This window comes from uncultured Gimesia sp. (assembly GCF_963976445.1).
Taxonomy (GTDB): domain Bacteria; phylum Planctomycetota; class Planctomycetia; order Planctomycetales; family Planctomycetaceae; genus Gimesia.
In genome coordinates, this window is the sequence record NZ_CAXBKP010000015.1 from 1 (window position 1) to 171652 (window position 171652).

At 50.1% G+C, this 171652-nt stretch carries 124 protein-coding genes and 2 tRNA genes; 83 read left to right on the forward strand and 43 right to left on the reverse strand.

Annotation, left to right across the window (positions count from 1 at the left end; genetic code table 11):
* Positions 1-105: 105 nt before the first annotated feature.
* Both AAC022_RS16490 and mntR read left to right on the forward strand, forming a co-directional pair.
* On the forward strand, positions 106-315 hold the full coding sequence (locus tag AAC022_RS16490; RefSeq protein WP_339732732.1) for a hypothetical protein: 210 nt from the start codon (positions 106-108) through the stop codon (positions 313-315).
* Between the two features lie 335 nt (positions 316-650).
* Positions 651-1070: a manganese-binding transcriptional regulator MntR gene (mntR, locus tag AAC022_RS16495; RefSeq protein WP_339732735.1), complete on the forward strand. Its 420-nt coding sequence runs from the start codon at positions 651-653 to the stop codon at positions 1068-1070.
* Between the two features lie 12 nt (positions 1071-1082).
* Here mntR and AAC022_RS16500 read toward each other — a convergent pair whose 3' ends face one another.
* A complete protein-coding gene (locus AAC022_RS16500) occupies positions 1083-3512 on the reverse strand; it encodes an MJ0042-type zinc finger domain-containing protein (RefSeq protein WP_339732737.1) in 2430 nt (809 codons plus the stop codon).
* A gap of 285 nt (positions 3513-3797) precedes the next feature.
* On the opposite strand from AAC022_RS16500, the gene AAC022_RS16505 reads away from it, so the two are divergent.
* From AAC022_RS16505 to AAC022_RS16515, 3 genes are all read left to right on the forward strand, one after another.
* Complete coding sequence (locus AAC022_RS16505; protein WP_339732740.1) at positions 3798-5273, forward strand: sulfatase; 1476 nt, start codon at positions 3798-3800, stop codon at positions 5271-5273.
* Between the two features lie 99 nt (positions 5274-5372).
* Positions 5373-6332 carry an amidohydrolase family protein gene (locus AAC022_RS16510; protein WP_339732742.1) on the forward strand — a complete coding sequence of 320 codons (960 nt, stop codon included), beginning with the start codon at positions 5373-5375 and terminating at the stop codon, positions 6330-6332.
* 232 nt (positions 6333-6564) lie between these two features.
* Positions 6565-7974 carry a DUF1501 domain-containing protein gene (locus AAC022_RS16515; RefSeq protein ID WP_339732743.1) on the forward strand — a complete coding sequence of 470 codons (1410 nt, stop codon included), beginning with the start codon at positions 6565-6567 and terminating at the stop codon, positions 7972-7974.
* Here the strand turns inward: AAC022_RS16515 and AAC022_RS16520 are convergent.
* The 3 genes from AAC022_RS16520 to AAC022_RS16530 form a co-directional block, all read right to left on the reverse strand.
* The gene (locus tag AAC022_RS16520; protein WP_339732745.1) at positions 7971-9416 is read right to left on the reverse strand and encodes a sulfatase; all 1446 of its coding nucleotides are present in this window, start codon (positions 9414-9416) and stop codon (positions 7971-7973) included. The genes AAC022_RS16515 and AAC022_RS16520 overlap by 4 nt on opposite strands.
* A 30-nt stretch (positions 9417-9446) precedes the next feature.
* Positions 9447-10634, reverse strand: coding sequence for an Ig-like domain-containing protein (locus AAC022_RS16525; RefSeq protein WP_339732748.1), 1188 nt, complete (start codon positions 10632-10634; stop codon positions 9447-9449).
* A 178-nt stretch (positions 10635-10812) separates the two neighbouring features.
* Positions 10813-11970, reverse strand: a complete 1158-nt coding sequence (locus tag AAC022_RS16530) for a hypothetical protein (RefSeq protein WP_339732749.1) — start codon at positions 11968-11970, stop codon at positions 10813-10815.
* Positions 11971-12332: 362 nt separating this feature from the next.
* Here AAC022_RS16530 and AAC022_RS16535 point away from each other — a divergent pair, with 362 nt between their 5' ends.
* The 6 genes from AAC022_RS16535 (at position 12333) to AAC022_RS16560 (ending at position 22214) form a co-directional block, all read left to right on the forward strand.
* The gene (locus tag AAC022_RS16535) at positions 12333-15110 is read left to right on the forward strand and encodes a PSD1 and planctomycete cytochrome C domain-containing protein (RefSeq protein WP_339732750.1); all 2778 of its coding nucleotides are present in this window, start codon (positions 12333-12335) and stop codon (positions 15108-15110) included.
* Between the two features lie 7 nt (positions 15111-15117).
* Positions 15118-16605 (forward strand): DUF1501 domain-containing protein, encoded by a 1488-nt coding sequence (locus AAC022_RS16540; RefSeq protein ID WP_339732753.1) that lies wholly within the window; start codon positions 15118-15120, stop codon positions 16603-16605.
* 162 nt (positions 16606-16767) lie between these two features.
* Positions 16768-17589, forward strand: coding sequence for a glycerophosphodiester phosphodiesterase family protein (locus AAC022_RS16545; RefSeq protein WP_339732754.1), 822 nt, complete (start codon positions 16768-16770; stop codon positions 17587-17589).
* A gap of 95 nt (positions 17590-17684) precedes the next feature.
* Positions 17685-19397, forward strand: a complete 1713-nt coding sequence (locus AAC022_RS16550; RefSeq protein ID WP_339732755.1) for an ankyrin repeat domain-containing protein — start codon at positions 17685-17687, stop codon at positions 19395-19397.
* Between the two features lie 63 nt (positions 19398-19460).
* Positions 19461-20804 (forward strand): hypothetical protein, encoded by a 1344-nt coding sequence (locus tag AAC022_RS16555; protein WP_339732756.1) that lies wholly within the window; start codon positions 19461-19463, stop codon positions 20802-20804.
* 96 nt (positions 20805-20900) lie between these two features.
* Positions 20901-22214 carry a hypothetical protein gene (locus AAC022_RS16560; protein ID WP_339732757.1) on the forward strand — a complete coding sequence of 438 codons (1314 nt, stop codon included), beginning with the start codon at positions 20901-20903 and terminating at the stop codon, positions 22212-22214.
* Between the two features lie 36 nt (positions 22215-22250).
* On the opposite strand, the gene AAC022_RS16565 is transcribed toward AAC022_RS16560, so the two are convergent.
* The 3 genes from AAC022_RS16565 to AAC022_RS16575 all read right to left on the reverse strand — a co-directional run bounded on the left by AAC022_RS16565 (position 22251) and on the right by AAC022_RS16575 (position 25160).
* Entirely contained in the window at positions 22251-22934 is a 684-nt protein-coding gene (locus tag AAC022_RS16565) for a hypothetical protein (RefSeq protein WP_339732759.1), read from the reverse strand.
* Between the two features lie 310 nt (positions 22935-23244).
* Complete coding sequence (locus tag AAC022_RS16570) at positions 23245-24075, reverse strand: haloacid dehalogenase type II (RefSeq protein WP_339732761.1); 831 nt, start codon at positions 24073-24075, stop codon at positions 23245-23247.
* A 146-nt stretch (positions 24076-24221) separates the two neighbouring features.
* Positions 24222-25160, reverse strand: a complete 939-nt coding sequence (locus tag AAC022_RS16575) for an alpha/beta hydrolase (RefSeq protein WP_339732762.1) — start codon at positions 25158-25160, stop codon at positions 24222-24224.
* Positions 25161-25610: 450 nt separating this feature from the next.
* Here AAC022_RS16575 and AAC022_RS16580 point away from each other — a divergent pair, with 450 nt between their 5' ends.
* The 4 genes from AAC022_RS16580 (at position 25611) to AAC022_RS16595 (ending at position 29236) form a co-directional block, all read left to right on the forward strand.
* The gene (locus AAC022_RS16580; protein WP_339732764.1) at positions 25611-26558 is read left to right on the forward strand and encodes a DUF1559 domain-containing protein; all 948 of its coding nucleotides are present in this window, start codon (positions 25611-25613) and stop codon (positions 26556-26558) included.
* 67 nt (positions 26559-26625) lie between these two features.
* Positions 26626-27069, forward strand: coding sequence for a hypothetical protein (locus AAC022_RS16585; protein WP_339732765.1), 444 nt, complete (start codon positions 26626-26628; stop codon positions 27067-27069).
* Between the two features lie 574 nt (positions 27070-27643).
* The gene (locus AAC022_RS16590) at positions 27644-28618 is read left to right on the forward strand and encodes a DUF1559 domain-containing protein (RefSeq protein ID WP_339732766.1); all 975 of its coding nucleotides are present in this window, start codon (positions 27644-27646) and stop codon (positions 28616-28618) included.
* 174 nt (positions 28619-28792) lie between these two features.
* The gene (locus AAC022_RS16595; protein WP_339732768.1) at positions 28793-29236 is read left to right on the forward strand and encodes a carboxypeptidase-like regulatory domain-containing protein; all 444 of its coding nucleotides are present in this window, start codon (positions 28793-28795) and stop codon (positions 29234-29236) included.
* A 116-nt stretch (positions 29237-29352) separates the two neighbouring features.
* On the opposite strand, the gene AAC022_RS16600 is transcribed toward AAC022_RS16595, so the two are convergent.
* Positions 29353-29922 carry a DUF456 domain-containing protein gene (locus AAC022_RS16600; protein ID WP_339732770.1) on the reverse strand — a complete coding sequence of 190 codons (570 nt, stop codon included), beginning with the start codon at positions 29920-29922 and terminating at the stop codon, positions 29353-29355.
* A 428-nt stretch (positions 29923-30350) separates the two neighbouring features.
* On the opposite strand from AAC022_RS16600, the gene AAC022_RS16605 reads away from it, so the two are divergent.
* The 6 genes from AAC022_RS16605 (at position 30351) to AAC022_RS16630 (ending at position 38391) form a co-directional block, all read left to right on the forward strand.
* The gene (locus tag AAC022_RS16605) at positions 30351-32288 is read left to right on the forward strand and encodes a vWA domain-containing protein (protein WP_339732771.1); all 1938 of its coding nucleotides are present in this window, start codon (positions 30351-30353) and stop codon (positions 32286-32288) included.
* Positions 32289-32481: 193 nt separating this feature from the next.
* A complete protein-coding gene (locus AAC022_RS16610) occupies positions 32482-34356 on the forward strand; it encodes a VWA domain-containing protein (RefSeq protein WP_339732773.1) in 1875 nt (624 codons plus the stop codon).
* Between the two features lie 163 nt (positions 34357-34519).
* Positions 34520-35176, forward strand: a complete 657-nt coding sequence (locus AAC022_RS16615) for a DUF1080 domain-containing protein (RefSeq protein WP_339732776.1) — start codon at positions 34520-34522, stop codon at positions 35174-35176.
* A gap of 100 nt (positions 35177-35276) precedes the next feature.
* Positions 35277-36113, forward strand: coding sequence for a sugar phosphate isomerase/epimerase family protein (locus AAC022_RS16620; RefSeq protein ID WP_339732779.1), 837 nt, complete (start codon positions 35277-35279; stop codon positions 36111-36113).
* A 251-nt stretch (positions 36114-36364) separates the two neighbouring features.
* Positions 36365-37978: a HEAT repeat domain-containing protein gene (locus tag AAC022_RS16625; protein ID WP_339732782.1), complete on the forward strand. Its 1614-nt coding sequence runs from the start codon at positions 36365-36367 to the stop codon at positions 37976-37978.
* 20 nt (positions 37979-37998) lie between these two features.
* Positions 37999-38391: a hypothetical protein gene (locus AAC022_RS16630; protein WP_339732784.1), complete on the forward strand. Its 393-nt coding sequence runs from the start codon at positions 37999-38001 to the stop codon at positions 38389-38391.
* Between the two features lie 12 nt (positions 38392-38403).
* On the opposite strand, the gene AAC022_RS16635 is transcribed toward AAC022_RS16630, so the two are convergent.
* Complete coding sequence (locus AAC022_RS16635) at positions 38404-38730, reverse strand: hypothetical protein (protein WP_339732787.1); 327 nt, start codon at positions 38728-38730, stop codon at positions 38404-38406.
* A gap of 544 nt (positions 38731-39274) precedes the next feature.
* Between AAC022_RS16635 and AAC022_RS16640 the strand changes: the two genes are divergently transcribed.
* Positions 39275-40843, forward strand: a complete 1569-nt coding sequence (locus tag AAC022_RS16640) for a hypothetical protein (protein WP_339732789.1) — start codon at positions 39275-39277, stop codon at positions 40841-40843.
* Between the two features lie 22 nt (positions 40844-40865).
* Here the strand turns inward: AAC022_RS16640 and AAC022_RS16645 are convergent, their stop codons facing one another.
* Entirely contained in the window at positions 40866-41174 is a 309-nt protein-coding gene (locus AAC022_RS16645) for a hypothetical protein (protein WP_339732792.1), read from the reverse strand.
* A gap of 521 nt (positions 41175-41695) precedes the next feature.
* Between AAC022_RS16645 and AAC022_RS16650 the strand changes: the two genes are divergently transcribed.
* Positions 41696-41998 (forward strand): hypothetical protein, encoded by a 303-nt coding sequence (locus AAC022_RS16650; RefSeq protein WP_339732794.1) that lies wholly within the window; start codon positions 41696-41698, stop codon positions 41996-41998.
* 213 nt (positions 41999-42211) lie between these two features.
* Entirely contained in the window at positions 42212-43183 is a 972-nt protein-coding gene (locus AAC022_RS16655) for a fatty acid desaturase (protein ID WP_339732796.1), read from the forward strand.
* Positions 43184-43463: 280 nt separating this feature from the next.
* Here the strand turns inward: AAC022_RS16655 and AAC022_RS16660 are convergent, their stop codons facing one another.
* A complete protein-coding gene (locus AAC022_RS16660) occupies positions 43464-43865 on the reverse strand; it encodes a thioesterase family protein (protein ID WP_339732799.1) in 402 nt (133 codons plus the stop codon).
* Between the two features lie 23 nt (positions 43866-43888).
* Positions 43889-45484, reverse strand: a complete 1596-nt coding sequence (locus tag AAC022_RS16665) for an amidophosphoribosyltransferase (protein ID WP_339732801.1) — start codon at positions 45482-45484, stop codon at positions 43889-43891.
* Between the two features lie 287 nt (positions 45485-45771).
* Here AAC022_RS16665 and proB point away from each other — a divergent pair, with 287 nt between their 5' ends.
* Positions 45772-46917, forward strand: coding sequence for a glutamate 5-kinase (gene proB / locus AAC022_RS16670; protein ID WP_339732802.1), 1146 nt, complete (start codon positions 45772-45774; stop codon positions 46915-46917).
* 12 nt (positions 46918-46929) lie between these two features.
* On the forward strand, positions 46930-47472 hold the full coding sequence (locus AAC022_RS16675) for a hypothetical protein (RefSeq protein ID WP_339732804.1): 543 nt from the start codon (positions 46930-46932) through the stop codon (positions 47470-47472).
* A gap of 216 nt (positions 47473-47688) precedes the next feature.
* On the opposite strand, the gene hrpA is transcribed toward AAC022_RS16675, so the two are convergent.
* From hrpA to AAC022_RS16705, 6 genes are all read right to left on the reverse strand, one after another.
* Positions 47689-51678 carry an ATP-dependent RNA helicase HrpA gene (gene hrpA, locus AAC022_RS16680; protein ID WP_339732806.1) on the reverse strand — a complete coding sequence of 1330 codons (3990 nt, stop codon included), beginning with the start codon at positions 51676-51678 and terminating at the stop codon, positions 47689-47691.
* 630 nt (positions 51679-52308) lie between these two features.
* Positions 52309-52383, reverse strand: a tRNA-Pro gene (locus AAC022_RS16685).
* Positions 52384-52516: 133 nt separating this feature from the next.
* Complete coding sequence (locus AAC022_RS16690; RefSeq protein WP_339732809.1) at positions 52517-54007, reverse strand: DUF1501 domain-containing protein; 1491 nt, start codon at positions 54005-54007, stop codon at positions 52517-52519.
* A 14-nt stretch (positions 54008-54021) separates the two neighbouring features.
* Positions 54022-56922, reverse strand: a complete 2901-nt coding sequence (locus tag AAC022_RS16695) for a DUF1553 domain-containing protein (protein WP_339732811.1) — start codon at positions 56920-56922, stop codon at positions 54022-54024.
* A 66-nt stretch (positions 56923-56988) separates the two neighbouring features.
* Positions 56989-57684 (reverse strand): GntR family transcriptional regulator, encoded by a 696-nt coding sequence (locus AAC022_RS16700; RefSeq protein WP_339732813.1) that lies wholly within the window; start codon positions 57682-57684, stop codon positions 56989-56991.
* A 94-nt stretch (positions 57685-57778) separates the two neighbouring features.
* Entirely contained in the window at positions 57779-59008 is a 1230-nt protein-coding gene (locus AAC022_RS16705) for a dual specificity protein phosphatase family protein (RefSeq protein ID WP_339732815.1), read from the reverse strand.
* A 291-nt stretch (positions 59009-59299) separates the two neighbouring features.
* Between AAC022_RS16705 and AAC022_RS16710 the strand changes: the two genes are divergently transcribed.
* Positions 59300-61447, forward strand: a complete 2148-nt coding sequence (locus AAC022_RS16710) for a DUF1080 domain-containing protein (RefSeq protein ID WP_339732817.1) — start codon at positions 59300-59302, stop codon at positions 61445-61447.
* Positions 61448-62534: 1087 nt separating this feature from the next.
* A complete protein-coding gene (locus AAC022_RS16715; protein ID WP_339732991.1) occupies positions 62535-62792 on the forward strand; it encodes a class I SAM-dependent methyltransferase family protein in 258 nt (85 codons plus the stop codon).
* A 24-nt stretch (positions 62793-62816) separates the two neighbouring features.
* On the opposite strand, the gene AAC022_RS16720 is transcribed toward AAC022_RS16715, so the two are convergent.
* The 4 genes from AAC022_RS16720 to AAC022_RS16735 form a co-directional block, all read right to left on the reverse strand.
* A complete protein-coding gene (locus tag AAC022_RS16720) occupies positions 62817-64334 on the reverse strand; it encodes a DUF1501 domain-containing protein (protein WP_339732820.1) in 1518 nt (505 codons plus the stop codon).
* A 39-nt stretch (positions 64335-64373) separates the two neighbouring features.
* Entirely contained in the window at positions 64374-67739 is a 3366-nt protein-coding gene (locus AAC022_RS16725; RefSeq protein ID WP_339732822.1) for a DUF1553 domain-containing protein, read from the reverse strand.
* A 74-nt stretch (positions 67740-67813) separates the two neighbouring features.
* A complete protein-coding gene (locus tag AAC022_RS16730) occupies positions 67814-68236 on the reverse strand; it encodes a carboxypeptidase-like regulatory domain-containing protein (RefSeq protein ID WP_339732824.1) in 423 nt (140 codons plus the stop codon).
* 102 nt (positions 68237-68338) lie between these two features.
* Positions 68339-69310, reverse strand: coding sequence for a DUF1559 domain-containing protein (locus AAC022_RS16735; RefSeq protein ID WP_339732826.1), 972 nt, complete (start codon positions 69308-69310; stop codon positions 68339-68341).
* A 339-nt stretch (positions 69311-69649) separates the two neighbouring features.
* Here AAC022_RS16735 and AAC022_RS16740 point away from each other — a divergent pair, with 339 nt between their 5' ends.
* A complete protein-coding gene (locus AAC022_RS16740) occupies positions 69650-70648 on the forward strand; it encodes an alpha/beta hydrolase (protein WP_339732828.1) in 999 nt (332 codons plus the stop codon).
* A gap of 290 nt (positions 70649-70938) precedes the next feature.
* Here the strand turns inward: AAC022_RS16740 and AAC022_RS16745 are convergent, their stop codons facing one another.
* Together AAC022_RS16745 and AAC022_RS16750 are read right to left on the reverse strand one after the other, a co-directional pair.
* Positions 70939-71670, reverse strand: coding sequence for an RraA family protein (locus AAC022_RS16745; RefSeq protein WP_339732830.1), 732 nt, complete (start codon positions 71668-71670; stop codon positions 70939-70941).
* Between the two features lie 26 nt (positions 71671-71696).
* Positions 71697-72977: a lactate racemase domain-containing protein gene (locus AAC022_RS16750; protein ID WP_339732832.1), complete on the reverse strand. Its 1281-nt coding sequence runs from the start codon at positions 72975-72977 to the stop codon at positions 71697-71699.
* A 307-nt stretch (positions 72978-73284) separates the two neighbouring features.
* Here AAC022_RS16750 and AAC022_RS16755 point away from each other — a divergent pair, with 307 nt between their 5' ends.
* Positions 73285-74922 carry a flagellar hook-basal body complex protein gene (locus AAC022_RS16755; RefSeq protein WP_339732834.1) on the forward strand — a complete coding sequence of 546 codons (1638 nt, stop codon included), beginning with the start codon at positions 73285-73287 and terminating at the stop codon, positions 74920-74922.
* Positions 74923-74945: 23 nt separating this feature from the next.
* Here the strand turns inward: AAC022_RS16755 and AAC022_RS16760 are convergent, their stop codons facing one another.
* Positions 74946-75392 (reverse strand): hypothetical protein, encoded by a 447-nt coding sequence (locus tag AAC022_RS16760; RefSeq protein ID WP_339732836.1) that lies wholly within the window; start codon positions 75390-75392, stop codon positions 74946-74948.
* 286 nt (positions 75393-75678) lie between these two features.
* On the opposite strand from AAC022_RS16760, the gene miaA reads away from it, so the two are divergent.
* From miaA to AAC022_RS16795, 7 genes are all read left to right on the forward strand, one after another.
* Positions 75679-76623: a tRNA (adenosine(37)-N6)-dimethylallyltransferase MiaA gene (miaA, locus tag AAC022_RS16765; protein ID WP_339732839.1), complete on the forward strand. Its 945-nt coding sequence runs from the start codon at positions 75679-75681 to the stop codon at positions 76621-76623.
* A 291-nt stretch (positions 76624-76914) separates the two neighbouring features.
* Complete coding sequence (locus tag AAC022_RS16770; protein ID WP_339732841.1) at positions 76915-77763, forward strand: MqnA/MqnD/SBP family protein; 849 nt, start codon at positions 76915-76917, stop codon at positions 77761-77763.
* Between the two features lie 54 nt (positions 77764-77817).
* The gene (locus tag AAC022_RS16775; protein WP_339732843.1) at positions 77818-78615 is read left to right on the forward strand and encodes an SDR family oxidoreductase; all 798 of its coding nucleotides are present in this window, start codon (positions 77818-77820) and stop codon (positions 78613-78615) included.
* A gap of 68 nt (positions 78616-78683) precedes the next feature.
* Positions 78684-80303 (forward strand): L-aspartate oxidase, encoded by a 1620-nt coding sequence (gene nadB, locus AAC022_RS16780; RefSeq protein ID WP_339732845.1) that lies wholly within the window; start codon positions 78684-78686, stop codon positions 80301-80303.
* A gap of 27 nt (positions 80304-80330) precedes the next feature.
* Positions 80331-81104: an SDR family NAD(P)-dependent oxidoreductase gene (locus tag AAC022_RS16785; RefSeq protein ID WP_339732847.1), complete on the forward strand. Its 774-nt coding sequence runs from the start codon at positions 80331-80333 to the stop codon at positions 81102-81104.
* Positions 81105-81120: 16 nt separating this feature from the next.
* Positions 81121-82029 carry a hypothetical protein gene (locus AAC022_RS16790; protein ID WP_339732848.1) on the forward strand — a complete coding sequence of 303 codons (909 nt, stop codon included), beginning with the start codon at positions 81121-81123 and terminating at the stop codon, positions 82027-82029.
* A 238-nt stretch (positions 82030-82267) separates the two neighbouring features.
* The gene (locus tag AAC022_RS16795; protein ID WP_339732849.1) at positions 82268-83896 is read left to right on the forward strand and encodes a response regulator; all 1629 of its coding nucleotides are present in this window, start codon (positions 82268-82270) and stop codon (positions 83894-83896) included.
* Between the two features lie 369 nt (positions 83897-84265).
* On the opposite strand, the gene AAC022_RS16800 is transcribed toward AAC022_RS16795, so the two are convergent.
* Positions 84266-86269, reverse strand: coding sequence for a sigma-54-dependent Fis family transcriptional regulator (locus AAC022_RS16800; RefSeq protein ID WP_339732850.1), 2004 nt, complete (start codon positions 86267-86269; stop codon positions 84266-84268).
* 454 nt (positions 86270-86723) lie between these two features.
* Between AAC022_RS16800 and AAC022_RS16805 the strand changes: the two genes are divergently transcribed.
* Positions 86724-87014, forward strand: a complete 291-nt coding sequence (locus tag AAC022_RS16805) for a putative quinol monooxygenase (protein WP_339732853.1) — start codon at positions 86724-86726, stop codon at positions 87012-87014.
* Between the two features lie 106 nt (positions 87015-87120).
* The gene (ilvD, locus tag AAC022_RS16810; protein WP_339732856.1) at positions 87121-88812 is read left to right on the forward strand and encodes a dihydroxy-acid dehydratase; all 1692 of its coding nucleotides are present in this window, start codon (positions 87121-87123) and stop codon (positions 88810-88812) included.
* 519 nt (positions 88813-89331) lie between these two features.
* On the opposite strand, the gene AAC022_RS16815 is transcribed toward ilvD, so the two are convergent.
* Positions 89332-90771: a sulfatase gene (locus AAC022_RS16815; RefSeq protein ID WP_339732858.1), complete on the reverse strand. Its 1440-nt coding sequence runs from the start codon at positions 90769-90771 to the stop codon at positions 89332-89334.
* A 218-nt stretch (positions 90772-90989) separates the two neighbouring features.
* Between AAC022_RS16815 and AAC022_RS16820 the strand changes: the two genes are divergently transcribed.
* From AAC022_RS16820 to AAC022_RS16860, 9 genes are all read left to right on the forward strand, one after another.
* Positions 90990-91388 (forward strand): GntR family transcriptional regulator, encoded by a 399-nt coding sequence (locus AAC022_RS16820; RefSeq protein ID WP_339732860.1) that lies wholly within the window; start codon positions 90990-90992, stop codon positions 91386-91388.
* The gene (locus AAC022_RS16825; RefSeq protein ID WP_339732862.1) at positions 91385-92287 is read left to right on the forward strand and encodes an ABC transporter ATP-binding protein; all 903 of its coding nucleotides are present in this window, start codon (positions 91385-91387) and stop codon (positions 92285-92287) included. The genes AAC022_RS16820 and AAC022_RS16825 overlap by 4 nt, the downstream gene beginning before the upstream one ends.
* 50 nt (positions 92288-92337) lie before the next feature.
* Positions 92338-94074 (forward strand): hypothetical protein, encoded by a 1737-nt coding sequence (locus AAC022_RS16830; protein ID WP_339732864.1) that lies wholly within the window; start codon positions 92338-92340, stop codon positions 94072-94074.
* 61 nt (positions 94075-94135) lie between these two features.
* Positions 94136-95830 carry a hypothetical protein gene (locus tag AAC022_RS16835; protein WP_339732866.1) on the forward strand — a complete coding sequence of 565 codons (1695 nt, stop codon included), beginning with the start codon at positions 94136-94138 and terminating at the stop codon, positions 95828-95830.
* A gap of 92 nt (positions 95831-95922) precedes the next feature.
* Positions 95923-97617, forward strand: coding sequence for a hypothetical protein (locus tag AAC022_RS16840; RefSeq protein WP_339732868.1), 1695 nt, complete (start codon positions 95923-95925; stop codon positions 97615-97617).
* 257 nt (positions 97618-97874) lie between these two features.
* Entirely contained in the window at positions 97875-98918 is a 1044-nt protein-coding gene (locus AAC022_RS16845; protein ID WP_339732870.1) for a cytochrome c peroxidase, read from the forward strand.
* 85 nt (positions 98919-99003) lie between these two features.
* Positions 99004-100212 (forward strand): hypothetical protein, encoded by a 1209-nt coding sequence (locus AAC022_RS16850; RefSeq protein ID WP_339732872.1) that lies wholly within the window; start codon positions 99004-99006, stop codon positions 100210-100212.
* Between the two features lie 100 nt (positions 100213-100312).
* Positions 100313-100840, forward strand: a complete 528-nt coding sequence (locus AAC022_RS16855; protein WP_339732874.1) for a peroxiredoxin — start codon at positions 100313-100315, stop codon at positions 100838-100840.
* A gap of 232 nt (positions 100841-101072) precedes the next feature.
* A complete protein-coding gene (locus AAC022_RS16860; RefSeq protein WP_339732876.1) occupies positions 101073-102083 on the forward strand; it encodes a ThuA domain-containing protein in 1011 nt (336 codons plus the stop codon).
* A 57-nt stretch (positions 102084-102140) separates the two neighbouring features.
* Here AAC022_RS16860 and AAC022_RS16865 read toward each other — a convergent pair whose 3' ends face one another.
* The gene (locus AAC022_RS16865) at positions 102141-102902 is read right to left on the reverse strand and encodes a TerC family protein (RefSeq protein ID WP_339732878.1); all 762 of its coding nucleotides are present in this window, start codon (positions 102900-102902) and stop codon (positions 102141-102143) included.
* A gap of 282 nt (positions 102903-103184) precedes the next feature.
* Here AAC022_RS16865 and AAC022_RS16870 point away from each other — a divergent pair, with 282 nt between their 5' ends.
* From AAC022_RS16870 to AAC022_RS16885, 4 genes are all read left to right on the forward strand, one after another.
* Complete coding sequence (locus AAC022_RS16870) at positions 103185-107924, forward strand: Calx-beta domain-containing protein (RefSeq protein WP_339732880.1); 4740 nt, start codon at positions 103185-103187, stop codon at positions 107922-107924.
* Positions 107925-108097: 173 nt separating this feature from the next.
* A complete protein-coding gene (locus tag AAC022_RS16875; RefSeq protein ID WP_339732882.1) occupies positions 108098-112603 on the forward strand; it encodes a choice-of-anchor Q domain-containing protein in 4506 nt (1501 codons plus the stop codon).
* 124 nt (positions 112604-112727) lie between these two features.
* Positions 112728-113720, forward strand: a complete 993-nt coding sequence (locus AAC022_RS16880; RefSeq protein WP_339732884.1) for a hypothetical protein — start codon at positions 112728-112730, stop codon at positions 113718-113720.
* 449 nt (positions 113721-114169) lie between these two features.
* Positions 114170-115090: a DUF1559 domain-containing protein gene (locus AAC022_RS16885; RefSeq protein WP_339732886.1), complete on the forward strand. Its 921-nt coding sequence runs from the start codon at positions 114170-114172 to the stop codon at positions 115088-115090.
* Between the two features lie 562 nt (positions 115091-115652).
* On the opposite strand, the gene AAC022_RS16890 is transcribed toward AAC022_RS16885, so the two are convergent.
* Positions 115653-115726, reverse strand: a tRNA-Met gene (locus tag AAC022_RS16890).
* A gap of 217 nt (positions 115727-115943) precedes the next feature.
* The gene (locus AAC022_RS16895; RefSeq protein ID WP_339732888.1) at positions 115944-117416 is read right to left on the reverse strand and encodes a sulfatase; all 1473 of its coding nucleotides are present in this window, start codon (positions 117414-117416) and stop codon (positions 115944-115946) included.
* A 277-nt stretch (positions 117417-117693) separates the two neighbouring features.
* On the opposite strand from AAC022_RS16895, the gene AAC022_RS16900 reads away from it, so the two are divergent.
* The 3 genes from AAC022_RS16900 to AAC022_RS16910 all read left to right on the forward strand — a co-directional run bounded on the left by AAC022_RS16900 (position 117694) and on the right by AAC022_RS16910 (position 119779).
* Positions 117694-118401 (forward strand): DUF1080 domain-containing protein, encoded by a 708-nt coding sequence (locus AAC022_RS16900; protein ID WP_339732891.1) that lies wholly within the window; start codon positions 117694-117696, stop codon positions 118399-118401.
* 100 nt (positions 118402-118501) lie between these two features.
* Entirely contained in the window at positions 118502-119407 is a 906-nt protein-coding gene (locus AAC022_RS16905; protein WP_339732892.1) for a DUF58 domain-containing protein, read from the forward strand.
* Between the two features lie 12 nt (positions 119408-119419).
* On the forward strand, positions 119420-119779 hold the full coding sequence (locus tag AAC022_RS16910; protein WP_339732894.1) for a hypothetical protein: 360 nt from the start codon (positions 119420-119422) through the stop codon (positions 119777-119779).
* 30 nt (positions 119780-119809) lie between these two features.
* Here the strand turns inward: AAC022_RS16910 and AAC022_RS16915 are convergent, their stop codons facing one another.
* Positions 119810-120928 carry a hypothetical protein gene (locus AAC022_RS16915; RefSeq protein WP_339732896.1) on the reverse strand — a complete coding sequence of 373 codons (1119 nt, stop codon included), beginning with the start codon at positions 120926-120928 and terminating at the stop codon, positions 119810-119812.
* Positions 120929-121000: 72 nt separating this feature from the next.
* Positions 121001-121435 carry a hypothetical protein gene (locus AAC022_RS16920; RefSeq protein WP_339732897.1) on the reverse strand — a complete coding sequence of 145 codons (435 nt, stop codon included), beginning with the start codon at positions 121433-121435 and terminating at the stop codon, positions 121001-121003.
* Positions 121436-121801: 366 nt separating this feature from the next.
* Between AAC022_RS16920 and AAC022_RS16925 the strand changes: the two genes are divergently transcribed.
* Positions 121802-123049: a VCBS repeat-containing protein gene (locus AAC022_RS16925; protein ID WP_339732900.1), complete on the forward strand. Its 1248-nt coding sequence runs from the start codon at positions 121802-121804 to the stop codon at positions 123047-123049.
* An 8-nt stretch (positions 123050-123057) separates the two neighbouring features.
* Here AAC022_RS16925 and AAC022_RS16930 read toward each other — a convergent pair whose 3' ends face one another.
* Positions 123058-125121, reverse strand: a complete 2064-nt coding sequence (locus AAC022_RS16930) for an efflux RND transporter periplasmic adaptor subunit (protein WP_339732903.1) — start codon at positions 125119-125121, stop codon at positions 123058-123060.
* 407 nt (positions 125122-125528) lie between these two features.
* Here AAC022_RS16930 and AAC022_RS16935 point away from each other — a divergent pair, with 407 nt between their 5' ends.
* Positions 125529-128057, forward strand: a complete 2529-nt coding sequence (locus AAC022_RS16935) for a TolC family protein (protein WP_339732906.1) — start codon at positions 125529-125531, stop codon at positions 128055-128057.
* Between the two features lie 287 nt (positions 128058-128344).
* Positions 128345-128893 (forward strand): translation initiation factor IF-3, encoded by a 549-nt coding sequence (gene infC / locus AAC022_RS16940; RefSeq protein ID WP_339732909.1) that lies wholly within the window; start codon positions 128345-128347, stop codon positions 128891-128893.
* Positions 128894-129027: 134 nt separating this feature from the next.
* On the opposite strand, the gene AAC022_RS16945 is transcribed toward infC, so the two are convergent.
* The 3 genes from AAC022_RS16945 to AAC022_RS16955 all read right to left on the reverse strand — a co-directional run bounded on the left by AAC022_RS16945 (position 129028) and on the right by AAC022_RS16955 (position 131810).
* A complete protein-coding gene (locus AAC022_RS16945) occupies positions 129028-130020 on the reverse strand; it encodes a Gfo/Idh/MocA family oxidoreductase (RefSeq protein WP_339732911.1) in 993 nt (330 codons plus the stop codon).
* Positions 130021-130274: 254 nt separating this feature from the next.
* A complete protein-coding gene (locus AAC022_RS16950; protein WP_339732914.1) occupies positions 130275-130715 on the reverse strand; it encodes a hypothetical protein in 441 nt (146 codons plus the stop codon).
* Positions 130716-130889: 174 nt separating this feature from the next.
* Positions 130890-131810 carry a DUF1559 domain-containing protein gene (locus AAC022_RS16955; RefSeq protein ID WP_339732916.1) on the reverse strand — a complete coding sequence of 307 codons (921 nt, stop codon included), beginning with the start codon at positions 131808-131810 and terminating at the stop codon, positions 130890-130892.
* Positions 131811-133003: 1193 nt separating this feature from the next.
* On the opposite strand from AAC022_RS16955, the gene AAC022_RS16960 reads away from it, so the two are divergent.
* The 15 genes from AAC022_RS16960 to lptB all read left to right on the forward strand — a co-directional run bounded on the left by AAC022_RS16960 (position 133004) and on the right by lptB (position 152321).
* Complete coding sequence (locus AAC022_RS16960) at positions 133004-133687, forward strand: cytochrome c3 family protein (RefSeq protein ID WP_339732919.1); 684 nt, start codon at positions 133004-133006, stop codon at positions 133685-133687.
* A gap of 11 nt (positions 133688-133698) precedes the next feature.
* The gene (locus tag AAC022_RS16965) at positions 133699-136809 is read left to right on the forward strand and encodes a TAT-variant-translocated molybdopterin oxidoreductase (RefSeq protein WP_339732921.1); all 3111 of its coding nucleotides are present in this window, start codon (positions 133699-133701) and stop codon (positions 136807-136809) included.
* A 95-nt stretch (positions 136810-136904) separates the two neighbouring features.
* Positions 136905-138299: an NrfD/PsrC family molybdoenzyme membrane anchor subunit gene (nrfD, locus tag AAC022_RS16970; RefSeq protein ID WP_339732924.1), complete on the forward strand. Its 1395-nt coding sequence runs from the start codon at positions 136905-136907 to the stop codon at positions 138297-138299.
* A gap of 61 nt (positions 138300-138360) precedes the next feature.
* On the forward strand, positions 138361-139758 hold the full coding sequence (locus AAC022_RS16975; RefSeq protein ID WP_339732926.1) for a quinol:electron acceptor oxidoreductase subunit ActD: 1398 nt from the start codon (positions 138361-138363) through the stop codon (positions 139756-139758).
* A 59-nt stretch (positions 139759-139817) separates the two neighbouring features.
* Entirely contained in the window at positions 139818-141047 is a 1230-nt protein-coding gene (locus tag AAC022_RS16980; RefSeq protein WP_339732928.1) for a quinol:cytochrome C oxidoreductase, read from the forward strand.
* Between the two features lie 51 nt (positions 141048-141098).
* Positions 141099-141428, forward strand: a complete 330-nt coding sequence (locus tag AAC022_RS16985; RefSeq protein WP_339732931.1) for a hypothetical protein — start codon at positions 141099-141101, stop codon at positions 141426-141428.
* Entirely contained in the window at positions 141425-142282 is an 858-nt protein-coding gene (locus AAC022_RS16990) for an SCO family protein (RefSeq protein WP_339732933.1), read from the forward strand. The genes AAC022_RS16985 and AAC022_RS16990 overlap by 4 nt, the downstream gene beginning before the upstream one ends.
* Positions 142283-142377: 95 nt before the next feature.
* The gene (gene coxB, locus AAC022_RS16995; protein ID WP_339732935.1) at positions 142378-143346 is read left to right on the forward strand and encodes a cytochrome c oxidase subunit II; all 969 of its coding nucleotides are present in this window, start codon (positions 142378-142380) and stop codon (positions 143344-143346) included.
* Positions 143347-143450: 104 nt separating this feature from the next.
* Entirely contained in the window at positions 143451-145169 is a 1719-nt protein-coding gene (locus AAC022_RS17000; protein WP_339732937.1) for a cbb3-type cytochrome c oxidase subunit I, read from the forward strand.
* Positions 145169-146245, forward strand: coding sequence for a cytochrome c oxidase subunit 3 (locus AAC022_RS17005; RefSeq protein ID WP_339732940.1), 1077 nt, complete (start codon positions 145169-145171; stop codon positions 146243-146245). Before AAC022_RS17000 ends, AAC022_RS17005 begins: the two co-directional genes overlap by 1 nt.
* Positions 146246-146327: 82 nt before the next feature.
* Positions 146328-146735 carry a cytochrome C oxidase subunit IV family protein gene (locus AAC022_RS17010; RefSeq protein WP_339732942.1) on the forward strand — a complete coding sequence of 136 codons (408 nt, stop codon included), beginning with the start codon at positions 146328-146330 and terminating at the stop codon, positions 146733-146735.
* Positions 146736-146883: 148 nt separating this feature from the next.
* A complete protein-coding gene (locus AAC022_RS17015) occupies positions 146884-147486 on the forward strand; it encodes a hypothetical protein (protein WP_339732943.1) in 603 nt (200 codons plus the stop codon).
* Between the two features lie 189 nt (positions 147487-147675).
* The gene (gene lepB, locus AAC022_RS17020) at positions 147676-149406 is read left to right on the forward strand and encodes a signal peptidase I (protein WP_339732944.1); all 1731 of its coding nucleotides are present in this window, start codon (positions 147676-147678) and stop codon (positions 149404-149406) included.
* A 147-nt stretch (positions 149407-149553) separates the two neighbouring features.
* Positions 149554-151422, forward strand: a complete 1869-nt coding sequence (gene lepB, locus AAC022_RS17025) for a signal peptidase I (protein ID WP_339732947.1) — start codon at positions 149554-149556, stop codon at positions 151420-151422.
* A gap of 116 nt (positions 151423-151538) precedes the next feature.
* Positions 151539-152321 (forward strand): LPS export ABC transporter ATP-binding protein, encoded by a 783-nt coding sequence (gene lptB / locus AAC022_RS17030; RefSeq protein WP_339732948.1) that lies wholly within the window; start codon positions 151539-151541, stop codon positions 152319-152321.
* Here lptB and AAC022_RS17035 read toward each other — a convergent pair.
* The 5 genes from AAC022_RS17035 to AAC022_RS17055 all read right to left on the reverse strand — a co-directional run bounded on the left by AAC022_RS17035 (position 152318) and on the right by AAC022_RS17055 (position 156548).
* Complete coding sequence (locus AAC022_RS17035; protein ID WP_339732950.1) at positions 152318-153421, reverse strand: hypothetical protein; 1104 nt, start codon at positions 153419-153421, stop codon at positions 152318-152320. The genes lptB and AAC022_RS17035 overlap by 4 nt on opposite strands.
* Before the next feature lie 189 nt (positions 153422-153610).
* Positions 153611-153817 carry a hypothetical protein gene (locus AAC022_RS17040; protein WP_339732952.1) on the reverse strand — a complete coding sequence of 69 codons (207 nt, stop codon included), beginning with the start codon at positions 153815-153817 and terminating at the stop codon, positions 153611-153613.
* Positions 153818-153883: 66 nt separating this feature from the next.
* On the reverse strand, positions 153884-154771 hold the full coding sequence (locus AAC022_RS17045) for a DUF6677 family protein (protein WP_339732955.1): 888 nt from the start codon (positions 154769-154771) through the stop codon (positions 153884-153886).
* Between the two features lie 262 nt (positions 154772-155033).
* Positions 155034-155816 (reverse strand): SDR family oxidoreductase, encoded by a 783-nt coding sequence (locus tag AAC022_RS17050; RefSeq protein ID WP_339732959.1) that lies wholly within the window; start codon positions 155814-155816, stop codon positions 155034-155036.
* A 399-nt stretch (positions 155817-156215) separates the two neighbouring features.
* Complete coding sequence (locus AAC022_RS17055) at positions 156216-156548, reverse strand: iron-sulfur cluster assembly accessory protein (protein WP_339732960.1); 333 nt, start codon at positions 156546-156548, stop codon at positions 156216-156218.
* Between the two features lie 528 nt (positions 156549-157076).
* On the opposite strand from AAC022_RS17055, the gene AAC022_RS17060 reads away from it, so the two are divergent.
* From AAC022_RS17060 to AAC022_RS17085, 6 genes are all read left to right on the forward strand, one after another.
* Positions 157077-158096: an HD domain-containing protein gene (locus AAC022_RS17060; RefSeq protein WP_339732963.1), complete on the forward strand. Its 1020-nt coding sequence runs from the start codon at positions 157077-157079 to the stop codon at positions 158094-158096.
* A 59-nt stretch (positions 158097-158155) separates the two neighbouring features.
* The gene (gene dapF, locus AAC022_RS17065) at positions 158156-158995 is read left to right on the forward strand and encodes a diaminopimelate epimerase (RefSeq protein ID WP_339732966.1); all 840 of its coding nucleotides are present in this window, start codon (positions 158156-158158) and stop codon (positions 158993-158995) included.
* Positions 158996-159088: 93 nt separating this feature from the next.
* Entirely contained in the window at positions 159089-159580 is a 492-nt protein-coding gene (locus tag AAC022_RS17070) for a DUF2752 domain-containing protein (RefSeq protein ID WP_339732968.1), read from the forward strand.
* 104 nt (positions 159581-159684) lie between these two features.
* The gene (locus AAC022_RS17075) at positions 159685-160377 is read left to right on the forward strand and encodes a hypothetical protein (RefSeq protein ID WP_339732969.1); all 693 of its coding nucleotides are present in this window, start codon (positions 159685-159687) and stop codon (positions 160375-160377) included.
* 63 nt (positions 160378-160440) lie between these two features.
* On the forward strand, positions 160441-161136 hold the full coding sequence (locus tag AAC022_RS17080) for a hypothetical protein (protein ID WP_339732971.1): 696 nt from the start codon (positions 160441-160443) through the stop codon (positions 161134-161136).
* Positions 161137-161280: 144 nt separating this feature from the next.
* Positions 161281-161628 carry an amidohydrolase gene (locus AAC022_RS17085; RefSeq protein ID WP_339732973.1) on the forward strand — a complete coding sequence of 116 codons (348 nt, stop codon included), beginning with the start codon at positions 161281-161283 and terminating at the stop codon, positions 161626-161628.
* A gap of 54 nt (positions 161629-161682) precedes the next feature.
* On the opposite strand, the gene lepA is transcribed toward AAC022_RS17085, so the two are convergent.
* Positions 161683-163491 carry a translation elongation factor 4 gene (lepA, locus tag AAC022_RS17090; RefSeq protein ID WP_339732975.1) on the reverse strand — a complete coding sequence of 603 codons (1809 nt, stop codon included), beginning with the start codon at positions 163489-163491 and terminating at the stop codon, positions 161683-161685.
* A 63-nt stretch (positions 163492-163554) separates the two neighbouring features.
* Positions 163555-164571: an ROK family protein gene (locus tag AAC022_RS17095; protein ID WP_339732978.1), complete on the reverse strand. Its 1017-nt coding sequence runs from the start codon at positions 164569-164571 to the stop codon at positions 163555-163557.
* Between the two features lie 389 nt (positions 164572-164960).
* Here AAC022_RS17095 and AAC022_RS17100 point away from each other — a divergent pair, with 389 nt between their 5' ends.
* The 4 genes from AAC022_RS17100 (at position 164961) to AAC022_RS17115 (ending at position 171618) form a co-directional block, all read left to right on the forward strand.
* Positions 164961-166448 (forward strand): sulfatase-like hydrolase/transferase, encoded by a 1488-nt coding sequence (locus AAC022_RS17100; protein ID WP_339732981.1) that lies wholly within the window; start codon positions 164961-164963, stop codon positions 166446-166448.
* 216 nt (positions 166449-166664) lie between these two features.
* A complete protein-coding gene (locus AAC022_RS17105; RefSeq protein ID WP_339732984.1) occupies positions 166665-168347 on the forward strand; it encodes a family 16 glycoside hydrolase in 1683 nt (560 codons plus the stop codon).
* Positions 168348-168805: 458 nt separating this feature from the next.
* Positions 168806-170152, forward strand: coding sequence for a Na(+)-translocating NADH-quinone reductase subunit A (locus tag AAC022_RS17110; protein WP_339732986.1), 1347 nt, complete (start codon positions 168806-168808; stop codon positions 170150-170152).
* Positions 170153-170373: 221 nt separating this feature from the next.
* Complete coding sequence (locus AAC022_RS17115) at positions 170374-171618, forward strand: NADH:ubiquinone reductase (Na(+)-transporting) subunit B (protein ID WP_339732988.1); 1245 nt, start codon at positions 170374-170376, stop codon at positions 171616-171618.
* Positions 171619-171652: the final 34 nt, after the last annotated feature.

Below are 171652 nucleotides of genomic sequence, written 5' to 3' on the forward strand. Positions count from 1 at the left end.
GTCTGCCGTGGGTTACAATGATTTTCTAAAGTAAGTGCCATTAGGCTGGCGCCGACCCGCTCATTTGCTTCTTCTGTATCCGTTAATTTACCCAGGACTGAGTGAATGAGTACAACCAGAACGAAAATCCTTCTTTTGCTGGTACTGCTCGTCAGCATCACAATACCAGGTGTATTCTACTTGAGGCGCTACCAATCGCTGGTGATCAGCGATCTGAGTAAAAAGTCGAAGCATACGATTCAAGCCAGCCGTTCAGTGAGTCCCAATTTTTATCCATTCATGTCAGCGGAAACAGCACAACCGGCGGCACACTGATGACTCACAATAATCGTGAATCAAATGTACCATCCGGTCCTATCGATTTAACAATCGCTGGAGATTATTTCCAAATTCAGAGTGAAATTCAGTATGTTCCCAATGGCAAGGATCAGGGGATATTAACGATTGGCTATCGATTCCATTAGAGATCGAGTTTACCTCAAAATAAAGATCTCTTTCAAATTGGTCTCCTCTTTGAACTTCTTAAAACTGCGCAGACGAATAGCAGTTGGTGGCTTCGGCATTTTCATTCTTTCTTGACTGTTAAATCGTATTAAATCTGGGTAACATATTAGCCCGCGAATACTTATCGAGACTGAAGGCACGACAGGATGGCAAAAAAACAGAAACCGAAGAATCAGCATGAACGTACGCGTGTGGATCATGCGACGGAAATTGCGGAAGATTATGTCGAAGCCATCGCTGAAATCATCGAAGAGCAGGACGTCTGCCGGGTCAAGGATCTGGCGGAATACTTCGCCGTCAGTCACGTCACCGTAAATCGCACGGTTGCCCGCCTGCAGCGCGACGGCTATGCCACGACTGAGCCTTATAGCCCCGTCGAATTAACCAGCAAAGGGGCAAAGCTGGCGAAACATTCCCGTCACCGGCATGAAATCGTCCTCCGTTTTCTGGTAGCGCACGGCGTCAGCGAAGAGACTGCCGCCACCGATACCGAAGGCATCGAACACCACGTCAGCCCTGAAACGCTAAATATAATGGAAGCCTTCATTTCGAAAGCGCACCGCTAGATCTTGCGGCAGCTATTCCTTCGCAGCTTCCTCAGGCAACGCCTCCTTCTTGACGACGCACTGATAAAACTTTTGTCGCTTGAGCAAACGATCGAGGGCCGCCTCATTCATGGGACCAGTGGTATTAAACGAAATTTCTTTTTTTGCTGCATCCACCTTGAACGATTTCAGATCAACCCAGGAAAACCCGTCTAAAACATCACGGGCACTCTTTGCCAATTTTCCTTTCCCGCTATATAGACCAAATTGAATGGTGACTTTCATGTTCTGACCTGGGGAAACCGTGGCTGGCGTGTTCATTGTTGTGCTTGCGCCCGTTGAATCGGCTCCGATAGTAGTTGAGACGATACCAATTCCAGTGGGATCGCTCTTCTTGGTTCCCTGGGGCGGCACTGTCTTCAAATGCGTTACCTCGAGCTGGATCCCCTTCAGGCAGCCAACTGCATATTCGATTTCCTCTTTTTCGTTTCCACCGACCCTCACTTTGATATCGAAGAGCCCCTGTTCAAAATCGATATTCAGAGAACCTGGAATATACCGATCAATGCCACATAAATTTCCATTGGTTGCCTGTTTTATAAACCGATGATCGAATTGAGGAAGTTTATCGCCATGGTCAATAAACTGAAAATACAGCGTTTTCTCAGTGGATTCCGGATCGTACTCTATTTTTTGCATCGAAACAATTTCATCTGCCAGAACCAGATGGAATAAAGGGGCACCGTTAATCTGTTTGGCCAAGTCATCCGGAGGAACTCGATCAATCTGAACAGCAACATACATCCTGTCTGGATCGATCCTGGCAGAATTTTTAATCGCACAGCCAAGGACGCCCTCAACTTCATTATTGATTATCCTATAACTCTCGGTCAAATATTTTTTGATCATCTCCGGCTGCTGATCGCGATGATACTCATTAAAGGGGTCTTTAACGGTAAGAACCTTTAAGACGACGAAATACATTGGTCTGCCAGGGGTTCGAAAGGGGGGAGCCGGAGGGCCGACACTCAGGGGTTTCGCAGATAAACTGAGCTTACGGTGATTCATCATCGCACTGATTTTTGTGCCTAAATCATCATCAGGCAGATGATCCATTTGAAACGTCACCGTTTTTTTGGGAAAACTGACATCGAGAGTACCAGGGATAAAACCCAGGACTTTTTCGTACAGAATTTCACTTAATTCACTGAGGGTCATATTTCTGTGAAAGTTATAGCTTAGATTTTCCTGTCCGTCGTCTTTTGTCACGCCGTAATCATCAAGAATCTGGTAGGTGACCTGCACATGCTTCTTCTGTTTCTCCGTTCGAACTTCTCTTTCTCGATCCGGAGACGGACTGATTAACAACGGAATGTTTGGTAAGTGATTGATCTGTAATCCCAGATTTGAGGCCGGGGGTTGGATCACCTGGAATGTCAAGATTTTGTATTCCAGATCCAACTTCAGCGAGTTAGGGATATATTCAGGTACCGACTGCTCAAGCTGTTGACTCAACGCCTGATACAATGCCTTTGAACCTTGTTCAAAGTTTTCCTCGAGCTGTTTTTTATACTCAGGAATGATGTTGCTCAGATGATACTCAAGTTCATGGACGATCAACTTATCTGCACCGTGCTTCTCAATTAGTTCTTCATGCAACGACCGATTCAGTGGCGCGACGGAAACCATCTGAAACGAAACGCTGTTAATGGCTTGAATCAGGTTATCGGGAATCGGATTCCGCATGGAAAAAGAGAGCTCCTTCTTCTTTAAGTCAACGTCCAGAAAACTAATCTGATTGAGAAACTTATCCCCGAGTGTTGAGCCCAATGACCTTTCTGCCACACCTTCTGCCTGTTTAATTTGCTTCTCTTCGTTCGTGTTAGGGTTCTTCGTGTAGCGAATGATCTTTCCCAGATTTTCATGAATGGCGACGATTTTAAAAGATAGCTTCGTTGTCGGATTCGAAGCGGGAGAGACATCGCTGGACTGAGCTTTCATAACCGGCGTCTCGCCAGGCTCATTCTCTATAGCTTCTTGCTCTGAAACATCCCTCTGTTCCAGTGCTAGATTTTCCGCTTTCTGATCGGATGAATTCGAGTTGGATGAGAGAAACAAAATTCCACCGCCGACAAGCACCCCGATCACCAGCAGACCAGCCACGATTGTCGTCGTACCTGCCGACTGCTTCTTGTTTGATCTCTTGCCAGACCGCTGAGGTTTACCAGTCGAACGCGCTTTGTGAACCGGGCCTTCTTCGCTCAGATCTTCGTCATCCCAGGCATCCGGCAGAGACGCGGGCTTCTGCTTTTTTTTCACTTTTGGGGGTGCGGATTTGGGAGCGGCAACGACAAACGGAGTCTGACATTTCGGGCAGGGCACTTTTTTACCCAAAGCGGCTTTCGATTTTGCTTTAAACGAAGCCCCGCAATGCGGGCATTGAATTACAAACGTCTCGGACATGAAATCAGCCTGTTACAGTGAATGATGATTTATTTAACAAGAGTAATTTGCAGGGTACGTGCGATCAATCCCATTTACAAACATAAGGAGTAATATTTCACTGATCTTTCATACCTCATACGTTTTGCAGGATCATTTGTATGATCAGAATCTTCATTCATCGCGGAAAACGATTGAAAAACTTCGCGGTCGTTACAGGTTTCTCTGCTGAAATCGGCTGATCGCTCTGGTAGGATTGGTACTACCTCAACCAGGAAAATCACTAAACTACCACGGAGCGAATTCATGATCCACAGCCTCGGTCGATCCATTTCATCTTTGTTCTGTCTGTTCTTGTTCGTCTTATGCACGACGCCCATAGTTTCTGCTGCCGAATCCAAAACCAACGTCCTGTTTCTAATCTGTGATGACTTGAACTGCGACCTTGGCTGTTACGGTCATCCGCAAGTGAAATCTCCGAATATTGACCAGCTGGCGAAGCAGGGGGTTCGCTTCGAACATGCCTACTGTCAGTTTCCCCTCTGTGGACCGAGCCGGGCGTCATTCATGACGGGCATGTACCCCGATCAAACACTCGTGCATCGCAATGCGATTTATATTCGCGAGCATGTGCCCAACGTGCAAACGATGTCACAGATGTTTCGCAATCAGGGTTACTTCGCCACCCGCGTCGGGAAAATCTATCACTACAATGTCCCCAAAAACATTGGAACCGGCGGACACGATGATCCGTTTTCCTGGAATCAAACTTTCAATCCCCGCGGGCGCGACGTGGATGACGAAGACAAAATTTTTAGTCTGACACCCGGCAGCTTTGGCGGCACACTCAGCTGGCTCGCCGCCGACGGGACCGACGAGGAACAGACCGACGGCATCGCTGCCGACATTGCCGTTGAACAACTCAAACAATTCGCCGCGAAGAAGCAGCCGTTCTTCCTCGCAGTGGGTCTCTATCGGCCGCACACGCCTTATGTCGCTCCCAAAAACTATTTTGACATGTATCCCACCGATCAGATCAACGTGCCCCAAATTCCGGACGGTTATCTTAAGACGATCCCCGAGCCGGCACGCAAATCGGTCAACCGCAAAAAGAATCAGATCAATCTCCCCGACAATCTCTCCCGGCAGGCGATTCAAGCCTATTACGCTTCGATTACTTTCGCCGATGCCCAGCTAGGGAAGATCCTGGCGACGCTTAAAGAGACCGGCTTGGATGAAAACACGATCATCGTTTTCACGTCCGATCATGGCTATCACATGGGCGAACATGGTCACTGGCAGAAAACGACGCTCTTTGAAAACGCAGCTCGTGTGCCGTTGATCATCGCTGGTCCCGGCGTGACTGCCAAAGGACAAACGGCACTCTCCCCCGCGGAAATGGTCGACTTTTATCCCACGCTGGCTGAACTGTGTGAGTTGAAAACACCCGCTTCGACTTCCGGTGTCAGTCAGGTTCCCACATTGAAAGATGCTTCCACCGCCTCCCGCGAATCCGCGTTAACGCAGTATGCGAACGGCTACAGTATTCGCACGCCCCGCTATCGTTACACCGAATGGGGCGACAAAGGAAAGCAGGGGGTCGAACTCTATGATCATGAGACCGACACAGTCGAAATGAAAAATATCGGCGATAATCCGGCGACCGAACAGATCCGCAAAAAGTTGGCGAAACAACTGCACGAACGCATTGAACAGGCCAACCAGAAACCCAAAGGGGTCAAGCAGGTCAAATTCGAAAACCGCCGCCGCGTTCCCCGTTAAATCAGAATCCGGCCTTGTATTTCCTGGAACAGTTGTTTTGAATGGAAGGTGCGCGAGAAGTGAACCTTCCTTCAAACGACCCACCCACAGGAATGCATCATGAATTTATCCCGACGTGAATTTTCAAAATCACTGTTCCTCTCTGGCCTCGGTTGCGCCGCCGGTCAATGGCCTGCAAGTAATCTTAAAGCCGCTGAACCGAACATCAAAGCCGGCACCGGGATCATCGACGTTCACACTCACATCGGCACTTATACCGACCCGAAAAAAAATCTGTCACCCGAAGCGTTATTGAGTTGGATGGACGAGCATCAGATCGAGAAATCCGTCGTCCTGCCACTGACCTCGCCGGAATCCACCAAATATCTGCAGACCACCGAATCGGTTCTGGCAGCCGCGAAACAGTATCCCGATCGACTGATTCCCTTCTGTTCTGTCGATCCACGCACCACACATGCCGGCTCTGTCAAAGCACTGGTCAGCATGATTCAAGCCTGGGTCGATCAAGGGGCGAAAGGCTTCGGCGAACACAAGGTCGGCCTCAACTTTGACGACCCGCTGATGATGCGCGTTTACGAAGCCTGTCAGGAAGTCGGCATTCCGCTGCTGTTTCATATCGATAACATTCGCGGGAAAGATGTACCCGGACTGAAGCGACTGGAGAATGCCCTCAAGACATTCCCTGAACTCAATTTCATCGGCCACGGTCCCGGCTGGTGGGCCTCAATCTCTGGTGGACTCACGCCAAAAGAACTGGGAGGTTATCCCAAATCCAAAGTAAAACCAGGGGGCGCGATTGACGATTTGATGAGTCGTTACCCCAACATCTACGGTGATCTTTCTGCCGGCTCCGGTGCCAATTCGATCTCCCGAGACCTCGCATTTGGTACCGAATTCCTGATTCGCCGTCAGGATCGTATTCTGTTTGGCACCGATTACCTCGCACCCGGACAGCAGGTTCCTCAGTTTGAGCTGTTCGACAAGATCGAACTTCCTGATGCGGTTCTCTCAAAGATCTACCGTGAAAACGCCATTCAGCTCCTCAAATTGACGTCATAACCGGGCTTGAATGTGGACCTATGAATAGATTTGTGAATTTTCTTAATAATTAAGGGCAGGTTCACGTTGTTCTATCCGATTATATTTGTGTATGCTGATCCTTATTAAGGTTCCTGCCTGAGCTGCTCACCCACAGGAAAATGAGAGAGAAGTGCTTTTTTATTTGAATCGCCACTTTGTATCTAATCCTAATTAACAATCGAATCATCGATTTGAGTATGGGAGAATTCGGATGTCCCAACCAAGTACATTCCCCAATAATCCACACGGAAGACATCACCAGAGTGGAAGTCCGTTCTCTGCCTTCGCCCCCGGTTCCGATCTGATCCGCAGCGGCAGCCGTCGCTGGTTTTTGCAGATGGGCATGGCGGGGCTGGCAGGATTGACGTTACCTGAATTACTCAAGCAACAGGCGACGGCCGCACCGCAGGCCCAAATCAGTCAGAAATATCAAGCCAAGTCTGTGATCATGATCTGGCTCTCAGGCGGACCAAGCCAATTGGATATGTGGGATTTAAAACCACAGGCACCCAAAGAAATTCGCGGCCCCTTTAATCCGATTTCGACCAACGTGAACGGCATCGAAATCTGTGAGCACATGCCGAAGCAGGCCGCGATGATGGACAAGTTCGCCATCATTCGTTCCATGGATGCGACGGCCAGCAACCATACACCAACAACTTTCCAGGCTGCCAATCCGAAATCACGCCGCACCAACGATAACCGAGACGGCGGCGGTTACCCCTCAATGGGTTCGGTCGCTGCCAAATTCCGCGGACCGAATGTTCCCGGCATGCCCGGCTTTGTTGCACTGGCTGACAGCATGGGGGCAGATATTTATGGTGCCGGTCATCTGGGACATCGCTATGAACCATTAGACGGCGTAAAGGCCGCAGGCAAGTTTGGCATGCCCGCTGGTGTGACTTCCTCCCGCCTGACGGACCGCGATGCACTACGCCGCCAGTTCGATCAACTTCGAAAACATGCTGCACTCTCACCCGATCTCTCCCTGCAGGATCGCTATGTGCAGGAAGCCTACGACATGGTCCTCTCCGGCAATGTCGCCAAAGCCTTCGATGTGAAACAGGAACCAGAGAAGGTTCGCCAGAAATATGGCAGCCATTCGTTCGGTCAAAAATCATTGCTGGCCCGCCGCCTTGTTGAAGCCGGCGTGACCTTCATTACGATGAGCGATGCTTGGGGCCATTGGGATCACCACGGCGATGAAGTCAAATGGGGTGGGATTGAAAAAGGTCTCAAACCGATGCTACCCGTCTTTGATGATGGTATCACCACACTGGTCAGCGACCTGGACGAACGCGGTTTGCTCGATTCGACACTGGTCCTCGTTCTCGGCGAATTTGGTCGCGGTCCGGTGATTACCAAAACTAACGGCCGTGGTCACTGGACTCCAGTAATGTCGATGCTCGCCGCGGGTGCCGGCGTGCCCGGCGGTCAGGTCATTGGTGCCACCGATCGACGCGGCGGTGAAATCGCCGAACGACGTTTGGGTCCCGGAGACCTTGGTGCCACCGTGTTCAAGAAACTGGGCATCGATCCCTACGGACACTGGATCAAACCGGGCGGACGTCCCACACCACTGGTCGAAGGCCCTTCCGCTCCGATCGCGGAACTTGGTTAATCTGTTTTGGGCTGATCCGTAAACGTATCCGTGGGATACCGCGCGTCCATATCCTGTAGCATCTGTTTCAGTTGTGTGCTCAGCTGCGCTGTTCGTTCGGGCTGACGGTCACTCAAATCATTCTGCTCGCCTGGATCGCTACCCAAATTATACAACTCACGGTTCCCCGATTCATAAAACTTCAGCAGTTTCCAGTCCCCTACACGAATCGCAGACACCGGTCGCGTCTTGCTGACCGCGAAGTCATTCACGCCGATCGTCTCCTTCGCCTTTTTATATCCTTTCTCCGGATGGTAATAAGGAAAATGCCAGGTCAGTGCGCGGGTTGGCCAGCTTGTTGATTTGCCTTCCAACAACGGCAGCAGGCTTTTACCGTCCAATGCCAGCTGTGAACAGTTCCTGTCTGCCACTTCGCAGAAGGTGGGAAACAGATCGATGCCACTCACGGGTTTCGTACAGACGCTTCCTGCCTGAACGTGCTTCGGCCAACGTACAAGAAACGGCACACGAATACCTGCTTCATACAGGTTCCATTTACTTCCGCGCAGTGGACCGTTGGTGGCATACTCGGGATGGCCGCCGTTATCTGAGGTGAACACAATCAGCGTTGAATCGCGCAGTCCGCTTTCGTCCAGCGCTGCCAGCACTTGGCCGACATAATGATCCAGCGTCTCAATGAACGCACCGTAATGTGTGCGGCGTTTCGCGTCGCCCAAACCGGCGGCCGCTTTGTCTCCGTATTTCTCAACCAGCCAGTCAGTCGGCGAACGGACCGGCGTATGCACATGGAAGTAAGACAGATACAGAAAGAATGGTTTGTCCCGTTCTTGTTTCAAAAACTGAATCGCGTTCTCCGTCACCGCGTCCGGCGGAAATTCGTCTTTCTGGAAATCACCTGACTTCCAGTCAAACTTCTTCGCATAGGGATGACTGCCGAATGCTTCGACTGCCGTCTGAAACCCCTGCTGTTTCGGCCCATGCGTCGGGCTCCAGCCAAGATAACCTTTGTAGTGTTCGCTGACGTGCCATTTGCCGAAGAAGCCAGTCGCGTAATCCGACTGCTGCAGCATTTCACCCAGCGTTACTTCATTCAAAGGCAGCTCCCGCGTATAAGGGGGCGGCAGCAGTTGGCGGAACGGCGGGTCGACACCAGCGGGTTTCGTCACAAATTCAAAATGCAGTCGCGCGGGAGTCTTTCCCGTCAGAATCGCCGCCCGTGAAGCCGAGCAGATCGGAGCCGGGGAATAGGCGTTCGTAAACTTCATGCCCTCCGATGCCAGTTGATCCAGGTGTGGCGTGTCGGCGAGCGTGCCACCATAACAGGCCAGATCTTTCCAGCCCAGATCATCGGCCAGAATGAAAACGATGTTTGTTTTTTCGGCTGCATAATTTGCAGGTAAGCACAAACACAGAAACATGAAGACGAACAGAGAACGCAGCATCAGTGAACCTTTAAAAGTAAGAGAGTGTTTCTATTCAATGGAGAACACCATGGTATAGGAACCGTCGACCGACTTCGAGGGTGTCTGTTGTTTGGTAAGATCAATGGCAAACGGACGATCAAGACTGTTGCCTGCCAGATCTTCGATCACTGTGCCGACCGCGAGTTGATACCAGCCTGCCTGCCACGGTTGATCGGGGATAAATCGCCAGACGGTTTCGTTCTCCGCCAGTTCAATTTTCCCAGGAACCGGCTTCGCGTTGATGTCTTTTAATGTCAACTGGCTCAAGAGCAGAGCATAATCGAGCGGCTCGTCCAGCTCATAAATAAGCGGCTCGCGCGTTCCCGCCGTGGGTTGATTCAAGTTCCACTTGTGGATGTCTGGCTGACGTTCGTCCATGGCAACCGCCGTGAATATTTTTTTCACCTCTTTCCCCAGCGGATGTCCCGATAGCGCAGCCCATTTGGGGCTGATCCGTAAATCATATTCCTGCCCCTCATTCAGAATCGCCCCCAGTTCCACATTCAAATTCACGCCCACCTTCTGCCTGCCGGGATGAAACCAGAGCGTCAACTGTTTGCCATCGGGAGACCAAAGCTCGGTATGCCGAAACGGGCGAGGCACCAGTTGCTGTTGGGTTTTGTTGAACAGCGAAAAGTGTTCGAAAATCTCGCCCTGTTGCATTGGTTCGGAAAACTGAATATAGAACTTCAGATGATTCGCGGGCAAACGTTTGCTCGAAGGATAGACGGCGGTCACGCGCGGGGGCTTTGAATCGGGTAGGGGAATCGCATACGTTTTACGTAAACGTTGCTCTGTTTTATTCGTCGTCAGTTTCAATGCTGCCGGATCAAAGACCGCCTGATAACGACTGCCTCGCACCAGCGGAAACGCGGGTTTAAATTCCAGACGCTGGTCTTTGATTTGATAACGTCCCAGCATCGCTGGCAGTTTATCATCAGTCTGTGACTCCCGTCTCAGCGAGAGTACCCGTTGGAACTGTTCCTCGTCTGCCGTTTTGAGTGTTGTCCAGAGTCGTTCCTCCACGGCGGTCACCACGAACAAACACAACCGGGGATCGTTTTCGTTCACTTCAATCGACAGCTGGAAGAGGGCGTCAGCTGCTTGAGATTGCTCGGCAAAAGTCAGTGCGCTGAATACGAATAACAACGATAACCCAACCGGTCTGATTGCAAAAAATGCGTGCCATTTAGCCATAAGAGTCACTACCTGTGAGCGGCACGGCGCTAGCCGCCGTTTGTGTGTTGAGAACCTGCTTCAAAAACGGTGGCTAGCGCCATTCCGCTCATTTTTCTTCGAAAGGACTATAAAACAGGCTCTTTCCCGCTCATAAACAGAACCGGAAAGAGCCTGTGTATTTGAAGACATTCACCCCTTACGGCAGTTCTGCAATTTCCAGGTCGAGGTGCCCTTCGTTATCACGCAGCACGACGATTTCTTTCTTTTGCAGTTTATCAATGTGCACAGCACCGGAAAGCTGCTCGACGATTTCAATGCCATTCGGCCCCTGGTTTTGTTTCACATCGCGGCGGGCCGCTTCTTCGTTGATCTCTTCCGCGTCAAGGTAGTCCATATTAACGCGGACACCCCACCATTTACTCGGGCCATACATGCTCTTTTTCCAGTGAAAGCGGAACGTGTTGGTCAGTAGCCATTCCTTGCCGTCACTTTCGTACGTCAGCATGTCCAGCGGACGATTGCCCGAACCGAGTTCCACCACGCTCGTCCCTTTGACTTTACTGCCTGACTGCAGTTCGTCCAGCGGGAACTTGGCGATCGGCGTGCAGGCAAACGCACCGACAATATAATTCTTGCCTTTGTTTGAATAAGGCACGAACGATTGAATCGGTGCTTTCGTTTCCCAGCGGCGATGCGCCACATGATAAGTTTCGGCACTGTAGATATCAGCCGACGTACCGTGTGTGAGGGGCAGTGGGATCGAATAAATTTTGTTAGCGAACTCTTCGTTCGATTGTGCTGCTGCCAGCAGACGATCGCTGGCCAATGCCACGCCGGTGATGTTTCGGATTTTCGAATCTTTGCCGCCGGGGAGAGCGACCTGAATGTAATCGACTTCTGACAGATCAAAGTTTTTGACCTTGCCTTTCTCATCAATCACCAGAATCGCCGGCTGACCGTCGGTCTTACGCTGTACCGAAAGATAAACTTTGCCGCTCTGTGAATTGACCGCCATGTCGACGATATTGAGCTGATCCGGTTCGACACCCATGCTGGCGGCAACCGCGACATCAATTTTCGGAACTTTCTTTTCCAGCTTCTTGAGTGGTCCTGCATCGTGAGTATCAATGACGGTGATTGTCGCTTTCGCAGGGTCCGCCACCACCAGCAATCCGCTGGGTCCAAATGTAATCTTGCCTACCGACTTAAAACCGGGATTTCCCTTTTGCACATTGTTGAGATACTTACTCGCCGCATCTTTGGTCACGCCGGCCTGTATCGTCTGGCCTCCGGTGAGCAACAGCAAAAGCGCTACGATACCGACGCCTGCTTTCATGATTTGCGATCTGATCATCAAACTGGTTCCTGAAAAATGAAATTTGAAACAGCGGGAATCCACACCCTCCAACCGAACTCAATCGTAAGTCCCTCAAATTTGAGAGTCAACAAGATTGTGAATTTAACGACCGTTTACCCCGATTCTGCATATTGTGCAAATCAGGCGAAATAGGGTCGTCAATCAAAACATTTCAATTCTGGTAAGATCGCCCAACGCGCTTGACATTACTGATGCGTATTCTGTTATAATAAACTTTCTTCCGATAAAACCGGGCGTCGCCCAACCTTCGGAGTCGATACCAGCAAGAGTTCATTGGTAATCCAACGAGATTACCAGTCCCGCCTGTTCCATCCTCAAATGACGAGAAACATTCAGCAATGGTCGTTTCCCGGCGTATCGTATTTAGTTTGCTGCTGAACTGTCTGATGGTCTTGCTTTACATGCCGCCACTGGCCTGTGCAGCCGAGGCACCAACGAAATCTGCTAAGTCTCCCCCGATTGCCTATGAAGACAAAGTTCAGCCGATTTTTCAAAAGCATTGCGTGAAGTGTCACAGCGAGAAAAATCGCAAAGCGGAGTTCGACCTGAGTTCAACCGCCAGTCTCCTGAAAGGGGGCGAATCGGGTGCAGGACTGGTTGCAGGCAAACCGGACGAAAGTTTGCTGTATGAATATCTGCACGATGGCGCAATGCCCCCCGAAGGTTCTCCCCCGTTGTCAAAACAGGAACTGGAAACCATCCGTCAGTGGATTCACTCCGGCTTACACTTCAAAGAAAAACCAGAATCAACAACAACGGTCCTTTCACAGCATGATGTGCTCCCCATTTTGTATCGTCGCTGTGCAATGTGTCACGGCCCCGAATACCAGGAGGGGGGCCTCGATGTCCGCTCGAAAGCCAACATCCTCACGGGTGGCAAAGCGGGGACATCCGTCATTGCAGGGAAACCGGCTGAAAGCCTGCTAATCAAATACATTGTAAAAAAGACCTGTCCTCCCAAAGGTGAAATCAGCCGCGCCGGCATTGAACCGATGACGGCTGAAGAGCTGACCACCCTCAAAGACTGGATCGCGCAGGGACTTAACGAAGTCAACGAATCCGCGGAAATCAACCTCGCAAAGGACCCGCTGGTTTCAAAAGAAGACCGCCAGTTCTGGTCGTTCCAATCACCGCAGCAGGTGACGCCTCCCACAGTGAAGCATGCGGAGTTAGTTAAAAATCCAATCGATGCTTTCCTGCTCCATAAACTGGAAGCACAGAATTTGTCATACGCTCCTGAAGCAGACAAACGCACGCTCATCCGCCGCGCAACGTTTACGTTAACAGGTCTGCCGCCGACTCCTGAAGAAGTCCGCGCGTTCCTTGCCGATGAAAGCGACCACGCTTATGAAACGTTGATCGACCGGCTGCTCAAGTCTCCCCGTTATGCCGAGAAGTGGGGGCGTTTCTGGCTGGATCTGGCCGGCTATGCCGATTCCGAAGGCAAACGCAGTGCCGACCTGATCCGCAAATACGCCTACCGATATCGCGATTATGTGATTCGCGCCTTCGACGAAGATAAACCCTATGATGTCTTTCTGACCGAACAACTGGCGGGCGATGAACTCGTCGATTATGCCGCTCCGAATAGTGCCACACCCGAGGTGATTGAAAAGCTGGTCGCGACCGGCTTTCTGCGGATGGCCCCTGATGGAACGTCTGCGAATCCCGTGAACCGTGTTTCCGATCGGATGGAAGTCATCTCGGATGAAATCGATGTGCTCTTCCGCAGCGTATTCGGCTTAACAATGAACTGCGCCCGCTGTCATAGTCACAAATACGATCCAATTCCTCAACGCGATTATTACCGCGCGATGGCCATCTTCAAAGGGGCCTACGACGAATACGACTGGATGACGCCGCAACCGTTCAGCAATCAGTGGAAGCGTGCCCGCAGTCGTTTACTGACGATCATTCCCGAAGAGGAACAACGGGCCATCGACGAGCATAACGCACCGATCAAAAAAAAGATCGAAATAATAGAAGCCAAACTGAACGTCAAAAAAATCGATAGAACAAAAAAGAAAAAACTCGACAAGCAACTCAAAGAGTTAAAAGCGAAGTTAAAAACCCCCAACATGATCCGCGCCTTATGGGATCGCGGCCGTCCTTCGCCGACCTACATCTATCGCCGGGGCGATGAAAACCAGCCGACGCGACTCGTTGAACCGGGACCGCCGTCTGCGATTGCCGATGGTATTTCACCCTATCATGTGGAACCGATCAAACAGACGACCGAGAAAACCGGCCGCCGACTCGCCTTTGCTCGCTGGCTGACGCAGCCCGATCATCCGCTGACGTCGCGTGTCATCGTGAATCGTATCTGGAAGAAACATTTCGGCACCGGGATCGTCAAAAGTCTGGATAACTTCGGTGCGTTGGGAACGCCGCCCAGTCATCCGGAACTGCTCGACTGGCTGGCTGTCGATTTTGTGAAGCAGGGCTGGCAGTTTAAAAAACTGCACCGTCTAATCATGACGTCGCAAGCATATCGGCAGTCGTCTGCTATCACACCCGAACATCAAAAGAGCGACCCCGAAAACAGGCTTCTCTCCCGGATGCCTTTGCGACGACTGGAAGCAGAAGAACTACGCGACTCGCTGATATTTACCGCTGGTGAACTGGATGAAACTCAATTCGGAACACCGGCCGCCGTGGAAGTCCGCCCCGATGGACTCGTCACTGCGAAGCGAACCCAACAGGGCTGGCGGCGCAGCGTGTATGTCCGTCATCGTCGCAAGGAAATGCCCACGTTTCTGGAAGTCTTCGATCTGCCTCAAATGAATCCGAACTGTACGGCTCGACAGAATTCGACCGTCGTCTCGCAGCCGCTGCTGCTGGTAAATAATAAACTGGTGCATGACCTCGCCGACCTGTTTGCCAAACAGGTTCGAACCCGTGCAGGCAACGATCCGAAACTGCAGATTGAAACCGCTTATCAACTGGCGTTTCAACGCGATCCACTGCCTGGGGAAACAGAGATTGCTCTGGCATCGCTTAAGTTATTAGGTCAGCCAGTTGAGAACCAGAAGCAGAAAGACAAAACCGCCCCCGATGGTTTAACCGAATATTGTCACGTGTTATTGAACTCCGCCGAATTTCTTTACATCGATTGAAACGACCATGCCTGTTCCACCATCACACAATTCGCTGATGTCTGAAATCTCGCGCCGTAGTTTTTTCGACCGCATGACAGACGGACTGTACGGCGTGGCATTGACGGCGCTAATTGGTCAACAGCAGCGTTTGCAGGCAGCAGAAAAGCAACAGCATCACGCGGCGTCCATCCCCGAAAACCTGGCTCCCAAACGCCCGCACTTCGCCCCGCGTGCGACTTCGGTGATTCATCTCTGTATGCAGGGCGGCCCCAGTCAGGTCGATCTGTTTGATCCCAAGCCAGCTCTGAAAAAGTTTCATGGCAAGACCGCACCACGCGAATTAACCGGCAACGCCGTCTTCGAAAAAGACCGTACCGGCAAGCTGATGCAAAGCCCTTTCGAATTCAAACAGCGTGGCAAAACGGGGGCCTGGGTTTCCGATGCGCTGCCGCATATCGCACAGGAGGTCGATGAACTCACCATTGTCCGTTCGATGTATAACGTGCACCCCAACCACGAGCCCGCCATTTACAAACTGCAGTCGGGACAAACCTTCCCCGGCCATCCGGCCCTCGGTTCCTGGATTACCTACGGGCTGGGCAATGAAAATCAGAACCTGCCCGCATATGTCGTATTGGCCGATCCCAGCAATCGCCTGCCCGTGAATAATGTGGACAACTGGATGTCCGGCTATCTCTCACCCCTGTATCAGGGAACCCGCATGAAGGCCACCGGTTCTCCGCTGTTGAATCTGGCACCCGATTATTCGAGCGTAGAACAGGTCGCCCGTACCAAACAGGATTTGCTCAAACAACTCGACCGCCTGCACCAAAAACAGCGCCCCGGCCAGATGGAACTCGAAGCCCGCATTCAGAACTACGAAATGGCGGCCAATATGCAGCTCGAAGCAACAGAGACGCTGGATATCTCGCAGGAAACATCACAAACGCTTTCCATGTATGGTATCGATGAGAAAGAGACCGACAGTTTCGGTCGACGTTGTCTGCTGGCCCGCCGCCTGGTTGAGAACGGCGTCCGCTTCGTGCAGCTCTACACCCGCGGCCAGATCTGGGACAATCATTCCAATATCAACAAATCACTCCGCAACGCCTGCGGGCAGACCGATCTCCCGATTGCCGGCCTGCTGAAAGATCTCCGGCAGCGCGGCTTATTGGATAACACACTCGTTCTCTGGGGCGGAGAATTTGGTCGCCTGCCGACCGCACAGATCACTTCCGCTGCCAAGATGAACGTCGCTGGCCGCGATCATGGCCCGTATGGGTTCTCGGCCTGGATGGCAGGCGGCGGTGTCAAACAGGGCCTCGTCTACGGTAATACCGACGAAGTCGGCTACGCCTCGGTCGAAAACCGCGTCAGCATTCAGGACTGGCACGCCACAATCCTGCATCTGCTGGGCATGGATCACGAGAAGCTGGTTTACGATCGCAATGGCCTGGGAGAACGTCTGACGCATCAGCACCCGACCCACGTCGTACACGATATCATTGCGTAATGTGTCGATGTCCCGCTGCTCTCAGTCATTCATGAAGATTTATTGAAGACGCCTCAATTCGGTCGCTGAGATCTTGCCGACCTCTTGGAATTCTCAAGTGTCTCTGTCATGATGAACGTGTCTTCTGATACCAGTCACCACTTCGATTGAGAGAGAGTTCTGATGAAATTGTTTTCCCTGTTCGCGATCATCGTCTGCTTAGTACAATCAAGCACTTTGATTGCCAGTGACCAGGCGACCCCCGAACTGTTTTTAAAGAACGGCGTCACCGCCCATCGCGGCAATTCAAGCGAGTTTCCGGAGAACACGTTACCCGCGTTTCAAAGTGGTATCAAAGTCGGCGCGGACTGGATCGAACTCGATCTATTTCTCACCAAAGATGGCAAGCTCGTTGTCACGCACGACAAAACCACCAAGAGGGTCGGCGATAAAAGTCGGACTGTCGCTCACTCGACTTACGCCGAACTAAAAACCGTCGACGTCGCGACTGACTTCCGCAAACGGCATCAGAAAACAAAACAGGAGTGCCCGTTTCAGCAGATGCCACTTCTCGAAGATGTGTTGAAGCTGGTCAAGCAGCAGCACCGCACCCGCGTCTCCATTCAGCCCAAAGCTGACTGCGTGAAACAAGCGGTCGCATTGGTCAAACAACTCAAGATGGACCCCTGGGTCGGCTTCAATGACGGCAGCCTGACCTATATGTCCCAAGTCAAACAGTTGGCTCCTAAGATTCCCGTCTTCTGGGACCGCGGCGCCAATACCGATATCGACGCCGACATCAAAATCGCCAAAGCACGCGGCTTCGAAGCCCTCGTCCTGAATCATCAGGGCATCACCCCGGAGAAGATCCAGAAAATCAAAGCCGCCGGCCTCGAACCGGGCGCCTGGACTGTCAACGACCCGAAGCTGATGAAACAACTACTCAAGCAGGGCATCGAGCGGATCTACACTGATGACCCCAGGTTGTTGCTCAAGTTGAAATAAAATCACCACCAGAGTATGTTCGTCTCCATTGATACAACCAGTGGAACTGTTTTTTGCGCGAACTTGCATGCGAGATACAACCGGGACAGATCAACATGGCCAAAAAGAAATCAGCGCCACGAAAAAAACAGACCAGTAAAAAGAAGCGTCCTCAAGCAATCAATCCTTTCACGGGAGAGCCGATGGATGCGATCGACTGGGGCGATGTGTTTGAACTGGTTGAAAAAAATAAAACGAGCACGTTGAAGAATCTGTTCGAAGACGGCATGACATTCGAGGAGTTCCAGAATACGTATTGGGGACGTCTGGAAGACAACGAATATCTGCATCGTGCAGCCGAGCAGGGGACTCTGCCGATGGTCAAGCTGCTGATTGAACAGGGAGCCGACCCGGACGAACTGGACGATGTCTATCAGACGCCACTCGAAAGAGCATTTCTGGCGAAGAAAAAACAGGTCGCGAAATATCTGTTTGAACGTACCCAATCAGAGACTGCAAAACAACTGGTAAAAGACACTCTGTATCCCAGCCGTAAAAAAGGTCGCAACCTGCCTCAAATTGATCCAGAATTGAAACAGGCGATCGAGGAAAAATCTCTGAAAACAGTACGGGCCTTGATCAAAAATGGAGTGCCGGTAAATGCCAAGTTTAAAACAGAATATAAGTGCGACAGCACTCCACTGAAACTCGCAGTGGACCTCAACGCATTGAAAATTGCCGAGGCATTATTAATTGCGGGAGCCAATCCAAACCCTGTACCAACTGAAGATCATCCCTTGGCGACAGCCCTGTTCAGGCAGTCTGCAAAGATGATGTCCCTCCTGCTTGAACATGGTGCCAACCCGAATCATCCCGGCGATCTGAAAAAAACCTGCTTAATGGACGCAGTGGATCGCGAAGAAATTCAGTTCGTCAATCTCTTACTGGACGCGGGTACCGATCTGAATCTGCGAGATGCGGAAGGCCGTCAGGCAATTCATTTTGGGAGTTTCTTAAAGTCCCATCGATATGATCCACAAAAAGAGAAGAAAAAGCTGCTTCACTCAGCGAACATTACAATCCGGCTCATCGAAGCAGGCACCGATCTGCAGGCAGAGCCTGAAAGTGGAAGTACAAAACTGATGGGACTCTACAGCGAGCCTCGCTGGGGAGACACGCATCAACGCTATCTGGACTTTAAAGCGGCGCTCATTGAGGCTGGTGTACTCGATACCAGAATTGATGATCTGCTGGGGCTGGTAAGACAGAATAAAATAACAGAGGTCAGGAAACTGATAAAAGAGGGCGTGAATGTGAATCACCGGGGTGATCTTCTCCCTTTTGCCGGTCAGGTCACTCCCCTGGCGATGGCGGTGATCTGTGGTCATCACATACTGGCAGAATTGCTGCTCAAATCTGGTGCGAATTCGGATACCCAGTCAAAGTCATTTCGTTTTGGCGTGGAGGACCCGAATGCCGAGGAACCCAGACCTTATAATGTCATGGAGGAAGACCCACACTACTTCGGTCATGGTTTATCTTGGGTGCGCCCGTTGGGTATCGCAGTCTGGAAGAATGATCCTGAAATGATCCAAATTCTGGCTGATGCAAATGCCTCATTGATGCTGAGTGCAGGCGATGGAGGATCCCCCTTGGTCTGGGCAATCGATCTCGCGCACCTGGAGTCTGTTCAGGCTTTGCTCAGTGCAGGCGCGAACCCGCACAAGTCCAGGAGTAGTAGTGCTGACGCTGTTTTTTATGCCAATCTGGATCACACTCATCCCAATATCAAAAAGCTGGTCAACCGGGCAGCGAAGAAATTCAAATAAAATTCCGTTGAGTTATAACAATGATCCTCCCCCTGAATCAAAACATTCACCACTGGAGACTTCATGACAACGCCACTCGATCAACTCAACTTCGGTCCTCATAACGACGCGGTGCAGGAAGTCATTACCTTCGTGCAGTCTGGGAAACTCCTGTCGACCCCCTTTGATCAGCAGTTGGCAGAAACATCCGGTTACAAGATCAAGCTGATTCATACTTTCGAAGAGATTGACCTGTATCGAAAGTCTATGAATGATTGCATGGATGATTACGAACCGTATATCAAGCGCATTGACTGGGATGATCTTTTACGCCGAGACGTCGGCATATTAGTAAACTGGGGAAATACGACAGAAGAATTTAAAGAGATCCACAAGTTAAGTGATTTTCTGGCTCCCCAGTTTGAGCAGCTCTGGGATCAGTTCATTATCCTGATGAATGATCTACTCAATCAGATCCTGGTGAATGATCAACTCAACCAGATCCGGATTAAGTATGAGGCGGCTTGCGTTGCCGAAGGATTGTATATGATCTGTAAGTGCCTAGCGCTCTTCGGCAGAGACAATCCGTGTATGCACGAGACCCTGTTTCCCATCTATCAGGCAGGCGGGTATCCCTGTGGTTGGTCTGGTGCATTTCCTCGCGGGCAGGTGGCAGTCTTTGTGCCTGATCCCAGTATCTCCTGTAGGTTTCCCCAAGAGAAAAAGCCTCGCGTTTTTGCGGACCTTGAGGCGTGGAAATCGGCATGGGAGGAAGAACCAGAATTGATTCGCTCTCAAAAACCGTTCAGCTCAGATCAACCTCAGCTCTGGCACGGCATTTCATCTCTAGAGGGAGAGTATGCTTATGCTTACCTGGAAGACCATATTGATCTGGTTTGTGGATTTCTGGAAGAAGTTCACAAGCGAGATTTATTTTCACTGTCAGGTGACATCGCAGGAGAACAACTTATCTTGCCTAAGCACTTTCTGGTACTGTTGACTGTTAGAGGAATTGAGGGAACTTATTTTATTTCCAGTGGTCGCCAAATTGATACAGCAAATCTTGTAAAATATATCACTGACGAATACGAGACCGGCGGTTTTTTCTTTGAGGTCAGCAGCAAAAATCAAACCGTTTGCTTTTACCACTATGACGAAGACGGTTATTGCGACGAAAAACTGGAAGCGGGTTTGGATGGCTCTGATGAGATTCATTTCCAGTCTGATCTCAGAACTCTGGACATTCCGCTGAAGCAAGAAAACCTGTTTGAGCTCGTCAACGGCTGTTTCGAGTATCACGGGCTCTGTGATCTGATGCTGAATGATGACGCGCTGATCAGTGGCCCCAACGAACAGGGCCTTTCAACCGCCACCTTCAAGCGAATGCCTGATCTCAAGTATGAAATCGATATCCTCAATCTGGACTGAGGATATCGTGAACTTCCACACCCGGCTTACATTACATTAAAATCGTTCCGATTCTCACCAGCTTAGTGTCATAACTTGTTTATCACTGGAAACTTCATGACGACACCCCTCGATCAGCTCGACTTCGGTCCTCTCAACGACGCAGTTCAGGAAGTCATCGCTTTTGTGCAGTCCGGAAAACTCCTCTCAGTTCCTTTCGATCAGCAGTTCGCAGAAACGTCCGGTTACAAGATCAAGCTGATTCATACTTTTGATGAGATCAACTTGTATCGAAAGTCAATGAATGATTGCGGGGTTGATTATAAACCCTATATCAGATGCGTTGACTGGGATGATCTTTTGCGTGACGACGTTAACAAACTGATGGAGTATGGAGATTGGCCCGGGATTTATATCAAGATCAAGGAGTTAGAGCTCGCTCTGAATACTGTGTTCGAGCAACTTAGGAAACAGCTCTTCATCCTGGTGAATGATCAGCTCAAAGGGATCCTGAGTAAGGAAGAAGCCGATCTCATAGTCGATGGGATGTATATGGTCTGCAAAAGCAGAACACTCTTCAATAAAGAGAGCGGGTTTTTCCACGAAAGCATCTTTCCCATTTACCAGGCAGGGGGCTATCCCTGTGGCTGGTCTGGTGCGTTCCCCCGGGGGCAGATGGTCGTTTTCGTACCGGATCCCAGCGTCCCCTGTATCTTCCCTGAAAGAACAGATGATCCTATTTGCGAAAAGGACAGGGATGAGCAGTTGGAATCGATTCGCTCTCAAAAACCATTCAGTTCGAATGAGCCCCGGCTCTGGCATGGTATTTCTTCACTGGATGGAGAGTATGCTTACGCTGCGATAGACGTTCACATCGGACTGGGTTTGAGAGCCTTGCTGGATACAATCTGGCCCGATTCAAAGGAGCGGGCCGAAAAAGAATCAGAGGCTGTTTTGGATAATATCACAGGAGAGACATTTGCCTTACCAGAACGATTTATTCTGGGACTGATGCTCAAGGAAATAAAAAGAACTTATTTTGTATCGCATCCAGACAGTCGGGACATTATCGAAGAGTCCCAAGAAATCGTTGAAACAGGTGAGATTAGCGGCTTTGCCTTCGAGGTCAGCAGTAAAAATCAAACCGTTCGCTTTTACCACTATGACGAAGACGGTTATTGCGACGAAAAACTCGAATCAGACTCCGATGGCATACATTTCGAATCAGAATTAAGGACACTGGAAATCCCACTCGAGAAAGATAACCTACTTGAGATTGTCAACAACAGCTTTGAGTATCACGGCCTCTGTGATCTCATGCTGAATTACGATGCGCTGATCAACGGCCCCGACGAACAGGGTTTCTCAACCGCCACGCTCAAACGTATGCCCGAACTCAAGTATGAAATTGATATTTTGGATCTGGATTGAATCGATCTGGAGCATATTCGACGTTCCTGGATTCCCTCAATCTCGGAGTATATACATAGGAAAGTCGAATTGTATGGCAATGATTTCAACTGGCCCGGAAAAGAGTGATTCTTCATGACGATCATGCCAGGATTTCAAATGCTTTCCATGCAATTTGATGGTTTCAATTGCATCGGGAACCGAGAGTGCGTCTATTTGCTGACGCACGATTCGATAGAGCGGTTCAAAGTCATAATCATGCATAATATCGAATGCGTCTTCGTAAACGATTTCTTCATGAAGGTCCAACAGATTTACAATGGAATCAGTGAGATACTGCACTTCCTGCGGTAGCGACTGCTGCAACTCGTGGATCTGCTCAGGAGTAACAAGGGTCTTTTCTCGAGGAGGCAGTTCGGGAAGTTCCGGGACTTCAAAACCCCAAGATTTGATTTTGAAACTGGAAATAATTTCATGCCAGTTTTTTTTATCTCGTTCAAATGGTTCAGAAGACCTAAGATATATCTCAGCATACCTCTGACTGGGATATTCAAGAAATAGATTCCAGATATAACCCATGAAGCTGACTTCTTCGTCGAACATTTCAATCCCAATAATTTCTTCTGTATTTGGGAGTATGTTCGAAGTACCTTTGTGTTTATGAGCCATGTCATACGGAATATTTTGACGAAAATATCCCCTTGCGTTTTCAAGCTTCTTCGAAGAAACAGCCTGAAACAAACAGATTGAAATATCAATGGACGCTTTCTTTGTCTCGAAATCGTGACGGTAAAAATGATAGACCGTCGGGCCGGGATTCGGTGAGGCATGACAGCTATCCGGGATTAAAACCGAGATATAATCATTCGAAAATTCTGTCAGCATTCAGGATTCCAATAATTCGTTTCTACAGCTTCACTCACGAGTAATTTCGTTAAGCCTGTCCGTCTTTGAGTGAGTTAATTTCTCGCAAGATCTTGCTCACAATGCTCAACACGAATACTCATTCAGCCCAAATATATTTAATTTTACTTACTGTATTTTCAATGAATCACTGACAGCAGTCGGTTCCCAACTGCACCAGCTGTGCGGCTACGCGTTGCAGATCGGGTTCGATGATTTCGGGTTGCTTTGCCAGGGGATAAAGTTGGGCGCCGGGGCGTGAGACAAACGCGCCGCGCCAGCCGGCCCAGAGGGCACCGGCGATGTCCCAGCCATGTGCGGCGATCAGCATGCAGTCTTCCGGCGGCACCTTCATTTTGCGGGCCGCCCATTTGTAAACGTGCGAGTGTGGCTTGAACATCTGCAGCTCTTCAATACTCAACCGGGTTTCGAACAAATCATACAAGCCTGCATTTTTCATCTGCGTATCGACGCCCGCCTGCGAGGAATTCGTTAACGTCACAATCCGATAGCCGGCTTGTTTCAGTTGTTCGAGGGCCGGCTTCACATCGGGGTGCGGGGGCAACGAGCGAATCGGAGAGATCGCCTGTTTCGCGTCTTCATCAGTTAGTTCGATCCCTTCATTGCGGGCCACCATCTGCAAAGTGGCGGCGCCGATGACGCCGAAATCGTCGTAATGATCACCGACCGTCGCGACCAGCGAATGCTGCAGCATCGTAGTAAACCAGAGCGGCAGCAGATCGGGACGGCCGCCGAGGGCCTGTGCGACACTCGCTTTCATCGAGTCCAGATCAAGCAGCGTTTCGTTGACGTCAAAGAACAGACACTTCGGTCGTGAGTTCATCGTGGGCTCCCTTTGTTCCTGCGCTGAAATGAGCGTTGGCAGCATCCCCGCAGCGATGCCGGCACCGGCAGTCAGAAAAAGCCGGCGACTGTTGGCAGCGGCTGACGTTGAATCCGATTCGTGAGCAGGCGACATCCCTTCGTCCTTCCTCTTTTTGATCACACAATACTGCGACTGATGCGAGAACAGTGGCTACAGTATACAGGAATGGATTTTTCATTCCAGCTCATTCAGCCTGGCAAGACGAGAAGAATTTGAGCCCCCGCACTTTAATGCAGCCGTTACTTTGGCTGCTTCAGATGCTCATCGAAGAACTTGAGGATCTGGGCGTCAATGTCAGGTGCATTGAATTCACGGCCACCATGTCCGGCTCCTTCGACGACCCGCAGTGTGACGGGCACCTTCTTTTTCTGCAGCGCCTGATGCAACAAGTAGCTCTGATGCACGGGCACCAGAGGATCTTTTGAGCCATGAATGATCAGAAACGGGGGGTCCTGTTTGTCGATGTAGGTAATCGGGTTGGCTTTGGCGACTTTGTCTTTGTTTTCCAGAATCGGGCCGCCAATCAGCAACGATTCAGGCGAACGGGGATCGTTGTGTTTGAAACGGGCACCGGGAAGAGCATGCGCGTCCATCTGCAGAAAGTCGGTCGGTCCCCACATGTCGCAGATCGCCTGCACGCTGCTGGACTGATCAAGGTGAGTGCCCACTTTCCCTTCCAGGTCTTTGTTACTTCCACTGGTTCCCAATAGCGCGACCAGATGACCGCCGGCAGAGGAACCTCCCACGCCGATGCGACGGGCATCGTAACCATACTTGTCGGCGTGCGCCCGCAGCCAGCGAATCGCAGCTTTGCAGTCATGAATCTGTGCCGGAAACGTTGCCTCGCCACTCAGACGGTAGTTGATGCTGGCGCACGCATAACCGGCATTGATTCCCACAGCCAGCAACTTGCCGCCTCGTCCTTTGTCTCCATTGCGCCAGCCTCCTCCATGAATCCAGACCAGTAGTGGTGGATTTTTGACTCCTTTAGGGAGATAGAGATCGAGCAACAGCGGTTTCCCATTTATGTTGGCATATTCCAGATCACGATGTTCGACCACGGAATCGCGTAAACGACGGGATCGTTCTCGCGGCGGCGGCTGCGCTACTATCGGCCCGTCACACAGAACGGTTCCTGTTAAGAGCATGATCAACATCGTACAGATCAGTGGTTTCATTTAGTCATTCTCCTAGTAGTTCCCCTAGTGGTTCTCGCTTCAGAAATCAGTGCCTTAACTGAACGCCAGTAACTTCTCTCATTGAACACATCTGCTTTCAATTCGTTTCTCTTCTATTTGACTCGACTGAATTCTTCCGCGGATCCTGATGAATTCTAAAGCTGACTTTGACAAGTAAGTACCTATATAAAAAGCGGTTAGAACGATACAGTGCCACTAATTTTTGTTTGTGAAATAATTTATAAATATTCATTAAAAAGTTGTGTTGTTTAAACAATATTATTAAGATATTACCTGCTCTCTTAACATTTCTGCTGAGCCGCCTCGCAATCAATTCGAACGAAAAAACAGTATTTCTTCTCATGAATGACTTACTGACATGTATACAGATAATTCATATTTTGTTGTACGTCTTTATGCTCATCCTTCTTTTTTTAGCGAGTGAATTTGATGAACGATTTAAACCAAAGGAAACGTGGTTTTACGCTGATTGAACTTCTAGTCGTGATTGCCATTATTGCGATTCTGATTGCATTGCTGCTACCCGCCGTCCAACAGGCTCGAGAAGCAGCGCGACGATCCCAGTGTAAAAATAATCTGAAGCAATTAGGGCTGGCGTTTCACAATTACCATGACAATTTTTCGATGATGCCAACAGGCTATTTTGATACCGCGGGCTATATTTCCGGCTGGGCAGCACGGATTCTGCCCTATATCGATCAGGCTCCCCGCTACAATGCCATCGGTTCGATGGGCGAGATGACTAACCTGATGCCCTACCGGTTCACCACTGCTCCACATAACGGAGACGACAGTATCTTTACTGATCCCATTACCGTCTTCATCTGTCCTTCCTCAGAAATTGGAGAGCGATCGACAGATTTTTCCACAAGCTGGGGAGGCAACCCGGGCAATGATGGTTCGCTGCATTACCGGGGCAATGGAGGTTCTGTTGATGTCGGCTTTGTGAATGGCTCTAATTCCAGCCGCCATTATGCTACGTCGGGAGTGCTCTACCCGCGACATAAAACGCGATTTCGTGACATTACTGATGGCACTACGAATACGTTTCTGCTGGGAGAATTATCCAGCTACATCGGCTGGAGCGGTGGAAAAGGGGGCTGGGATGATATCGTTCCCTGGACCTGGGCGACGTATGCTTATGGGAGTCCTCCAGGAGCCGATGGTTACCTGATGATCGACACCAAACTCGTTCAATATCCAATTGGTTCCGGCAACCATTCTCAATACGGTGTCGGCTGGCGTAGCCAGCACGTAGGAGGCACACATATGCTGCTCTGCGATGGCAGCGTCCGGTTCCTCTCTGAAAGCTTGAGTCTGGATCTACTGAAGTCACTGGCAACCCGGGGAACGGGTGAAGTTGTAGGCGAGTTTTAAACAGCGCGCCTCGCTCAGTGTGATCATAAAACAATGTAACCAGACTCTTTTTCCATATGGAATCTTTATGAACAAAACTTTGACATTCACAAATCAGTTGTTGTTTTGGGGCGTTCTCCTATCACTGCAAACCCTGGTTGGTTGTTCCAGTAATTCGGACCAACTTCCCACCGGAGAAGTACATGGAACCGTGACCTACCTGGGAAAACCATTGCCTGCCGGCTCGGTGACATTCATACCTGATGGCACTGGTAAAGCGGCGGCGGGTGAGATTCAGGCAGATGGTACTTACACGCTGACCACCTATTCCAAAGGTGACGGCGCCACGATTGGCAGCCATAAGGTGATGATCATTTCAGAAAAAGATACGTCTGAACTTCCCGCAGAATCGGCGGAAGCCAATGTGGACCTTTCACTGATTCCGGAAAAATATGGGATGAGTCCCAAGACATCCGGACTGACTGCCGAGGTCAAAGCAGGCGACAACGAAATCAATTTTAATCTGGAATAATTGAGAGAGACAATCAGCTGTGTTTCCTGTTGAAGAGGTGATTACTTTTGCGAAGGTAGTCACCTCTTTTTACACACATATCACAAAACCCTTTTGTATCGTAGCGACAAGCGCAGACCGCAATTGAAGCGTAGAGCCCCATTCAAATATCAACAAAAGGAACGACGTTCTGTCAGGCCCCTTACTCTCTCTACCTCTACTGAAAAATGGGGGAACTGCCTGGAAGTGGCTTCTGCTTTCGTCGACACCAGCTAACACAAGTACTGAAACCTCATTCACCTATACAGTGTTCCATGAGCAGGGAATTCTCAGAAACTGATACATGCCGCCTCATAAATAAGTTGTATTTAGTATAAGCCCTCACTAATATAGACCTTGGCATTTATTAGTGACGTCCTGCCTCACATTCATTCCAGCCAAACTTCTCCTGCAACACATTTTGAATGGGTTTCCATTCAACCCCCGTTCCAATTTCTTCCAGATCACGATGATCTCACCGGGAAGCTGGAATTAATGCGCGCTCTTTATTTATTGCGTTTACTAGATCTTTTTTTTGTTTTTGCGAGAGAAACTTATGAGAATTCAGGCACTACACAAGCGTGGTTTCACACTGATTGAATTACTGGTTGTCATCGCCATTATCGCGATCTTGATTGCGTTACTGTTGCCGGCAGTGCAACAGGCGCGGGAAGCAGCCCGCAGGTCACAATGCAAGAACAATTTGAAACAGATTGGTCTGGCAATGCACAATTACCTCGACGCCTTTACAACTTTTCCCATTGGCGGATTGAAAAACAGTCGGGGTCCTAACTGGCGCGTGGGCCTGCTGCCCTACTTTGATCAGGCACCGGCGTACAATCAGATTAGTTTTAACAGCAGCTTCTGGGCGCACTCCGGTTTGCAACCGGTCTTGACCACGTTACGAGTGCCCGGATATGTTTGCCCTTCCAGTCCCCATGGAATGGTCAACGCCGATATTCCACTCTCTCGTGAGAGTATGGTCCATGACTATGTCGGAATTACGGGCGCTACACCTGACCCTGCCGGTCGCACGACTGTCTGTACGGCAGCGAATATTGTCAGTGGCGGGACGTATTGTAATAACGGAATGCTGACCGTTTATTTCGCACGTCGGATGCGCGATTGCACGGATGGTTCGAGCAATACAATTATCGTCGCCGAGCAGTCCGGGAATGTCGGGGGAGTCGAAAACAGTGCCAATCCTCTGGGAGGCTGGCATGGCTGGGTCAACAACTCCGGCGAACAGATGGAGGCTGGCACAAGCCTGACTTCTCTCGGTTCAGTCAATGGATATCTCGGCGGCATGACAACCGTACGATATCCTCCCAACGCCTATTGGAAGTCCGGTGCTCCCTCCAGTGCCAGTTCGGAATACGAAGTCAACACAGTGCTGAATTCATTCCATGTCGGGGGAATTCATGCCTTGCTGACCGATGGCGCGGTTCGATTCATCTCTGATAATATCAGCATGGACACGTTACGACAGCTTTCCGTGCGAGACGATGGCCAGGTCATCGGCGAATTCTAATTTGAGGAAGTACAGCCTCACAAAGAAACTCCGACTGCAACCTGTCGGAGTTTCTTTTGTGGCACTCGAATTCCAATTCCTCTTGCAAGCAAATTTTATGTTTCGCGTCCTTGCAGATCGCATCAGTCTGCGAATACACCCTTACTGTCGCTTTTACATCCCAAAGGATCATTCATGCATTACGCACTGAAACAATATCAATTTTATCTCTTCTCTTTGATTCTGGCTCTGGGTTCTGTGGTATCACCCGGATGCAGCCACACACCTGGCGCTGAGAAACCACGCAGTGACATTCAGCTGACCATTCTTTCCGGAGGCGCGCCCGTTACGGAAGGCATGGTAAATCTGGAAAACCCGGAAACAGGAGAAGGAGGAGGCGGTGTCTTGACCGCTGACGGGAAGGTGACGATTCCGAATGTGGTCCTCGGAACTTATACCGTCACGATTGTCCCCCCTGACCCCGATCCGGTTCCGCCGGAACCTGGTCAACCCGCGACCGCGCCCAAAACGTTCAAGAACATTCCGAAGAAGTTTCGAGAAAATAATGCCAGCCCACTTAAGGTAGAAGTCAAAGCGGATTCCAATGAATTCACGTTTGACCTGAAAGACGCTGGTTAAAGAAGACCTCTGATTCTACTCTGCGATGTCTACTCTGCGATGTTGGCTTGATTCTCGTAACGACGATTGTGCGAGCAACTTTTTTTGTTGATTCCTTTATCTGATTACAAGATTAGTCAGATAAAGGAATCGACGGTGATCATCACCAGAATCACCACACCGATGGCCATCTTTCCAACGACACCTAGAATTCGGCCGATAAACGCGGCTCGTCCGATTTCGAGACGATCAACCGACGCGTTCCCTTTCCAGACTTCACCCAGATACGCGCCAATGTAAGCCCCCACACTTCCCCCTAAAACGGCGCCGATGACCGTTCCTAAAGGTGGCAGGAACGGAGTGCCGACCATGGCCCCGATCACACTTAGCAGGAACGTGCCCAACAGAGAAAGAATCATAGCCCGACGGCTGGCCCCTTTTTTGGCCGCTCCCGCGGACCCTCCCAGCATTTCAACCAGTTCGCCAAGACCGGCGAGCGCCACCGCGATCAGCAACACCGTCAGCGAGATCCCATTCTCTCCAGGCATGAAGGCATAAAACAGCGCAGACAGAAGTACCATGACCCAGTTACCGGGCACTAGAAACAGAATCGAGCCCCAGGCTGTCAGATTTGCCAGCAGCAACAACGTTGCCATCAAGTAATAAAAAGTGACCGGAAGCCAGTCATAGAGCCACTCAAAAGACATTTAGGATCGCCTGAAGAAAGGGTTTTGCATCCACCATTGGAAAGAAACCAGTTTATGGTTTCACAGTGTCGAACGTAATTGATCTTCGTAAACGGTGATGAATTATTGCGGAATGCAAAAAAAAGACGAATGTTGAACCACATTTTGAGGTTATTCAAATAGGTCGAAATAGTCCAGAACTTCGCAAAACAGTGTGCGCCTGGACATGTTTTTCGACCAATGGGACAGGCAATGATTGTATTTGTCTCAATTCAGGGGTAAAATTCCAAGTTTGATACGCCATTGATGGACGAAAATTCTTATAATCATCAATGACGTTTGATGTCAAACAGGGGTGATTTGCGCCCGATTTACTACTGATCAGAGTCAGCAGACCAAAGTGAGCTGCTGAGCAAGCGCCTATTTCAGTCTAATCCAAGGAGCAGGCCGTGAGTATTGTCAATTCCGCCAGGGACGTTCATGTTGACGAAATTGTAGACGTTGAACCCCACAACTGGATGAACATGAAGGAAGTGCCGGCCTGGTTTATCAGCTTGGGCGTGCATTTGTTAATCCTGCTTGTTCTGGCAAGTATTACACGGATTACGCTGCTCGATTCCGAGCATGCGATTATCTCATCGATCGAAGAGTTGGATCAGAACGTGTTCGCCATCGATCCGACCATCCAGGATGTGGTTGGCAGCACCGGCGATTCAGAGATCCTGTCCCCTTCGATGGCAGCCGCGCCACAGACATCGCGCGAACAGCAGGAAGCGATGCAGAATCAGCTGGAAAGTGAAATCGAAACTCCGGAGCCGATCTTTAATGACGAGTTGACTCAGCCCGCCAAAGAAGAATTGATGGCGTCTGTCGAAGTCACCGGTGAAACAGACCGTCCCGAAGGAGGTGTCGCAGGAGCCATCGACCGTTTGACTCTGGAAATTGCCGCAGCCGCCAAAGAAAAGAAATTACTCGTCGTCTGGTTGTTTGATGTTTCCCCTTCGGTGAGCAAACGCCGCAATGAAATCGCCGACCGGTTTGAAAACGTGTATAAACAGCTGGGCATTCTGGACGTAGTTGAAGATCAGAGCTCGCTAAAAACCGCGGTCGCCGCCTTTGGTGCAACGACCAAGTTCGTCACGAAAGACCCAGTAAGCGATATCAAAGAAGTCGTCTCACAGATTCGTTCGATCAAAGAAGATACAAGCGGAGACGAAAATGTTTTTGCAGCGGTGAGTATGGTTTCCAAACGCTGGCTCTCTTACAAAAAACAGGGCCGCCGCAACATGATGGTGATCATCGTGACCGATGAAGCAGGTTCCGATATGCAGAATCTGGAAGAGGCCATCATGCTCACCAAGCGAAACGGCATTAAATGTTATGTCGTCGGAAACGCATCTCCCTTCGGCCGACGTGAAGTGATTATTAAAGATTTTGAAATTGAACCAGGAATAAAAGTCGACGCGATTTCTGACACCGGACCGGAAACGGTAATGCCCGAGCGGATCAAACTGCCTTTCTGGGGACAGAACGGCTACGATGCCAGCCGGTTAACTTCAGGCTATGGTCCGTATGGCCTCACCCGTTTGTGTGCAGAAACCAACGGAATTTATTTCATTACAGAAGATGCCCTGGGTGCCAAATTTAATCCCGCCGACATGCGGAACTATCACCCCGATTATGTTGCGATTCGTGACTATCAGAGAAAACTCGAAGGCAATGCGGCAAAAGCAGCACTCGTCAAAACCGCAGCAGCAACGCAGTTTTCGAAACGCAAATTACCGACGCCTACCCTGAATTTTCCTGCGAACTCGGACAATGTGCTCCGACAGGCAATCACGGCGGCTCAAAAACCGGTTACAGAATTCGACTACGGTTTGAACGAGCTGCAGATCATGCTGGAGCTGGGGTTGAAAGACCGCAAGAAAATTACCGAACCACGGTGGCGCGCCAACTACGATCTGGCTTTGGGGCGCGTGTTGGCAACCCGTGTGCGAGCCTATGGTTACAATACCGTTTTGGCAGAAATGAAAAGTAGCCCAAAATCATTCGAGAATAAAGACAACAAGAATAAAGACAATAATGCCTGGAAACTGGTGCCCGCTAAAGATGTGCGCTCCAGCCCATCCGTACGGAAATTGAGCAAACAGGCCACCGAGCTACTGAACGGCATTATTGATGAGCATCCGGGAACTCCCTGGGCTTTTCTGGCTGCCAAAGAATTGAATCAGCCACTCGGGTGGGAATGGAAGGAAATGAAGGTGAACCTGGACCCGCAGGGGAATCGCGTCAGAACACCAAACCCACGTTTTGAAGAAGAACGTCGTAAGAGAGATGCAGCACTCAAAAAACGGGGCGCTGATACCAACAAACCACTCAAAATCTGAGTGATCATATATTGTGATGACAGACCTGATCATATTTTAAGGAACGGACACTCTGATTACCTGCAGCTGGTTCCAGTTCCGCATACATTTCAACTTATCTATCAACGGATCAATATCATTATGATGTTGAGATAAAACAGGCACTCATTTTGATTCGCTCACGCGATGAAAAATGGCAAGGGGGATTCTACTGATGGCTCGAGCGCGCGACTATTCAGCGTTTTTCACATCTTTGATTGTACATGCAGTCATTTTGTTTGCGATGGGAATGATCCATCATCATCTTACCGAAAATGAACCGGAAGTCGCGATCGAAACCATCTTCGACGATGAACGCGATCAAGCCGAGTTTGAACAGGTTCTGGAAACAGAACTGTCGGTCTCTGAAAACCTGAGCGTCACACCTGGTGGCACGGTTTCCACCAATGTCGGTGCATCGACGGCTCCCGCAATCTCCTCGCAGAAAATTGAAAAATCGGAAAGTCTGAAAGAGCCTGAAATCAAAATTACAGCGGGTGAAATTACCGCCCCCGGTGATGATATCCTTGGCGAAGATCTGGGTGTTGGTGAAGTCACCGGTGAAGTGGGTGCCGTAGTCGCGGGTTATGGCACCGCCATGAGCCGGATCTCCAAAGAACTCATCCGTATCATGCGTGAAGAAAAAATTCTAGTGGTCTGGCTGTTCGATGAATCGGGCAGTATGAAAGATGACCAGAAAGAAATCCGTGACAACTTCAATAAAATTTATGGCGAACTGGGGATTGCCGTCAAGCAGGAAGCCAAGACCCGCGCTCGTGATCAGACATTACAAACAGCCATTCTCAGTTACGGTGCCGGAGTCCACGTACATACCGCCAAACCGACCACTGACCTGAAAGACGTTCAGGAAGCCATTACGAAAATTCCCATTGATGAATCCGGCAAAGAGAATATGTGCCAGACCATCGCTGCCACCATTGATAAATATACCGTCATGGCACGCAAGACCGACCGCAGACTGTGTATTGTTCTGGTGACGGATGAATCAGGCGATGATGGTGCCGCCGTCGAAGAGGTCATCACCCGTGCCAAACGCCTCAAGACTCCGATCTACATTTTGGGACGCGAATCTGTCTTTGGTTATCCCTATGCACGCCAGATCTGGAGGGACAAAGTCTATGGTCTGGATCACTGGATTCAGATTAATCGAGGACCGGAAACCGCGTTTCCCGAATCATTACAGTATGATGGCCTCCATGGTCGTTGGGATTCCTTTTCTGCTGGCTTTGGCCCGTATGAGCAAGTTCGCATTGCCCGTGAAACCGGCGGGATCTTCTTTGTCTTACCGGGGAAGGAAGCACGCTTATCCGGTGCAGGTAAAGATGAGGCACGACAGTTCCGTTTTCAGGACATGAAAGAATACCAGCCTCTGCTCATGTCGCGACGAGAATACGACGCGACCCGCAGTGCCAGTAAGTTTCGCACGGCAATCTGGAAAGTGATTGTCACACTCAATCCTCATCTGGACAAGCAGTTGAATATCAGAGAACATCATTATCCCGTCAAGAAGAAAGAGTTTTACGATATCGGCAGCAAAGAAGTTCCCAAAGCGATCCGCGCGATGGGATTACTGCAGAAAGCTGTTGACATTCTTGAATCGATCAAACCGTTGCGGGCACAGGAAAAATCGCCTCGCTGGCGAGCCGCTTATGATTTAACTTTGGCGCAGTGCCAGGCGTATCGCGTACGGTTGTTCCAGTATTGTCTGGCCATGGATCAGCATGCCAAAAACATGCCGCCTCTCAAAGAGAAAAAGAACAATGAATGGAATGTCAGACGCGTTAAAAAGATACTGCCTCCCGATCCCGTCCAGGTTAAGCTGACCAAAGTTAATGTAGAAAAACTGAACGAACAACTGAAAAAAGCAGAGACACAGTACAAGCTTGTGATCAAAGAGCATCCAGGAACCCCTTGGGCACAACGGGCTCAGTATGAACTGAACGGCGGATTTGGAATGCAATTTGACGAAGGATTCCGAGATCCGAGGTACAGTAAAGTCGGGAAAGAAATCAAACTTCCCAAGCTATAAATCATGTTGAATTACTTAAGATCCTTAAGTCAAATGAGGGCACTTTCCTGAAAAAGTTCGGGGAAGTGCCCTGTTTACTTTTACAGGATGCGTTGACTGCGTAGCATATAGAAATAGAACACATTCCAAATCTCAACACTCACTTTCAGGAGTTTTCAACACGATGAAGATGCACCGCGCGACGAACTATTTCAATGCCTTCACTGGAATCATGGCCGCTCTATTGGTTTCTTCTCTCTTGGGAAGCACTGTCTACTCTGGTGAAAAAAACACCGAGACCGAAGAAGGTTGGATCAGCTTGTTTAACGGCAAAGATCTCACTGGCTGGCAAATTGCCGAAGAGGGTCCCTGGGAAGTCAAAGATGGCACGATCATCGTCACAGGCGAGCGATCACATCTCTTCACCGATAAAGAGTTCAAGAACTTCGAGTTCAAAGCTGACGTCAAAACCACACCAGGCAGCAACTCCGGTATTTTCTTCCACACCAAATTTCAGGAAAAAGGTTGGCCGACTCAGGGTTATGAATCACAGGTCAATGTGACTCACAAGGACCCCGTCAAAACAGGCAGCGTTTACAACCGAGTGAAGCTGTTTAAAACGCCCGCCAAAGACAATGAATGGTGGACACAGCACATCATCGTCAAAGGGCGTAATGTGGTGATTAAAATTAACGGCGAAACCGTCGTCGACTACACCGAGCCAGAAGGCGCAAAAGGTTCCCCGTCTCTGGGAGAAAAAGGAAGCTTTGCTCTGCAGGCCCACGATCCCAAGAGTGTTGTGTATTATAAAAACATTCGCGTCAAACCACTGGCCGACTAACCGCGGCGGCATTACATGCAATGTCTGTGATGAGCCCTCATCGTCTTGATCGAGGGCTTTTTTTCTTCTTGAACTTTGAATCCGTGTAAAGAGCCAACAAGTGAAACTGGGATACAATACCAATGGCCTGGCCTTTCATCGCTGGGACGACGCCATCCGATTGATCGCCGAAACCGGTTATCAGTCTGTCGCAATCACCGTGGATCACTATTGTCTCAATCCCTTCTCGTCTGATCTCCCCCAGCATTTAGAACAGATGCAGACTTTGCTCGATGAATATCAGCTATCGTCTGTGATCGAAACTGGCGCCCGTTTTTTACTGAATCCCCGCGCCAAGCATGAGCCGACTCTGCTCAGTACCACCACCGACGAACGCGCCACTCGTATCGATTTTTTGAAACGCTGCATCGATCTCGCCGCTGTCCTCAAATCGGACGCCGTTTCGTTCTGGGCAGGACAACTCAAACAGGACCTCTCCCGCGAACAAGCCCTGGCACGATTGGCTGAAGGCTGCCGGGAAGTCATCGACTACGCAGTGGAGAAACAGGTTCGCCTGGCTTTCGAACCTGAACCAGGCATGCTGATTGAAACCCTCCGTGATTTCGCAGACTTGACGGCACTTGTGGATCATCCCTGTTTTGGTCTGACCGTCGATATCGGGCATTTGCACTGTATGGGAGAGACGCCCATCAGTCAGTTCATCCAGCCCTGGGGCGACCGCATTTTCAATATTCACATTGAAGACATGGTACATGGTGTGCACGATCATTTGCGTTTCGGCGAAGGGGACATTGATTTTTCTGATGTCATGTCGGGCCTGCGATCTATCAATTTCACAGGTGGCATCCACGTGGAATTGAGTCGTCATAGCCATATCGCCCCGGATGTGGTCCGAGAGTCGTTCCAGTATCTGAAACAGTTCTCAGAAGCGGACTGAACCGCGGAGTCAGATATCGACTCGCCGCAGTCTTTACCCGTTCTCCCGGCAGTACTGATTGTACCAGTTGCACCAACTAGGTCAGTCCCGTTCCAGTCCTCCGTCTCCTGTTTACGATAAAGAGAGAAGAGGGCCGATGAACGAGTCGCTCAGGACTCTGTATTTACGTTGAAGGAAAGACTACCAACTGCGTACAGAGTACGCCCTGATTCCTATGAAGCACCCCACTCTTTTTTCGATCTTAAGCTGGCATGACCTCTTCGATCTCTAAAACATTCGAATTGTTGGCGCAAAGCAGAAATTCACACGCAGTCAATGCGTTAATTCTGGCTTTGGACGTCGAAGAACAGGAGATCCGAGAGCTGGCCGTTTCTGCTTTGCTGGGACAACAAAGCACCCGGGGACTGGTCGAAGTCATTCGACGCTATGCCACCCATACTACCGGGATCCGCAAACTGTTGGAAACAGAATCCAACGCGTTAGATTCTGCCATCAAACAATGCCTGCTGCATGGAAACCGCGAACTACAATACTGCGGCCTGGAATTTGTGCGTATCACCAGCGATTTCAGACAGATTCCTTCGCTGGTCACGTTGTATGAAAATAAACGCCTGGTCAACCATCAGCCGGATCTGGTCTCACAAACCCTGCGGTATCTGGTCAGCAAACTCTACGAGTATTTTCTGGATACTTCGGTCGATTCGGTTTACTCTCGAACGTTCCTCAGAAACGCGCAAAACATTCGACGCGATAATTTGAACGCCCTCGCGGCCGCTGCCGAGCATCTGAGCGAGTTGGATCGTCCTGAGGAAATTGTGGAAAGCCTGCTAATCCTGGGAAATGTGGGTGATCCCGCAATCCGTAAAATATTGTGGCATTCCAGTGATGAAACCAGAGAACTTGTAGAACAGGTTTTGAAGAATAGTAAACACATCGGGGTCATGCAATTGATCTGCGATTTTACGGAAGTCAATTACCCGAACCCGAAAGCCCTCGAAGCCATTTCCGAGCGGGAAGACCCCGAGTTCATCGCACATCTACTCCGCTGGCTTCCGGAGCGCGTTTCAGACCTGCAGCATACCAACTTCAAGCAGATCGGTAAGATGGTCTGGCTACTCGCCGAAAGACAGGATTTCAACAAGATTCCCCAAGTCTTGCAGACCGCAGTCATCCGGTTGATCAGTCTACTGGAATTGGATTTTGGCAGCAAAAAACAGGCGCAGAAATGGATGCTGCAGAATGGAACACCGGCTGCTAAAGAAGCAGCCATCGGAATCTTACGGAATCTGGATACCACCGAAGTCACAGAAATGGTATTGCAGAGTCTCGACTCGGAAGACCCGGTTCAGCAGGCCTGGGCCACCTGTCAGCTCCGTGCGCAGCATGTACCCGATGCGATCAACCTGCTGGTCGATAAAATCGACAGTCCGATCGAAGAAGTCAGAGCAGCCGCCCGAGCAGAACTTTCCAGTTTCGATGTTGAGTATGTACTGGAGCATTTTGAAGAGTTTAATTCCCAGGTCTGTCCCTCCGTAGGCAAGTTAGTACAGAAGCTGAATCCAAGCTGCCTTCTGGAATTCAGCCGGGCCATGGCGCATCCGTTAAGAAAACGGCGTATCCTGGCCGCCCGTTGTGCCCACGCCCTGAATTTGCATCACCAGCTCATTCCCGCACTGGGTGCACTGCTGGAAGATCCTGATGATCTGGTACGCAGAACCAGTGCCGAAATCCTGGCGCCAATGACAGCCCCCGAAGCCAAACAGGCGCTGGTGACTCTGATCACCGATGAGAATGCACGCATCCGTGACATCGCCGTCAAGGCACTCAAAGTACACCGAAATTCAGAGAGCCCCGGTAGCTCATAACGTGATGGAATGGTGAGAAAATGAACGTGGATTTCTATTGGATTCTGGCAGGGCATACCGACGCCGTTTCTCGGGCGTTCCGTAATCGCGGTATGCTGCAGGAAAACTGGATGCTGGTTACGGCGACCCTGGTGATTGGGACTATCTGGTTAACCCTTTATCTGTGGGAAAATATCCAGTTACAACGCAAAGCCAACGCAGATACTCCCCAGGGACTATTCTATGATCTATGCAAAACGCACCGTTTAAGTCGTACAGATATCACATATCTGCTCAAAGCAGCTCAGGCACATTACCGGGATCAACCGGCGATGGTGTTTGTCGATCCCGGTATTCTCAATGCCTATCTTAAGGAAGTGAGTTCTGACGCAAAGTACTACGATATACTCGTTGAGAAACTATTTCAAAAATAAGACCACCCGGAATTATCGTTCTGATGAAATCGGTTTGGACGCCACATAAAAATAGTTGAACATGTCGTAAGGCAGTGCATGGACTTCGACCTTTTCGAAACCAACCTCCTCAAGTGTCTGACAGGCTGGTTCCTGCCCCCAACTGATGTGTTCCATAGACGCTTCATTTTGCCGTGCCTTGTTTCGCATACAGAAAATTGTGTGCAACAGCGGCGCTAACGGGTTTTTCAAATTCAGTTCAGCCTGGTTCGAATTGGCGATGTCCTGCATCAGAAAGATTCCGTCCGGTCGTAATGCGGCAGAGGCTTCATCTAATACTTGAAATGGATCGGGCTGCAATCTCCTGGCTGGTGCCGCAATCCATCTCTCCCATCACGTCAAATAAGCCGGTTCGATGACCGATTGAGATCATCAAGCATATCCCTCCCTGATTGATTATCTGCTGGAGTTTTTGTTCAAACAGATCCATTCGGTCCAGGTCCAGAGTCAAATAACAGTCAGCCATCATCGTGGAAGCCCTTTCGTTTCAAAACCAGATTTCCTCTCTGCCTACAGAACTAAGCGAAGAAATTTTGGATCTGTTACCATTTTTTTGAAAAGAAAATGGAAAGGGAGGGAGATTGCTCTAAGCCAGAATTGAGCATCCAACTGTGCTGTAACAGCTTATTTGAACGTAAGATACAAATATTGCCCCCTTTGGCGGCAAGAAAGGCCTCAAAAAATTTGGGGACAAGAAGGGGACAACACCTGTTTTGTTATGTACAATAAGATAGTGGAAAGACTTCAAGCTACAATCTTATCATGGGAATCGTTATGAGACTGTATGCTGATCGCTGGGGGTTGCCTGAAATGAACATCAGGTAAATCATAGGGAGCGTGTTTGATGTTGCGTCAATTTATTTGTCCCGTTGCGGCAGTGTTAATTGCACTGGCAGGCATCGGTGGGTTGCTGGTTAGTTCTGATCATTCCCAAAAGGCCGTTGCTGAAAAACAAAATTCATCTGAACCGGCGGTCGCCCCTCAGACAGATTCCGATTTCAAACAACGCGAGCAGCGCCTCAACGAAATCAATCTGCTTCTGGCCTGCCGCGCACCCCAATTCTCCGGTAAGCCTCCCGCGGCAACTCCCAAAGCAACGCCTCCCTGGCTTGATCCCGCGTTAGACGACCTCTTTCAGCAAATCAAACGGAAGCGCGTAAGGCTCTGGTTCCCGCGTAATAAAGAGCCCTTCTCAATCTGGGTGGGAAATCCGGCACAGACGGTTGACGGCAAAAAAGTGTATCAACATACCGCAGTACTCAAGAACGTGATTCCTTTAGTCAATCAACTGCCGTTCCCTGTCCGGATCTGGTTTTATGGAACACGAGATCAAACGAATCCGGAATTAGGGGAATGCATTGAGACACTCTCCGAGGTCAAGCAACTGGCGGGGGTCAAGTTTTCTATGTGTCGCATTAATGAGCGTGGTTACACCGCTCTGCGAAATATGCCGAATCTAACGAATCTTGAAATTATTCGTTCTCACCTGAATGAAGCCGCTTTGGCGCAAATCATTCAGGCAGAACGACTCCGCCGACTGCATCTGGATTTCGGAAATCACCAGGTTTCTCTGCAGGCGGCAGAAAAAGTCTTAGCCCTTCCCTTACTGGAAGATCTGAAACTCCATGTTGAGCTGCCAGCGAAAGATGTTACACCATTCTGGAAGAAAATGGCGCGCTGCTCCCAGCTGACTGCTGTCGAAATCGACCTGGGTTCTGTGACGCAGAACGCGATGCTTAGTTTTTTGAAAAATGGAGACCGCCAGAATCTGCGAAAATGGATCATCCGGGAAATCTTTCCCCGAAAACCTCTGGCAGACGCACTTGCGTTAGCGCCCCACCTGGAAGTCCTGAAAGTGCCTTCCGGAAAAGCCGACGAGATCAGTTATCTGCTTGAACAAGTCGCAGCACATCAGCCCCGTATGAAACAGCTGGTCATCGGCTGGGACACGGGAAATCATCTAAGTGGAGATCAGTCACGCACCGCACTGAAGCTGTTAACCAATTTCCCCAATTTGGAACGATGCCATATTCCCATTGACTTGCCGGAACCCGCGGCTCTTCAACCCTTAACTCGGCTGACACATCTGGAATATTTCTACTGCAAAAACTTGAACCTGGATCAGGACACATTATTGCTACTCGCACAAATGCCCACTCTGAAGCGGCTGGAAGTCAATAAGCTCCAGTTCGATCAAGGTGTGGCTCATCTTTTGCCCTGGTTGTCCAATGTAGAAAATATCAAAATCAAAGATCCGACCACACTCACCGACGAGCGATTGGAACTGCTGGCCACGCTGCCTCGGCTTTCCAAGCTCAAATGGTGCGACATCGCCATTAAGGAACCAATTCCCTTGACCGATGCCGCCCGCGCCCGTTACCCACAGATCGAATTTGACGTCTGCGGGAAATAACCGCGTTTGTGAACTACTCAGGCTATTTCACCGGAAACTTCTGCCAGCCCAGTGCGTCGATCCGTTTGAATTCTCCTTCGATATCGCTTCCCGTGTAGAATGAGAACCAGCCTTTCACGCGAACCGTTTCGCCGGGCGGACAATCAGGAAAGATCGGATCCGAATGCAGGCAGGGACACTTTTGATTTCCCCATGCTTTGAAACAGGGAGTCCACGCCATAATAATCCAGTGATCGCCCGATGCCGATCGGCACGCCGCGTACCGTTCACGAAATAGCTTGTTCTCATTGTTCTGCTGCGTGAAAACAACACCACCGTAATTCCGAATCATTAGAGCACCTCACGTTTACGCAGGATCTGGACTCGTTCGAGATTTCCGTTTCTATTCTAATACAATCGCGTCCCCAGCACATATATTTAGAAACCCGAATACAGAAATCATGAAATCTTCGAAAAACACCCGACACTGAATCGTAGGGGCGGTGCCTGTGTGCCCGCCCGCCTTGTGAGGTTCAACTCTGTTTTGCACTGTGGATGGGACCAGGGGAAGCATTCGTACTTGAGTATGAATACGACCCTGTCCCTGCGGGCGGCCACATAGGGCCGCACCCTACAGCAACATAGGTTGACAATGTTTCGATGGAATTGAACGAGCACCATCGGATGAGCAACTCCAGAACCTGAAAGAGATTCAGAAACCCATTCCCTCCTGAGAGTCTGGAGCCTGAGCAGCGATTAAGAACGATCTGGCAGAAAGATCCGAACTCGATGATTTGCCAAGATTTTCAATTCCGGTAACAATAGTAGTTAGTTTCACAAAAGATATTCGTTTTTGAAGAGAAGGAAATCTCAATGGGAGGGGGACCTGGTGCCGGCGCGGCTTTGATCCAAGCGGTTCTCGTGATGTTGTTTGCATTTCCCACTCATTTACTGGCATACCGTTACTTGCAGATTCCGTCTGTCGTGCGCTGGATACTGACGAGTTTGGTAATCGCCAGCATTGCTTTGACCTTTCCTCTGGTCATATGCATGCTTCTCGGGGGTGCAGTTACTTACCATCAGCCATTGGACGAATGGTTTCCGAAGTATTTTGGGCTTAGTCTGATCATCGCTCTATTAGTGGGTGTAATTCACTTAGCCGACTTAAAAAAATGAAAGCAAAACCAGGTATCGCTACTATGAAATATGCTGTTCTGTTGATTGAGTTCCCTCGTAAACTTATCAAATGCTGTTTTTTGACCGTCACACAATCGGAAACAGTACATCCCTCCCAACCAACCCCATTTCTATAGACACAAACAGCCAATCTGCCTAAAATCGGTCGGTTTATTATTTGCCCCCACACATTGATAATATTGGTCCTATTGAATGAACTCTCAGCAGACCGCAGCGCCGCATGTTGAAACTGATAATTTAACCTCTGAGGAACCCACTGAGACAGCGCCTGCCAATGCAGATTCCCGCGTCGACTGGGCTGTGATTGGCTGGATCGCCGTCATTCATCTGGGACTGTTGGCTGCCCCCTTTTACTTTACCTGGACGGGCTTGATCACCTGTCTCATTCTGGGCTGGCTGACTGGTGGCATCGGGATCTGCATGGGTTATCATCGACTGCTCACACATGGCAGCTTTCAGACCTATCCTTTCATGTTTCGCTTGATCGGCCTGATTGGCTTACTGGCCGGGCAGGGGCCTCCGATTCAATGGGTGGCCAATCATCGCAAACATCACCTGCACAGCGATCAGCCCGGCGATCCGCATTCGCCCCGTGACGGTCGCTGGTGGAGCCATATTATGTGGCTGATCCCTTATCACAGCACGGAAGATATTCAGGCGACACACGAACGCTTCGCCCCCGATTTGCTTAAAGATCCCTTCATGCGTTTTCTACAACGCACGTTTCTACTCTGGCATATCGGCATGGGAGCCATCCTGTATGGCATTGGCTATTGGCTGGGGGGATCGGAAATCGCGATCAGCATGGTCGTCTATGGCATGTTCGTGCGACTATTTTATGTCCTGCATGCGACCTGGTTTGTGAACTCCGCTACGCATATCTGGGGCTACCGTAATTATGAAACGACCGACGACAGCCGCAACCTGTGGTGGGTCGCCCTCTTGACCTACGGCGAAGGCTGGCACAACAACCATCACAAATACCAACGGATGGCAAAGAACGGCCACAAATGGTGGGAGCTCGACATGACCTATGGTGTGATTCTCGTTCTCGAAAAACTGGGTCTGGCCTGGAAAGTCGTCAAAACCATCCCCCCCAACGACAAAGAGAGTTCGGTGAAGCAACCCAACTTCGCCAAACAGCAGCAGACTGCCCAACGCTAACGGAATGAAAGAGCCCAAATAGAATTCGGCTACTTAGTCGTAGGGGCGGTGCCTGTGTGCCCGCCCGCCTTGCGAGGCTCAATTTTGTATCACGTTGAGGATGGGACCAGTTGAAGCATTCGAGCGGTGGTCCTGCACACCACTCTGAAACTGCAGGCGGACACATGGGTCCGCGCCCTATAGCAACACAAGTCGGAACTGTTCTCTGAATTCGAACTGGCACGGCCGGTCAAGCCGGACCGTGACACACGAAAGTCTCATCCGGGCAAGTAAGCCGGATCTACTCACTCTCGGCGCCCAGATGCGCCATCGCAGCGGGCATGCGTTGAATATTTCCTTCGCGATCAACACAGGCTATCACACTGTGTGCCTTGGCGACCGAAGCACCATCACGAAACAATTCGTAATCGTGTTCCAGTTTGGCACCGGTGACGCGGGAGAGAGTGGTCCGCAGCGTCAACACATCATCATAGCGGGCTGGCAGGCGATATTTGCATTCGATCTTCGCCACCACGAGCAGGTAGCCTTTCTCTTCCATCTCACGGTAGTTGCCCCCTTGAGAACGAAAGAGTTCGGTGCGGCCCATTTCAAAGTACGTAAAATAATTTCCATGATGCAGAAATCCCATCGAGTCCGTTTCGTTATAACGGACACGGATCTCTATCTCATGCGAGGCAGACATAATGCTGGCATTCCTTTTTCGAATTATGTTCGGGCAGGAGTGGGAAGCGAAACGTCGTACGTGCGTTGGGAGTCGTCATCGCCGTTATCGTTTCGATAATTCTCAACCGCGATCTGATACAACTGCCGACCGGCTTCCGTAGGATAGGTCGTATCGATACAGGCCTGGCAGAGAGACGTACTCGGCAGACCGACGGCACGCGAAATCGAATCCTTAGGCAGGTATTTCAGACTGTCGGCGCCAATCGCGTCGGCCATCGCCTGTTCGACTTCCGGAGACATCTCTCCCCCTTTCAGAAATCGAGGGGCGAAGAGCTCATTGATCGTCGACATGTCGATGCCATAAAAACAAGGGCCAATGATCGGCGGGCAAGCCACGCGCACATGCACTTCTTTGGCACGACCACGCTCTTTCAACTGGCTGATCAAGGCTTTCATGGTAGTAGAACGGACAATCGTATCTTCCACCAATAACACTCGTTTGCCTTCCAGAACTTCAGGAAGCGGCGTGTATTTCGCACGCACCTTGTCGCCGCGGTTTGCACCTTCGATAAACGTTCGACCGATATAGCGATTGCGGATCAGGCCTTCCAGACAGGGGACGCTCAAGTGATAAGCCATACTGTCGGCGGCTGCTTTCGCGGTATCCGGAACGGGCACCACGATGGTATTGTCATCAATCGTAACCGTTTCCTGCGCGGCCAGTTCTTCGCCCAGTCGTTTGCGGGTGATGTAGACACTCTGATCATCCAGCGTACTGCAGACGTTGGCAAAGTAGATCCACTCGAAGAAACAATGGGCTTTTTGTTTGGGTTTCGCATATTCGCGTATCGTCAGTTCCCCGTCTTGAATCAGGACGGCAGAACCGGGAGCAAGACTCTTAATTTCATCTTCTCCAAAGCCCATGTTCGCGAGCGCCACGCTTTCACTGGCAGCAGCAAACAGCGAACCGTCAAACGCATAACACAGCGGACGAATGCCGACTGGGTCGCGCGAGACGAACATATTCCCCAATGCATCCAGAAAAACGATATTGTAGGCACCATCCAGACGTTTGCTGAGGTTCGCCAGAATGTCAATCAGTTGGGCGGGGTTTTCTTTGGAAAGCTCCTGAGAGATTAGATGCATCAGGATTTCGGTGTCAGTTTCCCGTGCGAGATGAAAGTCAGATTCGGCCAGAAATTCCTGGCAGAGTTGCTGATAGTTGGCCAACTGTCCGTTAAAGCCAAAGCTGAACCATTTGGATTTTTGAATATGATGCCGTTCGAATGGCTGAGCGTAGCTTCGGTCATCTTTTCCACAGGTCGCATAACGCACATGACCGATGGCAGCAGGGCCCTCGTACTTCTTCATCAGATCGTTAAATTTCTGCTGATGATTGAGCTGAAACACTTCCGTAACGGTGCCCACATCTTTGTGCGTATCGATCAACTGATTGCGTTTCGAGTTGAACGTTGTCATCCCGGCCGCCAGTTGACCGCGATTTTGAATATCCAGCAGTAACCGGGAGATGAGTTGAGATGTCTTATCAGGGTCACCCAGAGGCGCCAGCGGGCTGGTCGCTTTATTGGGAAGGTGATAGACGGCTGCAACTCCACATTCGTGGTATAGTTCCGACATAAAATGCCTTAGTTCGTGTTTAAGGGTTTCAAAATCAGCGTGAACTGGGTGAACTATGCGGTAATAAGTTTCAGGGCTATCGTGAAGAGACTAACAAAATCAGGGAGCAAGAACGAAAAAGTAACGATTTTTCTGGGAAATCGCCTCGATTTACTATCAAACTCAACTCTGATGAAGGTCTATGCTGCAGCCACGGACTACTATATTATATAAATATTAAGAAATAGGGACCCGGTGGGGAGTGCCTGTTTGAAATTTTTTTGTGATTCGTTAAAAAAGTGCGGACCGTGAGTCTTACAAGACGTGAAGTAATCGAAACAGCGGAAACGCTGGTCATCAAAATTGGAACAAACGTTCTCTCTTGCGCGGACGATACACTCGATCCCGCGCAGATCGAATCACTGGCCGAACAGATTCACCGTGTCAAGGAAACCGGACGAAAAGTAGTCGTTGTTTCCAGTGGCGCCATCGGCGCCGGCATGGGCTTGCTGGGATTGAAAGAACGCCCCAAAGATCTCGCCCACCTGCAGGCTTCTGCTGCAGTCGGTCAGGCTCATCTCATCCGCCGCTATGATCGTTGCCTGCAGAAATACGGATATCACGCAGCGCAACTCCTTGTAACAGCAAACGATTTTAAAAATCGAACCCGCTATCTCAATGTGCGGAATACAATCCATACCCTGTTCGAATACGGGGCGGTCCCAATCGTCAACGAAAATGACACGGTCAGTATTCAGGAAATCAAATTCGGCGATAATGACCATCTGGCGGCCATGGTCACCAGCCTGGTCAAGAAACCACTGCTGGTAATCCTGTCGATCGTCGATGGGCTGTATGATGGTGATCCCAGATCTGCGGAAAGTCGCCGGATTTCCCAGGTACAGGATTGGACACCTGAATTACTGGCGCTGGCGACCGATGACAGCAGCTCGCTGGGAACGGGGGGCATGAAGTCCAAGCTGCAGGCCGTCCGCTCTGCGACTGCGGTCGGAGAAAATGTGATTATTGCAAATGGCCAGCAGGAAGGGATTCTGGATCGAATTCTCAAAGCGGAAGACGTGGGCACTCTGTTTCTGGCGCAGGGAACTTCGGTCTCGGCCTGGAAACGCTGGATTGGTTATACGATTCGCCCTAAAGGGAAATTCCATCTGGATGCCGGGGCAACGAAAGCCATTCGTGATGGGGGAAAATCCCTACTGGCGATTGGCATTCAATCGATTGACGGAACATTTGAAAGTGGTGAGGCTGTGACTCTGGTCAGTCCGACTGGCGAAGAATTCGCACGTGGGCTGAGTAATTATAATTCCAGCGATCTGGCGAAGATTGTGATGCGACGTTCGGATCAAATTGCCACTATCCTCGGGGCTGTGCCTTATTCCGAAGTCATTCATCGGGATAATCTGGCAGTCCTCGAAAATCATCCTGCTTTGTAGGAGCAAGCGCCCATGTGGATCACCGAAACCGCCATTCCGCCGATCATCGTCTGCAGTATTCTTGCGACGATCTTCTTTGTCCAATGGTACTTACGACGTCAGATCAAATATATCGCCGGTGTCGCTATCATGGTCATGTTGATGTTCGGCTTTTATGTTCTCGAATTGAATATTATCACCACGCGCGAAACGGTAGAGGCCGACTTGTATGGCCTGGTGAATGCGTTCCAGGACAAGGAAGCCGATACGACCCTGAATTACATCAGCCCCCGGGCGGACGGCTTACGTCAAATGGTCCAGATCGCATTAAATCTGGTGACCATAGATGGGGAACTCAGAATTACCGACGTTCAAACTGAACTGAGATCGGAAGATTCCGTTGCCACCACCCACTTTCGGGCGAATGGGGCGGCTACGTTCGGCAGCTTTTCCGGCCGTCATCCCACGCGCTGGGAATTAACGTGGCAAAAAATGGGGGGTGAATGGAAAGTCACCAAAGCCAGCCGCCTGAATCCGATCACCGGCGAAGAACTCCAGCCGATGGCACTGAAATGACCCAAGATTTCAGGGGCAAGAACGAACTTATCAAACCAATACTGACGGCTTCCGGTATCCGTGCACGTTCAGGCAGGTATTGAAATCGTTTTCTACGCTGCTATCAACAGCAAGGGACAAGCCCCGCGGTACCAATTCATCTCCAGAACACGTTTTCGAGCTTTTGTGGTAGATCTCATTCCTGCCGGGGGACCTTTGTGTATTACCCAGGCCAGCTCAATCCCGCACCGCCGCCCACTGTTGATCCAGAATTTTCGGCGAGACCTTCAAAGCCGTTCCCAGTTTTTGAGCAAACAATGACACACGAAATTCTTCCAGCATCCAGCGAAATTTGATCAACTGCGGATCAATAATCTCCCGTTCGTAATGCTGCCGGGCCCGTTGGGAGTACAGTTCGAAATACCGTGAGATGCTGCGGATATTGCTGATGTCTTTCTTCAGTCCGGTGCCTCCGAGCTTGCTCAATCGCAGCTCGATCCCCTGCAGATACCGCGGAAACTGTTGCAGCCACGGGTAAGGTGTGCTCACCAGGAACCGGGCGTTGATCATGGCGTTCAACTGTGTTCGCATATCATGCAGCGGCTCACTCCAGGCCGGCACTTTCGTTTTATCCAACGTTACTTTGATCTTATGATACTGCTCGAGCAAGTCCGGCAAGAGACTCGCCAGATCCTGAGCGGCAACCGGAATCTGGTTCCGCCACTCTTTCACAAGTTGACGATACTGGGTCTCATTGCGTGGCAGTTGCTCCTTCTTACCAAACAACGTCCGCTCTGCCAGCAGTTCAATTAATTGTTCCCGGAAATTGATTCCGCCTATCGCCGTTACGTATAACGACATCCGATTCACACCGGGCAAATTGTCAATCTGCGTTTTTAAACGACGATGTTCAGACAGGATAAACAACCGCCTTAAACCGAATCGTGTCTCATACGCAGCTCGTTCGGGCGCGTCTCGCAGACAGATCGCCACCGATGTTCCCTCATCCAATAAACTCGGAAAACCAGTGAGTGAAAGCTGATCGTGCTGGATCTGAACCTCTGTCGGAAAATCGCCGAACGTCCAGTCGGTCAGTCCCGATTGACTCCAGTGATCATCAGACAGCGCCGAAAAACTGTCGGCGGCTTTCGAACCGTACTCCTGACGCAACTGCGTCAGATTCCGATTCGTCGCGATCGCATCGCCCCCTTGATCGAGCACGCGAATATTCATCTGCAGGTGTTGTGGCAGACGTTGAATCTCAAACAGATCCGCGGTGATCCGCTCGCCCGATATTTGCGACAACATCTCCGCCACCGTCGCTTCAAACGATCCCTTGCCAAACTCCAGTTTGCTGACGACTTGCTTCGCTGTCTCAGGAGCCGGTACCAGCATCCGTCGTACCGATTTGGGCAGCGACTTGATCATCGCGGCCACTTTTTCTTCCAGGAGTCCCGGTACCAGCCAGCCCAGCCGATGTGGTGAGAGTTGATTCAAGCTTTCCTGCGGAATTGAAACCGTCACACCATCTTCTTCCGCGCCCGGCTCCAGATGATATTCGAGCGGGAACTGCATCTGGTCCATATTGATCGCGTTCGGAAATTCGCTCTCATCAATGTCTTCCGCCTGCGTCTCGAAGAAATCTTCCAGCCGCATATTCAGCAACGTCGGCGTTTTGCGGTTGGCATCTTTCCACCATTTTTTCAAGCTGACTGCATCGTAGACGTCTTCGGGAATCCGCGAATCGTAAAACGCAAACTGCAATTCCTGTGAGGGAATCAAATCGTACCGTCGCGAACGGGCCTGTTGCTGTTCGAGATCGCTGAGAAACTTCTGATTGTGCGCCAGGAAATCGATCTTCAGATTGATGTCCCCTTCCACCAGTCCATACTGCAGCATCAGCGTCCGCGATTGTTCGGGATCGATCTTCCCATAATGCACGGGGCGGCGAGGCACAATCGTCAGACCAAACAGCGTGACCTTTTCCGTCGCCATCGCTGAGCCCGCATCACCACTCCAGCGGGGATCGCTCCAAGTCTTCTTCACCAGATGCGGGGCCGCTGGCTCGATCCAGTTCGGCGAAATTTTAGCGACCGTGCGCGCGTAACGTTTACTCGTTTCAATCAACTCCGCCGAGATGACCCACTTCGGCTTTTTCGCAAAGATCCCCGAACCGGGCCAGAGAAAATACTTCTGCTGCCCCGACCCCGTGTATTCGTTCGTGTCCGACCGCATCGCAATATTCGACAACAACCCCGGCAGCAGCGCCCGATGAATGGCGGCCGAATCATCTTTCCGCGGATGCGGCTTGATTCCAGTTTCTTCCACCAATTGTCTCAATTGCCGAAAGATGTCGGCCCATTCCCGTAGTCGATTGTAAGACAGAAAATTCTGCACGCACGCCTTCCGCAACCGACTGTGCGACTGCTCCTCTTTCAGCTTGTGATAAAAGTCCCACAGTTTGAGGAAGCTGAGAAAGTCAGAATCGGGATCGCGAAACTGTTCGTGGGCTTCGTCGGCCGCCTGTTGTTTGTCAATCGGTCGTTCACGCGGGTCCTGTAGTTCGAGCCCCGACGCGATAATCAGAATTTCGTGCAGACAGTTCTCGTCGTGTGCCGCCAGAATCATTCGCGCAATTCGCGGGTCGACCGGCAGCCGACTGATCTTGCGGCCAATGTCCGTCAGCCGGTTCTGCTCATCAATCGCTCCGAGTTCAAACAGCGTGCTGTATCCATCACGAATTGCCGCTGTCTTAGGCGGATCAATAAACGGGAACTCTTCGATCGCCCCCAGTTTCATGTTCAACGTCTGCAGAATGACCGACGCCAGATTCGTTCGCAGAATTTCAGGCGACGTGTATTCATCGCGGCTGTTATAGTCGGCTTCGCTGTAAAGACGAATACAGATCCCCGGTGCGACACGACCGCAGCGACCGGCCCGCTGATTAGCCGACGCCTGCGACACTGCTTCAATCGGCAGCCGCTGCACTTGTGACCGACTCGAATAACGGCTGATGCGAGCCAGCCCCGTGTCAATCACATAGCGAATACCAGGCACCGTGATCGACGACTCAGCCACGTTCGTCGCGATCACAATCCGCCGATACGAGGAAGGGCGAAAGACTTTGTTCTGCTCCGCCGTCGACAGCCGCCCGTATAGCGGCACAATTTCCGTCTGACGTCCTCCGTCATCACCAATGATGGAACGTCCCCGCAGCAGTTTGGCCGTTTCGCGAATGTCCCATTCGGTTGCCACAAAAATCAGGATATCACCTTCATCAATGGCCGCCAGCTCATTGACCGCATCCGCCAGCAGCGACTGTTCGTCGTCACTGTTATTCTGTGACTTGCCTTGATTCTTTTCCGTCGGCTCCGCATCCAGTGGCCGATAACGGGTCTCTACCGGATATGTGCGGCCCGTGACATTCAGAATCGGAGCCGGCTTGTCGCGGGTCCCAAAATGTTCGCTGAAGCGTTCCGCGTCGATCGTCGCCGACGTGATGATCACTCGCAGGTCCCGGCGCTTGGGTAGCAGCCGTTTGAGAAAGCCCAGTAGAAAATCAATGTTCAATGAACGTTCATGGGCTTCGTCGATGATGATGGTATCGTACTGATTCAGAAACCCGTCGGTCTGTGTCTCCGCCAGCAGAATGCCGTCGGTCATCAGCTTGATATATGTGTTCGGGTTCGTCGTATCGGTGAAACGAATCTTAAAGCCGCAGGCGGTTCCCTGTTCGCGGCCCAGTTCTTCCGAGATCCTCGCACAAACTGAACGGGCGGCGATCCGGCGGGGTTGTGTGTGGCCGATGATGCCACTGATGCCGCGTCCCATTGATAACAAGAGCTTGGGAAGCTGCGTTGATTTTCCCGACCCCGTTTCGCCGCAGACGATGACCACCTGATTCTCTTCAATTGTCTTCTGGATCGAATCCAGTTCCTCATGAATCGGCAGGCTCTGGTCAAAGACGATCTTCGGGCACTGTTTCAGCCGTTCTTCCCGGCGGGCCAGTGACTTGTCCAGTTCGTCCCGCAGCCGCTGTAAACTCTTATCGAAGGGCTTCTTACTTTTCTTCGCCTGTTTAATCGACCGCAGCCGTTGTGAAAGCCGAAACTGGTCTCCGGCCATCGCTTTAGAAATCAGCGCCGGCAGTTCCGACAGCGCAGCAGGCGAATTCTCACTGGCAGCACCAGCGTCAGCAGCAGCCGAATTAGAATCACCGCGGGACATCAGACAACAGATAACATGAAAAAATCAGGGAAACAAACCATTATACGCAGAGAGACCCGTATTATGAATCCAAAGTTCGGCAGCGCGAAGGCTTTCAGGGATGAATTGTGAGAATACCGGCGGGAACCGAAAATTAGAGACGGTTTTACTGGCTGATTTCGCGAAGAAATCTGATCTACATTCTGGGTGGTCCCGAATACAATTCGGGATTGCCGCAGGCAACAGGAAAGTGACGGGGAACGCGTCCAGACAGACTTAAAGGGTATCCATGTGGCCCCCTTCGGCTTTCCCGATAGCGCCGTTTCAATACCAGAGAGACATTCCTACCCGTGTTGCAGTTGGGTACGGCCACTGAATTCTTTCGTGTGTTTTCGTGCCTTTCGTGGTAGCAAGAAAATCCTGACAAGATCTGTGCTCCTATCAGTTCACGCTTCCGTGTGCCACGGCCCGGCTTGACCGGCCCTGCTGGTTCAAAACCAGGAATTTCTACCTACTTGTGTTGCGGCAGGGACGTAAAAAAATCGCGAGGGTTTCGCGATTTTGCATCAAACTGAATTGTTCGGGTTCTTCTATTGGAAACCGCCTGAACGATATCCCTGTAAACCCATACCCTATAGAGGGTTATAAAAGTCGGGGCGACACGATTCGAACGTGCGACCTCTGCGTCCCAAACGCAGCGCTCTAGCCAAGCTGAGCTACGCCCCGCAACTTAATCAGAGGCACAGTTTAGAGAGACACACGGAATGCGTCAATGGTTCAACGTGCTCTCTTCCAAAAATATGCCACGGATATCCCCAACCCAACTGCGGATCTACGGATATTGAGGACTTCAACAGCATTAAGCCAGGATTTCTTTAATCAAATTGCCATGTACGTCCGTCAAACGGCGATCCAGACCATTATTATAATAGGTCAGTTTGTCATGCTGAAAACCGAGCAGATTCAGGGCTGTCGCGTAAAAATCCCAGACGGTCGTTGGATTCAACTCGGCACGGCGTCCGAATTCGTCGGTCGCCCCGTAGCTGGTGCCCCCTTTGATACCCGCTCCCATCATCCAGCAGGTGAATCCGTCCGGATTGTGATCGCGGCCCAGTGTTCCCGCCTGATGCGTGGGCATGCGACCGAATTCGGTCGTCCACAAGATCAGTGTTTCATCCAGTAAGCCGCGTTGCTTCAAGTCGGTCAACAGAGCGGCGGTCGGCTGATCGAAGATCGGACAATGCCGCTCATAGTCGGCTTTGAGCGTTTTATGCGCGTCCCAATTCAACAGACCATCCACGCCTGAGGCCCGCGAAGAACAGTACAAATTCAGATAGCGCACGCCCCGTTCCAGAAATCGCCGCGCGAGCAGACAGTTGCGTGCATAAGCGGCTTTCAATTTGTTCGGATCGCTGGTCCCATACTGATCGTGGATCGACTTCGGTTCCGATGCCAGATTGGAAACTTCAGGAGCCGAGAGCTGCATCCGCGCGGCCAGTTCGTAGGCTTCAATGCGAGCCTGTAAATCAGAATTGCCGGGACGCTGTTCGGCGTGGCGTTGATCGAGGAACTTTAAAAAGTCGCGTGTTGCCTGCTCTTCTTTCGGCGAGATGCCTTTCGGAACTTTCAGATTGCGAATGGGAGACTGGGCGTTCATGACAATCGCCTGATGTTGCGCGGGCAGATAGCCGTTGCTCCAGTTGGCTTTGCCGTTCGGGGGTTCGCCGCGAATATCGGGAATCGCGATATACGCCGGCAGGTTTTCATTTTCGCTGCCCAATGCATAACCGAGCCAGGCACCCGCACTGGGATGGCCTTCGGTATCGTGGCCGGTATTCATGAAAACACAGCCGGGGCCGTGCGTGTTGGTTTTGGTGGTCATCCCGTGCAGAAAGGCAATATCATCGACGTGCTGCGACATGTGCGGCAGGATACTGGAACACATCTTGCCGCTCTCGCCCGCGGGTTTGAAGGCCCACGGGCTTTTCATCAGGTTTCCGTTTTTGCCTTGAAAGCTGAGGAAGTTCTCTTCGCCGGGCAGCGGCTTGCCGTGATATTTCTCCAAACTCGGTTTGTGTTCCCACAAATCCATATGCGAAGCGGCACCCGGACAGAAAATCTGCAGCACCCGTTTGGCTTTGGCGGGAAAATGCGTTTCGTCAATCCCTGGCTGCCAGTCTTTGTTCTTTTTGGAACTGCCAGGCTTGGATGCGGCTGAAAGATCGTTGAGCAGCAGATTCGTCAGTCCAAGTCCCGCCATGCCGGTGTAGACACTGGAAAAGAACGAACGCCGTGAATGCACCTGTTGCAGTAGCCGTTGGGTCGAGAAATTGTCAAATGGATTTAACATACGGGTTCACCACTTCAATCAAGATAAATCAGTTCGTTGGAATTAATCAGCGCACGGCAAAAGGCGGGCAGGCCATTCGCGGCGATCAACGTTCGAGCCGCCTGTTGTTCCTGTGCGACGGGAGGCCGGGTGTATAACAGATGAAACGCACGAGCAATCTGCTGATCGACATTATCGGTGCCCGCTTCGTGCTGCACGCGTTCTGCCAGAAACTGAGAAAGATCCAGCGTAAATTGATGGTTCATTAACGTGAGCGCCTGTAGCGGCGTGGTGGTCGCGTTCCGCTTGGATGCGGCGAATGCGTTATCGGGACAGTCGAAATCGGTCAGCAAATCGATGCGGGCTGCCCGCGCATTCTGATGGTACACGGCACGGCGATATGTCTCTGGCCCAAATGTTTCGCGGGGCACATAGGTGGCGACGTTGTCCTGCAAATATTCATACAGACGAAAACCGGGGCCGCCCATTTTGAGATCGAGCTTACCGGAAACTGAGAGCAGCGTATCTCGAATTTCTTCTCCCGACAGACGACGCGGCGGAAAACGCCAAAGGTAACGCGAACCCGAATCGATGCGGGCTGCGTCTTCGCGGAACGTACTGGCCTGCTGATACGTTTCCGACATCATAATTTGTTTCTGGATGTCTTTGAGCCGCCAGCCGTTCTCCTGAATCTGCACCGCCAGCCAGTCTAATAATTTGGGATGCGTGGGGCGCGTGCCCATATAACCGAAGTCGCTGGGCGTTGAAACAATGCCGGTACCAAAGTGGTAATGCCAGAGTCGATTCGCGAGCACACGCGGCGTGAGCGGGTTTTCTTTCGCAACCATCCAGCGGGCTAAGGCGAGTCGGCGTTCGCCCTGCGGTGCGGTTGCTTCCAGTTGATACCCTTTGGTGACGTTGCTGAGCGTGGACATGCTCGCGGGAACGACTTTGTCCCCATTTCGCTGGGGATTCCCGCCGACAAAAATGTGGAAGGGACCATTCACTTGCTTGTGATTGCCGACCCACCAGGAGGGCAGTGAGGGAATCGCGGCGAGTTCGCGACCCGTTTTGGCGATCTCTGCGTTGATTTGACTGAGTCGTTTGTTTTCGTCAGGCGTCGCTTCCAGAATAAAGAACCGTTTGCGGCGGTGTTTGGCGTTGACTGGTTTACGATCTTTAGAAGAGGCGACTTCCTTCCAGGTCTTGCCATCGGGGGAGACTTCGAGTTTGTACTCTGCCAGGAACGTGGCTTTGTAGTTACTCATCGCGGCTCCTGAACGATCGCTGGAGAAGACGATTTTATTGATCGTTTCCGGCTGCGCGAGTTCAATCGTCAGATCCGGGCTGCCGGCAATCCAGCAGGCGCCGATTTTGCCATCAATGGTTAAGCTCACATCATATGCGCCGGCAAAGTCACCGGCGGTGCGGCTGTTGGCGCCTTTGGCGGTGCTGCCGTTTGTCGCGAGTGCGATATTGCGGGGTGTCTCTCCGGTGGTCCAGACTTCGAATTCATCGACCCGGTAACCAGTCTTAGCCCAGGGGCTCGTATCGAGTCCCTGTGAAGTCAGCCGCACAAACTTGGCAGAGACTGGTTCGAATGTATCTTCGATGCCGGTGCGACTGGCGGGGTCACGCACCCACGACTTTTCGTACTCGGCTGCTTTCTTTTCCGCGCGTGCCTGTATGGCAGATTCAATGTTTGTTTTTTCTTTCTGCAGTTCGGTTTTCTGAGCAGCCAGTGGTTTGAGTTGTGCGTTGCGATTCTGCTGTGCTTCGGGTGAGGCAATCACACGGCTTCCGTGAAAGACGCCTGAAAAGGTGGCATACAGGCTGTAATAATCCTTCTGCAGCACCGGGTCAAATTTATGGTTGTGACAGCGACTGCAGCCGACGGTCAACCCGAGGAACGCTTCGCCCGTGGTGCGAATCATATCGTCAATTGTATTCGCGCGGATCTGTGCTTTTTGAACCGGATCTTGATTGCCGACGTTGTCGTAAGGGCCACACACTAAAAACGTGGTGCCGACTTCGACGTTCGGATCGCCTTTGCCAACCACATCGCCGGCCAGATGTTCGATGACCATCTGGTCGAAGGGTTTATCGTCGTTGAACGATTGAATCACATAATCGCGAAACGGCCAGGCATTGTCGATGATCACATTGCGTTCGAAGCCGTTACTCTCACCAAAGCGAACGACGTCCAGCCAGTGGCGGCCCCACTGCTCTCCGTAGCGGGGCGAAGCCAGCAGACGGTCGATCAGTTTTTCGTAGGCATCGGGTGAAGAATCGTTTTCAAAGGTGGCGACTTCTTCGGGGGTAGGAGGCAGGCCGATCAGATTATAGGTGGCCCGGCGGATCAATGTTCGCTTCGAGGCGCGGGGCGAAGGTTGTAGTTTCTTTTCCTGTAACTTCGCGGCGATAAATCGATCAATGGGCTGTTTCTGCCATGCTTCGGGCAGGCCTTTGGCTGTTGGTGGTTTGCTCTCGGCTAAAGGTTGAAGCGACCACCAGCTCAAGTCGGCCTTGGATTTCTCCTGCAGTTTTAACTCCGCCGGCCATGTTGCGCCCTGTTGAATCCAACGGGTAAAGAGGGCGACTTCGTCCTGAGAAAGCGGCTTCGCGCCTTTAGGCATTTCTGCTTTGCCGGTCTTTGGGTCAACGTGAATCACTTCCAGCAGATAACTCTCGTCGGGTTTGCCCGGCGTGAGAAAACTTTTCTCCTTCAATGCCTGTATCGAAGTGAGCGAGAGCTCTCCTTTTTCGTTGCCCGGATTATGACAGCGAATGCAGTGTTCCACGATCAGAGGGGCGATCTGTTTTTCAAAATCGACGTTGGTTTTCGATTCGGCAGTGGTTTCGGAAGCCGGCACGAGCAGACCGAGGCTGGCTAAAAGTAGGCAGGTCAGGCCGACTCGGGTAATCAAACTTCGCATTATGGGATTGTTCCTCAACTGATTCTGCTGCGCTTCGTAGAAGTCAACCGATTAAAAATATGCTGCTTACGACTTTTCCTGCTGAAACAGATCGCGTTCCAGTCCGACGGCGGCCTGCAGTAAGTGGTCGTTCATGGCCTGGGCGGCTTGCTCCGCATCACCGGTTGCCAATGCCTGGACAATGCGCAGGTGCTCTGCGTTTTCTTCCATGTGCTTGTAGTCTTTCACGTTCTGGCGTTTACTGTGCCGAACCTGTCTTAACGTACGGTACAAAGCACGATAGCGATTGATTTCATGCGAAAGCCGATCGCTGCCACACGTGCGATAAATAAGTTCGTGCAGGTAGTCATCCCATTCCTGTGTCGTTTCGGACCACTCCACGGTTCGTTTCGCGGTGGAAAGTTCGCTGAAAATCTTCTCAAGCCGGGCTAACTCGTGTGGGGTAATGTGACCACAGGCACAACGCGTCGCTTCACTTTCCAGAATCCGCCTCACCTGACAGATTTCGCGTAATTCTTTCGCGCCAAAATTCCGCAGGACGGCCCCGCGATTGGGAAAGATTTCGACAATGCCGATTCCTTCCAGTTCAACAAGCGCCTCGCGGACAGGGGTGGCACTCACATTCCACTCTTTCGCCAGCGCTTGTACCGTCATGCGTTGATTCAGCTGATATTCTCCCTGGAAGAACTTCACCAGAACCTGTTGTACGAGGGTCTGCCTGCGGGAACCGTGCATTAATTCTTTGGAAACAACTGCTGACATTTCTGATCACTCACCTAATATGGGAATAACAAAACCTCATATTGTATATAATATCAAGTAATTAAATACAATAAAGGCTTTTTTTCAGAATCTCTCATTTTTTACGGTGCAAGTCATATCCAAAGATGGCTTGCGCAGCCTCTGGGCGAATCACAATCGATGGCCGAATTGCTCTGAGATGCTGAATGGCCGCTTCGGCAGAATGAACGATGTTCTCAGCCAGTAGATAGGCACCGACTACAGAAGCACTACGAGAGTAGCCGATTTTACAGTGAACGTAGACAACGCCATTCTCTGCATGTTCTCGAATAAAATCAATTGTTTTATCGAGTTGTTGCATTGAAGGAGCCGTCAAATCGAGAACCTGTACATTATGGTAAGCCACGTTTCGAAACGCGGTTACCTCCGAGAAGGCCACACTCAAGTCGACAACGGCAGTGACACCCTGACTTATCGCGCGATCCGCTTCCCGATCTGTTAAACGACGTCCGATCCAGACAGACTCACTGACTTTATCCCAAGGCTGGCACTGCCTGCGATAATAGACCCAGGAGAGATATTGTCCCCACAACACCGGGCCAAGAATGATGCGGGTACTAAGTGGGAGTCGCCCGTCAGTCTTTCGGAACACGCCTGGTCCCCAATACAAATAGCCGGCACAGATCAAACCGGTCGCCACGGCTGGCCAACTCAGGAGCACTCCCCAAGGATAGGTAACATAGCCGATGAGACAGAGCAGTCCTGTTCCGATGGCATAATAAATGCCAATTCGCTGATTACTTCGAACCGGTAATTTCAATGGGGATTCACGAACGAAATAAAAGCAAAACGTGGCCAGAATAAATCCTCCCACGATATCAATTATATGATGCTGATAAAGTAATAAGGTGGAAAAGCCAATCAGGCTGAACCAGAAATGCGATGCAATATTGGTCACTCCACGTGTATGTCGCCCATACAGATCAGCCAGAATGGTTCGCAATGCAATGTGCAATGAGGGGCAGAGATTATAGGGAAGATCCATGCCGCTAAACCAATTGTAGATGGCCCCCGCCCAGCCGACAGCGATGGGACGTTCTAACTGGCCGAAGTGGCTGTGCCACGGAGATTGTTCGCCGCGATTTTTGATCGGATTGCACGGCTGGCAATTTCGCCGCCGCGGGTCACGTGACGTGAAACAGAAGTGGATCAAATAGTGAAAAACGGGGTCCCTCTTGGAAATGGTCTGTGCAGAACAGACGCTGGCCGCTGGAAAACGCTCCGATTGGTCCCGTTCCCAGATCGCTCGGGCTGGAAGACGGGAAACGTGTCGAAAAATCCACACGAATTAGACTCGGGGAGGTGTTGTTGTTATAATCGCGAAGGTTGCGAGTCTAGATCGGTTCCAGGTAGATCCATATTGGAAAGTCCGGATTAAGATATCCTTTGCACCCCATCCAATCTCGGCTTCCGCCAACAATCAAACTTCAGGGTTGAAAAAACAATTTCCTAATAGTCAGTAAACTAACCAAAAGCGTTCCGGTTTTACCCCGGCGCCCGCACCGGAATTAATCCGGCGTTCACAAATTAATGAAGAACCGTTCGACATGAAACGATTAGCGAGAGTAACAAAATCATGAAGAAATACTATTCGATTATTCTATTGGGGTGTTTGATCTTCGGTAGCCAATCTCATGCGAATGCTCAAGTGGCTTATCAGTCGCTGTTCAACGGTAGGGATTTGACAGGGTGGGTTGGAGATTTGGATAGCCACGAAGTCAGGGGTGGCTTGTTGGTCAGTCTTCCTGGCAAGGGGAATCTTTTCACCAAGAAAGAATACGGCGACTTTGTTCTCGATTTTGAGTTCAAGCTCTCGGAAGGCGCGAATCACGGAATAGCGATTCGATCGCCCCGCACAGGAATAACTACCAAGGACGGATTTGAGATCCAAATATTGGACGACAGCGCAAAGCGTTACGCGGGGATAAAATCGACCGCTTATCACGGATCCATCTTCAAGTGTGTGGCGGCCAAACGTGGACATCTTAAGCCCGTTGGACAATGGAACAAACAGCGGATCCGCGCCGTAGACAACGTGATAACCGTGACGCTCAATGGAGTGATCATTATCGATAAGGCAGATGTGTCGAGTTACGGACGTCAGACCAAGGGACATATCGGTCTTCTTGGTTGGGGTGATTCACAGGTCGCGTTTCGAGCGATCAAGATCCAACCAATCAAGACCCAACCAATACAGAGGTCCTCCACACCAGCGAGTTCAGATGATGATAGTGGGCTTCATGTGTATGCCCCCGTGCCTGGACTGAAGCCATCTGACAAGTATCAGATAAAAGTCCGGCTTTTGGGCTCCAGGACTTGGCAGGATCCTTTTGCGTTCATCACAAGGAGTAAGGTGGGAACACCCTTCCGTTCTGAACCAAAGAATGCCTACAGTTGGCATCTGGATCACTGGACTCATACCTACGTGAATTTCGAGATGAATAAGCCAGTCGAGATCGCGATTCGCAAGGCCGATGGAACTGCCATTCGAAAGGCGGCAGCACACTCCCAGCACAAATACAGATCCTGTAAGGTTCGCAACGGTGTTGCCTATTTGATCATGGATGAACCTGGTTTGATTGCAGTTGATATCGACGGGCAGATGGATGATCAGGATACGGGTTCTGGATATAAAGGGCCCCCGCTTCACGCCGTGACCATTTTTGGGAACCCATTTTTGAAAGACCGGCCCAGTGTGGATGACTCGAGCGTGCATACCGTCAAACCGGGAGAGAAGCCACCGACCCAAGGGAGCTGGAGCACGTTGTATTTTCTGCCCGGTGTGCACGAAATCGGTGTGGGGTTTCAGGTTCATGCCAACAAAAGCTACTACATTCCCGGCGATGCCATCATATACGGGACTTTTCACAACAACGATGAACAGGATGGTCACCATATTCGGATTCATGGTCACGGCACCATATCGGGGGCCCGACTGGCGCATCCCAAATTTGCGAAGCCGCGTCAGCCAAACCATAGCTTGCACTATTGCATCTGGATCGAAGGGGCTGATTACAATTTGCTTGATGGAGTGACCATAGCCGACCCAGCGGCTCAAGCAAAGGGATTCGCCTCGAAGTGGGTGGGCAAAGGGCCGTCTCACATTCAATGGTCGAAAGTGATTTCCTGGCGAGGAAATGGTGACGGACTGGGTGCTGGCTACAGGGGCATCATGGAAGATTGCTTCATGCGTTGCAACGACGATTGTACTTATGTAATGGGCCATGCCATACGCCGGGTGACGTTTTGGAACGATGTCAATGGTGCGGCTCTTGTTATGGAGTGGATGGAGCCACAACCTGGAGTAAAGCCCACAGTCGTGGAAGATTGTGATGTCATTTACTCCAGGGCGCTTTGGCCGAAAAACCCAGCCGGCTGTGTGTTTTCATTGAGAGCCATAGGGCGCAACGCAACCGGGGAGGGGGTGGTATTTCGCAACATCCGGGTGAGTGATCCTCGCACAACAAAACAAACGTTTAAGATCGTTATGGAGAGGGAAAGCTGGGGGAGAAAGCGGGGGCCGGGTGATCTTTCGGGCATACTCTTTCAAAATATTCATATCGCGGAAAAAAATGTTTCGGGCTTGCCCGATATATTGATCGGTATGGAAGACGGACTGATAAGAGACATCACTTTCGACAACGTCACGATCGGTGGTAAAAAAATCAGAAGCATCAATCACTTCAGGCACAACGAATATGTCAAGGACATTAAGTTTAAGTAGCGGGAATCTACTTTAGGGCGGTAGATCACCATCGAGTATGCTGGCTTAGGGCCGAAAGCGGTGGTCTGTATTTTCCTGAATCTGCGTTAATCTGCCAAATCGGCGGTTAAAATGCAGCGGTAGCTCTCTACTTTTTCTTCTTTTGGGTCTTGAGGCCGTTCTTACGGTCGGGTGTGAGATTGATCCGGTTCGATGGATAGTGATTGGGCAATCGCGTGTTTCAAACGTCCTGTCTGGACGTAGTCGTTTTTGCACCTCTCCAATCCCGGCTTCCGCCAGCAATCAAACTTCAGGGTTGAAAAAACAATTTCCTGGTAGTCAGTAAACTACGTATTTATAACCTGTTCGTTTACTGGTGATGCTGTCTTGCCAGATGAAATCAAATCGAGCGAAGTCAGCCACAAACCTTTTCGATCTGACCAAAAAAAATTTAGAGTATTGTGATACTCTGTTCGCGGAGCCTTACTCGACTATACCCATATGAAGAGTGCTGATTGTCATTCGGTAATTGAACATACAGAGCGGCTGTGGTCATCTCTAGAGTCTCTAGTAGATCGATGGCAACCATCGCAACGTGACTATGGTTCGTTTGGGGAGTTTGCCAGTGAGTTTCTGAAGGCGTGTAAAAACGAAGCCCGGACACCACTTCCAGAGATGCTTATTCCTTTAGTTCATCTCGCACTTGAAAAACAATATGCAGAGTTTGCAAGGACGGACTGCATGTCAGCAACGAAAAACACGGCAAGTCTCAAATGAGACTTGCCGATGGAATCACGACCTTTACTGCAAACGACGTAACTCATTGACGACCTTTTGTAGTTCTACGTCAATGGTACTAATCTGCTCTCTGATCTGGTCAGTATTATATCGTTTTTGCGCTTTGAGCAAATACTCACCTGAATCAACTGCCGCATACGCCCGTCTAATTCTAGAATATTCAGAATCCCTCTGGGAATCAATACGATTTTTTTCCTTCTCCAATACTTGCTTGGCCCTAACGAATTGAGCGTACCTATCATCAAGGGGTTTAACCTTGTTGATGTGATTTTGAAGTTGGTTTGAGCACTCGCGTATCAGCTGGTCGGCAATAGAGCTATCTGCGTTAAAAGGTCTCTCTGACGCGCTTGCCACGGGAGGCTACCTGCTCTACACGAATCAACCCTGGCACCCGCAACAGGAAATGATCGCACGCGTTTTGCCCAATCGGGACGGTGATCCCTGGGTCATGCGATGTCGCACTCAACAGGAGATGGATCAGCTCGTCTCTTCCGTCGGCTTCCGAAAGGTAGACATGCTGATTGATGACGAAGGGATTTTCAGTGTCTCGATGGCAGTCAAAGAATAAGGGGCTGAAAGCAGGTTGGTTTCATTACGCTAAAACATCTTTGATCACGGTCCCGTGCACGTCGGTCAAGCGGCGTTCGAGACCGTTGTGATAGAAGGTCAACCGCTCATGATTGAGGCCGAGTAGATGTAAGATGGTCGCGTGGAAATCGTGGACGGTGGCGACGTTTTCGACCGCTTTGTAGCCGAACTCATCGGTGGCACCGTAAGTAAATGGTGCTTTGACGCCGGCCCCCGCCATCCAGCAGGTGAAGCCTTCCGGGTTGTGATCGCGACCGCTGGCCCCTTTCTGGAAGGTGGGCATGCGACCAAATTCGGTACACCAGACAACCAGCGTGTCTTCTAGCAAGCCGCGTTGTTTCATGTCCTTGATTAACGCGGCCGTCGGCTGATCCAGTACCGGACCATGCACGCTATATTGTTCGGCAATTTGTTTATGTCCGTCCCAGTTACTGACGCCTTCGCCCCCCGTCTGATACGCACCATTAAAGAGCTGCACGAAGCGCACGCCCTTCTCGATAAGACGCCGCGCTAAGAGACAATTTTTCGCGTAGGATGCTTTGAGTTGATTTTTCGTATCGTCGATGCCGTACATGCTGAGTGTGGTCGCTGACTCCTGAGAGAGGTCGCTGATTTCGGGAACGCTAAGCTGCATGCGTGCGGCCAGTTCGTAACTCGAAATGCGTGCGGCCAGTTCGGTGTCGCCGGGAAAACGTTCGAGGTGCTGTTCATTCAACCGCTGCAGGTAATCGCGGGTGGCTCGATCGGTTTTGGAAGTAATCGCCGCGGGACGATCTAAATTGCGGATCGGTTGGGCTGCGTTGAAATCGGTTCCCTGAAAGGCGGCCGGCAGGAATCCGGGGCCCCAGTTATTCACGGATGCCTGAGGTGTGCCGCGTGGATCGGGAATCGCGACGTAAGCGGGGAGATCACGGTTTTCACTACCCAATGCATAACTGGTCCAGCCTCCCATGCTGGGAAAGCCGTCGAGGGTGAATCCAGTTGACATGTAATTTTCACCCGGACCATGCGTATTGGTTTTGCCTTTGATGGAATGTAAAAAACAGATGTCGTCTGCCAGTTCCCCTAAATGAGGAACGAGGTCAGAGATCATTTTCCCCGATTCGCCGCGGGGTTTGAATTTCCACGGGCTCTGCGTCAGATTTCCCTGCTGCCCCTGAAAAGTGACGATCTTGTCGCCGCCGGGCATCGGCTTGCCATTCATTTTGATCAAAGCTGGTTTGTAATCAAACGTATCGATATGGCTGCAAGCCCCCGAGCAGAAAATGACAAGCACATTCTTGGCGGCTGCCGGGAAGTGGGTGTCGCGAGGGGCAAATGGGTCGCCGGCGTCGATTTGTGGCCGGATGGGAGTTTTCCCACCAACCGTGCGGCTGGATTCCTTGTTCGCGGCTAACAGCTGGTTTTCTGCCAGCATGGCCGAGAGTGCGATGCTGCTAAGACCGGTGGCGGTCTGATTCAGAAAACTTCTGCGGTTCAGCAGATGTCGACTGGCGGGAAGTTTGGAGTTTGATGCGCTCATGGTCGTGACTCGTTTTTATGTTCTTTGATTCAGTTCGGGTTATTGAATAAACAGTAATTCATTGCTATTCAACAGGGCTCGGCAAAAGGCGGGAAGTTGATGCTGGGAAATAAACGCAATGGCGTCCGCTTGCTCGGTCTTCGTTGGCGGACGTGAGAAACAGAGCTCAAAAGCGAGCCTGACCTGTGCGGGGAGGTCACTCGGCTGGTCTGTTTCGAGTCGTTTCGCAAGCAAGTCTGCCTGCTGCAGCAGGAACGTGCTGTTAAACAGATTCAAAGCCTGGAGTGGTGTTGTCGATCGGCTGCGTTTGGCGACGGTCGTGGCGGCATCGGGGCAGTCGAACAGGCCAAACACGGAATCTTGTTCCATGCGGACTTTGGTCATGTAAATCATGCGTCGCCAGTCTTCGGGGCCGTAGGATTGTTTGGGGTGATAGTGTCGTACATTCTCGGCGTCGACTTCGAAGGCACTGAAGCCGGATCCCCCCTGCTTGAGATCGAGTACGCCCGTGATGGCGAGAATCGAATCGCGAATCGGTTCGGCTTCAAGCCGTCGCGGCGGGAAACGCCACCAGTACTGGGAAGCTGCATCGATCTGAATGGCTTTGGCATTGGGTTTGCCCGACTGCTGATAGGTGGCGGAGTTCAAAATCAGACGGTGAATGTGCTTGAGTGACCAGTTGTGCGTAATCAGTTCTTGCGCGAGCCAGTCGAGCAGTTCCGGATGCGTGGGAGTCACGCCGCCGGCACCGAAATCGCTGGGGGTTGTTACGAATCCCTGGCCGAAATGAAACTGCCAGATGCGGTTTACCATCACGCGCGCGGTGAGCGGATTCTTCGGCGAGGCGACCCATTCGGCCAGACGTTTGCGACGTTCACGTTCCGGGGTGTCCGCTTTGAGATTCAAATTTGTAAAGACATCGGGAGCATCGGGCATGACCTGTTCTCGTTTGGCCAACGGTTCTCCCCGGTAGAGACGATGCGTGGGGCCGGGCTGTGTAAACTGTCCCGTATAAACGGTGGGCGTCGACTGAATCGCAGCCAGTTTGTGTTCTGCTTTCGTTAGCTCTGCGAGCAGTTGCTTGCCGGCTTTGGCCTGCGCGGGGGGAAGATGATCAAAGCGGTAGGCGACGGATGCGGAATTTCGGATCGACTGCGGTAATGAAAGCGGCAGACGATCACTCGAACCGGCGATGGTTTCCCAGTCTGTTCCGTTGAGCGAAGCTTCAATGACATAATCCACGGCCAAGCGGTCAGCGAATTTTCCGTCGCGATCGCGGGCCCATTCGATGCGATCGATGGTAGTCGGCTGTGCCAGTTCGATCTGGACCCAGCCTTTACCATTTTCGTTTGAGATCCAACTATGTGCGTTACCGAATTTGCCATCGTTGATGTGTTTGAGTTGATGAATCGGATAACCAGGCAATGAACTGGAACACGAAGCGACGCCCCCCGCTTCTGCGAGCGCGACGTTTGTGCCTCGCGAAAAGAGTTCCAGTTCATCCAGGCAAGGCTGTCCGCCGTTGGTGGTGTGAATGGTAAACCGGACGAATTTTGCTTCGACGGGATCAACTCGTTCGAGATTGTGTGTCGCTTGAACGGATTTGCGTAACATGGGTTTGGCAGGCTGATGCGCCAGTCCCGATGGAGTGACCGCTTCGAATAGAACTGCGTCTGCCGTCAGAGCAGTCCCGGAATTGCCGCCAACCAGTAGCAGTGCTTCGTTTCCTGAAAGTGGAAAGACGCCGGCATGGTGAAAGCCGCTCCAGAGTGCTTTTCGGGCTGAGGGATCGGAGCCGTCTGCGAACTTTTTCTGATCGACAAGAGCGACTTGCTCCCAGTCGTCAGTGGTTTCCGGATTTCCATCGCGATCCAAAACGTAGCGTGCGTCTGAAGAATGTGTCTCAAAACCGCAGCCCCAGGAAAGCCAGAGATGATAGTCACCCCGAACTTGTGGCTTCCAGGCGATGACTGGTTTTTCGGGTTGGTTTTTCCACCAGCTGTAGCTGCCACCACTCAGGTTGGGTGAATGGTTGGCACTGCCCGGGTCACGCTGCTCACCGCGTGCGGTGCCTGCTGGGTTCGTGCCTCGTCCTGCCAGCGGTTGCAGCAGTTTCACTTGAGCTGGTTTGCCAGCGGTGCTGCTCTGAGTCGGTTCATCGTCGATGAATGTAAACTGACGGGATGCCGTTTTCGGAAGATACTGTTCGAGTTCAGACTTGATCTTCGCCAGTTCCTGCTGTCGGAGTTCGATCTCTTTCTGTCTCGATTCGGGAATGGGTAGTTTTTTATCGCCATGCTTCACGCCGGCAAAGATAGCCTGCATCGAGTAATAGTCGGTCTGAGTGATGGGATCAAATTTATGATTGTGACAGCGGGCACAGCCAATCGTCAAACCGAGAAACGCGGTCCCGGTCGTATTGATCATGTCGTCCAGTTCATTTTGTCTCTGCATTAAAGTCAGGTTGATGTCCGGGCTTTTCACTAAGTCGTAGGGACCTGCCACGAGGTATCCGGTGCCGATGGGATTCCCGAAACTGTCGCCGGCAATCTGTTCTTTGATAAACTGGTCGTACGGCTTATCTGAATTGAAAGACTGAATTACATAATCGCGGTAAGGCCAGGCGTTGGGCCGTTCCCGGTTTGTTTCAAAGCCATGCGTTTCCGCAAAACGAACCAGATCGAGCCAGTGCCGCGCCCAACGTTCCCCGTAATGCGGGCTGGCCAGCGTTTTCTGTACGAGTCTCTGATACGCGTCGGGAGACGCATCGTTCAGAAACTGTTGCACCTGTTTGGGTGTCGGAGGCAAGCCGAGTACATCGAGAAAGAGCCGACGGATGATGGTGCGACGATCTGCCGTCGGGTTATGTGCCAGCTGCTTCTCATGTAGTTTCTGTAACACAAACGCATCAATGCCGTTGATGATCCAGTCATCCTTGATGGCTGGAGGCGTCACTTCCGCGAGTGGCTGAAACGACCAGTGATCGGTCGTCTGGGCCTCTTGTTTGACGATGCCATTCGGGCCAGGCCACGATGCGCCCTGATCAATCCATGTTTCCAGCAGACGAATTTGCTCCTTGGAAAGCCGATCCTGTTCATCGGGGGGCATCAGGTGGCCTGCTTCTTCGCCGCGCACGAGTTTGATTAAGTGACTCTTGCCACTTTGTCCCGAAATAATCGCGGGTTCGCCTGAATCGCCTCCACGCAGTAAGTCCGACTTCCGATCAAGGCGGAATTTGCTTTCCTGCGTATTTTCATCATGACAATCAAAACAGTTCGCCTGAAGGAGGGGCAGAATCTGCTTTTCAAAATCAATCTTGTTTTTCGACGGCGTTTCTTCACCGACCGCATGAGCGGCGAAGAACGATAATATCAGTACAATGAAAGTGAGCGAGCGCGTCATCATGATTCACATTTCGTGCAGTGTTAAAATTGGCTGCCGGTTGAGTGCCGGGTTCGACACGGGCTGATTATAAAAGCTTACTTTTTCAGATCAAAGTCAAACTTGTTCTCTCCGTCCGCATTCACGGTAGCGTTGAGACCCGACTTCTTCAGATCGGCATACTTTTCCGGAATAGCTGATTTCTGCGTGGCATACATATCACCCTGTTTTTTGGTATCTGCGGCGACCTTGGAAATCATCACGGTATGCTCTCCGGGGATCGCTCCGTCCGCGGCTTCAAATGTTCTTAACACAAAATGGCCACTCGCATCTGTAAAACCGGAAGCAGGGCGTCCGCTTTTCGGGATAAATGAAACACTGGCGCCTGCCAACGGCTGGTTCTCAAATCTGACCGTGCCTTCTGCTTTTGCCGTCGATGGTCTGTCTACACCGGATCCACAGCCTGCGAGCAGAACCATCATTCCCAGTATAACAAAGTGAGGGATCATAGTCTTCGACATTTTCTCTCCCCATGAATTAAAACGTACCAGAGTTGCAGCCGACGAATGACTGCAACTCACTTGAAAAAACTTGTTACAGAAATCGGATCAATGGTGGAACTTTTAGAATTCACCCACTGGCTCGCCGTCGCGCCGATCTCCCAGTCTCTGGTACGTGACCATGTCGAGGTTTTCACTCAAAAAACGAACTGATCCATCACAGAGCAGAAAATGGGCCCCGCCCACATGGTTTGATTTGAAGCCCTGGCTGTTGCCCCATTGCCCGCTGAACCAGTTGGGCGTTCCACTGGCAGCGCCGGGACTGTCTTCACAGGTATCGAAGTTGATGGCAACACCCGTGCCGGTATACATGGAATTGACGTGCATCCAGCCATTACGAACGTGATCAGAACATTCCGGACGGACTTCGCCGATCACAATCGTATTAGTTGTTCCATCGGAAATATCATGGATCCGGGCGGCCCAGGACATGTGGCCAATCACTCCTGAAATTTCTCTTGGATTCATGGTGTCCGCGCGGGTAATTGGTCCATGTCCAAAATAATTATTGTGTGTTCCTCCTGGAGTGTTCTGCTGGCTGCCCATGCAAGCCGAATAATTTGAGACGGCACGTTTTTGACCGTTGGTTGTTCCATCGACGCTCATACCATTGGTCCAAAATCCTTCATGGGTGTCACTCGGACAAATAAACCCAGGGACCTCAACTTCGTAGGCATATTGACCACTGGTAGTTTGTGCCTGGTGTGCTGGGTCTAAATCGAAATCCAAAATATTATAAAGTGGGGATTGATCAATGAAGGGAAGCAGATGGACGAGCCAGCTTCCGCCATGATCCGAATTAATGGCGCCCCAGGTCTTGTTCGTGTGAATGGTGCAGGGAAACCGTTTATGGGTTTCATGGTAGCTGTGTAGCGCGATTCCCAATTGCTTTAAATTATTCTTACAAGTACTGCGTCGCGCAGCTTCCCGTGCCTGTTGCACAGCCGGCAGGAGCAAAGCAATTAAGATCGCGATAATCGCGATCACGACGAGCAACTCAATCAGTGTAAAACCGGCCCTCGTTCGTTTTGACATCTTTTTTCTCCGAGCGATAAGTAATGAAATGATTTTCAATAAGACTCAAATATCTAGAGTTCGAAAGAACAGTAGATGAACTCTCCATTTGAAAAAATTTCACTCATTAAGTCAACGATAATCTATTATTTGCTGTAATTATATATAATTTATGTTTATTTGATAATCTCCGCGTTAGCGACCTACTTATGTTGCAATGTGGCCCCCTGAGAGTGGCCCCCTGAGAACCCAGCTATTTTTTCAATCTCAAACAAAGAGAGATACCTGTTCGGAGTGCCGGGGTTTATTGGGTTACTCAATGACTGATTTCTGGCGTTTCTGCGACCTGGGGGCTTACTGATGCCGCAATTTGTATCTCGTGCTTTGACTGTCCTTTTTTTGCTGGCAGTTGCCATATATCTGGTTCCCGACGAACAGGATACTTCAGCTGAAGAGCCGATTGTGCGGGATACGTTGCTCTCCCGTGGAGGGGCGGCTCCCGTACCGAAAGATCTGATCATTGTCGAGGACATTTCTTACCGTAAGGGAAACCGTCATTTCTGGGCACTGGATCTGGCGATGCCGAAACTGCGCGGTGAGAAACCACGTCCGGCGCTGTTGTTCGTGCATGGTGGCGGCTGGTCAAGCGGAGATAAACGCCTCGGAATATTTAAGACGGCCCCAATCGAATACGCACAAAAAGGGTATGTCTGCATTAGTGTGAATTATCGCCTGACAGGGGAAGCCGCATTTCCCGCTTGTATGGAAGATGTAAAATGCGCGGTTCGCTGGTTACGTGCCCATGCAGAAAAGTACAATGTTGATCCCCATCGGATTGGCGGTTATGGGAATTCAGCCGGCGCTCATCTAGTGAGTTTGCTGGCATTGGTCGGAAAAGACAAGGATCTGGAAGGGGACGGGCCCTGGCAGGATCAGTCGAGCATGTTGAATGCCGTTTGCGTTTCTGCCGTTCCGACAGATTTCACAAGTTGGCCCTCTGGAATTGAAAACAAGCCACGACTTCGCAAGTTTCTGGAACAACCTGATGCCAGTCTAGAGGAACAGGCAGTGAAAGCATCGCCGATTAGCTATGTGCATGCGAATGCCCCTCCGTTTCTGATATTTCAAGGAACGAGAGATCGCCTGGTACACGTCGCTCAGGCAGATCAGTTTGTCAAAGCATTAAAAGCGACCGGTGCCAAAGATGTCACCTATCACCGATACCCGGGAGCCGGCCATGGCGTATTTACTCAGAATCGGAAAGAAACCTATCCTCTGATGGAAGAATTCTTTGAGCGGACTTTGATGAATGCGAAATCAGAGACCGTCGATAAAAAAGCGAATTCGAACGGGGAATAAGGAACCTTGCCCACGCAATCTGTCGGACAAGCCGAGCGGAGCGAGCAGGAAAGTGATGGTGCAATTGAACAATGCAGGGAGAGCGTGAGTTCTCCCTGCTATTTCAATATCGTGGGAACACCCATTCTATATCGTACGCGTGCCCTGCCAGTTTCCTGTTGTCTGCGACAACCCCGAATTGCATTCGGGGTTACCCGGTGCGTTTTTTTGAGAAAGGAAATGGAAAGCAAAAAAGCTGGCCCCTTGAGAGAGCCAGCATTGAGGTGGTTGCTTCGTTGCAGGAATTGTTTTTATTCGCCGCGGAGACGTTTGCCGAGTTTGGCGATTTCAGCTCCCAGTTCTTTGCGGGCTTCTCCTAGACCTGCGGGGGTCAGGTTACCGGTTTTGAGATAATCGAGCACGATGTCTTCGGCTTTCATCAGGTCCTTGCAGGCGTCGGCAACTTCGGAAGCGATTTCTGTGGGAATCGTGGAGACGCCATTCAGATCGCCGTGCAGCAGATCGCCGGGATAAATGGGAATGCCGCCAACAGTCACAGGCACATTCACATGCAGTGTGTGACAGTAGCCGTGGGCGCAGTTGGTGCCGCTGGTGAAAGCGGGAAAGTCGAGCGCTTCGACCTGATCCAGATCACGGCCGGCGCCTGAAGTGATGATGCCTTTCGCGCCGTAGGCTTTATAGGTCGAGCACATGACTTCGCCGAACGTGGCTGATGCCGTTGGTTCGTCGATATCCTGATACACGACGACGGGGGCGCCAGGCAGAGATTCGAAAGCAGCGACCTGAGCATCAAGGCCAGAGTAAACGTCGCCGCTACGTGGTGGCGCCATACTGCGGAAAGTGGATGTCAAAGCGTAGCCGACCATCGGAGGCATCTTGGGGAAACAGGCTTTAATGGAATCATTCATGTAGCCGGTGTTACGGGGTCGGATGTTCCAGAGTTCAATCACGTTGCAGACGGTGGGGGTGTCGTACTTGGCGAGTTCTTCAAGGGCAGCAGTGGAGAGGCCTTCGGTGGACATGAATTTCTTCCTGTTGAGGTTAAATTTTAATGATGCGATTTTTCAAAAACGGATGTCAAATTTCCCTGGGCGTCAAATGGCAGTTCGAACGGCCCGGAGATGATTTCCAGATCGTCACGTGCGTTGATCTCTTCCAGATACGGTTCGCTGACGATGACTTCACTCAATTCGAGCGTGTCATAAATCTGTACGATGCGGCTTGTTTCCGGCGGAACCAGCCCGATGGTTTGTAAGGCAGCCTCAATGGATTCACGGTCTGTTTCATAAGCCTGCGGCACCATCGCGGCGGTAGGATGACTACCAGTATTAGCGTTTATGCGGGTAATTTTCCAGTCAACGCTCTCGACCGTACGTTGGTTCGTGAATTCAGCGAGACCAATTCCACAGGCGTTGCCATGTGTTTCTTCGGTAAGGCTGCGGATCATGATACGTTTGACAGAGACGACATCGCGTTCGGTGGCGGCGTGATCATTAAACTTGCGGCCAATGACACAGGCATCCATTCCAGAGCCGCTGATGTTTTTGCCGATGCGGTCTACGATCAGCAAGTCAGACTTTGGAAAAGGAAGCCGGGGCAGCGATTCGCGGGCGATGTTAAGCAGCGCGGTTTCCCGTTCATAGAACTGCTCCGGAAGCACGGCTTCGATCAGCGCAGTTTCATCATAAGCGTTTTCCACAATTGCCAGGCCGCCGACAACTGAGCATTTTTCCAAGATCGAAGCAGCGACGGCTTTGATGATTTCCTCGAAGCTGAGATCTTCGATGGCGCGGTGATAGATTTTGGCACCTGCATGTTTGCCGAGGCCGATGAGCATCATCTTATGCAAGCCAGATTCGATATCGCCGACAAATCGGGTGTGCGGTTTAACGCGACCGCAAATCAGAACATGATCTGCTTCGTAGGCGTGTTTATCAAAATGGACGGGGATGCCGTGCGAAGTGGTATCGACGATCACGGTTTCCATCGACGAGCGAATTTCGACGCCCATGGCTTCAGCGGTAATTCCGTACGCCGCGATGACTTCTGCCTGTCCCTCTGCCGTTCCACCTCCATGGCTGCCCATCGCGGGAACGATAAAGGGGATTGCGTCCAGTGACTTCAGATAATCGATTGTGGTTTTGATGATCGTGGCGATATTGGCGATGCCACGACTGCCGACTGTGATGGCGACAGTGTCTCCCGGTTTGACCACTTTGTCTAAATTGATTTTAGGAAGTTCGGTCTGAACCGCTTCAGAAACGTTCTCAATTCGAGAAGATTGGAAGTTTTGGCGAATTCGGTAAACCTTGGGGAGAGGGATATTCATTTTGGGACTTTGATTTATCAAGGAGTCATTTCGGCTGGCATGCAGGATTTCAAATCGAGTCTATTATGAAGAGTCTGTTATTGTACGTAATTCGTGTGTGTTTACGCTACATCCGAGCCTGTTCCTGGTTAAGATTCTTAAGATAACGTGAGTTCAGGCTTCGCAGGCAGGTCTGGAATTTTGAGGCGGCGTCAGGAAACGTCTTGTTCTAAAATGGTGATTTCGATACCTTAACGATTCTGATATTAATAGACCAATCAGCAAGTCGAAACTGGATGTCGCGCCTTGTTGCTGCAAGGAAGCAGATATGAGAAAAAATTTTGAGCGGATCATTTTTGCTGTTTCCGTTTGTGTTCTGTCTGGTGTGCTGTTTATCCAGGGTATCCTGTATTTAAAGGACCTGGGTTTTGCGAATGAAGCGTCGGCTGTGACGGTTGCAATCGACCGCATTCCCCAGGATGCTCCCAATGAGCTTGCTGTGGCAGTGACCGGATCAGCAGAGACGGATAAATGCCCGGTTCCCATCCATCAGGAATTAATCCCGGTGGAACTAGCGTTGGCCGAAGAGAACGACGATGCAGCGCCAGGCGAGTTGGCTACCGATTCACCCGCCTTGAATGGTCCTGCGCTACAAGCCCCTGGAATAGATGCAGGGGTCACGATTTCTGAATTGGAAAAGACGGGGCCTTCACTGCCTTTATTATTGAAACCTGCTCAGGAATCCCCACAAACTCCCGGCGCTTTGATGCCGCCGTTGAATGCGGAGCCTCTGCAAGGTTCGAAGAAGCATTCGGATTCCAAAGCAGATCAGATGACGCGTTTGATTATTCGCGAACATCTGCCACATGCTTCGGAGGAAGAGTTACAAATCTGGTTTGAAGAGTTGCAGGGCGTGCCTCACAAGGTCGCCTCTGATCTGCTTTCGATTCGTAAATTGCTGCAGCCGAAAAGTACGATGAAAATTCCCGAAGAGAAATGGGAGCAACCGTTGCCCCGTTTTGAAGCGGCTGCACCACAGCAACCTGTCTCTTCGTCGAAAAGTGGGCACTCTGATGAGACCGGCTTTATTGGATTTTCCTCGAAAGCGGACCGTGATGAACTGATGCAGCGACTCAAGCCAACCGTTGACGCACTGCGATTATCGCGTGATGTGATTGTGAATAATATTGCGAATGCAGGAACGATTGGTTTCAAACGGTCGTATGTAGAATTTGAAGCACTGCCTTATGAATATCTTGAAACGCCGGCCAGTGAAGAATCGGAAACAGAACCTCCGATCGCTGTGGGTATGGGAAGTCAGGCACTACAAACCCGGGTTTCTCAAACGACTGGCGAACGGATTAAGACGGGACGCACATTGGATCTGGCAGTCGAAGGATCTGGTTTTCTGCAAGTCAAGCTTGGTGAATTAACGGCGTTTACCCGAACAGGGCGTCTGATCTTTGACAGTGAGCGTCGTCTTTGTATTCGTGGTTCGCAGATCAATTATCTGATTCAGCCTGAGATCACTCTGCCTGCCGACGCGCATTCGATTCAGATTTCTGAGACCGGTGTCGTGACGGCAGTAACCTCGGAAAACAAGGCAGAACAGGAGCGGACGGTGGGAAATATCTCGCTTGTCTGTTTCACGGATGCGAGTGAACTGTTTCCGCGTGAATCGTGTCTGTTTGTCGCTACGCCTCGTTCCGGTCAACCGCGGGTTCTGACGCCGGGCTCGAAAGGGGCAGGGCTTGTACGTGCGGGAGTATTAGAATCGTCGAATGTTTCGATTCCTGAAGAGCTGGAAGCACTGTCGCTCATCAAGCAGCGGCTGGACGCATTGAAAACCGTCTACTCAACGGAGCCACATGAGCCGGTTCGGGCTGACTTGGGAGTGCCCGCTGATCGCATCGCCCGTCCGGGAGATCAACGCTTGCAGCGGGGTAACCGTCCGATTCTGAAGTGAGCCGACTTTATTGAAACGGCTTCTTATGGAAAGATCGCTTTTAATGCGTTGTGGCGATGAAAGAATCCTTCATCGAACAGATCCAGCAGTTTCGATTCGGTAATCAAAAAGCCGAGCAGGCCGCCGGGCGGTTCGAACTCGAGTCGATCGATCACGGTGACCTGATTATCGCCGCTGGGCACAATGCGATGTTCGTGCGTGTACGATTTGAGTGGCCCGGAAATCTGTTTCTCGGTGAAAAACTCAGGCTTTTCGAAGGCGATGATTTCGTGGGTTCCATCCTGCACCTTGCCGAAGCCCTGAATTTGAAATTCGAGAACCGCGCCCAGAGATAATTTGTCTGGTTTTTTGGTGAACGCCAGACCTGTATCGGGGGGACTGATTTTCAGAATGTTATCGGTATCGATCAGAAATTCGAAAATCTCTTCCGAGGTCGTGGTTAACTGAACGCTGGTTTCGAAGGTCGCCATCGTCTCTCTCTTTCGACATGTGTCGCGAATTAATATACTATTGGTCCATCAATCCTGAATTGACACGTGATCGATGCCAGGCGAGCACGCCAACGAGCGTGCGGACCATTTCGGGAAACGAGTCATTCTAAGTCTGATAAGACACTACAATACAGACCGGAACTTTGAGCGGCTCAGAATTCCGAGCGTGTATCCTAGCCAAATGAACTGAAAATGACGAGTCCGGGCAGTAAGAGTCTTACTCTTTTGGACGTGTGTGGTCCGGTTCTCATGAGATGAATGAATTATGCAATTTCCAACGGAAGTCCTTCAACAGTGCTGGTTTCTGGCAGGTCCCACCGCGTGCGGCAAGACCGAGCTCAGTCTGTTGCTGGCCGAACATCTCAACGCAGAAATCCTGGCGATGGATTCGATGTCGCTGTACCGAGGCATGGATATTGGTACCGCGAAGGCGTCTGCTGCAGAGCGAGAACGTGTGCCGCACCATCTAATTGATTTGATCAATCCCCATGAGAAGTTCAGCGTGGCCGACTATTTTACGGCGGCGGAAGAGTGCTGTCGGCAGATTATTGACCGGGGACGAACGCCTCTGTTTGTGGGGGGCACGGGTCTGTATTTACGGGCGATCTTACGCGGGGTGTTTAACGGTCCCTCTGCGGATTGGGACTATCGTCGCGAAATGGAATTAATCGCGGAGACCGAAGGGAATGAAGTGCTGCACCGCCGACTGGCGGCCGTCGATCCTGTTTCAGCAGAGAAGCTGCATCCGAATGATGTCCGCCGGGTGGCTCGCGCGCTGGAAGTGTATCATGTCTCCGGCGTCCCCCTTTCTTCACAGCATGATGAAGGAGTTCTGACTCCGGAAGAATGCCCGGCGCATGTTTACTGGTTATTACCAGATCGGGAATGGCTTTACGCACGGATCAATCTCCGCGTCGACCAGATGCTTGAGGAAGGGCTGATGAATGAAGTCAAACAGTTGCTGGCAGCCAAACCGTCCATGAGCCGCACGGCCAGGCAGGCACTGGGATATAAGGAGCTAATCGACTTCATGGAAGGCGTCTGTTCCTACGAACGGGCCGTCGAACTGCTCAAACAGCAAACCCGCCGCTTTGCCAAACGACAGCATACGTTCTTCCGTAGCATCAAAGAGTGCCGCGAAATTGATGTTCATCCGGAGGATCAAGCGGTTGATTTGCTGGAGAAGATTCTGGGGTTCGAACGCGGGTGATTTTTTGGCAACACGCCTTTTCAACCGTAGGGGTGGACACATGGGTCCGCCCCTACCGCGGGACGTACCCTGATGTATATGGCCTATTGTCTTTCTTGAGTTATATGGATGTATTTGTGGATCTGGCTGGTGGCTTGGGAAGTTGTTTTTGCTGCAAGGTGGCTAAGTTGTGGGGAACTCTCTATAGTGTCTTGCAAAGAATTTTTTAACTGTATTCTGCAATTGAAGCTGGTATTTAGGCCGGTGTTCAATCGTTTGGTTTTCCCTCTTCAATTTAATAGTGTGTGATCCATGATGACCGATGAGAAAGTATTAATTCAGGTAGGCCATAGTCCTGATCCGGACGACGCCTTTATGTTCCATGCTTTGGCGAATGATAAGATCGAAACAGGTAAGTATCGATTCACTCACGAGTTACAAGATATTGAAACACTCAATCAGCGTGCCTTCAATGCGGAACTGGAACTCACGGCTGTCAGCCTGCATGGTTATGCTTATCTGACTGATACTTATGCAATCTGTTCGTGTGGCGCTTCGATGGGCGATCAATACGGACCAATGGTGGTTGCTCGCGAAGCGTGGTCGATTGATGATCTGCGGGGCAAGAAAATTGCGATTCCCGGCAAACTGACGACTGCCTTTCTGACCTTGAAATTGTTGCTGGGCGATGATTTTGAATACGAAGAACATCCCTTCGATGAGATCCTGAATCTGGTAGAACAAGGCAAGTTCGATGCCGGTCTGATCATTCACGAAGGCCAGTTGACCTATGCCAATCAAGGGCTGAAACTGGTTGTCGACATGGGACAGTGGTGGTATGAAGAAACCGGTCTGCCTTTACCACTGGGCGCGAATGCCATCCGTAAAGACATGGGCCAGGAAATGATGGAAGAGGTCACTGCGATTCTGAAACGCAGCATCGAGTATGGCTTAGAGCATCGTGACGAAGCCCTCGAACATGCGTTGAAGTATGGTCGCGATTTAAACCGGGACAGCGCTGATAAATTTGTGGGTATGTATGTGAATGACTGGACTCTGGACTTCGGTGAAAAGGGACGCGAAGCAGTCGCGCTCTTGTTGGACCGGGGTTACGAAGCCGGTATCATCCCCAATCCGGTCAAACTGGAATTTATTGGTTAAACGCCCCTGAACGGCCGTGTGATTGATTCATCGAGATAGAGAAGGTGGTATGCGATGAGTGAAAGTAACTCATCCGGATATTTGCAGGCCTTGTTTGGCCTGTCTGGTAAGACGGCTGTTGTGATTGGCGGAACCGGAGTTCTAGGCGGTGCGATTGCCGATGCGTTGGCGCAAGCGGGCGCTCATGTGGTGATCGTCGGTCGCAATGAAATCAATGGTGCAGGCCGAGTGAAAATGATTGAGACGCTTCAGGGAAGCGCTGAATTCTTCGCCGCCGACTCCACCAGTCGCTCTGATCTCGAAGCGTTGGTCGCACATCTGAAAGCCAAAGGCCAGGTCGCTGACATTCTGGTGAATGGTGCCGGCATCAACGCCGCAACGCCGTTCCTGGAAATCAGCGACGAAGAATGGGAGCGGATCTTCCGCGTTAACCTGTTAAGCGTGAAAATCGCCTGTCAGGTATTTGGCCAGGCGATGCTGGATGGAAATGTGGCCGGCTCAATCATCAACATTGCTTCGATGAGTGCGATCACGCCGTTATCCCGCGTGTTTACGTATTCTGCATCGAAAGCGGCTGTGTTGAATCTGACACAAAACCTGGCGCGGGAATGGGCGGAAAGCGGAATTCGTGTGAATGCCCTTTCCCCCGGCTTCTTTCCGGCGGAACAGAATCGAAAAGTACTGACACCGGAGCGTGTCGCCAGTATTATGAATCATACACCGACAAAGCGTTTTGGTGATCCGGAAGAACTGGCGGGAGCCGTGTTGCTGATGGCGGCCGGAAAAGCGGGTAGCTTTATTACCGGAACCAATATCGCCGTTGATGGTGGTTTTTCCTGTATGACAATCTGATTTCCGTGGGGCTGCCGGGCTTTACCATGTAGCAGCTTTAATCGAACGAGGTTAAGGAGCACGCAGACTTGGATCCGATTCTCATTGAACCCGGTCAACGCTATCTTGCTCGTATCAATCCAAAACGAATTCCGCACATCTTCACCGATGTCCTGATCATTGGTGGCGGAGTAGCCGGCTCGCGAGCCGCGTTGGAGATTGATCCCCGACTGGAAACGATTATCGTTAACAAGGGGAAAGTGTCCCAGTCGAACAGTGCGTATGCGCAAGGGGGCATCGCCGGTGTGCTGGACCCTCTGGATAATATTGACAATCATATCCAAGACACATTGGCGGCTGGCAAGGACCTGTGTAATCAGGAGTTGGTCGAATATGTGTGCCGCGAAGCACCGCGGCATATTCAGGAATTGATTGAGCTCGGGACAGACTTCGATACCGAAGACGGTAAGATCGCACTCACCAAAGAGGGCGGGCACAGCCATCGTCGCGTGGCGCATGCGCTGGGCGATGCGACGGGCAGAGAACTGATGCGGGCCCTGGTTTCCGCCGTGCATGATCGGCCTTCCATTCAAACCTGGACGAAAACGCCGACCCTGGATCTGGTGACAGAAGACGGCAAGTGCCGCGGTGCGATTATCTGGAATCGTTACCACGGCAAAACGCTGATCTGGGCCAAACAGGTTGTTCTGGCGACGGGCGGCGCGGGCTGTCTGTTTCGTGAATCAACAAATCCACCGCTGGCGACCGGCGACGGGCATGCCATTGCGTTTCGCGCGGGAGCCTTATTACAGGATATGGAATTCATGCAGTTCCATCCGACCGTGTTATATATTGCGGGTGGAGCCCGATATCTGATTTCGGAAGCAGTACGCGGCGAAGGCGCTTATTTGCGCGACTGTAACGGCGTGCGTTTCATGTCCGAATATCATCCCGATCTGGAGTTGGCACACCGTGATGTTGTCAGTCGGGCAATCACCGATCGGATGCTGAAAACGAATCATTCGTGTGTCTATCTGGATTTAACGCATCTAAATCCATCACTGATTAAAGAGCGGTTTCCCAACATCGGTAAAGTCTGTGCCGGCTTTGGTCTGGATTTATCGAAAGATCAGATTCCCGTGCGTCCCGGCGCGCATTATATGATCGGCGGGGTAAAGACGGACCTGCAGGCACGAACTTCGATTCCCCATCTCTGGGCAGCGGGCGAAGTGACGTCGACCGGCCTGCACGGCAGTAACCGACTGGCTTCCAACAGTCTGCTGGAAGGTTTAATTTTCGGTGCCGCTGCGGGGAGAGGTGCTTCGGCAGCAGCTCTTAGCCAGCCCGACCAGTTTTCTGCATCCCTGCTGCCGGACTGGGATACAGAGAAGCGTTCGGATGAAGATTTAAACAGTAAAGACCTGCGAAACTCGTTAGCCAGTTTGATGTGGCGCGATGTCGGGATTACGCGAAGCGAAGAGTCGCTGCAAAACGCGAAAGATAAAGTCGACTTCTGGAGTCGGTATGTTGTGGATCGGGAATTCAAGACGCTGAGTGGCTGGGAGCTGCAGAACATGCTGCTCGTCGCACAGCTGATGATTACGTCTGCGATTGAGCGTAAGGAGAGCCGAGGCGTTCATTATCGGAGTGATTTTGCGGATACGGATCCTGCGTATCAAAAACATATTTCAGTGCTTTCAACACGTTGAGAAACCATCTAAGAGGAAGGAATTTCCATGCTGCCTGGAATTAAACTGTTCGATTTAACGGGTCGTGCTGCCATCATTACGGGAGGCTCCAAAGGCCTGGGGTCAGCCATGGCGGAAGGTCTGGCTTCTGCGGGCGCAGATGTATTGTTGACGAGTCGGCATCAGGAAGAAGTCGAAGCGACGGCGGCACAAATTGCGCAGGACTATGGCGTAAAGGCCGTTGGGATCCAGGCGGATGTAACGAATGCGGAGCAGGTTGCCGCGATGACCGACCGGGCGATTTCGGAATTTGGGAAGATTGATATTCTGATCAACAACGCAGGGATTAATATTCGCGGCCCGATTGATGAATTGACGCTGGAAGAATTTCAGGAAGTCCAAAACGTGAATGTCTCCGGCCCCTGGTTATGTGCTAAGTCGGTCGTGCCACATATGAAGCAGGCGAAGTATGGTCGGATCATCAATTTAGCCAGCACCCTGGGACTGGTGGGGATGACCAATCGCACACCTTATACCGCCAGTAAAGGGGCGGTGGTGCAAATGACGCGGGCACTGGGGCTTGAACTATGCGAATACGGAATTACCTGCAATGCCATTTGCCCGGGACCGTTTTTGACGCCGATGAATGAACCATTTGCGGAAACCGAAGAGATCAAGAAATTCATCGTGGGTGCAGTGGCGATGAACCGCTGGGCGAAGATGGAAGAAATTCAAGGGGCGGCGATCTTCTTAGCCAGCGCTGCGTCGAGTTATATGACGGGCAGCATGGTGACCGTCGATGGTGGCTGGACGGCGCGCTAAAGGGACAGGAGAGTGCATGAGCTCTGACGGAGAATCCACTGTTGTTCGTATGAGTAAAAACAACAGACGGATTCTCGTCCGCCGCACTCTGATTGCTGCTTTCATTCTCATCTGTGTGGCCTGCGCGTATTCGTTTTTTCTGGTGTTTCAGTTTCATTCGACAGTCGCCGCGTTTCAAAAACAGAATGCGAATTTTTTGGTCGCATATCAGAATGATCAGGGGAAAACGGTGCATGGAAGCTATGGAGCTATACCCGGCCCCTTTTTTATTCCTGCCCCATTAGTACGGTATCATCGCTCAATCTACTCCATGCATTTGGGCCATCAACCCGGGAGCAATCCGGAGGAGATCGACGAACTGTTTCGATTGTTACCACAATTGTCTCAATTGGAAGGATTGCTATTAGAGGGGTTTTTGATCGATCCAGAACGGGCAGCTGCGATTACCCGTCTTCCTGAATTGAAATATCTTACTCTCATGGCATGTCAGATTGAAAAGTCATGCCTGGCTTCTTTGTTGCAAAGTCAGGGACTGGCGTATGTAAACTTGGTGGATGCTGAATTTGACGAAGCAGAGCTGGAAACTCTCTTACTGAGCCCCACGCAAGAGACATTGCTCGCATTAACCTTATCGAATTGTAAGATTACCGATACGACTGCGACTGTTCTTTCCCGGTGCCGAAATCTGGAACTTCTGGAGCTGGATGGCACTCAGATCACCGATCAGGGTTTAAAAATGCTGGCCCGGCTGCCCCAACTCAAGGTCTTGATTCTGGATCACACAAAAGTGACCGATACCGGTGTGGCGTATCTATCTTCCACACCGAATCTGGTGGAGTTAAGTCTCAGCAATACGAGTGTTTCAGATGCGCTGCTGGAGACGCTTAAGCAGGATATTCCCGCACTGCGCGTATCAGATGACTGAACAGATGAACGAATTGCTCTAAAGACCTATTTGTTTGTGTGGTCGTCACTCCGCAGTGTAATTCACGGAACAACCAACATAAGCGATTCAATCAGACCTCAGTCTTTTGCTTCATCCTAAAAAGTGTTGAATTTTTGACTCATTTCACACAGAGGATTTTCTTTGTCCTAATTTTATAACGTGAACTCCTCGTTTTACGCTTGCAGTTAATTTCTATCCCCAGCTAGAAAACAAGAATATGAATAAACCTGTATCCAAAATCCTGATTGTTGATGACTCAGAAGTTGTGAGACGCATTCTTTGTAAAGCACTGACTCAGGATGATTATGAATTGCATACAGCCGTTGATGGAGAAGACGGTCGTCAAAAAATACATGAGTTAAAACCGGACATTGTGCTATTAGACGTAGAAATGCCGGTGCTGGATGGCTTTGCTGTCTTAAAGGAAGTTCGTGAGAATTATAAACTCGAACAGGTTGCCGTAATTATGGTGACTTCCCAAAACGATGGTAAAGGGATTTCCCGTGCGTTCGACGAAGGGGCCTTCGATTATATTCCTAAGCCGGCAACCGATTCGGAAATCAAAGCCCGCGTCAGAAATGCGATTCGCGCGTTGCAGCTGGTTCGGGAACAGAAAACATTACGTAAAGAAGCGGAAACCGCTAATCAATCCAAGAGTGCATTTCTGGCGAACATGAGCCATGAAATCCGGACTCCGATGACGGCCATCCTGGGGTACACCGAACTTCTGGAGCTGGAAGCAAAAACGCATCAGATGCCAGAATTATTCATGGATTCGCTGGATACCATCAAACGCAATGGCGGGCATCTGATGGAATTGATCAACGATATTCTGGACCTGTCTAAAATTGAAGCAGGGAAACTGGATATCGAATCGATTTCGTGTTCGCCTCAGAAAATTGTGGAAGAGGTGCTGGAACTGGTTCAGGTCCGGGCAGAAGCTAAAGGCTTGAAGCTGGAAGCCAGTTATCAGTTTCCACTGCCTGCTCAAATTCAATCTGACCCCACACGCATCAGACAAATTCTGATCAACCTGATTGGGAATGCGATCAAGTTTACGGAAGTCGGTACGATTCGTCTGGAAACAGAACTGGTTGAAACTCCGGGTACAGAGCCGCATATTCAATTCTCGATCATTGATCAGGGAATCGGGATGACCGAATCTCAGTTATCGAATCTGTTCCGTCCGTTTACGCAAGCTGACTCATCCACCACACGTAAATATGGTGGAACCGGATTGGGACTCACGATTTGCAAACGCCTGGCAACGATGTTGGGCGGGGACATTTATGTAACCAGCGAGATCAATAAAGGTTCCCGATTTAGCGCGGCAGTGTGTACCGGAAATCTGGAGGGAGTCGAACGGCTCCAGGAATTACAACAGAGCGAATCCCAGGACACTCAAGCCAATCAGGCAAACCAAACCGCACAAAAGCCCGTTCAGGAATTTCCTCTGAAAGGGAGAAAGATACTGCTGGCCGAGGATGGACCTGACAATCAGAAATTGATTGCCTTTATTCTGAAGAAGGCCGGCGCGGAAGTGACGCTCGCCGAAAACGGTGAAGTCGCACGTCAGGCCGCCCTGAAATCGCTGGAGGTCGGTTTGCTGTATGATGTAATTCTAATGGATATGCAGATGCCGATTCTGGATGGATATAGTGCGACACAAAAAATTCGCGAACATGGTTACTCGGGCCCGATTATTTCACTGACGGCCAATGCGATGGAAGGGGACCGTGAAAAGTGTATCAACGCCGGGTGCAATGATCACATCACCAAACCCGTAAATCGCAAAAAAATGGTCGAGATGATCACAGCCTTCTGCGACATAGAAGCGGCCGTCTAATGGTAAACGAACCATTTTTTGATCGGCACAGCGCTCAGAGTTTGTTAACCACGCCGTGTACCACCCAACGTGGGTAACGATTCTGCGTAAATGAAAATAAATCTTGATGCGGACAGTGGTTCGGCTGTTTAATGCGTTGCGTTCAAGGGCCGATGGTACTCCGCCTGTTCCCGATTCATAACGGCAGAAAAACGATCTATCTGGTGAGCAACGAATTAGAAATGACTGATAAATGGGCCTGCAAATTATACCGTCAAAGCTGGGGGATTGAGGTTTTCTTTCGCTCAGTGAAACAGTCCTGTGAACACAGCAAACTGTAATGGTATCTCGCCAGGAATGATTTCTACCTCGAAAAATAATCGGACCGAATTATTCCTCGTCGTCGGCACCTTCGTTTGCTTCGTGCATTTCGAGCTGCCCCATTTTTCGGTACAGGTTCGAACGATGCAGCCCCAGGCATTTGGCGGTCTCGCTCATGTTGCCCCCCACACGTTTAATCGTTCGGCGAATGTATTCTTGCTGGAACCGTCGCGAGGCTTCTTTCAAACTCAGATCCGCCGACATATCGACCACCGAATCACGAGATGGACTCAGGATAAACGCCAGATCTTCGACTTCCACACGATCACCGGCACACAGAAACGCCACGCGCTCCATCAGATTGCGAAGTTCGCGCACATTGCCGGGCCAGAGATGCGCCTGCAATCGCTTCTTGGCTTCTGCAGAAATTTTCAACACACGGCGGTTGGCCTGCGCACAAAACTGGGCTAGAAAAAACTCTGCCAGCAAAAGCACATCTTCCGGCCGCTCACGCAAAGGCGGCAGATCCAGAGTGACCACACTCAAGCGATAATACAGATCCTCGCGGAACTTTTTATCACGCACAGCATCCGCCAGCTTCGCATTCGTCGCCGCCACCACACGGACGTTGATCGGAATACTCTCCGATCCCCCCACGCGGGTAATCACTTTCTGCTCCAGTACGCGTAACAGCTTGGCTTGTCCTCCCAGACTCATATCGCCGATTTCGTCGAGGAACAGCGTTCCCCCTTCGGCCAGTTCGAACTTGCCCGCCCGCGTTTCGTGGGCATCCGTGAACGCGCCTTTCTCATGCCCAAACAACTCACTTTCGAGCAACGTTTCGGTCAACGCGGCACAGTTCACGGCGATGAACGGCGTATTCGCCCGCGGTCCCTGATAATGCAGTGACTGGCTGACAACCTCTTTCCCCGTTCCACTTTCACCCAGAATCAGCACTGGCAAATCGGTACTCGCCAGCCGTTCGGTTGTTGAACGCAAAGCCGCGATCGCAGAACTCTTTCCGATGATTTGCACTTTCTCCTTGGCCTGTTCGGTCATCTGATCGCGGCTACGGGAAAGCTGTTCGAGTTCGCGCGTATTTTCCAGAGCCGTCGCCGCCTGCACACCCAACTCCGCCAGACTCTGGGCGTCGGCATCGTCATACTCGGACTTCCCTTTTTCCTTATTCATTACCTCGAACGCGCCAATGAGTTCGCCGGCATTATTTTTTAGTGGGACACACAACAGATTATGTGTCTTAAATCCGCTCGATTTATCGACACTGGGATCAAATCGTTCATCATTGTAAGCATCATCGACACGAATCGTCTCGCCGCTGCGAATCACATCGCCTACGATCCCCACATCATCGGGCAGACGCAGCGTGTTTCCTTCTACCCCCAATGCAGGACAAGCAACGACCTGCTTGTGCTCCTGATCCCAGATAAAAATACTGGAGCGATCACTATCCAGTAAGCGTGTGGCTTCTTTCGCGATCAGCTCTAACAGGGGTTGTGTTTCACGGGCTGAGGAAAAGCTGGAAGCAATATGTAACGTCGTCTGTAACCGATTAATCCGTCGCAGATTCTTTTCCCGCTGTTCAACAACCGACAGAGCGTAACCCAGTGCCCGCGCTGCAACCACGGCATCGCTCAGCGTTTCCACGGTTAAATCTCGACCGCCCACCAGTAACACGAGTCCGGGACACGACTCTCCCAAAGGGACCGCCATATAAAACCAGTCTGCGCGATTCTCATCGGCACACAAGCCCGCCGCATCACGATCGAGCGCCTCGCCACACAAGGCGCCGGGAAAACTACCCGCAGCATTCCGACCAAATTCAAACAGAGTCTCCCACTCCGGCGTCCGCTCGATCAGAGTGCACCACTGGCAAGAGAGTTCCGTCGCCAATTGCGGCAAAAACTGTCGAGTAAAGTCCCCCTCCGACTCCTGCCGCGTCGCTTCTTCCAGCAACCGATCACACATCTGCACCAAGGACGCTTCAGAATCATATCGGGAAAATAAAGGAAGCCGTTTCCAATCCAACCACTCTACTGTCTCTGCCTTACTCACCTGGTACTCCCTTATCTATGAATCAAAAGAGCCCGATTGCAAATCATCAGCACAGGCTTCTGTCATCCATTCGCCTCATTTCCTCGTCGGAATGATAACAGATAGAAAACAATGCGTCATCCAAGTGTGGACTTCAATTGGTGTTTTTTGCTCCCTTTTGATGAACGAACTGTTCAGTCTACGAAATCCGCAAACTCTTCCAGGATGAGGACTGCATTAAACTCTTTGCAGGCCCCGTACTCCGACACCTCAAACATATTCATGCGAACAGTTTCCATCCCGATAAGATCGCCTCTCCACAAGAGATTTACTGTTCCCTTCCGTTTAAGAATCCTGCTTTACTGTCACTTCAGACGGCGGAGTGTTAATGTATTGGATAAAGAGAGTTGCAAGTCGTACTTTTTGCGCTTGCCTGGATCCTGCCTCATTTAATAATGAAATCAAGAGCACGAACATGTTTTGTCTCAATGTCATTCTCACATTAAAAAACGCCTCTGACGAAGAGGAAATTCAGGGACTGCTGACCAAAGCCTGTCGGCTCTCCCGCACCGAACCAGGTTGCCTGCGATTTGACGTTTATCACTCCGAAGGCGAACCAGCGACCTTTGTGCTGGTCGAGCACTGGGAAAGTGAAGACGCCTGGAAAACCCATCGCGAAGCGGAAGCCTACACCAAAATTTACCAACCGCAAATTCTGCCTCGTGTCGAACGAGTCCCCTACAGAATGAATCTGCTGCTGGAATAGCCGGCTGGCTGCAAGAACATAAAACGCCTGAACCATCTTCAGGCGCGTTGATCAAATCCAATTCTCAAACCATAGATAGTGAAAATACTACAGAGGAAAACCGTCGATGTCATCCGATTCCAAACCCATCCTGAACCGTTACAGTTCCCGCATCACCCAGCCCCGTTCACAAGGGGCCTCACAAGCCATGCTGTATGCCACCGGCATGACCGAAGAAGATATGAACAAGGCCCAGGTCGGAATTTCCAGCGTCTGGTACGAAGGCAATTCCTGTAACATGCACCTCAACATCCTGGCTGCCAAAGTCAAAGAGGGCGTCGAAGCCGCCGGTCTGGTTGGCCTGCGATTCAACACCATTGGTGTGAGTGACGGAATCTCCATGGGCACCGATGGCATGTCGTACTCTCTGCAGTCCCGCGATTTGATTGCCGACAGCATTGAAACCGTAACCTGTGCTCAGTGGTACGATGCCAACATCTCACTCCCCGGCTGTGACAAGAACATGCCCGGCTGTTTGATCGCCATGGGTCGTTTCAATCGCCCCTCACTGATGGTCTACGGCGGAACGATCGCTCCTGGTTGTTTGAATAATGAGAAGCTGGATATCGTCTCCGCGTTTCAATCCTACGGCGAGTATCTTGCCGGCACGATTACCGATGAAACCCGCAAACAGATCGTACAAAAAAGCTGCCCCGGCGCTGGTGCCTGCGGCGGGATGTATACCGCCAACACCATGTCGTCGGCCATTGAAGCTTTGGGCATGTCACTGCCTTACAGCTCTTCGATCCCCGCAGAGGATCCCTTGAAACTCGATGAATGTATTCGCGCCGGAGCCGCGATCAAAAAACTGCTGGAACTCGATTTAAAACCCCGGGATATCATGACCCGCGAAGCATTCGAAAATGCAATGGTCCTCATCGTCGCCTTGGGTGGTTCAACCAATGCCGTCCTGCATATGCTGGCGATTGCCCGCTCCGTTGACATCGAACTGACCATCGACGACTTCCAGGCCGTCAGTGATCGTGTGCCGTTGCTGGCTGACTTTAAACCAAGTGGTAAATACGTCATGGCTGACCTGCAGGAACAAGGCGGCACCCCCGCTGTGCTCAAATACCTACTGGAAAAAGGCTTCATCAACGGTGACTGCATGACCGTGACCGGAAAAACGCTGGCAGAAAACCTGGCGGAACTGCCTGGCCTGAAAGAGGGACAGGACATTATCCACACTGTGGAAAACCCGATCAAGCCGACGGGACACCTGCAAATCCTCAAAGGAAATCTGGCACCTACAGGTTCCGTTGCCAAGATCACTGGTAAAGAAGGCCTGGTCTTCGAAGGTACTGCGAATGTATTCGATTCCGAAGAAGACATGCTCAAAGCACTGGAAGAAAACAAGATCCAAAAAGGGGATGTCATCATCATCCGCTACGAAGGACCTAAAGGGGGCCCCGGGATGCCTGAGATGCTGACTCCTACCTCTGCCATCATGGGTGCCGGGCTTGGTAAAGATGTCGCCCTGTTAACCGATGGCCGTTTCTCGGGTGGATCACACGGCTTCATCGTGGGGCACGTCACTCCTGAAGCTCAGGAAGGCGGCCCGATTGCCCTGGTCAAAAACGGAGATAAAATCACGATCGACGCCGAGAAAAATCGGCTCGATGTGGATTTGACGGATGCGGAGCTGGAAGAACGCCGCAAGGGCTGGACAGCGCCCCCGTTCAAATACACGCGAGGCACGCTCTATAAATACATCAAAAACGTGAAGTCCGCTTCCGAAGGCTGCGTGACTGACGAGTAAGCAATTGAAACGATCTAATAAAAAGCCCGGAATCAGTTCTCTGATCCCGGGCTTTTTTACGAATGGCAGACACACGGAATAGTTATACGGCAGGGGTCTCTGCTGGCTCGCCAATAGTGCTGAGGAAAGAGTGCCTGACAAGATATTTGTAGAGTAGCCCCGTGTGTTCGCACGCAGGGGCAGGGCGGTGTCCATATCAACGAGCGAATGCTTCAACGGATCCCATCGACAAAGTAATACAACATTGAGGCCGCAAGGCGGGCGGGCACATAGGCACCGTCCCTACGTTGAAATAGCCCAGTTGTGTGAACTCAGCGTATGCGATTCAGTACGATTTCTCTGCAACCTCCTGCTCGCTGCACTCGGACCGAATTGCATTCGGCCCCACCCTTGTTTCGTGTGTTTTCGGGTTTTTCGTGGTAGAAAGTTCAACCTGTCTAAAAATCTTTCTCGATCAGCAAAACAAATACTGGGCAAGACATCCGTGTGTCACCGATCGGCTTGTCCGACGGTGCTGGTTCAATCCTGCGTTTTCGTCTGCCGCGGAAATTTTGCTTCCAGCAGTTTGATGGCTGCCTGAAAGGATTTTCCGTCAGTAGGCTGCTCGACAATGTTCGTGTTCTCTTCCGGATCGATTGTGTGATCGTAGAGTTCCCGTGCTGAGACTTCGCCCGTTTTAAAGTCACGCCACTCCGTATAACGATAACGGGGCGTGCGGACGGAAACGCCCATGAATTCGGGATTGTCCTTATAGTAGGCGGGCCGCGGATGCTGGGTGTACGCGGCTGGTTTCACCGTTTGTGTGGGATCGTTCAGAAGGGGGACCAGGCTTTTGCCATCCAGCTTTGCAGCTGAGGGCAAGGCACACAGTTCCACCAGCGTCGGATACATATCGATCAGCTCGACCAGCGCCGCGGAACTTTTTCCCGCCTGTTTCATGTTCGGCGTCGAAATCAGCAAAGGGACGTGCGCGTCGTTTTCAAAATTCGATGTTTTGCACCACAGTCCATGCTCGCCCAGATGAAACCCATGATCGGACCAGAAAACGATGATCGTGTTGTCTCGTAATCCCTGTCGATCCAGTTCCGCGAGCACTTTGCCGATCTGTGCATCGAGATAACTGATACCCGCCAGATAACCGGTGCGAAGTTCGATAATTTCTTCCTTCGTCAACTCCCGCTTCACACTGCGTAGCAATTCGCGTCCGTTATGTAGTGCGACCGCGGGTACATTTTTCGGCGGTTCCGGATTCGCGGCTACAGTAATCGGGCTCTTGTCGTACAGATCCCAATACTTTTTCGGCGGGTTAAATGGCAGATGCGGTTTCCAGAATCCAACCGCTAAGAAGAATGGTTCCTGTTTCTGCTTGACTTCCTTGAGTGCTTGAACCGCCAGATCGGCAATCCGTCCGTCAAAGTAAGCGGAATCAGGAACGTCGCGACATTCGTTTCTCGACATCGTCGCAAAATCCATGGGCAGTTCACTGTTATCATTCAAAACCGGCTTGTCGCTGCCGTGTGTAGCGTAATGCATTACAGCGGGCACACTCCACGACGCCGGGTCTCCCTGAATGTTCTGACGCCAATTGTGGAATATCTTACCAATGTTCTGCGTGAAGTAGCCTTGCTGTTCAAACAATTGAGGCAGTGTGACGATCTCTGGCGCGACTTCACGAAAGTGTGTGGGCAGATCCCAGATCTTAAGACTGTCCGGGCGGCGGCCCGTCATCAGCGAAGCCCGCGACGGATTGCACAGCGCCTGCTGACAGTAGGCCTGCTTGAAAAGTACACCTTGGGACGCCAATTGATCCAGGTGCGGCGTCTTCACCAGCGGATGTCCATAACAGGCCAGATCACACCGCAGGTCGTCGGCGGCGATAAACAGCACGTTCGGTTTTTCAGCCGCGACGGCATCGAAACTGAGGGCAGGGCAGACGATCACGAGAAAAGCGAGCAACATCAAGGGGAAGCATCTGCCAGAACATTGCATGAAACAAACTTTCTATAAGGAATGACAGCAGGAAGAGTTAGCGTTTCTTTCATTTTGAAGACTAACTGACGCGGTTGCAACAGCAGAGATTACTGGTCGTCATTTCCTATCCGGATTTTCAAAATAATGATTGACAGCAAATTTCAATTGTATTACTGTGTTGATACAGTTTGTTTCGAGGATATAAAATGCAAATTCAATTATCAGAAGCGGATGGCACGCCTTATTATCTGCAGGTGACGAACCAGGTCAAGTTCCTGGTGGCGTCCGGGCGCCTGGAGCCGCACGAGCAACTTCCCTCGGTGCGCGGGCTCGCGCAGCAGTTGACGATCACCCCCAACACGGTGGCGCGGGCTTACCGCGAGCTGGAAGCGGAAGGAGTGGTGGTCTCGAAACGCGGTGCCGGCGTTTTCATTTCCAACGGCGTGTCCCCCCTGTCGAATAAAGAAAAACGCCGCATTCTGAATGAGCGGATGGATGCTCTGCTCACCGAATCGCGTCAGTTAGGCGTGGATGAAGAAACCCTGTTGAAGTTATTACGTCAGCGAAGCCAGAAATTTGATTTAGTTAAAGAGGTCGAAAAATGAGCGCGCATGTGATTGAAATCAGTGATCTGAGCCGACGCTTCGGCAAGAAACAAGCATTGGACAACGTTAGTCTCTCCGTTCCGGAGGGAGCCGTGTTTGGTCTGGTCGGTGAAAATGGAGCCGGCAAGACAACCCTACTCAAGCATGTGCTCGGTTTCCTTAAACCGCAGCAGGGAACAGTGCGGGTCTTTGGCTTAGACCCCGTCGCCGATCCCCCGGGCGTATTAGGGCGGATTGGACATCTTTCAGAAACACGCGATCTGCCGACCTGGATGACGGTTCGTGAACTATTCGAATTCACGCGCGCGTTCTATCCGAAATGGGATCCGGTTTACGCCGAAGAACTGCGGATGATGTTTGAACTCTCCCTCAGTCAAAAAGTGCCCACGTTATCGCGGGGGCAGCTGGCGCGGGCAGGGCTCTTATTGGCGCTGGCGCATCGCCCGCCGCTGCTGGTGCTGGATGAACCTTCGTCAGGTCTGGACCCGGTGGTCCGCAAAGACATTCTGGACGCCATCATTCGTACCGTCGTCGATGAAGGTCGCACGGTCTTATTTTCGTCGCATCTGTTAGACGAAGTCCAGCGCGTCTCCGATCAGGTGGCGATCCTCGATCAAGGCAAAATACTGCTGACAAGCCCGCTAGATGAAGTGCTAGTTTCACATTATCAATTGACAGTCAGTTTCCCGGAACCGCAGCCGTTCTTTCCTCAACTGACGGGGGCACTCACCTGGTCCGGCTCAGGCCGGGAATGGAAAATCGTCTGCAACGGACAGAAACAGGAACTGGAAGACCAGTTGCATGAGCTGAATGCAGAAATCCTGGAACAGACAGCACCGACGCTGGATGAGATCTTCGTCGCCCGCATGAAATCAGTAGAACGACCTTCAGCAACTTGATTTGCGTTTTCAAATAGTCGGATTTAGTGGAATGAGTTTTGGGTGAATCCATGACACAAATGCTTTATGTGGTGACGAAAACATTTACAAAGCGCGCCTGGTTGGGGGCGTTGTTCGTGATCGGCGCGTTGGTGCTGGGGCCGCTGGCTTTTCGTGCGTTGATGTCACTGAAAGAACTGGGTTTGTATGGCGTTTCGATCCAGCCCTTCGATTATCACTTCGCGTTTCTGGGGTTGTCCTGGGTCTTCTTTATTACTCTCTGCGGTTATGCATTACAAGGCTGTGAAACGGTGGTTTGCAGGCTGCCCGTTTCTTCAATCGCGATTGTCAGTGGTTTGATACTGCTCACCGTGGGCACGGTGGTACTGCTCAATCTGATTATCAATGGTCTCTATCGAATTTTGTTTTTCGATCAACGTTGGCTCGCCGATTATTGGCCTCTGCTGGGGCCATTGCTGTTTTTAATTACGTTGGTGCTGGTGGGGCATTCCATTTACTGGAGCCGGTTTAGCCTTAGCTTTACCTACTGTGCTATCTGGGGTAGCCTGTTGATTGGCATGTTCTGGTGGTTTCTCTCTCGTTATTTTCCGAACGGTTTTCAGGAGAACATTGTTCCCTGGAACCACGTCACTCTCTCGGACATTGCTACGATGTCAATGGTCAGTATTGTGGCCTGGTATCAGGGAACCCGCGCATTTAGCAAAGTCCGTTCCGGCACCGCAGTGCCCAGCCCAGAGTGGCAACGAACGGTTAACTGGTGGAACGCCTGTCTGGCCGGTGGAAATGCCGACCGTATCTCGCTTCCTTTATCACAACCGGCATCGTTGGCGCAGTTGCATTGGCGCGATTCCTGTCGCCGTCCTGTGATGGTCGGCGGACTGTATTTCGGAATCATTGCGATTCTGCTGAGCTTCCTGTTTTTTAAACTCTCTTATACGTTTGGTGGTCTGCAAACTCCATTCTGGGCATATAAACAAAGTATCTGCGGTGTCACCAATGCGTTGATTATTTTTTCTGCACTTGTCGTTGGATTTCTGGTGGGTGATGGAATTAACAACAACGGTCGAACCGAATTGAAACAGTATTTAAGTGTGACTCCCTTGTCAGATCAAAGATTCGCTGCCATTCTGATTCGGAATTTAGTCAAGACGGTCAGCCTGACCTATTTCTTGATTCTGTTGAGTTGCCTACTCAGTCATGTTGCGACGATTTTGTATTTAGCGCCCGATGATCGTCTCATGTCACTGATGGTCGGGGAACGATTCAACCGGTTTTTGACGATGCAGGTTTTGCCGTTTCTGTTCTTCTCGTCGACGATTTTTTGGGGCATTATTGCCACCATGGTTTCGATATTCTGGACAGGCCGCACCTGGTTTTATCTGGCAATCATCGCTGCCTTTGGCGTGTTGTGTATTTCTTTCATCTTGATTAGTTCTCTCATTCGTACCGAGTCGATTACTCCCTTACTTTATGGAAGCCTGCTGGCGCTTTCTGTTTTCATTCTGGGAGGAACGTGTGCCGCTTATGCAATCGCGTTCAGGAAAAAACTGATCTCAGTGTTCCCCATCCTGGCAGCGGTTTTGTTTAGTCTGTTCGCCGGCTGGTTTGCTTGTTCCTTGTCGGGTGATGATTACGATACGTTGCTTACGAGAATTATCCACTCCAATTTTTTCTTTCGGGAAGTGGGAGTCATCAGTATGCGTTATTTTGTGTTTGTTCTCCTGACGCTAATTGTAACCCCCTTCGCGACGATTCCGCTGGCGGTCTCCTGGAACCGGCATCGTTGAGAAAAGGACATTTAATGATTCAAGCTGATATTGAAGTAGAACGAAAAATGAGGTGCCGCTAATGACAACCGCCTTGTATGTGACGACAAAAGATTTTTGCAAACGCGCCTGGGTTGGTGCGCTGCTGGCTATGGGAACGCTGGTGATGGGGCCGTTGTTGTTTTTGGTGCTCACGCGGTTGCAGGGATTGAACCTCGATTATATGGAACATGACCTGTCCGGTTACCACTTCGCCTACCTGGGACTCTCCTGGGTCGCTTTTCTCGGTGTCTGTCTGCATGCACAATCTGGCTGTCAAAAGATCTGTCTGGGCCTGCCGATCAGTTCGCGGGCGATCGCCAGCTGGTTGATGTTTTCGATGGTGGGGCTAGTGGTGGTTCTGCAGTTATTGACCAACGGCGTCTATCGCATGCTGTTCTTTGACGAACACTGGCTCGCTGACTATTGGCCGCTGCTGGGGCCGCTGTTATTTCTAGTCACACTGGTTCTAGTTGGACATAGCTTATTCTGGAGTCTGCACGCCCCTAGCTTTACTCGTGTGCTCCTGGGAAGCACCTTGATTTTTGGCATATTTTACTGGTTTATCTCCCGCTATTACCCGAATGGCTTTCATGCAGAGGATGTCCCCTGGAGCCGAGTCACGTTGGGAGAATTTGTGCTGATGCAGCTGGTCAGTATTGCGGCCTGGTATCAGGGAACGCGTGAATTTGCGAAATTTCGCGCGGGCACCGCAGTTCCCAGTCCGGCCTGGGAGCGGGTACAGCTCTGGTGGAACGGATTACTCAGTGGAGCGATTCCGCGACAGCAACCCGAGCCACTCTCGCGACGATCGGCTCTGACTAAATTACACTGGCGCGAATCCTGTCGCCGCGCGGTGATTGTCGGGGGTCTCCTGATGGGCTGTTTTGTGCTCGCTGTCAATCTTAGTATCGGATCACAGCTGAATACGAATCAAACCCGTGTTCACGAAATCGCTGAGGGGTTTTGGGCGATGACAATGATCGCCAGTTTTGTCGCTTCTTTTCTTGTCGCCTTTTTAGTAGGGGATGGAATCAGCAGTAAGGGGCGAACCGAAATGAAACGGTTTTTGGCAATGGCGCCTCTGCCCGATCAGGAACTGAATGCGCGGCTGTTCCGTAACATGGTGAAAACATCTGCTTTGACTCTCGCGATCATCTATTGCGGACTATTACTCAGTCTGGGGATAACTACAGTTTGGTGGGGGCCGGAACTTGTCAATTTCATGTTGGCCCGCGCCGTTTCGAATGGTGACTTTCTATTGCGTTTCCTGTTGATTGGGCTCGGCTTTTGGGGCATTGCCGCGAATACTGTTTCGATGTTCTGGACGGGCCGCACCTGGTTTATTAATTCCGTGGTCGGCGTCGGTTTTGGTGGTTTCGTTTTCTACGTGATAACTTTCAATCTACTGGGAACACTGTTTCGAGGCTTCTGGATGGCAGGGGCCATAATGAGCATCATGTTACTGGCAGTCTATTGCCTGTTTGTGGTCGGCCCATGCGTTGCTTATGTCGTCGCCTATCGCAAGAAGTTAATCTCTTGGAGGAAAGCAGTCATGGCGCTGCTGCTTTGGTGTAGTGTGGGAGATATCTGCATTGTGCTTGTGCTGAATGAGTCGGCACGAACCAGCATACAGCCTCAATGGGGCGTGTTCTGGATCTATACCGCGGTCAGTGCTTTCCTTCTGGCGCCGTTCGCAACGATTCCGCTGGCGCTAAGCTGGAACCGACATCGTTAATTTGTTTTGTATGACATATTTGAAGCAGATCAAGTGGCTTGGAAGCAATTGTTAATACAAGTGGAATGAACATTGGAAATGAGGTCCCGCTGATGAAATTTAGCTTGTACGTGACAACGAAAGGTTTTTGTAAGCGCGCGTGGGTGGGCGCTTTTCTGGCGGTGGGTACGCTGGTGATGGGGCCGTTACTGTTTCTGGTCATAACACGACTGCAAGGGTGGAATTTTAATTATGTTGAACATGATCCGTTTTCTTTTCACTTCGCATATCTGGGGTTCTCCTGGATTGTTTTTCTTGGCGTTTGTCTGCATGCTCTGACGGGATGCCAGAAAATCTCCTTGGGTTTGCCGGTTTCTTCGCGCGTGATCGCCACCTGGATGATGTTGGCGACGGTGGGATTAGTGGTTGTCTTGCAGTTAGTGACCAATGGTGCCTATCGCATGCTGTTTTTTGATGAGCACTGGCTCGTCGATTATTGGCCGGTGTTAGGGCCTTTATTGTTTATCACCACATTGATCCTGGTCGGCCATTCTGCTTTTTGGGGTATGCACGCTCCCAGTTTTACGAAACTATTATTCTGGACCGGCTCGATTGTTGCGATGTTCTGGTGGTTTATTGCACGCTATTATCCGAACGGCTTTACCTCAGATGTTGTTCCCTGGAGAGATGTCACGCTTTCAGAATTCGTGACGCTGCAACTGATCGGCATCGCCGCCTGGTATCAGGGAACCCGCGCGTTTGGCAGGGTGCGGTCCGGCACCGCTGTTCCCAGCCCACAGTGGGAGCAGGTACAGACCTGGTGGGCTGGTTTGATTACAGGTGCCATTCCCGAGAAAATGTCAATCCCTCTGTCGCGACGAATGGCTCTGGCACGACTGCATTGGCGCGATTCGTGTCAACGTGCTGTGATAGTGGGCGGGATTTTATTGGGGGCTGCGGTGCTGGCTGTCAATCTCCTGAGCACCCTGCAGTTCGATATCAAAAGTCCTCGATTAGGAAGCGACATCAAGGAACTAGCGGAAGGTTTCCAGATAGGAACAATGCTGTTCAGTTTTATCGCTGCGATCCTTGTCGCAGTTCTGTTAGGTGAAGGAATTTGTGGACAGGGACGTACAGAGATGAAACGTTTTCTGGCAATAGCACCTCTGTCTGATCGTGATATGAATGTCATTCTGTTTTGGAATATGATTAAAGCATTCGTCTTCACATTATTAATGATTCAAGTTGCTCTCCTACTCAGCTATGCCACGGCGTTCTTTGTGCTAGGATCAGAGACGCTCAGTGCGAATTTGAACCTGCGTGTTTTGGCTGAAATATGCTTGAGTTATTCCGTTTCTACTGCTATCGGATTCTGGGTCATTGCTGCGAATATCATTTCCGTCTTCTGGACGGGGCGCACCTGGTTTTTCTACACGATGCTGGGGAGTTTCTTTGGTGGAATTCTTCTGCTGTTTGGGTCTGCCGGTTTTACGCAACTGGTATTTGGGAGCTATGCTGCTCAGTGGTACTTTGAGGTCACCATCTTTCTAATGTTGTCGATTTCACTCATTGCGGGAACGGTAATCGCGTATATGGCTGCCGTTCGCAAACAGTTGATCACGAAAACAAAATCCTGGCTGGCATTCCTTCTCTGGTTGACTTTACTGTCAGGATTTCTGATTGAAAAACATTATCAGCCTACGAGCTCTCACATAGGCAACTACTTCTTTTTCACGATTCTCTTTACGTTGATTGTGGCCCCGTTCGCAACGATCCCGCTGGCTTTGTCTTGGAACCGGCATCGCTAAACACCTCGCCTGCAAGTGATTACGCATCTACCACTCCGCCCGAAATCGTGTGAAATTCTTACTTTCACCTCAAATCCGCCTTCATAGTGACTTGCAGTCCTGAGCCCAGCTACTAAAAATAAGCAGTTACGGCAGATTTTCTGCTTCAGGTTTGTTGAGTATAAGTACGCAATCTGCAGAAATGTGTATCAACATTCACTGGATCAGATCGGCTGACACACCTTGGTTGTACCTGAGTAGTCTAAATGTGAGGAGAAATGATGGCGCGGGCCACACATCGCAGATTGGGAATTGCTCTGTTAGCAGGGCTTGTTTTCACATTCGTCATCAACACAGATTCATCAACCGTACAGGCAGAGGAACCGGTGATTAAGGTTCCCGCAGGTTTGCCGCCCATAGAATTTCCCGCAGATAATCTTCCCACCGCTGAAAAGATCGCGCTGGGGAAACAGCTCTTTTTCGACAAACGCCTCTCGCGTGATAACACGATCTCCTGTGCCAGCTGTCACGCGCCCGATAAGGGTTACAGCAACGCCGATCAGTTTGCGACCGGATTCAAAGGACAAAAAGGGGGCCGCAATTCACCGACCATTATTAACGCCGCCTATAACAAGTTTCATTTCTGGGACGGCCGCGCCGGTTCACTGGAAGAGCAGGCATTAGGGCCGATTGCGAACCCGATCGAGATGAATCTGACAGTCAAGGAAGCCGTCGATCGAATCAACGCCATCCCCGGCTACACGAAACAGTTTCAGAAAGTATTCGGTTCAGACGCGACCGAAGAAAATATGGCTAAAGCCATCGCCACCTATGAGCGAACGATTCTGTGTGGCAATGCCCCTTATGACCAATTTAAAGCCGGCGACAAAAAAGCCCTTTCTGAAGCGGCTCAGCGGGGCATGAAGTTGTTTTTCGGGAAAGCCGTTTGCAGTGCCTGTCATGCGGGACCAAATTTCACCGACAATGCCTTTCACAATCTGGGCGTGGGCATGGACGCGAAAGCGCCAGATGCCGGTCGAAAAGTCATCAGCAACCTGGGCGGCGATCAGGGAAGTTTCAAAACGCCCTCTCTACGGGATATAGCCCGATCTGCCCCTTATATGCACGATGGCAGCATGCAGACTTTGAAAGAAGTGGTAGAACACTATAATAAGGGAGGTATTCCCAACGAGTTTCTTGATGAAGAAATCTACAAGTTGAATTTGACGCCTCAGGAAGCGGATGATCTGGTGACCTTTATGAAAGAAGGCCTCTCCAGTTCGAATTATCCTGAGCATAAAGAACCCAAGTTGCCTGAATAACGTATCGCTGGTTGTATCGATAAAAAAACATCGTACAAAACGAAAAACCAATTGAAAATCCCCTTTTCAAAGGAAGATGAACACCATGCAGTGGAATTTACACCTGATTTTTAAAGCAAGCGCATGCTGCCTGACAGCACTCTGCCTGACAGCACTCTGCCTGACTCTGGGAACGTCCGCTCTGATCGCCGACGAAAAAGGCGATAAAAAAGGCGACGAGAAAAAAGAAGCCGCCAAGAAAGAGGAGCCCAAAAAAGAAGCTCCTAAAAAGGAAGAACCTAAGAAAGAAGCTGCTAAGCCCGCTCCTAAAAAAGAAGCCCCCAAAAAAGAAGAGCCTAAAAAACCGGCTGTGACTGTCAAAACTCTGATCACCAACTTGGAAAACCCGAGTGGAATCGCCATTCAGGAAGGTACCGGTCACGTATTTGTTGCCAGCCGTTATGGCATTTATCGCTACGATGCCAAAGGCAAAACAGTCGATCTGGAAATCGCCGGTTATCCGACCGACGTTTACGGCAAAGGACCTAAGTACAATGTTGGTCCTTTGGGACTTGCCTTCATGAGTAAAGATCAACTGGTCGTCGGCGATGGTAGTCGTCCCGATGGTGAAGAACTGGTCCGCATCTACAAAGTTGGTGACAAGCCCGTCGCCAAATGGGTCAAAGAAGACACCGCCGTTCAGACTCTGGGCCCCATCAAAGCCAGCGACAAATCCGCCAAGGGTGAAGGCAACTTCTACGGAGTCGCCGTCGGTGGCGGTAACATCTTCATCACCTGTAATGGTGACGACACCAAAGGCTGGGTTGCCAAATCAGTCATCAAAGACGGCAAAGCCGGTCCTTTAGAACTGACTATCGCCACCAAAGAAGCTACCAAAGTGGATGCCCCAGTCGCCATTACGTTCTCTCCTGATGGAAAACAGTTGGTCATTGGCCAGATGGGCGAAATGAATGTCGCCAACGATGGTCTGCTGACATTCTACGATCCTAAAACAGGGAAGCTGACCAAGAGTCTGAAAACCGGCCTAAGCGATATCGCTGGCTTGGCTTACAGCCCCAAAACCAAAAAACTGTACGCAACGGATTTCTCCTGGGTTGATACCACCAAGGGGGGACTGTTCGAGTTGAAAATCGATGGCGACAAAGTCACCGCTGAAAAAGTCATCGCACTCGACAAGCCGGCTGCCATCGCATTTGACAAAGAAGGCAACCTGTATTTGACCTCCTTCGGAACTCAAGGGAAAGATCCTGAAAAATCTCCCGGTTCACTGGCGATCATCAAAGCCGGTCTTTAAAACAGACGCTCATGATGCGGGTTGACTTCATAAGGAAGCGGCCCGCGTCGTTATGACGAAATCAATTTTTCACCAATATTTTGAAGGTAAGTAAAGACAAATGACAGTTCAAGTAATGCAGCCAGCTCCCGATTTTGCTTTGCAGGGTTATGATCGTTCCAGTGATTCCTTCAAGGATTACAAACTGGCCGACTTCAAAGGTAAGTGGGTTTGCCTGTTTTTCTATCCTCTGGACTTCACATTCGTTTGCCCCACCGAATTAGTGGCATTCAATGACGCGATCGGCGAATTCGAAGCACGTAACTGCCAGGTTCTGACTGCCAGCACCGACAGTAAGTACTCTCACAAAGGCTGGTGCGACGCTGATCCTCAACTGGCGGATCTGAAATACCCCATGTTGGCCGATGGCACACATCAGCTTTCTAAAGATTACGGCGTTCTCAAAGAAGAAGCCGGTATCGCTCTGCGTGGAATCTTCCTGATCAATGAGGAAGGCGTCTGCCAGTGGCTGGCCATTCACAGCTTGAGCGTTGGTCGTAATGTACAAGAAGTTCTGCGTGTACTCGACGCACTCCAGACAGGCGAAAACGTTCCCTGTAACTGGAAGAAAGGTGAAAAGACACTCTAAGCAGTCGTCTTTCATTGATGAGATTCAAAGCAGGAGGATTCCCATCAGGGGCCTCCTGCTTTTTTTATAAGCTAAGTTAAGCCTCCCGTTTGAGATCCATTATTGATTTCGCCGGGGATATTTTTCGTGACTTGGAAGGCGGTCGTTGATAGCTTAAGGTAATGATACTCTCAGGCATGCGATCGTTCCTGCCACGATCAACCCGCATTAAATTCATCAGAGGAGAAATCCGTTGAAGTGCTCACACCGCTTACCAATACTCATGTTGCTCGTCGCCTTGTTTAGTCCGGCATTCTGTCTGGCAGCAGACAAGGCTGAAGAAAAACTCTCCGTGCTGCTGATCGATGGTCAGAACAATCATAAATGGCAGCAGACAACGCCGCTGCTCAAAAAGATCCTGGAGAATTCCGGTCGCTTTGAAGTCGAAGTCTCGACCACGCCTGAAGGCATTCCGCGAAAACCTCGTGCGTCATCGGGGAAGCTTTCAAAAGAAAATGCGAAATATGAAGACCAGCAACTCAAACGCTGGGAGGACAGCGTCGCCCGCATCAAACGGGAAGCACCGGCACAATGGAAAGCGTGGCGTCCTGATTTCAAGAAGTACGATGTCATCGTCAGTAACTACAATGGCGAAAGCTGGCCTGATGAAGTGAAACAATCGTTCGATAACTATGTCGCTTCAGGTGGCAGTTTCGTCGTCGTGCATGCCGCCGACAACTCGTTTTCCGATTGGCCCGCTTACAACAAAATGATCGCCGTCGGCGGCTGGGGCGGCCGCAACGAAAAATCAGGCCCCATGCTGCGATTGCGGGATAACAAATGGACCAGAGATACCAGCGCCGGAAACGGGGGCACCCATGGCACGAAGATTCCCGTGGTCGTCAAAGTTCGAAAGCCCGAACATCCCATCGTGAAAGGGCTGCCCGTTGAATGGATGCACCCCGCGGACGAAGTCTACGGCAAGCTCCGCGGACCCGCTGAAAATGTGGCCGTCCTCGCCACCGCGTATTCCGAACCCAGCGAACGTGGCACCGGCGAACACGAGCCGATCATGATGACCATCGATTATGGCAAAGGCCGCGTGTTCCACACGACATTGGGGCATGACACCGTAGCCTTACAGGGAACCGGCTTCCAGATCACTCTCCAGCGCGGCACCGAATGGGCGGCGACCGGGAAAGTCACCCAGCCGATCCCCAAAGTCAAATGGAACGACAACGAGCCCACAGTCCAGGCTCCCTGATCGATTATTAAACATCGGTTCTGTCAATCAAATACCACGTGAAGAAGGTGAGATCAGCTAACTGGTTTCACCTTCTTCTATTTGTTTGCGCAGATGCACTGCTTCTACTTGTTTTTTTCGCATCCGCAGGTTGATCATTTCCACAGTGACGGAAAACGCCATCGCGAAATAAATGTAACCTTTGGGGACATGATTTCCAAAGCCTTCCAACATCAGCGTCACGCCCACCATGATCAGAAATGAGAGCGCCAATATTTTGATGGTCGGATGTTGATCGACAAAGTCACCTATCGATTTCGCTGCGAACAGCATCACGACGACCGAGAGAATAATGGCAATCGCCATGATTGAGACATGGTCCGAGAGCCCGACGGCGGTGATTACCGAGTCCAGCGAGAAGACGATATCCAGCACTCCGATCTGAACCAGCACCGAGCCGAAGGTGGCTTGTGCCGCGGACGTTCCCGTTTCTTCATGAGCGACGCCTTCCAGACTGTTATGAATTTCATGAGTGGCTTTGGCCAGCAGAAACAGCCCGCCGCCAATCAGGATCAAGTCCCGGCCCGAGAATTCATAATCCAGTAGCGAAAACCAGGGTTCGGTGAGTCCCATGACCCAGGAAATCGAGAACAGCAGAATCAGCCGCGCAATCATCGCCAGGCTCAATCCCAGTGACCGGGCGAGATCTCTTTGTTTTTCAGGCACCCGCCCGACGAGGATGGAAATGAAGATTATGTTGTCGATGCCCAGCACGATTTCTAATGACGTCAACGTCGCCAACGCAATCCAGGCCTCAGGGCTGGCCAACCATTCGAACATGTTTGCTCCATTCAGGTAAGGTAAAAATCAACGCGTAGCGGATTATACACATCGGCTGAGTTCTGAAAAGAACGGGAACGGCAATGCACATGATCTGGCTTATTGAAATTCGGAATTTTGATACGAAATTCATAGAACTTGGTTCATTCCAGCGCTGTTAAAGCGAAGAAAAGGCAAGCATATCTCAGAGTCCTATCTCTTTTTTTGCAGGGTGAATCAGGTTCCTCAGACCAGTCCAAAACCGGCTAAAAACGGTCTTCAGCTTCAGAACTGTCACATAGAATGCCACGGGAGACTGCGATACATCAAGAACCCGGTTTTAACCAAATTAACACACAAAGACAGATTGTTTTTAATCGAGACCCTGATAGTATACAAAGAACTAAACTACCGATATCCATCCATAACCTACCAGATTCCCAACCGGATCATTTTCATATGTTTACATCATTGTGGCTTTCTTCACTGAAGCGTCAGCTCCGTACCCGTTTTTCTCGCAGCTCCCGCGCCCGACGCAACCGGAATCAACGGCACCAGCTCCCCTCCACCCGGGCTCTGATTTCCCGCAATGCCGCCGAAGCACTGGAAGACCGCACGCTGCTGACATCCGTACTGAGTATCGATGATGTCATAGCGCCGGAAAATGGAGAGTTTACTTTTGAAATCTCACTCGATGAGGCAGCTGGTTCTGACATCACAGTTCTGCTTAACACGGTAACTGATACTGCAGACGATACTGATTACACCTTTCTAAAAAATAAAATAGTCACAATCGCTGCCGGAGAATTGTCGACACAAGTCACCGTTCATGTGCATGACGATGATAACCAGGAATCAGATGAGGCATTTTCGCTTGTTCTCAGCGATCCACGTATCGGCGGAGAGTCACTTCCTTCTGCCGTTACGATCGCAGATGGGACCGGTCAAGGCACCATTTTGAATGATGATGGGCTGCCCGGTTCTGTATTTACTGTCAGTGGCGAAAAAATTGCCGAAGGCGATGATGCTAATCAAGTTCTTAAATTTACGATCACTCGCACAGGTGGCTCCTTGGGCGATTTAAATTTTGCCACAAGCGTTGATTTCAGTACTGTAAATGGAACGGCCGTTGCGGGTGAAGATTATACAGGCAAGATAGAAACCATTCATTTTTCTGCCAACCCCTATGCGACTTCTCAGACATCAGTCGTTTCTGTCTTCGTGCAAGGAGACACTTTTAAGGAACTCTCTGAGGCGGTCATCGGCCGGTTGAGTAATCCGACAGGCGGAAGTGCTTTGAAAGGCAATGTCTCAAGTCTGGACGCAGTTGGGATTATCGCGAACGATGATTCAGATTTTGTATTTCAAAATACGTTCTCTGCTGATCCTGTTCATGCCAATCATACAGAAGGTGCATTTGGCCGTTCGGTTGCCATTGATGGTGATGTTATGGTCATTGGAGCCCCTTACAACAGCCTTCATGGCTATAGCGCAGGAGTTGTTTATGTTTATACTAGAAATCAACAGGGCACGCTTCTAGATCAATCTGATGATACCTGGGATTATGCGACATTTTTACAACCGCTGATCTCAGGAGATTCTTTCAGCTTTGGAATCTCAGTTGACATTTATGGAGACACGATAGTAGTGGGAGCGGAGCGAGATTCTAGTGGGGCCGTTTATGTATATTCTCGTGTGGGTGACGATTGGAAATCGGAGCCACCACTGGTAGAAGAAATTCGCGTTGCAGGTCTCTCACCCTATGCTTATTTCGGAACATCCGTGGCGATCTATGAAAATACGATTGTTGTCGGTGCGCATACTTCTGTTCAAGGTGTCAGTATTGACGGCGCTGCTTATGTTTTTGAAAAAACAGGGGATGACTGGTCGGCCCCTTCCATGAGGGAGCTGGTTCATCCAGTACCAGATTACGATGATTATTTTGGTGATGTAGTTACTATACATGATGGGGTCATCGTCATTGGTGCGCCTGTTGATAATAGCAATGGGGCTCGCAGTGGCGCTGCATATGTTTACACAATAGTTGGAGAAAGCTGGCTCAACCAGCCTCCGTTAGTTACAAAACTGACGGCTTCCGATGGAGAGTCAAGCGACAATTTTGGCCTTTCTGTAGCGACTAATGGAACAGACATTCTGATTGGAGCACCAAACAGCAGTAAAAACGGAACTCTCAGTGGTTCCGTTTATCTCTATTCCAAAATAGGATTGGATTGGTTCACAACATCTCCCCGTGAAATAAAGCTTATTGGAGCGCATAAAAACCACCGATTTGGAGCTACTGTATCGATTGGTGATAATCAAATGATTGTTGGTACAACACGGGCTCAAGAAATTCCAGGCCATTTTGGAGCAGCTTATGTTTACACTAAAAATGGTTTTGAATGGAGTGTGGATACCGCCACTGAGTCAGTGTTAATTCCTATTGAAAGTGGGTATTCTGCGTTTGGTTTTGCTGTGGCAATTTCGAATGGCACAATTTTGATTGGTGCATTTATGACTTCTCTAGATGGAGAGGGAAGTGGTGGAGCGTATGTATACGAGATAGCCGAGGATAATTCCTGGTCGATAACAAATGAGATCAAGCCAACTGATCCACTGACTTCTCATCATCGTGAGGAAAATTTTGGTCGAGCGATTGCTGTCAGTGATGACTATCTGGTGATTGGCGCCCCAGGAACGGATTCTACATTGGCTCCTACTGGCATTGTTTACGTGTATGCCAGAAATGATGCGAGCACTCCGGGTTTCTTTGATGATGATACTTGGGAGTATGAAACGTCGTTTATCGACCCAGTGCCTGAAGCAAATTTAGAATTCGGGACTAGTGTTACCATTGACGGAACAACGATTGTTGTGACCGCTGAGACAGCTTCTGCTCCCTATGGTGCAGAGGCTTTCGTTTTTACCAGAAATGGTTCAGATTGGGTGACGATCCCCCCTACCGTGACTCCCTTGCTCGCAAATGCTTCGAGAACCATGCTGAAAGAAATATCAGTCGCCATTCAAAATGACACGATTGTGGTAGGACATAAAGGTGGCACTGGCGTTACACAGTCTGGAGCGGTCTATGTCTATGAAAGAAAAGGTATTGACTGGTCAACAATTACTCCCACGGAAACGATCATTTCTCCCTCTGATGGAGCGGAGAACGATTATTTTGGCATTGCAGTAGATCTTGATGATGATCAAATTATTGTCGGCGCTACAGATAATGAAAACCGAGGCGCAGCATATCTCTACCAGAAGGGAAGTACCGGTTGGAGTTCTGCCGCCGAATACAAGTTGATTGGCTCTGATATTCAATTAGATGACAAATTCGGTAGATTAGTTGCCATTGATGGAAATACAGTAGCCATTACTGCACGGGGCATAGGTTCTGGTTATTCCGGAGCAGTCTACATGTTTGATGGGACTGAGGGTTGGTTAAGTCCCATTGAAACCAGGTTTGATCCAATTTCGGACACTTCAAATTTCAATTTTGGTAGAAGCATTGATCTAGATGGAAAGTTACTGGTCGTAACTGACTCAGTGTCTCTTAATCACTTTTTAACTGGCTCTGCCTATATTTATGATGGCTCGGAAGGCTGGGAAAAGTTTGAAGAGACGATCATTTCTTATACTGATGACTCCGAATTGTTCTATAGAAGGTTTGGCTATTCTAACGCAGCGATCAACCAAAATAGTCTTTTCGTGGCAGCTTTGTATGAGGGGCTATTTAGTCGAAACAGTTTTGTATACAGCTACAATCGAAGTTCATCCGCAGAAGTTCATTTACGAGTTGTCAACTCTCCCACAAACACTCAACCCAATGGAGAAGCAAGTTCGTTACCCAGTAATCAGGATAACGTCAGTGAATGGTCATCCTACTGGGTCGAAATCTGGGTAAATGCCAGTAACCCGGAAAATCAGGGTGTCTTTTCTGCACAATTAAACCTTGATTACAATACGGAATATACGTCAGCCACGGAAATCGAATTTGGGTCCGGCTTCACTCAGAACCAAACAGGTACCATTAACGATGTTGCAGGAACCATCGAAGGCCTGTATGCAGAAACGACTGCATCCGATTTGGGTACTGATAGTTACCTGCTTTTCGCTCGGATTAAATTTGAATCGCTGGCCGAGGATCAGGTTGAGCTTGATCTTTCGGGAAAGAGTATCGGTCCTTATGACTTGGGTTTTAACATCAGCTCTCAACAAGTCAAGTTAATCGGTGATCTTCCAACCGTTACGAATCCTGGGCAGTTTAATAGCACCAGCATTTGGGCGAATCCGTTTGATTTAAACGACGATGACGCTATCAACTTTCGCGATTTGGTTCTGTTGATCAACTCGTATTCCACGATCCCCAGTGAGTCGAATTCCGATTATTCCTGGTTCGCCGATCTCAATCAAAATAATCGTGTTGACTTTGGTGATCTGGTTTCTTTTATCAATAACTATGGCAAAACTAAAGCGAATCAGTCTCCGGTCAGCTACCCTCAGAATTTCCCCAATGCCTGGAACAAACACTTAACGGTTGATCCTGTGTTGTTACCTCAAGTGGCAGCCAGACCCGTTGATCAGGCTGATGCAGAGTCAGTACTGGATGGCGTGGTTGAGTATCTTGACCCGCAATTGACGTCGGATGAAAATGAAAAACTGACACAGGTCAACATTGAAGTTGTTGATCTACCAGATGGCGTTTTAAGTAACACCGTTCGCGGCACGATCTATATCGACACCAACGCCACCGGGTATGGTTGGTTTGTTGATGACACCCCCGGCGACAATAGTGAATTTTATGCTTCCAGTGCTCTTTCCTTAACTCCTTTCCCTTTTAGTGATGCTGTTGGGAAGGTTGATCTCTGGTCGGTCATCTTGCACGAACTCGGTCACCTGCTGGGACACGAACACGAAACCGACGGCGTCATGCAAGAAACCCTGGCACCCGGTGTTCGTAACCTGCCCGACTGGGCCGATGATGATACCGATTCCTTCTTCAGCACGGTCATTGGGGAGTCGGAATTACTCTTTTTCTAAGGAAAATAGATTCTGAATGAATTAGGCCGGCCCCTGCACAAAAAGCCCCTATGCCTTGCTGGTTTGATAGGAAAAAACGCGTTGTATCTGGTCTCGACTCTGATAGTATACAAAGTCCTAAACTGTTAATATTCTTGTGTAACCCACCAGATTCCCAATCGGATTATTCTCCTATGCTTCCATCCCTGTGGCTTACTTCATTGAAGCGTCAGCTCCGTACCCGTTTTTCTCGCAGCTCCCGCGCCCGACGAAACCGGAATCAACGGCATCAGCTCCCCTCCGCCCGGGCTCTGATTTCCCGCAATGCCGCCGAAACACTGGAAGACCGCACGCTGCTGACCGCCTTCACGGTGGTGAACACGAACGACTCCGGCGCAGGCAGTTTGCGCGACGCGATCGAACAAGCCAACGCGAATGCCGGCGCGGATACGATTTCGTTTGATGCTGCGTTGGCGGGGCAGACGATTGTGCTTGGTGATGAAATTTTGATTCACGAAGACCTGAGCATCACCGGACTGGGGGCCGATCAATTGACGCTGGATGGGAATGGTGACAGTCGGATATTTCGGATTGATGATGGAGTCGCCAACACGGACATCACTGTGGAAATCAGTGGCCTCACCCTTGCGAATGGCTCAGCAGACCACGGCGGGGCCATTTACAGCTTTTATGCTGATCTCTCGATCGTGAATTCCAAACTGACCGGGAACACGGCGGTTGGTACAGCGGAGGAGGAAGGACATGGTGCCGGGATCTACCAGTCGTTGGGGAGCCTGACAGTCGACACCACAGAATTTTCCTACAACAAAGCAATCGGTGAGGGGGGGCAGGGGGGCGGAATCTATCTGTCTCAAACCAGTCAGGCGACGATCACCAATGCGACGTTTACTTCCAATTCGGCGTTCACCGGCGGAGCCATTTCCAGGGTTTCCGGCTCATTGACCATTGAGCACAGTGAGTTCACGGAGAATCACTCGACCAGTGGATTCGGCGGGGGAGCCCTCTATTTAAGTGGCGGTTCGACCCAGGTCATTGACAGTACGTTTACTGAAAACGTTGCCCAGACTAATGGCGGCGCGATTAGTCTCTTTACTGGTGAGCTCACTGTGTCAGCATCGACTTTTACCGAAAACAGATCTTCAGGAATAGGGGGAGGCGTTTATATCGGTTCCACGGATGTGATCATTCAAGAGTCGACTTTCACCAGCAACCAGTCGGGCAGTGGTGGCGGCATCGGAATGCTGGGACGAGGTACTCTTAAGCTGGTCAGTTCGACTTTACACCAGAACGTCGCTACTTCAAATGGCGGCGCGCTTTTCGATAACGGGCCCCTCAGTATTTCAATTATCAACAGCACGCTGTCAGAGAACGTAGCGGCGCACAAAGGAGGCGGCCTCTATACTTTCGCATACACAGATGTGTCTGTGATTAACAGCACGATTGTAAAAAATGAAGCCACTCATTTCTCGGGAGGAGGTATCAAGCGAGAGTTTACAAGTGGCTCTTTCCAATTGAGTAACAGTATCGTCGCCGGAAATACGTCCAACCAGATTTCCGGGAGTTACACCGGGTCCAGTAATATTATCCGCTCCAGCATTGACGGGCTGATCGATCCGATTTTGCGCGACAATGGTGGTCCCACAAAGACGCACGCCTTATCGATCGGAAGCGCGGCCATCGATGCCGGCAATAATTTCTCGGCTCAGACAGCCGGGTTATCCATAGATCAACGCGGGGGGCTTCATCATCGCATCTTCAATGGCATTGTAGACATTGGTGCTTATGAATATTACTCCGGCGTTTTACGGGTCGATTCGCTTTCCGATTTAGATGACGGTAATTATACGAGCGGTCATTTAACCCTGCGAGAAGCGATCAAGCTGGCTAACGAGACGCCTGAAGCCGACCAGATTATCTTCAGTTCCAGTCTGACCAATAAGACCATTGTCCTTAACACCGAGATTTTGATCTCCAGCAGTATGACGATTACGGGACTCGGGGCCGAGCAGCTCTCCATCAGTGGCGACTATAACAGCCGGATCTTTACTATTGATGACTCAAATATTGAAACAGAAATCGTCGTTCAACTAAGTGGGTTATCGCTAATCAATGGTTTCTCTGAGAACGGCGGTGCGATCCTCAACTATGAAAACCTGACAGTCTCTGAAAGCCTTTTTTCTGGAAATGATGTCAGAGCAGTGCAGTATGGGGATGAGGCTTTGAACAATGGTGGTGGCATCCATAATGATCACGGTACTTTGACAATCATTAGCACTACATTTACAAACAATTATGCCTTTGAGGGTGGCGGAATTTATAATAATAATGGCTTCCTGACAGTAACGGACAGCGAATTCAGAGAAAATATCACGACACGGAAGTGGGGAGGCGGCGGTGGTATTAGCCACGTTGATGGAAGCTTAACCGTCAGACGCTCCACCTTCGCAGAAAACTCAGCATCGTTCGGTGCCGGGATCTACTTCAATGTCAATTCTGTCCAAAATGGCCCTCAACCTGAGTTGACGATGGATGTCTCTGATAGCGTTTTTTCAAAAAACACAGCCGATGATGGTGGCGGCATTTATTTTGACGCACCTTATCAAAATGATAGTCAAGTAGCGTTTGTGACTAACAGCACTTTTACAGAAAATGTAACCAGTGGCGATGGCGCAGGGATCTTTTTTGATTTCGGACAGGCGTTTGTCAATAACAGTATTTTTAGAGGGAATGTTTCGGACCGAACGGGGGGAGGAATTGGAAGCAGTTGGACAACACTGACCGTTCAAAATAGTACCTTCAGTCAAAACTCTGCGAGATTGTATGGTGGTGGAATCGCCAACGGTGGTTTTTTTGCTGAAGAAGGCGGCGGAGATGTTTCCATCATCAACAGCACGCTATCGGAAAATCATTCCAGTAACAACGGCGGTGGTTTCTTCAGTCTTTCCGGGTTTGTCAACATCGTCAACAGCACCATTTCGGGGAACAGCGCAAAGAATGGTGGTGCTATTTACACACGCCCTGAAGGTCCGGGATCGATAATGATTTCAAACAGTACGATTACTGGAAATACAGCGGATTATGCAGGAGGGATCCTGAGCAATTGGGTTTCAGTAGCGTTTACCAATAGTATCCTGGCTGGTAATTCGACGAGTGACTCGAAGCCACAAAACGCTGGAATTATAGTTCACACAAACAGTATCATCCAAGACAGCGCCGAAGGATTACTCGATCCTGTCTTGCGAGACAATGGTGGTCCCACGAAAACGCATGCGTTACTGCTTGGCAGCGCTGCTATTGATGCTGGAGATAATACTGCAGTCATTGATGCCGAAATTGATTTCGATCAACGCGGCACTGGTTTTGATCGGGTTGTGGGAGGAGCCGTTGATTTAGGCGCTTACGAAGTACAGGTTTTTAGCACTCAGATCGATTTACGAATCGTCGATTCAAAAACTTCGACTTCAGAAAACGGAGAAACAAATCTACTACCGAAAAACCTGGACTGGATTGATGAATGGAGCGGCTACTGGCTAGAAATCTGGATCAGTACTCCGACGATCACCGACCTGGGAATCCTGTCGACGACACTCGAACTAACTTACAATACTGCGATCACGACCGCGACCAGTATTGAATATGGTGCTGCGTTCACGGTCAATCAAACAGGAACCATCAATAATCAAACGGGTACGATTGAAAATCTCTCAGCCGAGACCAGCCTGACTGATGTAGGCGATGACCAACGTGTCCTGTTTGCCCGCATTCGATTTGAGTCTACGACCGAGGACGGCGTCGATTTAGATCTTGCCGGACGAAGCTTGAATCCACAAAGCCCCGCGTTTGTGATTCATCACCCGGAAATTTTGTTTATAGACGATGTCGCCAGTGAAGAGGTGCATGGCCCTGCCCCCACGACACAGATCTGGGCGAATCCGTTTGATTTGAACGACGATGACGCCATCAACTTTCGCGATTTGGTTCTGTTGATCAACTCGTATTCCACGATCCCCAGTGAGTCGAATTCCGATTATTCCTGGTTCGCCGATCTCAATCAAAATAATCGTGTTGACTTTGGTGATCTGGTTTCTTTTATCAATAACTATGGCAAGAGTAAGGCCAATCAGTCTCCCGTCGACTATCCTCAGAATTATCCCGATGCCTGGAACCAACTGTTAACGGTTAACAGTCTGAGCGAACCGCAAGCCAACGCCAATCCGGTTACGCAGGCGGCCGCGGAAACCGTGTTGGAGTCGGTCGTTGAGCAAGTCAGCCGAGACTTAACACCCACTCAAAACGAAACGCTGGATCAAGTTCACATCGAAGTCGTCGACCTTGCTGGCGACACGTTGGGCCGCGCCGTACCCGGCACGATTTACATCGACGTTAACGCCGCCGGTCGTGGCTGGTTTGTGGATGCGAGTCCCGCCGATCACAGCGAATTTGCGTATGACAGCGAACTGACTCTGATCGCATTACCCGATAGCGAAGCCGCCGACGGCATTGATCTCTGGTCGGTCATCTTGCACGAACTCGGTCACCTGCTGGGACACGAACACGAAACCGAAGGCGTGATGCAAGAAACCCTGGCACCCGGTGTTCGTAACCTGCCCGGCTGGGAAGAAGCTTCAGATCAGTTTTTTGCTGAACTGACAGAAGACACCAATCTCATCGCATTCTAGAACGAGTTCGGCAATGGCATGATTTCCCTGCCAAAAAAGCCGACGACGTCGCCTGTTACTTGAGTTTCGGTTAGAATAGGGCTTTGACCATCACGGCCCCTTGATCAACAGGAATTCGAATCCCATGCAAACATCGACCGCCGCTCGCTCCGTTCTACGAACATTTTTTTCTAAATCACATATGTCGTTGTCGGCGGTTTTGCTGGCCATCTGCTGTTGTGTTCTGGCGTCCCCTGTGTACGCAGCCGATGATACTCCGATCAAGCATTCGTTTCTGGGGGTCGGCAAAGCCAATCAGGCAGTCATTGTCGGCGAGGATGGGAACGTAGAATGGAAATTCGACATGCCGGCGAGTGATGGCTGGGTTCTACCAAATGGCAATGTCCTGCTGGCTTTGTATGGAACCAAGGAATTCCCTAACGGCGGCGTGATCGAAGTTGATCGAAAAACGAAACAGATTCTGTTTCAATACAAAGGTCGCCAGAAAGAAATCAGCACCGTACAACCCTTACCCGACGGCACGTTTCTCGTTGCCGAGTTGGGGCCGGAACCGCGTGCCATCGTCATCAACCGTAGTGGCGAGATCGTGAAGACAACTCCCTTACAGTGCCAGAAACAAAACGCGCATATGCAAACCCGCATGCTGCGCCTGCTTCCCAATGGCAATTATATCGCCCCGCATCTGCTTGACTTCGCAGTCAAAGAATACAAGCCAGATACCGGCGAGGTGGTTCAAGTCATCGCCACCGACGAACGAGGTCGCGAGAAACGGGACTGGCCTTTCACAGCCATCCGCTTGAAAAACGGTAACACGTTGATCGCCTGCACGAACGGAAATCGCATCATCGAGACAGACGCCGCTGGCAAGATTGTCTGGAGCGTGACAAATGAAGATCTGGGAGAGCCGCTGTTTCAAGACGCCTGCGGTGCGCAGCGATTACCAAACGGCAATACCGTGATCGCCAGCTATCGCACCAAAGGAGATCAGGTGAAATTATTCGAAATCACTCCGGAAAAGAAAGTAGTCTGGCGTTACTCCGGAATGAAGTCCGGGTTTCATCACTTCCAAATCCTGACCACCAACGGCAAGCCGATCAAAGAGAACACCTGGAAATAACCGCCGCGTCCTCGTCTGGCACATGTGGCGTTAGACGCTACTGCCAAGAAACCACTGGCTGACTTTCAGCACCGCGTATCAGAAAACCCCGGAATTGCGTAATGCGCGACTCCGGGGTTTTTCCATTGGCAGAGATCAGGATTCAGGGGGCCGGTTTCATTTTTACTGGACAAGACCTCTTAGCGTGCTTCTGAAAATAGTATTCCCGTGGAAATTTTGATTTCTTTATTTTAAAGAGGTAAATCACTCAAGTTGGAGACGTTTACCTAATAGGGAATCATTTCTTATTCATTTCCACTGGTATTCATCCATTCTATTGGGCACATGCTTACGCCCGTGAAAACCCAATCGTTTGTAACAGAAATTCAAACGACACCTGAACGACCAACAATGTAGTTGGTCCAAAACGTCATTGATCAAATTATATAATTTATGAAAGTGAGAACACTATGAACAAAAAGCCGCTCGTGATTCGCAATCGAGGATTTACATTGATTGAATTGCTGGTCGTCATAGCCATCATTGCGATTCTAATCGCATTACTACTTCCTGCTGTCCAGCAGGCGCGCGAGGCAGCACGTCGCAGTACCTGTAAAAATAATCTGAAGCAGATTGGGCTGGCGCTTCATAACTATCATGACACGCATCGGGCATTCCCTTTTTCATATCAAGGGGTATCAAGTGGTGCTCCCAATACTGGTGCTACCAATGGCCTGGGGATTGCATGGGGAACTTATATTTTACCATTCATGGATCAGGCTCCCCTGTACAACCTGATTTCAGGACGTATGTTTGGCACCACCGGAAACGGGGCAGGCATCCATTGGCAAAGCGATACGACGGCGACTGTTGGTACGACAACTTTGGCGAAAACAGTGATCCCTGCTTATAACTGCCCTTCTGATCCCATGTCCGGAATCAATGTGGACCGAGGTTCGTATGGCAAATCAAACTATCTTGCCGTGGTCGGCACTGACTGGGATGGAAGTGGCCCCATTACCGGCGGAGCAACGACGACATACCAGGGTGCTTTTTATGGAAATTCAAGCACCAGAATCCGTGATTTTACTGATGGTGTCAGTAATGCACTCATCGTTGGCGAACGTACCACTAAGGGGGCTGCCAATGGTGGGATCTGGATTGGTGCGAGAGGAACACGTTCCGACAATGGTTTGAGAACATCGTCTGCAGGTTCGTTTCTGATCAATAATGCGGCGGCCACTGATGGCGCTGCCAGTAGTACGCACGTCGGAGGTTGCCACTTTTTATTGGGTGATGGTCGCGTGCGGTTTCTCAGTGAAAATATGAACTCGGAGACATACGAGTTGCTCGGTTTGATCAACGATGGAAAGGTCATCGGCGAATTTTAAGCGTGTTCCCAGGTTGATTGAAACCATTGCCGAATCAAGACTGGTTCCATTCTCAACTCCGGTATCTCAATCAAAACACAAAAGAACCGCGGGAATCGTCCTGTGGTTCTTTTTTTATAGGGTACATGATTCACTGCCAGGACAACCGCCGTGACAAACAGGATTGAGGTAGCCTCGTTATTATCCTCTAAAGCAAAACAAGTTCAGCAGAATTTCGTGGTAGAAAAACACGACAAAAAATGCCGCGGGTAAATACTGAGAAAACAATCACAGGCCAGGCGTGATATTAGAGATTGTTTTTACAGGAACATCCTGCCTGGGGCGTACAAAACCAGTTTGGGAACGGTTCAGATTTTTTAACGACCACGAAAGGCACGAAAGGATTTCTGCTGCATTGTGATTGATCAGCGCTGCTTAAACCACGCCGAACGGGATGGGGCCTGATTTCGCTTTTACTGGATCGGCCTCTTTGTCGTTCATCTATCGGAAAATCACCTGCTGTTTTTCAGTCGGCGCATAAGAAAACCCCGGAACTGCGAAAACGCGATTCCGGGGTTTTAAGTGGCGGGGACAGGATTCGAACCTGCGACCTCGAGGTTATGAGCCTCGCGAGCTACCGGGCTGCTCCACCCCGCGACATGGGTCCTTAAAAGGACAATTTAAGAGCAGTTTAAGCTTGAAGCAACACCTTATAAAGACGTTACTTAAATGTTTAAAGCCTTAAATACAGTAAGCAGATACTGTTACTGTGTCCGAAGATTATAGACAGGTCCCGCGCGTTCGTCGAGTAACTTTATCTAAATTCCCTGAATTCGGTCCCAATAACGTCGGATCTGGCGTCAATGTGGGCCAATCATTCATATTCCCACTTCAGGAACCAGGGATCTTTGGTCTTTTTCTGCCATGCTTTCAGTTTATTCTGCATGTTCGTCAGGGTTTCCTGATGTTCCGGCTCAAAGGCCAAGTTCTTCGATTCGTAAGGATCGATCGATAAATCAAACAGTTCGTGCTTGGGCCGATGCAGATAGGAGTAAACCGTTCGCTGCCCGAACATTTTGTCACCCCGTTTTAATACCCCCTGCCAGGTAGGAGACCGATATAAATCGGATGCGAAGGGGTAGGGAAGTTCGTGGGCAATGTTGAAGATGTATTTATACTTCCCACTCAGAATCACCCGCATCGGATAATACATCGTGATTTCATGAAAGGTGTGCGATGCGTAGCTTTCGTCAAACTCGGGAGCCTGTTCTTTCCCGACGGCACTCAAAAAAGAACGGCCGTGGAATTTATAGGGACCTGGTTTGCCTTTTCCCAGCACGCGTTTGCCATTGTTCTCCACAGTCCGCAGAGGAGGCACTGGCTTTGGTGTCACATCACAATAATCCAGAATCGTGGGAGTCAGATCGGCCCAAGTGACGAGTGCGTCGGTCGCGATACCGTGCTTCTTCTGCGAAGGATCACGAACGATTAAAGGTAAGTTCATGCCCGGCTGATACAGGTTCGTTTTGGCGCCTGGGAAGGGAGGGCCATTATCGCTGAGGAACATCACGAGTGTGTCTTCCCAGTGGCCGGTCTCTTTCAGGGTGTTGATCAGTGAGACAACCCCCTGGTCGAGTCGGGAGATGGCTTGATAGTATTCGGCCAATTCTTCCTGGACTTCCCGATGATTGGGCAGCCAAGGTGGAACCTGGATCTGTTCTGGCTTGTAGGTAATCGGAGTCACGCCGGGGTAATGATCGGGGTCATCATTGAAATTGGAATAACCGTCGGGGCCACCGCCACGATGCGGATCGCTGCTGCAGTAGTAGAGAAAGAAAGGCCGGTCGTCTTCTTCGGTGATCCATTCTTTGGCGTTCGCCGCCATCCGGATTGAGTTCCGGTTTCCCTGAACTCCTTTGTTGCGATACTCCTGAAACTGATAGACGTATTCGGGCGCCAGATGATATTTGCCGATCGAACAGGTCCGATAGCCGGCTTCTTCTAAGAGGATCGGCAGCGATTTCACCGTAGCATAGGTACTGAAATGATTGTAGCCGTGCGCGTGTCCGTAATGGCCGGTGGCATGGTTATACAGGCCCGTCATGATGACGGAGCGACTGGCAGAACAACTGGCGGTTGTGCAATGGGCTCGAGTAAAGCGAGTTCCCGAGTCGGCCAACATGTCGATGCCGGGCGTTTTGATGACCTTGTTTCCGTAACAGCCGGCCTGAAAGCCTTGATCATCGACGACAATTACCAGAACATTTTTCTGCTTCGCAGTGGCAGACGCCGGTTCGACAGAAACGAACAACAGCAGACAGAGCATTCCGTAGAGACATCGATACATGGAGTTGCTTTCTCATTAGGAAAGAAAAGGCGGGAATCGGATGAATGATTGACCACATGGCTAGGAATCGATTCTAATCTCCACGAGGACCAATCGCAAATCGGCAACTGGGAAAGCAGGGGAGTTTATACGAAAGGTGCAATTTCGGTCAGGACTGGCTTGCGACAGGGGGGATTCCTTTCGATAATTAAGTAATTCTTGATGAGTCCGCTCTTCCTGCCTGAGCCGAAAAGTCGGCTGACAGGGAGCCAATAATACTGATATCAGAATGAAAGCAATGACTATGACAACTTTGAAACGTGTCGCGACGATGTGTGCCGTGCTGATGGCTGTTTCCGCCCTGAATTTTGCAGCAGCCGAAGAGGGCAAGTTGAATCAGCCTCCCGAAGGGTTTAAGGCGTTATTCAACGGTAAAGATTTAACTGGCTGGAAAGGTCTGGTGGGCAACCCCAAGACCCGTGCCAAAATGAGCCCTGAAAAATTAGCGGAAGCACAGAAAAAAGCTGATCAGAGCATGCACGATCACTGGAATATCGTGGATGGTATCATTGTCTTTGATGGCAAAGGTCAAAGTCTGTGTACCGCAAAAGACTACAAAAACTTTGAAATGCTGGTAGACTGGAAAATCAAGAAAGATGGGGACAGTGGCATTTATCTGCGTGGATCACCACAGGTTCAGATCTGGGATACCGCGGTTAAGGCAGCCAACGGCGTTGGTTCCGGCGGATTGTACAATAATAAGAAGAACCCCAGTAAGCCTCTGCTGACAGCAGATAACCCGGTGGGTGAATGGAATACGTTCCGGATTAAAATGGTCGGGGAAAAAGTTACGATCTGGTTGAATGGCAAGCTGGTCGTGGATAATACGACTCTGGAAAACTATTGGGAACGCGACAAACCAATTTATGAAACCGGCCAGATTGAATTACAAAACCACGGAAATACGCTTTATTTCCGCAACGTGTTTATTAAAGAGCTGGATTAGTCTCAATCCAGTTTGAAATTGAATAAGAAGAAAGCGTAGAGAGTCGGCTCTCTGCGCTTTCTGTTATATTACCGCTGAATTATTAACGAAACTTCACTTTATGCTCTCATCGGATGCACCACTGACTGACCCGACTGCGCTGGCTCGCTTTGGCAAACTGGAAGTGGTCACGCGTCTGATCGTCGAAGGCTTTATGATGGGGCAACACAAAAGTCCTTATAAAGGGGCGAGTGTAGAATTCGTGGAGCACCGGCAGTATTACCCGGGTGATGAGATTCGGCACATCGACTGGCGGGCTTACGGCAAAACCGGAAAATACTACATCAAAGAGTTCGAAGAAGAGACCAATTTACGGTGCTACCTGTTACTCGACTGTTCCGGCAGCATGGCGTACGCCGGCAAGACGCTCAGTAAGTTTGATTACGCACGTCAGTTGGCAGCCGCTCTGGGATATTTATTATTGAGCCAGCGTGATGCGGTCGGCCTGATTACATTTGACAAATCGCGGCGAGATTTTATTCAACCCTCGGCGAATCCAAAAAACTTTGGCCAGATGATGGAGATCCTGGAGAATGCTAAGCCACGACATGAAACGGCTATCTCCACGGTCTTGAATGAAGTACAGCCCTTAATCAAACGCCGCAGTCTGGTGGTCTTGATCTCTGACTGTTTTGATGAGCCGGAAGCGTTAACGACCACCTTAAAACAGTTGCGACATGACCGCCATGAAGTACTCCTGTTTCAAGTGGTGACCCCGGAGGAAGAAGAGTTTCCATTCAGCAAGCCGACTCAGTTTCGTAGCCTGGAACGCAGCGGCCATCATCAACTGGTTGATCCCCACCAGTTACGAGCCCGTTATCTAGAACAGTATCAGAAATTCTGTGACACATTGTCCCGGCAGTGTGGCTCGGTCAAGGTGGATTATCTCAAGTATCGGACGACCGATCCCTATCATCTGGCACTCGGTGCCTTTCTGAATCAGCGAACGCGACCCGGACGAAAGTGATTGATTGAAATCATGTCAGGCGAAAAAATCCCCATTAACCGGACCATGGTCGGCTTGATCTCGATTGCCTGCCTGCTCACGGCAGGTTATCTGCATCAGTTTGTGACCATCGAGCAGTTCGCTCAGAAAGTGGCGGCCACGGGTGCGTTCATGCGCGTGGGACTGCTGATGTTTGCGTTCTGGCTGGCATTACCCACTCGAAAACGCGAAGCGGCCTGGGCGAATGTCTCTCCCTGGTTTTTTGCGGGGTTGATGCTGGCCGTTGTTGGAGTCGCTGTTCGTCCCAAAATTGCCGTTCCGCTAATCATTGTCTTTGCCGTCTTTGGGTTTGTGCTGCGGCCTCGGAAGAAGAAACGCGCTCCACGACGCTGACGGTTTACAGAGCAATGGAACCGATTCAGCTTACATCGGGCTTTGAGCACGGCTCACTGGCTGCACCCGGATATTGGCTGGCAGTTTGCGCGGTGCCTCATCGCTGGTTTGCGTGATTACATCAATCGGCTGCGGTGGCTGTAGACGAGAGGGAGCCATTTTGTTTTGACGCGCTTTCCCATCAATATAAACGCGGGCGGCCACTTTGAGCAATTGCGGACGACGGAGAGGAAGCACCCCTTCCAGACGACCTGCGATTCGTTCGACCCAGCCTGGCTGGCGTTCCATGGCCAGCGACATCATGTGCATGAAGATCGAGACTTCTTTAAAATTACGATCCAGAATCACATTACTGACGGGAGCCAGAATCTTGGCAGCCATCTCAACGGTTTGAGAAGGGAATGAAACATACATCGTGACCTGATGCGAGACCGAGTCCAGTTTTTTGTCACTGCCAGAATAAAATTCCGTCTGCAGATGCAGTAATGCTTTGGCAGAAATCGGTTTTGCAATCAGTGGACTTTTATAAACACCCGAGCAGAGCACCATCGTTTCTTTCGGTGTCTGGTGGATGACTTCCAGTGTGCCCAGGGTTCCGTCGCCAGCATCGACTTCATAGGAGTAAGGACCGGTCTGCCACATCTGGAATTCCGAAATTTTCATCTCTCTCCAGATACTCACGACGACATCGGGATGTGCAATGAAAAATGCATAGGCACTGTGGTTCACTTCAAGGTGTATCTTGGGCAGTGTCCGAAACATGCTCAGGTCTTTTAGAACATGTTCGGCATTCGTGCGGTTCGCAGGAGTCAGCTGATCTAATGGCAACTGTGCCAGACAGGCTTTTCGTGACGCACGCGTGGATGATCCTTTCGACAGCATTGAAATCAGATCTGCTTCGTCGGGAACTCTGATTTGCTGATCAACAGGTTTTTGTTCATGTTGAAATTCTGCCAGCTGCCGATCAGTGTCTTTGAGAAGATACCGATCGGCAGCCGACTTCGTCAGGGCCGGGCTCTGGCCATCGCGCTCGTTGATTTGTGCTTGTTGAGCTGATGTTGTGAGAACAGGAACTGTAATGGTGCTTGCGACAGTAATTACCAGGATCGTCAGTCGCTGAATCAATTGTGTCTTATCCATTTTCATCATGTGAAGACCTGTTTCTTTCCGCTGTCAACTTATGTTGTCTGGGTAATGTACCTGTTCTGATCGTACTGGTTACTAACGCGAGGGCTCTGAGGCGGAAGGGGCAAGCGTTGGGCCTTCCTCCAGAGTAGGCTCTGTTTTCGCTTCATTTGGAAACGGATCAGGCGGCACAAAAGTCGAAGGTTCGGGAAGAGGGATCAGGTCATCATGAGCTTCACTGTGAGTCTCATGCTGGCTACTGTAGTCGGTAATTGGTGTAGCACTGATATAGTGTGGGCGGCAGTCACTGCAGCAGTTACACCACCAGCGGTTGAATCGAGAGCAACACCAGTCTGGTTTGCCAATACGCGACAAGTCCCAAGTGGGACGATAGAAGCGGTCTGCATAAATATGTGTGTCGCTGACATCATCGATCACATTATAATAGAGATTGCTGGCCTTAAAACACTGGCAGCCTGAGCTCACTATTAATGGCTGGATCATGACTATGCAGACAAATGCTGCGCGCATTCGCGGTTTCCTCCCCCGTTTGAATGTGACAATCCTTTGTCACAGCAGTTCCAATGCTGACCGGCATCATGCTGATCACCATCAGTTGTACCATCGCCTGTACCTAAGGATGATCGGCTATCGTCGACGGGAAACTTTATCGATTATCCTGAATGATCCGGTTATCAGACTGTCGCAAAAATGGGACTGCTATTTGACTTGGAAAAGCGAGAAAAACCCTTCATTTACGAAGCAATCATTCTGGAGACGCAGTCGACGATGACAGTCAATTTTACTTGTGACACGAAGCAATATTGCGATTTTGCCTTAGTCGATTAATATTGGATCAGCAGATAGCAACATCAACTTTGAAATGAGGTTTCCAAAATGTGCTGTGATTTAAAATGCAAGGGAGGGTTATGCCTGTTGTTGAGTACGCTATTCATGGCGAGTGTGGGAGCAGAGGAACCAGAACGAGGAACGCCTTGGAAATATCATGTGATCGACCAGTCTTCCCGGGGCGCCGATGGAGTGAAACTGGCTGATGTTGACAGAGATGGTTTTCTCGACATTACCACGGGTTGGGAAGAAGGTGGCCTGACACGCATCTATCGCAATTCGGGTCCTGCTCAGGCGAAAGCTCCCTGGCCCGCAGTGACAGTAGGCACAACACCTCATGTGGAAGACGCCGCCTGGATCGATCTGGCTCGGGACGGACGCCTGGCAGTGGTCAGTTGCTGTGAAGGAAAAACGCGTGCGATTTTCGTACACTGGCCTCCTGCGACTACGAAGCCCTTTGAAAATCGCTGGGAACAGGAAGTGCTACCCGCATCAAAAGATCGGATGATGTGGATGTTTGCCATTCCCGCGCGTCTCAGTCACGATTCACGCGGGGGATCGGAACTGGTGGCCGCCGGTAAAGGGCCTGGGGCACAGATTGGCTGGTTTGAGTCGGCAGCGAACCCGCGCAATCTGGCGCAATACAAGTGGCACGCAGTTTCTCCTGCAGGCTGGATCATGTCGTTGTTTGCGCTCGACATGGATGGTGACGGGGATCTGGATCTGTTAACAACAGATCGTAAAGGGAAACTGCGCGGCTGTCGCTGGCTCGAAAATCCGGGTTTCGGTATGGTGTTGCACGCGAAGCAGTGGAAGAATCATTGGGTCGGCGGACAGGATCGGGAAGTGATGTTCGCACACGTGGCGGACCTTGATCAGGATGGCTTCCGTGATATTCTGGTCGTGACCCGAGTACCGGATGAAGTACTCTGGTTCCGTCGTCTGGATCAAAGGGGACTGAAGTGGGAGAAGCAGGTAATTCCTTTTCCCGCCAATACAGGACACGGCAAAGGAGTGGCGGTCGGAGACATGAATTTGGATGGACAGCCTGACGTGGTCGTCAGTTGTGGAAACGCAGATCCTCCGAAATCGGGGATGTTCTGGATGAGCTATTCTAAAGACGGATCAAAGGGGACCTGGCAAACGCATGAGATCAGCGGGCCGCGGGGAATTAAATTTGATCGGATCGAACTGCTGGACCTTGATGCGGACGGCGATCTGGATGTAATTTCGTGCGAAGAACGGGACCAGAAAAAAGGGCTGGGTGTGTTCTGGTACGAAAATCCCGTTAAATAGAATCGACGTTAAAAGGAAAAGACTTCGCGTTGCACCGCTTCAAACAGACGCCTGAGCCAGACGTAACCCAGCGCACGTTTGCCGCAGTCAATTTGAGGGAGTACTGAGGCACCGGGACGCAGCCCTTTGATCGATTCGTGATCCAGCTTCACCGTAATTTGCACTGTGGGTATTCCATCCTCATCCGGCTCGGCCGTGGCGGCAATGGTTTCGATCGTGCCTTGATACGTCTGATCCGCATCGGTTAACAGCAGGAACGAAACGTGGAGCGGGCTTTTACTCTGCCGTTGTGCTTCGAGGACATGGCCAATTTCGGAATCGGGGACTTGCATTTTCAGGATCCAGGGGCCTTTCAGATCGGCGACCGTTAATAATCGCTGACCACGCTGCACAGGTCGGGCCAGCAGTTTTTCCTGTAAATCCCAAGTCAGGACTTCACCGGGAAGCGAGCTTTTCAGCGTCAATGCATCCTGCTGCTGTTTAAGTAAGGCCCGTTGATCGGATAGACTTTTCAGGCGTTCATTCAGTTCTTCCTGTTCGGCGGTCAGTCGATTGGCCTGCTGTAAGGCATTGGCGTCGGTTGCATTCAGTTCCAGTCGCGCTGCCTGAATAACCGCTAGACGTTTTTGAGCGGTCTGTATTTCTCCCCGCACACGACTGAACTCCAGTTCCAGATCAGAATCGCGTAGTACGATCAAGGTCGTGCCGGCTTGAACCTGTTCGCCTTGATGGACGAGAATCTGATCGACGATGCCATCCGCCGTCGCAAAAACATTTTGCTGCTCGACGGGCTGGAGTGCGCCGGTGCCTTCGATGGTAAAGTCGGCGGGAGTGAAAATCAGAATCATACAGATCAGTGCCAGGATCAGACCAGTGGCAATCAGATTGCGCCACGTCATCTGTTTTTTACGGAGTGGCGAATGCGACCAGTGTTTCAGAAATGGAAAAAAAGGAAAACTTTCGAACTGCAGCGCATTATACAAGGCGGTTCCCCCGTGCCGCGAGACAGCAAGCGCCCGATCCAATACTGTATTACCCGGCGTCACTTCATGAAACTGCTCAACAACGATCGCACCGATTGTGAGTTCCTGCGCATCTGGTTGATTCTGTTGCCGGGATTCCGGTGTTTTGTCTGACGCTTCTGCGGTAATCTGCTGTAGCGGAAAAATCATCAAAGAACGTGAAGAGGCCAGATCGAGATACGCGTGTAAAGGCTCGGTAATCTGTGGCGGATATTTTTTCTCAGCTTCCATGATCCAGTAGGGGCGGTTCAGCGATTGAATACAGCCAACCAATGCTTCCAGACGTTGGACCGACTCAGAGCGACGTTCGATCGCGTCGACGCCGCTGGCAGCGATCAGGCGATAAGTGGCACCGGTTCGTTGCAGGACCGAAAGCCGATCGCAGTTGACTAATATTCGACCTTCATTGGCGATGATATATGCGGTTTGTTGTGAATCTAAATGTAAATGCACGTGTTCCGAAAAGCGTTCGAACTCTTCCCACAGCGATTCGAGTTCCTGTAGTTTCTGTAATTGCTTGTGCTGACAGTAGTCTTGAGAAATTTCACACAAAGTGCTGATAAAACGAAGATAACCATCCTGTGCAGCAAAGGATTGAGGCGGCTGGTGTACGACTTCTAGAATGCCCATACATGGTGCGGGATGACCTTCAACGGCGACCGGGCACAGGATGAGATTTTCATTCAGCGGATTTTTACCCTGATGTTTTTCAGATAATCCGGAACGAGCTGGAATCGTCACCGGCCGATTTTCCTGCAAGGCTTCACTGAGCAATCGGCGATGTTGTTCGATTTCCTGCGGACTGAGGGGCGACTTGGGATTCGTTTCCGGGTTCACGCCAACAGAGTGCAGAATCTCCCAATTTCCGCTCGCATCGGGAACCCACAAAATCCCCCCTAAAGCAGACATGCCACGCACGGCGCGCGCGAGCAACTCCGTGTAAAAGGTTTGACTTGTAATCTCGGTACGGGAGAGTTGAGCCAGCCCTAAAACCAGCTCTTCTATTTCCTGCCAGAGATTCTCTATGGAAGAGGATTCATCGGTCGACATGTGATTCAAATGAATGAGGGTTTCAGAAAGACGTTTCCAGCATCAACCGGGGCAACATCCCGGCGGAAATCCAGTTGTGTAGCATCCTATCACAGGAGTGAGACCTGTACGCGGATTGAGTCTCGAAAAGCGATCAGGCTTCCGAAAGTAATTAGTGTACAACTTTAAATCGTTGCGCAGTTTCTCTGATCGATTCCTGCCCGAAAATACGAACCCAGAACAGCCTGTAAGCAAATAGGCAGAAAAGGCAGCCTGCGAAGCACTGGCCGCGAGCACCGGTTATCCGATTATGCGGAATATTCCGACTGTGCCGAAATTTCACTTTGGGAAGAGGTGTTCGAATGCCGATGAGTTGAGAGAGTATCTCCCTTTTTGTGTCAATGGTCCTATCTGACCAAGGTTTATCGATGAACTCTTTCATAACCCGGATGAAGCTTCTGTTAGCGGCAGTCGTCATGCTGGGCCCAGGGTGCAGCCATTTTCTGGATCAGAATTCGCTGCAAGATGAATTCGTGGAAAACGAAGAAACCTATCAGCGCGCCCTGACAGAAATTGAATACCCTAATGTGGATGAAGTCGATGAGGGAGATACGATTGGCACACAGGCTCCTGCCATGATTTCCAGTTCAGCAACACCCGATTATTGGGAGCTGACACTCGAGCAGGCCATGAATTTGGCGCTGCAGAACTCAAAAGTTCTGGGTGATGTTGGCGGAGTTTCCTTAAACACGCCTGCTGCCCTGCATACGAAATATGATCCTGCGATTACGGAAGCCGACCCCCGCTATGGTGTGGAAGGTGCTTTAAGTGCCTACGATGCGACACTCTCTGCAAGTACGTTTTTTGAGAAAAATGATAAGGCACTGAATAACGTCTTCTTCGGCGGGGGAACACGTCTGTTACGACAGGATGCAATGGTCATTCAAGCGCAATTAACGAAGCGTGCCATGACCGGGACCGAATTTACGTTACGTGATTACATTGATTACGACGCGAACAATTCTCCCGGCAACCAGTTTGCACATGCGTACCAGAACAATATCGAAATGGAATTTCGTCATCCCCTGTTACGAGGTGGCGGCATCGATTTTAATCAACTGGCAGGTCCGAGTAATACGCCTGGTGTCATCAATGGCGTGATCATTGCTCGAATCAATACGGATATCAGTCTGGGTGAATTTGAAATCTCAGTCCGTGATCTGGTGAGTGATGTTGAAAATGCGTACTGGGATCTGTACTACGGCTACCGGGATCTGGATGCAAAGATTATGGCCCGCGATTCCGCGTTAGAGACCTGGCGAAGAATTCGAGCGTTATATGAAAACGGGCGGCGTGGCGGTGAAGCCGAAAAAGAAGCGCAGGCCCGCGAACAGTATTTCCGCTATCAGGCTGAGGTCGAAAATGCATTAAGCGGTCGGCTGCTGAATGGAACACATACCAACAATGGCAGCCAGGGTGGTACATTCCAAAGTAATCATGGTGTGTATGTCGCGGAACGTCGTTTACGAATGTTGTTGGGAATTCCCATCAATGATGGTCGTTTAATTCGCCCCGCCGATGAACCTTCACTGGCACGTGTGGAATTTGACTGGGAAGAAACCCTGGTCGAATCGCTGGATCGTCGTCCAGAAATCCGCCGCCAACGCTGGCAAATCAAAAAACGGGAACTGGAACTACAGGCGAATAAAAACTTCCTGATGCCGGAATTAGATTTGATTGGCCGCTATCGCTGGCGTGGCTTCGGTCGCAATTATCTGGCCGAGGGAAATGATACCGGACGCTTTGACGGCGCCCTGAACAACCTGTTTGATGGCGATTTCCAGGAATGGCAAGTGGGACTGGAATTATCGGTACCCCTGGGGAAACGTCAGGCACACGCGGCGATGCGTCATGCAGAATTACAATTGGCCCGCGATCGCGCTATTCTGCATGAACAGGAACGAACCATCGTACAAAGCTTAAGTAATGCCATTGCCGATGTGGATCGCGCATATTCCGTATTGCAAACGACCTTTAATCGTCGTCATGCTGCCAGACAGGAAGTCGCGGCTGTGCAGGCGGCTTTTGAATCAGATAATGCGACGCTGGATCTGCTACTGGAATCACAACGCCGCCAGGCCGAAGCGGATGGCAGCTATTACCGTTCTCTGGTCGAATATTCTCTGGCAGTCAAAAATGTCCAGTTCGAAAAAGGCTCTTTGCTCTCTTACAACAATATTTACCTGGAAGAGGGACGCTGGCCTAAGAAAGCATATACGGATGCTGCCGAGCGGGAACGTCTGCGGGGCCGTATCCGAACAATGGCTCAAGCGCCGTCCTATTCCGGCAACTTAGATCAGGGAGTCTTTCCTCAATTACTAATTCCCGGTGATACTCCCAATAACCAGCCACAACCAGCTCCGGAACCAATGCCTGAAAATTTTGTCCCTCCGGTACCCGGTGTGACTGGCGAATCTGCCTCTGTGCAATCCTTTGAAGAAAATATTCGCTCGATCGATTTCAACGAGCCATCTGAACCTCAGAATCCGATTCAGAATCTGGAAGGGACACAGAACAGTTATGAACCTGTGCAGCGATTTGAATCACAACTTCCTTTAGCTCCGGCGCGGGAACCAAATTTCCGGCCCGAATTACAGGACGCCTTTTATGGTACGGAATTGACGACTCCGGTCGCCTCTCCCCCTGCGAATGAGCGGTCAGAACAAAATTTTCAGCCTGTCCTGAGCCCCAATGGCCCCCCCAGTTTGAGATCCGCACGACAGAACCAGACCCTGGAATTTCCGGTCAGAAGCGATACACGCGGGCAGGACCCGTTTCAAGGAGTTCGAAACTCTGGCCCTCGCTGGGAGCCCGTACCGATTCCCGAAACAAAACGCCGAAATATAAGGGACTTTTCCAATCAAGTACGACGTTTTCCCTTAAAAGAGGCTGAATAGCCCCCTCTGAAAAGCACCGGTATTTCTGCTTGAACCGGGATAGAGTCGCCACCTGGCGTCCTGAAATCCTGGTCAAACCTCAAATTTTCACTAAAAATACTGTATCAGTGTTACTTGCCCCACTTTCAGGATTGATATAACTTAAGAAGTAGCAGTATAGTTTAGCTAGATGACTCTTCTGGATTCTGGCGTGAGGCAAGAGACATCTCATTTTGAGATGTTCTTTTTTTCATTGAGACTATAATAATACCAGTGTGTCTTGCTGACAGGTTGTTTTCACGCAAGACATGAAACCTATTTCTTTTTTCCATTACAAGGAGAAACAAACAATCGAAACAACGCAGAGACTTAATGATCAGATTCGGATTACTCCGATACGGGTCATTGATCAAGACGGGGAGCAATTAGGAGTGATTCCTACCGCAGACGCTTTAAAGTTAGCTATGGATGCAAACCTTGATCTGGTTGAAGTCGCATCTGACGCAAAACCCCCAGTCTGTCGAATTATGGACTATGGCAAGCTGAAGTATGAGCGTAAAAAAAAGACCAGCAAAAACACGAAGCAACATCAGGTCCAGCTCAAAGAAATTCGGATGCGTCCGAAAATCGGGAAACATGATATTGAGTTCAAGCTGAAAAGCGCCCGCAAATTTCTGGAGCAGAAAGACAAGGTCAAATTCAATATCATGTTCCGTGGTCGTGAAAATGCGCACCATGAACTGGGACGAACCATCCTGGGAGGCATTCAGGAACAACTTACCGAGATCGCGAAAGTAGAGCAGGCTCCTACAATGGCCAGCGGTCGGAATATGATTATGGTACTGGCACCCCGTTAATCGTCGCCTTCTTTCAACGCGATAAACGGATCAGAACTGGAACTCGAATAAGAGGATCAACCCTATTCGATCGCGTTGCGCGCGGTTCACTGCATCGACCTCAGGCTGCCGAACAATGGGAACACCAGGTCTCCTTAAAGAGAGACCCAGTTTCCGCTTCGATTGCTTTCTACGATTGCCTCGATCACCTGCATGTTCCCAATCGCATCTTTCAGGGGAGTGGGGACGGGGGTGTTATTGAGAATTGCCTGCGACATCAGATCTCCCTGAATCGTGTACTGACTACAGAGCTCCAGTTCAATCTCTTCAATCTCATCTCCTGTCTGCAGCCAGATCTTGCAGGGACGATCGATGGGTGCATTAAACGGAATTTCGATTTCGATGCGGCCCGTCGTTCCATGAATGTGGACACGCTGATACGGATTGAGCTGCGTTGAGCAGGTAAATGTCGACGTCCCGTTTCCAAAGTCCAAAGTGGCAGAGGCCAGATGATCTGTGCCAAGCCTTTTGTCATATTCGGCAATCCCCGAAACGCGCTGGGGCTCGGCACCGAAAATAAACCGCGATAGTGAAATTGGATAACAGCCAATATCCATTAAGCCACCCCCGCCTAAGTCACTTTGATTGCGGATGTTTTGTGGGTCGTCATTAAAGTAGGAGAAAAAGGATTGGATCGTGCACAGGGTTCCAATCTTGCCTTCCTGCACCAGATTTTTCGCCAGTTGCCACTGAGGGTGATGCCGGAACATGAAGGCCTCCATCACCTTCAAATCCGGATGTGCGGCGGCACAGTCAAGAAGCTGCTGCCCTTCCGTGGCAGACAACCCGATAGGTTTTTCGCAGAGCACATGTTTCCCGGCTTCGATGGCTTTGATCGACCAGGGAACATGCATGTGGTTGGGCAGGGGGTTATAGATTGCATCAATATTCGGATCTGCCAGCAGTTCTTCATACGAACCATACGCATGGGGAATGCCTAATTCCGTAGCGACCTGTTGTGCCCGCTCCAGATTGCGCGATGCCATCGCGGTCACTTCACAAAACTGGCCTCTTTGCATCGCAGGAATCACCTGTAGTGTTCCAATTTTTGCTGTGCTCAGAATACCCCAGCGGATTTTATCGCTCATGTGATGCCTACTATTGATTATTCGTCGTAGAAGAGGGGATGAGAAGAAAGAAAACCGTCTTGATCAGTGTGAAAGGATGCTGAACTGCGGGGTTCATGCCTTGAGTAGGCATAAACCCGAAGTGGTTTCTTCTAATGACGAGAGTATAGCCAATTCGTACCCACCAATACAGGGTAGAAGCGGAATTAAATCACCGACTTGCATGCTGTCAAAATGGTGTCAAACGAATTTGGCTGCAAGCAGAACTTGCGTTATCAGGATGACTTCGGAGGATCTCCCTCTAATGCAAAATCAGCGCTGTCAGCCCCCTCTTCGGTCACCATAATTTCAAGCGTTGATTCCGAATTGTATTTTGTGGGAACGACCTGCTCACGCACATTAACCACTTCACCCGGATTGTCTTCAGTGGTCTTGCCGGGGACTTCCTTCATGGATTTGATTTCGACTTTCTTTTTTCCGGCTTCTGTTTCAATGGAATAGGATCCGTCTTTGATTTTGCCAGCATAGGCATGTCCCTTCCCATCTGCAGCGCGGAAGATAATATCTCCCTCAGGCAGTGGGTCGCCATTCAGGGTGATGTTTCCGGATACCGGAACCAGCTTAGGGCCATCGGAGTTACCTCCACAGCCAGCCAGCACAGAGGTGAGGAAAAACAGAGTGGCGCAACAAAGGAATTGATTGATCAATGGTTTCATTGAAGTCTTCTTTCAACGTTGAATCATTTAGTGAAATATACCAGGCTTTGTTTCACGGTGTCAGCGATCCCACGCACCTGATCAAACTCCGTTTGGTCAGGTGCGCATGAATCAAGGCGTCTTTAGCTCAGGCGACAACCGAATGTTCTAGAGAATGAGGGCAGGATTCTCTGCTCACCATTCTCCGGTGACCTCATTACCTCGTCGGGTTCCCAGGTTTTGGAACAGGGTGCGATCAATGTTCGAGCTAACAAAGCGTACTGAAGCATCAGCGAGTGCGACGTGTACACCTCCGGTGTGGTAGCTTCTTGCGAAGTTTCTGGGTGAGTTGTAGTTACTCTGGCTTGAACAGGGTGAGTTTGGGAAGGTCTCGCTCTTGCAGGAGTAAACTTCATCGGGGAGTGATGTATTGGGTGGCTCAAGAGTCGTGAAACCGAATCCACCCCCAGTACCACCTCCCCAGTAGCCACCTGCGGCCCCCCAGCCCCCACCGCTATTGCCACGGATGATCGTCTCACTGAGGAATAAAGTATTCGTTGTACCATCCACAATGTCACGCATTCTATGACTGGATTGAGAGTAGAAGATTCCACCGGGATCAGTTCCGTTGGTAATAGGCTGATCACCGGCACAGACGACATAGCTTCCTTGGAATCCACGTCCACCAGAACGTGTGCCACCACCTCCACCAAAGGCGGGGTGTGATGCTTCTGAGGGACACATTAAAACAGTAAGCGTCTTATCTTTGAGATCCACAGGGGTGTCCATTACCCACTGTCCTTGCCAGCTCATGTATTGATTGTACATGGGGGCCTGTTCAATATAGGGAAGAATTTGTTGCATCCAGGTGTCCCGTCTGTGAAATGTCCCTGTACTCATCACACCGTACGGAAAAACACTATGTGTGTCATGATAGTTATGCAGCGCTAAGCCGACTTGCTTAAAATTATTCTTGCAAGACGACCGGCGTGCTGCTTCACGGGCTTGCTGCACTGCCGGTAACAATAATGCGATAAGAATTGCAATGATGGCAATCACAACCAGTAATTCAATGAGCGTGAAGCCGTGTTTTCTTGAGCACGAATTTTTTTGCATGATTCAGAACCTTTTAAAAAGAAGATTAATATACATATAACGTAAATTTTAGAAATAAAATACAAATGGCAAGCAAGTCCTCAGAATTCCATCTGGTAGGTAGAGAAAAAAAGATACTTGCAACACCCTGATAAGAACGCGATCGAAATCGTTTGAACAATCTGATCAGATATCGCAATTTTTTAGTACAGTATTTTCAAATCCTGGTTTCAGGTACACCTGCTGCAAATAGGGTAGGATTTACTTTACTCATTAATAAAATTGAATCCAGCTGAAATTCTAAATAAAAGTAAAAATCATGGGGATACCGCAGGATAATCAGTGGGGCATTTTGACGGTGCGAGAATTTATACTAACTCCAATCGCTAGAATGACCTAAGGCGAGAGACCTCTTGCAAGGGTGGAATTAGCAACGCTCCTCATGTCAGGTTGATGTCGCGGGGTCGCTGCAGGCAAAGCTTTCGACTTCAAACGGGAAGCGATTCATGTGGCCCTTGGTTTCATATTTTCAGACGCCGTCTTTGCCATCAATTTCAACCGAGCTTCTCAAGCGGCGATGTGTTTGGGAAAGCTGCCTTTGGTTGTCTCCCAATTTAGCGAATGGATCCCAGTTATTAATGAATCGATACACTGACTGAATGAGAAAATTCGTCGTCAGGAAGAAAGTACGTGCGTGTTTCTTCTGGGTAAGTATGCCGGGAGTCCGTTAAACCGTGACCGACCCAACACCTCTATACTACCCATTAACCCATACTTGGCAAGATCGCATTGAGCCCACTAATCCAGATATCTGTGTCCTGACTGGGATTGATGAAATCCGTGCGGGTATGACTGGCCATCAGAGTGTAAGGTTTTGTGCAACTCATGCACCCTTACTATTTGGTCAGTAGTTCTCGGGGAGGGAATTGCTTGAAGTTCTGTTAGATCATTTTCTGCAGTGTTTTTTGGCTGTCCCCATTATTGAGAATTTCTAATCACCTGACTCCCGACTCCAAGAAACTTACGGCTATTCGTCTGGGAATGGATTGCTTAGTTTTATTCATACTTCTATTCTTTCAGCTGATGATGGGGTTTCTTCTCTGAAGCTCAGGTAAAAAGTCCGCTTTGACCGTCGGTTGCCACATCTAACTCAGAGGCTATTCCTGCTTTTGGGGGTGTGGTCTTGCTCGAAAGGTCTTATCAGGTATATCAAAATGGATCGTTTTCAGTTTCCAAAATGGACAAATGCAATTGTGCCAGTGCTAGGTGCGCTGGGCGGAATCGGTATGCTGTACGTGATTGGGATGGTTGCTTATGGAGCAAGTCCTGAAACGACAGACGTCGGTTATCAGCCCAAGCAGCCGTTGCCTTTCAGTCATGCACTGCATGCGGGCAAGCTCAAGCTGGATTGCCGCTATTGTCATAACACGGTCGAAGTTGCCGGGCATGCTGCCATTCCTCCGACTTCAACCTGTTTGAATTGTCATAGTGGCGCCGATGCCAATGGCGTTGTGAACACGGTTGCCGTTCATTCTACCAGTACTAAGCTGGCTCCCATTCGCGAGAGTCAGGCAACTGGAAAGTCGATGCAGTGGCGGCGTGTGCATGACTTGCCTGATTATGTTTTCTTTAACCATAGTGCTCATGTTCGTCGTGGCGTGAGTTGTGTTGCCTGCCATGGTCGGGTCGACAAGATGGAAACAGTGACTCAGGTAAAGCCATTAAGCATGGGTTGGTGCTTGGAATGCCATCGAAATCCTGAGCCGAACCTTCGTCCACCCGAGTTTGTTACAAAACTTGACTGGGAGGCCGAGGGAAATCCGCACGAAGTGGGTAAAAAAGTTCGTGAGGAACTGAATTTGAATCCTTCTACTAATTGTTCTACGTGTCACCGCTAAGGGGTTCGGTTGTGGATAAAAAGTATTGGCGAAGTCTGGGAGAGTTGCATTCCACGCCGGAGTTTGAAGAAATTTTGCATCGAGAATTTCCAGTAGCTGCGTCCGAATACCCCGAAGGGGTCTCGCGTCGGCGTTGGATGCAGTTAATGGGCGCGTCTGTTGCTCTGGCTGGGGTTTCAGGCTGTCGCTGGGAAGATGAAAAAATTTCTCCGAGTGTGTCACGCCCGGAAGGCATGATTCCCGGTAAACCACAAAAATACGCGACATTCATGGAGTTGGGTGGGCAGGCTGAGAGCCTGCTGGTAACCTGCCTCGATGGTCGGCCGATTAAAGTGGAAGGCAATCCCGATTCGCCACAAAGCAAGGGAGCTTCTACTGTTTTTGCACAATCAGAAACCCTGTCTTTATACGACCCCGACCGGGCCGTCGGTGTTGTCGAGCGCAAAGGCGGTACACGTTACACTCGCGACTGGCAGACCTTTCTTGAATACTCTGATACTGTGCTGGGTCAGGCACAAAAGGACGGCGGCGCCAAGTTACGGGTGCTGGCTGATGTGAGTTCTTCGGCTGCCAGAAAGAATCTTCAGGAGAAGTTTTCTGCGTTATATCCGAAGGCACGCTGGTATGATTACACAGCCGACTCGCGTGATCATGTTTACGAAGGTGCCAAAATTGCCTTTGGTGAAGCGGTTCGTCCCCACTTCAATTTAACCAAGGCAAATGTGATTGTCTGCCTGGATGAGGATCTGCTGTCCGAGCATCCTGCATCGCTTCTGCACACACGCGAATGGGCTGCCCGACGCGACCCTGCTGCAGGACCAATGAATCGTCTGTATGCCGTTGAAAGTCGATTTACAACAACAGGGGCTGCCGCCGATCATCGTCTGCCAACTCGATCGGTTGACCTTGGCTATTTTCTGACGAAGCTGGAAGAACAGGTTCAACAGCGTTTGTCAGAAAAGCATGCGGAAGCAGAAAGTGACGATTATGCTGCGAAAGTATTAGCAGCCATGGCTGAAGATCTGGTTGCAAACCAGGGCTCCGGACTGATTGCCATCGGCGCGAATCAACCTGCCGAGCTTCATGCTCGTGTGAATAAACTGAATGAGCAGCTGGGTAATGTGGGAGCAGCAGTCCGGTATTCCAAAGAGCCGCTGGCACGTGATTTATCTTCCGTCGAAGCGTTAAGAACATTAACTGAAGAAATGCAGTCGGGTGCTGTCGAAACCCTGGTCATTCTGGGTGGAAACCCCGCCTATAATGCTCCCGGTGATATCGACTTTGTTTCCGCATTGGACAAGGTGCCCAACTCGATGCACCTTGGCGAGTATGAGGATGAGACCTCACTGTTGTGTAACTGGCATCTGCCCAAAACACATCCGTTTGAGCAATGGGGCGATGCTCGTGCTTATGACGGAACACTCTGTGTGGCACAGCCTTTAATTGAACCATTACACGACGGCAAATCAGAAGTAGAATTACTGGCAATTCTCTGTGGAGACAAACATCCGGTCGCGTTGGATCTGATCAAAGAATCCGTCAAAGGCTCACTGGATTCAATGACAGTGAATGCTTCATGGCGCCGGCTGGTACATGATGGCGTTTTAAAGGGAAGTTCACTGGCAGCAGTCTCGCCAAAAGTCAAATCCCTGCCTGCTGCCAAAATTGTCGAAGCAGCCAGCGAAGAAATGGAGCTGGTCTTTTACATCAGTCCGCAACTGCATGATGGCCAATTTGCGAATAGCGGTTGGTTACAGGAAACTCCCGATAACCTGACTAAGATTACCTGGGACAATGCTGCCCTGATTTCTCCCAAAACAGCCAAAGACCTTGGGGTTGAGTTCGGGTCAGTTGTAAAACTGATTCTGGATGACAAGTCGATCGAACTGCCCGTTTATGTTCTGCCAGGACAGGCACCAAATTCCATTGCGGTTGCTCTGGGTTATGGCCGCACGGCAGCCGGACTCGTTGGTGGCGACGTTGCCCGTGATGTGAAGCCTGTTGGCGAAAACATCGCGGCACTGCAGTCCCAGGCAGCCATGAATTTTGCTGGTGGCCTGAAAGTCGAAAAGACAGACAAAGAGTATGAGTTAGCCATTACTCAGGACCACCATGCCATTGATGCGGTTGGTGCAAACGAAGTTCAGGGACGCGTCGGCCAGCTCGTACGCGAAGGCGATCTCAGCGAATATGAAGCAAATCCTGATTTCGCGACAAAACGTACACATCACCCCCCTCTGGTCTCCTTATGGGATAAAAACAAAGAGGGCAAGCCTGCCTATCAAGAGCTTTCCTATGAAGGGCAAGCCTGGGGTATGTCCATCGACTTATCCAAGTGCATCGGCTGTAATGCCTGTTCCGTTTCCTGTCAGGCAGAAAATAATGTGCCTGTCGTCGGTCGTGAGCAGGTGCTTAACAGTCGTGAAATGCATTGGTTACGTGTCGATCGTTATTTTACAGGTGATGATGAAAACAACCCGGGTGTCGCTGTGCAGCCGATGTTGTGTCAGCAGTGTGAATTGGCTCCTTGCGAACAGGTTTGCCCCGTTGCTGCCACTGTGCATACCGATGAAGGTTTGAACGACATGGTTTATAACCGCTGTGTCGGAACCCGGTACTGTGCCAACAACTGCCCTTATAAAGTGCGACGCTTTAACTACTTCAACTTCAATAAGATTTACGAAGAGCCTCGCGGAAAATTGCAAGCTCTGGTATTGAATCCGGAAGTGACCGTGCGTCATCGTGGCGTGATGGAAAAATGTACTTACTGTGTGCAGCGTATTAAAGCAGTTCAGATCGAAGCCAAGAATGACCAGCGTCCGATCGAAGATGGTGAAATCGTAACAGCCTGTCAGCAGGCCTGTTCCGCGAAGGCTATTGAGTTTGGTGACTTGGCGAATGAAAAAAGTAAAGTCGCTCAGGCCCGTGCAAATTCTCGCTCATACACTGCTCTGTCCGAGTTGAACATCAAACCTCGGACGTCCTATATGGCCAAGATTACAAATCCTCATCCTTCACTGGCGAAACCTGCCAGCGCAGAGCATGGACACGGTCATGACGAGCAGCACGCAGAAGTGGGCACTGAGAAAGCCAACACTGAGAAAAAGTCAGAGAAACATTAGTCGAGACAATTCGTGACAGCAGGAATTTCTGTCACACGACGATAAGAGTGATTAACCAACCCTTTTGAATTTATAGAACAAAGATATCAAAAGCTATGGCTTCAGTAACATCAGAGCCAATTGACACAATAACCGAAGTTCCCGGCAAACGAACTCCGCTTGTGACTGGTGCCCACGACTATGGGACAATCACTGATGCGGTCTGTCGGCTGGCCGAGAGCAAGGCTTCCAAAACCTGGTATCTGGCATTAGGCTTTTCCGCGTGCTTAATGGGAATGTTGTTTGGTCTGATTGGATATTTGATTATTACCGGTGTCGGTGTCTGGGGTAACCGCAGTCCTGTCTTCTGGGGCTGGCCGATTGTCAACTTCGTGTTCTGGGTCGGTATTGGTCACGCTGGTACTTTGATTTCTGCAATTTTATTCCTGTTTCGTCAGGACTGGCGAACCGGAATCAACCGTGCTGCTGAAGCGATGACGATTTTTGCTGTGGTCTGTGCGGGTGTTTTCCCCGGGATTCACATTGGTCGCGTCTGGCTGGCCTACTGGTTATTCCCGATTCCCAACCAGATGTCGATGTGGCCGAACTTCCGAAGTCCGCTGCTGTGGGACGTGTTTGCTGTTTCGACTTACGCAACCGTTTCACTGTTATTCTGGTACATGGGCATGATTCCCGACCTGGCAACGTTACGGGACCGGGCAACCGGAAAAATTCAGCAGTTCGCATATGGTCTGTTTTCACTTGGGTGGAATGGTTCTTCGCGACACTGGCATCGCTATGAAAGAGCTTATCTGCTGTTGGCAGCACTCGCCGCACCGCTGGTTCTTAGTGTGCATACTATCGTTAGTTTTGACTTTGCTGTTTCCCAGTTACCGGGTTGGCATACCACGATCTTTCCTCCCTACTTCGTCGCAGGAGCCGTCTTCAGTGGTTTTGCGATGGTATTGACGCTGATGATTCCCGCGAGAAAAATTTGCGGCATTGAGGATCTGTTAACGAAGCGCCATCTGGAAAACATGACCAAGGTGATTATTGCCACTGGTACGATGGTGGGTTATGCGTATGCCATGGAATTTTTCATCGCCTGGTATGGTGGTAACCGCTACGAAACATTCGCCTTTATTAACCGTGCCTTCGGCCCCTATGCCTGGGCCTACTGGATCATGGTCTCTTGTAACGTAATCAGCCCGCAGTTGTTCTGGATTAAGAAAATCCGTACGACTCCCTGGATGATCTTTATTGTGTGTATTTTTGTGAATATCGGTATGTGGTTTGAACGATTTGTGATTACGGTCACATCCTTGAGCCGTGACTTCCTCCCTTCCAGTTGGGGGTATTTCAAACCAACCATCGTCGATGTTTTAATGTTAATCGGTAGTTTCGGTCTGTTTATGACTTTGTTCCTGCTCTTCTGTAAATTCCTGCCGATGGTAGCAATGGCGGAAGTTAAAAGTGTGATGCCTCGACCTGGTGGTCATGGCGATCACTAAAGGCGTGTCTGCGGGATAGCGGTCAGGTACAACTTACCTTCTTAGTTTGAATAAAAAGATTATGGCGACCACAATCGAACAACCTGTAAAAACAAAAGCAGAGCCTGAATTACTTGGGTTACTTGCCGAGTTCGATGATCCAAATGCGTTGATCGAAGCATCGAAGAAAGTACGCGATGCCGGCTACCGCAATTGGGACACGCACACTCCTTTCCCGCTACACGGGATTGATGAGGCAATGGGAATCAAGTGGACAATCCTGCCTTGGATCGTGGCCTGCTGCGGTTTAATGGGTGGCACAGTTGCAATTAGTATGCAATGGTATATGAACGCATACGATTACCCGTTTCTGATTAGTGGTAAGCCGGCGTTTAGTATCCCTGCCTGTATTCCGATTGTGTTTGAACTGTCTGTTTTATTAGCCGCCTTTGGTGCGTTTTTCGGGATGCTCGGGCTGAACCAGTTGCCGAAACTGTATAACCCTATCTTCAAATCTGATGCCTTTCGTCGTGCAACAAATGATCGCTTCTTTATTAGTATGGTTGCCAAAGACGCGAAGTTTTCCGAAATCGATACAGGCGAATTTCTCAAGTCGTTAAATCCCACGAATGTCGAAGAATTCTGGTCTGACGTCGAATCTCCCAAACTGCCTCGAAATCTGAAACTAGGCCTGAGTATTGTGGGTGTCTTGATGATCATGGGGCCCGCACTGATAGCATATGTACGCTCAACAAAATCGAATAAACCCCGGATTCATATCATTCAAGACATGGACTTTCAGCCTAGTCTAAAAGCTCAAAACACAACCAGCGTATTCTCCGATGGTCGCGAAATACGTCCGAATATCAAAGGCACGATTGCTCGCGGCCAATTTAAAGATGACAATATTCCCCTCTACTACGGGTTGAAATATCTCCCTGAAGATCAGAATGTCGTGCCAATCGCGGTACAGGATGAAAAGAAAAAAGACGCAAAACAAGCAGTTGAGAAGCAGGCGGATGCTGCAAAAACACCAGTAGCAAAGCCGGCGGCCACTGATGCCGCGGCTGCTGAAGCGAAAAGACTTGATAGCCTTCCCTGGATCACCGAGTTCCCCATGCCAGTCACTGAAAAAATGATGGCCCGCGGAAAAGAACGTTATCGGATTTATTGTTCTGCCTGCCACGGCCTTGGCGGAGACGGTGATGGACTTGTCACCTTAAGAGCGATGGAACTGCAACAGGGAACCTGGGTCAAACCAGCTTCTTATCATACAGAAAATGTGCGAAAGCTTCCCATTGGTCGTCTCTATAACACGATCACGAACGGCGTTCGCAAGATGCCCGCCTACGGATCACAAATTCCACCAGAAGATCGTTGGACCATTGTGTTGTATCTGAAAGCATTGCAGAAGAGTCGCCTGATTGATGCAAAAACAATTTCCGAAGAAGAAAAAAGAAAACTTCGGGACACCAAATAATAGAGTTATTTCCATAGGCAACTTGTTGAATTTAATCTCGTTGTAAAACAAGAAACGTTATGCATACTTCACCTGACACAAATAAAAAGATGACCGTTCAAACACTGGCCGAACTGGGGCCGCTGCCGATGAAGGTGGCGCTGGGCTGTGCTATCCTGCTGCCGGTAGCCTTTGTGTTAGGGCTGTTCAGCGAAAACGGGATGGAAAAGTTTGCCTTCTCGTACCTGCAGAGCACCTTCTTCTTTTTGAGCATCTCGCTGGGCGCACTGTTCTTTGTGATGATTCAGCAACTCACACGTGCTGGTTGGAGTGTTGTCTTACGCCGGTTATCTGAGTTTATCGCGATGGGCGTACTTCCGCTGGCCATACTCGTACTGCCGATCGTGCTTGTGACACTGGCCGGTAACGATATCTTATATCAATGGGCCAGTGCTAAGAATGTGGCTGAAGATCATCTGCTGCAAGCGAAAGCCCCTTATTTGAACGGTGGCTTTTTCGCACTCCGCTACCTGATTTATTTTGGTTCGTGGATCTTTCTAGCCCGGTTCTTTTTAAACAAATCAGTCGCTCAGGATGTGAACGGGGATCCTGAATTAACGTTGTTGATGGAGCGACGCAGCGGTCCAGGACTGTTGTTGTTTGCGTTCACCATCTCGTTTGCTGCCATCGACTTTATTATGTCGCTGGACCCCCACTGGTTCAGTACCATATTCGGGATTTACTATTTTGCCGCCGGTCTGGTCGGTTTCTTCAGCTTTCTGGCGATCAGCCTGATTTACCTGCGCAGCAAAGGTTTACTGCAGGAACCGGTTACCGTGGAACATTTACACGATGTGGGCAAGCTTTTGTTTGCGTTTAACTGCTTCTGGGCTTACATCGCGATTTCACAGTATCTGTTAATCTGGTATTCAAATATCCCCGAAGAAACTATCTTCTTCCTGCATCGCCAAGAGCATGGCTGGGGAATCATTTCACTGATCCTGGTTATCGGCCATTTTGCGATTCCGTTTGTGTTCTTTATGTCTCGCTGGATGAAGCGGAACCCCAAGATGCTGTTTTTCTGGGCCGTTTACTTGCTGGTGATGAACTGGATTGATATTTTCTGGCTGATAATGCCGAATGCAAAATTAGAGGGTGTCTCCTTCGGAATGATATTAGTCGATGTCTGTTGTACGATCGGGGTCGGCGGGCTTTATGTCGCTGGGTTACTGAAACTTGCCGGACAGACATCCGTCATGCCGGTAAGAGATCCGCGTCTGGAAGAGTCACTCAAGTTTCATAATATTTAATCACAGTCTGATCGAATTCGATCAGCGCCTTTTAAAATAAGAGAATAAACTATGTCCGGTCATAAAGCAGCCTATGATGATCTCGATACCACGATGATCGCTTATGTTGGTTTCGTCGGAACTGTCGTTACCTTTTTTCTGGTCTTCGCGATTGCCGCATTGGATCTATCGTTCGAAGAATCCGAAAACATAGAGAAGGTGATTCTGGTACCGGAGAAAAATGCTGATAGCATTCTGGCCAACCAGGCGGCTGCGTTAACCGAATATCGTTGGATTAATCAGGATAAAAATATCGTTGCCGTGCCCATTGACCGGGCCATGGAAATTGTTGTTCAAGAGGAACAAACCAAGCAGAAACAAGCCAAAACTAAAAGCCCATGAAATCATTTCAGTTCTTCATTCTGACGCTTCTGATCTGGTTATCCAGCGTGATGTCGGTCCAGGCGCAGCGTATGGAAAAAGCACCGAAAAGTATCGAGTCGCTGGATGTGGTTGAGCATCTGAAGAGTCCGTTGCCTTTGGGATTGGAGTTTCAGGACAGTTCTGGAAAACAGGTTAAGCTGGATGATTACTTTAAAAATAATCGCCCCGTCATCCTGTCCCTGAATTATTCGAATTGTCCGATGTTGTGTTCGTTACAACTGACAGCATTGGTGAGGGGTTTAAAAGAATTAGAGTGGTCTGCGGGTCAACAATATGAATTTTTGTCGGTAAGTATCGATCCGAAAGAAACCTATCAGCGAGCCAATTTAACAAAACAGAAATACTTCAAAGAATATAACCGTGCAGGAACAGCCGATGGTTGGCATTTTCTGTGTGGTAAACAGGCAGCAATTACAACATTAGCAGAGGCAATGGGAGTTCAGTACAAGTATATCGAGGAACGCCAGGAATATGCTCATCCAGCAGTTCTGTTAGTGTGTACTCCCGATGGGCGGATTTCCCGCTACTTGTATGGAGTGAATTTTCCAAAACAGACATTGAAGCTGGCTTTAGTGGAAGCGTCTGAAGGGAAAATTGGGACAACCATTGATCGTTTTTTACTGTTCTGTTTTCACTATGATGCAGACAGTGGTCGGTATGCACCGACGGCACGAAATATTATGAAAATTGGTGGATTTGCCACCGTCTTTATCTTAACGGTCGTTTTGATTCCCTATTGGCGGGGACGCAAAGGCAAGCAGGGTATTGAAACGGCGGCAAGTCAGACTATGGAAACGACAGAGGGGTCCTGAAACAGGAGTCTTCTAAGAAGTCGGTTTGTGTTTTAATCAGATTTGGTTAATACCTTAAATATTTTAACACTCAACAGTTGATTGTGTGAATGCAGATGAAACTATTCATCCCTAATTTATTAGCGAATGGCGAAGCCGGGTTTTGGTTCCCGACTCAAGGTTCCACGGTGGCAGAGAGCGTTGACTCTGTCTACTTCTTTATCCTGTATATCAGCACGTTCTTTTTCGTGTTGATTGTCGGTTTGATGGTCCTGTTTATGATCAAATACCGACATCGTCCAGGTGTGGAAGCAGAAGTAACGGCCACGCATAACCTGACACTGGAATTGTCCTGGTCGGTCATTCCGACTCTTCTGACAGTTGTCATGTTCTGGGTCGGGTTTACGTCGTATCTCGATATGCGAACCCCTCCCGCTTCTAGTTATGAAATTGATGTCGTCGCTAAGAAGTGGTCTTGGGCGTTCAAGTATCCGAACGGCTGGATCGAAAGCGAACTGCATATTCCCAAAGGGGAAAACGTGACCTTGACGATGGCTTCGGATGATGTAATTCACAGCTTGTGGATTCCCGCCTTCCGGACCAAGATGGATGTGGTTCCCGGCCGTTACACACAGGAATGGTTTAACGCCACCAAAGCAGGAACGTATCCGCTAATGTGTGCTGAGTACTGCGGTCAGAAACACTCGGAAATGGTCACAAAGGTGGTCGTACATGAGACCCGCGGCGACTTCGATAAATGGCTGCAGTTGGCATCTGACATTCATAAGAACAAGACCCCTGTTGAAGCGGGTGCCTATTTTTACAAAAGCCGTGGCTGTATTCAGTGCCATTCACTGGATGGAGTACCCAAAAATGGACCCTCGTTCAAAGACCTGTTTGGCAAAGAGCGAAAGTTCACAGATGGGACCTCTACGATTGCAGACGCAAACTATATCCGTAACTCGATTCTTGAACCGCAGTCCAAAATTGTGGATGGATTCCGACCGATTATGCCGACCTTCAAAGGGCAGTTAACGGACCAGGATATCACCGCAATCATTGCGTTTATCAAGAGTCAAAAGTAGCTAACGTGATCCAATCACGAAAATAATAAGTGAGAACCCGTTTCTCGATTGTGTTTCCGGATTTTAAATCCGACCCTATTTGAATTTATTCAGGAGGCTGGAAGATGGCAACAGTAGTTGACTCCTCCAATCCAAAATCTAACTTTCCGATTCAATACCGCGAATTGAATTATTTAAATTGTTCGAAGGGCTGGAAAAGCTGGTTTTTCACCCTCGACCATAAACGCATCGGTATCATGTACCTGATCGGCGTGACCTGCGCTTTTTTCCTAGGTGGAATTTTTGCGGTCCTGCTGAGAACCGAATTGCTCTCGCCGAATAGAGTGCTGATGGGGCCTGATGCGTACAATCAGATGTTTACCCTGCATGGCGCCATCATGACCTTCCTGGTGATTATTCCGGGGGTCCCGGCAGCGATCGGAAATATTATTCTACCGGTGATGCTGGGGGCCAAGGATGTTGCCTTTCCACGAATGAATCTGGGGAGTTTTTATCTCTGGATGTTCGGTGCCGCGTTCTTTCTGGCGGCGATGGTCTTGGGCGGACTGGATACCGGCTGGACCTTCTACACACCTTATAGTATCACCAGCAGCACGGCTGTGATTACCGCGCTAATGGGGGTCTTTATTTTGGGATTCAGCTCGATCTTTACCGGGTTGAATTTCATTGTGACAATTCACACCATGCGACCACCGGGGATGACCTGGTTTAAGATGCCTCTGTTTTTGTGGGCTTTGTATGCAACTGCTCTGATTCAGATCCTGGCGACCCCCATTCTGGGGATTACCGGTCTGCTACTGATCGTCGAGCGCGCGTTTCACATCGGGATTTTTGATCCGGCTTTAGGCGGCGATCCGGTGCTGTTTCAGCACTTCTTCTGGTTCTATTCTCACCCGGCCGTATATGTAATGATCCTGCCGGCGATGGGTGTGGTCAGCGAAGTGATTGCCGTTCATAGTCGTAAACATATCTTCGGATACCGGTTCATTGCCTACAGTAGTATCGCCATTGCCATCTTTGGATTTTTGGTCTGGGGACACCACATGTTTGTCTCCGGTCAGTCCAAAATGGTCGCGGTGATCTTCAGTGGTATCACATTCAGTGTGTCGATCCCATCGGCTATTAAAGTGTTTAACTGGCTAACCACCATGTATAAAGGCTCGATTCGTTTCACAACAGCCATGTGTTACGGTCTGGCCTTCATCTTCATTTTCTCGATCGGCGGTTTAACCGGGCTGTTTCTGGCGACCCTGGCGACCGACATCCATTTGCACGATACCTATTTCGTCGTGGCTCACTTCCACTATGTGATGATGGGCTCCTCGCTCGTCGGACTGTTTGCTGCCGTCCATCACTGGTGGCCGAAAATTACCGGCAAAATGTTTAACGAGTTCTGGGGCCGGATTGCCTGCCTGGGTGTCTTCATGGGATTCAATCTGACATTCTTCCCACAGTTCCTTTTAGGAACACGTGGCATGCCCCGTCGCTATTACACGTATCTGCCGGAATTCCAAAACCTGCATATTCTGTCGACGATGGGAGCTTATCTATTAGGGCTGAGTTCGGCTTTGATGGCTGCCACATTGATCTATTCAGTCTACCGCGGTAAGAAGGCACCTGCCAATCCCTGGGGCGGGGCTTCTCTGGAATGGCAATGTTCTTCACCACCACCACATAATAACTTCGATCATCCTCCTCTGGCCGGCGATCCCTATGTTATGGAATCCGTAGTCTACAATGAGGAAATCGGAGGCTTCGTTCCCGTTGAATCTCAGGGGGATAACAAGGAATCTGTGACCGCATCAGGAGATAATGAAGTTTAATGAATACCGCGGCCACCAAGACAACAGACGAACATTCCGACAGCCACGATCATGAGCATCATGATTCCCGGTTGGCGCATCACTTCGATTCGCACCAGCAACAGTTTGACACCGGCAAACTGGGGATCTGGCTGTTCCTGGTGACAGAAGTGCTATTCTTCAGCGGCTTATTCGGATTTTACGCCGTCTACCGCTCTCTGCACCCCGAAGTCTTCCTGTATGCCAGCCAGTTTCTGGATACGACATTAGGCGCAGCCAACACCGTCGTCCTACTCTTCAGTAGTTTGACAATGGCGTGGGGCGTGCGTTGTGCTCAATTAGGTCAAACGAAGGGCCTCTTGGTTTGTCTGGTGACGACACTCGCCTGTGCCGCGATCTTTCTGGGTGTGAAGTCCTTTGAATACACTGAAAAAGCACACCACGGCCTATTGTGGGCGGGCATGTATCAGAGCCCCGAACATCATGAGGCGGAAGCTGCGGCTGCACCAGCAGCAGGTGGCGAAGCATCCGATCATGCACATGACGAGTCAGCAGCAGCACACGATGATCACAGTGATGATAGCCTGTTCGAAAAAACCAAACACACCCTGTCTTATATGACAACCGTGTTATGGACTATCATCTTGCTTTCCGGTGTGGCTTTGGGAGTACTCATCAAGAATCCCAACAAAAAAACGCTGGCAACCATCGCTGGCTGTTTCCTGGTCTCTGCGATGGGCATGCAGGTGGGCGCTTATGCCAGTATTGGCTATCACCATCTCGGACATGCAGAAAAACCAACCGATGAAGAAATTCTGATGGCGGAAACCGTTCCCGCAGAATATGCCAAGCAGAAAGAAAAAGTTCCTGAGCCTGAACTGGCGGGAACGTTCTTCAGTGTTTATTTCTGTATGACCGGCTTACACGCAATTCATATTATTGGCGGGATGATTGCCATTAGCTGGTTGATCGTGCGAACCGTACATGGTGCGTTTACCACATACTATTTCGGTGCCGTCGATTTTGTCGGCCTGTACTGGCACTTGGTCGACCTGATCTGGATCTATCTGTTCCCGTTATTGTATCTGATTAACTAGTCGGTATCAGTTTGATTTCCATCTATTAGCGAGGCCTTTGAGCTTCCAGCAGTTTTAAAATAAAGAGACGAAAGAATTCATCATGTCAGATCATGCTGAAAGTGGTGTTCAGACAGAAAACCCGCAAAGCTGCCACGTGCATATTGTGCCGATAAAAGTTCTGATCGGCGTGTTTCTCGCCTTGGTTGTTTTGACTATCGTCACTGTTGAAGCAGCTAAGTATGATGTCGGGGACGTCGATGTGATTGTCTCGATGGCGATTGCCACAGTCAAAGCATCACTTGTGGTCTTCATCTTCATGCACCTCTGGTACGACAAACCACTCAACCGGATTATGTTCTTTTTCTCAATAGTCTTCGCCGCTTTTTTTCTGTGCATGATTTTATTGGACTCCCATGCGTATGATAATTACGTGAAGGGATTCCAGCAGGATAAAACGCCCACGGTAGCACCGGCTTCTCCACCGGCGGCAGCACCTGCTAAGAAATAATGTTGAATCTGGTGGCGTGTTCGGCGAAAATAGAACAGTCAGCTTAATTGCCTGATTCGATATTTCTCAGTACATGTTTCTGCGCTTAGTACGTTGGCAGGTTATGATGTCTACCTTCCGGAGCCGCACAATTCGAGATCGACTCGCGATGTTATTTACATCCCGGGATCGGTTAAGCCAGAGAGATTTTGGCCTGGCGATTTTCCTGTTTACCCTGTCGGTCCTGTTTGTCGGGGGCTTGATCGCCTATGTCATCGTGCGATCAAACCTGGCGAAGACGTATGAACCAACGGCGCTCGTCATTCCTTCGGCTCTCTGGTTAAGTACCGTGCTGCTGGCTTTGGGAAGCCTTTCCATTCATCGGGCCTTGTCTTTTGTCCGTCAGGAAAAACAGCAGCAGTTTCGGAATTGCCTGAATCTCACGTTTTTGCTGGGTGGCGCGTTTTTTGTCATTCAGACATTGGGACTGATTCACGTGTTACGCCAGCACTCTGAAGTGATGCTTGTGCTGGACCAGGCCAAAAATGCGTATCACTATCCCAGCAGTTATGGCGTGCTGTTTTCCTTTGTGTTGCTGCACGCGCTACATTTTGTGGTCGCCTTCGGCATACTGGGGTTCGTGATCTATAAGGCGTATCTGTATCAGTACGATCATGAATATCATTGGGGCGTGCATGCCTGTTCGATCGTCTGGCATTTTCTAGGTGTGGTTTGGGTTTGCATGTTGCTGCTTTTCTGCTTTGTGGGATAAGTTGTTTCTCTAAAAAGCGTTACGCCTTAATTCTTCCTCTTGAGATCTGAATGCTTTCACCAATTCTGATCTAGCGCGGGATTCTCTATTTCCTCAGGTTACCGGGATTTATTAAAATAGAGCCCTGAGCATTTTGCTTTCTGAAAAATCATTTCAGGAAAAGTTCTGTTTCTTCTTTTGTTTGTTGTGATGCACCACTCCCCCCGTCAACTCGAATCCCAATCAGAAGAGGTGGAACGTCGCTCCAGCCTGTTCCGCATGGTGCTGGAATCTGTGGTTTCACTGGCGATCGCCGTGATTCTTTTCAGGACCTTTCAGGCGGAAGGTTACATGATTTCAACGGGCTCCATGGCGCCTTCTCTATTGGGTTATCATAAACAGGTGAAATGCCCCCGCTGCGATTTTTCCTTCACCTACGGCGTGGCCTATGATGATTCTGTTTCGGGGAATCGGTTTCAACCACAGGGACATTCCCACGGCGAGGCTCTGCATCAATCCGGTCACTATGCAACCTGCCCTAACTGCAATACTCACTCCATCGATTTAGCGAACGTTCCACGAAATGAAGGGGACCAGCTACTGGTCTTCAAGCACGCTTACTATTTGAAAGGTCCCCAGCGATGGGACGTCGCCGTTTTTCTGAATCCTATTAAACCAACTCAGGCGTATGTCAAACGCGTCGTCGGTTTGCCCGGTGAAGCCGTGCAGGTCAAGCAGGGAGACCTGTATATCGATGGCAAGATTCAGCGCAAGAACTTACAAACACAACGCGCCGTACGCTTGCTCGTGCATGACCACCACTATCAACCAAAGCACGATGATTTCTTTCTACCCCGGTTTATTCCGGTTGAAGAGCCGATTGAAGAGAATGAGCAGGCACGCAGCAATCATCAACCCTGGATGCCTGAATCAGAGGGTTTTGTGTATGATGCCAGTGGTGGCGATCCAATGAGTTCAGCGACTCCGCAGCAATGGTCGTGGGTGAAATATCAACACTGGATGCGGCAGGGGGGACGGTATCTCACAACGGTGTCACTGGAAGCGTGGCCTGAAGAGATTGAACCGCCGGAGCCTGTCCTGGGACCCATTCAGTTTGATCCGGAAAAAAAACAATTAAGCTGTCGAGGCGCAATGACATCTGAGGACTGCCACCGTTTTCTGGATCAGTCCGAAGATGATGATTTCCGTTATGCGGTTGCGTTGCTGTATGAGAAATCTCACGTGGCTCCGGTGCTCGATCATTATGCCTACAATTCAGGGTTGGAAAATCAGGAAGCGATTCCCGTTCACGATTGTCTGTTTGAATGCGATTTGAATGCTCGATCCGGACAGGGGCAGTTTGCCATTGAGATGTTCGATGGCCATCATCGATTTCGGAACCTGATCGATTTCAAGTCTAGACAGGTCAGTCTATTTGTGGATGACCAGGATCAGCCTGTGCGCACAGGCGGCCTGAACAAAACGCTGCAAGAGGAATCGATGCAGCTTGAGATGTCGATTATGGATCGTCAGGTTTTGTTCGCCATCAATGGTCAATTGATCTATCAACCTCTGTTATTCAGTGAGACGTCTGAGCCACGGGAAGCGATTCGGGGTCCCGTTCGGTTCGGTGCGAATGGTGGGTATTTTGAAGTGACCCAGTTGAAACTTTATCGTGACATTCATTATACGCGCGGGAAAGGCCTGCACGGCGTGGAAGAACCTTATGAGCTTGATCAGCAAAGCTATTTTGTACTGGGTGATAACAGCCCGGTTTCCCTGGACAGTCGGAGTTGGGCGGACGGGAAAGTCGAATGTAAATACTTACTGGGAAAGCCTTTTCTAGTGCATTTACCATCGAGGCAGGGGGAAGTGAAAATCGGCAGTCATGTGGGTCACATACGCATTCCAGATTTCTCCCGGATTCGCTATATTCATTAATATCAAATTTTACTATTTGCAGAAGATCTTTCCAAAATTGAGGAAAGAATTTCATAAATCAATCCAGGCAGCGAATCACCAGAACGGGCCGACATGCATCGGGACTGGTTTTCAGACTGACTAGGAATTCTTGGCAGGTTGTTTGTTATGACAAAAAAAGCAGATAAGACAAAAAGTAAAAAAGATCTGACCAAACAGACGGAACCTGCGAAGGTGGAGAAAGAGCAGACCCCGGGGCGGCACAATGAACTGCGGGATACGATCGAGTCGATCATCATCGCACTGGTTTTTGCGTTTGTCTTTCGCGCCTATTCAGCCGAAGCCTTTGTGATTCCGACCGGCTCGATGGCACCAACGCTGTATGGTCGCCATAAAGAATTACACTGTGCTGAGTGTGGTGTGAAATATGCCGTGGGGGCCAGTGATGAGCTGGTGGAAAAATCGGACTACTATATTCCGTCCAATAAAGTGACCGGCGCGTACTGCCCGAACTGCCGCTATTTCACTGATCTGCGAGAGGCGATGCCATTCACCGGCGATCGGATTATTGTGAATAAGTTTCCCTTTGATTTTGGTGACCCCAATCGCTGGGACGTGATCGTCTTCAAATACCCAGAAGCGTCACAAACAAACTACATCAAACGGCTGGTCGGATTGCCCGGCGAAGAGCTCCAGATTTCCCGGGGCGATGTATATGCTAGAAAAAACGAGAAGGATCCGTTTGTCATCCTCCGGAAGGATAATCTGGAGAAACAACTGACCGTTCAACAACTGGTCTATGATGATGACTATCCGCCGCGCGAGATCCTGCAGTTTGACTGGCCAGAACGCTGGTCTCCCATGCGCCAGGTCGCCCCAAATGAGACAAAATTTGAGGGCTTGAACGAGTCGGCCTGGGAAATAGATCGTGAGTCGCGTGCGTATCAGTATCAGGGGAGTGCTGTGGCGGCAGATGAACAAAAACTGGAATGGCTGCGATATCAGCATTTGGTTCCTCGTCAATCGGAGTGGGCGTTGCTGCAGGAGAATCCAGAATTATTCAAACAGACGATGGCATCCTCACCGCCACAACCACGCTTAATCGGCGATTACACTGCTTACAATAATTATTCGGGAGGATCTCCGAACGGTTCATTTATGTACGATGCTGCGTTCTGGGTTGGTGATTTGACACTCAATTTCGATGTCGAGTTCCTAACAGAAGGGGGAGAATTCTTTGTCGAACTGATGCGTGGGGACCGCCACTATCGGGTCCGCTTTGATCTGAAGACAGGTCTCGCAAAACTATATTACGTGGAAGACTTTCCGAACCCGGAGCCGGTAGAAACTGAATTGACATCGATTGAGACAGAAGTGAGAGGCAAAGGCTCGTACTCCCTGATGTTCGCGAACGTGGATCAGAGGCTCTGTCTCTGGGTTGATGGGACCGCCCTTGATCTGGGAACCATGTCTCAATACCAGCCGCCTGTTTCGCCCGCACCTCGAGATGGGGACCTGGCTCCCGCTGGAGTGACGGGCCGCGGGGCTGATTTTGTGATTTCGCATTTGTATCTACAGCGCGATATTTATTACCGCGCAGATGAGTATTATCAGAACCAGGAGTATTCCGGAGATCGGCGGCACCTGTGGGAGTTACTTTCGGAACCGGCTGCCTGGAGTCGTCAATATGAAGACCATCGGCAGCAGGTTCGATTCGCGAAAATGTCGGACGAGGAATTTTTTGTGCTGGGAGACAATTCTGCCCGCAGTGCCGACAGCCGCCTGTGGGGTAATGATCGCGAGGCCGAGCGACGGCATGCAGTACCCCGTTCCGCACTGGTCGGGAAAGCGTTCATGATTTACTGGCCACATGGAATTCCGTTTATGAATGATGGCCATGGTTACTCGCCCAATGCGGGGCCGTTAAAGAAGTTTTTCTATCATCAGACCTCACCAGGGCACTACCCCAAAGATCCCTATGCCAAGCTGGCTGTTCCCTTCTATCCTAACTTTTCCAGGATGAAACGGATTCGATAGTCGCCTATTCTGCTGGAATGGGATGGCAAAATCGATCTTAAGCAGATTCATTGATTTTGCTAGAATACACTTAATGAGTCTTCAAGAAAACGGATTCGTCAAGGAGGACGTATACGATGGCATTGCTGGAATGTGTGGGCCTGGTCAAAGATTACCCCGGAAAACGCGCCGTAGATGGTGTTGATTTTTATGTGGAACGCGGCGAAATCGTCGGTCTGCTAGGACCTAACGGGGCAGGCAAAACAACCACGTTCCGGATGGCATGCGGCATGGTTGCTCCGACAAAAGGGCGTGTCTATCTTGAAGGGACCGATGTCACCAGCTGGCCGATGTATAAACGGGCACGGCAGGGTATGGGCTATCTGCCCCAGGATGAAAGCGTGTTTGTCAAGCTTTCGATTGAACAGAACATCTACGCCATTCTCGAATTCCTTGACCTGTCTCGCAAACAGAGACACGAGACCGTTGACCATCTGCTCGATCAGTTTGGTTTGACGGCGAAGCGGAAGCAGATTGCCTCGACCCTCTCAGGGGGAGAGCGACGACGGTTGGAGATTGCCCGCTGCCTGGCCAGTTCTCCTGAACTAATTTTACTGGATGAACCATTTACCGGTATTGACCCAGTCACGATTCATGATATCCAAGACATCATTGCCGATTTGCGTGATAGTGGTATTTCCATTCTGTTAACAGACCACCGCGAGCGTGAGACATTAACGATTACCGACCGCAGTTACATCATCAGCGCTGGGCAGGTACTCGTCAGCGGCGATGCAGAGACGGTACTCAGCGATGAATCGGCGCAAGCGTTGTACTTTGGTAAGCGGTTTGACAAAGGGTCCATTATCGAAGGGCGTGAAGCCTTTGGAACCCGTGCTACTGAACGGGATGCCGCTTAGGATTCGCTTCGATAACGCCCGGGTTGCCATTTGAGGGCCGCTCTTCCGATACACATCGAATCGGTCAGACGATCCATACAGATGCCAGCAGCCGGCAGTAGAATCAGGGCGCCTTCCTCCACGGGAGCATAACCGTTTTCTTCAACGACTTCGTCCAACCGGGCCAGAATTGTGGGAATCGTTGATGAAATGGAGTTACCGTAATTCGGCAGATTGTTGAGAAAATCAGCCTGAATTGGAATTTGCCGTGCCGCTGCAATCATGGCTTTTAACAATTTGCCACTTGGCTGATGCGGGGCAATCAGGATCCGGTCTGCGGTGCCTGCAACTTGCTCATACGATTTGAGACACGCTTCGAGCATCAGGTCAACGCCATTCAGGAAAACGGACTCACCATCCATGTGCATGACCAGCTTATGCTCGGGCTGACCTCGGAAGTCGTACATGTCTCCCTGTTCGGTCCAGAATAATGGAACGTCTTCTTTTCTGCGTTCGGCGGGAATATATTCGGTCGCTGTTTCTACATGTAGCAGAGAGTGACCGGGACCACGCCAGAGCGTTGTGCCGGTGGCACCTGCTGAAACAATTCCACAGAATGCCTTGTCAGAAGAGTCATGCCAGTGTTCGGGTGTTTCCACAGTCAGCAAGGGGATGTGCACACCCTCTGGTTGATCTTCCAGGAGTTGCGTCGCGCGGTTCAGAAGTTCGACGAAACCGACACACCCATAGCTTAACGCAATAAATTTTTCTGGTGGAATACCCAGCTTCTCGGCGAGCTGATCACATAACTGGCGGGCCGACTGATTGTTCGTATGAGAATGACAGAGCAGAATTGCCGGGCATTCAGCCCAGTCAAAGCCAACCGTCAACTGAAGTTTCTCGGCGATGGCAGTCGCGATATCAATTGGTGAGAGGTCTAACTGAAGCAGTCGACGTGTCTCGATCCCAGTTGAACGGCTAATCGCTTTGACGCTAGAAAAGCCCGCAGAGACCCCCTGATGAGATAGTGCGTAAACACTCTCATTATCCAATAGCTCAAACAGGTCAGTATGATCCGCCAGATCTACTAACTCCGTTAGTGCAAGTCCATTATTCTGCATAAATTAATCCCAACCTAACTATTGCAGAAAGGGAATCCAAAACCCCGCAATCGTCTGAGTATGTGCAACATTTACCTAAAGTGCAATTGAATAGAAATAAATGAGAATAAAATATTAATAAGTCAAAATAAAGGGACACGGTCAGATAGTTTCTCACATCATTAACGATATTGCGATGTGTCAAATTGTTCAGAGGTTCCAGGAGAGTAACGCCAATAGGGTCATGAGTCCGCCCATGATAATAATCGCCGTGAAGAAAAAACGGATCGAACGCCGAATAATCACCTGTGGGATTTCGTAACGTGTGGCGTTATAGACCAGGCTGATCACCGCCAGGAGCGGAATCAGGTAAACTACGGCATTAACCTGATTCGCTAATAGAAGTGGGATCAACATGATGTAGGGCCTTTAACTGATCAAAGGGGGGACGAATAGTGTGTGCTTCAAAGGGGATCGGTTTACTTAAGGTTTTGGGTCTGCCACCGGTTTTTTCTGAGGGGTGGCTTCTTCCTCATCACCTCTCCCATAGGCGGGACCTTCAAATGCATCCCAGATCACAAGCAGATTTAACAGTCCGGCGATCCAGGTAAAAACGACGGCAAATTCATACCGCTTTCCAAGTTTTTTATTGATATCATCAAGCTCTCGATTGCTCAAAGGCATTTCAAACCAGTTTAGAAAGGGCCTGGGAATCGAACCTTCAATATGACCGGTGTCAGTTTCCCGTCCATTCACTTCACGCACGACAGCACATTCCAGTGCCCGTTCTTTGTCTCCACCTAGTGGTAAGCCAATACCGACCGGATCCGAAAGATTCAGAGGGGAAATGGGTTTGTTGTCCAAAGTCCCTTCGAAGGTGCCGGTAATTGCGGTACCGAAATCACTGGGAACGGTTTTTAGCTTGATATAGCCTTCCAGCTCGCCGCTGATGTTTTTACCATCATCGCCTCGATCCAGCAGTGTCCCTTTGAAAGGTGCTTCCAAAGGCATTTCCATGCGATACGGGTGCGATTCAAAGTAGTTGGAATCAACATCATTTCGTGCGAGATTTGAGGGCGAGACCAACTTATTATAGCGTGATGTCTGAACCAGTGCCGGAATCGCGGGTAACCCCACACCAACTTGTGCAAAATAACCGAGAGTCCGTTTTCCTGGCTGTGACTGGTAGTACACTGTTTTCCAGTCGCCTAATGCCATGCCACAAAAAAAAGTGCTCAGAATGCAGAAACAGTAGATGGCCGCTTTAAAGGTTCGCCCCTGATAGAAGTGGCCGGCGCCGGGAATCAAAAACGCTAAAATTGCGGCGATCACCGGATTTTTCAACTCAATTTTATTCTGACTGTCAGTCATTTCTGGATCCTCAGGGACTTCCGCTGTAAAGAATAAGTCAATGTATTTCGCTTCCCAGCGGTAAATCTTAGTCGTAAAGCTACCAGATCAGAAGAGCACTCTCTTTCAATACAAATCCTGGCACTAATTTAACAGGGAACAAAAGCATACTTGACGAAGCACTTAAGGGCTAGGCCAACCTGAAGTCTTTGCTATATCAAGAGTTGAGGCATTTGATTTAGCACAGAATCAGACTGGAGAATTGCCCTGACTTCTTCCAGGCTTATTGTCCCCCTTCTGCTCGATTTGACCACCAGGGAAGACCGATTCCCCCATCAATCGTAGTGGTGCCTCCGGTCATGTAGTCTGCATCTGAACTGGAGAGAAATGTCACAAGCTTGCCGACTTCATTCGGGCTTCCCAGTCGCTTCCAGGGAATATTTTCTGCACCGGCCTGAAGTTGTTCGTCTGTAAAGAATTTGCGTTCTCCCGGAGTATCAATCCAGCCGGGATGAACGGTGTTGACACGAATCTTATGTTCCGCGAATTCGATGGCCGCTGTTCGCGCCATATGGTCGATGGCCGCCTTGGCCATGTTGTAGGCTGCGGACGTAGGAATCGCAATGATGGCGTGCGGAGAACTGATGACAACGATCGAGCCACCTTTTCCCTGTTTGGTCATTTGGCTGGCTGCAGCACGAACACCAAAAAAAGCCCCCCACATCGTGACATCAATGGTTCGTTTGAAGCCTTCCATGTCGGCTTCCAAAATCAGTTCGCGGTCGCTGTAGGCGGAATTAGAAACAAACAGGTCGAGACTGCCGAATTCTTCTGCAACTTTCGAAACGGCTGCTTCGACAGATTCCTGATCGGAAACATCAGCCTGAATTGTGATTGCTTTTACACCGAAAGCGCGTGCTTCTTCTGCGGCTGCTTCAGCTTCTTCGGGATGAGATCGATAATTAATCGCAACGTTTGCCCCTGCTCTCGCCATTTCGATTGCGCATCCCCGACCAATTCCCCGGGAGGCGCCAGTCACGAGCGCATTTCGACCTTCCAGCTTCATTGTCCTTGTTCCTTCATTAATTGTAGCGTTAATAGAGTACTATGCGATTTGTTTTGATTCAAAACCACTGTGGGCTTGGACTTAGTTATAGCGATCTGATTCCCTTAGTGGTAGTCGCACCAATGACAGGAGACGTCAGCCGTGCCTGAGGAAAACACTTCTCGGGGCGCTGGCGATCCAAAAGCGTCTTCAGGGCTGATTAAATTGGTGGCACCTCTATCAATGAGCACGTTTCAATACAGAAACTGGAATCCGGGAAACTGATTCAACCAAGGGTAAACTGTAAACAACTGCCGCCTGAAAACAAAGAAAACCGAGGAGCATTCTCTGCTCCTCGGCAAAATCTTTGGAATTTTTAATTGCTTCGGGATCGATCCGATTCAGGTGATCATTGACAAATCAGGCAGAGAAACTGCTGCCGCATCCACAGGATTTGACGGCATTGGGATTCTCGAAGGTAAATCCACGTTTTTCAAGGCTTTCGTAGAAATCAACGGTCGTTCCATCGAGATAGAGACCGCTCTTCTTGTCGACGACCACTTTCACGCCGTGTTGTTCGGAGACCGTATCGTTTTCTTCATCAAACTCGTCTACGAATTTGAAATCGTACTGGAATCCACTACAACCACCAGAAACGATTCCGATTCTTAACAGAGAACCTTCACCCATATTCTGGTCCTCAATGAATCGTTTAAGCTCTTTGGAAGCATTTTCAGTAATTGTGACTGCCATGGAACAACATCTCCGCTTTAAAATATAGTTAAGTTTCATAACCTGAAATCAGGTTGATGTCGGCGAAAATACGCCCAAAATCAAAGTGCGATTTCGGGGGAAGCACGAGCTTCTATTACGCTTGCTCGCTTTTACTATTATAGCAGGAGCTTTATTTTTTCCGAGATGGTTTTTACTGAGTTCTCACTAAACTTGCTGTTTTTTGTAAGTTATTTTAATATAGCCCCTTACGGAGATTTTCTGGTTTAGTAACGACAAAATCTGGCTTGAATTCTGCTTGTACATTGAATTTTAGATAGCATTAAAAAAGCGAGCCTAAAATGGACTGGATTGTCTTAAATCAAGGCGAGCTAGTGTACGGTTCCATTTACGATAGTGGCAATTCACCCCGCAACCCTGTTTCACATTCACGTCCACCAAACGACGATCGTCGGTCCGATTGACCGTGGAGACCCTACAATAAACCTGGATACAGGTTAGAATGGGACCATGTTTCTTTTTCTATTTTGAACTCCCAAGGCGGGGCCGATGAATTCACCTCAACAAGTATTGTTATTAAGCGAAATGGAACCGGGACAGTTCGCGGACAGCTTTGTGCTGCTGATTTCCAAAGAGAAATCCACGACGCGGGATAAGAAACCGTATTATCGTGTTCAATTCCGCGACCATAGTGTGACGGCAACTGCCATGATCTGGAGTGACACCACCTGGTTTGAAGATTGTGAGTCCCAGTGGTCAGAAGGGGAGTTTTATAAAGTCCGAGCCCGCTATGATGAAAATAAATATGGCCCCCAGCTAGACATAGATCGCATTCGCGCGGTCGTCGATGATGATACCGCCGATGGTTTTGATCCCAGTCTGTACTTTAAACGCTCCCGCTTTTCGAGCGAGGACATGTTTCAGGAACTGACGGAGATCGCCACTGAACAAATCGAAGAAGTGCCATTACGCAACCTGGTACTGGACATACTGGAACAGTATGCAGACCAGATCAAAACAATCGCCGCCGCCAGTAAGAATCATCATGCATTTACGGGCGGTTTTCTAGAGCATGTTCTGTCTGTGACGCGGACTGCTGGTTATCTGGCAGACAAATATGTGGCCTATTACCAAAAAATGCAGCCCCCTTTGAATAAATCACTGGTCATCGCCGGGGCCATTTTGCATGACATCGGAAAGCTAACCGAGCTGGAATACAAACCGCATGCTTCCAGCTATACGCCGGCGGGACGGCTCATCGGCCATATCCTGCTGGGGCGGGATCTGGTACGGGAACATGCCCGAAAGTTTGACGATCTCGACCCAGAAACGTTATTACGGCTGGAACATATGATTGTTTCACATCAGAATTTACCGGAGTGGGGTTCGCCGATTGCACCGCACACGCCGGAAGCGTTGCTGGTCCATTATGCGGATGACATTGATGCCAAGTTCCATATGATGGCGGCGACACTGGAAAATATCTTGCCCAGTAATGAAGATGAGTTTTCCAGTCGTGATAATGCCTTACGTAGAAGTATTTTCCTGGGATTGAAATCGCCCGAATGAACGATTTCACGCCCCCTGAATCACAACCATAAATCAATTGACGATCTAGAAACACAACGATGAAATTTACCAAGATGCACGGCGCGGGCAACGATTATGTCTACGTCAACTGTTTTGAAGAGAGACTGCCTCAAGATATTGCCAGCCTGGCGATCCAGGTGAGTGATCGCCATAAGGGAATTGGCTCAGATGGCCTGATTTTGATTTGCCCTTCGGAAACAGCCGATGCGCAGATGCGGATGTTTAACTCAGACGGCAGCGAATCGGAAATGTGCGGCAATGGCATTCGCTGCGTGGCCAAGTATGTTTATGACCATGGGATTGCCCCACAGGATCATTTGAAGATCGAAACCGGGGCTGGCATTCTAAATCTTGACCTCGAATTCACCGGCAAGAAAGTCAGTCAGGTGCGCGTGAATATGGGGAAACCCATTTTAACCAGTGCCGAGATTCCTACACTACTTCCCGGCGATCCTCCTGTGAACGCAGAGCTGGATCTGGGGGAACAAAAGCTGGAGGTCACCTGTATCTCAATGGGCAATCCGCACTGCATCACGTTTGTGGAAGAGGTCAATGATCATTGGGTGCATCAAATCGGGCCTCAGGTCGAAGTGCATTCGATGTTCCCCAATCGAGTGAACGCTGAATTCATTGAAGTGATCTCTCCCGCCGAGCTCAAGATGCGGGTCTGGGAACGGGGTTCGGGAGAAACACAGGCCTGTGGAACCGGAGCCTGCGCTTCTGCGGTCGCCGGCGTGTTGACAGGTCGTTCCGAACGAAATGTGCTTATCCACTTGCCAGGTGGTGACTTACGCCTGGAATGGGCTGACTCAGATGAAGTCTTCATGACGGGGCCTGCCGTCGAAGTGTATGAAGGGATCTGGACGGGACCACAATGATCGGGAAGAATCATGGCTGACGGGACATTTCTTTGAAATGATCTTGCAGTAAAATAATAGAACTGATAAACAACGGCTTCTCTCATTCTCACTATGAATTTCAATCCAAAACCTACAACCAATTCGACAGGCAATGATCTGTTTTCAGCGCTGCTTCCTTTCAGTCCGGGACACCCCATAGGCTGGAAACTGCAATTGCTGTTAATCGGCTGGAGTCTGTTCCTGATTGCCGGGTTTACCATTGCGATTCAAACAAAACCGGATCCACGTGGATTTGGTACCCATCAACGACTTGGTTTTGCACCTTGCGTTATACGAAATCAACTATCCATTCCTTGTCCCAGTTGTGGGATGACAACTTCCTTTTCACATTTTGTTCGAGGTCAGATCCGTCAGTCTGCCGAGGCCAATACCGCTGGGTTGGTTCTGGCAATCGTCTGTCTTGTCATGATTCCCTGGTCCTGGATCAGTGTGTATCGCAAGCGACTCTGGCTGGTCTCCAATCCTGAAATTTGTCTGCTCTGGCTCATGTGTGGTCTGGTCATGATCACCGTGATGGAGTGGGCAGTGCGGCTGACCTTTTAAAATCAGCGACACTCCGGTTGATCCGGAATTAAATACAAGTCCCGTCTTCAAATCATTTCCTGACAAAATCTATTATTCGGTTCATGCCAAGGATGGCAGACAATATGCGATATGCGTTACACATCCAGAACGCCCATTTTTTCAATCAGCGCTGTTTTTCCGTGCTGTTGTTAACGCTGGTCTGCTTAAGTTCCAGTGGATGCTCATTGGGCGTCATGGTTGGCAAAATGTTTTTTGGTGACCCACTCGTTACGTGCGAATTTACCAGCCGCACCAAGGTTGATCTGGCGGAAGATAAGAAACAAGTTCTGGTGATCTGTTCGACTCCAGAATCGATCCGTTCGGATTATCCCTCATTGAATTATGATCTGCTGGAGCAGATTACCTACCGTCTGCGTCGTCACGATGTTGAAGTAATGGACACAGGTGATGTCGCGACCTGGCTGGACGATAATGGCGGTGTCTGGAACGACGTCGATGAGCTGGCCGAAAATTTTGAAGCCGACTATATCATTCATGTTGATATCGATGACTTCGATTATCGCGAACCCAACAGCCCCAATTTGCTGCGTGGGAAAGCCTTCGGAAATGTTTCGGCATATGAAGTCGTAGAAGTGGATGGTCTCAGACGGGCTCTGGAAGTATTTTCCAGTGAATACACCTCAGAATACCCAACCCATTTACCAGTTTCAATTGAGTCAGAATCCCCCAAAGTCTTCAGAAAAAAATATCTGGATCGCATAGCCGATCAAATTGGTCGCTTCTTCTACAATTATCATACGGGAGAAGATTTTTAGTTCTTCCATTCAACTTTCAGAGGCAGCACCAACATTTCATTCGGAGTTGTGAAGGATCACACGATGACAATTTTTCCGTTCGGACAACGTACTCATAAACGTTTCTTCAACGCAGTCACAAAACTGGCGCTGATGCTGGTGATGTGGACGACGATGTCAGGCTGCAATTATTTTATTCTGCTGGGTTATCTGATTGGTGGTCCCCCTTCCATTGAGCCAGACTTCGATGCACAAACCCAGAAGTCGATGACGGACAAAGAGGTCACGGTGGCGATCGTCTGCTATGCCCCTTTGGAACTACAATACAACTTTGATGGGATCCATAACGATCTGGCCAAGTACACCACATTTCGCCTGCACAGCCATGGTGTGAAAGTCGTGAACCCGGATCGAATTCGCGCCTGGTTGGATGAAAACCCTGATTGGGATAAGCCGGAAGAAATTGGGGAAGCGTTCGATGTGACGTATGTGATTCATGTCGAGCTGCATGAATACAGCCTGTATGAGGAAAACAGTTCCGATCTTTACCGCGGCCGCGCAGAAGGTATGGTGACGGTTTATGAAATGGATGAGAACGGCGAAGGCGAAAAACTTTACAGTAAGGAAATCACTTCGTTCTACCCTCTACGAGCGCCTCGTGCGACATCGGAAGTAACGTTCTCTAAATTTAAGAAAGAGTATCTCTCGCGTTTGAGCGATGAAATTGGTCGCCTGTTTTACGAGTATTATCGTGGCGACGATTTCACACATTCCATTTAATGCGTGAGATTGTCAGACAAATCGTGCGGTTGTTTTCATTCTGAGCTCTTGCAAGTCCCTCGCTGAGCAGTTAATTTTCAGGGACAGAGTCAGCACACAATGTGTTGCCACAGGTGTCGTTGAATTTCAGAGTGCAGACAAAAGATGACCTATACCAAACAGGAAGCCGTTGATCGCAGCCAGATTATTTTATCACATGCGTGGATGGTGCGCACGTTTGTCAAACACAGTGATGAAGGTGAGGATTTTCCGGAGTTGATGCATATCGCGCGTGCCGTGTTTGATGCATCGCGGGCTTTGGAAACACGCGTTGATGATCCCGATGCGTATCTGAAAATGTTGCGAAAAAAAATCAGCAAACTGCGAAAAGCCACCGATCAATTTGCAATGGAAGCGCCCGATGCCTCCTCGCATACGAATTTTGAGCAGGCTGTGATTTCGATGAAAGCTTGCACCAAAGAGTTGGAAGAGTTGCTGCAACAGGTGGAATAACTCCCCACGCTCGCGTGTTACCGTTTTCATTTGACCGCGCAGAGAGACAGAGTCCTACTCGTCTTTGGTCGCATCCAGAACTGCCAGGAACGCTTTCTGTGGGATTTCAACCTGGCCAAATTGCTTGAGCCGTTTTTTGCCCTCTTTCTGTTTTTCCCACAGTTTGCGTTTACGGGTGATATCGCCGCCGTAACATTTCGCCGTCACGTTCTTCCGCAGTGCTTTAATCGTTTCGCGGGCAATGACCTTACCGCCGATGGCAGCCTGAATCGGGATTTCAAACTGATGCTTTGAGATCTCTTCTTTCAGACGTTTTACCAGCGCCCGGCCTCGACGTTCGGACTGTGTGCGGTGCACGATGGTGGAAAGCGCGTCGACATTTTCGCCTTTGACGAGTATGTCCATTTTCACCAGATCTGCCGGTCGAAAACCAATGATATCGTAGTCCATCGTGCCATACCCGCGGGTCGCACTCTTCAGACGGTCGTACATATCGTACACAATTTCCGCTAACGGCAATTCGTAAATCAGTTGCGCCCGATTCGTCCCCAGGTATTCGGTGTTCTTATAGATTCCCCGTCGGTCCGCGCACAGCTGCATCATTGTGCCGATATTTTCTGACGGTAGGATGAACGTGACGAGAGCAATCGGTTCGCGGAATTCTTCGATACGGCCGCCATCGGGAACGTCCTGCGGATTATCAATCAGCAGTACATTTCCGTTACGCTCCAGGATCTCGTAGGTGACGTTGGGGGCTGTCTGCAGCAGGTCGATATTGAATTCCTGTTCCAGACGCTGCTGAATAATTTCCATATGCAGCATGCCTAGAAATCCGCAACGGAAACCAAAGCCGAGTGCATCACTGGTTTCGGGAACAAAACTGAAACTGGCATCGTTCAAACTCAGTTTCTGCAATTCCGCCCGCAGCTTTTCGAAGTCGGTTGCTTCTATCGGATACATACCGCAGAACACCATCTGTTGTGGTGTCAGATAACCGGGCAGGGGTTCGGGCGGCAGGTTTCTGGGATTGGCAATCGTATCCCCTACGTGAACCTGATCCAGTTCTTTCGCACCGCTGACCAGATAACCTACCTGGCCGGGGCCCAGGATTGAAGTCGGCTTCATGAGGGGGGAAAACTGACCGATTTCAATGATGTCGAGCTTAGCACCGCCGCGCATCAGGACCACGGTTTGACCTTTTTCGATGGTTCCCTGAACCACACGCACGTAAGTCACTACGCCGCGGTAATGGTCGTATTTGCTGTCAAACACGAGCGCCTGCAATGGTGCCTCGACTTCACCCTGCGGAGGGGGGATGCGTTCGACGATGGCGTCCAGAACTCCTTCAATGCCGATCCCATTTTTGGCGCTCACCATCAAAGCGTCTTCCGGGTCGAGGCCGATAATGGTTTCGACTTCTTCCAGAACTTCATCAATGCGGGTTACTGGTAAATCAATTTTATTGACAACAGGAATGATCGTCAGGTCAGCATTGATGCTGGCGTACGCATTTGCCACAGTCTGTGCCTGCACACCTTGAAACGCATCGACCAACAGCAAGGCACCTTCACAGGCTGCCAGACTGCGGGAGACTTCGTAATGAAAATCAACGTGGCCGGGGGTATCAATCAGATTCAGTTCATAGGTTTCACCTTTGTACTGATGATAGATGACCACTGTCCGTGCTTTGACGGTAATGCCGCGTTCCTGTTCAATCTGCAAGTCATCCAGAATCTGGTTTTTAAATTCCCGCTCCGTGATGGCACCGGTTTTAAGCAGCAATTGATCGGCGAGCGTACTCTTACCATGGTCAATATGTGCGACAATCGAAAAGTTTCGAATTAAACGGGCCTCTGTAGCCATTGAATGGATCTCATTTTCTCATTTAAGAAAACCAGGGGCAAAGCTGACCTGGTTAGATAATTATTATTTCTCGGCTTTGAGGCACGCCAGTCGAGCACACCCGGCGACGCCGATGTAACCGGCATCTGAGCCGAGTTCGGCAAAGTCGATGATGGTATTTTCATAAGGGACTTGGAACGCCCGCGTTTTTGCTTCCTGCCGAATTCGATTCATAAACCGCTGCCCCAGCACAGAGTCTTTGCCTCCAAATGTCACAGCACCTCCAAACAAAATCATGTCCGGATCAATGGTATGCATCAGACTCGTGGTGCCGACTCCCAGACACATGGCTGATTCCATGATCAAGTCGTTTGACAATTCGTCATCTCGTTCTGCTGCCTGGGCGATTAAGAGCGGACTTAGTTTATTCCCCTCCTGTAACATTTCATTTAATAACGAGGGGCGTCCTGTGTCCAATAGTTCCTGACAGTGACGGACCAGCGATTTGCCACCGGAATAAGCTTCGAGCGTTCCATATTGTCCCGAGTCACACAATCGGCCATTCGTCATTTGAATGATGATGTGGCCACATTCACCCCCGTGTGAATGGCGGCCTTCGATGATCATCTCATCTATAATAATACCACATCCAATGCCTGTGCCCAGAGTCCAGAGTACCAGACTGCGTGCTTCGCGTGCGCCTCCGACCCAGTATTCTCCATAAGCGGCTGCATTCGCGTCATTCTGATAGATCGTCTTTTTCCCCGAATAATGATCACTGATCACCTGACGGATGGGAAATCCCTTCCAAGTGGGAAGATTGGGAGGGTCTACCAGTTTCCCGCCGGGGATGTCCATTGTACCCGGTGTGGCAATTCCGATGGCCTTAATGTCGTCCATCGTAAACTGACAGTCAGTCAATACATCGTCGATTGCCTGATAAATATTCTGCAAGCCTGCTTCAACGCCTTTGGCAACTTCTGTTTTTGCCTGGCTGAAAGCCAGTGTCTGTCCCGCGTCATCGACAATGCCAACTTTGACATTCGTACCACCAATATCAACGCCGACAAAATAGGGCCCGGTATCTTTTGTCGGTTTCATATTACGAGTAGTTCCTCTATTCGAATCAGGGTTTTGGAAAACTGCAGTCGTCTGACCAAATTCATACAAGGCAAATCCTCGATTTTGCCTGCAGACTCAGCGTGATCTAAAACGGAGTTACGTTGATCGACGTCTGAACAGAGGAAGGCCAGGAGCACACGTCGAAGTATAGCCGAGCAGGTAGGAGTGATGCAATCAAGAATCAGGCAAACAACCCGTGAATCAGGCCAATGGGCACTGGTCACCGCCATCGCAAACCGAGAGAACTTTCCGGAAAATCCGAACCGAGACGGCGAAAATCCTTGGCGCCCTACATCATTTGGGACAGGATGAAACGGTTCAGACATTCCGTATTGCTCAGCCGCTATCGTTCAACCTCGAGGCATGAAATGATTTTTGACTATCGACTTATAGCTGTTCTACTGGCTTTTTGTTGCACCGGCTTCACCCCCTCTTCATTAAGTGCCACAGAAAGTGCCGCAGAGAAACAGTCCCCCCGCCCGAACATTATACTGTGCATGACCGATGACCAGGGTTGGGGAGAAACCGGCTTTAATGGACATCCTATTCTGAAAACACCGCACTTGGATGATATGGCCGCCAGTGGGCTGCGTTTTGACCGCTTTTATGCAGCGGCCCCCGTCTGTTCTCCGACACGTGGCAGTTTCCTCACCGGCCGGCATCCAAATCGCTTTGCCTGCTTTAGTTGGGGGCATACATTAAGGCCACAGGAAGTGACCGTGGCGGAAGCCGTCAAATCGGCCGGGTACACAACTGGCCACTTCGGGAAATGGCATTTGGGATCGGTTCAGGCAAACAGCCCGGTCTCTCCCGGCAACAGTGGCTTTGACGAATGGGTTTCGAGCCCGAACTTTTATGAGAACGATCCCTGGATGAGCCACAATGGTGTGGTAGAACAGCTTAAAGGCGAGAGTTCGCGAGCGACCGTGGATGCCGCATTGGATTTCATCAAACAGGCTGACAAGCAAGAAAAACCATTCTTGGCTGTGATCTGGTTTGGAAACCCCCACACACCTCATGAAGCAGTTTCAGAACTGAAGGCTCTCTATCCCAAACAGGATGCCAGCTTTCAAAACTATTTCGGCGAAATCACCGGCGTTGATCGTGCCATGGGGCATTTGCGACGACAGTTGAGGGATCTGGGGATTGCAGAAAACACCTTGCTCTGGTTTACCAGCGATAATGGACCGCGTCCTCCCCGTTTTAAAAACGAAGAGTCACGATCTCAGGCGACCGGCGGTCTGGCAGGTTGGAAAGGCAATCTCTGGGAAGGGGGCATTCGAGTGCCCTCCATCGTCGAGTGGCCGGCTGTCATCAAAAAACCGGAAACGACCAATGTGCCTTGCGGAACGATTGATATTTACCCGACCGTTTTGCAGATTACCGGCGCGAAAGTGTCACACCAGCCTCACCTGGACGGCGTCAGCCTGTTACCGCTGATGGAAGGACAGATGACGGCGCGTGCCCACCCCATGGGGTTCTGGACTTACCCGTCAAAAGGGCATCCAAAACGCAGCACGCAAATCTTACTTGATCTCAAGGAGAAACAGACACCTCAGCAGATCAACCCCAAAGGACCGGTTCCTGATGCGGACGCTTCCAGTCTGGCAACGCATTACTCAAAAGAGGACCTGCCGGGAGCAGCCGCCTGGATTGACGGAGATTATAAGCTGTTGAAATCGGTCTCCAAAAAAGGAGCACCAAAATACGCGCTGTATCACCTGTCACAAGATAAAGCAGAGCAGCAGGACCTGTCCAAAGAAGATCCTACGCGGCTTAAAAAGATGAAAGCGGGCTTAAAAGGCTGGCAGGAGTCGGTGGTCGATAGTCTGAATGGGAAAGATTACGCTGACTGATCGGTTGTTATCACTTGTCTCAAAGCCATTAGAAATGGAATACGCGAAAATTCAGACTCGAACGGATTGTTTGATTGCATTTCATGCGTTGAGTTTGCAATAATCGAATTTATAAACATTCATTAGGAAATCGCGGCCGTTTCTTACTATATAAGAGGCTGCTTTACCTGCCAGTTTCCCCCTTGCCCACCTGTCACACTTGATTTGAGGAACATTATGAATCCGGAACCCTTCAAACGGCTATTTTGCCAGGCGACACTTTTGTTATTGATACTGACGGTGGCACTCACCCGCCCCTTGATGGCTTGGGAATCAAAGCAGGAATTGCGGGCTGGGATTATCGGGCTGGATACGTCTCACGCGATTGCCTTCACTAAAATGCTCAATACGGGAAAACCCGAAGGGGATCTGGCCGGCATTCGAGTCGTCGCCGCTTACCCGCAGGGGAGTAAGGATATTGAATCCAGCGTCTCGCGCGTTCCCGGTTATACAAAGCAAGTCAAAGAGATGGGCGTCGAGATTGTCGACTCGATCGATGAGTTGCTGAAAAAAGTCGACGTGGTCTTTTTGGAAACGAATGACGGTCGGCCTCACCTGGAGCAGGTGCTTCCGGTTCTGCAAGCAGGGAAGCCTGTTTTTATTGACAAACCGATCGCAGGTTCGTTGACCGATGCCGTTGCGATTTTCGAATTGTCACGCAAATACAATACACCGATGTTTTCCTCATCTTCGCTCCGGTTTGCAAAAGGCGCACAGCGTCTGAGAAATGGCGAAGAAGGCAAGATCACCAAATGCAGCACGCATAGCCCCTGTTCTCTGGAAGCCACACATCCCGATCTATTCTGGTACGGGATTCATGGCGTCGAAACGCTGTTCACCGTGATGGGACCAGGGTGTCAAACTGCCAAGCGGACCGTCAGTAACGCTGACCGGGATGAAGTCGTCGGCAAGTGGTTGGGAGGCCGAGAAGGTCAATTTTCGGGTGTGCGTAAAGGGACTCCCAAAGGTTATGGCGGAACGGCTGTCGGAAAGAATGGCGAAGTGGCCGTCGGAGGATATGACGGCTATAAGCCGCTGTTAGTTGAAATCGCAAAGTTCTTCCGCTCTGGAAAACCACCGGTCAGTGAAGCAGAAACACTGGAAATCTACAGCTTCATGGAAGCTGCTGACGAAAGTAAACGACAGGGAGGCGCCGAAGTCTCTCTGGCCAGCGTACTCGATAAAGCCAAAACAGAAGCACACAAAAAACTGGCGAAGCTCGATTTGGCTGACAGTGGATCTGCCGCCACCGACAATAAGTTGACCGCTGCAGAGAAAGCGGCTGGCTGGAAATTGCTATTTAACGGCAAGAACTACAAAGGCTGGAAGTGTAATAATGGCAAGGCGATCGCCGCTCCCATCGAAGATGGTTCGCTGGTTCCTTATAAGTCGGGCGGCTACCTGATTGTCTATGACAAACCGTTCAGCGATTTCAAATTCAAATGTGATGTCAAAATGCCGGAAGAATGTAACTCCGGGATTTTCTTCCGCGTTGGTGACCTGAAAAACCCAGTCCAGACCGGCTATGAAGCACAGGTGCTCAGCGGTAAAGGGACTGGTATGCACGATTTTGGTGCCATTTACGATCTGGTCGCTCCTGCAGTCAACCAGGCCAGTGCACCGGGCGAATGGACGAATATTGAGATCACCTGCAAAGGACCTCACATCAGTGTCGCCGTGAATGGCAAAGTTGTAGCCAGCCTCAATGCGGACGAGTGGACCGAACCAGGTAAACGGCTGGACGGTTCCAAGCACAAATTCAAAGCTGCTGTCAAAGACTTCCCTCGCAAGGGATACCTTGGCTTTCAGGATCACGGCCATAAAGTCTGGTACAAGAATGTAAAGTTGAAAGCGCTTTAAGCCGAAGCTTAAACTTAACGTGATCACATAAGTTGCCAGCCATCTGAGAGGAATACCGCTTTCAGATGGCTTTTTTTATATACAACGAACGCGATGAGAGCAGCTGGTGAAACCAGAGAGATTTATTCTGTTGTATGTGAACCAGGCTTTTCCTAAAGGCCGCACTCTGTTTTTTTTGCACCAGGGAATTTTTGAAATCACGGCGGGATGCGGCAGCGAATCCGGTTTTTCTGAAACAGAATGGAAAATGATTCAATTTGTTCGCTGCTTTCACTACAAAAAGAGGTGGATGTGTGTAAAATGACCGCGAAATAATAGGCATCGGTGCTCTTTCGCCTATAAAGAAGTCAAAGCACAGCAGAAAAGTAGCTGTCGGTTTTGTACAGCATTCAGATGGTTTTTAAACCACATCAGGCGAGTCGGTTAGTAAAACTCGTTGTTTTCAGGTTCATAATTTAATGATTACAATAAAAAAAGGGCTGGATCTGCCGATCGCAGGCGAGCCTTCTGCTTTGATCGAAAACGGGCCGGAAGTTCGATCGGTTGCTCTGATTGGCCCTGATTATGTTGGCATGAAGCCAACTCTGGCTGTTGAAGTCGGCGATACCGTCAAAAAAGGCCAGCTGCTTTTCAGTGATAAGAAGACCGAAGGCGTCATTTATACGTCTCCTGCTGCTGGGAAAGTCACCGAAATCAATCGCGGTGCCAAGCGAGCCTTTCAATCGATGGTGGTTGAAGTGCAGGGGGATGACGAGGAAACGTTCACCTCTTACGGCGAGGGTGATCTCTCCAATCTGACGCGGGAACAGGTTCAAGAGAATCTGTTGCAATCCGGTTTATGGACCAGTCTGCGAACACGCCCTTATAGTCGTGTGCCCGCTCCCGGTTCAGAGCCACATTCGATTTTTGTGACGGCGATCGACACCAGCCCTTTAGCACCACCGCCAGAAGTAATTCTTAGTGAAGAGCCCCGCGCGTTTACTCAGGGGTTACAAGTATTGCGTACCCTGACTTCGGGTAAGCTCTTTCTCTGTAAAGCACCTGGAACCAATCTACCTGGTTGCGATCTGGATTTTGTCTCGGTCGAAGAATTTGGCGGACCACATCCTGCCGGTCTGCCTGGGACTCATATCCACTTCTTGGATCCGGTTAGTGAGAAGAAAACAGTCTGGACCATCAATTACCAGGACGTGATCGCCATCGGGAAATTATTCGCGACCGGCAAGCTTTGCTCTGAACGTGTCATTTCGATTGCCGGCCCCGTAGTTAAGACCCCCAAACTGGTCAGAACGATCATGGGAGCCAGTCTTGAGGATTTGACAGAGGGGAATCTGGAAGAAGGCGAAAATCGTGTTATTTCCGGTTCGGCTCTTTCCGGATGCGCAGCGAAAGGCCCTTTTGCTTACCTCGGTCGTTATGCATTGCAGGTAACAGTTTTGAAAGAAGGCAATCACCGCGACTTTCTGGGTTGGATGGGACCGGGGTTCGAAAAATTCTCCGTCGTTCCCGTGTTTGCCTCTTCCTGGCTGGGAGCAGGGAAAAAGTTTCCCTTCACCACATCAACTGAAGGTAGCAAGCGGGCGATGATTCCGATTGGGACCTATGAAAAAGTCATGCCTCTGGATATTCTGCCAACGTTTCTGTTGCGGGCTTTAATCACCGCAGACACCGAGCAGGCAAAAGAACTGGGGTGCCTGGAGTTGGATGAAGAAGACTTGTCGTTATGCACCTTTGTCTGTCCGGGGAAATATAACTACGGATCGTTACTGCGTGATAGTTTGACAAAAATTGAAATTGAAGGTTAAGGCGAGACGTGTGCCCGGGAAGGGCCAATGCTTGTGTAAGAGTGATATCTGCGAGTGTGTGATTGTTAGCCTGATAAATATACATTGTTGAAAGTCGTTAACCCTTGTTGTCAGTCAAAACCGATTTGTTTCGGCTGACAATCGATAAAAGTAGTCAAGGTCGGTGGTGGCCTGATTGACTATGTTTCGGGGGTCATCAAACAAGAAAGATAAACCACGAAATGAAGCCGTTACGAAATCTTCTTGATAAAATTCACCCCCTGTTCGATAAAGGGGGAAAGTTCGAGAAGCTTTACCCGCTCTATGAAGCGCAAGATACGTTTCTCTACACTCCGGGTGAAGTGACACACGAAGCGTCTCATGTGCGTGATTCCATCGATTTAAAGCGCATGATGAGCATGGTGATTGTCGCTCTGCTCCCCTGTGTATTTATGGCACTTTACAACACGGGCTTTCAGGCCAATGCCGCCATGAGTTCCATGGGCATTGAATCGGTACCCGGTTGGCGCGGTGCTGTGATGGCATCTCTGGGCGTTGCCCCCGATGCGAACAGCATGCTCTCGAATCTGGTTCACGGCGGTCTCTATTTCTTCCCGGTCTATATTGTCTGTATGGCCGTGGGGGGACTCTGGGAAGGCCTGTTTTGTATTGTTCGTCGACATGAAATTAACGAAGGCTTCCTGGTCACCGGGATGCTGTTTCCGTTAACACTGCCACCCACAATTCCACTCTGGCAGGTGGCTTTGGCGATCAGCTTTGGTGTTGTCGTCGGAAAAGAAATTTTTGGAGGAACCGGAAAGAACTTCCTGAACCCCGCTTTAACAGCACGTGCTTTTCTGTACTTCGCTTACCCCGCACAAATCGTGGGTGATACTGTCTGGACCGCCGTTGATGGTTTCAGTGGTGCGACTTCACTCGGTCAACTGGCGGTCGCCAGCCCGGAAGTCGGCATGAAAGCAATTACCAACCCAATCGCCGATGGTGGTCTGGGGATTTCCTGGATGCAGGCTTTCATGGGACAGATTCAAGGATCCATGGGTGAAACATCCACCTTTGCCTGCCTACTGGGTGCTGGCTTTCTGATTTTCGCCGGCATCGGTTCCTGGCGTGTCATGGCTGGCGTATTGGCAGGCTCGATGGGCTTCGCCCTGTTTCTGTGGTTGGCTGGCAGCAGTACAAATGCCATGTTCTCCATGTCTCCACATTGGCATCTCGTTGTGGGTGGACTGGCCTTTGGCTTAGTCTTCATGGCAACCGATCCGGTTTCTGCGGCGATGACTGATACAGGACGATGGATTTACGGGATATTGATTGGTGGAATGACGATCCTGATTCGGGTCATCAATCCGGCGTATCCAGAGGGAATTATGTTGGCCATTCTGTTCGGGAATGTCTTCGCGCCTCTGATTGACTACTACGTTGTTCAAGCAAATATTAAAAGAAGGTTGGCGCGAAATGTCGCGTGATTCAATAGGATTCACATTTCTGGTATCGGCCGCG

Coding starts and splice junctions, on each gene's coding strand:
- AAC022_RS16490 (WP_339732732.1), top strand. CDS start 106: ATGAGTACAACCAGAACGAAAATCCTTCTTTTGCTGGTACTGCTCGTC.
- mntR (WP_339732735.1), top strand. CDS start 651: ATGGCAAAAAAACAGAAACCGAAGAATCAGCATGAACGTACGCGTGTG.
- AAC022_RS16500 (WP_339732737.1), bottom strand. CDS start 3,512: ATGTCCGAGACGTTTGTAATTCAATGCCCGCATTGCGGGGCTTCGTTT.
- AAC022_RS16505 (WP_339732740.1), top strand. CDS start 3,798: ATGATCCACAGCCTCGGTCGATCCATTTCATCTTTGTTCTGTCTGTTC.
- AAC022_RS16510 (WP_339732742.1), top strand. CDS start 5,373: ATGAATTTATCCCGACGTGAATTTTCAAAATCACTGTTCCTCTCTGGC.
- AAC022_RS16515 (WP_339732743.1), top strand. CDS start 6,565: ATGTCCCAACCAAGTACATTCCCCAATAATCCACACGGAAGACATCAC.
- AAC022_RS16520 (WP_339732745.1), bottom strand. CDS start 9,416: ATGCTGCGTTCTCTGTTCGTCTTCATGTTTCTGTGTTTGTGCTTACCT.
- AAC022_RS16525 (WP_339732748.1), bottom strand. CDS start 10,634: ATGGCTAAATGGCACGCATTTTTTGCAATCAGACCGGTTGGGTTATCG.
- AAC022_RS16530 (WP_339732749.1), bottom strand. CDS start 11,970: ATGATCAGATCGCAAATCATGAAAGCAGGCGTCGGTATCGTAGCGCTT.
- AAC022_RS16535 (WP_339732750.1), top strand. CDS start 12,333: ATGGTCGTTTCCCGGCGTATCGTATTTAGTTTGCTGCTGAACTGTCTG.
- AAC022_RS16540 (WP_339732753.1), top strand. CDS start 15,118: ATGCCTGTTCCACCATCACACAATTCGCTGATGTCTGAAATCTCGCGC.
- AAC022_RS16545 (WP_339732754.1), top strand. CDS start 16,768: ATGAAATTGTTTTCCCTGTTCGCGATCATCGTCTGCTTAGTACAATCA.
- AAC022_RS16550 (WP_339732755.1), top strand. CDS start 17,685: ATGGCCAAAAAGAAATCAGCGCCACGAAAAAAACAGACCAGTAAAAAG.
- AAC022_RS16555 (WP_339732756.1), top strand. CDS start 19,461: ATGACAACGCCACTCGATCAACTCAACTTCGGTCCTCATAACGACGCG.
- AAC022_RS16560 (WP_339732757.1), top strand. CDS start 20,901: ATGACGACACCCCTCGATCAGCTCGACTTCGGTCCTCTCAACGACGCA.
- AAC022_RS16570 (WP_339732761.1), bottom strand. CDS start 24,075: ATGTCGCCTGCTCACGAATCGGATTCAACGTCAGCCGCTGCCAACAGT.
- AAC022_RS16575 (WP_339732762.1), bottom strand. CDS start 25,160: ATGAAACCACTGATCTGTACGATGTTGATCATGCTCTTAACAGGAACC.
- AAC022_RS16580 (WP_339732764.1), top strand. CDS start 25,611: ATGAACGATTTAAACCAAAGGAAACGTGGTTTTACGCTGATTGAACTT.
- AAC022_RS16585 (WP_339732765.1), top strand. CDS start 26,626: ATGAACAAAACTTTGACATTCACAAATCAGTTGTTGTTTTGGGGCGTT.
- AAC022_RS16590 (WP_339732766.1), top strand. CDS start 27,644: ATGAGAATTCAGGCACTACACAAGCGTGGTTTCACACTGATTGAATTA.
- AAC022_RS16595 (WP_339732768.1), top strand. CDS start 28,793: ATGCATTACGCACTGAAACAATATCAATTTTATCTCTTCTCTTTGATT.
- AAC022_RS16600 (WP_339732770.1), bottom strand. CDS start 29,922: ATGTCTTTTGAGTGGCTCTATGACTGGCTTCCGGTCACTTTTTATTAC.
- AAC022_RS16610 (WP_339732773.1), top strand. CDS start 32,482: ATGGCTCGAGCGCGCGACTATTCAGCGTTTTTCACATCTTTGATTGTA.
- AAC022_RS16615 (WP_339732776.1), top strand. CDS start 34,520: ATGAAGATGCACCGCGCGACGAACTATTTCAATGCCTTCACTGGAATC.
- AAC022_RS16625 (WP_339732782.1), top strand. CDS start 36,365: ATGACCTCTTCGATCTCTAAAACATTCGAATTGTTGGCGCAAAGCAGA.
- AAC022_RS16630 (WP_339732784.1), top strand. CDS start 37,999: ATGAACGTGGATTTCTATTGGATTCTGGCAGGGCATACCGACGCCGTT.
- AAC022_RS16640 (WP_339732789.1), top strand. CDS start 39,275: ATGTTGCGTCAATTTATTTGTCCCGTTGCGGCAGTGTTAATTGCACTG.
- AAC022_RS16645 (WP_339732792.1), bottom strand. CDS start 41,174: ATGATTCGGAATTACGGTGGTGTTGTTTTCACGCAGCAGAACAATGAG.
- AAC022_RS16650 (WP_339732794.1), top strand. CDS start 41,696: ATGGGAGGGGGACCTGGTGCCGGCGCGGCTTTGATCCAAGCGGTTCTC.
- AAC022_RS16655 (WP_339732796.1), top strand. CDS start 42,212: ATGAACTCTCAGCAGACCGCAGCGCCGCATGTTGAAACTGATAATTTA.
- AAC022_RS16660 (WP_339732799.1), bottom strand. CDS start 43,865: ATGTCTGCCTCGCATGAGATAGAGATCCGTGTCCGTTATAACGAAACG.
- AAC022_RS16665 (WP_339732801.1), bottom strand. CDS start 45,484: ATGTCGGAACTATACCACGAATGTGGAGTTGCAGCCGTCTATCACCTT.
- AAC022_RS16675 (WP_339732804.1), top strand. CDS start 46,930: ATGTGGATCACCGAAACCGCCATTCCGCCGATCATCGTCTGCAGTATT.
- hrpA (WP_339732806.1), bottom strand. CDS start 51,678: ATGTCCCGCGGTGATTCTAATTCGGCTGCTGCTGACGCTGGTGCTGCC.
- AAC022_RS16690 (WP_339732809.1), bottom strand. CDS start 54,007: ATGTTAAATCCATTTGACAATTTCTCGACCCAACGGCTACTGCAACAG.
- AAC022_RS16695 (WP_339732811.1), bottom strand. CDS start 56,922: ATGCGAAGTTTGATTACCCGAGTCGGCCTGACCTGCCTACTTTTAGCC.
- AAC022_RS16700 (WP_339732813.1), bottom strand. CDS start 57,684: ATGTCAGCAGTTGTTTCCAAAGAATTAATGCACGGTTCCCGCAGGCAG.
- AAC022_RS16710 (WP_339732817.1), top strand. CDS start 59,300: ATGAAGAAATACTATTCGATTATTCTATTGGGGTGTTTGATCTTCGGT.
- AAC022_RS16720 (WP_339732820.1), bottom strand. CDS start 64,334: ATGAGCGCATCAAACTCCAAACTTCCCGCCAGTCGACATCTGCTGAAC.
- AAC022_RS16725 (WP_339732822.1), bottom strand. CDS start 67,739: ATGATGACGCGCTCGCTCACTTTCATTGTACTGATATTATCGTTCTTC.
- AAC022_RS16730 (WP_339732824.1), bottom strand. CDS start 68,236: ATGTCGAAGACTATGATCCCTCACTTTGTTATACTGGGAATGATGGTT.
- AAC022_RS16735 (WP_339732826.1), bottom strand. CDS start 69,310: ATGTCAAAACGAACGAGGGCCGGTTTTACACTGATTGAGTTGCTCGTC.
- AAC022_RS16740 (WP_339732828.1), top strand. CDS start 69,650: ATGCCGCAATTTGTATCTCGTGCTTTGACTGTCCTTTTTTTGCTGGCA.
- AAC022_RS16745 (WP_339732830.1), bottom strand. CDS start 71,670: ATGTCCACCGAAGGCCTCTCCACTGCTGCCCTTGAAGAACTCGCCAAG.
- AAC022_RS16750 (WP_339732832.1), bottom strand. CDS start 72,977: ATGAATATCCCTCTCCCCAAGGTTTACCGAATTCGCCAAAACTTCCAA.
- AAC022_RS16755 (WP_339732834.1), top strand. CDS start 73,285: ATGAGAAAAAATTTTGAGCGGATCATTTTTGCTGTTTCCGTTTGTGTT.
- AAC022_RS16760 (WP_339732836.1), bottom strand. CDS start 75,392: ATGGCGACCTTCGAAACCAGCGTTCAGTTAACCACGACCTCGGAAGAG.
- miaA (WP_339732839.1), top strand. CDS start 75,679: ATGCAATTTCCAACGGAAGTCCTTCAACAGTGCTGGTTTCTGGCAGGT.
- AAC022_RS16770 (WP_339732841.1), top strand. CDS start 76,915: ATGATGACCGATGAGAAAGTATTAATTCAGGTAGGCCATAGTCCTGAT.
- AAC022_RS16775 (WP_339732843.1), top strand. CDS start 77,818: ATGAGTGAAAGTAACTCATCCGGATATTTGCAGGCCTTGTTTGGCCTG.
- AAC022_RS16785 (WP_339732847.1), top strand. CDS start 80,331: ATGCTGCCTGGAATTAAACTGTTCGATTTAACGGGTCGTGCTGCCATC.
- AAC022_RS16790 (WP_339732848.1), top strand. CDS start 81,121: ATGAGCTCTGACGGAGAATCCACTGTTGTTCGTATGAGTAAAAACAAC.
- AAC022_RS16795 (WP_339732849.1), top strand. CDS start 82,268: ATGAATAAACCTGTATCCAAAATCCTGATTGTTGATGACTCAGAAGTT.
- AAC022_RS16805 (WP_339732853.1), top strand. CDS start 86,724: ATGTTTTGTCTCAATGTCATTCTCACATTAAAAAACGCCTCTGACGAA.
- ilvD (WP_339732856.1), top strand. CDS start 87,121: ATGTCATCCGATTCCAAACCCATCCTGAACCGTTACAGTTCCCGCATC.
- AAC022_RS16815 (WP_339732858.1), bottom strand. CDS start 90,771: ATGTTGCTCGCTTTTCTCGTGATCGTCTGCCCTGCCCTCAGTTTCGAT.
- AAC022_RS16820 (WP_339732860.1), top strand. CDS start 90,990: ATGCAAATTCAATTATCAGAAGCGGATGGCACGCCTTATTATCTGCAG.
- AAC022_RS16825 (WP_339732862.1), top strand. CDS start 91,385: ATGAGCGCGCATGTGATTGAAATCAGTGATCTGAGCCGACGCTTCGGC.
- AAC022_RS16830 (WP_339732864.1), top strand. CDS start 92,338: ATGACACAAATGCTTTATGTGGTGACGAAAACATTTACAAAGCGCGCC.
- AAC022_RS16835 (WP_339732866.1), top strand. CDS start 94,136: ATGACAACCGCCTTGTATGTGACGACAAAAGATTTTTGCAAACGCGCC.
- AAC022_RS16840 (WP_339732868.1), top strand. CDS start 95,923: ATGAAATTTAGCTTGTACGTGACAACGAAAGGTTTTTGTAAGCGCGCG.
- AAC022_RS16845 (WP_339732870.1), top strand. CDS start 97,875: ATGATGGCGCGGGCCACACATCGCAGATTGGGAATTGCTCTGTTAGCA.
- AAC022_RS16850 (WP_339732872.1), top strand. CDS start 99,004: ATGCAGTGGAATTTACACCTGATTTTTAAAGCAAGCGCATGCTGCCTG.
- AAC022_RS16855 (WP_339732874.1), top strand. CDS start 100,313: ATGACAGTTCAAGTAATGCAGCCAGCTCCCGATTTTGCTTTGCAGGGT.
- AAC022_RS16865 (WP_339732878.1), bottom strand. CDS start 102,902: ATGTTCGAATGGTTGGCCAGCCCTGAGGCCTGGATTGCGTTGGCGACG.
- AAC022_RS16870 (WP_339732880.1), top strand. CDS start 103,185: ATGCCACGGGAGACTGCGATACATCAAGAACCCGGTTTTAACCAAATT.
- AAC022_RS16875 (WP_339732882.1), top strand. CDS start 108,098: ATGCTTCCATCCCTGTGGCTTACTTCATTGAAGCGTCAGCTCCGTACC.
- AAC022_RS16880 (WP_339732884.1), top strand. CDS start 112,728: ATGCAAACATCGACCGCCGCTCGCTCCGTTCTACGAACATTTTTTTCT.
- AAC022_RS16885 (WP_339732886.1), top strand. CDS start 114,170: ATGAACAAAAAGCCGCTCGTGATTCGCAATCGAGGATTTACATTGATT.
- AAC022_RS16895 (WP_339732888.1), bottom strand. CDS start 117,416: ATGTATCGATGTCTCTACGGAATGCTCTGTCTGCTGTTGTTCGTTTCT.
- AAC022_RS16900 (WP_339732891.1), top strand. CDS start 117,694: ATGACTATGACAACTTTGAAACGTGTCGCGACGATGTGTGCCGTGCTG.
- AAC022_RS16905 (WP_339732892.1), top strand. CDS start 118,502: ATGCTCTCATCGGATGCACCACTGACTGACCCGACTGCGCTGGCTCGC.
- AAC022_RS16910 (WP_339732894.1), top strand. CDS start 119,420: ATGTCAGGCGAAAAAATCCCCATTAACCGGACCATGGTCGGCTTGATC.
- AAC022_RS16915 (WP_339732896.1), bottom strand. CDS start 120,928: ATGATGAAAATGGATAAGACACAATTGATTCAGCGACTGACGATCCTG.
- AAC022_RS16920 (WP_339732897.1), bottom strand. CDS start 121,435: ATGCGCGCAGCATTTGTCTGCATAGTCATGATCCAGCCATTAATAGTG.
- AAC022_RS16925 (WP_339732900.1), top strand. CDS start 121,802: ATGTGCTGTGATTTAAAATGCAAGGGAGGGTTATGCCTGTTGTTGAGT.
- AAC022_RS16930 (WP_339732903.1), bottom strand. CDS start 125,121: ATGTCGACCGATGAATCCTCTTCCATAGAGAATCTCTGGCAGGAAATA.
- AAC022_RS16935 (WP_339732906.1), top strand. CDS start 125,529: ATGAACTCTTTCATAACCCGGATGAAGCTTCTGTTAGCGGCAGTCGTC.
- infC (WP_339732909.1), top strand. CDS start 128,345: ATGAAACCTATTTCTTTTTTCCATTACAAGGAGAAACAAACAATCGAA.
- AAC022_RS16945 (WP_339732911.1), bottom strand. CDS start 130,020: ATGAGCGATAAAATCCGCTGGGGTATTCTGAGCACAGCAAAAATTGGA.
- AAC022_RS16950 (WP_339732914.1), bottom strand. CDS start 130,715: ATGAAACCATTGATCAATCAATTCCTTTGTTGCGCCACTCTGTTTTTC.
- AAC022_RS16955 (WP_339732916.1), bottom strand. CDS start 131,810: ATGCAAAAAAATTCGTGCTCAAGAAAACACGGCTTCACGCTCATTGAA.
- AAC022_RS16960 (WP_339732919.1), top strand. CDS start 133,004: ATGGATCGTTTTCAGTTTCCAAAATGGACAAATGCAATTGTGCCAGTG.
- nrfD (WP_339732924.1), top strand. CDS start 136,905: ATGGCTTCAGTAACATCAGAGCCAATTGACACAATAACCGAAGTTCCC.
- AAC022_RS16975 (WP_339732926.1), top strand. CDS start 138,361: ATGGCGACCACAATCGAACAACCTGTAAAAACAAAAGCAGAGCCTGAA.
- AAC022_RS16980 (WP_339732928.1), top strand. CDS start 139,818: ATGCATACTTCACCTGACACAAATAAAAAGATGACCGTTCAAACACTG.
- AAC022_RS16985 (WP_339732931.1), top strand. CDS start 141,099: ATGTCCGGTCATAAAGCAGCCTATGATGATCTCGATACCACGATGATC.
- AAC022_RS16990 (WP_339732933.1), top strand. CDS start 141,425: ATGAAATCATTTCAGTTCTTCATTCTGACGCTTCTGATCTGGTTATCC.
- coxB (WP_339732935.1), top strand. CDS start 142,378: ATGAAACTATTCATCCCTAATTTATTAGCGAATGGCGAAGCCGGGTTT.
- AAC022_RS17000 (WP_339732937.1), top strand. CDS start 143,451: ATGGCAACAGTAGTTGACTCCTCCAATCCAAAATCTAACTTTCCGATT.
- AAC022_RS17005 (WP_339732940.1), top strand. CDS start 145,169: ATGAATACCGCGGCCACCAAGACAACAGACGAACATTCCGACAGCCAC.
- AAC022_RS17010 (WP_339732942.1), top strand. CDS start 146,328: ATGTCAGATCATGCTGAAAGTGGTGTTCAGACAGAAAACCCGCAAAGC.
- AAC022_RS17015 (WP_339732943.1), top strand. CDS start 146,884: ATGTTATTTACATCCCGGGATCGGTTAAGCCAGAGAGATTTTGGCCTG.
- lepB (WP_339732944.1), top strand. CDS start 147,676: ATGCACCACTCCCCCCGTCAACTCGAATCCCAATCAGAAGAGGTGGAA.
- lepB (WP_339732947.1), top strand. CDS start 149,554: ATGACAAAAAAAGCAGATAAGACAAAAAGTAAAAAAGATCTGACCAAA.
- lptB (WP_339732948.1), top strand. CDS start 151,539: ATGGCATTGCTGGAATGTGTGGGCCTGGTCAAAGATTACCCCGGAAAA.
- AAC022_RS17035 (WP_339732950.1), bottom strand. CDS start 153,421: ATGCAGAATAATGGACTTGCACTAACGGAGTTAGTAGATCTGGCGGAT.
- AAC022_RS17040 (WP_339732952.1), bottom strand. CDS start 153,817: ATGTTGATCCCACTTCTATTAGCGAATCAGGTTAATGCCGTAGTTTAC.
- AAC022_RS17045 (WP_339732955.1), bottom strand. CDS start 154,771: ATGACTGACAGTCAGAATAAAATTGAGTTGAAAAATCCGGTGATCGCC.
- AAC022_RS17050 (WP_339732959.1), bottom strand. CDS start 155,816: ATGAAGCTGGAAGGTCGAAATGCGCTCGTGACTGGCGCCTCCCGGGGA.
- AAC022_RS17055 (WP_339732960.1), bottom strand. CDS start 156,548: ATGGCAGTCACAATTACTGAAAATGCTTCCAAAGAGCTTAAACGATTC.
- AAC022_RS17060 (WP_339732963.1), top strand. CDS start 157,077: ATGAATTCACCTCAACAAGTATTGTTATTAAGCGAAATGGAACCGGGA.
- dapF (WP_339732966.1), top strand. CDS start 158,156: ATGAAATTTACCAAGATGCACGGCGCGGGCAACGATTATGTCTACGTC.
- AAC022_RS17070 (WP_339732968.1), top strand. CDS start 159,089: ATGAATTTCAATCCAAAACCTACAACCAATTCGACAGGCAATGATCTG.
- AAC022_RS17075 (WP_339732969.1), top strand. CDS start 159,685: ATGCGATATGCGTTACACATCCAGAACGCCCATTTTTTCAATCAGCGC.
- AAC022_RS17080 (WP_339732971.1), top strand. CDS start 160,441: ATGACAATTTTTCCGTTCGGACAACGTACTCATAAACGTTTCTTCAAC.
- AAC022_RS17085 (WP_339732973.1), top strand. CDS start 161,281: ATGACCTATACCAAACAGGAAGCCGTTGATCGCAGCCAGATTATTTTA.
- lepA (WP_339732975.1), bottom strand. CDS start 163,491: ATGGCTACAGAGGCCCGTTTAATTCGAAACTTTTCGATTGTCGCACAT.
- AAC022_RS17095 (WP_339732978.1), bottom strand. CDS start 164,571: ATGAAACCGACAAAAGATACCGGGCCCTATTTTGTCGGCGTTGATATT.
- AAC022_RS17100 (WP_339732981.1), top strand. CDS start 164,961: ATGATTTTTGACTATCGACTTATAGCTGTTCTACTGGCTTTTTGTTGC.
- AAC022_RS17105 (WP_339732984.1), top strand. CDS start 166,665: ATGAATCCGGAACCCTTCAAACGGCTATTTTGCCAGGCGACACTTTTG.
- AAC022_RS17110 (WP_339732986.1), top strand. CDS start 168,806: ATGATTACAATAAAAAAAGGGCTGGATCTGCCGATCGCAGGCGAGCCT.
- AAC022_RS17115 (WP_339732988.1), top strand. CDS start 170,374: ATGAAGCCGTTACGAAATCTTCTTGATAAAATTCACCCCCTGTTCGAT.